Below are 223,208 nucleotides of genomic sequence, written 5' to 3'. Positions count from 1 at the left end.
ACGAGAACGGCAGCTTTACCGGTCATCTCTATGCTGACGTGCTGCCGGCGTTAAAACAGTGGCAGCAGCAGGGCATCGCGCTGTATGTTTATTCATCTGGCTCCGTTGCTGCGCAGAAATTGTTATTTGGCTACAGCGACGCAGGTGATATCACTGGGCTGTTTAGCGGCTACTTTGACACCCACGTCGGCGCCAAACGTGAGAGGGAGTCTTACCGCAACATTGCCAGCCAGATTGGTTTACCTGCAGAGGAACTGCTGTTCTTATCCGATATTCATCAGGAGCTGGACGCGGCGCAGGATGCAGGCTGGAAGACCGTGCAGTTAATACGCGGCGACGCGGATGCTGAGAGCCGTCATCGCCAGGTGGCAGGTTTTGATCAGATTAACCAGGAACTGTTGAACTCATGAGCGCACTGACTATTTTTACCGATACCGAAGCGACCACCCCGGTGTGGCACAGCACTGACGCCGCCGCAATCGCTGAAAAACTGAAGGCAAAGGATGTGCGTTTTGAACGCTGGGAAGCAGACCGCGATCTGGGTGAAAACCCGGATGCGGACACCGTGATCAAGGCGTACCAGCATGCAATCGATCGTCTGGTGGCAGAAAAAGGTTATCAGAGCTGGGATGTGATCAGCATGCGTGCGGACAACCCGCAGAAAGAAGTGCTGCGCACTAAGTTCCTCTCTGAGCATACCCACGGGGAAGATGAAGTTCGTTTCTTTGTGGAAGGGGCCGGACTGTTCTGCCTGCACCTTGACGGGCATATCTATCAGATCTTATGCGAGAAGAACGATCTGATTTCAGTCCCGGCAGGCACGCCACACTGGTTCGATATGGGCTCGTCCCCTAATTTTACTGCTATCCGTATTTTCGACAATCAGGAAGGCTGGGTGGCGAAGTTTACCGGCGATACTATCGCTGATGCTTATCCGCGCTTACCGTAATACCCGTCATTCTTCAGGCTGCAGCGGCGTTGGCTGCAGCCGCTCGCCCTGGTCACATAGTGATCTATGCTCCCAGGGACTCGCCGCTTTGCCGCCTTGCTGCAACCCGAATAATTTAGGGTATTATTTTCCGTCATTCTTCAGGCTGCAGCGGCGTTGGCTGCAGCCGCTCGCCCTGGTGAGACCCCTTAACGACGCGGCTGAAATTCGCCCGCCTTTACCTGGGCCGGGGTGACCACGCCAGTATCCAGCACCCAGCCGCTAATCAGGGCGGCGGGTGTGACGTCAAACGCCGGGTTGTACACCTGTGCATCCTCCGGTGCCCACTGCACATCACCAAAGCTGCCGGCAACGCCCGTCACTTCGCGCGCGGCGCGCTGTTCAATCGGGATGGCATCGCCGTCCGGGCATTCGCGATCCAGCGTGGTATGCGGTGCCGCGACGTAGAACGGAATGTCGTGATATTTCGCCAGCACCGCCAGGCTGTAGGTGCCGATTTTATTCGCCACGTCACCGTTAGCGGCAATGCGATCCGCCCCCACCCAGACAGCATCAACCTCTCCCCGGGCCATCAGGCTGGCGGCCATCGAATCACAGATTAACCGGTAAGGGACGTCCAGTTCGCCTAATTCCCACGCCGTCAGGCGTCCGCCCTGTAATAGCGGTCGGGTTTCATCCACCCATACCTGGCTGACCTTGCCTTCCGTCCAGCCGCGGGCGATAACACCCAGCGCGGTGCCGACGCCTGCCGTGGCCAGCCCGCCGGTGTTGCAGTGGGTCAGCAGGCGGCTGCCGGGGGTAATCAGGGCGCTGCCGGCGGCGGCAATGCTGTCACACAGGGCTTTATCCTCATCAATCAACCGCAGTGCTTCTGCCCCCAGCGCGCTGACAAAATCATCCTGGGCCAGCGCCAGCTTCATGCGATCCAGGTTATTCATCAGATTCACCGCTGTCGGACGCGCAGCACGCAGCACCTCCAGCGCCTTCGCCAGTGCCGGTCTGGCCATGCCGTTTTCAGCCAGCAGTGCCAACAGCAGGCTGGCCGACAGGCCGATCAGCGGTGCGCCGCGGACCCGCAGCGCTTTAATATGGCTCACCAGTTCGGCAACATCCGGCGTCGGGCACCAGACTTTCTGCTGTGGCAGGGCCTGCTGGTCAAGGATCCAGAGCTGATTGTCACGAACCTGTAAACTGGTGGTGCTGAGTGTTTGCATGAGTTAAATCCCGGTTGCTTTAATGCGTCATATTGTGCCAACATGGCTGACGGATGTATAGACGTCTGAACGGCTTATTACAACGAAACATGTCTTATTTTGGGGGTCAGGTCAATGTCGCAATACCGTACGTTCACCGCAGCGGATGCCGTGGAATATGCCCGTCAGTTTGGCGGCGTGGATAATCCCCAGTCTCTGGTTGATTCGCAGGAAGTGGGCGATGGTAATCTCAACCTGGTATTTAAGATTTTTGATACTTCAGGCGTCAGCCGGGTGATCGTCAAACAGGCGCTACCTTATGTGCGCTGTGTGGGCGAATCCTGGCCCCTGACCCTTGACCGCGCAAGGCTGGAAGCCGAAGTGCTGATTGAACATGGCAAATTTTGCCCGCAGCACACGGTCAATATCCTGCATTATGACCCGGAGCTTGCGGTCATGGTTATGGAAGATCTGTCAGATCACGCTATCTGGCGGAGTGAGCTGGTGAACGGTGTTGAATATCCGCAGGCGGCAGGGCAGTTGGGGGAGTATCTGGCACAGACCCTGTTCCACACCTCCGATTTTTTCCAGCATCCGTATAAGAAAAAAGCGGACGTGATCCGTTTTACTAACCCGGAGCTGTGCGATATCACCGAAGAGCTGTTCTTCAACGAGCCATATGAAGTGCACGAGCGCAACGCGTATCCGCGTGAGCTGGAGCCGCTGGCAGAATCTTTGCGTGACGATGCTGAACTGCGGGTGGCGGTCGGGGGCCTGAAGCACCGGTTTTACTGCCATGCCGAAGCGCTGCTGCACGGAGATGTGCACAGCGGTTCAATCTTCGTGGCAGACAACCGTCTGAAGGTCATTGATGCAGAATTTGGTTTCTACGGCCCGATGGGCTTTGATATCGGCAGTGCGCTGGGCAATCTGTTGATCAGCTACTGTGCTGCACCGGGGCTGCTGCCACCGAGGGAAGCAGCAGCCGCGCGTGAAAATCGCCTTAACGACGTGCGCGACGTGTGGCGGAGCTTCAGCGATCGCTTCCTTGCCCTGGCGGCAGAAAAGAGCCGGGATCGGGCGCTGGCGGTGTCAGGCTATTCGCAGGCGTTTCTGCGTAAGGTCTGGAGCGATACCATTGGCTACTGCGGTACTGAGCTGATCCGCCGTACCGTGGGCATGTCGCAGGTGGCGGATATTAAGAAGATTGACGATGATGCGATGCGTGTTGAATGCGTGCGTCAGGCGATAACGCTGGGTCGCAGTCTGATCCTGCTGGCTGACCATATCCCGGACAGTGAAGCGCTGATTGCGCGTATCCGTCAGAACGGATAACGGCAGGGGCCGATCGTTGACGATCGGCCTCCCGGGTTAAACGCTATGCCGCTTCAATCTTTCGCGGCAAAACGTCCTCTCTGATCGGCTGGGTCGCCAGCGCATCGGCAGCAAACTCATCGACGTTAATGGAGCGCAGGCGGCTGGCTTCGGCACGGACCAGTACGTCGGCCTCTTCCTGAGTCACCCATCCTTTTTGCAGTCCTTCAGCCGCCAGCGCATCCAGGCGGGTAAATGACAGATGTTTTTTCTGCTGTTTACACAGACGATCGTGAATAACTTCAGCGGCCATCACATGCTGCAACGCCTCTTCCAGCTGGCCCGCCGGGTTATGCTCGCTTGGCGTCAGGTACTGGCCGCGCCCCAGGCGGGTGCGGGTGGCTGACGGTACCTGCAGGATCTTCGCCAGCTGGTGGTCAAGACGGTCAGACGGTGCCCGGCTGTGACGACCGGTCGGGAACACCACCAGGCGGACCAGGCCCGCAACAATACGGTTCGGGAAGTTACGCAGCAGGTCGTCAATGGCGGTTTCCGCCTGGTTCAGTGCATCCTGAACGCCCCAGTGCAGCAGCGGCAGATCGGCTTCGTTGCGGCCCTCATCTTCATAACGCTTCAGCGCGGCCGACGCCAGATAGAGCTGGCTCAGGACATCACCCAGACGTGCGGAGATGCGCTCACGGCGCTTCAGACTGCCGCCCAGCACCGACATCGAGACATCCGACAGCAGCGCAAGGTTCGCACTGATGCGGTTCAGATGCTGGTAGTAGCGACGGGTGGCATCGCGTGTCGGTGAGGTGCTGGTCAGCCCGCCGGTGATGCCCAGCCAAAGGCTACGCATTGTATTGCAGCCCACGTGGCCGATATGGCTGAACAGTGCCTTATCAAACGCGGTAAGATCGTGATTCTGTGCGGCAGCCATCTCGGCCAGCACGTAGGGATGGCAGCGGATCGCTCCCTGACCAAAGATAATCATACTGCGGGTCAGGATGTTTGCCCCTTCCACGGTGATGGCAATGGGGGCTCCCTGATAGGCGCGGGCGAGGAAGTTACTGTTGCCCAGCATAATGCCTTTGCCTCCGGCAATATCCATCGCATCCACAATCGCCCGCTGACCGCGGTGGGTACAGTGATATTTTACAATAGCCGACAGCACCGCCGGTTTTTCGCCGAGCATGATGCCGCTGGTGATCAGCGTTGCCGCTGCATCCATCACATAGGCGTTGCCCGCAATGCGCGCCAGCGGTTCCTCAATGCCTTCCATTTTACCAATCGACAGGCGGAACTGACGACGAATATGGGCATAGGCACCAATGGCCAGCGCAATGCTTTTCAGGCTGCCGGTCGAATTAGAGGGCAGAGTGATCCCCCGCCCTACTGACAGGCATTCAACCAGCATCCGCCAGCCCTGTCCGGCCATTTCCGGGCCGCCGATAATATAGTCGATGGGCACAAAGATATCGTTACCGCGCGTGGGGCCGTTCTGGAACGGGACGTTGAGCGGGAAGTGACGCTGACCAATTTCGACGCCCGGCGTCTGGGTGGGGATCAGCGCACAGGTAATCCCCAGCTCTTCCGTGTCGCCCAGCAGGCGATCGGGATCGGAAAGTTTAAATGCCAGGCCCAGCACGGTGGCGACAGGAGCTAAGGTGATGTAGCGTTTGTTCCAGGTGAGGCGCATTCCCAGCACCTCTTCACCCTGCCAGTTACCCATGCAGACCACCCCGGTATCCGGAATGGCACCGGCATCCGAACCCGCTTCCGGGCTGGTGAGGGCAAAGCAGGGGATCTCCTGGCCGCGTGCCAGACGGGGCAGGTAATGATCTTTCTGGGCGTCGGTACCGTAATGCTGCAACAGCTCGCCAGGCCCGAGGGAGTTAGGGACGCCCACGGTGATAGCCAGAATACCGGAAACCCCCGCCAGTTTTTGCAGCACCCGCGCCTGAGCGTAGGCTGAAAATTCCAGTCCGCCATACTCTTTCTTGATGATCATGGCGAAGAAGCGATGCTGTTTCAGATAGGCCCACAGTTCGGGGGGCAGGTCGGCCATTTCATGGGTGATCTGGAAATCGTTGGCCAGACGGCAGGCCTCTTCCACCGGACCGTCAATAAACGCCTGCTCTTCAGGCGTCAGGCGCGGCTGCGGATACGCATGCAGTTTTTTCCAGTCCGGGGTACCACGGAACAGATCGCCTTCCCACCAGGTGGTCCCGGCATCAATGGCTTCTTTCTCCGTGCGCGACATCGGTGGCATTACCTTCTGGAAGGTGGCCAGTGTCGGTTTAGAAAACAGCGCACGGCGCATCGACGGCAGCGTGAACGGTAGCAGGATCAGTGCCAGCGGTACCAGCAGCCACAACGACCACAGCCCGGCGATGCCGAAGGCCGCCGTCCAGATAAGCAACACTGCGCTGGCAGCCATCAGGCTGACGCGGTGATAAAACAGGGCACCGATCAGCACGATCGTCGCCACAACACTGAGAACCATCATAACGTGTGCTCCGTAAGTAGTAAGAGGTCTGACCTGTTGGTTATATGTTTAGATTACCCCGACGCCAGGTGCAATCTGTTTACATAATAATTACAACCTGGCTCACAAAGCGGGGGCACGAAGCGTTAATCCTTTCGCCCCTCAGGGAGATCGCTTCCCGGCTCTCTGGCAACTTGGTAAACTCCGGCAGTAACTCTTTCCTAAAAAAGGACACCCCTATGTATCAGGACATCATTCGCGCCGAGCTGAACGAAGCGGCAGACACGCTGAATAAATTTCTAAGTGAAGAGGCAAACATCGACGCGATCCAGCGTGCGGCCGTTTTGCTGGCTGATTCATTTAAAGCGGGCGGGAAGGTCCTCTCCTGCGGTAACGGCGGTTCTCACTGTGATGCAATGCACTTCGCGGAGGAACTGACGGGCCGCTATCGTGAAAACCGCCCGGGCTACCCGGCGATTGCCATTTCTGATGTCAGCCACCTGTCCTGCGTCAGTAACGACTTTGGCTACGATTTTGTGTTCTCCCGCTATATCGAAGCGGTCGGGAGCGCCGGGGATGTTCTGCTGGGGATTTCTACCTCCGGTAATTCCGCCAACATTATTAAAGCCGTAGAGGCCGCGCGTGCGAAAGGGATGAAGGTGATCACCCTGACCGGCAAAGACGGCGGAAAAATGGATGGCGTGGCAGACGTGGAGATCCGCGTGCCGCACTTCGGCTATGCCGACCGCATCCAGGAAATTCACATCAAAGTGATCCATATTCTGATGCTGCTCATCGAAAAAGAGATGGTCGCTTAATCCCCTTCATCCTTCACGCCGCAGGTGCGTTGGTTGCTCTCGTGAACCCCGGTCACTTACTCGTGTAAGCTCCCGGGGATTCACGCGTTTGCCGCCTTCCTGCAACGTGAAATCCATTGGGGATAGAATCTATTTTCACGAGGTAATCCTGTGTGCGAACTATTAGGGATGAGCGCGAATGTCCCGACGGATATCTGTTTTAGCTTTACCGGGCTGGTGCAGCGCGGGGGCGGGACGGGGCCGCATAAAGACGGCTGGGGCATTACCTTCTATGAAGGGAAAGGCTGTCGCACCTTTAAAGATCCGCAGCCCAGTTTCCAATCACCGATTGCCCGTCTGGTGCAGGACTACCCGATTAAATCCTGCTCAGTGGTGGCACATATCCGCCAGGCGAACCGGGGCGAGGTGTCGCTGGAAAATACGCATCCGTTTACCCGCGAACTGTGGGGGCGTAACTGGACTTACGCGCACAACGGGCAGCTTAAAGGCTATAAAAACCTGGATACCGGTCCGTACCGTCCCATTGGCGAAACGGACAGCGAACTGGCCTTCTGCTGGTTGCTGCATAAGCTGACCACCCGTTATCCCCGCACGCCGGGTAACTGGCCGGCGGTATTCCGCTACATTGCGGAGCTGGCGGGAGAGATGCGTGAAAAAGGGGTGTTTAACATGCTGCTGTCAGACGGGCGGTACCTGATGGCATTCTGCTCGACCAATCTTTTCTGGATCACCCGGCGTGCGCCGTTCGGCAAGGCCAAACTTCTGGATCAGGACGTGGAAATTGATTTTCAGAAGCAGACCACGCCAGATGACGTGGTCACGGTTGTTGCCACTCAGCCGCTGACGGCGAATGAAACCTGGCACAAGATTGAGCCAGGTGAGTGGGCACTATTTTGCCTGGGTGAGCGCCAGGGCTGATTCCGGTGCGCCTGGGCTGGCCATCATTGGTCGGCCCAGTACGTACTTGCCGGCGCTCACGCTGACCGACGGCGGCTGTTTCGTCTGCACGAACTGTGCATAGCCCGGCTGCAGCTGCTTCCAGAAATTGATATAGGTGGAGTAGCGGTGGCGCTGCATATTGCTTTCCGTCATGCGGAACGGATAGATGCTGACCTCAACGCGCGGCTGGCCGTTGCGTAACGCGGCTTCTACATAGTGATAAATCTCGTCCATATAGGCGTCGGTCATGGCATAGCAGCCCACGGACACGCAGTTGCCGTGGATCATCAGGTATTTACCCTGATAGCCCTGCTGACGATCGTACTCATTCGGGAACCCGACGTTAATCGCGCGATAAAAGCGGCTGTCAGGCTTGAGCTGTGAAAGCCCTACGCTGTAAAACCCTTCCGGACTTTTGAAGTCGCCCTGAACACGCTTTGGCCCGAGTCCGCCGGAAAAATTACAAATGCGGTAACTGTTCAGCAGGCGGTATTCATTACCGATCTTGCCGTAGAGTTCCAGCGTGCGCTCTTCTTTGAAGATTTGCAGGTACACGGGGGTGCCAATTAATTGTTTCTTTAACTCTTTGCTTACCGGGGCCAGGGGTGTAACCGAATCCGGTACGCTGGCAAAGACAACGGCTGGCAGAAAAATCATCGCAAACAGCAGTGCGATTTTGCCCATTCTGGTTCCCTTGAAATGTAGGGTTGGAAGCAACGCCGGAGGCGTCTGTTGACGTGCAATATCGGACAATTCCGCTATCGCTGCGTCACCTTAGCATTGTCTATTTTTTTATCAAGACAGGGAAGAACAAAAACCTTTTTTTATGCGTGTTTTGCTGTGCATTGAACTCTGGTAATTTAACTGTATACTTATCCAGTATTATCGGAGGGGGCTATGCGTAAAATCATTCACGTGGATATGGACTGCTTTTTTGCCGCCGTGGAAATGCGCGATAACCCCAGCCTGCGCGACATTCCAATCGCCATCGGCGGCAGTGAAAAGCAGCGCGGCGTGATCAGCACGGCCAACTACCCGGCGCGAAAATATGGCGTACACAGCGCCATGTCGACGGCGATGGCGCTCAAGCTCTGCCCGCATCTGACAGTGGTGCGTGGCCGCTATGATGCCTATAAAGAAGCCAGCGCCCATATCCGTGAAATATTCTCCCGCTATACCTCTCTGATTGAACCGCTCTCGCTGGATGAAGCCTATCTTGATGTCACCGACAGCCCGCACTGCCAGGGTTCCGCTACGCTGATTGCGCGTGAAATCCGTGACACCATTCAGCAGGAGCTTAACCTCACTGCATCTGCCGGCATCGCGCCCATCAAATTTCTCGCCAAAATCGCCTCCGATATCAATAAGCCCAACGGTCAGTTTGTGATCACGCCGCCCGAGATGTCGGATTTCCTGCTTGGCCTGCCGCTGGCGAAGATCCCCGGTGTGGGAAAAGTGACGGCGCGAAAGCTGGAAGAGCTGGGGCTGACCACCTGCGCGGATGTGCAGAAAACCGACCTGGCGAGGCTACTGAAGCGTTTTGGTAAGTTTGGCCGCGTGCTTTGGGAGCGCTGTAACGGCATCGACGAACGAGAAGTGATTACCTCACGTGAACGGAAATCGCTGGGTGTTGAGCGGACGCTGTCGGAAGACATCCATCATTGGGATGACTGCCTGACGATCATCGACCTGCTATACGACGAGCTGGCGCGGCGGCTGGATAAAATCAAACCGGACCGGCAGATTGCCCGGCAGGGGGTCAAACTCAAGTTTAACGATTTCCAGCAAACCACTCAGGAACATGTCTGGCAGGTACTGAATAAGGACGATTTGATTGCGATTGCACGGAAAAGCTGGGATGAGCGTCGCGCAGGTCGCGGCGTCAGGCTGGTGGGGCTGCATGTCACGCTGCTTGATCCCCAGATGGAAAGGCAGCTGCTGTTAGGACTGTAAATATGCCACAGGAAGCGGGCGAAAAAATAGCGGCTGCAGGAAGGATCCGGGCGGATCGGCTGTTCGATCCGCCCGTCACATCCGGTATTACTTCACCGGGATCGCTTTCAGCAGTGCGGTCAGCAGCTGCCAGTAAAGCCCGACGCTGGCAATATGTACCTGCTCATCCGGCGAGTGTGGCCCGGTGATGGTCGGTCCAATCGAGACCATATCCATCTGCGGATAGGGCTCTTTAAACAGACCGCACTCCAGACCTGCGTGGATAACCTGAATGTTCGGGGTTTTATCGAACAGTTTTTCATAGGTTTCACGCACCAGCGCCATGACCGGCGAACTGGCGTCCGGCTGCCATCCCGGGTAGCTGCCTTTGGCAAGGGTTTTCGCGCCGGCCAGCTGGCCCAGTGCGGTGAGCATTTCCACCACATACTCTTTACCGCTGTCGATCAGGGAGCGGATCAGGCAGTTAATTTTTGCTTCATTGCCTTCAAATGTCACCACGCCCACGTTCAGGGAGGTTTCTACCACCCCTTTCATGACGTCAGACTGACGGATCACGCCGTTCGGGGTGCTGTTCAGCAGGGCGATAAAGCGGTCACGGCTGGTGTTGTTCAGCGCCTGAGGAGCCTGCGCCAGGTCTTCCACCACCACGGCGATATTTTTTTCTTTCAGGCCCAGCTCATTTTGCAGTGTCAGCAGATAGCCTGCCGCCAGGGACTTTAGCTTGTCGAGGCTGGCAGGCGAAACCGCCAGCGTGGCAAACGCCTCACGCGGAATCGCGTTGCGCAGCGTACCCCCGGCAAAGTCAACCAGACGCAGGTCGAGTTCTTGCGCATGCGTAAACAGGAAGCGCGCCAGCAGCTTATTCGCGTTACCCAGCCCGACATGAATATCACAGCCGGAATGTCCGCCTTTCAGGCCTTTCAGCGTCAGTTTGACCGTCTGATAGTCTGCCGGAACCGCTTCATGGGTCAGGGGCAGGGTGCTGGTGAAGTCGATGCCTCCCGCACAGCCCATGTAGATCTCACCTTCCTCTTCGGAGTCGGTGTTGATCAGAATATCGGCCTGCAGCCAGCCGGCCTGCAAGCCGAATGCACCCGCCATACCGGTCTCTTCGGTCATGGTCAGCAGCACTTCCAGCGGGCCATGCTCCAGGCTGTTATCAGCAAGTACCGCCAGTGTAGAAGCCATGCCAATGCCATTATCGGCACCCAGCGTGGTGCCGCGTGCTTTCACCCACTCGCCATCTATCCACGGCTGAATCGGATCTTTCGTAAAGTCATGCACCGTATCGTTATTTTTCTGCGGCACCATATCCAGGTGTGCCTGCAGGGCCACGGGCTTACGGTTTTCATAACCCGGCGTAGCCGGTTTACGGATCAGGATGTTACCCACCTGGTCGCGCTCATTCCATAAACCCTGCTCCGTCGCCCAGGCGATGATGTGGGCTGCTAACTCTTCTTCGTGATAAGAAGGGTGGGGAATGGAGCAGATTTTGGCAAAAATATCCCACAGCGGCTGTGGGGATAATTGAGACAATTCAGACACGATAACTCTCCTGTGTCAGCATCACCTCGCTGCCGTGCTGGCAGGGGGGATGCCTTGATATCGGTTGGGAAAACTCCCGCCAGCGAATCTGACGCGATGGCAAAAGAATATCACCGATTTCTGGCTCATGCTCACGCTGCCCCAGGAAAAATGGGCTGACAGGGCGCAGCGGGCTGGTTTTTAGTGCTTCAGATCACTATAATTTCGCGCAACCGCTCCCCTTGCACAATTTTTAAGCCAATTTTACTGGCCGGGATCCTTTTAATGAGTGAAAAATACATCGTCACCTGGGACATGCTGCAAATTCATGCCCGTAAACTGGCCGAGCGCCTGCTGCCTGCCGACCAGTGGAAAGGCATTATTGCTGTAAGCCGTGGGGGGCTGGTTCCTGCCGCCTTACTGGCGCGTGAACTGTGCATCCGCCATGTTGATACCGTCTGCATCTCCAGCTACGATCACGACAATCAGCGCGAAATGACCATCCTGAAACGTGCCGAAGGCGACGGAGAAGGCTTCATCGTGATTGATGACCTGGTTGATACCGGGGGCACCGCGCAGGCAATTCGCAATATGTACCCTAAAGCGCATTTCGTGACCATTTTCGCTAAACCAGCCGGTCGGCCGCTGGTGGATGATTATGTTATTGATATCCCGCAGAACACCTGGATTGAACAGCCATGGGATATGGGCATTACCTTTATTCCTCCGCTGGTGAAGGGCTGATACCTTTCCCCTCTCTTCAGCGCTATTTAGCCTGTTCAGATCAAACCGTGCCCGATTCTGTCGGGCACGTCTGTTTTTACCCTTCGCGTCAATCTCCTGGCTACGGTAGACTCATTTTCTACCCGTACGCCGGAGGAAATCCCTGTTATGTCGCCGAAAAATCTCAGCGAAGAACTCTTCAAGCCGCGTTTCAAACACCCGGAAACCTCATCGCTGGTCCGACGTTTGCATCACCATCGCCCGTTGAGCATTCACTCTGCGCTGGATGGTGAAACCCATGCCGGCTGGTATCGCATGATCAACCGCCTGCTGTGGACGTGGCGCGGCCTGTCACCGCAGGAAGTGAGCGAAGTGCTGGCGCGTATTGCCGTCAGCACCGTAGAGCATACCGACGACCAGCTGCTGGATACGGTGATTGGCTATCGCGGCGGTAACTGGATTTACGAATGGTCGACTCAGGCGGCGCAGTGGCAGCAAAAAGCCAGCGAGTGCGAAGACGATCTGCTGGCGGGCCAGCACTGGCTGCATGCTGCCCATCTTTACAGCGTGGCGGGTTACCCCCACCTGAAAGAGGACGAACTGGCCGAACAGGCTCAGCTGCTGGCCAGCCGGGCTTATCAAGAGGCCACTCACCGCCTGCCTGGTGAGCTGAAAGAGCTGGAGTTTGCCATCGAGGGTGGCAGCCCGGTGACCGGTTTCCTGCATATGCCTCCAGAGGTGAAAGCCCCTTATCCGACGGTGCTGCTGTGTGGCAGCCTGGATGCGTTGCAAAGTGACCATTACCGGCTGTTCCACGATTATCTTGCGCCGCGTGGCATCGCGATGCTGACGCTGGATATGCCCTCGGTGGGCTTCTCTTCCAAGTGGAAGCTGACCCAGGACTCCAGCTTCCTGCATCAGCAGGTGCTGCGCCAGCTGGAGAATGTGGCCTGGGTGGATCACACCCGGGTGGCGGCCTTCGGTTTCCGTTTTGGTGCCAATATTGCGGTCAGGCTGGCCTATCTGGAAAGCCAGCGTCTGCGGGGCGTGGCCTGCCTGGGACCGGTGGTACACAGTCTGTTAAGCAATACCAATTTGCAGGACCGCGTGCCCGAGATGTATATGGATATGCTGGCCAGCCGCCTGGGAATGTCCGGCTCCTCAGACAGTGCGCTGCGTACTGAACTGAGCCGCTTCTCGCTGAAGATTCAGGGCCTGCTGGGCCGCCGCTGTTCGACCCCGATGTTGTCAGGATACTGGGCCCACGATCCGTTCAGCCCGGAAGAAGAATCGCGCCTGATCGCGAACTCCTCGTCTGCCGGGCGGCTGTTAAAAATTAATACGTCTCCGGCGATGGCGAACTTCGATAAAGGGCTGCGCGATATTTGTGACTGGCTGGCGCAGCGGCTGGACGAGTGAGTTGCTAATATTCAATAGTTTGCTACAACTATAAGCTTAACTAAGGAGTTTAAACGATGACGTTACCGAGTGGACATCCGAAGAGTAGGCTGATTAAGCGCTTTCACTCTTTAGGTCCTTACATCCGTGAAGGCAAATGTGAAGGCGAGCGCTTCTTCTTTGACTGCCTGGCAGTTTGCGTCAATGTGAAACCTGAACCGGAGTTACGTGAATTCTGGGGCTGGTGGATGGAGCTGGAAGCACATTCAGACCATTTCACTTATGAGTATCACTTTGGGCTGTTCGATAAAGAAGGCAACTGGAAGCCGGGTGCGGTGAAGGGTAAGGATAATAATGCCCGCGTTGAAGAGACGTTACGTAACTTCCATGTGCGTTTAAAAGCACAGCTGGCGGAAATTGAGCTGGGGCTCATCCCGGCCGACGGCTTCGCTGACCAGCCGGTTAAGCTGACTGAATAACACACTCAGCGCAGAATAAGGAAAAGGCTGGATTGCTCCAGCCTTTTTTTTAGACACATAACGAGGGGTAGCGCTTAACCCGCTGCCGCAGTGGCGTGTTGCAGCGAGTGTGGCATCAGAACTGGTACATCACACCAACGGCAACGATATCGTCGGTATTCAGTCCCAGCTTATTGTCATCATTCAACAGGTTAACCTTGTAATCGACGAAGGTAGACATGTTTTTATTGAAGTAATAGGTGGCACCGATATCAACGAATTTATACAGGTCAGCATCACCAATGCCATTTTCCATATCTTTAGCTTTGGTCTGCACGTAAGCCAGTGATGGACGCAGGCCCCAGTCAAACTGGTACTGAGCGACCACTTCAAAGTTTTGCAGTTTATTCACGTAGCCTGATACTGACGACGTGGTGCCGTTTGCCGCGGTAAACGTTGCACCGCTGTTGATCGGGTTCATGTTGCGGGTTTCAGCATAGGTGCTCGCAAGATACACACCGTTTGCATCATATTTTAAACCGGTCGCCCAGGCTTCGGCTTTATCACCTGAACCAAATGCCGCGTCTTTCTGGGTTTGAATCAGGCGGTTTGAAGATGACATCGCACCATTGACTGTCAGGCCATCGATGATTTGATAGGAAACGGAGGCACCGTAACCGTCTCCGTTCGAGACGTTGCCATTACGTGTAGATGATGCATCGTTTTTGCCCTGATACTGCAACGCAAATTTCAAGCCGTCTACCAGACCAAAGAAGTCGGTATTTCGGTAAGTCAGCATGCTGTTGCCGCGCGTCAGCATATAGGTGTCAGCACGGGTATAACCGGTTGCACCAAACTCCGGCATCATGTCCGTGAATGCTTCTACATCGTAAATAACGCCGTAGTTACGACCATAGTCGATCGCACCGATATCTTTCATTTTCAGACCGGCAAAGCCCAGACGGGTTTTATTGCCTGCCTGCGCATCAGCGCCGCCTTCAGAGTTGCTGGCACTGAAGTTATATTCCCACTGGCCGTATCCGGTCAGCATGTCACTGATCTGGGTCTGACCCTTAAAACCAATACGTACGTAGGATTTGTCAGCGTTGTTGCTGGCGTTGGTGTCCGCATCGCTCATGTAACGCATTGCTTTAACTTTGCCGTAGAAATCCAGCTTATTGCCGTCTTTATTATATACTTCTGCGGCTTGTGCAGCGGTGGACAGAGCCAGAGCTGCGGTTAAGATTGCCAGTGCGCTTTTCTTCATCATTTTCGATCAATCCCGAAAGAGTAAAATTTATAAACGGCCCGGAGGCTCGGTTCGAAGCACGGACTTTTTACCCTTTTCCTATTAAAGATTTATTACAGTTTTCAACACTTCTGGTTAATTCCGAACTTTTAGACGAGCGCGTGGTCAGGCCTTTTTCGCCCTTTTCCCGCGCTGGCTGTTGGCTTCGGGCACCACACCTGCTAAAACGTTTCTTTGTACTCTTTTTTACGAAATGGCAGGAAATAATGAGCAGCAGCCAGACCCTGGTGGTGAAACTGGGGACCAGCGTACTGACCGGCGGCTCACGTCGGTTGAATCGGGCACATATCGTGGAGCTGGTGCGTCAGTGCGCACAGCAGCATGCGGCGGGACACCGCATTGTCATTGTTACCTCAGGCGCAATGGCGGCCGGACGTGAGCACCTTGGCTATCCGGAACTGCCCCCGACCATCGCCTCAAAGCAGCTGCTGGCTGCGGTGGGGCAGAGTCGCCTGATCCAGCTGTGGGAGCAGCTGTTTTCGATTTATGGCATTCATATCGGTCAGATGCTGCTGACGCGTGCCGACCTGGAAGATCGTGAGCGCTTCCTTAACGCCCGCGACACCATGCGGGCGCTGCTCGACAACCATATTGTTCCTGTCATTAACGAAAATGACGCGGTGGCGACCGCGGAAATCAAAGTCGGTGATAACGATAATCTCTCGGCGCTGGCGGCGATCCTTGCCGGAGCCGATAAGCTGCTGTTGCTCACCGATCAGCAGGGGCTGTTTACCGCCGATCCGCGTAACAACCCTGACGCTGAACTGATCCGCGACGTTCACGGTATTGACGACGCGCTGCGTGCGCTGGCGGGCGACAGTGTATCCGGTCTGGGCACCGGCGGGATGGCCACCAAATTACAGGCGGCCGACGTGGCCTGCCGTGCCGGCATCGACACCATTATCGCGGCGGGTAATCTGCCGGGGGTGATCGGCGATGTGATTGCCGCCAATCCGGTCGGCACCCGTTTTCATGCTTTTGAAACGCCGCTGGAGAACCGCAAACGCTGGATCTTTGGCGCGCCCCCGGCCGGTGAGCTAGTGGTGGACGACGGCGCACTGTCGGCGATCCTCGAGCGTGGCAGCTCGCTGCTGCCTAAGGGGATCCGCGAGATCAGCGGCAACTTCTCCCGGGGGGAAGTGATCCGCATTCGCAGCCTGCAGGGCCGCGATGTTGCCCACGGCGTCTCACGCTACAACAGCGATGCCATGCGTATGATTGCCGGGCACCACTCCCAGCAAATCAGCGAAATTTTGGGTTATGAATATGGTCCGGTGGCCGTACACCGTGACGATATGATTGTTGCTTAAGGAATTCTGATGCTTGAAGAAATGGGTAAGGCTGCGAAGGCCGCGTCGTATCAACTGTCGGTACTGTCGACCACGCAAAAAAATCAGGTACTGATGACCATTGCCGATCACCTTGAGGCGCAGAGCGCCGCCATTCTGGCGGCCAACGAACTCGACCTTGCGGATGCCCGCCAGAATGGCATGAGCGCCGCGCTGCTCGACCGTCTGATGCTGGATCAGACACGCCTGAAGGGCATAGCCGATGACGTGCGTCAGGTCTGCCGCCTTGCCGATCCGGTGGGGGTGGTGATCGACGGCGGTAAGCTCGACAGCGGACTGCGTATTGAGCGTCGCCGCGTGCCGCTGGGCGTGGTGGGGGTCATCTATGAAGCACGGCCGAACGTCACCGTCGATGTGGCCAGCCTGTGCCTGAAAACCGGTAATGCGGTGATCCTGCGCGGCGGGAAAGAGACTTACCGCACTAACGCTGCCACCGTGCGGGTGATCCAGGCTGCACTGCAGCAGCACGGGCTGCCGGCCGGGGCGGTGCAGGCAATTGACAGTCCTGATCGTGAGCTGGTCAGCCAGCTGCTGAAGCTTGACCGCTACGTGGATATGCTGATCCCCCGCGGCGGTGCCGGCCTGCACAAGCTGTGCCGCGAGCAATCGACCATTCCGGTGATCACCGGCGGGATTGGCGTCTGCCATATCTATGTGGATCGCAGTTGTGAGGTAGACGCGGCGCTGAAGGTGATCGTTAATGCCAAGAAACAGCGCCCAAGCGCCTGTAATTCTGTGGAAACGCTGCTGATAGACGCGGCCATTGCCGATACCTTCCTGCCCGCACTGAGTGCCCGTATGGCCGGGGAGGGCATCACGCTTCATGCCGATCCGCGATCGCTGCCGCTGTTGCAAAACGGGCCGGCCCGCGTGAGCGCTGTAACAGAAGAGCAGTATCGCGACGAGTGGCTGGCGCTGGATCTGAACGTCAGGCTGGTGGACTCGCTGGATGAGGGGATCGCCCATATTCGTGAATACGGCACGCAGCATTCTGACGCGATCCTGACCCGCACCCTCGGCAACGCCGACCGTTTCGTCAATGAAGTGGACTCCTCTGCCGTCTATGTGAACGCCAGCACCCGCTTTACCGACGGCGGTCAGTTTGGTCTGGGGGCCGAAGTGGCGGTCAGTACGCAGAAGCTGCATGCGCGTGGCCCCATGGGGCTGGAAGCACTGACCACCTATAAGTGGGTGGCCTGGGGTGACGATACGGTGCGTGGTTAACGATAAATAGTGTAAACAGGCGGTGAATATGGTCACGCTTTCTCAGCTTTTCCCCTTTGCCGCCATTGCCCTCGGCATGGTGCTGACGCCCGGGCCGAATATGATCTATCTGATTTCGCGCTCCCTCTGTCAGGGGCGGCGGGCAGGATATATCTCACTCTGCGGCGTGGCGCTGGGCTTTATGTTTTACATGGTCTGCGCTGCGCTGGGGATCACCGCACTGCTGATGGCGGTGCCGGTGGCCTATGATGTGCTGCGTTTTGCCGGGGCAGCCTATCTGTTGTGGATGGCGTGGCAGGCCCTGTTCGGTGGAAAATCGCCGTTTCAGCTGCGCGATCTGCCGCCCGACAGCCCGCGTAAGCTGTTTACGATGGGGTTGCTGACCAATCTGCTCAATCCTAAAACGGCGGTGATCTATCTGACGCTGCTGCCACAGTTTATCCACCCGGCGCAGGGCAACGTGCTGGCACAATCCCTGACGCTGGGCTTTACCCAGATCCTCACCAGTATGCTGGTCAACAGCCTGATCGTTTTCGCTGCGGGCACCATTGCCACCTTCCTGGCCAGCCGTCCCGGCTGGCAAAAGGCCCAGCGCTGGTTGATGGGGACGGTACTGGCCGGGCTGGCGGTAAAAATGGTGGTAGACAAGCGTTAACCCAAATGCTTGCCGGTGGGGAAAGTACGGGCCTGAGTGCGCCCTTTGCTGGGCCAAACCACCGGGCAGCCTGTTCAGCGTGAGGGCGATTTTCCGGCTGCGCTGATGCTCTTCCAGATTTCTTCCAGTCTCAGCGTTTCATGACGATTGTTCACCAGATCCCACAGGCCGAGACGGCGATCGGCATTCAGGGTGACAATAAAACGGCAGCCGCTTTTCAGGGCGTGGCTGTGCTGACGTTTCAGTCTTGCCCCACTGAAATCACTGAATATTTTCTGCGCAGGAAGCTGCTGACGTAAAGTATTTGCCAGCAGGAGGGCATCAATGTTCTGCTGCGGATCTTCGTAGGTCACCACAATATCGGGATAGTTAGTGATATTGCTGTCACCGCCGGTGGTTTGCAGCAGCAGCAGCAGGCGTTCAATACCGATGGCAAATCCCGAAGCGGGCAGCTTTTTGTCACTGAACAGTTCGACCAGACCATCATAGCGTCCACCGCCGCAGACCGTTCCCTGCGATCCCAGTTCGTCCGTAATCCACTCGAAAACGGTGCGGGTATAGTAGTCCAGCCCTCTGACCAGCCGTGGATTGACGCGGTAAGCGATGCCCGCGTTGTCCAGCAGGGTGCGCAACGTGTCGAAATGCTGCCGTGACGCATCGCCGAGGAAGTCCAGCAGCTGCGGGGCCCCTTCGATCATCTCCTGCATCGCCGGATTTTTGCTGTCGAGGATCCGCAAGGGATTACTCTCCAGGCGGCGCAGGCTGTCCTCATCCAGCAGGGCATGATGCTGGTTAAACCATCTGACCAGCGCCTGACGGTGCTCTTTGCGCTCGGGCAGGGTGCCCAGTGAGTTGATCTCCAGACGAATAAAGCGGTCAACGTTTAACGCTTTAAAAATATCCCAGGCCATGTAAATCAGCTCTGCGTCAATATCGGCTCCCGGCATGCCGAAGGTCTCAACGCCAAACTGGGTAAACTGCCGCAAACGGCCCTTTTGCGGCCGCTCATAGCGGAACATCGGGCCCTGATACCACAGCCGCTGCGTGGTGTTATAGCACATGTTGTTTTCCACCACGGCGCGGACGCAGCCGCTGGTGCCTTCGGGCCTCAGCGTAATGTGTTCCCCGCTTTTGTCCTGGAAGTTATACATCTCTTTCGACACGATATCAGTCGACTCGCCGACGGCGCGTTCGAAAAGCGAGACCGGTTCCAGAATCGGCAAACGAACTTCCTGATAACCATACCGGTGGGCGATGGTGCGGACTTTACTCTCCAGCCACTGCCACACCGGGGTTTCCTCCGGCAGAATGCTGCGCATTCCCCGGATGGACTGAATTTTACTCATGATAAATCCTTATCCTGTGTATCGCGTGCTACCTGCCCGCCGCTGCCGGACGGGCAAGGTTCACCCCGGCAGCGGCGGGCAGGCAGCCATTTTTTACGCGGCGCTCATCAGATTGTCAGCAATCACATCGTCGATCAGCTCATCGATTTTACTGGTGTCGAGATGGTGGGCCGTGGTGATCAGGTGGGCCACCTCGCCAGAAGTGGCAAGGCAGTGTTTCTTCCAGACGGCCTCAGATGGGCAGGGGAAAACTACGGTAATCGAGTTCTTATTACACCAGGCATTGATGCCTGCTTCCTGCAGGCGACTGACGGCGTACTGGGCCATCTTCAGGCTGTGTGCGATCCGGCGTTTCCAGTCGGCATGGCTGTGGCTGCGGATTGCCTCCCACATCATCATTGGGGTGTGGCCGTTACGGGAGCCGGTGATGGTTTTATCGTGGCCGGAAATGTAGTCAATCTCAACGGAGATCCGATCCACATTAGATTTTTTCGCCACGACAATGCCGCAGGGGATAGGTGATCCAATCATCTTATGGCCGGAGACGCCGATCGAGTCAATGCCGTCTGCAAAGGTAAAACCCTGCGGATCATCGACAAACGGCAGGATCATGCCGCTGAGTGCGGCATCGGCGTGCAGGTAGTAGTCTTCACGTTTGAAGCCCGCTTCTTTCAGGCGCTGCTGGATAAGGCCAATATCATCAATGGCGCCGCGAACGGTAGTACCAATATTGGCGAAAATAATCGGATGCTGCTCTTTATCCAGCGTGATTTTTTTAATTAAATCGTCGTAATCCACTTCACCATTCGGCAGCGATTCCACCAGCCGTGACTTGATGCGCAGCAATTTAACAATTTTGGCCACCGAGTAGTGGGTATCCTTTGAATAATAGAGTGTGCCATCAGGGAAAATTTCACGGCCAAGATAGCAGCCAAACATATTGCCTTCCGTACCGCCGTTCGTTACATAGCCCCAGCTTTTTTCGAACGGAATTTTGAACAGGTGAGCAAAATATTCCATCACTTCTTTTTCAAAATCAAAGGAGTTCAACAGATAATTACAATATTCACTCCAGTCCCCACAGTTATTGATTGAAAAGCGCATAAAGCGTTCGAGGTTGGTGTAGTTGAAATCCGCTGACTCAGGATACCCGATATTAAAATATTGGTTTTTTACACAGTACGACCAGAAAGCATCCAGCTTGTTTTGATCTTCAATAGATAACGTCATTTGCTATTCCTTCTTTCGGTTAACGGATAAAGTAACGTTTTTATTTTTCATCCAGATAAAGGATGTCGACGCCTTTTTTGCTGCGTCCTGCGGCAACGAAGCAGAAAAGGGGAATGGTAATCATGATCATGACGACGCCCCAGAACATGGAGTCCGTACCGGATCCGAGCATGGCGAAGATGCTGTAGATCATCCCGATAACAACCATCACGCTGTAAAAAATAAAGCTGCGTCCACGGTTCATCTTTTTGGATACCATAATAATAGGCAGGGAGATCAGGGCGTACATATAAGGCAGCAGTGAGGCAAAAACCGACATCAGAATGACGGTCTGGAACTGTTTAGCCAGGTTGGGGGAGGCCGTCATCAGTAATACCAGCGTCATCAGTACCCCGGTAAAAATCAGGCTTTTCATTGGGACGTCATTTTTATTTACGTCAGAGAAGAATTTCGGGAAAAGACCCTGTTGAGCCCCTGCGCGAGGTCCTTCCGACTGTAAAATTAACCAGCCAGATATGGAGCCGAAACAGGCAATAATACTCAGCGCAGAGGCGATGTTTCCGGCGGTTTTACCGAACATATAGCGGGCAGCATCGGCGAAAGGCGCAGCGGAGTTCACCAGTTCGTTATGCGGTACCAGCCCCATAATCACGGTACAACTGCCAACGTAGCAGACGGAGGCGATAAGCAGGCCATATACCGTGGCGCGGGGAACGGTGTATTCCGGCTTTTCCACCTGACCGCTGGATACCACCGCAGATTCAACGCCCAGAAAACCCCAGAGCGCGATGGATGCCGCTGTGATAATGGCAGAGGTGTCGCTTTTACCCGTTCCGTTATAGACCTGAGAGAACAGGGTGGGATCGAACCAGAACCAGCCGACGACGCCAATCCCCAGCACCACCACCAGCATGCAGCTGGCCGTAAAGGATTGTGCCCGTCCGGCGACGCGCGCGCCGAAGCTGGCCAGCACAATAAACCCCCACAGGATGACAATTGCCACGACGCTGCCGATTGACGGGTTTTTCAGTTCAGGGAAGAAATAGCTGAGATAACCGACCCCGGCTACCAGTAATGCCACGTTACCGACCCAGGCGCTGATCCAGTAGCAAACAGTGGTCTGAAAGCCGATAAAAGGGCCGAAAGCATCACTGGCGTAAGCGACAATGCCTCCGGTACGTGGAGTAATCAGACTCGTCTTAGAAAAAACCAGTGCTAAGGCAATAACACCTATTATGGTGAAGAGCCATCCCCACAGCGAAATATAACCAACCCCGGCAAGGTTAGTCGGTAGCATAAATACCCCTGACCCCATCATATTTGACGCGGTCACCAGCGTTAGTGCTACGACGCCCATCTTATGTGCTTTAGCCGCACTCATGGTTCCCATATTGAATGTCCTGTAGTCGTTGCCATAAAAAAGTGATAACCAGGGGGATATCACCGAGATGCAGTGATTCTAAGAAAGCAGGTGCGGGATTTTTAGAGGATGAAGGGAATAAAAGGCACGTTATGTATTTTGCGGCTGAAAAATAGCGCGAATTTTATACAAAATATAACTTAATGACTCCGTCCCCTTTTTTATTTACTTTATTTTGTTGTGGGTGGGTAACTTGTCTCATTTTTTTATTTATTAATTAACATTAATTTCACATGGCGAAAGTGTGTTTAATTTACAGTTGTTATATTGACAGTTGTGCGCTGTTTCATGCACCCTTTGATAACAGCTTATTAAAATAAATGGCGACAAAAGTTTAATATTCAATTTATTTTTATAAATGTCAGGGTGATATGTCGAGAAAAGAGCGTATTTATATTCAGGGGCTGCCGCAGCTTATACAGCTAAAAGGGCATAATCATGATTTTATCTTTATAGATAAGAAAGATTGTGATGTTTTTCTTAATAGCCTTGATCGGGCGTTAGCACTCTATTCCTGCGCGCTGCATGCTTACTCCCTCCATGCAAAAGAATTTTTTCTGCTATTAACCCCCGGGAGTAAAGAGGATCTTAGCCGGCTGGTGCAGCATATCGGACGCAGCTATGTCCGCTATTTTAATCAAAAATATCATCGCAGTGGCGCGCTATGGGAAGGGCGCTACAACAGCTGCCTGATTGAACCGGGCGCTTATTTCCTCCTGGTCCAGCAGTTTGTTGACAGTGCGGGATCAGATAAGTCGGCCTTATCAAACGGCAGTAGCTACCCGCATTACACTGGTGGGGAGCCCATCGCCCGCCTTACTGCCCATGAAGAATATGCAAAACTCGGGAAAACCCACGCCGATCGGGCGGCACAGTACCGTCGCTTTATGCAGATCCCGCTCAGTGCAGCGGTGTCCGAAAAAATTAAACACAGCCTCAGTCAGAACTGTGTGCTGGGAACGCCGCAATATTGCCAGCAGCTGGAGATGTTTCTCCACCGCCGGGTCAGACCGCGCCAGTGTGGTCGACCCAGAAAGTATTATCACAGTCAGGTAATGGATTGGGTGTGGCTTGAAAGTCAGGCGTCTCAGCTGCTGCAGCGTTACTGCTATCAGGAAATACGCCTGCCTCTGCTGGAAAGAGAGGGGGAATTAAAACGCATTCCTGATTTTGCCCAGGGGGACGCGGGGGCGTGTCGGATTACCGCAGGGCACCCGACGTTATTGCGTCGTGAGGGAACGCTGGGATGCCTGCATGCCATAGAAGCGCACCGGGATTTACAGTCAACCAGCAAGCTCTGGTATCTGGGGACTATGTTTCGCCTGCGGAAAGATGAGCACGCCCCTGTTGAACAGTATCAGCAGCTCGGCGTAGAGGCCTTTGGTTATCCCCGGGTGGATATCGAGCTGGAACAGTTCATCATGCAGTATGATTTTTTTAAATCCCTGCGGCTGGACAGCCATATAGAATTGAAAATCAATACGCTGGGAGGCGCCAGGGAGTTTGCCGCGTTTCGCCAGGCGTTACGTCAGTACTATCAGCCCTTTATTTCTTTCTTCCGTGCGCAGTGGATAGACTGGCTGGCTGACAGGCCGGAAAAGCTGCTGCAGTCCTCCGACAGCCTGCTGGCGACGTTGCAAACCCAGGCGCCAGAACCTGGCCGCTTTATCTCGGTATCCTCCCAGGAACGCTTTACCGTTTTAACGGATTCACTGACCCGGGCAGGCATCCCATTTGTGGTGGATAAAACGCTTTATCCGGCCAATGCCTACTGCCATACCCTTTTTGAGTGGCACAGCGACCGGCTGGAGGAGGGAAGCCTGCTGTGTCGCGGCGGCCGCTACGATGGCTGCGCCAGTGAACTCCTCGGGCGGGAGATTTTCGCCTTTGGTTTCGCCTTTATGCTGGAGCCACTGATGCGTCTTCAGCAGTTAACACGTAAAAGCAGGCTGCAGCCGCGAATGACTGATGTGGTGATTATCTCATGTTCATCGACGGGGAGGGCGTATGCGCTGGCGCTCGGACGCAGGCTGAGAGCCGCCTTCCCACAGTTGAGCATCGTCAACGACTGTTCTGAGATGCGTATCACCGCGTCGAAACGTAACGCCGAGCGGCAGGGAGGGCGGTTTATTATTATTGTGCCGGAGGACGCATCCGGTGGAGAGCTGGAAATCTACGATAACGATCGCCACCTGAAGCAGTCCGGCAGTGCCAGTACTCTGATCGGTATGTTAAGTCAGAGTCTCAATCTGTAAGCCACCCGGATCTTATCCCTGGCGCGCGTGCTCTGCCGCCTGACGGAACAGCGCATCATCCGGGCGCACCCCGGTATACAGTGCAAACTGCTCGACGGCCTGAATGGCAAACACTTCAGAACCGACGATCGTGGTTTTGTTCCGGGCGCGGGCATAGCGCACCAGCGGCGTCAGTTCAGGCAGGGCGACCACCTCGAAGACCACGCTGGCAGCGTCCACGGTGGCCTGATCAAACGACAGCGCATCAGCATCCGCACCACCAGCCATGCCGGTAGGGGTGGCATTGATCAGCAGTCCGGGCTGTAATCCATCAAGGCTGGCACGCCATTCAAAACCGTATAGTGCAGCGAGCTCACGGCCCCGGGTCTCATTACGTGCAACGATCACTCCCTGACTGAATCCGCTGTCTTTTAAGGCACAGGCAACGGCTTTAGCCATACCGCCGCTACCGCGCAGTGCGAATGTCAGCCCGGTATTGACCTGATACTGCTTCAGCAGGCTGACGATGGCGATATAGTCAGTGTTATACGCCTTCAGATAGCCATCCGTATTGACGATAGTGTTCACCGAGCTGATGGCGCTGGCAGAGGCATCCAGTTCGTCCAGCAGGGGGATACACTGCTCTTTAAACGGCATAGAGATAGCGCAGCCACGAATACCCAGCGCCCGCACGCCGCCGATCGCCGCTGTCAGATCCTCAGTCGTAAAGGCTTTATAGAGGTAATCAAGATCGAGAGCGTCGTACAGATAATTATGGAAACGGGTGCCAAAGTTGCCTGGGCGCGCCGCCAGTGACATACAGACCTGCGTGTCTTTGTTCAGATATCTGGTCATAGCATCGTCTCTGAAAGAAAGGGGGCTACCAGCATGGACTAAAAATGACGGGATTAAAAACGGCAGAATGGGCGGATGCCTTTCCCCTTTTCCGGCGTTGGGCGAGAAAAAACTAAATTTATTAAATTTGTTGATAAAAATCCGTTCAACACAGTTTTATTCAACATTTTGTTTAATTTATCCCAAGTGAATGCTAATTTACAGCCTCTGTTCCCCTGTTGAGTGAGTCCGAGCCATGACGGAAAAAGCCTATTACCACAGCGACAGGCTTGCAATGACCGCCGAGGTCCTGCGCTGTGAACCGGATGACAGCGATCATTACCGGGTTATTCTCTCTTCCACACTGTTTCATCCTCAGGGCGGCGGCCAGCCCGCCGATCGGGGGACGCTGGGCGGCGCAGAGGTGGTGAAAGTCAGTCAGGAAGAGGGAGAGGTGGTCCACCTGCTGGCAACGCCGTTACCTGTCGGGCCGGTGACTCTCCTCGTCGACGGAGAGGTGCGTAAACGTCACACCCGGATGCATTCTGCAGGGCATCTGATCGGCGTCGCCGGTGAACAGTTTGGCTGGCATGCCACCAAAGGCGATCACCGCCCCGGTGCCGGACGGATAGTTTTCGCCCCCGGAATAGCGTCGGAACCGGTGGAGAGAGACGCGCTGGAGCAGCTGACGCGTGCGCTGGTGGCAGCGGACCTTCCCCGGGTTCTGAGTGAGCAGGCAGGACTGCGCAAAGTCACCTGGGGCTCACTTCCCGCCTTTGCCTGCGGCGGCACACATGTGCTGACCACCGCGCAGGTTGGCCGGGTGCATATCACCGGCGTTAAAGAGAAGAAAGGGCAACTGTCCGTCCAGTACGAAGTGGAAGGCGACTAGCCACGCAGTGCGGTCGCGGCCGTTTGCAGCTGTTCGATGCTGCTGGTCGCCCCGCCGCAGACAATCACCAGCAAATTTTGATACGCGACGAGCTGCGGATGTGCCTCGTAGAGCACCGCCAGACTTGCCCCGCAGGCCGGTTCCACCAGTATGCGGTGATCGTCAAGAAAGCGCAGGCAGGCGTTGACTGCCGCCCGATCCGATACCCGCAGACTGTGTACCGGATGTTCGCTGGCGCAGCGCAGTGCCTGGTCACAGACCCGTTTTGCGCCCAGCGATGAGGCGATGCTGTGAATACCGTCCAGTTCGACCGGGTGTCCGGCTGCTATTGCCGCGTGAAAAGAGGCGGCCCCTTCGGTTTCCACCGCCAGCACGGGTACATCCTGCCAGCCGTTACGCTGCAGCCCTGCCACCACACCGGCCAGCAGGCCGCCGCCGCCCACCGACAGTACCACGGCATCAGGCCGGACGCCGCTCTGCGCCACTTCATCAATCATGGTGGCATGCCCCTGCCACAGCAGCGGATCGTCAAAGGGGTGCAGAAACGCATCCTGCGTAGTCAACAGTGACAGCGCGTGCTGATTCGCTTCCTGCCAGGAGCTGCCGTGGACAATCACCTCCGCCAGCTCCTGTTGCAGCAGCTGCTGCGCCCACAGGGAGGTGGTTTCCGGCACCACTACGGTGACGGGGACGCCCAGATGCCGTCCTGCCCAGGCCACGGCCAGCCCGGCATTGCCCCCCGATGAGGAGACAAAGCGACGCGCCCCGCGGTGCTGCCATGTTTCACACGCCAGACCGATGCCGCGAATTTTGAATGACCCCGGCGGCTGTAACGCCTCCATTTTCAGCAGCACGTTGCGGCCGGTCAGCAGGCTCAGCGGGCGGGAGGTGAGGAGTGGGGTGGCAATATGCAGGCTCATGACGGACTCCCGGGCTGCTGTTCATCACGGATTTCATCCAGATAGTTGTAAATGGTATAGCGGGTAACGCCGAGGGCAGCTGCGGCTTTTTCAATACCGCCTTTCACAATAAACATGCCGCGTTCCTGCATTTTTCGTACGGCCGCCAGCTTGGCCTGTTTACGTGAATGGCGCAGGTCGCTGTTCAGCTCGCTGAGCGAGTCAGCGATAATATCGGCCATCAGCTGCGCCATATCGGCCCCCTCCTCAGCCGCAGCTGGCGGGCTGTCTGTGCTGTTCAGCAGGCTGTCGAGGCAGCGCCTGGCCGCCAGCAGCTCACTGTTATCGGTATTTATACAAAGTGCAGCAAACGCCCGCCCGCTACTGTCGCGGTACAGCGCCGTTGCGCTGCGTAGCGTCTGCCCCTGCCTGCCGCGGGTGGGGTAGTCCGGGATCACCGTAGGGGTAGTGTCATCCACCGGGGATGTCTCGTTAATTAACGCCCGCAGGCCCTGATCTTCAGCGGGGACAGCCAGTACCGGGCTGCCTTCTTTCCGGCCGGTAACGTGGCCGTTGGCAATGGCCAGCACGGATTGTTCCGGGTGCTCCAGGTCGTGCAGGACAATTTCTGTATTGCGGCCGACGACGCTGCCCAGTGCCGTCACGGCAGCGTGCAGGGTTTGCAGGATCAGGGCGCGCTCATGGCGGATATCAGGAGAAGGGGCGGACATAATATCTCGGTGGTAAAGGGGACTGAGTGAGCAGAATATCAACACATTGTATGGTTATCAACAAAGTGTTGATTTATTGGCGGCAAGCAGCAGCTTGCAAAATTGCCAGCCGCTGATTATCTTAATGGCCATAAGGTGATGGTGTTCCACCTTTCCCAACCGCCCGACTGTCCGGGCTGATGACGCCTGATAACCCTGACGCTTTGACGAGGTCGGTGTTTTCAGGCTGTGCTAAATCTGCCTGCTGGCACCTTCCTCTTTACCCTGAGGATCTTATGCTGAAACCTTTACTGGCCGTCATGATCGGCGGCTGCGCGGGCTGTGTCATTCGCTGGCTGCTGGCCGTGCGGCTGAATGCCCTGTTTCCCAACCTGCCACCCGGCACGCTGCTGGTCAACCTGATAGGCGGATTTATCATCGGGGCCACGGTGGCGTGGTTTGTGCGCCACCCGGGCATCGATCCCGCCTGGAAGCTGCTGATCACCACCGGCCTGTGTGGCGGTATGACGACGTTTTCCACCTTTTCACTGGAGGTGGTCACGCTGATGCAGTCCGGCAGCTATCTGTGGGCCATGGCGTCGGTGCTGATCCACGTTATCGGATCGTTGCTGATGACGTTTGCCGGTTTCTGGCTGATCTCGGTGCTGTTTTAGTCTCAGCTGGCCAGTGCGCTGGCGCTGGCCGGGTCAAACAGTGACAGGCTCTCTATCTGATCCAGCATAATCACTTTGCGGAAGGCCATGGCTGACTTCGGCTCCGAATCCAGCGTAATGTCGTGTTCGGCATACCAGCGGCTGTAATTGTGCTCAACGCATAAATTGAGTTTTTTACCGTCGCGGTAGCCACTCAGCATCGGGATCAGCACTACGTTGGCGGTGGCCATATTGTCATAGGAGGCCGCGTGGATCATGCCGATATAGATGCGCCGGGACTTCAGTGTGATCCACGCCAGTTCGCCTTCTTCCATACACTGAAACAGCAGCCCTTCAACGCCGTTGGCGCGGGAGAGCTTTTTATACAGTTTTTTTCGGCCGTTGCTGTCCAAACGGGCACTGCCAGACCAGCTCGAGCGATAAAGGCAGAAGGACACGGCAAAAGCCAGCATGACCACGACCGGTGCCTGAATGCCTAAGAAGCTCCAGGTCATAAATTCGATCTGCCACTGATGATGCAACCCGTCGGCCAGCTGCGGGATGGCGTTGAATAAGGCGGATGCAGCCAGCAGTACCAGCCAGATCAGACCGGTTGCCAGCACGCCCTGCAGAACAAAGATGCAACCGTACAGCGCCACCAGGAAGTAGACATCCCAGCCAAAGGAGCGTTTGATTTTAAAACGGGTGGAAAGATCGCGACTGGTGTACCAGTAGCCGCACACCATCAGCACCATAAAAATTGCTGTTCCCATCTCAGGCCTCTTTTAGCATGTTCACGTGCCGGGCAAAATCCTCATGCACTTCATAACTGGAAAAATTGACCATAGCACAGCCGTCTTCATCAATCAGGATGCGTTCACCCTCCTCAATGGATTCGGCGATATCACGCTGGCTCATCACCTGGAGCAGGGATTCAGGGCTGGAAAACAGGGAACATAAAAAACGGAACATAGTCTCTCCTTTGCGGGTTTCGTGGAAGCCTGGCAGCAGAGTGGCGATTGCGCTATCAGATGAGGGGGAAAGTGCTCACTCAGACATTATCGGAAAATGCGTTGAATTGATCTTTCTTGTGGCCTGGCCTGTTTACCCGCTTCAATCAGGGTGGTAATTTCATACGAATAATCTTATGAGGATAATAACAACATGAAGCAACTGGTCATCGATATTTTAATGAAGCTCGCCAAAATGGATGTGGACACCAAAGAGCTGACAGCCCAGGTCGAGGCCCAATCCCTGCTGATCGCCGCGCTGCTGTTGACGGCAGGTAAAGACGGATCGGCCTCCATTTCCGAAAATATTCAGAACGCCGTGCTGGCGGCATCACAGAGCGGTGACGGTTTTTTACAGACCGATGTGGATCTGCTGTTAACCCATGTTAATCGTCTGCTGGCGGTAACGCGGTTTGTCGATGATGCAGCGGCGACAGAAAACAGCTAACGATAAACCTCCCCACACAGCAGCACCACGTTGGGGCGACGTTTGAGAATGCGTTCGGCCATCTGTTCACAGTCGTACCGGGTGGGATAAATATGCTCTGACACCGGCAGTGCGTCACAGGCGTCATATCCACAGGCACTGACGAGTAATACGAAGCCGATTAACATCACTCACTCCTTTGACAGATTAGGGACTGATTCAAGTATAGGCGACAAGACGAAGCGGGTGTAATCCGCGCGTGCTCGCCTTTGCGGTTTTCATTTTTACCCACCCGCAGCCCGCTTCAGGCTGGCCATTTCAGGAGTGTCACTCATGCTGTTCAAGGGGCTTTCTGCTTTTCCCATCACGCCGACTAACGCGGCAGGTGTGGTAGATATACCGGCACTGGAAAAGGTGTTGCTGCGCTTGAAACAGGCCGGCGTAGACTCGGTCGGCCTGCCTGGCAGTACCGGACTGTATGCCTACCTTAGCGGCGATCAGAAGCGGCGGGCTATTGAGGCCGCCGTGGCCTGTCTGGGGCCGGATATACCGGTCATCGCCAGTGCTGGCGCACTGCGCACCGATGAGGCCTGCCAGCTAGCGCAGGATGCGGAAAGTGCCGGTGCGAAAGGTATTTTACTGGCCCCGGTTTCTTACACTCCCCTGAGTGAAGAGGAAGTGTTTCAGCACTATGCCAGCGTGGCTGATGCCACCGGACTGCCCGTCTGTGTTTACAATAATCCGGGTACTACTCACTTTACCTTTACCCCTCGTCTGCTTCAGCGGCTGGGCTCGCTTCCGCAGGTCCGTTCTGTGAAACAGCCAGGCCATAGCGGTATGGGGGCAGAGGATGTGACGGCGCTTCGCGGGCTGTTTCCAGCGGATTTTTCCGTCGGCTACAGCGGCGACTGGTTTGCCGCCGACGCCTTGCTGGGTGGGGGGGACGTATGGTTCAGCGTCGTGGGTGGGCTGCTACCGCAGCCAGCGCTGGCGTTGACCCGCGCGGCACAGGCGGGAGAGGCAGAGCGGGTCGCCGGGCTGAACCAGCAGTTTGAACCGTTATGGCAGCTTTTCCAGAGCCTGAGCAGTCTGCGTGTGATGTATGCGGCGGCGGATATTCTGGGCATCTGTCAGCCGGTCCTGCCCAGGCCGCTGTTGGCGCTGGATAGTGCAGAGCGCAGGCGGGTTGAGCAGGTACTGAAAGATATGCCCAACGTAGTGTGAATGCTCAGAAATGGCCTGGCGCATGTGCCCGGCCATTAAGTGCTGTGTGTGGCAGAATAACTAACGTGAAACCGTAGATGTTGTGGTGGTTGTGGTGCCAGTATTAGAGCCGTCACCGCCGCCTGATGTGGCCAGCGCCACACCCAGCAGGGCAGCAACGACACCGACGCCAACGGCATCTGACGTGCCGTCTGACATGGATGATGCACTGCTTCCTGCTGCCTCACCGGCACCGGTAACGGCCCAGGTGTTGGCACTTCCTGCCAGCAATAGCAGCAGAAAAACTGACTTAGCGTATTTCATTTTAGGATCCTCGGGCATGGGGACAGCAGGTGCTGCCGGGGAAGAATAATCAGATTTGAGAGGCGGTGACAGGGGCATCTTACGGCGGTTTCGGACCGGCTCCAGCGACCGTGGCGGGGAAAAAGATCCAGTCAATACTGTCCTTTTATGACCGTCATCAAACGGTCATCTTCACTGTCGCGCAGCCCGCCGCGCAGAATAAGAACTTTCTCCTGTCAGGTACGGATAAGGCTGGTTGTGAAACGTGGCCGCCGATAGCTGGAATCACCGTCTCATTTTCAGAATATTCTTTCCGCCCGCTGAGTCGCGCGTTCTTCCTTCCTCGTTATTTGCGATTAATCCTGGTTTTCGCCAAACAGAGCAGGTTTTTAAGCACTTGTTAAGTCAGTTATGGCCTACTGGAGACTGCCGCGTTGAACTGAGGGGAAGTATGTTGCTATCCGCACTGTCATATATCAAAGATAAGACCGGCTATTTGCAGGAGTTTATTGCCGACCCGCGCAAGACCGGGACCATTGCCCCGTCGTCAAAGGCCTTATGCAAGACCATGTCCGATGCCGTGGACTGGCAGCACAGTCTGCGCATTGCCGAGCTGGGTGCTGGCGACGGCGTGTTAACCCGCCATCTGCTCACCCGCATGCGCCCGGACGCCACGCTGCTGACCTTTGAGACCAACCCACGCTTTCATCCGCGACTGATGGCACTGGAAGACTCGCGTCTGCAGGTCAGCGGTGAATCGGCAGAAACGCTGAACGGGCAGTTTGATGCCATTTTTTCCGGCCTGCCGCTGCTGTCGCTGCCCCATGACGTACGCCACCGTATATTGCAGCAGGCGGCCTCACAGCTTAGTGCCGACGGCGTGTTTGTTCAGTTCCAGTACACTTCTCTCTGTGAGCCGCTGCTCTCCGGTTATTTTGCCTGGAACCGGACGCGTGTGCTGGCGAACCTGCCGCCGGCCTGGGTCTATCGTGGTCACTCCCTGTCGCAAATCCCCTGGGCCAGTCGCGGAAAATGAGATAGATCCGACTCTGGCGGTCGATTACCGTAGCTTTGCTATGCTTAATCTTTAACCCAAGAGGAGGAAGTAATGAGCACTGATGATGTAGTGATGGTTTCAAGTGAAGAAGAGGTGTGCAATATCATTGGGAAAGCGGTTGTCGATCTGAGTATTACAGGGCAGCCGGTTAACAAATCCACGCTGGGCTTAAAGCTGCTGGCGATGGCGGATCAGGATCAGGATGACGAACGCATTTTACTCTACTGGATTGCCCGTCGGGCAATTAATCAGCCGCAAAAATTTGCGGAGGCACGGTTCTGATAACCTGCCAGTAACCGGTACGTCTGCGACCGGCTATCAGCGGCCGTTCAGGAAGGATCTGAACGGCCATGATATCAGGTCAGACGCCTGAGTCCGGGGATGCGATCCAGTACAGCAACCAGCAGCGCTGACAGGGCATAGCAGACCAACGCTACCAGCGGGATGCTAAATGCGGAGTTGTAGTTCTCAAAGTTCATTGGCCAGACACGCAGTACGGTTTCCAGTACCAGCATATGAATAAAGAATACCCCCACACTCAGCCTGGCCAGATGGCGAATGACCCGATTTGTCCGTCGTGAAAAGCGCAATGGCGCATTCAGCAGCATAAAGAAGCAGGCCAGCGCCAGCACCACTATCGTCGGAGCGGAATAAAACAGAAAAATATCGTTAGGTTCACCAATGCTTTTCGACAGGGAATAGCCCATCGCAGCGGTTAATACCGCACTTAAAATAAAGATAATACTGGCGATAGTGACCTTCGGGGCCAGTTTATAGCGGCGAACCACCCCGCCAATAATATAGAATCCGGAAAGGTAGATCACCATATCAATATTGCTGATGGTGGGCGCAGGATGATTTTCCAGCACGCTCTCTTTAAAATGGTCAAACAGCATGTACACCGATGCCAGTGCAAACCACAGGGTAAGAATGTAGTTAATACGCTGCCTGCTACCGTGCTGGATAAAGGTGTTCAACAGCGGGGTGACCAGGAACAGCAGGATCAGGGTATAGATAAACCACAGGTGATCGTAGGCCGGGGTGCTGAGCAGGTCGAGCAGGCTGAACGAAGTCGCACTGCCATTCATTTTTCTGTCATAAATGAAATAGATTACTGTCCATAAAACAAGGGGGATCAGTAAATTGAGGACGCGCGTTTTCAGCGTGCTTAATAAAGATTCTGTTTTATTTAGCGATATATAACCGGCAATCAATAAATACAGGGGGAACGAAATTCGCCCCAGCACGTCATACATTACCGCAACCGACCAGGCCACATGAAAAGAGCTGAAGGGTATCGCTGCCGTATGAAGCAGAATAACCAGATAGGTGGCGATGAGCGTTAAAATTTTAATATTGAGCGTTTTCAAACAACGGATTCCTTTGCCAGAGGGCTACACTGCATGGCATCTGCAGGTGTTCACTTGCTCTAAAGGTAACATATCCACGTTAAAGTCCGATGCTTTACTGCAAAAATCTCCGCCGGGTCAGCTACGCTGCTGATTGACCGTGATTTCCGGCGCGCAGGCTTCGTCGGGCCGGATGAGGCGAAACTCGGCTTTCCCCTTGTGAACATAGATACAGGCGCGGCCTGCATCGCCGCCGTCCTGCTCCTGTGATAAGGAGATCACGATTTTCTCTGCCGTGGAAAAGGGCGTAAAAAGGCTGGATACCGCGATCAGCATCAGCGGAATGAGGGCAGTGAATGGTGTTTTATCGCGGAAAGGTTGCATTGCGTATGCCCTCCATTAGCCTTTGAATGTCATAGCCAATAAGTGCAGGCCACCCTGACTTTTCGCATTACGACCGTTGCCTGCAATAAGGCTGAAGCAATATCGGCGTTTAGGGGGGCGTATCTCTATGGGAATACTCTTAATTCATCTGGATCTGAAGTAAAGGCGGAAACTAACGGGTCTCCGCCAGCGTTCCCAGGGATTAATGCTGCGAAAACTGATGCTTGATATGCTGATAGAAGAATGAGCCTTTAGACGGTGCGGCCATAAAAAAATGCCAGGTGGTCAGTGGTACATCGCGGTAGGTCCAGGTGCCCTGGTCCAGTAACTGCACTTCCAGGATTCGTTTTTCGGCATCGTAACCGACAGAGTGAATCGCAGATGAGGCTACCATTTGGCGTTTCATATCCCCTCCCTTACTGAATTGCGGTGATTAAAATTTAATCTATTTGCGCAGTTTTGCCTTGTCTGAAATCAAAGATAGGGAGTCTTAAGCACAGAAAGATCATGGCAGGGGATGAAAGGGGAAGCGGAGGGAAAAAATAAGCCTCGGGAAGTGGGAAACCCACGAACACTTCCCGAGGCCATGCAAATGCATAATTCGTTACGGGCCCACTGTACCCGCATCTGCAAACTTGTACAACATTATTTTTTTGTACAGGTTTGTACTGGGAAGAACAGGCAAAAAGAGTGACGCAGGGCGGTCTTACTTGCTAAAGTGCGGGCTACACTGACTTAGCGGAATGAGATATGTCGAACGAAATTGCACACCCGTCCAACAGCCCGAAGCAGGCAGCCTTACAGCTGGTGATTGAACTGGTCCGCGCGGGGAAATTAAGCCCACTGCAGGGCGATGCGGCCAATATGATCTCGATCTATGAGCAGTTTAAAACGCACTTCGAAGCGGAAAAACATAAACACGCGTCGGACTCTGCTATTTCCTGAGTCGCCTTACCGGCCATCAGCACTGGCTACGGGCGTCAGCCCGTAGCCGGGCAGGATCACCTTTTACTGATCCGGTCGAAATAGAGCAGGCTGACGCCAATACCCTGATAGTCCCCCTGTATATTTTTACCCAGCCCTACCTGTTGCTGCCCCTGTAATGTCACCACATACGGCGAATTCTGCTGCACTTCAGTTTGCAGTTCCTGATAGAGCGCCGTCCGTTTTTTGACATCGCTTTCTGCCGCCGCAGCACGCGTTTTAGCACTCAGCTCAGGAATATTCCAGCCGACGCGCCATGCGAGCGTTTTAGGACCCCCCGCCACGTTATAGGCGAAGGTACTGGCATTGCTGTTGGCGTCCACGTAATCCGCCCCCCAGTAAATGAAAATTGACTGGAAGTGACGCCCACGCATCTTTCCCCACAGTTCTGACTCCGCCACCGGCTCAATATCGAGCTGAATGTCGGCTTTGGCAAAGCTGGCCTGCAGCGCCTGCGCCACATCACTGTAAGGGGGTTGATTAATAATGGTCAAAGAGAAGCGGGTGCCGGGCTTAATTCCCCCCTTAGCCAGGATAGCTTTGGCCTTCGCCACATCGTAGTGGAAAGGCTGGTTAGTCAGTGCGCCGTCAAAACCGGCCGGCAGGAAGGTCTGATGCGTCTGGTACTGACCTTTTAGCAACTGCGTGGACAGGCTGTCATAATCGACCAGCCAGCGTGCCGCCTGCCATAGTGCCGGGTTACCCAGCGCCGGTTGCTGTTTATCCTGGGTGTTGAAGCCGAGGTAGTAAATCAGGCTGGAAGGGTAACTGGCGACGCGCACATTGCTCTGGTTTTTCAGCGTGGCAAACTGGTCCGCACCCAGATCGTAGGCGACATCCGCATCCCCTTTTTCCAGCAGCAGCCGGCGCGAACCGGCATCGGTGACGCTTTTCAGTATCACCCGCTGCAGATGCGGGGCAGGTCGGGCATGAGGACTCTTTTCCAGTACCAGCGCCTGCTGCGGTAGGTACTTACTGATGGTAAAGGCACCACTTCCCGCTGAATGAGTACGCAGCCAGGCATTGCCATAATCCTGCTCACTGACGTGCTTTTTGACCAGCCTGCTGTCGACCGTTGACGCAACGGGTGAGGTGAGCAGACGCAGCGCCAGATCCTGACCAATGTCGGACACCCAGCGCAGTTCAAACTCAGTATCACTTAGCCGGGTGAACTGCGCGTCAATGTTTTTCGGCGTCCAGCCAAATTCCCCAAGAATGAACGCCGGCGTTTTGTTGAGCTTCACCGCTCGCGTGAGTGAGTAAATCACATCGTCGCTGGTGACCGGGTTGCCGCTGGCGAACGTTTGCCCGGGCCTGAGCGTGAACCGCAGACTGCGCTCCGTGCTGCCGGTTTGCCACTGGCTGGCCAGCGTCGGTGACAGGCGGCGCTCATTGCCGATCTCGGGTGACACCAGCGTCTGATAGACATTGCGCAGGCTGCTGTTGCTGACGGTTTCAAAACTCTCCGCCGGATCGAAGCTGATGATGCCATCAAGCGAGATGGCCACCACCAGCGTATCAGCAGGGGTCGCGGCCAGGGCGGCATGGCTTAACGCCAGCGTGCTGGCAAGGAGCAGGGGAATGAGGTTACGCATAAAAAAAATAGTCCTGAATCGGGAGGGATATCAGGACTATAGGCGGATAGCATGCGATCGGAAATGCCGGTTTTGACTATGGTTAGCTGATAAAAACACAACCCGAAGGGGGAGCCGCAATCCGGCCCCCCGCAACCTGGCAGGGTGAGCGATTAACCAACGATCCGCCCCTGCGCCATCTGCACGGCGCGATCGCACATATGGTCGATAACATCCGGATCGTGGCTGACCAGTACCATCGTCAGATTGTCCTGCTGCTTCAGCTGATTGAGCAGGTTGAGGATCTCCGCCTGCACTGACATATCCAGTGCGGAGGTGGGCTCATCCAGCAGCAAAATTTTCGGTTCCAGCAGTAGCGCACGAACAATGGCGACGCGCTGACGCTGGCCGCCAGAAAGCTGATGCGGGTAACGGTCGGCCAGCGCCGGATCCAGCCCGACGTGGCGGAACCCCTGGTTGATACGGTCGTTAATATTTTCTGTCTTGATCAGCTTTAACGGCTCTGCCAGCGTCCGGCGCAGGCGATGACGCGGATGCAGTGAGGCATAGGGGTCCTGAAATACCATCTGCACGTCACGCCTGAGCTGGCCGGTGAAGGGCTTACCTGGCTGTGCCTGATGGCCCGCCAGCTGCATCCCGCCCTGCCAGTGGGGGTTAAGACCGGCCATCACCCACAGCAGCGATGATTTGCCGCAGCCGGAAGGGCCGACCAGGCCAAAACATTCGCCCGGGCTCACCGACAGCGTGACATCATGCACCACGGTGCGCAGATCGTAACCCTGCTTATGGGCCACGCTCAGTTGGGATAAATCAATCATGCTTTAGCCCCCCGGCCAGCGCGTCACGATCCAGTACCGGCAGCGGCTGGCCGCGCGTCAACTTACTCGGGCGGCACGACCACAGTGTGCGGGTGTAAGGGTGCGTGGCGTGAGGAAGATCGGCGGCGGGTAATTGATCCAGCACGTCCCCCTGGTACATCACCATCACGCGATCGCAGTGTTCGGAAACCTGCTGCAGATCGTGGCTGATCAGCAGCAGGCCCATATCACGCTGTTCCACCAGGTTGCGGATCAGCCCCAGCACCTGATCGCGCATGGCGTGATCGAGCGCCGACGTAGGCTCATCGGCGATCAGAAAGCGGGGTTCAGCGATCAGCGCCATCGCCAGCATCACGCGCTGGCCCATCCCGCCCGAAAGCTGGTGTGGATAGCGCTTCATTTGCTCTGCGGGCTGGGGCAGGCCCACCGCCGCTAACATATCGCAAACCTTCTCTTTTATTTCAGTCCGCGAGAAGCGGCCATGCAGCCTGAGCGGCTCTGCCACCTGCCAGCCGATAGTCCGCAGCGGGTTAAGGGCATATTTCGGATCCTGCATTACCATGCCGAGCTCGCTGCCGCGCAGCTGGCTCCATCGCCGCTCAGTCAGCGTCAGGGCATTCTCCCCGGCGATGCTTAACGTTCTGGCCTGGATCTGCAGTGACGGCGCCAGCAGCCCCATCAGTGCGCGCGCGGTCAGAGATTTACCGGAGCCGGACTCGCCGACCAGCGCCACCCGTTCGCGGCCCAGTGTAAAGCTGATATTTTTTACCAGCGCAGTGCCGTCAGCACTGCTGATCGTTAAACCATCTGCGACAATTTGTGCAGAAGAATCAGTTGCCATTTCGGGTATCCAGTCGGTCACGCAGGCCGTCGCCTGTCAGGTTAAACGCCAGGCTGGCGAACAGAATAGCGCCACCGGGTACGGCGGCGACCCACCACTGGTCAAAGATGACCTTGCTACCTTCCGCGACCATCGATCCCCATTCCGCAGTGGGCGGCTGAATGCCCATACCGAGGAAGCCAAGTCCCGCAGCAGAGAGGATAATGCCACCCAGGCTCAGCGCCGCACGCACCACGGCGGTGGGCAGGCACAGTGGCAAAATATGGCCGAACATCAGGCGCAGGCCGTTGATGCCCTGCATGCGTGCGGCGGCGAGATAGTCACTGCGGCGCAGCGCCAGCGTTTCTGCACGGGCCTGGCGGGCAAAAGGAGGCCAGCTGGTCAGCGCCAGCGCCAGCGCACCGTTCATCAGGCCCGGCCCCATCATGGCCACCAGGGCCAGCGCAATCACCAGATTGGGCAGTGAGAGGAAAATATCGGTGATACGCATCAGGACGCGTTCGCTCCAGCCGCCGAGATAACCGGCGCTGATGCCAATCAGCATTCCGACCGGAATGGTCAGCACCAGGATCAGCGATACCAGCATCAGGGTCGGACGAGCGCCGTAAATCACCCGGGAGAGCAGGTCGCGGCCAAAGCCGTCGGTGCCAAGCCAGTGGCTGGCAGAGGGAGGCATCAGACGCGCCGCCATTTCCTGGGCATTGGGGTCAAACGGGGCCAGCAGTGGCGCAAACAGGGCAGCAAAGATCAGCAGACCTACCAGGCTCAGGCCCACGATCAGTGTCACATTGCGGCGGGTACGTCGCGCACGCGGTTTGACGCTTGCAGCATCAGAGAGAGATTGCGTCATCGGGTTCTCGGGTCGGTCAGATAAGTTAACGCATCCGCCAGCGCATTGATGGCGATAAAACAGCCGCCGATCAGCAGGGTGGAGCCGAGGATCGCCGGGGTATCGGAGGCGAACAGCGCGGTGGTCATATAGCGCCCGACGCCGGGCCAGGCGAAGACGGTTTCCGTCAGCACCGACCCTTCCAGCAGTGTGGCGTAGGAGAGTGCCAGCACGGTAATCAGCGTTCCACGCACGTTAGGGAAGATATGCAGCAGCAGAATACGTCCGCGACTGGCCCCTTTGGCCCGTGCCAGCGTGACATACTCTTTGCTGCTCTCTTCCAGTAACGCCGCGCGCAGCAGGCGGGTAATGGTGGCCATCGACAGCAGCCCCAGCACCACAACTGGTAGCCACAGGTGTGCGATGGCATTGCGGAACATCTCACGGTCACCGGACAGCCAGCTGTCAATCAGCACCAGCCCGGTCTTCGGCTCCAGAGTGTAAATCCAGATATCATCCAGACGACCCGGTCCGGCAGACCAGTGCAGTACGGCATAAAACAGCAGCAGCCCCAGCAGCCCCAGCCAGAATACCGGCACCGAGTAGCCGAGCAGAGAGATCAGACGGGCGACGTTATCCAGTACGCTTCCCGGTTTCCATGCTGCCAGCAGCGCCAGCAGAATGCCGAATACGGCGCCGAAGATCATCGCGCAGGTGGCCAGCTCAATGGTCGCCGGGAAAGTGCGCAGCAGATCGCTGGCAACGGGCTGATTAGTGATGCTGGAGATCCCGAGATCGCCACGTACCAGATGTTCGAGGTAGTGCCAGAACTGCACCGGCACGGGCTGATCGAGCCCGAGGCTGGCCCGGACCTGGGCATAAGTGGATTCGCTGGCATGATCGCCAGCAATTTGCAGCACCGGATCGACCGGAGACAGATGAGACAGGGCAAAGGTGAAAACCAGCAGTCCGAGCAGTGTCACCACCAGTGAAAGCAGGGCACTGAGTGCCCCACCGCTGCGGCGCCAGAAAAGCCGGGCAGAAGGCCCGGCGCTGTGTTCGGATACCGCCATTACTTAGTGACCTGGCTGTAGTAGACCATATCCGGGTTGATCCCCTGCACGTACCCTTTCAGGTTATCGCGCATGGCCACCAGATTACGGGCCTGCATGCCAATGACATACGGAGAGCTCTTCTGCACTTCGCGCTGCATGTTTTCATACAGTTCGACGCGTTTCGATTTATCGGTTTCTGCCGTCGCGGCTAGCGTCTGTTTACTCAACTGCGGAATATGCCAGTTAGAACGCCATGCCAGGGTTTTACTACCATCTTCAGGGTTGTAGGCAAAGGCGGCGGCGTTAGTGTTGGGATCAAAGTAGTCTGCCCCCCAGGCATTCAGGGTCGCTTCATACTGGTGTGCCTTCACGCGGGTCGCCACTTCGGAGCTGATACCTGGCTGTACCTCCACTTTTACCCCACCTTTAGCAAAGCTGGCCTGCAGCGCCTGGGCAATGTCGAGATAAGGCGGCTGATTGCTGACAGACAGCTTAAAGCTGACGTTGGTCAGGCCGGCTTTCTTCAGAATGGCCTTGGCTTTTTCAGGATCATAACTGTAGGGGTTGTCGTTGAGTGCGCCCAGGAAGCCCTCTGGCAGGAACGACTGATGCACCTGGAACTGGCCTTTCAGCAGATCGTTGGCGATGCCTTTGTAATCGAAAAGGTAGCGCGACGCTTCCCACAGCGCGGGGTTTTTCAGCGCCGGATTGGCATCAATATTGAACTGAATGTAGTACAGGGAGGCCATCGGCACCGCGAGGGTTTTCACGCCCGGCTTATTCTTCAGGGAGGCCATCTGGTCAGCGCCCAGATTACGGGCGATATCGGCATCACCCTGTTCCAGCAGCAGACGGCGTGCCGCCGGCTCCGGGACGTTTTTGATCAGCACATTTTTTAATTTAGGTGCCCCGGCCGGTGAGGTCGGGTTGGCGCTGAACAGGACGACTTCATGCGGGATGTACTTGCGGATCTGATACGGGCCGCTGCCTGCGGAATTCAGGGCCAGCCATTTGTTACCCAGATCGCCTTTTTGCTCATGCGCCATGACGGTTTTTTCATCAACAATTGAAGAGACCGGGGCGGCCAGCAGGCTGAGCACGTAGGTTGGGCTGACGTCGGCACTCCAGCGGATCTCTACGTGATTATCATCGATTTTCTTCAACTGGGCGTCGACATTCTCTTTGGTCCAGCCCAGCTGGGTAAGAATAAACGACGGGTCGAGGTTAAGCTTGACCACCCGCGACAGGGAGAAGATGACGTCCTCCGGGCGCAGCGGATTACCGGAGGCGAATTTAGCCCCTTCTTTCAGGGTGAAAGTCATGCTGCTGTTATCGCTGCCCGGTGTCCAGCTGGTCGCCAGCGTTGGCTTCAGGTCGATCGGATTCTGCGGATCGGACTGAACAAGGCGCTGATAGAGGTTAGTAAACGCCTGTACCGAGGTCAGCTCAAAGCCGTCTGCCGGGTCAAAGCTTTTAGCATCATCGATAGACTGGGCGATCACCAGCGTATCCGCAGGCGTTGCGGCAGAAGCCGTAAAGGAGGCGGCCAGTGCCAGTGCAAGAACGGAAGGGACTGCAATTTTCATGACGTTTCCTGAAGTGACGTTTTTCGCGAGTGTAAGGGAACAAGCATTAAGAACAATAGTAGATTATTCGCTATCGTTATGCTGGAAAGTTATAAGGTGAATGAAACAGTTATAAAATTGAATTATGCCCCGACCGCCTGACCACCGAAGTGGCTCCACAGAAGCGGGCTGATACTGAGCAGGTTGTTAAGCATGTGCAGAAAAATGGGCAGTTTCAGCCCCGCGGAAACCAGGCGCGCGGCGCACAGCAGCAGGGAGAGCACCACCAGGGCAATCACCGTTTGCAGATGAGCATACTGGGTGTGCATGGCGGCAAAGATAATGGAGGTCAGTAGGGCGCAGGCCACGCGCTGGCGGGGGGCCCACAGCAGAAATCCCTGAAGAATAAAGCCGCGAAACAGAATCTCTTCAAACACCGGTGCAAGCAGCACCACTGCCACGGTAAAGGCCAGCAGAACGGGCGTGCTGTCGCTGAGCTGTTCGCCAGTCCAGCTCTCCTGACGCAGATAGAGTGACTGACTGGCAATCACGGCCAGCAGCAGGCCGCTGAACAGCAGTATCTGGCCCGGGCGCAGCCTGCCTGGCGGGATGTCGGAATAGTGCCGCAAGTATGCGCGGTAAAGTGGCAGCAGGGCGGCAAACTCCAGCAGGCAGAGGACCGGCATCAGCAACCCCTGGCTTCTTAACGCCGCAAAATGCGGGACGCTGCTGACAAGGACCGTAATGCTGTACCAGACCAGAAAGACGCCAGCGCAAAGCAGGGTGTGATTAACCCGGTCGGTTGAGGGTGTCATGGCGTGGGGTCCGGTAGCCGGTGAAGAGCGCGATGGTAACAAGCACAACGAACGCTGTCGAGACACCAACGGCACCGTGGCGCAAAGTGAAAAACCGGAAGAGCGTGACGCGGAAGGGGCGTTGAGCGTGGCACAGAAGATTAAGAGTCACCGCGCGCGACTGGCGACCAGAAGCGCGCTCAGAGGGTTAACGAATTCTTACTGCCACCAGCGTCATGATGACAGCAAACGTAACAAAAATAGCCAGTTCCATAAGAATCTCCTCTCCGGGGTTTGTCCTGAAATTATAATCTTCCTCTGATTGATTTTTGAGCGATCCGTGCGCTACCAGGGCATGGGCAACCGGCACTGGCCAGGGATTTTGACTGCGCAAAGACGGAGTAATCTGTTAATCTTTTAGGGTAATTGCCGGATATCTATGCAAAGAGAGGAGAACGAACAGTGAAATATTATGGGAAACTGGCTTTGATTGCCGCGCTGGTTGCGCTTTCAGGCTGCCAGTCGGGCAGCAACAAAAGTGCTTCCGCTGCGCCGGTCGATCCTGAGATGGACAGATGCGGAGCCTCTCAGTATCAGCAATATGTCGGTAAGCCGCTGGCATCGGTGTCGTCTTTACGCTTTGACAATGCCGTCCGCGCCATTCCGTATAATTCTGCGGTCACGATGGACTTTAACCTGAATCGTATTAACTTTATGGCCGACCAGCAGGGCAATATCAGCAGTGTCTACTGCGGCTGATGTGGCCTGAACGCTGATGTCACCCGGGGGCGTCCGCTGTGCCGGTCGTCCCTCAGTAATACCACTTCCTTACCCACCACAGACGCAGCCAGATCCCCGGTGCGCTGGTCCAGCCGCTGGTGGTTGCCACCACCTCTCCTTTTGCAATAATGACCAGGGTCGGCATTGCCGTCACGTCCCACCGCGCGGCCAGCTCCCCACGACTGTCGTTCACCACCGGCAGCGTCAGATGATGTCCGTTCAGATAACGTACAATGCTGATGTCATTGCCTGAACGGTTGGCCACTGTCAGTACGCTGGTGCGTTTATCATTTAACTGCATCAGGACCGGCACCGTGTCTTTACAGGCACCACACCAGCGGTCCCAGAACCAGACCAGCAGAGGTTTTTTGTCACTCAGTTCTGCCAGGGTCAGGTCCTGACCGTCTATCGTATGCAGGGGTTGGGTCGAAATGTCGGGAGGAAGGTCCGGTGCGCGAAGCACATCGATCAGGCTGATTAACAGGATCATTAATAAGGCAGGCAGCAGCAGATAAAGGCTTACCTGCTTAAATTGGTGTATCAGTATTTGGTGCCAGTTGCGCATTACCTGTCTCCGCCTGCGTCCGGCGCATATCTTAACGGGGTCAGGGTGAATGGCAATCTTATCGCGTGTAAACATTCGTATAGGAGGAGGGGGAAAGGGCGTGCCTGTCATCTGGCTGCAATCTCAGCGCGATAAGGTCGGGCGGTAAAACAGTGATTTCCTCGTCACTCTGAAAAATATGCAATGCTCGTCTTTCCCGCCCAGTGCGGGATTTTTTTATTCTCTTCGTTCCGTTACCCGGCTACCCGGCCGCGCGAGGCGTCGTACTGTCCAGGATCTGGGCCAGCAAATTGCGATACCCTTCCAGCACTGACGCATCGGCCTCCTGCTCCAGGCGGGCTATCACGTTGGCAATAATCGCTTTATTACTGGGCGATTTTCCGGCCTGCATCAGCTCCATCATAATGGCTTCCAGCAGCTCACTCTCTTTCGGGGCATGAAAAGAGGGGCTGTTAAAATAGTCGGTGATGGCGCGCCCCGCGCCGGGTAGTGGCTGACTCATGGCAAACCTCCACATACGCGCCCTCAGTGGCCGCCCGGGACACTGAGAGATCGGGTTAATTACGCTCACGACACAGAAAAAGCTACCAGAACGGCAGCCTGCCGCCTGTTTAAATGATAAACAGGCGGGGATGACTATTACTCTAGATGGCGGAGAGGGGAATGCCAGTAACAAACAGAAATATTTTCATTTCTGCCAGCGCTAAGCGGGCAGCGCATGATAGGTGGAGATCACTTCGAGAATACCGTTAATCATAAACTGCACGCCCATACAGACCAGCAGGAAGCCCATCAGGCGGGAAATCGCCTCAATGCCGCCCTTGCCAACCAGCCGCATGATGGTGCCGGAACTGCGCAGGGAGCCCCAGAGGATCACGCCAATGGCGGCAAAGGTCAGCGGTGGAGCCAGCATGATCACCCAGGGCTCGAACGGCGTGCCGCTATGAATAGTTGAGGCGGTACTGATAATCATGGCGATCGTCCCGGGCCCTGCGGTGCTCGGCATGGCCAGCGGCACGAAGGCAATGTTCACCGCTTTACGCTCGCTCATCTCATCCATTTTATGGTCGGCTTCCACCGATTGCCCTGCCTGCTGCTGGGGGAACAGCATACGAAAACCGATAAAGGCAACGATCAGCCCCCCGGCGATACGCAGGCCCGGAATAGAGATTCCAAAGGTGTCCATCACCACATTGCCAGCATAATAGGCAACGGCCATGATGATAAAGACATAGATAGAGGCCTGGAGTGACTGCCTGTTTCGTTCTTCATAATTCATGTCACCCGCCAGCCCCAGGAACAGCGCTACGGTGGTTAACGGGTTCGCCAGCGGCAACAGCACCACCAGGCCAAGGCTAATGGCTTTCATCAGTTCTAACATCGCTGGTGTCCTTATGCGATAAACAGGGGAGTTAGCATAATGCCTTATCCCCACAGGGATGCGAAGTGTAACTGCAGTTTAAACATTGGATTAGGCCTTTAGTGGTGCTTATGGCGGAGAGAACGAATAAACAGAAGAGGCGTAAGGGATAAGGTAAACAAAAAGTTAAATGTATTTATTGTTTTAAATCAGTGGCTTGATTGTTTTATCTGTTTTTTTCTTCTGAGAGGACTTGTACTGAACCCGGCGTTATGAGTAAATGCACTCGTTGGTTTTGATACAGACCCACGTATGCGAGCAATTTTAGTAAAGCAGTCTTCAGTTCAAGCGTTATTTCAAGCTTCTTCCTGACTTCCTTCTGAGTGCCTCATAGTAATCCCTGTTGACGAACCCTGTGCCCACTGTGGCTTACTACAATTTTGAAGGAAAGACCCATGTCAATGACTGGTTTAGTAAAATGGTTCAACGCTGAGAAAGGTTTCGGCTTTATTTCCCCAACTGACGGCAGCAAAGATGTATTCGTACACTTCTCTGCAATCCAGAACGGCGGCTTCAAGACGCTGGAAGAAGGTCAGAAAGTTTCTTTCACTATCGAAAATGGCCAGAAAGGCCCAGCAGCTGCTAACGTAACTGCTATCTAAGTTTGTTTTCCGTTCCGGCGGTAATAAACTCAGAGTCGATGTGAATAAAAACCCGCCCATGTGGCGGGTTTTTTGCGTTTCATCCCCGGTTACCAGGCGGAAGATTCGTTTGCTAACAACTTTCTGCCTTTCGCGGGGGCAGAAGCCACTGACGGCCGGGCGACGTATTGTTACACTGTATGCTCCGCCCCTCGCGACAGGTTGTACGCACAGCACGATGGAATCCTGGAAGGTTAACCTCATCTCCGTCTGGTTCGGTTGTTTATTTACCGGGCTGGCCATCAGCCAGATTATCCCCTTTCTCCCCCTGTATGTTGAACAACTGGGCGTCACCGACCCCGGCGCGCTGACCCTGTGGTCGGGTCTGATTTTCAGTATTACTTTCCTGGTTTCGGCGATTGTCTCGCCGATGTGGGGCAGCCTTGCCGATCGTAAAGGGCGTAAGCTGATGCTGCTGCGTGCCTCCCTCGGGATGGGCGTGGTGATCCTGCTCCAGGCCTTTGTCACTAACGTCTGGCAGCTTTTGGCATTGCGTGCGCTGATGGGGCTGACCTCGGGCTATATCCCCAACGCCATGGCCCTGGTGGCGGCTCAGGTTCCGCGTGAACGCAGCGGCTGGGCGCTGAGTATGGTCAGCACCGCGCAGATCTGTGGGGTGATTATGGGGCCGTTGATGGGCGGGCTGCTGGCGGACTGGCTTGGACTGCAGGCGGTATTTATTATCACCTCGTGCCTGCTGCTGATAAGCTTTTTGATCACTCTGTTCCTGATCAAAGAGGGCGGCCCGCCGAGAGTGAAAAAAGAGGACAAACTGAGTGGCAGTATGGTTTTTCACACGCTCAGTCGCCCGGGACTGGTGATCAGCCTTTTTGTCACCACACTGGTTATCCAGCTCTGCAACGGCTCAGTCAGCCCGATTTTGACGCTGTTTGTGCGTGAGCTTGAGCCGGACGTGCAAAATATCGCTTTTATCAGCGGTATGGTGGCCGCCATCCCCGGCGTGTCGGCGCTGCTCTCCGCGCCCACGCTCGGCAAACTTGGTGACCGGATTGGTGCGGAACGTATTCTGTTCGCCGCGCTGATTTTCTCCGTGGTGCTGTTTGTCGGCATGTCCTGGGCAGACAGCGCGGTGGAATTGGGGATTTTTCGTTTTCTGCTGGGATTTGCTGATGGGGCGATGATGCCGGCGGTGCAGACGCTGCTGCTGCGCTATTCCAGTGACCAGGTTACCGGGCGTATATTTGGCTATAACCAGTCATTTATGTACCTGGGGAACGTTGTCGGACCGCTGATGGGCTCGGCGATTTCTGCCGTAGCAGGCTTCCGCTGGGTATTTGCCGCGACGGCGGTAGTGATCATGGTGAACAGCGTACAGCTGATTTGGGTTTATCGGCGATCCCGGCGCAGCGCTATGCTGCGCCGGGGCTGATGGTTAAGGTTTCACCGACAGACTGAGCTGATAACGATACTGCCGCTCTGACAGCAGGAAGTCTGCGTTCACGCTGGGGCTCCAGGAGTCATCGCCACCGACTCCCATATGGTAGCCATCCATAATGAGCCAGCACCCCGGCTCATCACGCAGCAAGTGGCGGTGCGAGGTATCCCGCAGCTGCTCCAGGCTGTGGCGACTGAGTGAGAAGTGGAACGCCCCGTGGATGCGCCAGTCGCCAAACTCCAGTTCCTGAGTACCGCCGCGCAGGCCATTCTCCCCGGGGAAGACGTAAGGCGTGCTCAACTCGTCAAGTGGGAGTGTCCAGCGGGAAAACGCGGCCGCCAGCTGACGGTCGGGATAGTTCTCGTGCGGTCCCAGTCCCAGCCAGTGCGCCTTTTCTGCGATCGCTGCCAGCTGGCAGCGCAGGCCGATGCGTGCCGGTTCCGGCTGTCCGGCTGCAATATCCACCTCAACTTCAATATGAAGTTCACCCTGCATGTCGATCCGGTAGCGCTTACGGCTGAGGAAACGCAGTTCCCCCTGTGCATGGAAAGCGTGTTCCGTTCTGATTTGCACACCATCACTCAGCGTGTCTGTCTGCAGATGCAGCAGCTGGCCTTCCAGCTGATAGTGACCGGCACGTTTCCAGCGCTCTACCCAGGCGTGAGGATCGATGCGCGTGACTTCGCTGACGCCGATATCATTATCGACAGGCGCACGGGCAAACAGGTCGCGCAGTGGGGAGAGCAGTTGAGGCTGGTCCCCACGCAGCCACTGCACCAGTTCACCGCTCTGGCGACAGAACTGCCATTGCTGTTCGCCGTGGCGGATCGTCAGCCGTTCAGCCTCCTGGCGGAGCTGAGGCAGCTCACCTGCAGTCGGTGCGTTCGGCAGGGCCAGCGCGGCAGGCAGACGCCAGCTGTCCCAGGCCACACGCTGCCCCGCTGGCGACCAGGCGGTGGCCAGCGGTTGGATCACCTCAACATGCAGCCACAGCTCACCTGTCAGTGAGGGCAGATCGCCGGTCTCCAGTTCAATACTGTCCTGGGGAGCGAGAGCCAGTTCACACTGGCCTTCCGCCACCGGCCTGCCCTGATGCTCAATCCGCCAGCGCAGCTGTTCATTGTCGCTGTGGCGGAAGAGATATTCGCTGGTGACGCGCACGGTTAATGGCGCGGTGCCCGCCAGCTCGAACTGGAAGAACTGCTGGGCGCGCTGCGCTTCAAACAGCGCCGGGTGAGGGGTGCGGTCTGCAAAGACCAGCCCGTTCATACAGAACTGGCGGTCGTTTGGCGTATCGCCAAAGTCACCGCCGTAGGCCTGGAAGCTCTGCCCCTGGGCATCCTTGTGCGTCAGGCTCTGGTCAACCCAGTCCCAGACAAATCCACCCTGCAGGCGCGGGAACTGGCGGAATGCCTGCCAGTAGCGATCGAACCCGCCAAAACTGTTTCCCATCGCATGCGCATATTCACAGAGGATCAGAGGGCGGGTCTCTTCCGGCAGGCTAATCCACTTTTTGATCGACCATTTCGGCACGGTATCGAACGGCTGATCCTGGTCGACGCGGGAATACATCGGGCAGATGATATCGGTGGCGGCAGTATTCGCGCCGCCGCCTTCGTACTGCACCGGACGGCTGGGATCGTGGCTTTTGATCCAGCGGTAGAGCGCGTCATGGGTACTGCCGTGACCGGATTCGTTGCCGAGCGACCAGAGAATGATGCACGCGTGGTTACGGTCACGCTGAACCATGCGGGTAACACGTTCACTAAAAGCATTAAACCAGACCGGGTCGTCGGACAGGCGGTTCATAGGCTGCATGCCGTGAGTTTCAATATTCGCCTCATCCACCACATACAGGCCATAGCGATCGCACAGGCGATACCACAGCGGATGGTTAGGATAATGTGAGCAGCGCACGGCATTAAAGTTATGCTGCTTCATCAGCAGGATATCTTTGATCATCGTGGCTTCATCCATCACCTGGCCGCGATCCGGATGATGTTCATGACGGTTGGTACCGCGGATCAGCAGCGGTTTCCCGTTCAGCTTCAGTAATCCGCCGCTGACTTCAACCGTGCGGAAGCCGACATCGTAAGCTTCGGCTTCGATCAGCGTGCCGCCGGCATCCAGCAGGGCAACCACGGCGCGATACAGATGGGGTGTTTCAGCACTCCACAGCAGTGGCCGGTCGACGTGCATCGTCAGGCGGGTGCGATCGAGATAGCGTCCGCGCTCATCAATCACCGACGTGCCAAAGGGCTGCTGGTGGCGGGCAATCTCACGATCCTCCTGCCACAGTGTCACCTCCAGCTGATAATCACTGGCATCCGTCAGAGAGGTCAGTGCCAGCACGTTGAGCTGTGCGGAACTGAACTCGGGGCTGAGAAACGTATCGATGTGGACATCACACAGGCGGACGGCCGGTTTGTGCAGCAGGGTAACGTCGCGGAAAATACCGCTCATACGCCACATATCCTGATCTTCCAGATAACTGCCGTCGCACCAGCGCAGCACCATCACAGCAATCCGGTTCTCCCCCGGGCGCAGGCTCGGGGTAAGGTCGAACTCGGCAGGCAGGCGGCTGTCCTGCGAATAGCCAATAAACTCACCGTTACACCAGAGATAAAAGGCCGAATTCACGCCATCAAAGATGATCCGCGTCTGTCCTTCGGCCAGAAACGCTGGCTGGCACTGGAATGTGAGCGAGTAACATCCCGTCGGATTATCCGCAGGTACGCGGGGAGGATCGACGGGGATCGGGTACTGTACGTTGGTATAGATCGGCGCATCGTATCCTGCCATTTGCCAGTTTGCCGGCACGTTAAGGCGGTCTGAATGCGGCAGTTCGCCCAGCAGCCACGCGTCCGGTACCGCCTCCGGACGAGGGTAGTAACTGAAATTCCACTCGCCGTTCAGGGACTGCACGGCGGCACTGGCGAGATCGTGACGTGCGTCATCGCGATCCCGCCAGCTGGCAAACGGCGGATGGGCAGGCAGGCGATGAAGCTGCGTGACGGCCGGGTTTTCCCAGTGACGCATGGACAAAAGCTGCTGCAGGGTGAGTGGAGTAATATCAGTCATGCCAGATCCCTCATAAATGTTATGCGCTCACATTGATACTGAAGCGAAATGAAGTAAAGAAAAAAGAGTGGGGGATGCGATGCCTGTCGCAAGATTTACGGCTGAGAAGAGAGGGCCGGATCCGCGCCAGGTGCAGGGTTAACGCGGGAAAATGACAGGAAAATGTTAATCAGCGTTACCTGCGGTAAACAGGGGCGGGAACCGGAGGATTCTGCATTGTGGAACACCCGTTCGCCGCATACTATCAGCGCCGGTTTGTCATTCACAGCAGTTCAGGGGGGCAGTAGCATGGTTCGGATGGTAAAAGTGGCAATGACGATAGCGCTGGTTGCCGTATTAAGCGGCTGTTTGTTCCCACCGCCGGGCGGTGGTGGCTGGGGCGGGGGACATGGCGGAGGCGGTGGTCCGCGTGGAGGGTTCACGGAAGCGGGGCGCTAAGACTTCAATCGGGGGCGGATCGCTGCCCCGGATGGCAACAATCCCGTCCTGACTGACCGGGGTGCTGCCAGCGAAACGTTTCGAAAAATAAAACGCTTTTATTGCTCTGTTTTGGGGCATAAGTCGCGAAAATATATAGCAAATATGAGTTTTATTTTTTTGATGCGAATGATACCGTCTTGCTTTAACTCGCTGAGACATTCGCATGAAAAACCTCATCGCTGAATTACTGATCAGGCTGGCGGAAAAAGAAGAAGAGTCGAAAGAGCTGGTGGCGCAGGTAGAAGCTCTGGAGATTGTCGTTACCGCCCTGCTGAGAAAACTGGACAGAGACCAGTTGCAGGCCATGAGCACCAGCATTTCTGATGCAATGAGAACGGCCTCAACCTCGATGGCACCGGACCTGACAAAAGATGCGCCTCTGCTGGAAAGCTACATCCAGCGCCTGTTAAACCATCCCCGCCAGTAATTCCCTTTCTGTATTAATCCCACCACCTGCTCACATGTATGTGGCGGCGGTCTGTTTTAATGTTACCCCGGTTAAAGTTTCCCACTCTCTGACTCGCTGAAAAAAAAAGTCGTGCCACACTCAAAGGTGTGCTGATAACAATAACGGGATGGGTTCAGAATGAAAATGCAATTACTGATAGCGACTGCTCTGCTGACGCTGACGGCGGCCGGGTATGCCGGTGCCGCTGAGAAAACGGCACAGCAGCAGAAAATGACGGTTTGTAATCAGCAGGCGGGTGAAAAAATGCTGAAAGGAGACGAACGAAAAACCTTTATGAGCCACTGCCTGAGTAAAGACAATAAAATGGACGGGATGACCCCTCAACAGCGGAAGATGAAAACCTGTAATGCGCAGGCGGGTGAAAAAATGCTGAAGGGCGATGAGCGTAAAACCTTTATGAGCACCTGCCTGAAAAAAGGCTGAATAACCGTGTCCCTGACGGCTGCCGTATTCTCCTTTCTTTTTCCCGCACGACCTTTGGCACTGATTGTTAAATTCAGTGCCAGCCTCTCTTTAAAATGACCGCTTTTATCCCGACGCGGTGACTGCTCTGTCCGACCACTGTTGCCCTTTATTCACTAACAACTACAGGATGTGTTGTATGGTGGCTATTATCATTATCGCTATCTTTATTATCAGTGTGATCTATGCGCATTCGCGCGGCAGGGTAAAACTCAAGTTTTCTCGGCAGTTATTTGATCACTCTACTTTTATGGCCCCCATCAATATGTTTATGACCGGGCTTTCTGCGTTGCCTGATAAACAGCCCTATTTTGATCATGACCTTTTTCCTGAATTAAACAGCCTGACTGATAACTGGCAGGCAATCCGGGAAGAGGCCGTACGGTTGCAGGATCATATTAAAGCGGCACAGACCCATAACGATGCCGGGTTTAATACGTTTTTCAAACGAGGGTGGAAACGCTTTTATCTGAAATGGTACGACGATGTTCATCCTTCTGCCCGCGAGCTTTGTCCGGTCACCTGTGCGCTGCTGAGTGACATCGGCTGCGTCAAAGCGGCCATGTTTGCCGAGCTTCCCGCCGGCAGCCATCTCGGCAAGCACCGCGACCCCTACGCCGGATCGGTTCGCTATCATCTGGGTCTGCTGACGCCGGAAGATGATCGCTGTTTTATTGACGTGGATGGTATCAGACACAGCTGGCGGGATGGCAAAGCAGTGATTTTCGATGAAACCTACGTGCATATGGCGCAAAACGGCAGTGAAAAAACACGAATCATTCTGTTCTGCGACGTCGAACGCCCCATGAAATGGCCGTGGGCACAGCGTGTCAACCGCTGGGTGGGGGAAACGCTGATGTCAGCCGCCAGTTCACCGAATGACGAGGGGGACCGGGTCGGCGCAATTAATCGTATTTTTAAGTACGTAAACCGTATACGGGACGCCGGGCAAAACCTGAAAAAACGCAACCGCACACTTTACTATGCGGTAAAGCACTCGCTGATTGTGCTGATCTTCCTGCTGATTATTCTTCCCAGCGCCCTGACTTAGGGCTGGGTGGTGCCGCCTGAGATGCGGCACCGCGAGAGCTACTGCCGGCTCATCTGCTCTGATTTGGCCATGCACTGATGCATCGCTTCAATAACCGCAGAGCGGAAGCCTTTCTGCTCCAGTACCCTCACCGCTTCAATGGTGGTCCCTCCGGGTGAGCACACCATATCTTTCAGTTCGGCAGGATGTTTACCGGTTTCAAGCACCATCTGCGCGGCCCCTTTTACCGCCTGGGCGGCAAACTGATAGGCCTGTGCACGGGGCATTCCCCCCAGTACCGCAGCGTCTGCCATCGCTTCAATAAACATAAAGACATAGGCCGGGGCTGACCCGCTGACGCCCACCACGGCATGGATCAGGTATTCGGGTACCAGCGCCGCTTTACCAAAGCCGTTAAAGATCTCCACCACCTCACGGGCTTCCTCTTCCGTCACCAGCACGTTGGGGGTTACCGAGGTCATGCCTTCATTGACCAGCGCCGGGGTGTTGGGCATGACGCGGACGATCTTACGGTCGTGGCCCAGCACGGTAGCGAGGGCATCCAGCGTAATACCCGCTGCGACAGAGACAATCAGCGTCTCTTTGTTCAGACTGCCGGCAATATCTTTCAGTACGGACAGGATCACGTTCGGTTTCACCGCCCCAAACAGAATGTCGGCCTCGCGGGCTACCTCTTCGGCACTGCCGGCCGGGGTGATGCCATACTGCTCATGCATCGCCCGATTGGTGTCGGGTTTGCGGTCGAAAACCAGAATGTTTTCAGGTTTAACCTGCCCGGCGGCGACCAGACCTGCAATAATGGCTTTTGACATATTGCCGCAGCCAATAAAGCCTACTTTCTTTTCCATGATAATCTCCCTGCTTAATCAGTCTGTGAAAATCTGGCAGATGCCACAGGTACACCTTAACTCAGCTTTCACCAGGCTTACACTACAAAGGGTGCAGATTCCCTTTGCCATTCTTGAAAAGAGTGGGAAGATCTGACCCTTCACGATTGTTTAAAAGGAAACAGCCATGCCAATTTGGGTGGATGCCGATGCGTGTCCGAAAGTGATCAAAGACGTGCTTTACCGCGCGGCGGAACGCGAACAGATTATGGTGACGCTGGTAGCGAACCAGTCACTGAGCGTTCCCCCGTCGCGTTTTCTGCGTACCCTGCGGGTTGCGGCAGGATTTGACGTCGCAGACAACGAAATTGTGCAACGCGTGGAAGCTGGCGACCTGGTGATCACCGCAGATATTCCTCTGGCTGCGGAGGTGATGGAAAAGGGTGCCGTCGCGCTGAACCCGCGCGGTGAACGTTACAGCGATGCCACCATTCGTGAGCGACTGACCATGCGTGACTTTATGGACACTCTGCGCGGCAGCGGGGTGCAGACTGGTGGGCCGCCAGCGCTTAACCAGCGTGACCGTCAGCAGTTTGCCAATGAACTGGATAAATGGTTACAGCAGCAGCGACAGTGAGCAGGCCTCTCCCTTCGGGGAGAGGCATTGTCCGCACTCAGACAAAATTATCGTCATCAAAGTCGTTATCAGCAAAGGCGTCATTACTGAAATCGTCACTGACATCGTCCTGCGGCAGGCCATTATCCTGGCCGGAGAATGCGTTATTGTCGCTGCCGTTAAAGGTATCAAGATTGTTATTGAGGTCAGGATCAGGTAACGGCGGCTCATTAATGATGTTGACGATCTCCTGCGGCTGCTGATGCTGGAACATACTGGTCAGCATCTCGGCCATGACCACGCCGCCTGCCACACCCACCGCCGTTTGCAGTGCGCCACCCATGAAGCCGCGGCCAGCCGGCGGGGCGGCTGCATAGGCAGGTTGCTGTGCCGTTACGGGCGCAACGTTATTGCCCCAGGGCTGTGCGGGGGCGGATGTGCTCTGAGCGGGTTGTGGGCTCCTGCCGCCGCCGAACAGGCCGGAAAGAAAGCCGCCGCTGTTCTGCTGCGGCTGCCGCGCCTGCGACAGGTCATTTTCCAGCTGGCTGACGCGGGCGTTAAGCTGCTTTAACGCCGCCTCCTGGATCAGGATAGCCTGTGCCATGTAGTAGGGGGCACCGGGCTGCTGCTGGATCTGCTGCTGGATCTGTTTTTCTGCCGCGCTGTCACGGGGACCGGACTGTGCTTCTGCCTGCTTCAATCGGGTAAACAGGTTATCAATTAACTGCTGTTCTTCGTTCTGCATTGTGTTTCTCCGAAAACGGGCGACAGCATTACTATTGGCATGAGTGACGGGAAAGTAAATCGTACTGGCGTAAGGAAATGTTGCGGTGATCTCGGCGCAGATATGCAGGGTGTAACTATTTTGTTACACCATTTATATTTTACTAATCATGTGGTTAATGCTTGCAGTGGGCAGGGTGCCTGTAAATAAAACGTGACTTATAGCCCACCAGCATATTGTCGGGTATCATGCGCTGCAACGTTAATTATTGGTTGGCCAGCCGTGCGCTGTTAACGACGCTGGCGTTTGCTTAAGGAAGGGCCTGTTATGTCATTACCCATTTATCTGGTCGGCGCACGCGGCTGCGGCAAAACGACCGTTGGCCACGCTCTGGCGCTGGCGCTGGGGTATCGCTTCTGTGACACTGACCACGCACTTCAAAACGCCAGCGGTCAGACGGTCGCCGATATAGTGACCCGTGAAGGCTGGCCCGGCTTCCGCTTGCGTGAAACTGCCGCGCTCAAAACCGTCAGCGCAGCGGCCACGGTGATCGCCACCGGCGGCGGCATGGTGCTGTCGGAAGAAAACCGTCAGTTTATGCGTGAGCAGGGGCAGGTCATCTATCTGCAGGCCGAGGCCGCTGTGCTGGCCGGCCGGCTGGAAGCCTACCCTGAGACGGAACAGCGTCCGACGCTGACCGGACGTCCTATTGCGGAAGAAATGGTCGAGGTTCTGGCAGCCCGTGATGCGCTTTATCGTCAGGCCGCGCACCATATTATTGATGCCATGCAGCGCCCGGACGAGGTGGTCAGTCAGATCCTCAGCGTACTTTCTCTCGCCCGCGCCAGCTAAGTGTTCTGTTGAAGTGGCATGATGCTGGCGTCTTTTCTCTTGTCCTGGCGGTTAAACCGTTACGGTTGTCTATACTCTGATGTGAGCAGTCATACTGACTACGCCATTCACTGACATCAGAGAGGGGAGCACTATGCCAGGCAGACCGCCATATCCACGAGAAGCGAATATCGTACCGGTAGAGAAAGGCGCACCCGGCAAATCGGTGATCTGGTACGAACTGCGTGCCGATCATCCGAAACCTGATACCTTGATCAGCGAACACGAAACCGAGCAGGAAGCGCTGGACGCCAAAAAGCGTTACGAAGATCAGTCCAAAGAGTAATGTCCATGGCAAGGATGCCGACACCCCTGCGTTCCCCACCTTTCGCCAGCACAATTAATACTTGACCCTGAACCTGTCCGGTCGTAGGTTTAGTTATCGCAAAAAAAAGGAACAGAAGTTCCATATAGTGGAAATAACGGTATGACCACGTTAGAAAACGCCACCGCCGTACTGAAGTTGTTTAATCGTAGTGGTCTTACTCAAGGACAGCCCGGGCTGACGTTTACCGACATCGCTCAGGCACTTGGGCTGCCAAAAAGTACCGTATCCCGCCTGCTCTCGACGATGGAAAGCGAAGGTTTACTGGAGCGCGATCCTGATACACGCTGCTTTCACGTTGGGCGGATGCTGCTGACGCTGGCCAGTCATTATCTCTCCACGCCGCTGGTGGACAGTGCTTCGTCCCTGATGGCGAGGCTGGCTGCGGAATCAAGCTGTACGGGCTATATCTCCGTGCTGGAAGGCCGCGAGATTATGGTGATGCGGATGTTTCAGGGGCGGATGTTCATTCAGGTGGTCACCCCACCGGGCAGCAGGCTGCCGGCGGCAGAAACCTCCGTGGGCCGGGCAATCCTCTCCCGCTACAGCGACGACTACGTCAGAAAACTCTACGCCGGGGGCTGGCAGGTTAATTCCCCCAACTCTCCTCAGTCTCTGGATCACTTACTGGCTGAACTGGCCTGTATCCGTCAGCAGGGCTGGGCGATGGCGCGTAATGAAACGTTGCAGGGCATCAGCGCGGTGTCTACCACTATCGCTAATAAACATCGGGGGGAAACCATCGCGCTTTGCCTCTCCTTCCCCTCGCAGCATCACGCCTCACCGTATGATCCCCCTGCGCTCGATGCCTTACAAAGTGTCACGCGCCAGCTGGCCGGAAAATACGGTGATAGCGAAGGACCGGGGGGGCGCATTGCCTCCTTCGTGCAGTAATTATTTCATCGCCTGAGCGGCGATGAAATACGCCTCACCAGGGCACTTGCAGTAACCGTTACAATGATGATTATCTTAAACGCCCGTTCAGAGGCAGAGAAATCATCCCCCAGAAGGATCCCCTGAGTCTGTCAGGGGGTCTCTCTTTATACTGAGAAATAAGGCAGAGTGCGGGCCGCGTCCGGCGTTGCTGCTATTATTGAATAAAAGAACTGTTCAGGCTGTTGTCTCATCGACCCCGGGAGGATGACGAGACTGCTGCCTGCGATGAAGCAGGGTGATCGCCTGCAGTATGTGGAATAAGCACTATGAAACCATCTCTGGTCATTCTCTCCGGCGGGCAGTCTCCGCGCACTGACATTATGCCACTGCTGCTGGAACATCTTCCTGAAGAGCAAATTACCTGTGTTGGCCTGCTCGACGGCCTGACGCATCAGCAAATTAAGCAACAGTATGCCCCTGACGCTGGTGAAAAAACGCTGACGCTGCGGATTGATAATGACCGGGACGTCATGCTGTCAGCGGAAAAGATCGAGGGCGGGCTGCAGCGGCGAATTCTTGAGCTGGAAGAGGGCGGGTATGACACCATCCTGCTGCTGCAGCCCGACACCAGTCAGCGATTATTTTCCAGTACGGCCGTTCTGCTGGAGCCGCACCGCATTGTCCCGCCGCTGGTTGCCGCCATTGTCGACGGGCATCAGGCCGGGATTGTGGTGTCGAAAGCGGGGCAAATCACCGCGCAGGCCAGTAAATGGAAAAATCTGGCGCGCCCCCCCTGTTTTGCCGTGGCCAGTCCCTATCGTGCAGATGATGACCAGCTGATCGACGCGGCGCTGTCATTACAGGAGCAGGGGGCCGACGTTGTGGTGCTTGACTGCCTCGGCTATCACCAGCGCCACCGCGATTTTCTGCAGGCGCTGCTGGGGATACCGGTGGTGCTGTCGAATGTGCTGGTGGCAAAACTGGCTGCAGAACTGCTGGTGTAAATCACGATTGCAGTGCGTGGTACGCAATAGTGCGTGACAGCCCGTTAATTATGGCTCTACACTGCGAACTTACCTTTGTCTCTGATTTTAAGGAATTTATATGCTCAACGTTAGTGAGTATTTCGACGGTAAAGTGAAGTCGATTGGTTATGAGAGTGCCAGCACCGGGCGTGCCAGCGTGGGCGTGATGGCCGAAGGTGAATACACCTTTGGCACGGCTCAGGCAGAAGAGATGACCGTGGTCAGTGGGTCACTGAAGGTATTACTGCCGGGAGAGGTAGAGTGGAAACACTATCAGCCGGGCCAGGCGTTTAATGTACCGGGCCACAGTGAATTCCATTTACAGGTGGCCGAGCCGTCTGCCTATCTGTGCCGTTATCTGAAAGACTGATTTTTTCAGGGCTGACCGGATGAAAAGGTCAGCCCTGCATCGTCCGCAGACGTGAGCGGAGCGATCGGCAAATTAGCGCTGTGCTTCCCCGCCCAGCGCTTCCACGGTATTACTGATCAAGGCCGCCAGCTCACCCGTCATCAGAATAAAGTCCGCATCAAAACGCCCTGTGACATCTTCGCGATCGATATCGTCATTCTGCTCACGTAAAATATCGGCGAACTTAAGCCGCTTGATGGAGCCATCATCCGACAGGATCATCTGGATACGTTCCTGCCAGTCGAGGGCCAGTTTGGTCACCAGCTTGCCGGCTTCAATATGGTTAGCGATCTCATCGCACACCAGGTCCTGTTTCTTACAGCGGATCACGCCGCCATCTTCCAGAATCGCTTTCAGCTCGGCTTCGTCCATCAGGGCAAATCCGGCAGGCAGCTCACCCGAACGCACCCATTCGGTCATGGTCAGCTCAATCGGGCTTTCCAGCGTCAGTGGGACCACAGGCAGTGAACCGAGGCTCTTACGCAGCAGGGCCAGCGTATCCTCTGCTTTTTTCGCACTGGCGCAGTCGACCATGATCAGGTTATTCACGGTGTCGATCCACACATAGGTCTGGCTGAAACGGCTGAAGGCGCGCGGCAGCAGGCTGTGTAGCACTTCCTCTTTCAGGGAGTCTTTTTCCGTTTTCTTCAGCTTGCGAGACTGTTCTGCTTCCAGCTTGCTGATTTTCGCTTCCAGCGCCTGCTTGATCACCGGTGATGGCAGCATTTTCTCTTCTTTACGCGCACAAATCAGGATCTGACCGTTTGTGACGTGCGTCAGATCGTCGCTGCGCGGACCTATCGGTGAAACCCAGCCGGTTTTGGCCATATCCTGGCTACCGCAGGGGCTGAAAGAGAAGGCATCGAGCTGTTTTTCCATCTCGTCTGCCACCAGCGGAATGTCGCGATTGAGACGATAAACCATCAAATTTTTAAACCACAGCATGCTGCATTCCCTCTCAGGGCGCGCAATAGGGCGCGCGAGTTCAAAGTCAGCGCGCATGATAGCGAATCGGCGGCGGCGTTTCATTGCCTTTCCGCACCGCACCTTCTAAGGTAATGATCTCCACGTTAAATAATGAGGAATAACAAGTGCGTATCGGTATCGATTTAGGTGGCACGAAAACAGAAGTGATTGCCTTATCTGACCAGGGGGAAGAGCTGTTCCGCTATCGCGTGCCCACGCCGCGTGACGACTATAAGAAAACCCTGGAAAATATCATCGGGCTGGTGCAGCGCGCAGAGCAGGAGACCGGTCAGCAGGGCAGCATCGGTATCGGCATTCCCGGCACGCTGTCGCCCTTTACCCAGCGGGTCAAAAATGCCAACTCCACCTGGCTTAACGGCCAGCCGCTGGATAAGGACTTGCAGCAGCGGCTGGCCCGCGAAGTGCGTATCGCCAATGATGCCAACTGCCTGGCGGTATCGGAAGCGGTTGATGGCGCGGCGGCAGGCCGTCAGACGGTGTTTGCGGTGATCATCGGCACCGGCTGTGGCGCGGGCGTGGCGCTTAACGGCCAGGCGCACAGCGGCGGCAATGGCAATGCCGGAGAATGGGGGCATAACCCCCTGCCGTGGATGGATGAAGACGAACTGCGTTACCGTGCGGAAGTGCCCTGCTACTGCGGCAAGCAGGGCTGTATCGAAACCTTTATCTCCGGCACCGGCTTTGCCACCGACTATCAGCGCTTGAGCGGTATCGATCTGAAGGGGGTGGAGATTATGCAGCGGGTTGCGCAGCAGGATCCGGTGGCTGAGCTGGCGATGAGCCGCTATGAGCTGCGGCTGGCAAAGTCGCTGGCTAACGTAGTGAACATTCTTGACCCGGACATGATTGTGCTGGGCGGAGGGATGAGCAACGTTGACCGTCTGTATCAGACGCTGCCGCTGCTGATGAAAAACTGGGTGTTTGGCGGGGAGTGCGAAACGCCCATCCGTCAGGCGATCCACGGTGATTCCAGCGGGGTACGCGGTGCGGCCTGGCTCTGGCCGTTGTGATCGAAACCGGGGTTGAGGATGACGCCGATCGGCCCCGGTAATGCACGGACAACCGCGCCTTATTCGCCCTGCAACATCGCATCGTGTGGCGCGTTATCACGCTGGCTTTTGGTCAGCAGGAACCACAGATAACCCGCCAGCATCAGTGCAGCAAACACCGCACCGATCAGGGCGTTGAACCCTACCATGACCACCTGGCACTCTACCGCCAGGGTGATTATGGCCGCCGTCAGCGTCATGCCCTGCAGATTAATCCAGCCGTCGCTGAACATGGCGGCAATACCGATGACGCCGCCCGCGATGATGGCGTCAGGATGCGCTGGCAGGGTAGACAGGATATAGGTTATCACTGTTAACCGGCGTCGGGTTATTTGAATTAAGTTAAGATAATACTTAGTTATCTTATAATTGACGGCCGTGACAAATTAAAATAATTGAATCTTTACGTTTATTTTTGTAATTACCCTGTGCTAATATTTTGTGCCAAAGGCATCCCGCCTTTATTTTATAATAATCCATTCTGGCTATAATCTGGATGCTGCTCAGGTTCAGGGTTATTATTTTAATACGAATTCTTTCAGGGAAATGAAATGAAATCCACAAGCCTTGTTGCTTTGTCTTTATTAAGCTCATCGGTCCTCTCCGGCTGTGCCACTGAATCCTCCCGTTCTATTGAAGCGCCTCAGGTCGCTGCGGCTTCTCAGCCACAATATCAGGGAGCGAAAAGCCCGATTGCCGTCGGTAAGTTCGATAACCGTTCTTCTTATATGAACGGGGTTTTCTCTGATGGTGTTGACCGCCTGGGCAATCAGTCAAAAACTATCCTTATTACGCATCTGCAACAGACCGGCCGTTTTAACGTGCTGGATCGTGCCAACCTTGACGAACTGAAAGCGGAAGCGCAGTACAAAGGCAGCCAGCAGACCATCAAAGGCGCTACCTATGTGATCACCGGTGACATTACCGAGTTTGGTCGTAAAGAAGTTGGAGACCAGCAGCTCTGGGGCATTCTTGGCCGCGGCAAGTCTCAGGTTGCCTATGCCAAGGTGAATCTGAATGTGGTTGATGTCGCCACTTCTGAAGTGGTTTATTCCGTGCAGGGTGCAGGTGAATACAGCCTGTCAAATCGCGAAGTGATTGGCTTTGGCGGCACTGCCAGCTATGACTCCACGCTGAATGGTAAGGTGATGGATTTAGCGGTACGTGAAGCCGTGAATCATCTGGTACAGGGAATCGAATCAGGCGCATGGCGTCCGGTAAAATAATCGACAGGGATGAAATAATGAACGTGATTAAAATTGCCAGCGTGACCCTGGTCGCGCTGCTGATGGTCGCCTGCGCCGAAAAAAAAGAAACAGTGTATTACTGGGGTGATTATCAGTCCACGATTTACAGTTACTACAAAAATGATAAATCGCCTGAACAGCAGATTGAATCACTGAATGCCATTGTTGAGCAGGCGAAGGCGAAAAATAAACCGGTACCGCCGGGTCTCCATGCCCAGACAGGTTTGCTCTATGTTGAAACCGGCCATCCGGACCAGGCCTTCCAGCAATTTAATATGGAAAAGACCCTGTTCCCAGAATCAGCGGCCTATATGGATTTCCTGATGCGCAATAAGGTGAAAAAATAATGAAACTATGGACCCTTATTGCCGTAGCCGCAACGCTGGTGCTGAGTGGCTGTGCGAAACAAACGCCTTACGATTACAGCGCGTTCCGCGCCAGTAAGCCACGTTCTATTGTGGTGTTGCCGGCGAAAAACAGCAGCCCGGATATCACAGCGGCCCGCAGCCTGGTGTCTGTGGTCACGGCACCGCTGGCCGAGTCCGGTTACTATGTCTTCCCGGTCGCCGTGGTCGATAAAACCTTTGAGCAGAACGGGCTGACCAGCGGCGCGGAGGCTCAGGCGGTCAGCACGGCGAAACTGTATGAGATCTTCCACGCGGATGCGGCGCTGTATATTGATATCGACAGCTATGGCAGCCAGTACCGCGTAGTGGACAGTGTCACTGAGGTCAGCGCCACCGCGCGGCTGGTGGATCTGCGCAGCGGTAAGCAAATATGGTCCGGTAAGGGCTATGCTTCTGACGCGCAGGACAACAGCAATAACGGCCTGCTGGGGATGCTGATCACCGCGGCGGTGAAACAGATGTCCAGCAATATGTCTGACAAAAGCCATGATATTGCCATCATCGCCGGAGCAACCATGCTCACCGCCGATGGCCGCAACGGCAGCATCCTGCCGGGGCCGCGTGCAAAAGTGAAAACGGCGTTATAACGTCAATGCCGCTGGGGCGTTCGTCTTAGAACGCCCCTACGCCACAGGCGTTTCCAGCCTGCTGTAGCCCAGTCCGTTAATCTTCTTCACCCTGATCTGCACCGGAATGCGCTCTTTCATCGCCTCCACGTGGCTGATCACCCCAATCGTTTTCCCGCTGGCGTTCAGTGCATCCAGCGCGTCAAGCGCACTGTCGAGCGTCTCCGCATCCAGCGTGCCAAACCCTTCGTCCAGGAACAGCGACTCAATGCGGGTCTTATGGCTGACCAGATCCGACAACGCCAGCGCCAGCGCGAGGCTGACAAGAAAACTTTCACCGCCTGACAGCGTGCGGGTATCGCGCTGTGCATCCGCCTGCCAGGTGTCGATCACCTGCAGCTCCAGCGCTTCCTGAGACTTTCGCTGCAGCAGATAGCGCCCGTGCAGACGGTTCAGCTGATTGTTCGCCAGCCACACCAGATGATCCAGCGTCAGCCCCTGCGCAAAGCGGCGGAACTTATCCCCCTCTCTGGAACCAATCAGTTGATTCAGGTAGCTCCAGTCCTCCAGATGCTGCTCGTTAGCCGCAATCTCCGCCAGCAGCGCCTGCTGACGAGTCCGCCTTTCGCTGTCATCGCGTAGTTGCTGACGCAGCTGGCCCTGCTGGCTGGCCAGCTCCCGCAGCTGCTGGTTCAGCCCGTGGAGTTCAGATTCCAGCAGCGCACGCCGGGCAGGGAGGTCGTCCACCGTACCTGTTTTGGTTAAGGCATCATCTAATTTCGACTGCAGAGTAATCAACTGTTCATTTAGTGATTTATGCTGTCCGGTCAGAGTATTTATCCGGTCCTGCTGCTCCTGCCACTGCACCTGAACCTGGCGCACGGCCCGATCGTGCTGCGCGGCGGCCGCCCGCAGCTGCTGCTGAACGTCAGCCACCAGACGATCGCCAAACAGCGCCTGACGCTGCTGCTGCAGTTGGTTCAACATCGACTGCTGCTGCTGCAGGCGCTCATCCCCTGCGGTCAGTCGCGTCTGTTGCTGCTGCAGTTCATCATCCAGCGCCTGCTGGCGGCTGGCGAGAGTGGCCATTTCGGGCACCAGCGCTGCCAGCGCCTCGCTGTTACGTTGCCATGCCTGCCACTGCTGTTCGCAGCGCTGCAGCCAGCCCTGATAGTCGCCGTCCTGCGGCAGTGACAGACCCAGCGGACTCAATGCTTCTGCCAGGCTGCTGAGGAGCTGTTGTGTACGCGCTTCATCCTGTTCAAGCTGCTGCTGCTGTGCGTTCAGGGCCTGCACGGCGGCGGCTTTCTCCTGCTGCTGCAGTTGGATCTGCTGTTGCAGGTTTTGCCATGCCTGCTGCTGCTGATAAAGCCCCTCTTTCTGCAGCTGACAGTGGCGCAGTGCCTGCTCCAGCGCTTCCAGCTGCTGCTGCAGGGTGCTTTCCTGCTGTTCCTGCTCTGCCAGCCACTCACTGGCCTGCGCATGCTGTTGCGGGGTCAGCGTCAGCGAGAGTGCACCCGCGGCATTCTGCCACTGCTGCTCCAGCTGCTGCAGCTGACGGCCCAGATCGGCCATTTCCTCCTGCAGACGGGCCTCCTGCGTCTGCGCCTGTTTCACCTGGGCGGCGAGGGTGCTTCCCTCATCTTTCAGTTGTTCAACCTCGCGCCTGAGGGTGGCCAGCCGCTGCTGGTTTTCTGACAGCTGTAATGCCTGATATGCCTGCACTGCCGGATGAGTCTCTGAACCACACAGCGGGCAGGGCTGACCGGCCTCCAGCTGCGCCCGGTGCTGCTCCAGATCGGCAATGCGCCGTTCCAGCTCACAGCGTTTATCCAGATCCTGCTGATGCTGATACTTCTCTTTCCATGACGCGCGAAGCGTAAGTAATTGCTCACTGTTTTTCTGGATCTGCTGCGTCAGCGCCTGGTGTTCCTGCTGTAACCGGGCCAGGCGACCGTTCAGCTGATGGCCCTGCGGAAGCAGCGTTGCCAGCAGCAGGCGCTGCGGCCGCTGCCGGGCAAACTGCGCCAGCGCCGCACGCAGGGACTCTTCCGGGTGCTGCTGTTGCAGCGGTACCAGCCGCTGCCGGGCCTGAGCAAGTGCCTGTTCTGCGTCGGTAAGCTGCTGCTGTAAAGGCGTCTGCTGCTGCTGAAGCTGCGCGCAGGCCTGTTCATACTGCACCAGCGCCTGCTGGCGGGTCGCTACCTGCTGTCGCAAAGATGTGAGTGACTGCTCACTCTCTTGCTGCTGACGGAAACGTTCCCGCCACAGCGGCAGAGACTCTCCGTAACGTTCATACTGCGCATGGGCGCTGCGCCAGTCGTTAAGCTGCCGCTGCTGCAACTGTTTTTCCGTCTGCAGCTGAAGGTTCTGCACGCTTTCCTGCTGGCGTGAGGCGAACGCCTGCTGGTGCTCATTCTGCTCACGGACCTGCTGCTGAACCTGCTCCCGCAGAGCGCTCAGCTGCAGATCGAGCGGCAGTATGTGTTCTGCTATCAGGGTGTCCTGCTGCAGGTGCAGCGTCTGATGCTGCTCCTGCGCCAGCAAAGCCTGCTGCTGCTGCTGCGCTGCCGCCGTCAGTGCGGTCTGTGCCTGTTGTCGCTGTTCATCCAGCTGCTGTACGCGGGCTTTCAGCAGCTGCCGGTCCCGCTGTAGCTGCTCAAGCTGTTGCAATTCGTGCACTTTTTGCTGCCGGGTCTGCTGCTGCGAAGTGAGTGCCTGCTCCTCCGCAATGCTTTGTGCCAGCTGCGTATTCAGGCTGACCTGCTGCGCTTCGCTCAATAACTCCATGCCGCCTGACTGCGCTCTCAGGGTATCCAGTAACACCTTCGCCTGTTTGTGTCGTTCAAACACCGCCGAAGAGAGTCTTCCGTAAATTTCGGTACCGGTTAGCTCCTCCAGCAGTTCAGCGCGTTTATTGGCATCGGCATTAAGAAATGCGGCAAACTGGCCCTGCGACAGCATCATGGATTTCGTAAAGCGTTCAAAGTCCAGCCCGGTCAGAGCGGCGATCGTCTCCAGCTTGTCTTTGACCTTGTCGGCCACAATCTTATTGTCATCGCAGCGCGCCAGCTCCACGCGCGGGGCCTGCAAATTGCCATCAGCGGCACCGCGTGCGCGGTTCTGACTCCAGAATGCACGCCACGCCACGCCTTTAACCTCAAACTCCACCTCCGCCAGACATTCTGCAGTGTCACGCGTCATCAGGTCATTTTGTGACTGGGTGATGCTCTTCAGACGTGGGGTTTCGTGATACAGCGCGAGGCAGATGGCATCCAGCAGCGTGGTTTTTCCCGCGCCGGTCGGGCCGGTGATGGCAAACAGCCCGTTGCTGGCAAACGGCTCAGCGGTAAAATCAATCTTCCATTCGCCTTTCAGCGAGTTGAGGTTCTTAAAGCGTAGGGTCAGGATCTTCATCAGGGCTGCTCCTCATGGCGCACTGCTTCCAGCGTTTGGGCAAACAGCGCACGGGCCCGCGCCTGTCGTTCCGGTTCGTCGGTCTCCTGGGCCAGGCGGCGGGAAAACACTTCCTCAACACTCAATTCGCTGAGGGTTTCATTATTTTGCCGGGCGATAACCTGCTCCCGCTGTTCGCGGCTGCGGCGCAACAGCACCACCTCCACCGGCAGCGGTGCGGTCAGCTCATGAATACGGCGCTGTAACTCGCTGAGATAAGAGTCAGTGACGATCTCAATATCCAGCCAGACAGTTCTGCCCTGCGGATCGGGCGTCAGCGCCGCCAGCTGCTGTTCGATCTGCTCCAGCGATCCTTTAATCATCTGCATCGGCTGGAAGGATGGGATCGGCAGCGCCTCAGCGGCAACGAAACGGCCCGCGTCAAAGTCGACCTGAAACACGCTTTTGGCTTTACCCAATTCATCAAAACTGAGCGGAATGGGCGAACCGCTGTAACGAATGTGTTCGCTGTTGGCAATACGCTGGGCGCGGTGAATATGACCGAGGGCAATGTAGTCTGCCGGGGGAAAACAGTCGGCGGGGAAGGCGTCCAGCGTACCGATGTAAATATCGCGCACCGCGTCGCTTTTGGTCACCCCCAGAGTGGTCAGATGGCCGGTAGCGATAATCGGCAGCGTCAGTCCCAGCGCCTCACGCTGCGTCAGTGCCTCCTGCCAGCAGCGTTGATAATGATCGGTAATGGCCTCAAGCAGGCTTTGCTGCTTCTCCCGCCCTGACTGGCCGCCCTGACTGCGCAGAATATCGCGCGGACGTAAAAAGGGGATGGCACAGAGCAGTGCGCCGGGCTGGCCATCGCGGCGGTTCAGCAGCAGGACCTGCTGGCTGACATCGTCACTGGCTGCAGCGATCACCCGGGTATTCAGGCAGGCCAGCAGTTCGCGCGATTCGTTCAGCATCGCCACTGAATCGTGGTTGCCACCCAGCACCACCAGCTGACAGCCGGTTTGCTGCAGCCTGACCACAAAGCGGTTATACAGCTCGCGTGCATAGCTCGGCGGCGAGCCGGTATCAAAAATATCCCCGGCGACGATAATGGCGTCGGCCTGCTGCGCTTCTGCTTTTTCCAGCAGCCAGTCAAGAAAGGCCTGGTGCTCGGCCGCCCGGCTTTTGGTATAGAAAAACTGGCCAAGATGCCAGTCGGCAGTATGAATGATGCGCATGGGGGTCCTTTCATGGCGGAAATGGATGGCGGGAAGTATACCCGTCCTGCCTGCCGAATTATCCACGACAGGCAGATTATTGCTGTGCAGGGGATTTTATTTAATTCCATCAATGCTTTCAGGGGGTGCTTTTTTCATAAAAGTGTCATAAAACTGACGCATAATGGCGCCGCATATCCCCGTGACAACCTGTCACAGCAGCAGGAGCAATAATGGCCAAGCGTATTCTGGTGGTGGAAGATGAAGCCCCAATCCGTGAGATGTTGTGTTTCGTTCTGGAACAAAACGATTATCAACCGATCGAAGCCGAGGACTATGACAGCGCAGTCAACTTGCTGATTGAGCCGTGGCCGGATCTCATCCTGCTGGACTGGATGTTACCGGGCGGTTCAGGCATCCAGTTTATTAAGCACCTGAAGCGTGAAGCCATGACCCGGGATATTCCGGTGATGATGCTGACGGCGCGCGGTGAGGAAGAGGATCGCGTGCGTGGCCTGGAAGTGGGCGCGGATGATTACATCACCAAGCCTTTTTCACCGAAAGAGTTGGTGGCACGCATCAAGGCCGTGATGCGCCGTATCTCTCCGATGGCGGTGGAAGAGGTTATTGAGATGCAGGGGCTGAGTCTTGACCCGTCCTCGCATCGCGTAATGTCCGACACACAGCCGCTGGAAATGGGGCCGACTGAATATAAATTACTGCACTTCTTTATGACCCACCCGGAACGTGTCTACAGCCGTGAGCAGTTGCTAAACCACGTCTGGGGAACTAACGTTTACGTCGAAGATCGTACCGTCGACGTTCATATTCGCCGTTTGCGTAAAGCGCTGGAGCTGACCGGGCACGATCGTATGGTGCAGACGGTTCGCGGAACAGGTTATCGTTTCTCTGCACGCTATTGATTGTTCGCGCTGGAGTCTGAACCGTGTTGGAACGCCTCTCCTGGAAGAGATTATTGCTTGAGCTGTTGCTCGCCAGCCTGCCCGCACTGATCCTCGGGCTGCTGGTGGGCGGGCTGCCCTGGCTGCTGTTAGTCTCAGTGCTGTGCGTGCTGGGTTTTCATTTCAACAACTTACTTCGACTCTCTCACTGGCTGTGGGTTGACCGCAGCATGACGCCACCCAGCGGCCGCGGCAGTTGGGAACCGCTGTTCTACGGTCTGTATCAAATGCAGGCGCGCAACCGTCGCCGTCGCCGTGAGCTCGGCCATCTGATTAAACGTTTTCGCAGTGGCGCGGAATCGCTGCCCGATGCGGTGGTGCTGACCACCGAAGAGGGCACCATTTTCTGGTGCAACGGTCTGGCGCAGCAGATGCTGGGGCTGCGCTGGCCGGAAGATAACGGTCAGAACATCCTGAATTTGCTGCGCTATCCTGAATTTACCCGCTACCTGCGCCAGCGTGATTTTTCCCGCCCGCTGACGCTGGTGCTTAACAGCCATCGTCATCTTGAGTTCCGCGTAATGCCCTACAGCGAAGGGCAGTGGCTGCTGGTGGCGCGTGATGTGACCCAGATGCACCAGCTGGAGGGCGCACGCCGCAACTTTTTTGCCAATGTCAGCCATGAGCTACGCACGCCATTAACCGTCCTGCAGGGCTATCTGGAGATGATGAATGACTCCGTGCTGGAGGGGAGTCTGCGTGATAAGGCGTTGCATACCATGCAGGAGCAAACCAAACGCATGGACAGCCTGGTGAAACAGCTGCTTACCCTGTCCCGTATCGAAGCGGCACCGGCGCTGGATCTGCAGGAAAAAGTGGATGTGCCGATGATGCTCCGCGTGCTACAGCGCGAAGCGGAAACCCTCAGTAATGGCCGCCACGATATTCATTTTCACACTGACCCGCATCTGCGGGTCTTTGGCAATGATGAGCAGCTTCGTAGTGCGATCTCTAATCTGGTCTACAATGCCGTGAACCACACGCCGGACGGGACGCGCATTGACGTCAGCTGGTTGCGCAGCCCGCAGGGGGCGCAGTTTAAGGTGAAAGATAACGGGCCGGGCATCGCGCCGGAACACCTGCCGCGGCTGACGGAGCGCTTCTACCGGGTGGATAAAGCGCGATCGCGGCAGACCGGCGGCAGCGGACTGGGGCTGGCGATTGTGAAACACGCGCTCAGCCACCACAACACGCGGCTGGATATCACCAGCAAGCCCGGCAGCGAAACCTGTTTCAGCTTTCAACTACCACCAAGGTTGATTGTCAGTGCCGAACTGGCTGAGAATGCGCAGCGTTAAGTCTTACGGAACCCATGCAATGAAAACGTTAATCGCGCTGGCGCTGGTGCTGGTGATGTCACCGGCGACGGCGAAAGAGGGAATGCTGGCAGGTAATCTGACCAGCGTTGGCTCTGACACGCTGGGTAACCTGATGGCGCTGTGGGGGGACAGTTTCAACCGGCAGTACCCCGGGGTGAACGTACAGATCCAGGCGGCGGGGTCATCAACGGCCCCGACCGCGCTGGCAGCCGGGGCCGCCCAGCTTGGGGCGATGAGCCGACCGATGCAGGCCACCGAGCGCCAGCTGTTTGAGGACAGCTACGGCTATCCTCCGCTGGCCGTTCCGGTGGCGATGGATGCGCTGGTGGTGGTGGTCAATCAGGACAACCCACTTACCGGACTGAGTGCACAGCAGCTGGATGCCATTTTTTCCGTTACCCGCCGCTGTGGCGGCCTGTCGGTGCCCCGAACCTGGGGGGATTTACAGCTCACTCAGCCCGGCTGGGCGACACGGGGCCTGCAGCGCTTTGGTCGTAATTCGGCCTCCGGCACCTGGGGGTTTTTCAAACAGCAGGCGCTGTGTAACGGCGATTTTCGCAACGATGTTGGGGAGTATCCCGGATCGGCAGCCGTGGTACAGGCGGTAGCAGGAACGCTGAACGGCATTGGCTATGCCAGCGCCGGGTTTCATATCAGTGGGGTAAAAACCGTGCCAGTGGCGCGCGAGGGCAACGACTGGATTGCGCCCAGCATCGACAATATCCGCAGCGGACGCTATCCCTATGCCCGTCCCCTCTATATTTACGTCAATAAAGCCCCGGATAAACCGCTGGAGCCCCTCACCGCTGCATTCCTGCGTTTAGCGCTCTCGCCGCAGGGGCAGGCGCTGGTCAGCCAGGCGGGTTATCTGCCGCTGTCGGAGCAGCAGAGGCAGCGTGCCCGCGCGATGTTAGCGCCGTGACAGCAAGCGGCCACACCAGGCAAAGTTGAATTTTATTCATGTACGGTGAAATTTCCTCGTTTGCCCCTGAAAGATTCTCATGACACTCTTAGTGACAGCCATGTAGACGTCCAGAAGTCTATGGATAACCTACGGTAACTATTTCGTCACTAAACTATGCGCCACGTACAGGCCAGGAGGCTTTCATCATGACTACTTTCACCCCATACCGTGCCGAAGTGGTGGGCAGCTACCTTCGTCCCGCTGAAATTAAGCAGGCCCGTAAGCAGTTTGAAGCCGGTGAGATCGATGCCGCAGCGCTGCGTCGGGTGGAAGATGATGCGATCCGTCAGGTCGTGGCACGCCAGCGTGAAAGCGGCCTGCAGGTGGTGACAGACGGTGAGTTCCGCCGCGCCTGGTGGCACTTCGACTTCTTTGACGGACTGGACGGGGTGGAGCGCTATGAGGCTGAACAGGGCATTCAGTTTAACGGCGTACAGACCAAAGCGCGCGGTGTGAAAGTGACCGGTAAGCTTGGCTTCAGCGACCATCCGATGCTGGATGATTTCCGCTTCCTGCAAAGCATCAGCGGTGACGCCGTCGCCAAAATGACCATTCCCAGCCCCAGCGTGCTGCACTTTCGCGGTGGGCGTAAAGTCATAGATGCTGATGTCTACCCGGATCTTGATGTCTATTTTGACGATCTGGCGCAGACCTATCGCGATGCGATAAGCGCCTTTTATGAGGCAGGGTGCCGCTATCTGCAGCTGGACGATACAGTCTGGGCCTACCTGTGTTCAGCCGATCAGCAGCAGCAGATCCGGGAGCGCGGTGACGATCCACAGGTGCTGGCCCGCACCTATGCTCGTGTGCTGAATAAGGCCCTTGAAGGTAAGCCGGACGACCTGGTGATTGGCCTGCACGTTTGTCGCGGTAACTTCCGTTCTACCTGGATTTCCGAAGGGGGCTATGAACCCGTGGCAGAAATTTTGTTTGGTGGGGTAAACATAGATGCCTTCTTCCTGGAATACGATAACGAGCGTTCAGGTGGCTTCGAGCCCCTGCGCTTTATCAAGCCAGGCAAACAGCAGGTGGTACTGGGACTGATAACAACCAAAACCGGTGATCTGGAAGCGGCGGAAACCGTGGAAAAACGTCTCCATGAAGCCGCACAGTTTGTCAGTCTGGATCAGATCTGCCTCAGCCCACAGTGTGGTTTTGCCTCCACCGAAGAGGGCAACAGCCTGACCGAAGAGCAGCAGTGGGCCAAGGTCCGTCTGGTGGTGGATGTCGCCAGCCGCGTCTGGTGAGCCAGCGTCATTCTGTGTACGGGGCGCGGGTTTCCGCGCCCTTTGTGCATCAACAGGGTGCTTATTGCCGAATTCACCCTCCCGCCGGACAAAAATGATACAAATCATGTAACGCATTTATTCTGATAACTAAAGATATGCACTGGTTATGCAGTTTTTTGCGCTATATCATCCTGCTTTTTCGATCCCGTATTGCCTTTCGCCGCTATAAACGTTCTACTTACCCCCGTTTTTTCGTCATCACCCTGTATACAGAAAATAATCAGCTCACATTCGCTGTTGATAATGCCATTGGAAGTGGTTTCCACTGCATAGGTTCTGTCAGACCGCGTTTTTAGAGCAAACAGGGACACAGGTCTTACAAAGAGACCTGATAACACGACTTTTCACACCATCACGGGCAACACGATTTCTTATGACACATCGTTTAACTTCCAAAGATATTCTGGCACTGGGCTTTATGACGTTTGCCCTGTTTGTCGGTGCCGGAAACATCATCTTCCCTCCTATGGTAGGGATCCAGTCCGGCGAACACGTCTGGATCGCCGCGCTTGGCTTTTTGATCACCGCCGTCGGTCTGCCGGTGATCACGGTGATTGCCCTGGCGCGCGTGGGCGGCGGTATTGATGCCCTTAGCTCACCGATCGGCAGAGCCGCTGGCGTGGTACTGGCGACGGTGTGTTACCTGGCCGTCGGGCCGCTGTTTGCGACACCGCGCACGGCCACCGTATCGTTTGAGGTAGGAATTGCCCCTCTGACGGGCGATGGCGCACTGCCGCTGATGATCTACAGCGTGGTCTACTTCGCGCTGGTGATTGGCATTTCCCTGTATCCCGGCAAACTGCTCGATACGGTCGGCCACGTCCTGGCACCACTGAAGATCTTAGCTCTGACCGTACTGGGCGTCGCGGCTCTGCTGTGGCCGGCAGGCGGTCTGGTTCCGGCTACCGTTGACTATCAGCGTGCAGCCTTCTCCAGTGGCTTTGTAAACGGTTATCTGACGATGGATACGCTTGGCGCGCTGGTGTTTGGGATCGTCATTGTTAACGCTGCCCGTTCGCGCGGCATCGGTGATGCCAGATTGCTGACCCGCTACACCGTGATTGCCGGACTGATTGCTGGCGTAGGGCTGACGCTGGTTTATCTGGCGCTGTTTAAACTGGGCTCCGACAGTGCGTCCATCGTTGACCAGCAGGCAAACGGGGCAGCGATCCTCCACGCCTACGTTCAACATACTTTTGGCAACATGGGGAGCCTGTTCCTGGCCGCGCTGATTTTTGTTGCCTGTATGGTCACCGCCGTGGGCCTGACCTGTGCCTGCGCGGAGTTTTTTGAGCAATTATTGCCTCTCAGCTATCGTCAGTTGGTGTTTATTCTGGGTCTGTTCTCCATGGTGGTGTCCAACCTGGGCCTCAGCCATCTGATTCAGATCTCAATTCCAGTGTTAACTGCGATTTACCCGCCTTGTATTGTGCTGGTACTGTTAAGTTTCACCCTGAAATGGTGGAAAAAAAGTACAAGGATCGTTGCCCCGGTAATGCTGGTCAGCCTGGTATTTGGCATCGTCGATGCAATAAAAAGCACCAACTTTAAGGCAATCCTGCCCGCTATTACCCAGAATCTGCCCTTAGCCGATCAGGGGCTGGCATGGTTGCCGCCTTCACTGGTGATGCTGGTATTGGTGGCCGTGTACGATCGCGTTTCAGGTCGCCAGTCGGTTACTGCGCATCAGCAATAGCGTTGTAAACTCCCTCTTACCTTCTTGCCGGTAAGAGGCCGACAGGTGGAAAAATGACAAGTACAACACTCAAAAAGGGACTGAACACCCGCCATATTCGTTTTATGGCGCTGGGTTCTGCCATCGGCACCGGGCTGTTTTACGGCTCGGCGGATGCTATCAGAATGGCCGGCCCCGGCGTTTTGATTGCCTATCTTATCGGCGGTGTCGCCGCCTATATTATTATGCGTGCGCTGGGCGAAATGTCGGTGAACAACCCGCAGGCCAGCTCATTCTCCCGCTATGCACGAGATTACCTCGGCCCCCTTTCTGGCTATATCACCGGCTGGACCTACTGTTTTGAAATTCTTATTGTCGCGATTGCCGACGTCACCGCCTTTGGTATTTACATGGGCGTGTGGTTCCCGGATGTAGCGCACTGGATCTGGGTACTGAGCGTGGTACTGATTATCGGCGCGCTGAATCTCGCCACGGTGAAAGTGTTTGGCGAAGTCGAGTTCTGGCTGTCACTGTTTAAAGTCGCCACCATTATGGTGATGATCGTCGCCGGTTTTGGCATCATTTTCTGGGGCATTGGCAACGGTGGCCAGGCCACCGGGATCAGCAATCTTTGGACTCACGGCGGTTTTGTTCCCAATGGCTGGATTGGCGTGGTGCTGTCACTGCAGGTGGTGATGTTTGCCTTTGGCGGCATTGAGATCATCGGTATCACAGCGGGTGAAGCGAAAGATCCCCAGGTATCGATTCCCCGGGCGATTAATACCGTCCCGCTGCGAATTCTGATTTTTTATGTCGGTACGCTGTTTGTCATTATGTCGATTTATCCGTGGAACCAGGTGGGGACCAACGGCAGCCCGTTTGTCCTTACTTTCCAGCATATGGGCATTGCCGCAGCGGCCACCATCCTCAATTTTGTGGTGATCACCGCCTCACTGTCGGCGATTAACAGCGATGTGTTTGGCGTGGGACGGATGCTGCACGGTATGGCTGAGCAGGGGCATGCGCCGAAGGTGTTTGCTACCGTATCGCGCAGGGGCATCCCGTGGGTGACGGTGCTGGCAATGATGATGGCGATGCTGGTGGCCGTATACCTGAACTATCTGATGCCAAAAAAAGTGTTCCTGGTCATTGCCTCGCTGGCGACCTTTGCCACCGTCTGGGTGTGGATTATGATCCTCTTCTCTCAGATTGCCTTCCGCCGTACGCTGACCCCTGAGCAAAAGAACGCGCTGAAGTTCGCGCTGCCGGGTGGCTCGGCGACCGCGATGGTTGGCATCCTGTTCCTGCTGTTTGTGATTGGGCTGATCGGCTATTTTCCCGATACCCGCATATCGCTCTATGTCGGGATGGGCTGGATCCTGCTGCTGCTGGTGAGCTGGCAGTGGGTGAAACGCAAAAATCGATAAACCTTCAATGCTGGTCAGCTCAACTGACCAGCACTATCCTTCCCCTTAAGATAACGCTGCCCGTCTGGCACTGAAAAACGCCAGCAGAGGAGCGATAGCGAGTACGCTAAACACGATCCTTGCCGCACTGCTGGCACCTTCCACGCCGCCGGGTACATTCAAGCCTCCCAGATTGGCCAGCATACCTGCCAGTGCCGCACCCAATGCGGTAGCAAACAGTTGTACCGTGGAGATCGAGGCTGCAGCGGCATCCTGCTCGTCACGGGAGGCGACATCCAGCACGCGAGTAAGCAGATGAGGCCAGCCCAGACCAATGCCAAAACCCACCAGCAATAACCCCAGTGAAATGATCACCACGAGCATACGACTCGCGTCGCTTTGTAACGGAAAGAAGAAAGCCAGTATTACCATCCCGGCCAGTACAAGCAGGGGACCGGCGACGATGGCCCGCGACACTTTTTTCGCTCGCCAGCCTGAGCTCCAGATTTCCGCCAGCGTCCAGCCTGCCGCCATCAGCGCGGCCAGATAGCCGGATATCAGTGGGGTCTGGCCGTGGAGATTCTGCAGGAAGTAGGGGACAAAGGTTTCGCTGGTCATGCCCACCACCAGCAGGCCGATAGTGAGATAAAGACTCAGCAGCGGGGAACGCAGGCGCAGCGCATTGCGTGGCAGCAGGCAGGTATCACTTACCCATTCCTGGCGGATTAACAGCGCTATCATCAGGATGGCCAGGGCAACCCCTGTGAGATTGTCACTCAGTTGTGATTTCGTACTGCCAATACTGATGGCCAGGACTGCGCCGGTGAGCAGCAACAGCTGTATCAGTGGCAGGCGGCCTGCTGGCCTGCGTTGACGGCTCTCCGCTGGCAAAGCCCGCCATACCACCCAGGCGTAGATTGCTGTCATGGGGAGCAGAAAAACAAAGGCCAGCCGCCATGCGTCCATATCCGCAAAGATGCCACCAATCGCCGGGCCGATCAGCGTGGCCACCCCCCACATCCCCGAGATCAGCGCAAAGGCACGCGGCCACAGCGTTCTTTCAAAGACCTCGTAAATCATGCTGTAGCCGAGGGCAAACATGAAGCCACCGCCAAGGCCCTGAACGGAGCGCCCCACTAACATTGCCAGCATATTGGGAGCCAGCGCACACAGCAGAGAACCGGCAACAAACAGCAGAATGGAGATAGCGTAAGTCCCTCGTGACCCGGCGCGACTTAGCGTCCGGCTGGTCAACGCCGAACCGATGATTGAGGCGACCACAAACAGCGTGGTATTCCAGGCGTAAAGATTGAGTCCGCCGATCTCTTTAACGACGGAAGGCAGCACGGTGGTCGCGATGTAAATATTAATAGCGTGAAGTGCCACGCCACCAGATAGCGCGACAGAGCGCAGGGCATTCTTACCGGAAAGAAGATCCCCCCAGTTTCCTTCATGTGGTGACATAATGATTTCCTTAAGCGACGTGAGTGAGTCACTCAGGGTTGCCTGCTTTCATGCCCTGAGGTAAATTAATAAAACAAGAAAATGCTTGTTATATTGTTTGGGGTAGAAAAATATTGTCAACACATCTAACGCCTGCCGAGGCTAAAGAGCATTTATCGACATCACAGAGACTGCTTCACCTGCTGAAAACGCGTGGACCGCAGCAGGCTTCTGAGGCGGGAAACGTGCTGGGCATGACCGCTGAAGCGGCACGTCAGCAGTTCAATAAGCTGGCAACGGAAGGGCTGGTGGCCGCGTTTTCGCAGGCGCGAGGCGTCGGGCGTCCCTCCCAGTTCTGGCAGCTTACTCCGGAGGGGCAGAAACAATTTCCTGATACCCATCCTGAACTCACGGTGCAACTGCTGGATGTGGTGCGTGAATCCTTCGGCGAACAGGCGATTGACATGCTGATTGCCAGACGCGAGGAGAAAACCCGTGTGTTCTACCGGCAGGAGCTGTCAGCGCTTTCAGACCTGCCAGCGCGGGTGGCGCGTCTGGCAGAGATCCGTTCTGCAGAGGGATATATGGCGGAATACGCGGTACAGGATGATGGCAGCCTGTTGTTGATTGAAAACCACTGCCCGATTTGCGCGGCCGCAGCAAGCTGTCAGGGATTCTGTCGCGCTGAACAGGCCATTTTCAGTGACGTCCTGGAGGCCGAAGTGGTTCGCGTGGAGCATATCCTCAGCGAGGCCCGACGCTGTGCGTATCGGGTGCAGCCCTTTAAGGGATGCTGAAACCGGAGCACGCCTGTCGCCTGATAACGGAAAAACGGCACCGGATGTCTCAGCCTTGCCTTAACACGAGGAGGGCTTACTGCGCATAGCTGACCGGGCGCAGCAGCGACGGGTCGATGTGCTGGCGCAGACGCTTCAGGGCGCTGTCATATGGGCATAGAGTACCGGCCTCCGTTTTCTGACAGCCGGCATAGTGCCACTCGGTGGTCAACAGCGGATGCTGACCATCGGGAGGCGTCAGATTGCGGATCTGATCGAGGCTCTGCCCACGGAACATGACGCGGATATAGCGTTTACCGCTTTCTGTATCACGCCAGCGTTCAAACACCAGGCTGCCCGCAGGCTGAATAGTGCCGCGCGGATAGTCACCCTGCTGCCAGCTGAAGTTCAGCAGGGTACGCAGATAGGCGATATTCACGTCATGGGCAACGTACAGCAGCCAGCGGGTATCCGGCGGGGCATTGTCCTGAGGCGAAACGCCCTGCTGTAGCGCTTTGGCAATCTGATCCATAAACAGGGATGCGCCGCGCTGCGCAACGTAAGGCTGGTCGTTGGTGGCATCATATTTTGGCGTCAGCATGGCCATCAGTTTACCCATCTCCCTGGCGCTCGAAGCATGACCAAACGCTACCTGACTCAGGGGTTTATTCTCACTCCATTCCAGGCGCAGGGTTTCCGCCATCGCGGCCAGCGTATCCAGGCCGGTGATCATTATGCGCCCATCAGAGGCAAATTTAATTTCCCACGCTTTATCAAATACCGGGCAGGGCTGGTCTGGCAGGCAGACGGCTTTTTTCAGCAGAGAAATTTCCGGCTGGAGCCGCTTTTGTGCCTCGCTGAGGCTTCCCCCCAGGGCTTTAAGCGCCCCTGCACGTTGCTTCTGTGCATCCAGCGTGACGCCGCCCGGGCTGTCGTTCTGAAACAGCGGGTCGTTATGCACCGGTGAGTAATGTACCGTCAGGCCGCAGCCGGGAAATGCCCCGTCCGTCAGGGCCTCGGCGGTGGCGCGCGTACGCTGCAGGGGGCTGGCCCAGACGAAAACGTCCTTCCCGGTTGGGCAGCCTGCACCGAGCAGTCCGGCCCGGCGGTATTCATTGCCTTCGTATTGCCCTTTTAGCCAGGCCGCGGTGTAACCGTGGCCGGTCAACTGGCCGTCAGCCGTCAGCCAGGGGGCCCAGGGGCGGGCACTGCCGGTTTCCATCTCTTTACGATTATCTGCCGTAGGGGGACGCACCCCGTGACGGCTGACTTCCACCACTTTTTCCAGCACATAGTGGGGCGCGGCCTGAGCGAGCAGGCTGAGCGAACTGAGCAGGGCGGCGAGGGAAAAACGCAGAACGTGCTTTTTCATCGGGATCATCCTTGTTGTGGTATCTGTACCAGTAGGCATCATTACAAAGTTTTTCAGACAGGTGTGACAAAAGGTGCGGAGAAGGGGAGGACAGACGAAAAAAAAGCCCGCCGAAGCGAGCTTTATTGAAAACGCAGCGGTAATTACAGCTTCGCAGCATTCTCAGACAGGTATTTAGCCACACCTTCCGGTGATGCGCCCATACCTTCTTTTCCTTTTTCCCACTGAGCCGGGCACACTTCGCCGTGCTCTTCGTGGAATTGCAGCGCGTCAACCATGCGCAGCATTTCATCAACGTTACGACCCAGTGGCAGATCGTTAACCACCTGGTGACGAACCACACCAGCTTTGTCGATCAGGAAAGAACCACGCAGAGCAACGCCCGCATCCGGGTGCTCGATGCCGTAGGCTTTCTGGATTTCACGTTTGATGTCAGCAACCATCGCGTACTGAACTTCGCCGATGCCGCCTTTATCAACCGGCGTTTTACGCCATGCGTTATGCACGAACTCTGAATCGAAGGAAACACCCACAACTTCAACGCCACGCTTCTGGAATTCGGCATAACGCTTGTCGAAAGCGATCAGCTCAGAAGGGCATACGAAGGTGAAGTCCATTGGCCAAAAGAACACAACGGTGGCTTTACCAGCGGTGTGTTTTTTAAAGTTGAAGTTCTCTACGATCTCACCGTTGCCCAGGACGGCGGCGGCGGTAAAATCTGGGGCTGGACGAGTAACCAGGACCATGTTCACTCCTGTAAAAGTTAGTTGAATTAAGGTGACAAGACGCAGGCAGTATACGGGGCGTGCCCGGTGCGGGCCAGCGAACTGCACCAATTATTCGGATAGGTTGTGCCTATCAAAATTCGAGTAATTATAAAGCAGTATCATACAATAACCTTTTTTAGAAAAAGGGCAAGGTGTAAACGTGGCAATGTCTTTTACAGCTTACGCTGCACGGCCTGCGCCATCATGCGGGGGTAAATCTGCCAGAAATATTCTTCAAGCGTCTGATAATTTTCTATAAAATCCTGGTAGCTTTCCGCCAGTGCAGCCAGCTTTGGACGGCGGCTGGCCATACCCTGTAACACATTTTGCAGAAACGGCGCTTCGGCGTAGCGCTCCATCCAGCGTCCATTCCATAAGTGATGATTAAGGGTCTGGAAGCGCTCCGGTGTCGGTCCAAGTTGCGGTTCGATCACACTTCTGACATGTGACAAAAAAGCTGGCAAAGAAATTTCCGGCACCAGTGTATTCCAGTGAGATGACAGAAAATGATCCCAGATGACATCGAGGGTAATCGGGGACACGCGACGTGTTTCACTGCGGAAGAGCTGGCGTGCGCTGCGCACTTCCGGCAGAGAATCCGTCAGCGCGTCGATGCGGCGATGCAGGGCTATGCCTTCAGCGACAGGGGCGGGCCACTGCTGGTGAGGGTTACCGCGAACATAATCGGCCATCATATTACCCAGCAGTGAGCTGTCGGCAAGGGTGGCAAGATGGAGGTGAGCAAGATAATTCATGGCGGGATTCTAACCTATAGCGGGCAGACTTCAAGCCGCAGCTGTGCTGGCGGTAATGTGACTTATTTTGCCGATAGTTGCAGGGATAGTCAGCAGATTGTTTAGCTATGGGCAGTTTTCAGCTAGAATGTGCGCCCTGATTTCCCGGACTGTGAATGACCATGCGCGTTGCCGATTTTAACTTTGAGTTACCTGAATCTTTGATTGCCCACTATCCGCAGGCCCAGCGCAGCGGTTGCCGTCTGCTGTCGCTCAATGGCCCGGATGGCGAACTGACGCATGGGATCTTCACCGATTTGCTGGATAAGCTCAATCCCGGCGATCTGCTGGTGTTTAACAATACCCGGGTGATCCCGGCGCGTATTTTTGGCTGTAAGGCCAGCGGCGGTAAAATCGAAGTACTGATCGAGCGTATGCTGGACGACAAGCGCGTGCTGGCACATGTCCGCGCGTCGAAAGCTCCAAAGCCCGGCAGTGAACTGTTGCTGGGGGACGAAGAAAATGTGCCGGCCACGATGCTGGCCCGCCACGATGCCCTGTTCGAAATTGAATTTCACGACCCGCGCCCGGTGCTGGATATTCTGAATGACATCGGTCATATGCCGCTGCCGCCCTATATCGACCGCCCGGATGAAGACGCTGACCGCGAGCTGTACCAGACGGTTTACAGCCAGAAACCCGGGGCAGTCGCGGCACCGACGGCAGGGCTGCATTTTGATGAGCCGCTGCTTGCCGCGCTGCGGGAGAAAGGCGTTGAAACCGCGTTTGTAACCCTGCACGTCGGGGCGGGGACCTTCCAGCCCGTGCGCGTAGACACCATTGAAGATCACATCATGCATGCCGAGTATGCGGAAGTGCCGCAGGACGTGGTGGATGCCGTGCTGGCATGTAAAGCGCGCGGTAACCGGGTTATTGCCGTCGGTACCACCTCCGTGCGCTCACTGGAGAGCGCTGCGCAGGCGGCGCAGGATGCGCTGATTGCGCCGTTCTTTGGTGACACCAGCATCTTTATCTATCCCGGCTATCACTATCAAATCATTGATGTACTGGTGACCAATTTCCACCTGCCGGAATCCACGCTGATCATGCTGGTTTCGGCGTTTGCAGGCTATCAGCACACGATGCACGCTTATCAGCAGGCCGTAGCTGAAAAATATCGTTTCTTCAGCTATGGTGATGCGATGTTTATTACCCGTAATCCGCAGGCTGTCAGCGAAATTCCGGGGCAGTGATCCTTTCCAGGGGGCGGCACCGTCCGGCCCTTTTGTAACCATTAACATCAGACTGTTTCTCTGATGGAGGCAATGTGAAGTTTGAATTAGACACAACTGATGGTCGCGCGCGCCGTGGCCGTCTGGTTTTTGAACGTGGCGTGGTGGAAACCCCGGCATTTATGCCGGTGGGCACCTATGGCACGGTAAAGGGAATGACGCCTGAAGAAGTACTGGATACCGGTGCGCAGATCATCCTCGGCAACACCTTCCATCTGTGGTTGCGTCCGGGCCAGGAGATCATGAAGCTGCACGGTGACCTGCATGACTTTATGCAGTGGAAGGGGCCGATCCTGACCGACTCCGGTGGTTTCCAGGTCTTCAGTCTGGGGGACATTCGTAAGATCACCGAGAAAGGCGTGCATTTCCGCAATCCGATTAACGGTGATGCGATCTTCCTCGATCCTGAAAAATCGATGGAGATCCAGTTCGACCTGGGATCTGACATCGTGATGATCTTCGATGAATGTACCCCGTACCCGGCTGACTGGGATTACGCCAAACGCTCAATGGAAATGTCACTGCGCTGGGCACAGCGCAGCCGCGATCGCTTTGATTCACTGGGCAATAAGAACGCGCTGTTCGGTATTATTCAGGGCGGAGTTTACGAAGATTTACGTGATGTCTCAGTTAAAGGACTGGTAGATATTGGCTTTGATGGGTACGCTGTGGGCGGCCTGGCGGTCGGTGAACCAAAAGAAGACATGCACCGTATTCTGGAGCATGTCTGCCCGCAGCTTCCTGAGGATAAACCGCGCTACTTAATGGGCGTGGGTAAGCCACAGGACCTGGTGGAGGGCGTGCGCCGGGGTATCGATATGTTTGACTGCGTAATGCCCACCCGTAATGCGCGTAACGGCCATCTTTTTGTGACCGACGGCGTGGTGAAAATCCGCAATGCGAAATATAAAGACGATACGTCTCCGCTGGATGCCGAATGCGACTGCTATACCTGCCGCAATTACAGCCGGGCTTATCTGTATCATCTTGATCGCTGTAACGAAATTTTGGGTGCGCGTCTCAACACCATCCATAACCTGCGTTACTATCAGCGTCTGATGGCCGGTTTACGCCAGGCTATCGAAGCAGGTAATTTAGAGCACTTCGTCACCGAATTCTACCAACGGACGGGGCTGGCGGTTCCGCCATTACCGTCTGATAATTAAACAAATGAGGGAAATTTAATGAGCTTTTTCACTTCTGATGCCGTAGCAGCCGCAGCACCATCTCAGGGAAGTCCTTACTCTCTGGTGATTATGCTGGTTGTGTTTGGTCTGATTTTCTACTTTATGATCCTGCGCCCTCAGCAGAAACGTGCGAAAGAGCACAAGAAACTGATGGACTCCATTTCTAAAGGTGATGAAGTGCTGACGACCGGTGGTCTGGTAGGCCGTGTGACTAAAGTCGCTGAAACCGGCTATGTTGCTATCGCACTGAACGAAACCACTGAAGTTGTGGTCAAACGTGACTTCGTTGCCGCCGTTCTGCCGAAAGGTACAATGAAGGCGCTTTAATTTTCGATTTCCCTAAGGGAACTGCCGTGTTAAACCGTTATCCTTTGTGGAAGTACATCATGCTGATCGTCGTATTACTCGTCGGTCTGCTGTATGCACTGCCTAACCTGTATGGTGAGGATCCGGCCGTTCAGATCACTGGTGCGCGCGGAAGCGCCGCCAGTGAGCAAACGCTGGTTCAGATCCAGACCGCATTAAAACAAGATAATATTCAGGCCAAATCACTGGCGCTGGAAAATGGCGCTATTTTGGCGCGCTTCGCTAACACCGACGTGCAGATGCGCGCGCGTGAAGCGATTATCAAGACGCTTGGCGATAGTTACGTTGTGGCGCTTAACCTCGCACCTGCGACGCCATCATGGCTTGCCATGCTTAACGCCGAACCGATGAAACTCGGTCTCGATCTGCGTGGCGGTGTGCACTTCCTGATGGAAGTGGATATGGATACGGCTCTGGGTAAACTCCAGGAGCAGAATATCGATAGCCTGCGTAGCGATCTGCGTGAGAAAAGCATTCCTTACGTTAACGTTCGTAAAACTAATAATTACGGCATGGAAATCCGTTTCCGTGATGCCGCCGCACGCGATCAGGCTGTCACCTGGCTGGCCGGTCGTCACCGCGATATGGTCATCAACAGCAGCGGCAGCAATGCCCTGACGGCGGTAATGAGTGACGAACGTTTGCGTGAAGCCCGTGAATATGCGGTGCAGCAGAACATCAACATTCTGCGCAACCGCGTGAATCAGCTCGGTGTAGCCGAACCGCTGGTACAGCGTCAGGGTTCTGACCGTATTGTGGTCGAGCTGCCGGGTATTCAGGACACGGCGCGCGCGAAAGAGATCCTCGGTGCTACGGCTACCCTGGAGTTCCGCCTGGTGAACTCCAGCGTGGATGCTACGGCGGCGGCGAATGGTCGCGTTCCGGGTGACTCTGAAGTGAAAGACACTCGAGATGGCCAGCCTGTGGTGCTGTATAAGCGTGTGATCCTCACCGGCGACCATATTACTGACTCCACTTCCAGCACAGATGAATACAACCAGCCCCAGGTCAATATCTCCCTGGACAGCGCGGGCGGTAACATCATGTCCAACTTCACCAAGGACAGCGTCGGTAAAGCGATGGCAACTCTGTTTGTCGAGTATAAAGACAGCGGAAAGAAAGACGCCAACGGCCGTGCCATTCTTGAGAAGCAGGAAGAGGTCATCAACGTCGCCAATATCCAGTCACGTCTGGGTAACAGCTTCCGTATTACCGGCATTAATAATCCGAACGAAGCCCGTCAGCTCTCGCTGCTGCTGCGTGCCGGTGCATTGATTGCGCCTATCCAGATTGTTGAAGAGCGTACGATTGGCCCGACAATGGGTCAGCAGAACATTACTCAGGGTCTGGAAGCCTGCCTGTGGGGCCTGATCGCCTCCATCATCTTTATGGTGGTGTGGTACAAGAAGTTTGGTCTGATTGCGACCAGTGCGCTGCTGGCAAACCTGGTGCTGATTGTCGGTATCATGTCCCTGCTGCCTGGCGCTACGCTGACCATGCCGGGGATTGCCGGGATTGTGCTGACGCTGGCGGTAGCGGTCGATGCTAACGTCCTGATCAACGAACGTATCAAGGAAGAGCTGCGTAACGGGCGTTCCGTTCAGCAGGCGATCCATGAGGGCTATAAAGGCGCGTTCTCCAGTATCGTTGATGCTAACGTCACGACGCTGATCAAAGTGTTGATTCTGTACGCAGTGGGTACAGGTTCAATTAAAGGCTTTGCGATCACCACGGGAATCGGTATTGCGACCTCGATGTTTACCGCAATTATTGGTACTCGCGCCATCGCCAATCTGTTGTACGGCGGCAAACGCATCAACAAGCTGTCTATCTGAGGAGTGCGTTGTGTCACAGGAACATAGTGTTGAACAAATGAACCACGGCCGTAAAGTCTATGACTTTATGCGCTGGGACACGCTGGCTTTCGCCATCTCGGTGCTGTTGTTGATTGCATCCGTAGCCATCATGGGCGTGCGCGGTTTTAACTGGGGTCTGGATTTCACCGGCGGTACGGTGATTGAAATTAACCTCGAGCAGCCCGTTGAGTTGGATCTGCTGCGCGACAGCCTGGTGAAATCAGGATTTGACGAGCCGCAGGTGCAGAACTTTGGCAGCAGCCGTGACGTGATCGTCCGTATGTCACCGCGTGAGGGGAATGCAGGTCAGGAGCTGGGCGCGAAAGTGCTGGCGACGATCAACCAGACCACCCAGCAGCAGGCCACGGTCAAGCGTATTGAATTTGTTGGCCCAAGTGTGGGAAGCGATCTGGCTCAGGCTGGCGGGATGGCGCTGTTATCCGCCCTGATTGCCATTCTGATTTACATCGGTTTCCGCTTTGAGTGGCGTCTTGCACTGGGTACGGTACTGGCGCTGGCGCACGATGTGATCATTACTGCCGGTCTGCTGTCGCTGTTCCACGTTGAGATTGACCTGACTATCATTGCGTCACTGATGTCAGTTATCGGTTACTCGCTAAACGATAAGATCGTGGTATCAGACCGTATTCGTGAGAATTTCCGCAAGATCCGTCGCGGTTCGTCTTATGACATCACCAACGTCTCCCTGACGCAGACCCTGAGTCGTACCATTATCACCTCGGTAACAACCCTGGCGATGGTCATGATCCTGTTTGTCTTCGGCGGCGCATTGCTGAAAGGTTTCTCGTTAACCATGCTGATCGGTATCACTATCGGTACCATCTCGTCGATTTATGTCTCCTCTGCGCTGGCGCTGAAGCTGGGCATGAAGCGCGAGCATATGTTGCAGCAGAAAGTGGAAAAAGAGGGCGCAGACCAGCCTTCCATTCTGCCTTAACGGGTTAAACCTTCTCCAACTGAAAGGGCCACGCATCGCGTGGCCCTTTTTTTATGGTGCTGTCACCGCAGGCGGCGGGCTGACCACGACATCATGCACACGCACATACCCTAACTGCTCGGGCGGAAGGTTGCTCAAGCGCAGGGGCAGCGTCACTTCCGTTTTGGGCAGCAGTTCACGGGCTACCGCGATCTGCTGTACCTGGCTGTTTACCGTCAGGGGTTTTCCGGTGGTACTGTCAAGTTCTCCCCATTCCACCTGGGCCGTAAAGGCCGGAAGGGGAGCCTCTCCGGTGGCACGTATATGCAGGATGGCACGGGTTCCGTTGGCCTCCTGCTGCACATGACTCAGCGACAACTTCAGCTCACCGGCCTGACTTTTCAGGATCACGCCGGTATTGGCTGCGGGCAGCAGCCAGGCCCCCTGCGCCGAACCGCTGTTCAGATTGCCCTGTTGCTCAAGCGCGGCAGCCTGCTTCGTGAGCTTTCGCATCTCCTGGGTCAGTTTCCCTACTTCGTTATGCAGCTGATTGATTTTGGGCTGGGGCGGCGTGCTGGCACAGCCCGCCAGCAGCAGCAGCGAACCCAGTGACAGACGAAGATAAGTGCTTGTCATTGTTCATTTCCTTTTGATTGAAGCGAATGACTTTATCTTAGAGCAAACGGGTCTTGATCGCCTGCAAAGAAATAAGGGATTTTGTTGCGTAAGCCGCATAAAATCAGGGCAGTATTGCGGACGCGCCTTTGGCTCTAAGCCGGGTTCGCGGTACACTACCCGTTACTCTTAAGAATTAACAGGACGCGTCATGTATTGCCCATTCTGTTCTGCCGTGGATACGAAAGTGATCGACTCCCGTCTGGTCGGGGAAGGCACCTCTGTGCGCCGCCGCCGTCAGTGCCTGGTGTGCCATGAGCGTTTTACCACCTTTGAGGTGGCCGAACTGGTCATGCCGCGCGTGGTCAAGAGCAATGATGTGCGTGAACCGTTCAATGAAGACAAGCTGCGCAGTGGCCTGATGAAAGCGCTGGAAAAACGGCCGGTTAATTCTGATGCGGTCGAAACCGCACTGACCCATATCAAAAGCCAGCTACGGGCGACGGGAGAGCGGGAAGTTGCCAGCAAGCTGATCGGGAGCCTGGTGATGGATGAGCTGAAAAAACTGGATAAAGTGGCCTATATTCGCTTTGCCTCGGTTTACCGTAGTTTTGAAGATATCCGTGAATTTGGCGAAGAGATCGCCCGCCTACAGGACTGACGTTATGCGTGATGAAGTGTATATGGCGCGCGCGCTGGAACTGGCGCGCAGAGGGCGTTTTACTACCACACCGAACCCTAACGTTGGCTGTGTGCTGGTTCGCGACGGCGACATTGTCGGTGAAGGCTACCATCTGCGCGCCGGTGAGCCGCACGCGGAGGTGCATGCGTTACGCATGGCCGGTGAAAAAGCCAAAGGCGCGACAGCCTATGTGACACTGGAGCCGTGCAGTCATCACGGGCGTACGCCGCCGTGCTGTGACGCCTTGATCAGCGCCGGTGTCAGCCGCGTCGTCGCGGCCATGCAGGATCCGAACCCGGAAGTCGCGGGGCGTGGCCTCTACCGCTTGCAGCAGGCTGGTATTGATGTCAGCCACGGCCTGATGATGCAGGAGGCCGAAGCGCTGAATCGCGGCTTTCTTAAGCGTATGCGTACCGGTTTCCCCTGGGTTCAGCTTAAACTGGGGGCATCGCTTGATGGCCGCACCGCACTGGCCAGTGGCGAAAGCCAGTGGATCACTTCGCCGCAGGCGCGGCGCGACGTCCAGCGTCTGCGGGCGCAGAGCTCCGCTATTCTCAGCACCAGTGCGACCGTACTGGCGGATAACCCGTCATTAACGGTTCGTCATCAGGAGCTGGATGACGCGACTCAGGCTGATTACCCCGCTGACCTGCTGCGTCAGCCGGTGAGAATTATTGTCGACAGCCAGAATCGCGTCACGCCTCAGCATCAGCTTATTGCACAATCCGGTGAAACCTGGCTGGCGCGCACGACCTGCGATGAACTGGCATGGCCGGAAAACGTCACGCAGTTCAGTGTGCCACGGCATAACCAGCGGCTGGATTTAGTGGCAATGATGATGCTGCTGGGCAGAAAACAGATTAACAGTGTCTGGGTGGAAGCCGGGGCGCAGTTTGCCGGGGCGTTGTTACAGGCCGGGGTGGTGGATGAACTGATTGTTTATCTGGCCCCTAAATTGCTGGGTGATAGCGGGCGAGGCCTGTGTCAGCTGCCGGGCCTTGCGCATCTCGTCGATGCCCCCGCTTTTGCTTTTAGTGATATCCGTCAGATTGGGCCTGATTTACGCCTGACGCTGACGCCGTTATAGCGGTTTGCGCAAAAACAAGCAGACCCCTGAAGAGTATGGTAGAATCCGCCCCCCTGCGGGGCCAAACAGAACCCTGAAAGGAAGAATATGAACGTTATCGAAGCTGCTGTTGCTACTCCTGACGCGCGCGTTGCTCTGGTTATTGCGCGTTTCAACAACTTTATCAACGACAGCCTGCTGAGTGGTGCCATTGATGCCCTGAAGCGTATTGGTCAGGTCAAAGATGAAAACATCACCGTCGTCTGGGTTCCGGGTGCCTATGAGCTGCCAATGACCGCACGTGCGCTGGCGAACACCGGTAAGCATGATGCCGTTGTGGCGCTGGGAACCGTTATCCGTGGCGGCACCGCCCATTTCGAATATGTGGCAGGTGAGGCCAGTTCTGGTCTGGCCAGCGTTGCCATGAACAGCGATATCCCGGTTGCTTTTGGCGTACTGACGACGGAAAACATCGAGCAGGCCATTGAACGCGCCGGAACCAAAGCGGGTAATAAAGGTGCTGAAGCAGCCCTGACCGCTCTGGAAATGATTAACGTATTGAAAGCCATCAAAGCCTGATTTTAAGGGGAATTTCGTGAAACCTGCTGCTCGTCGCCGCGCCCGTGAATGTGCTGTTCAGGCACTTTACTCCTGGCAAATCTCCAAAAACGACATCGCTGATGTCGAATACCAGTTTCTGGCGGAACAGGACGTTAAAGACGTCGATATCAATTACTTCCGTGAGCTGGTCGGCGGCGTTGCAACTAACAGTGCATACCTCGACGGCCTGATGCAACCTTACCTGTCACGCCAGCTGGAAGAGCTGGGACAGGTTGAGAAGGCCATCCTGCGTATCTCACTGTTTGAACTCAGCAAGCGTGCAGACGTTCCCTACAAGGTGGCGATCAACGAAGGGATCGAACTGGCTAAAGTGTTCGGTGCTGAAGACAGCCATAAGTTTGTCAACGGCGTGCTGGACAAAGCTGGCCCGTTTATCCGTCCCAACCGCAAATAATTCTCTGAGGCCGCTCATCACGGCCTCATCTTTTTACTCCCGGAATGCATTATGGCTTGTGGCGAATTTGAACTGATTGCGCGTTATTTTGACCGTGTAACCAGTTCCCGTCGCGATGTTGAAAAAGGCATCGGTGACGACTGCGCATTACTCGGCGTACCGGAAAAGCAGACGCTGGCAATCAGCACTGACACGCTGGTAGAAGGCGTGCATTTTCTGCGAGATATTCATCCCGCCGACCTCGGATATAAAGCCCTTGCAGTAAACCTCAGCGACCTGGCTGCCATGGGCGCTGATCCTGCATGGCTGACGCTGGCCCTGACGCTGCCAGAGATCAATGAAGCCTGGCTGAAAGATTTCAGCGACAGTCTGTTTGAGCTGCTCGACTACTATGATATGCAGCTGATCGGGGGTGACACCACGCGCGGGCCCTTGAGTATGACGCTGGGTATTCATGGCCTGGTGCCGCAGGGACGGGCGCTGAAGCGCAGTGGTGCGCGCGTAGGTGACTGGATTTACGTCACCGGCACGCTCGGTGACAGTGCTGCTGGCCTTGAACTGCTGCAACACCACGTGAAGATTAGCGATCCGGCAGCCCATGAGGCGCTAATCAAGCGCCATCTGCGCCCGATGCCGCGAATCCTTCAGGGGCAGGCGCTGCGCGATCTCGCCAGTTCGGCTATCGACCTGTCTGACGGGCTGGTCTCCGATCTCGGCCATATTCTTAAAGCCAGTGACTGTGGTGCCCGTCTCCATCTTGATGCACTGCCGATTTCCGCCGTACTGAAACAGCACTTCGAACCGGAACAGGCCATACGCTGGGCGCTGAGCGGTGGGGAAGATTATGAGCTGTGCTTTACCGTTCCGGAGATTAACCGCGGCGCGCTGGACGTGGCGCTGGGCTATCTTGGCGTTCCCTTCACCTGTATCGGCCAGATTGCTCCGCAGTCAGAAGGCCTGACGCTGCTGCAGGATGATAAGCCGGTAGAACTGAACCTGAAAGGATTTGACCATTTTGGTACGCGCTAAGGACGTGGCGAAAAGTCGCCTGAAGATGAGCAACCCCTGGCATCTGCTGGCGACCGGGTTTGGCAGCGGTCTGAGCCCCTGGATGCCGGGAACGGCAGGATCCCTCGCGGCCATCCCATTCTGGTACCTGCTCAACCTGCTGCCACAGGATCTCTATTCTCTGGTGCTGCTGCTGGGGATCAGTATCGGTGTCTATCTTTGCCACCGTACCGCGAAAGATATGGGCGTTCACGATCATGGCAGCATCGTCTGGGACGAGTTTATCGGCATGTGGATCACGCTGATGGCCATCCCGACCGACAGCTGGCAGTGGGTTCTGGCAGGTTTCCTGGTGTTCCGCGTTCTGGATATCTGGAAACCCTGGCCTATTCGCTGGTTTGACCGCAACGTGCACGGCGGCATGGGGATCATGGTCGATGATATTATTGCCGGGGTGATCTCAGCCGGCCTGCTGTGGGGCTGCGCACTCTACCTGGCGGGCTGATGCCGTGGGCCGGTCTGCTGTTGCGACCGGCCCGTGATAACGTTCAGCCCGTTTTACTCCCCACGCCGGGATTATTCGAACCCGACGACCGGGTGCGGCTGGTAGACGCTTTCCAGTTCAAAAATCTCCTCCTGCGTTAATTCAACATCTACGGCTTTCACCAAATCCTCCAGCTGTTCACTGCGCGAAGCGCCGATGATCGGGGCGGCAACCGCCGGTTTACTCAACAGCCAGGCCAGCGCGATTTGCGCACGGCTTACTCCTTTATCCCGGGCAATGTTAGCCAGCCGTTCTGCAATTTCTGCATCGTTTTTCTCACTCTGGCTGTAGAGCGTTTCACCGTATTCATCCGATACCGAACGGGCGGTGGTTTCTCCCCACGGGCGGGTGAGGCGGCCGCGGGCCAGCGGGCTCCAGGGCAGTACGGCAATATTTTCTTGCAGGCACAGAGGATGCATTTCACGCTCCTCCTCGCGCTGGATCAGGTTGTACTGATCCTGCATGGTGACAAAACGCGTCCAGCCGTTGCTGTCTGCCGTCTGCAGCGCGCGGGCAAACTGTTCGGGGTGCATGGAGGAGGCACCGATGTAACGTGCTTTACCTGCTTTGACCACGTCATGCAGGGCTTCCAGCGTCTCTTCCAGCGGCGTGTCGTAGTCCCAGCGGTGGATTTGCAGCAGGTCGACGTACTCCATGCCCAGGCGCTGCAGGCTGTCATCAATGGACTGCATGATACTGGCCCGCGACAGGCCGCCGGCCAGGTTGCTCATCGGGAAATAGACTTTTGTCGCGACGACGACCTCATCACGCCGGGCAAATTCCCGCAGGGCCCGGCCAACAATTTCTTCGCTACTGCCGTCAGAGTAGCTGTTAGCGGTATCGAAAAAGTTGATCCCGGCTTCCAGCGCCTGGCGGATCAGCGGGCGGCTACTCTCTTCGGGCAGCGTCCAGGCATGGCGGCCCCTGTCGGGTTCACCATAGGTCATGCAGCCCAGGCACAGGCGGGAAACGGTCAGATCGGTATTGGCTAACTGAAGGGTTTTCATGCGGACTCCTGCTATTAATCATTTAGTAAGAATAGCAGGCAAAAAAAAGCTCCCGGTGAAGGGAGCACGTTGTAACACTTTAGCGGCAGGATTACTGTGCCAGCCAGGTCTCGATCTGCTGGCGGATACCGGCGGCATCCAGCAGGTAATCGGCACGGATTTCATCCTGTGTTCCCTGGGGAATAAAGGCATCCGGCAGGCCGATATTCAGCACCGGAACCGGCCGGCGCTTAGCCATCAGTAGCTCATTCACTCCACTTCCGGCTCCGCCTTTAATTGCGCCTTCTTCAAGGGTGATCAGCGCATCATGGCTGGCGGCCAGTTCGAGGATCAGCGCGTCATCCAGTGGTTTCACAAAGCGCATATCGACCAGCGTGGCATTCAGCGCTTCTGCGGCGGCGGCGGCTTCTGGCAGCAGGGTACCGAAGTTGAGAATAGCCAGCCCGCTTCCTTCACGCAGCGTGCGCCCCTTACCCAGCGGCAGTGAGGCCAGCGGCTCCAGCGCCGCACCTGTTCCGCTGCCGCGCGGGTAGCGTACCGCACTGGGTCCGCTGTCGTGATGATAGCCGGTATACAGCATCTGACGGCATTCGTTCTCATCGCTTGGCGTCATGATCACCATATTCGGAATACAGCGCAGGAAGGCAATATCGAATGCGCCCTGATGTGTCTGACCGTCGGCACCGACAATGCCACCGCGATCGATGGCAAACAGTACTGGCAGCTTCTGGATTGCCACGTCATGGATCAGCTGGTCATAGGCGCGCTGCAGGAAGGTGGAGTAGATCGCCACCACCGGCTTATAGCCTCCGATGGCCAGCCCGGCGGCAAAGGTCACGGCATGCTGTTCCGCAATCGCTACATCAAAATACTGTTGCGGGTAGTCGCGGGAGAAGCTGACCATACCGGAGCCTTCACGCATGGCTGGGGTGACGGCCATCAGCTTACTGTCTTCTGCGGCGGTTTCACTCAGCCACTGGCCGAAAATTTTTGAATAGCTGGGTAATCCTTCGGCACTTTTTGGTAGCAGACCGCTGGCCGGGTCAAATTTCGGCACCGCGTGCCAGCTAATCGGGTCTTTTTCTGCCGGGGCGTAGCCTTTGCCTTTTTTGGTCATTACGTGCAGGAACTGCGGGCCTTTCAGCGCGCGCATATTGCGCAGTGTCTGCACCAGTGCCAGCACATCGTGTCCGTCAACGGGGCCGATGTAGTTAAAGCCCAGCTCTTCAAACAGCGTACCCGGTACCACCATGCCTTTCAGGTGCTCTTCGGTACGTTTGACCAGCTCTTTGATCGGCGGCAGACCGCCCAGTACTTTTTTGCCGCCTTCACGCAGGCGGGAATAAGTCTTGCCGGAAAGGATCTGCGCGAGGCGGTTGTTCAGCGCACCCACGTTTTCTGAGATCGACATTTCATTGTCGTTCAGCACCACCAGCAGGTCGGCTTTAATATCCCCGGCGTGATTCATCGCTTCGAACGCCATGCCGGCGGTGATCGCGCCATCGCCAATGACACAGGCGGTACGGCGATCTTTCCCTTCTTTCCCGGCGGCCACAGCCATACCAAGGCCAGCGCTGATTGAGGTGGACGAGTGACCGACGTTCAGCACGTCATATTCACTTTCATCGCGCCACGGGAACGGATGCAGGCCATTTTTCTGGCGGATGGTGCCGATGCGATCGCGACGCCCGGTCAGGATTTTGTGCGGATAGGCCTGATGGCCGACGTCCCACACCAGGTGATCAAACGGCGTGTTATAGACGTAATGCAGGGCAACGGTGAGTTCAACCACGCCAAGACCAGACGCAAAATGACCGCTGGAGCGGCTTACGCTGTCGAGCAGATACTGGCGCAGCTCGTCACAGAGTTTTGGCAGACTCTCTTTCGGTAGCAAACGTAATTCTTGCACCGTGCTTGCCAGAGCAAGCGTTGGGTATTTTGCAGGTTCAAAACTCATTCAGAGACTCATTTGGAAGTTATTTATCGCGTTCAATTATAAAGCCTGCCAGCGCCCGGAGTGGGGCGGTGTCGTAAGACTGTACGGCAAGCGTTTCTAATGCGCTGAGGGATTCCTGATAGAGATCCCATGCTTTTTCCCGGGCATTGTCCAGCCCCATTAATGCCGGGTAGGTACTTTTTCCTAACTGCTGATCGGCTCCCTGCCGTTTGCCGAGAACGGCGGTATCCCCGATGACGTCCAGAATATCGTCCTGTACCTGAAAAGCGAGGCCAATGGCACTGGCATAGCGATCCAGAGCGGGCAGGGCAGCGCGTCCGTGCTCACCGGCGGTCAGGGCACCCAGCCGCACCGCAGAGCGGATCAGCGCGCCTGTTTTATGACGATGGATCTGTTCCAGCTCGTGCAACGTAACCTGCTTCCCTTCCGCCGCCAGATCCAGGGCCTGGCCGCCACACATACCGGCTACACCACTGGCCTGGGCCAGTTCTGACAGCATAGCGATACGGGCTTGCGCCGTCACGCCGGGCATCGGTGTATCAGCAAGGATTGAAAAGGCCAGCGTCTGCAGGGCATCCCCGGCTAGAATGGCAGAATCCTCACCAAACTTAATATGACAGGTGGGCTGGCCGCGACGCAGGCTGTCATCATCCATGGCGGGTAAATCATCGTGGATCAGGGAATAGGCGTGGATACACTCCACCGCGGCTGCAGGCGCATCAAGCGCAGCATCGTCGGCACGCAGCATGGTACCCGTGGCATACACCAGAAAAGGGCGTAACCGCTTGCCCCCTAATAGTGCCCCATACTCCATTGCATTCACCAGAGGACTACTCTGAAAGGGCAGTTGCGAAATAAACCGTTGCAGTGCGGCATTCACCCGCTGATAGTGCGCGGTGAGTAACACATTGAAATCCATCAGTCGTTTTCCGGCGTGAATGGTGTCAGATCGGCGTTTTTATCATCGCTCAGTAAAATCTGTACGCGCTGTTCAGCCTGTTGCAGGGTTTTCTGTCCGTGACGTGCCAGCTGCACGCCCCGTTCAAATTCATTCAGCGCTTCTTCCAGGGGAAGGTTGCCGCTCTCAAGATGGGTAACAATCTGTTCCAGCTGCTGCAGTGACGTTTCGAAACTGGCGGGCTGTTCGGCTTTTTTCGGCATTTTTAATCCTGACTTATCATTTTTCATCAGTAAACGCTCATGGTAGCTGATGACCCATGATTAGCAAAATATCCCTGCATTTTTCACGCGGCGGGGGTGGGTAATCAGGGCGGCAGATGAAGAAGCAGCCACTGTACAAAGATGATATACTACTGCGCCTGGATGCAAAGGGCGTAAGCCAATTTGCAAGACTCTGATTTTATCAGTTAAGTGCCATGCTGTTCAGCACTTAATTACCTGACGAATACATGCCGCTATGAAGTTTATCATTAAGTTATTCCCTGAAATTACGATTAAAAGTCAGTCAGTACGCCTGCGTTTTATCAAAATCCTGACCGGTAATATCCGCAACGTTCTCAAACCTTTCGATGAAACCCTCGCCGTTGTGCGCCACTGGGACAATATCGAAGTGCGCGCCAAAGACGAAAATCAGCGTGAAGCCATCGTGGCTGAACTGACGCGAATCCCGGGTATTCACCATGTGCTGGCGGTAGAAGACCGTTCATATACCGATGTGCATCATATCTTTGAGCAGGTTCTGGAAATGAACCGCGAGCGCATTGAGGGTAAAACCTTCTGCGTGCGCGTGAAGCGTCGTGGTAAGCACGCGTTCAGTTCACAGGATGTAGAACGCTACGTCGGTGGCGGGCTTAACCAGCATGTTGCCACGGCACAGGTTCAGCTTAATCGTCCTGAAGTGACCGTCAATCTTGAAATCGAAGATGAGCGCCTGATTCTGGTCACCGCGCGCTATGAAGGCATTGGTGGCTATCCGATTGGTACCCAGGAAGATGTGCTGTCGCTGATCTCAGGCGGCTTCGACTCGGGCGTTTCCAGCTATATGCTGATGCGCCGCGGCTGCCGCGTGCATTACTGCTTCTTTAACCTCGGCGGTGCCGCCCATGAGATCGGCGTCCGTCAGGTGGCTCACTATCTGTGGAAGCGTTACGGCAGTTCGCACCGCGTGCGCTTTGTCGCGATTAACTTTGAGCCGGTGGTGGGGGAGATCCTCGAAAAAGTGGACGACGGCCAGATGGGCGTGGTGCTGAAGCGCATGATGGTGCGGGCGGCATCGAAAGTGGCCGAGCGCTATGGCGTACAGGCACTGGTGACCGGTGAAGCACTGGGACAGGTATCCAGCCAGACGCTGACGAACCTGCGCCTGATCGACAACGCCAGCGATACGCTGATCCTGCGCCCGCTGATCTCTCACGATAAAGAGCACATCATCAAAGTTGCCCGTGAGATCGGGACGGAAGATTTTGCCCGTACCATGCCGGAATACTGCGGGGTGATCTCGAAAAGCCCGACGGTGAAAGCCGTTAAAGAGAAAATCGAAGCGGAAGAGCAGCACTTCGACTTCAGCATTCTCGATCGCATGGTCGATGAAGCGACGAACGTCGACATCCGTGAAATCGCAGAAAAGACCGAAGAAGAAGTGGTAGAAGTGGAAACCGTGGATTCGTTCGCTGAAAACGATGTGATCCTCGATATCCGCTCCAGTGACGAGCAGGATGCTCGTCCGCTGATGCTGACGGGGGTGGAAGTGAAACCGCTGCCCTTCTACAAGCTGGGTACCCAGTTTGGCGATCTCGATCAGCAGAAGACCTGGCTGTTGTACTGTGAACGCGGCGTCATGAGCCGTTTGCAGGCGCTATACCTGCACGAGCAGGGCTTCAAAAACGTTAAAGTGTATCGCCCTTAAGTCAGTTTTATGCTGGCTTACTGGCCATTCGTGCCCTGACAGTGTTCGCCATCCTCACGTAATGAGATACGCTGTGGTGGCTGTACACTGACCGGGCGCGAATGGGCTGCGCCGCCGCTGTCTGGTGCGCACGGCCGCAAACTGCCATTGTATTAATCGCGGTAGTCGTAAATCCCGGCAGCCAGAACCATCTGCTCTGCCACCTCGCGCGCTTTCTCTTTTCCTGCCACTAAATCAATCAGCTTCAGGGCGAAATCAATCGCAGTGCCCGGCCCCTGGCTGGTCAGCAGATTGACGCGACGGTCCCACACCACGCGACGATCCATCCATTTCTCTTCAGGAATAGTCTCTTTCAGACCGGGATAGCCGGTCATATTGCCGACGGGAAAGAGATCGTGTGGGATCAGCACCGTTCCCGCGGCGGCACAGATTGCCGCGACAATGCGTCCTGACTGGTTAAACTGGCGCACCGTTTCTACCAGTAGCGGACTGTCGCGAAAGCACTCTGCGCCTTTTAATCCGCCGGGAAGCACAATGGCGGCGTAATCATCATCGGCAACTTCCACCAGCGGAGCATCGGCCAGCAGCCGGACGCCCCGGGAACAGACTATTTCGCAGTTGCCATCATCCGCCACGCTGGCGGTGACCACCCTCAGCCCGGCGCGCACCAGTAAGTCGATGGTGGTGACAGCTTCAGTCTCTTCACTCCCAGGTGCCAGGCAAACCAGAACCGATGGTTTCGCGGTCATAATCTTGTTCCTTTCGTTTAATAAATTCGTAGAGGCGGCTGTTTTCCGGCGTTGTCAGCCCCTGAGCCCGCGCACGGCGGATGACGTAGCCGTTGATGTAATCAATCTCGGTGCGGCGCTTTGCGCGAATATCCTGCAGCATCGATGAGGTATTGCCTGCCGTACTGCGGATCACTTCCAGCACGTAATCAATCAGCCACTCTCGTGATGTGTGCTGGCCTTCACGCTCCATGACGCTGGCAACCTCGTTGCTCAGCGCTTCGATCTCCTGGCGATGTTCTGCCAGTTCACCGTTCGTACAGTCGTAAAACACGCTCAGGGGGTTGATCACACAGTTGACCGCCAGCTTCTGCCATGCGGCAGAAGCCACATTATTGTGCCATGCCACGTCCGGCAGAGCGCGGTGCAGCATCTCTGCCAGTTCACTCATCTCCACACCCGCAGGGAGTGCCGGGCCAATATGGGTGATCCCGGAGGCGACATGGACAATGACCGTGCCGTCGCGACGGGCAGCATGCGTGGTCACCCCTTTTAGCAGGGGCTGGGTCAGGCCCTTCAGCTCATCCAGCGTCCCCATGCCATTGTGCAGCAGCAGCACCGGGCAGTAGGCAGGCAGTACAGACCGGAGATTTCTCACGGCTTCAGACACTTGCCACGCTTTCAGCGTGACAATCAGCAGCTCACATTCAGCCAGAAACGTTGGATCGTTAGCAATAAAGGTTTTATTAAGCGTCAGACCATTCAGGCCGATCACATTCACCGAGCAATAGGGTTGCGGCACCCGCAGCCATCCCTGCACTTCATGTCCCTGTTGTTCCAAAGCCGCTAACCAGATTTGCCCCAACGCTCCGCATCCAAGTACGGTAATTTTCATTATTCCTCCCCGCACGCGGGTTGAGTTAACCGTCCTGCTCATTATTATAGCTTTCAGCGCCAGTGGTTTTATTTACCTGCGGCAAGAAGGTATTATGCCTGTCACTTTAGTATCAGGAGAATAGATCATGCCATCTTTCGATATCGTTTCTGAAATTGATATGCAGGAAGTGCGTAACGCGGTAGATATTGCTAACCGTGAGATTGCCACCCGCTTCGATTTTCGCGGTGTAGAAGCCAGCTTTGAGCTGAACGAAAAAAATGAATCCATCAAAGTATTAAGCGAGTCTGACTTCCAGGTGAAACAGCTGGTGGACATCCTGCGTGAAAAACTGCTGAAGCGTGGCATTGAAGGGGCAGCGCTGGACGTACCAGAGCAGATTGAACACAGCGGTAAAAGCTGGAGTGTCGAAGCGAAGATGAAAAAAGGCATTGAGTCCGACATCGCTAAAAAGCTGGTTAAGCAGATTAAAGACAGCAAAATCAAGGTCCAGACCCAGATTCAGGGCGATGAACTGCGGGTAACTGGCAAGTCGCGCGATGACTTACAGAGCGCGATGGCGCTGGTACGGAAAGCAGATCTGGGGCAGCCGTTCCAGTTCAAAAACTTCCGCGATTAGGCATTCAGTCCGATCGTAAGAAAGGCTGACCCGGCTGCTGTTTGAGAAGTCGCGTCGGCCATGGCGGTATTAAGAGGCGGACCATCTGTTATGGTCCGCCTGCGGCACTTATACCCCTGCGGCGATCAGTTTCTCTATGTCGGCGCGGCTGGTGATTTTACTGTCAATTTTGACATAAGCGCTGCGCTCTTCAGGCACGATAAACACCGCCGCGACTCCCGGTTGCGCTTTCAGACGCTGCTCCAGCTGTTCTTTATCTTCATTATTCTGTTCAAGCGTGATACGCAGGCTGCTGACGTAAGGCGGCTCCTGCATCGTCAGACTGACCATCAGCCAGGCGGCTGCAATGAACGCACCGATCAAAAATACCGTCTGCGCATCAACGTGACCATAAATCCAGCCGCCCATGCTGCCACCAATCGCCACACCGATAAACTGGCTGGTAGAGTAAAGCCCCATGGCTGTTCCTCTGTAGCCTGGCGGTGACTCTTTGCTGACCAGTGAGGGCAAAATCGCCTCCATCAGATTAAAGCCGATGAAGAAGAGCTGCACGCCAACGACCAGCGTCCAGAAGTGATTCCCTGCGCCCCACAGTACCACTTCCGCCACCAGCATCAGCGCCACGCAGCCAACAAACACGCGCTTCATGCGGCGCTTCACTTCAGCGTAAATAATAAATGGCAATACGCTGGCGAAGGCGATCAGCATGGTAAACAGATACACCTTCCAGTGCTCGGCAGCGGGCAGACCCGCCTGCTCAAACTGTCCCGGCAGGGCGACAAAGCTCGACATCAGCAAAATATGCAGGCAGAGAATACCGATATTCAGCTTGACCAGCCGGGCGTTAGCGAGGACATCACGAATGCTGCCTTTCACAATGCCAGATTCGCGATTCAGCACGTGACTTGAGGCCGACGGCACCACCAGCAGGGTGATCACGATGCCGCCGCAGGCCAGTAGCGCAATCATCCAGAACAGCGCGTGCAGGCCGAAAGCGTGGGTGATCACCGGGCCCAGCACCATGGCAATCGCAAAGGTGACGCCGAAGCTGATACCGATAAACGCCATCGCTTTGGTCCGGTTCTGTTCACGCGTCAGGTCAGACAGCAGGGCCATTACCGCTGCCGCAATCGCCCCTGAACCCTGCAGGGCGCGTCCAAGGATAACGCCCCAGATCGAAGTGGTCATGGCAGCAATCACGCTACCCAATACAAAGATCAGTAAGCCACCGACGATCAGCGGCTTACGGCCTATACGGTCGGAAAGAAGTCCGAAGGGGATCTGGAATACGGCCTGCGCTAAGCCGTAGATGCCAATGGCGAATCCAATTAATGCTTCACTTGCTCCCTGCAGTGCCATGCCATAAGTGGTCAGGACCGGTAACACCATAAACATTCCCAGCATACGCAGGGAAAAAACCGTCCCCAAACCCCAGGTCGCACGCAGCTCGACCGGAGTCATTTTATTATCGTTCATTACTACCTCAGTCTGTCGAATGCACATAGTTTATGTGTGAGGGGAGGGCGGGTAAAACATTACTTTTTAGTTAGTGGTAACAAAAAGAAAGGGCGCGATAATCGCGCCCTCAGTGTGATGTGTACGGACTGTTAGCTGACGTAAGTCAGAAAGTCTTTCGAGGCAGGGGTCATAAAGTCGACCGACATCATCACGCTTAATGCGGTGATGGCGACAATCGAAAACACAAACAGCTTACGGGCCCAGACGCGATCGTTCTGAGTTTTGTAACCTGACAGTGCCATTCCCAGCCACCAGACACTGACCGCTGCAGCAACAACCAGGTATTTATACCCGGCGTAGCCCACCAGCGTCAGCATCAGCGTGGCAACCATAAACGCGATGATATACAGCGTGATATGGTTTTTGGCCACCGAAATGCCTTTCACTACCGGCAGAACCGGAATATTGGCTGCCTGGTAATCTTTAAAGCGGAAGATCGCAATCGCATAGGAGTGCGGCATCTGCCACAGGCTAAAGATCGCCAGCAGGATCAATGCACCGGCATCAAACTGGTTAGTCACAGCACAGTAGCCAATCACTGGCGGTGCAGCACCGGAAAGGCTGCCAATCAGAGTGCCGTATACGGAGTTGCGCTTCATGTACAGGCTGTAAACGCCGACATAAACCACAAAACCCATCACCGCCAGCCACATGGCCAGCGGATTTGCTCCGAAATACAGCATTGCGAAGCCAGCAATACCTAACACGGTTGCATAAACCAGGCTTAATTTCGGAGAGATGAGGCCTTTAACCAGCACCCGATTCTTGGTTCTCTCCATTTTTTTGTCGATATCACGGTCGATAAAGTTGTTATAAACACAACCTGACGCAACCACCAGCGAGACGCCGACTAAGGTGAAGAGAAACAGGGAATAATCAATGCTGCCTTTAGAAGCCAGCAGGAATCCCCCGATGACAGAAATTAAATTCCCGAAAATAATTCCTGGTTTTGTTACTTGCAGGTATTGCTTAATCATCACAGTAGCTCTGTTAGTGGCTCATCATGTTGTAGTTGAGGTTCCACATAATCCATAGCGAGCCAACAACAACAATCAGGATGATAAGTGCTGCAAACACGATAGCAATCAGGTTCCAGCCGCCCTCAGACTTGCTGTCCAGATGCAGGAAGTACACCAGGTGAACGAGCACCTGGACGACTGCACACACCAGAACAACCGCGAGGATGGTCGCTTTAGAAGCGCTGCCGTCCATGACCATCCAGAATGGGATACCTGTCAGAATGATCGACAGGATAAAGCCGATCATATAAGACTTCACGCTACCGTGAGAAGCGCCATGTTCAGTTGCTGAATGGCTCATTACATAACCCCCATCAGGTAAACAATGGTGAATACGCAGATCCACACCACGTCCAGGAAGTGCCAGAACAGGCTCAGACACATGATACGGGTGCGGTTGGTGTCCGTCAGACCGCGTGAAGCGACCTGATACATCAGTACCGCCATCCAGATCAGACCTGAGGTCACGTGCAGACCGTGAGTTCCCACCAGCGTGAAGAACGCAGAGAGGAAGCCACTGCGGTCAGGACCGAAGCCTTCTTTAATCAGGTGATGGAATTCATAGATTTCCATCCCGATGAAGCCCACACCAAACAGGAAGGTCATCGCTAACCAGCCAATGACGGCACCTTTCTGCTTGTTGTTCATGTTGATCACCGCCATACCATAGGTAATGGAGCTCAACAGAAGCAGGGCGGTTTCCACCAGGACGAACGGCAGTTCAAAGATGTCTTTGCCTGCCGGGCCGCCCGCGGTGTTGTTAACCATCACACCATACGTCGCAAACAGCGTGGCGAAGATGATGCAGTCACTCATCAGGTAGATCCAGAAGCCAAAGACTTTATTGGCTCCTGCATCATGGTGATGCCCATGCTCCGCATGGGCGTCGTGGTGTTTAGTCACAGTTTCAGTCGACATTTTTCAGACCTGCTTTGCTAATTTCGTCAAAGTGCTGATTCTCGATTTTTTGAATCTCAGCAACAGGGACGTAGTAATCCACGTCTTCGTCAAAGCTCTTGACGATCCAGGACACGATAATGGCCAGGAATGACAGGCCTACCAGCCACCAGATATGCCAGATTGCTGCAAAACCAAAGACCACGCTGAAGAAACCAATTACAACACCCGCACCGCTGTTCTTCGGCATATGAATTTCTTCATAGTGAGCCGGCTGCTTATAGGCTTCGCCTTTTTCCTTCATTTCCCAGAACGCATCGCGCTCATGGATTTCAGGAACAACAGCAAAGTTATAGAACGGTGGTGGAGAAGAGGTTGCCCACTCCAGAGTACGGCCGCCCCATGGGTCACCGGTCACATCACGCAGTTGCTCACGGTCGCGGACCGAAACATAGAACTGAGTAATCTGGCAAATAACACCACAAGCGATCAGACCTGCACCACATGCGGCAACAACCAGCATTGGGTGGAACTGAGGATCGATGTCCTGGCTGATACGACGGGTCATACCCATGAAGCCCAGCACGTACAGCGGCATAAAGGCAACGAAGAAGCCAATGATCCAGAACCAGAACGCGCGGATACCCCAGGTTTCATTCAGCTTGAAGCCGAACGCTTTCGGGAACCAGTAAGTCACGCCAGCGAAGCAACCGAACACCACACCACCGATAATAACGTTATGGAAGTGAGCGATCAGGAACAGGCTGTTGTGCAGCACGAAGTCAGCACCTGGCACGGCCAGCAGCACCCCGGTCATACCACCTACAGAGAAGGTGACCAGGAAGCCCACGGTCCATAGCATACAGGAGTGCATTTCAATGCGACCCTGGTACATGGTGAACAGCCAGTTAAAGATTTTAACACCGGTCGGGATGGCGATGATCATCGTCATAATACCGAAGAAGGCGTTAACGTTTGCACCCGCACCCATGGTGAAGAAGTGGTGCAGCCATACGATGAAGGACAGGATGGTGATGACCACCGTTGCCCACACCAGTGAGGTATAGCCAAACAGACGTTTTTTCGAGAAGGTCGCAACCACTTCCGAGAACACACCGAACACCGGCAGAACCAGGATGTACACTTCCGGATGACCCCAAACCCAAATCAGGTTGACGTACATCATCATGTTGCCGCCCATATCATTGGTGAAGAAATGGAAGCCAAGATAACGGTCAAGGGTCAGCAGCGCCAGGGTCACGGTCAGAACCGGGAACGCAGCGATGATCAGTACGTTGGTGCACAGTGATGCCCAGGTAAAGACAGGCATTTTGAACATGGTCATACCAGGCGCACGCATCTTCATAATGGTCACGAAGAAGTTGATACCTGTCAGGGTCGTCCCGATACCGGAGAGCTGTAGACTCCATATCCAGTAGTCAACGCCGACTCCCGGACTGTATTCCGCCCCCGATAATGGTGGGTATGCCAGCCAGCCGGTCTGTGCGAATTCGCCCACACCCAGTGACAGGTTAACCAGAACCACACCGACAGCCGTGAACCAGAAGCTCAGGTTGTTCAGGAACGGGTAGGCCACATCGCGTGCGCCGATCTGTAAAGGAACAGCAATGTTCATCAGACCAACAACAAACGGCATCGCTACGAAGAAGATCATGATCACGCCGTGAGCCGTGAAGATCTGGTCGTAGTGGTGCGGTGGCAGAATGCCCGCTTCGCCTGCCGAGGCAAGCACCTGCTGGGTACGCATCATCACGGCATCGGCAAAGCCGCGTAGCAGCATGACGAAGGCCATGATGATGTACATGATACCGAGTTTTTTATGGTCAACGGAGGTCAGCCACTCGGTCCACAGATATTTCCACTTACCGAAGTAAGTCAGCGCGGCGACAAGCGCCAGGCCACCAAGAATAATGGCGGCAACGGTGACCATGATAATCGGCTCATGGTACGGCACTGCATCCAGTGTTAATTTTCCAAGCATCGTATTATTCCTCGGCTCCCGCGTGAGCGGCATTGCTCATATCCATGCCTTCATGGCCTTCGCCATGAGACATGTCCATGCTTCCGCCGTGGTTCATCTGGAACTGACCAATGATGTCTTTAAACAGTCCAGGTTTCACACTTGAGAAGAATTCCACCGGGTGATTTTCGCTAGGCGCAGCCAGCTTATTAAAATCATCCATTGTCATGAGGGTGTCTGGAGATTGTTTCGCTTTGGCGACCCACTGTTCGAAGCTGGCTTCGTCAGGAGTAGCAATCGCTTTAAACTTCATACCAGAGAAACCACGACCACTGAAGTTCGAGGACATACCGTCAAAGGTACCGGCTTCATTCGCAATCAGATGCAGTTTAGTTTGCATCCCCGCCATAGCGTAAATCTGGCTACCGAGGGTAGGAATGAAGAAGGAGTTCATTACGGTGTTCGAAGTAATCTTGAAGCTCACCGGGCGGTTAACCGGGAAAGCAATCTGGTTCACGGTAGCAATACCCTGTTCCGGGTAAATAAACATCCATTTCCAGTCAAGCGAGACAACTTCGATCACGACGGGTTTCAAATCAGATGCCAATGGCTTACTTGGTTCCAGCGCGTGGGTTGATTTCCACGTCAGAATGCCAAGGAAGACAATGATCAAGATTGGCACAGTCCAGACCACGGCTTCCACTTTGTTCGAGTGTGACCAGTTTGGGCTGTATTTCGCATTGGTGTTCGATGCCCGATATTTCCAGGCGAACACCACGGCCATCAAGACTGCGGGGATCACGACGATCATCATCAGGCCAAAGGCCGTCAGAATCAGCGAACGTTGCTCCATTGCAATCTGTCCTTTGGGATTTAATAACGCACTATCACAACCACTTAACAAAATCATGCTTGTGATTAATGACAAAATCCCCAAACTTTTATTGTATTTCATGAGTCTCATTTAACGACCTCAATGACAAGGGCTCTATTGTCGTTTAAGTGTGGCGGCATTTTACGGGAAGGTTTCAGTACTGTAAACCTGCAACAGGTTGTGTCAGCGGGGTGTTGACACCTTTTGCAAACGCTGTCACATATGTTGCCGTACGTGACAAAATATGAATGCTGGCAAAGGGTTGGCGTCAATATAACAAAAACCGATAGAAAAAACCGTACAAAAATTGTATCTGCTATAACCAGCCATTTAATGCACCATTTATTTAACAAATCCTTATCAATTGCGCGATATTAATTAACCAAAACTAATTACGCACCGGTTTTTAATACCTGAAACTGGCCCTCTGTAACCGCAAAGAATTTTTTTTGCCCGGACGATAAAGCGAGAAATTAATATTTTTCGTCAAGCTATCGCATTTTCCGATGTGTTACCTTCGGGTTGTGCATCGCATGTCGCGAAAACAACCCTTTTTGTAAACTCTTTGTTATGCAAATAATTTCTTTAACATCTCAACCGCCAGAGCAAAAAACGCTTATTTCACCCCCGCATGAGCCTGGCGTAACGCCAGGAAATCCAGCAATGTTCCGGTGATAATGCCACTTAACATCAGCAGGATACCCACTTCAAACAGCGGAGCGGTCAGACCGGTCAACGACATCCAGCCTAGCGCATTAACCGCCAGCGCCAGCAGCCAGACGGCCAGCAGTACAGCCCCGGCCATCACCCCGCGCAGCGCCCAGCTGTAACCTGCAGGGGAGGCGGTACGCGGCATAAAGTCGGCGTTGTTTTGTGCATACTCCAGTGTAGTACGACAACCGAGCAGCAGCAAAAGCCCCGGCAATGCCGCCACTACCGAGAAGGCATAAAAGGTTGGCCAGCCCCAGGATTCAACAAACCAGCCTGCCACGGGCCCGACGTAAACGCGGCCTACCGCAGAGAGTGCCGAGAGCAGGGCAAACTGCGTGGCAGAAAACGATCGGTTGCACAGGGTCATCAGCAGCGCCACAAAGGCGGCGGTGCCCATGCCGCCGCACAGATTCTCCACGGTGACGGCGGCCGCCATGCTGTAAAGATGTTTGTCCGTGACTGACAGCACCCAGTAGCCGAGGTTGGAAACGGCCTGCAGAATGCCGAACAGCATCAGGGCGCGGAACAGGCTGAGGCGCTGCATCAGCACGCCTCCCGCCAGCGCACCGATAATGGTGGCTACCAGCCCCAGGGTTTTGTTGACCAGTCCGACATCGCCTGCATCAAAGCCTACGCCACGGATCAGGAAAATGGTGGTCAGGCTGGCGGCAAACGCATCCCCCAGCTTGTAAAGAACGATCAGCGAGAGAATAAGCCAGGCATTATTACGATTGAAGAAATCCTTCAGCGGAGCTATTACCGCCTCTTCCAGCGTATGGGGGCGGTCGGCAGTGGCTTCCGGCTCTTTAGCTACCAGGGTAGCGATAACGCCCGGAACCATCATTGCGGCCATCAGCCACCAGATCGCCTGCCAGCCCAGAAAACGGTCTGCCAGCCACAGCGCCAGTCCGCCGGATACCAGCATGGCCAGACGGTAGCCCAGTACGCTGATTGCCGCCCCGCTGCCGCGCTCACTGGCGGCCAGCACGTCGGTTTTCCAGGCGTCAAAAACGATATCCTGCGAAGCCGAGCAGAACGCGACCAGCACCGCCAGCGCCGCCAGCAGAGTCAGATCGCGCGAAGGCTGCATAAAGCCCATCAGCGCAATACCGACGATCAACAGTAATTGCGTCAGCAGTAACCAGCCTCGCCTGCGCCCGAGGAAAGGCGGCGTGTAGCGGTCCATCAGGGGAGACCAGAGGAACTTAAAGACATAAGCCTGGCCGACAAGGGAGAAGAAGCCGATGGTTTTAATATCGATATTCTCTACCGCCATCCACGCCTGAAGCGTACCAGAGGTCAGTGCCAGAGGCAGGCCTGAGGCAAAGCCGAGGATCAGAAGAAGGGCAGAGTTCCGCCGGGTGAAGATATGCAGATAGTGATTGGACATACGGACCTTAAATCAGGCCCGGCGTCCTGCCGGGCCAGAGGGATTAACGCGCGTTTTGCTTGATAAATTCGTTAACGCTGGTGTCCTGTGCCATATCGGCGATCACGTCACCCAGGGTGTTGTTGACCACATTGGTGATTTTCTCATTGCTGGCGGAGAAAGCCCCTTCAACACTGCTGGTCTGACGGTAGTTTTTCACCTGCTTGCTGCCATTTTTAGCGGTGGCGATAATGGAGATATCCGCCTTGGTGGTGATGCTGTAGCGTACGTTACCCTGGGTAACATCAGCGTACAGGCCGTTCACCACGATCTGCAGGTCTACCGCACCATTGGGTCCGATCATATAGCCGCGTGCGGTCATCTGCTTCTCCAGCGTTTCCTGCAACAGGAAGCGCAGGTCGCGTGAGGGGGTCAGGGTAATCAATTGACCGTCGCGGTTAACCTTCGCCAGAGCCTGGTCGCTACGCTGATCGGCACCGTTGATGCTGACCGTAATGCCCGTCAGGCTGGGGTCACGCTGCGGCAGCTGAATTTTTGGAGAAATGTCGAGCGTATTGCTGCTCCCTGCACAGCCAGCCAGAATAAACGCGGCCAGCAGAGGGAAAAATAATTTTTTTAACATGCTTATTTTCTCGATTACGTGAGTTGTATTGCTGACAAAACTGCGGTCATCATATCATTGCCTGTCGACAGGGGAAGCCCCGATCGAGCGTAAATTCATCGCGTTGCGGAATTTTCTGACTTCACGATGTTCAGGCATTCGACCACACAAAGGCGGTTATGTTGCGCACTGGGTGGGGTAGCGTCACTCTTCGCAGGAAATATTCAATAAAGTGCGTCGGTTTTAGATAAAAAGCGACTACGATTTAAAGAGATGGGGCGCAGTTCTCTGCATCAGAGGAGTCAAGGTATGATCCGTGAACAAATAGAAGAAAAGTTACGTACGGCGTTTTCACCGATGCATCTGGAGGTGCATGACGAAAGCTATCGCCATAATGTACCCGCAGGGGCTGAGAGTCATTTCAAAGTGGTGATTGTCAGTGACAGCTTTGTGGATCAGCGTTTTCTGACCCGCCACCGGGCAATTTACGGTGTGCTGGCGGATGAGCTGGCCGGTAGCGTCCATGCGCTGGCACTGCACAGTTATACCTTGAAAGAGTGGGAGGGTTTACAGGATACCGTCCCGGCCTCACCCAACTGTCGCGGTGCCGGCACGCTGGCATAAATCGGCATAAAATACGATAAACGGCCATTTGGCCGTTTTTTTTCGTTAACGCAGCCTGAAAAAGCCCCTCATGAGCAAATTCTTGCGATTTGTTGGCAAAAATGTAAAAAGTAGCAGGGTTCAGGCGAGAGTGTAGCCTCGACTCGTTAAGACGTTACCGCTATAATGCTGCGTCTATTTTTTCCGGAATGTCTTCGGGATGCTTCTGTAAAACAGGGAATGCGGTTCTGACATCAGAAGCCGTCCCGGTTGTTAGATTCACCCTGCTCACAGCAGCCGGGTATGTCTGAAGTTGACCGAGCACGTGATTTTTTGAGGTAATAAGATGCAAGTTTCAGTAGAAACAACTCAGGGCCTGGGCCGTCGCGTAACGATTACCGTTGATAAAGATGTGATCGAAAAAGCGGTGAAAAGTGAGCTGGCAAGCGTAGCTAAAAAAGTACGCATCGACGGCTTCCGCAAAGGAAAAGTACCGATGACTGTTGTTGAACAGCGTTACGGTGCTTCTGTTCGCCAGGACGTCCTGGGCGATCTGATGCAGCGCAACTTTGTCGATGCGATCATCAAAGAAAAAATCAATCCGGCTGGCGCACCTGACTACGTGCCAGGCGAATACAAAAACGGTGAAGATTTCACTTTCACCGTTGAGTTCGAAGTGTACCCGGAAGTTGAGCTGCAGGGTCTGGACGCTATCGAAGTAGAAAAACCTGTTGTAGAAGTGACGGATGCTGACGTTGACACCATGCTGGACACCCTGCGCAAGCAGCAGGCCACCTGGAAAGAAACCGATGCGGCAGCAACCGCTGAAGATCGCGCCACTATCGACTTCTCCGGCTCTGTAGACGGCGAAGAGTTCGAAGGCGGTAAAGCCTCTGACTTCGTACTCGCGATGGGTCAGGGTCGTATGATCCCAGGCTTCGAAGAGGGCGTTGTGGGCCATAAAGCCGGCGAAACCTTCACCATCGACGTTAACTTCCCGGACGATTACCATGCTGAGAACCTGAAAGGTAAAGCAGCGAAGTTTGAAATCGTACTGAAAAAAGTGGAAGAGCGTGAGCTGCCAGAATTCACCGAAGAGTTCATCAAGCGTTTCGGCGTTGAAGATGGCTCCATTGCGGGTCTGCGTGCGGAAGTACGTAAAAACATGCAGCGTGAACTGAAAGGCGCTGTGCGTAACCGCGTGAAGACGCAGGCTATCGACGGTCTGGTGAAAGCCAATGATATCGATGTGCCAGCGGCACTGGTTGACAGTGAAATTGACGTGCTTAAGCGTCAGGCTGCACAGCGTTTTGGTGGCAACGAGAAGCAGGCTCTTGAGCTGCCTCGTGAACTGTTCGAAGAGCAGGCTAAACGCCGCGTAGTGGTTGGACTGCTGCTGGGCGAAGTGATTCGTACCCACGAACTGAAAGCCGACGAAGACCGTGTTAAAGCGCTGATCGAAGAGATGGCTTCTGCTTATGAAGATCCATCAGAAGTGATCGAGTTCTACAGCAAGAACAACGAGCTGATGAACAACATGCGTAACGTTGCTCTGGAAGAGCAGGCTGTTGAAGCCGTGCTGGAAAAAGCAAAAGTGACTGAAAAAGCGACAAACTTCCAGGAACTGATGAACCAGACCGCTACGGCCTGATTCTGAATCCTCTGGTTGACGCCAAGCCCGCTGCCTCCGGCAGCGGGCTTTTGTCGTTTATGGCTCAAGGTACCGCTGCTTTTACGGGTTATTTGCGCATTTAATCCGCAAATTATCGACTAAGCTACTTTTCCTGGTTAGCAGTTGATAAAAACGTTGTTATGCTTGAAACAGCGGGGGATCATCCCCAAATTGGTACAACGAAGTCATCAGGCCCGATAACTGTCCGGACGGCATCGGGTGTAAGGCCTGGAATCATAGTGTTCCTGATCGCTCTCAAGTAGAATCACTGTAGAGTGTTGCCAAATGAAATTTATCCAGGAGACGATAATGTCATACAGCGGCGAACGTGAACAAACTGCACCTCATATGGCTCTGGTGCCAATGGTGGTCGAACAAACCTCTCGCGGAGAGCGTTCTTACGACATCTACTCGCGCCTGCTGAAAGAGCGCATTATTTTTCTGACCGGCCAGGTCGAAGACCATATGGCCAACCTGATCGTCGCGCAGATGCTGTTTCTGGAAGCGGAGAATCCTGAGAAGGATATCCACCTGTACATTAACTCTCCTGGTGGCGTCATCACTGCCGGGATGTCAATTTACGACACCATGCAGTTCATTAAGCCTGATGTCAGCACCATCTGTATGGGCCAGGCCTGTTCGATGGGCGCTTTCCTGCTGACCGCAGGGGCGAAGGGCAAGCGTTACTGTCTGCCAAATTCACGCGTGATGATCCACCAGCCGTTGGGCGGGTTCCAGGGTCAGGCGTCAGATATTGATATTCATGCCCGCGAAATCATCAAAACTAAGCATATGATGAATGAGCTGATGGCGAAACATACCGGACAGACGATCGAGACTATCGAACGTGATACTAATCGCGACCGTTTCCTGTCGGCCAGCGAGTCTGTAGAGTACGGTTTAGTGGATTCCGTGCTGTCCCAGCGTAACTGATTAAACATGTTGTGACACGCTGCCGCTGCCTCCGCAGATAGCTCTGGTGGCGGCCTGCGTAACTAACCCCTTGTGGGAAGGTGAGTGTGACAATGAGGGGGAAGTAAATGACTGATAAACGCAAAGACGGTTCAGGGAAACTGCTGTACTGCTCTTTTTGCGGCAAAAGCCAGCATGAAGTGCGTAAGCTGATCGCCGGCCCGTCGGTGTATGTCTGTGATGAGTGCGTTGATTTATGCAACGACATTATTCGCGAAGAGATTAAAGAAGTTGCGCCGCATCGCGAGCGTAACTCACTGCCCACGCCGCATGAAATTCGCCACCACCTGGATGACTACGTTATCGGCCAGGAACGGGCGAAGAAAGTGCTCTCTGTTGCGGTTTATAACCACTACAAACGTCTGCGCAACGGCGACACCAGCAACGGTATTGAGCTGGGCAAAAGTAATATTCTGCTGATCGGCCCGACCGGTAGCGGGAAAACGCTGCTGGCAGAAACGCTGGCGCGCCTGCTGGACGTGCCGTTTACCATGGCTGATGCCACCACGCTGACTGAAGCTGGCTATGTCGGTGAGGATGTGGAAAACATCATCCAGAAACTGCTGCAGAAGTGTGACTACGACGTGCAGAAAGCGCAGCGCGGCATCGTCTACATCGATGAGATCGACAAGATCTCCCGTAAGTCTGACAACCCGTCGATCACCCGCGATGTCTCCGGGGAGGGCGTGCAGCAGGCGCTGCTGAAGCTGATCGAAGGGACCGTGGCCGCCGTGCCGCCGCAGGGCGGCCGCAAGCATCCGCAGCAGGAGTTTCTGCAGGTGGATACGTCGAAAATTCTGTTTATCTGCGGCGGGGCCTTCGCCGGCCTGGACAAAGTGGTGTCGCAGCGCGTGGACACCGGCACTGGCATCGGCTTTGGCGCATCGGTGAAGGGCAAGTCGGAGAAAGCCACCGAAGGCGAGCTGCTGGCGCAGGTGGAGCCGGAAGATCTGATCAAGTTTGGTCTGATCCCGGAGTTCATTGGTCGTCTGCCGGTGGTGGCAACGCTGACCGAACTGAGCGAGGACGCGCTGATCCAGATCCTGCGTGAGCCTAAAAATGCGCTGACCAAACAGTACCAGGCGCTGTTCAACCTGGAAGGCGTGGAGCTGGAGTTCCGTGACGATGCGCTGACGGCGATTGCCAAAAAGGCCATGTCGCGTAAAACCGGTGCCCGTGGCCTGCGCTCGATTGTGGAAGGCGCGCTGCTGAACACCATGTACGATCTGCCTTCATTGGATAATGTAGAGAAAGTTGTGGTAGATGCCCCGGTCATTGAAGGGGACAGTGAACCTAAAATGATTTATGCCACACCAGAAACTCAGCAGGCCTCAGGCGAATAACCCTGATGTAATGTTGAAAAAAAGGCCCGCTAATGCGGGCCTTTTTGATTTTGGCATGACCGAAGCATTTAGGCTTTCAGTTCTTCCCAGTGGCTGATGACGTGGGTAGTAATACCGTAATCAACGGCCTGTTGTGGGCTCATCCAGTAGTTACTGTCAGTATCTTTCTCGACCTTCTCCAGCGGCTGTCCGGTCGCCTTACTGATCAGCTGGTTGATACGCTCACGGGCACGCAGCAGTTCTTTCGCTTCGATTTCGATATCGGATACTTTCCCGCGAACCCCACCCAGCGGCTGGTGGATCATAAAGCGGGTATTAGGCAGCGAGTAGCGATTCTCTTTTTCAGCGGCCAGGAAGATGGTGATCCCGGCGCTGGCGACCCAGCCGGTACCAATAACCAGCACTTTAGGCTTCACAAACTTAATCATGTCATGGATGGTATCACCCGCTTCAACATGACCCCCCTGGCTGTTAATAAACAGCTTGATCGGCTCCTCTCCCATTTCCTGCAGGATCAGCAGCTGGGCGGTCACTTTCTCGGCAAGCGCCTGATTAATCTCACCGGAAATGATAATAGAGCGTGACTGAAGCAGTTTACTGACCGCCAGTGATGAACTCTTCTCTTCCTGCCCGTTTTCTTCTTTATCTGGCTCTTGAGGCATGCTTTACACTCCATCGGATAATCTTAAGTGACAAGAGTTTAGCATAATCCAGTTAGCGGCTAAATCAACAGGAATATCAGGCACTTTTTATATTTCAAAACAGCAGGTTGAAGTGAATTTTACCCCTCAGCTACAGGCAAGCGTCTTTTCATGCCTGCACAGGGGCAGCCAGGGCCTCCGGCGGGCAATCGCGGGTGGGGCGGGACTTTTACTCCCAATGAGCGGAGGAAATGGGCTATATTAAGGACTGGTACGTGTAAATTAAGTAAGGCATGAGGTTAACTGATGACAGATAAGCGCAAAGACGGTTCAGGGAAACTGCTGTACTGCTCTTTTTGCGGCAAAAGCCAGCATGAAGTGCGTAAGCTGATTGCCGGTCCGTCAGTCTACATCTGCGATGAGTGCGTCGATTTATGTAACGACATCATTCGCGAAGAGATCAAAGAAGCTGTGCCGCACCGCGAGCGCAGTTCACTGCCCACGCCGCATGAAATCCGCCACCACCTGGATGACTACGTTATCGGCCAGGAACGCGCCAAAAAGGTGCTCTCGGTGGCTGTCTATAACCACTACAAGCGCCTGCGTAACGGCGACACCAGCAACGGTATTGAGCTGGGCAAAAGTAATATTCTGCTGATCGGCCCGACCGGTAGCGGGAAAACGCTGCTGGCAGAAACGCTGGCGCGCCTGCTGGACGTGCCGTTTACCATGGCTGATGCCACCACGCTGACTGAAGCTGGCTATGTCGGTGAGGATGTGGAAAACATCATCCAGAAACTGCTGCAGAAGTGTGACTACGACGTGCAGAAAGCGCAGCGCGGCATCGTCTACATCGATGAGATCGACAAAATCTCCCGTAAGTCTGACAACCCGTCGATCACCCGCGATGTCTCCGGGGAGGGCGTGCAGCAGGCGCTGCTGAAGCTGATCGAAGGGACCGTGGCCGCCGTGCCGCCGCAGGGCGGCCGCAAGCATCCGCAGCAGGAGTTTCTGCAGGTGGATACGTCGAAAATTCTGTTTATCTGCGGCGGGGCCTTCGCCGGCCTGGACAAAGTGGTGTCGCAGCGCGTGGACACCGGCACTGGCATCGGCTTTGGCGCATCGGTGAAGGGCAAGTCGGAGAAAGCCACCGAAGGCGAGCTGCTGGCGCAGGTGGAGCCGGAAGATCTGATCAAGTTTGGTCTGATCCCGGAGTTCATCGGTCGTCTGCCGGTGGTGGCAACGCTGACCGAACTGAGCGAGGATGCGCTCATCCAGATCCTGCGTGAGCCTAAAAATGCGCTGACCAAACAGTACCAGGCGCTGTTCAACCTGGAAGGCGTGGAGCTGGAGTTCCGCGAGGAAGCCCTGAAGGCAATTGCCAAAAAGGCGATGTCGCGTAAAACCGGTGCCCGTGGCCTGCGCTCGATTGTGGAAGGCGCGCTGCTGAACACTATGTATGATCTGCCGTCGGTCGATGACGTAGAAAAAGTGGTGATTGACGAATCGGTTATCAGCGGCGACAGTGAACCGTTGCTGATTTATGGCAAGCCCGAAGCACAGCAGGCCTCTGGCGAATAAATAACCAAACCATTCCAGTCAGTTATCTGAAAAGGGGGAAAATGTTCCCCCTTTTACTTTTCTCGTTACCCCGACATTGAATCTATTCCGTTCATCCCCATATACTCAGGTACCTGTGGGTCAAACTGCACTTTTTCTGGATGATGCGGTTCCCCTTACCCTGGCGGAAATTAAACTAAGAGAGAGCTCTATGAATCCTGAGCGTTCTGAACGCATTGAAATCCCTGTGTTGCCGTTGCGTGACGTAGTGGTTTATCCGCACATGGTCATTCCGTTGTTTGTCGGTCGTGAAAAATCAATTCGCTGCCTTGAAGCCGCCATGGATCATGACAAAAAAATCATGCTGGTCGCTCAGAAAGAAGCTTCAACGGATGAACCTGGCATCAACGATCTCTTCTCAGTCGGGACGGTTGCCTCTATTTTGCAAATGCTGAAACTCCCTGATGGCACCGTCAAAGTGCTGGTGGAAGGTTTACAGCGTGCACATATCACGACGTTATCCGATAACGGCGACCATTTTACTGCCCAGGCCGAATACCTGGAGTCGCCCGAAATTGAAGAGCGCGAGCAGGAAGTGCTGGTGCGCACGGCGATCAACCAGTTTGAAGGTTATATCAAACTGAACAAGAAGATCCCGCCGGAAGTACTGACCTCTCTGAACAGCATTGATGATGCGGCCCGTCTGGCAGATACCGTTGCTGCACATATGCCACTGAAACTGGCTGATAAACAATCTGTGCTGGAAATGTCAGACATCAATGAGCGTCTGGAATATTTGATGGCGATGATGGAGTCGGAGATTGACCTGCTGCAGGTTGAGAAACGCATCCGTAACCGCGTCAAAAAACAGATGGAAAAAAGTCAGCGTGAGTACTATCTGAATGAACAGATGAAGGCGATTCAGAAAGAACTCGGTGAGATGGATGATGCACCGGACGAAAATGAAGCGCTGAAACGCAAAATCGACGCGGCTAAAATGCCGAAAGAGGCGCGTGACAAAACAGAAGCCGAGCTGCAAAAGTTGAAAATGATGTCGCCGATGTCTGCAGAAGCGACGGTAGTGCGTGGCTACATCGACTGGATGGTTCAGGTACCATGGAATGCGCGCAGCAAGGTGAAAAAAGATCTGCTGAAGGCACAGGAAACGCTGGATACCGATCACTTCGGCCTGGAGCGCGTGAAAGACCGCATCCTGGAATATTTGGCAGTACAGAGCCGCGTCAGCAAAATTAAGGGCCCAATCCTCTGTCTGGTGGGGCCTCCTGGCGTGGGTAAAACCTCTCTGGGCCAGTCCATCGCCAAAGCGACCGGTCGTAAATATGTCCGTATGGCGCTGGGTGGAGTACGTGATGAAGCGGAAATCCGTGGTCACCGCCGGACCTACATCGGTTCAATGCCGGGCAAACTGATCCAGAAAATGGCCAAAGTCGGCGTAAAAAACCCGCTTTTCCTGCTGGATGAAATTGACAAAATGTCGTCGGATATGCGCGGTGATCCCGCTTCCGCCTTGCTGGAAGTACTTGATCCCGAGCAGAACATTGCCTTTAACGATCACTACCTGGAAGTGGATTACGATCTCTCCGATGTGATGTTTGTGGCGACGTCTAACTCGATGAACATTCCGGCACCGCTGCTGGATCGTATGGAAGTAATCCGCCTGTCAGGTTATACCGAAGACGAAAAGCTTAACATTGCGAAACAGCACCTGCTGTCGAAGCAGATTGAGCGTAACGCGCTGAAGAAAAATGAGCTGACCGTGGACGACAGCGCCATTGTCGGCATCATCCGTTACTACACCCGTGAAGCGGGCGTACGTAGCCTTGAGCGCGAACTGTCCAAACTGTGCCGTAAAGCAGTGAAAACGCTGCTGATGGACAAATCGATCAAACACATCGAGATCAACGGCGATAACCTCAAAGACTATCTCGGCGTGCAGCGTTTCGACTACGGTCGCGCTGACAGCGAGAACCGCGTGGGTCAGGTAACGGGTCTGGCGTGGACGGAGGTGGGCGGTGACCTGCTGACGATTGAAACAGCCTGCGTACCGGGTAAAGGTAAGCTGACCTACACCGGTTCTCTGGGTGAGGTGATGCAGGAATCTATCCAGGCCGCGCTGACCGTCGTCCGTGCGCGCGCGGAGAAGCTGGGTATCAATGCAGACTTTTACGAGAAACGCGATATTCACGTTCACGTTCCTGAAGGGGCAACGCCAAAAGATGGCCCAAGCGCCGGTATTGCGATGTGTACCGCACTGGTCTCCTGCCTGACCGGTAACCCGGTGCGTGCCGACGTGGCGATGACCGGTGAAATTACGCTGCGTGGCCAGGTTCTGCCGATTGGTGGTCTGAAGGAAAAACTGCTGGCGGCTCACCGTGGCGGTATTAAAACGGTACTGATCCCGGACGAGAACAAGCGCGATCTGGAAGAGATCCCGGACAACGTGATCGCCGACCTGGAGATCCATCCGGTGAAACGCATTGAAGAAGTACTGGCCCTCGCCCTGCAAAATTCCCCATCCGGGATGCAGGTTGTGACGGCGAAATAGTGATTTAAGGCAAACTCACTGTAAAACTCAGGCTGGCAAGTGAATTGGTGCTTGCCAGCCTTTTTTTGTGCCGCTAAGTTAGGATGCTGTTAAGTCAGTGATGGCAGAGGCTGTCGGGCATTAAGCCTTAACAGGCCCGGCTGAACGGCAATAACAAATGATGCACGTACGTGTCCGGCAGAAAGCCCGTTCACGATGTATAAAATAAAAGAGGGGATGATTGAGTGAATAAGTCACAGTTGATCGACAAAATTGCTGCAAACGCCGATATTTCCAAAGCTGCAGCGGGACGTGTATTAGATGCTTTTATTGGTTCAGTTACTGAATCCCTGCAGGCTGGCGAAGAAGTCGCGCTGGTCGGCTTCGGTACCTTCTCTGTGCGTGAGCGCGCCGAGCGTACCGGGCGTAATCCGCAGACTGGCAAAGAAATTACCATTGCTGCGGGTAAAGTGCCGGGCTTCCGTGCCGGTAAAGCGCTGAAAGACTCTGTAAATTAAATGTATTAAGCCGTCGCAGAAGCAGATTTCTTCGGCGTATTGAGGATCGCCAACGCGTTCTCATGTAACATACGGGGCACATCAGCATCTTGATGTGCCTTTTTTTATGTTTCAATGACAAACGCGTGCTGCGGTTGTCTAAAATGGCTGAGTGCGTCCTCGGGAACGCGGGACGGCAGCGCAAGGTTTTACATTCACACTACAGCGGAGTGTTGTCACACCATGATGGACAATTTACGCGCGGCGTCGAACCATGTCGTGCTCAAGATTTTACTGGGCCTGATCATCCTCTCCTTTGTCCTTACCGGCGTAGGCGGGTATCTGACAGGCGGTAACGGTGATTACGCCGCGAAAGTAAACGGCCAGGAAATCAGCCGTGCGCAGCTTGAGCGTGCTTTCAGCAGTGAACGTGCGCGTCAGCAGCAGATGCTGGGCGAGCAGTTCTCAGCTCTGGCGGGTAACGAAGGTTACATGCAACAGATCCGTCAGCAGGCCCTCTCTCAGCTGATTGATGAAGTCTTACTTGACCAGTATGCCAAAGATATTGGCCTGGCCATCAGTGACGATCAGATTAAACAGGCGATTTTCACTCAGCCAGCCTTCCAGACTGACGGTAAATTTGATAATGCCAGGTACATGAGCATTATCAGCAACATGGGCTTTTCTGCCGATCAGTACGCCGAGGCTCTGCGTAAGCAGCTGACCACTCAGCAACTGATTCAGTCGGTGACCGGTACGGATTTCGTGCTGGGCAACGAGACCGACTCTCTGGCCGCGCTGGTTTCTCAGCAGCGTCTGGTGCGCGATGTGACCATCAATGTTAATGCCCTGGTGGCAATGCAGACCGTCACGCCGGAAGAGATCAAAGGCTACTATGAGCAGAACAAAAACAGCTTTATGTCGCCTGAACAGTTCCGTGTCAGCTACATCAAGCTGGATGCTGCCGCGATGCAGCAGCCGGTGAGCGAAAGCGACATTCAGGCCTGGTACGATCAACATCAGCAGGATTACACCCAGCCGCAGCGTAATCGTTACAGCATCATTCAGACGAAAACTGAAGCGGAAGCGCAATCCGTTCTGGACGCGCTGAAACAGGGCGGCGACTTTGCTGCTCTGGCGAAAGAAAAATCTGCCGACCCGATCTCTGCCCGTAACGGGGGGGATATGGGATGGCTGGAGCCTGACACGACGCCGGACGAGTTGAAAGGCGCGGGTCTGAAAGACAAAGGCCAGCTCTCTGGTGTGATTAAATCTTCCGTTGGCTTTATCGTCGCCCGTCTCGATGACACGCAGGCGGAAAAAGTGAAAATGCTGCCTGAAGTGCATGATGAAATCGCGGCTAAAGTGAAGCAGGAAAAAGCCGTAGACGCCTACTACAAACTGCAGCAGAAAGTCAGCGATGCCGCCAGCAATGACAATGAGTCGCTGGCCAGTGCAGAGCAGGCTGCTGGGGTGAAAGCAGTAGAAACGGGCTGGTTTAATCATGATAACCTGCCTGCCGAGCTGAACTTTAAAGCCGTACAGGATGCGATCTTTAACGGAGGTCTGGTGGGGGAAAACGGTTCTCCAGGCAGTAACTCAGACGTGATCACTGTCGATGGCGATCGGGCTTTCGTGCTGCGTATCAGCGAACATAAGCCAGAGGCAGTTAAACCGCTGAATGAAGTGACTGCGCAGATCACCGATACGCTGAAACAGCAGAAAGCACAGCAGGAAGCGAAAGCCCAGGCTGACAAACTGCTGGCTGCGCTGAAAGCGGGCAAAGGCGACGAGGCGCTGAAAGCGGCAGGTCTGAGCTTTGGCCCGCAGCAGACGCTGTCCCGTACCGGACAGGATGCTCTGTCTCAGGCTGCCTTTACGCTGCCGTTGCCTTCTGAAGGTAAGCCTTCATTCGGCATCAGTGAAGATGCTCAGGGTAATATCGTGGTTATGGCACTGGATAAAGTCCAAAAAGGAACCATGCCGGAAGCACAGAAACAGGCGCTGGTTCAGGGGATCACCCAGAATAATGCCCAGCTGGCTTTTGCTGCGATGTTAAGTAATCTGCGTAAAGACGCTAAAATCAAATACGGTGCGGCTGCGCAGGCCCAGTAAGCCTCGCAAAGACACTGCAACTGATTGCAATACCAAAAGGCCGCTTATGCGGCCTTTTCCATTTCTGCGATCTGGCGTTTGCCGGGCTGTCGGCATCACGTTAGGGTGGCCGTGCTGTCTAACACATGGAGGAAAACAGCATGTTTAATCGCACTTTGCAGGCCCTGACTTTTGTATTATCAGCCGGACTGTTCCTGCCGGGTATGGCGGGTGCCGCGCCGGTGGCGGAGAAGCCCGCTGCCGTTCAGGCGGTACCGGAAGCAGAGGGTATCAGCCCATCTGCGGCACAGGTCAGTATTAACAATGCCAGTGCCGGGGAACTGGCGGCGGCGTTAAATGGGGTGGGGATAAAAAAAGCGGAATCTATCGTCAGCTACCGTGAAAAATATGGTCCCTTCACTCAGCTTGAGCAGCTAAAAGAGGTGCCGGGGATGGGTAATAAGCTGGTAGAGCGCAATCTGGCATCGCTGAAATTGTGATCCATCTTCAGACCCGGCTATCTGCGCAGCACACTACGCGGACTGGCTGCTAATCTCTTAGAGGTCATACCAGTTGGTGTGGCCTTTTCTATTGATGAGGATCCGTTATGCAGACCACCATTAAAGTTCGCGGCTATCACCTGGATGTCTATCAGCATGTGAATAACGCCCGTTATCTTGAGTTTCTTGAAGAGGCCCGATGGGCCTGGCTGGAACAGAGCCGGGCATTTCACTGGATGAATGAGCGCGGTCTGGCATTTGTGGTGGTAAATATCAATATTAACTATCGCCGTCCGGCGGTGATGGGAGATGTTCTGAATATCGACAGCCAGCTGATGACGCTGGGCGGGAAAAGCGGGGTGATTGACCAGCGGGTTTCCCTGCAGTCCGATGGCAGTGCGATTTCAGATGCACTGTTGACCTTTGTCTGCATCGATCTTAAATCGAAAAAAGCCCTGCCGCTGGAAGGTGAGCTCAAGGCCCACCTGGAGACGCTGAACGCCGGGGCTGGGGCCTGACCGGTATCACCGTGGGTTACACCAGCCCGGTTTTTGTTTTCATTGCCTGCATCACGGCGGCCGGATGCTGCTGATATTCCTGCAGGCCATTGGCGCGGAGATGACATGCCGCACAGGTGCCACAGCCGTCGCCCTGAACACCATTGTAGCAGGTCAGCGTCTGATGGCGGATCAGCGGTAGCTGCTGCCAGTAGTCAGCCAGCGCCCAGGTCTCTGCCTTGTTCAGCCACATCAGCGGAGTTTCGAAGCGGATGTCTCGCGCCATACCGAGACTGACGGCGTGATTAAGCGCCTTCACAAACTCGTCACGACAGTCCGGATAACCGGAAAAATCGGTTTCGCAGACACCGGTAATGACCGCCTCGGCTTCAATCTGCCAGGCATAAATGGCTGCAAGGGTTAAAAAGAGGATATTGCGACCAGGTACGAAGGTGCTGGGCAGGCCGCTGGCATCCGGTTCGTAAGCCGGCACCGGGATGTTATCACGCGTCAGACTGCTGACGGCCAGCTCGTTAAGCATGGTCACATCCAGCACTTTATGCGCCCGCGCGCCGAGGGCGTGCGAAAGTTCCCGGGCAACATCGATTTCCGCACGGTGACGCTGGCCATAATCGAAGGTGACGCAGTGTACCTCGTCATACTGCTGTAACGCCTGAATCAGACAGGTTGTTGAGTCCTGTCCACCGCTGAATACCACCACTGCACGTTTCATACTTTCCCTTCCCGTTAATTTCTGCTGGGTATGGTAATACCTTGCCGTTCAGAAAGGTATCCCTTCTGCCGCCCGAATGGGCATGCAGTCGTGTGTGGTGTCCACCTGGGAAGGGAAGGTGTCAGACAGGCAGTGGCGTTAAGCAAGGAATGTCCGCCTGGCGCGAGAAGCAGGCACCGGCCAGGGTTAAGGAAGAAAATGGCGCGGCGTTGAATGCAGAATGGAACGAAATGCAGCGGTGAATGCAGCCGGGCATGAGAAACCAAGCTGGTAAGCGACCTGCTTAACGGAGAGGCCATTGGCGAGAAGATCTAATGAAGCACAAATTCTTGCTCGTTGCTTCCAGGTTCTGAAACTGAATCCCGTGTCCTTAATGAACAGCCGCGAAAAGTTGCGCTCAGACATGTTGGCGATAAAGGCCAGATCGCTCAAAGAGGCTTCCCAGCGATGACCGACCAGCAGCTCTCTGGTGGCGCAAAACAGACGCTCATCATTTGGCACAGGCAGTTCTGCAGCGAGGGGAGGGGCCTCACTAAGGATTTCCAGAATTAACAGCGCCATTTTACGCTGACTCGGGTCACTGTAGTCGGCATCGAAAAGCCCGGCGATCAACTCTTTCACCAGCGCTGTGGCAGTAATGACATGCACATGGTTACTTTTCGTGAAGTTCGGGCATTCTGCGATAAGACTGCTGCTGAAATAAATGGCCCGTAAGTCAGTATGGGAGAGCAGGTTGTAGCTGTGAATCTGGAGAGGCGGAAGCCACAATGCACGCTGAGGGGGGATCACCCAACGATTGCCTTCTGTTTCAACCAGCATAACGCCTCTGGTCGCAAATAAGAGTTGTCCTTCAATATGATGATGAGGAGGGTCTGTCTCTCCGCGTTGATAGCGTATGGAGGTGCCAGACCAGCCTGTCGCGTCGTCATGTCTTGGCGCTTTATCTATGCTACCTGGCATTTTAAATTCTGTTCCTGCAATTATCATCACTAAGTCGGACGGACTCATCCGATCGGTCAACATCCTGAAAGGGTGAGGCTTGCAAAATTAAGGTTATCACAAGCATTACAGGAGCATATTAAAATGCACGTACATTTCCTCATCCACGAACGTTTTGAGGCACCGGGTGCCTGTGAGACCTGGGCCAGGAATCAGGGCCATCACGTGACCTGTTCCCGGGTTTACGAAGGCGAGGCGCTACCATCCAGCGTGGAGAACATTGATTTTTTGATCGTCATGGGCGGGCCACAGGACCCGGCCACCACGCCGGAAGAATGCCCACATTTTGATGCGAAAGCGGAGCAGGCTCTCATCGCGGCCGCGGTTCACGCCGGAAAAGCCGTTATCGGTATCTGCCTGGGTTCCCAACTGATCGGTGAGGCGCTCAAGGCTCCTTTCGCACACAGCCCGGAAAAAGAGATCGGTAAGTTTCCCATTTCTCTGACGGAGGCCGGGCGACAGCACCCGCTGTTTGCGCATTTCGGTCACTCGCTTGAGGTCGGGCACTGGCATAACGATATGCCTGGCCTGACACCCGATGCCACCCTTATCGCTTACAGCGAAGGATGCCCGCGCCAGATCGTCGCTTACAGCGATCTGGTTTACGGTTTTCAGTGCCACCTGGAGCTGACTGCGGAAGTGGTTGAACGACTGATTGCACATTCTGAAAAGGATCTGAGCCGGGCAGCTGAATTCCGCTTTGTGCAGACCCCGGCAGAGCTGCGTACACATGATTACCGGGAGATGAATCAGGCACTTTTCACATTCCTGGATAAGCTGGCCGAACGTTATCGCCAGAGCCGCCAGTAACCCACTCCCTGCGCAGGGAGAAACCCGACTGAATGATGACAGAGCAGGTAAAAAATGACTGACTCACCCGTCGCCCTGATGACCATCGCCGGCGCTATTCTGCTGGGAGCCATGAGTCCCGGGCCCAGTTTCATTATGATAGTTCGCACTGCCGTGGTCTCCTCACGTCTCAGTGCGCTGGCTGCCGCCGCTGGCATGGGCGTGGGGTGCATGATTTTTTCAATCATTGCACTGGCCGGGCTGCATTCGCTGCTGACACTGGTGCCCTGGCTGTATACCGTGCTGAAAACTGCCGGCGGCGTTTACCTTCTTTGGCTGGGCGGCAACATGCTTTTCAGGACGGGCGACAGTGTGGCCTCAAGTCCGTTGGGCGATAACGCCCAGGGCCCGGGCCGCGCGTTTCTTACCGGCATGGCAACTCAGCTCAGTAATCCGAATACGGCGATCGTATTCGGCAGTATTTTTGCCGCCTTACTCAGTCAGCATATTTCGCCTTATCTGTATCTGGTACTGCCCATGATGGCGTTCTGCATCGATGCGCTCTGGTATGGTTTGGTGGCATGGCTGCTGTCGGCTGAAAGGCCCCGTCAGGCTTACATGCAATACAAATCCCGGCTGGATAAAGCGAGTGGTCTGGTGATGGGGTACCTGGGGATCCGGCTCATCCTGCGATAAGTTCTGTCAGCCTTTGCGGACCCCGCACCTGTTCGTCAGTCAACCGTGAGCGCAAATAATGTTGAAAGCCCTGTTCCGTTATGCCGGTGTTATCGCTTTTTTCACATTGGCCTGTTACGCCCCCGCAGGGGAGGCTGCAGGCAGTGTGGCGTGTCCAGCTTCGCAGAGCTTGTCTGAATGCCTTAAGCGGGTGGCCGATGATGGTGGCGGCACCGTGCAGCTCGGCAACGGTACCTATTTTCAGGACCGCAGTCTGTTACTGAGCAGCAATGTGGTACTTGAAGGCAAGGGACCGGGTACGGTTATTACCTGGAGTCCTGCGGTCAGGAACACCATCAATGCCCCGCTGCTTTATGCCACTGCCGCTATCCACGTCACGATAAAAGAGGTAAAGCTGGTTGGCACTATTGATCAGCGGCCTGACAGTCAGGATCGGCGAAATAATCAGACAGGGCTCTTCTTTGACTGTAGCGGGGATCCGACGGCCGGAGAAAAAACCGGATGCAGTGACATCATCCTGCAGAATGTTGAGGTGGAGAACAGCAGCGACGGGATCCACCTGAAAGGCGTCAGTCGTATAACGGCGACAGACCTGAAGCTGCATAACAACGGCAACACCGAAAAGGACTATTTCCATAATATCTACCTCCGTCGCGTAGCCGATGTCCGTCTGATCCAGACCGGAAAAAACAGCGGCGGTTTTTATGCCAGTCCACGCGGACACGGCATTCGCGGATCGCACCTGATCAACGTTTATATGAGCGATCTGGCAGTGTATGACAACGCCGATTACGGCATCCATATGGACAGGGTATTTAATGTCAGACTGCATAATCTGCATGTTTATCACAACTGCCTGAGCGGCAAGCCAGGCTGCCAGCCGATAAAATGCTTTGGCCCTCAGTGCGATATCCATCCCAATGCGCCGGCTGAACCGGCACCGGGTATCAACAGGCCGTAATCCGAGTCCGCTCTCAGAGGATGGCGACAGGCGGGGCAATCCAGGCCCGGGAAAAATCAAACCAGCCCCAGGCGTTCAGGCGGATCCCTTCAACATCTGGTGGCGCGCTGACCTGATAACGATAGTTAAACAGTGGGGTGATCACCGCATCCGCCATCAGCTGCAGATATAACGCCCTGAGACATCGCTGCCGTTGTTCCAGCTGCGGATGAGCCTGTAAATCCTCCAGCTGATGCAGCAGTGGCGGCCAGCCGTCTGCCCCGAGCAGTATCGGCCACAGGGGATCCTGGCGCAGCCAGCTCTCCAGGGTAAATACCGGCGCCTCACCGATCAGCCTGTCGCCCATCACCAGATCTGCCTCTGCCAGTGCGGGGTAATCCTGCCAGTTTTTGGCCGGGTGGAAATGCAGCGTCAGCTGGCAGCCCTGGGTGGCCAGCAGCTGTTGTAACTTTGCCGCCATGGCATGCAGCTCGACCGGCAGGTGGTAATGCAGACTGAGTCGGGCAGGCAGGGAAACGTCCGGATCAGGCTGCCAGTCAGGAACATGCCAGCCCGGCAGCATTTCCCGGCTGGGGGTGATCAGGCCTTCTTCAAGAGGCAGCGCTTCGATAATGCCTGACTGATGCACCAGCGACATAATATGCCTGGCCTGACGCGGGGAAAGTCCGGCACGCCGCCCTCGCGCCAGGTAACAAAATCCAAGGCTGATACGCTGGCTGACGGGCTGCAGAGCCTTCAGATCGTGCTGCGCACCGATGGCAATCTTCACCGGATGACGGCAGCTGGTGCCCAGCCCCGGGTCAAACAGCTGCGGCGCGATCCAGTATTCAATAGCCTGCATCAGCGGATGCGTGCCGTGATACCAGCCGTGGCTTTCCAGGCGCAGTAGCGCCGGGGAGTTCACCATCAACCGCCAGGGCCCGGCACCGATATTCGGATTATCCGGGTGAGGAAGCAGGCAGGAGACGCTGGCCAGCCGGTGTGCCAGCCAGTAGTCTGGCGTCAGCAGGTCAATACGCAGGCAGAGGGCGTGGGCCTGACTAACCGCCTTAACGCTGGCCAGCAGGCGCTGTCCGTCCGGACTGGCAAGGATCATCTCCAGTCGCTGCTGCAGCTGCTCTGCGGTGACCGCTTCGCCGTGATGCCAGCGTAGCTGAGGGCGCAAAAAGAAGAACCAGCTCAGTCCGTCTTCACTGATCTGCCAGTGGTGGGCGAGGTCGGGGACGGCCTCATCTCCCGCCAGGCGGCTTAATCCGGCAAAAACCTGCTGGGCCAGATGCTGCTCTGCCCGGGCAGGCTGCCGTAGCGGACGCAGGGGGGCAAGAGGGCGGTAGTAGGGAATACGCAGCGTAGGCTGGTTGTTCTGCCACTGCCCGCCCATAAACGGCTGAAGCAGCTGGCTGAGCTGTTCCGGGGCCAGCGGCACCATCTGCAGCGCATGCTGCGGCTGGCCGTTATCAAGCTGCTGCAGCATCAGCTCGCTGCGCAGGGTGGCGGGAGATTGCAGAAAGGTCAGACAGCCGCGCCTTCCGCGCCCTGACGTCGCCTGCCAGTTCAGCCATCCGCTCTCCTGCCACTGACGCAGCAGCGTTCGGGCGTGGCGATCACTGCAAAAACAGCAGGCGGCAATAGCGGCCACGCTGGTCGACTGCGGCTGGCCTGCACTGTATTGCCACAGGCGCTGGTACTGATTTAAGCGGTTAAGCTGTCTCATATCATGGTAAACCCGGAACAGTTTAAAAAAAGTATTCACTATTAGTTCCGTAAATGCCAGAGGATACTCAGTGCAGATGAAAAACCCTTTAAGCGGAGAGAACATAGTGCGTCTTGCTGCATTTGATATGGACGGTACGCTGCTGATGCCCGACCATCAGCTGGGACAACAAACCCTGCTCAGCCTTCGTGCGCTTCAGGCACACCCCGTACAGCTGACCTTTGCCACCGGTCGCCATTATCTGGAGATACAGCCGCTGCTGCGCAATTACGATCTGCCTGCCTTTTTGATCAGCGGCAACGGAACGCGCATCCACGATCCCGCCGGTGAGTTACTGCATGCCAGCGATCTTCCTCCGGCCGTGGCAAGACAGGTGATCCACAGCCACTGGAATACCCGCGCCAGTCTGCACGTTTTCAATGATAATGGCTGGTTTACACAGCATGACGTTCCGGAGATTTTACAGGCGCATCAGCTGTCAAATTTCCGCTATCAGCTGACCGATTTGCGTACGCTGCCGGAACATCAGGTGACGAAAGCCTGCTTTATTGCCGACTATGAAACGCTGTGCGCGCTGAAAATCCAGCTTCATGAAGCGCTGGGCGATAGCGCCCACCTCTGCTTTTCGGCGCAGGACTGCCTGGAGGTGTTGCCCCTCGACTGTAACAAGGGGGCGGCCCTGGCGCAGTTAACGGATCGGCTGGGTATTCACATGGCAGAGTGCATGGCCTTTGGCGATGCAATGAACGATCTGGAGATGCTGGGAGGCGTGGGGCAGGGTTTTGTGATGCGCAACGCCATGCGTGAACTGAAAGCGAAACTGCCGCATTTACCGGTTATTGGCGACTGTGCGACACAGGGCGTGTCTCATTATCTCAACCACTGGCTTTCCACACCACACCGGGTTTATTCCCCCGAATAATCCGTTAACTGGCCAGTGTGCCGGACCAGGACGTCCGGCTATTTTCTTTACCGGCGCAGCGCCGTTTTGGTTGTCACCGCCGGCTGTCGGCTGCGTGCACCGCGATACAGCGTCAGCAATATCCCCAGCAGGAAAGGCAACAACAGCAGTAAAGATTCACGGCTGATACTGCTGCCATTCATCTGACTCTCCAGCGCCACCGCAATAAGCGGAAAGACCAGAAAGACCAGCGAAGCCTGGAAGGGTTTTGCCGTCTGTTGCAGCGCAAAGTAAGCCAGAATGCCGCCCACGCCGGCCACCACGCCAAGATAGGCAATCGCTATCAGCGCCTCGGGCGCGAAGGCATGAACATCGGGTGATTCCGCCAGCCCGGCCACCGTCAGGAGTATGCCCGCCCCCAGACAGGGCAGTGCGTTATAGCTCAACACGGAAATACCCGCACAGCGCTTTTTACACTGGACGTACATCACCGCGTGGATTAGCACGGCAGCGACCAGCGCCAGGATCCCCTGAAGCTGACTCTCTCCGCTGTGGCGGGTTTCGTGCCACAGAATTGTGCTTAGTGCGCCGATGCTGATGGCCAGACCCAGCAGCTGCTGCAGCGATGTTTTTTCACGGAGAAACAGCAGGGAAGCGGCCAGCACCGCCGCAGGCATGGTGGCAAAAATAATCGCCGCCAGGCTGGATGACGTGTAACGCTCACCGTAGATCATCAGCGTAAACGGAATGGCGAAATAGAACAGCATCACACAGAGCTGAAAACCGCGCTGCCCCCGGGGAAACAGCAACGGCGCCTTTTTATATCGTGCAAGCAACAGCAGCAGCGGGGCAGCACAGAGGAAACGCAGCCCGGTGGCAAAAACGGGTGGAACGGTGGCCACGGTGATTTTCATCGCCATCCAGGTTGTACCCCAGGTGAGGGCGACAGCCGTGAATAATCCAATGATCAACAGGTTACGGTAAGCAGAACGCGGCATTTTCGTCATCCTTGAGTGAGAGACTGCAGGAGAACCAGATTAACGAAATGCCCGGGGAAAAGGTTGCTATAATACTGCTGTATTGCTGACCTTCTGGAGAAAATTTTGCTACTTACACCGCTGGATAAAAAAGACCGCTTGCTGTTAAACCTGCTCCAGCAGGATTGCACGCTCTCCCTGCAGGCGCTGGCGGATGCTGTCAGCCTGACCACCACGCCCTGCTGGAAGCGCTTGAAAAGGCTGGAGGATGAAGGCTATATTCGCGGCCGGGTGGCGTTACTCGATGGTGAAAAACTTGGCCTTAGTCTGACGGCTTTTGTCTTGATCAAAACCCAGCAGCACAGCAGTGAATGGTTTAACCAGTTTGTCGATGTGGTGCAGGCCATGCCGGAAGTGATGGGGTTCTATCGCATGGCGGGTGAGTATGATTATTTGCTGCGTGTCCAGGTGGCCGATATGAAAAGCTATGATGGCTTTTACAAGCGTCTGGTCAACGGCGTGCCGGGCCTGATCGATGTCACTTCGAGTTTTGCGATGGAAGAGATAAAATACACCACCGCTTTGCCGGTGACGCTTTAACCGGTCGATAATCAGGATATTTTTGTGCGACTTTTTAGCCAACTTAGCTGGTACTTTTTGCGTGAATGGCGCCGTTATCTCGGGGCGGTTTTGCTGTTAATCGTGATTGCCATACTGCAACTCCTGCCACCGCATGTGGTGGGCAGGATCGTCGACGGCGTCAGCCGTGACAGCATGAGTCACAGCCAGCTGATGATGTGGGTTGGCGTCATGCTGGCCACGGCCATTGTCGTTTATCTGCTGCGCTATGTCTGGCGCGTGCTGCTGTTTGGAGCCTCCTATCAGCTGGCGGTGGAGCTGCGTGAAGATTTCTATCGTCAGCTCAGTCGCCAGCATCCCGGATTCTATTTACGCCACCGGACCGGCGACCTGATAGCCCGGGCCACCAATGACGTTGACCGTGTGGTGTTCGCCGCCGGTGAAGGTGTGCTGACGCTGGTCGACTCGCTGGTCATGGGCATGGCAGTGCTGATTGTGATGAGTACGCAAATCAGCTGGCAGCTCACGCTGCTGGCGCTGTTGCCGATGCCGGTGATGGCGCTGGTGATCAAACGCTACGGTGATCAGCTCCATCAGCGCTTTAAGCTGGCCCAGGCGGCATTTTCCTCGCTGAACGATCAGACGCAGGAAAGCCTGAGCAGTATTCGTATGATCAAAGCGTTTGGCCTGGAAGACCATCAGTCGGGGCAGTTTGCTGCCATTGCCAAAGATACCGGAGAAAAAAACCTGCGGGTAGCCCGCGTTGATGCGCGCTTTGACCCCACTATCTATATCGCTATCGGCCTGTCGAATCTGTTGGCTATCGGCGGCGGGAGCTGGATGGTATGGCACGGCACGATGACCCTGGGGCAGCTCACCAGTTTTGTGATGTACCTGGGGCTGATGATCTGGCCGATGCTGGCGCTGGCCTGGATGTTTAACATTGTTGAACGCGGGAGCGCGGCCTGGACCCGAATTAAGGCGCTGCTGGCGGAAGCGCCGGCAGTCGTTGACGGTGATAAAGCGCTGCCGGAAGGGCGGGGCGTGCTGGCGATCTCAGTCGGCGAGTTCTGCTATCCGGGGGCGCAACAGCCTGCGCTGCGCAATCTGCACGTTCGCCTTCAGCCAGGACAGATGCTGGGGCTGTGTGGCCCTACCGGCGCGGGGAAGAGTACCTTGTTGAGTCTGATCCAGCGCCATTTTGATATCGACCAGGGCGATATTTGTTATCACGATATTCCTTTACCACAGCTGCGTCTGGACAGCTGGCGCAGCCGCCTGGCCGTGGTCAGCCAGACCCCCTTCCTGTTCTCCGACAGCGTAGCCAGTAACATTGCGCTGGGCCGTCCGGGTGCCACACAAAGTGAAATTGAACAGGCGGCTCGTCTCGCTTTTGTCCATGACGACATTTTGCGGTTGCCGGAGGGTTATGAGACGGAAGTGGGCGAGCGGGGCGTGATGCTCTCTGGCGGTCAGAAACAGCGGATTTCTATTGCGCGGGCCCTGCTGCTGGAGGCGGAAATCCTCGTACTGGATGATGCGCTGTCCGCCGTGGATGGCCGTACCGAGCATCAGATCCTGCATAATCTGCGCAGCTGGGGAGAAGGGCGCACGGTGATCATCAGCGCCCATCGCCTCTCTGCGCTGACCGAAGCCAGTGAGATCCTGGTACTGCAGCACGGCCAGGTGGCACAGCGCGGCGACCATGAGCAACTGTCGGCAGAAGAGGGCTGGTATCGCGATATGTACCGTTATCAGCAGCTGGAAGCCGCCCTGGACGATGATGAAACAGAACAGGGAGCTGTGCATGGCTAATGTCATCCAACTGTGGCCGACGATCAAACGGCTGCTGTCCTACGGTGCACCGTGGCGTAAATCCCTGAGCCTGGCGGTGCTGATGCTGTGGGTTGCCGCCGCCGCAGAGGTGCTGGGGCCGGTGCTGGTCAGCTACTTTATCGACAACATGGTGGCGAAACACCGCATGCCGGTAGGGCTGGCTGCCGGCCTGGTCGTCAGTTTCCTGTTATTACAATTGCTGGCAGCAGCGCTGCACTACGCTCAGGCACTGTTGTTTAATCAGGCGGCGGTCGGCGTGGTTCAGCGTCTGCGAACTGACGTGATGGATGCGGCGCTGCGCCAGCCGCTGGGAGCATTTGATACCCAACCGGTCGGCCAGATAATCTCTCGCGTCACCAATGATACCGAGGTGGTGCGCGACCTGTACGTCACCGTTGTCGCCACCGTCCTGCGCAGCGCGGCGCTGGTGGGGGCGATGCTGGTGGCGATGTTCAGCCTTGACTGGCGTATGGCGCTGGTGGCGATCACTATTTTTCCTGCCGTGCTGGTGGTGATGCTGATTTATCAGCGCTACAGCACGCCGATTGTGCGCCGCGTCCGCAGCTATCTGGCCGAGATCAACAACGGCTTTAATGAAGTGATCAACGGGATGAGCGTCATTCAGCAGTTCCGCCAGCAGGCACGCTTTGGCGAAAGGATGGGCGAGGCCAGCCGTTCACACTATCTGGCGCGGATGCAGACGTTACGGCTGGACGGCTTCCTGCTGCGGCCGTTGCTCAGTCTTTTTTCAGCGATGATCCTCTGTGGCCTGATGATGCTGTTTGGGTTCACCTCCGTCGGCACGATTGAGGTTGGCGTACTGTATGCCTTTATCAACTACCTGGGACGGCTGAATGAACCGCTGATCGAACTGACCACCCAGCAGTCAATGCTGCAACAGGCTGTCGTGGCGGGGGAGCGCATTTTTGAACTGATGGACGCGCCGCGTCAGCCCTATGGCGAAGACAGTGAGCCGCTGCGCAGCGGTAGCATTGAGATCCGTGATGTCACCTTCGCCTACCGCAGCGGCCGCCCGGTGTTAACGGATATCAACCTGTCGGTGCCCTCACGCCATTTTGTGGCGCTGGTCGGGCATACCGGCAGCGGAAAAAGCACGCTGGCTAATCTGCTGATGGGCTATTATGCGCTCAGTCAGGGGGAGATCCTGCTGGACGGCCGTCCGCTCGCTTCCCTCAGCCATGCGGCGCTGCGGGGGAGCGTGGCGATGGTTCAGCAGGACCCCGTCGTGCTGGCCGATACGTTCTTTGCTAACGTCACCCTGGGGCGCGATATCAGTGAAGACGCCGTATGGCAGGCGCTGGAAACGGTGCAGCTGGCCTCCCTGGCGCGTGACCTGCCGGAGGGGATCCACACCCGGCTGGGAGAGCAGGGGAACACCCTCTCTGTCGGGCAGAAGCAACTGCTGGCGATGGCACGCGTGCTGGTGGCATCGCCCCAAATCCTGATCCTGGATGAAGCCACCGCCAATATTGATTCCGGCACGGAACAGGCCATTCAGAAAGCACTGCGGGCGATACGTGAACAGACGACGCTGGTGGTGATTGCGCACCGGCTCTCCACCATCACCGAGGCAGACACCATTCTGGTGCTGCACCGTGGGCAGGCCGTGGAGCGCGGCAGCCACCAGGCGCTTCTGGCCGCCCAAGGACGCTACTGGCAGATGTATCAGCTGCAGTTAGCGGGTGAGGAGCTGGCCGCTGCCGAAAACGGCTGACACCTTACCGCTACGCTGCACCAAATGCAGGCGAGAAAACACCCGTTTATCGCACAAATGCACTGGCTTAACGCATAACGCACCTTTCTGGTGCGTTTTTTCTATACTCCTCATTGTGCCTCTCTTTTCTGTGTGATCTGCGCCTCAGCCAGGACTCAGACCAGCACTGACTAATGGTCTGAAAAATGCAGATTTTTAAACTCTGGCACAGCGTTTGCTTTAATCATTTCGTGTCGCTGAAACAACCTATTTTTTTACTGGAGGGGATCGTATGAAGCTGGTTACCGTGGTAATCAAACCGTTCAAACTGGAAGACGTGCGAGAAGCACTGTCGTCAATCGGCATTCAGGGTCTCACTGTCACTGAAGTGAAAGGCTTCGGCCGTCAGAAAGGTCATGCAGAACTGTATCGCGGTGCTGAATACAGCGTGAACTTCCTGCCAAAAGTAAAAATTGATATTGCGATTGCAGACGACCAGCTTGATGAAGTGGTTGATGTCATTAGCAAAGCGGCCTATACAGGCAAAATTGGTGACGGGAAGATCTTTGTTGCAGAACTGCAACGGGTCATCCGTATTCGCACCGGCGAAACTGACGAAGCAGCACTGTAATTCGGGGCTCAGAATTGTGATGGGATGGGATAAAATGAAAAAACTCGCTAAGTTAGGCCTCGCCGGTGCTGCTTTTTTACCGTCGCTGGCAATGGCCGCTGCGCCTGCGGTCGCGGATAAAGCTGACAACGCCTTTATGATGATCTGCACCGCGCTGGTGCTGTTTATGACAATCCCCGGCATTGCCCTGTTTTACGGCGGCCTGATCCGCGCTAAAAACGTGTTGTCGATGCTGACCCAGGTGGCAATGACCTTCGCCATGGTCTGTGTACTGTGGATGGTGTATGGCTATTCGCTGGCGTTCAGCGAAGGCAATGCCTTCTTCGGTAACTTTAACTGGGCGATGCTGAAAAATATCTCACCGACTGCCGTGATGGGATCTTACTACCAGTATATCCACGTCGCCTTCCAGGCCTCTTTCGCCTGCATCACCGTGGGCCTGATTGTCGGTGCCATCGCCGAGCGTATTCGTTTCTCTGCCTTGCTGATTTTTGTTGTCATCTGGCTGACCTTTGCCTATCTGCCGATTGCACATATGGTATGGGCGGGCGGCTTCCTGGCTCAGGATGGCGCACTGGACTTTGCGGGCGGTACGGTGGTGCACATTAATGCGGCGGTTGCAGGCCTGGTCGGGGCTTACCTGGTCGGTAAACGCGCCGGCTTTGGTAAAGAGGCATTCAAACCTCACAACCTGCCGATGGTCTTCACCGGCACCGCGATACTCTACTTTGGCTGGTTCGGCTTCAACGCAGGCTCAGCCAGTGCAGCGAACGAAATTGCCGGTCTGGCATTCCTCAACACCGTGATTGCGACAGCGGGAGCGATGTTGAGCTGGACCTTCGGTGAGTGGGCCCTGCGCGGTAAGCCTTCTCTGCTGGGCGTCAGCTCGGGTGTGATTGCCGGTCTGGTCGCCATCACGCCAGCCTGTGGCTATGTGGGCGTAGGCGGTGCACTGATAATTGGTCTGGTCGGGGGGCTCGCCGGTCTCTGGGGCGTCACCATTCTGAAAAAATGGCTGCGAGTTGACGATCCCTGCGATGTCTTCGGTGTTCACGGCGTGTGCGGCATCGTTGGCTGCATCCTGACCGGTATCTTCGCCTCTTCTTCCCTGGGCGGCGTAGGCTACGCAGAAGGCGTGACCATGGGGCACCAGGTCTGGGTCCAGCTGTTCAGCGTGGGTCTGACGATAGTCTGGACGGCAGTAGTGGCGTTCATCGGCTTTAAAGTGGCGGATATGATTGTTGGTCTGCGTGTGCCGGAAGAGCACGAACGTGAAGGTCTGGACGTCAACAGCCACGGCGAGAATGCTTACAACCAGTAAGCGGCTGTCAGCCTGAAAAGGCAGTGTGCAGCAAACCGAACAAAAAGCGGGCCATCAGGCCCGCTTTTTTTATGGGGCCGGTTAAGAACGCTGGCGGATCACGCCTTCCTGAACGGTAGATGCGACGAGGACGCCCTGCTGGTTCCAGAACTCACCGCGAACAAAGCCGCGGGCACTGGAGGCAGAGGTGCTTTCTACGCTGTACAGCAGCCATTCATTCAGGTCGAAAGGGCGGTGGAACCACATAGAGTGATCTATTGTGGCTACCTGCATTCCCGGCTCCAGGAAGCCTTTACCGTGCGGCTGCAGCGAGACGGGCAGAAAGTTGAAATCAGAAGCATAACCCAGCAGATACTGATGGATGCGTTTATCCTCTGGCATAGTGCCGTTCGCCCGCAGCCAGGTGTACCGCGCCGGTTCACTGACATGGCCCTTTAACGGGTTATGGAACTCGACAGGGCGGATCTCGAAGGGTTTTTCAGATAAAAACTTATCGCGCGCTTTTTCCGGAAGATAGTGCGCCAGCTGGCGGGCTATGTCCGTCTCATTAGGCAGATTGTCAGGGCCGGGGGCGTCAGGCATGCGCTTTTGATGTTCGAAACCGCTTTCAGGCCCCTGGAAGGAGGCGGTCATGTAAAAAATAGGTTTGCCGTTCTGTACGGCTTTGACGCGGCGGGCACTGAAGCTCTGACCATCACGCAGGTTTTCAACATCATAAATAATGGCTTTCTGACTATCGCCAGGACGCAGAAAGTAGCTGTGGAAGGAGTGAATAATCCGTTCCTGCGGCACCGTCTGTTTTGCCGCATACAGCGCCTGACCGACCACCTGTCCGCCAAAAACCTGACGCAGGCCCAGATCTTCACTTTGACCACGGAACAGACCCTCTTCCAGTGTTTCCAAATCCAGCAGGTTTAACAAATTTTGCAGCGCCTGGCCCATATGCGGTTCCTCAATAATTTTTCCTTTTCCAGTTTGCGAGATCCGACCAGTTAGCGTCAACGTCTGTTTATGCGATCTGTGGAGGCGGGGGTCAAAAGCAGATTATCAGGGGTTCCAGGAAAAAATCAGGAACTTGTGCCAGAATTAAATCTACCCAGGCAGTAGAGAACTGTCTTTTTTGCGGCGAAGTGATGGCCGTAAGCGTTGATCGGAAGGAGAAACTATCAATGAAATACTGGCATGTATTAAGTAGTGCGGCGCTGGCTGTAGCCATTTCAGGCTGTGCTGATAAAAGCAAAGATGTGCCGACGCCAACCCTGGGTTCCCAGGTGAATGGACAGCAGGCGGTGATTAAGCAGCCTAATGTGAGCGGGACGGTATGGATCCGTCAGAAAGTGGCACTGCCACCGGATGCCGTGCTGACCGTAACCCTGTCTGATGCCTCTCTGGCCGATGCACCGTCTAAAGTGCTGTCGCAGCGTGCCGTGCGCACTGAAGGCAAACAGGCCCCGTTCAAATTTACCCTGCCTTTCAACCCGGCAGATGTTCAGCCAAATGCACGTATTCTGTTAAGCGCAGCGGTGACGGTAGACGGCAAAATGCTGTTTATCACCGATACGGTTAAGCAGGTCGTGACGACGGGCGGTACTGAACAGGATCTGACGCTGGTACCGGTGCCGTCAATGGCCATGCCAACGCAGGGCGGGGCAGCGACCACGGTGCCATCAACCTCACCGACGCAGGTCTCACCGTCCTCAGCCGTTCCGGCACCGACGTCTCTGTAATAAAAAACGCCCCGTCAGGGGCGTTTTTTATGGCTGCCAGCGGTAACGTTTAAGATCGATATGACCTTCCACTGATACGACAATCCCTTCACTGAGCAGAGCGTTACGCTGCCTGTTGAGATCGTCCCCCGCCAGAGAGATGCTGCCCTTACGATTGATGACCCGATGCCAGGGCAGTTTGCTGCCTTCTGGCAGACGCTTCAGCACCCCGCCGACCTGTCGGGCCGCGCGAGGGGAGCCTGCCAGCAGGGCGATGTCACCGTAGGTGGCGACGGAACCATAAGGAATAGCGGCCACTATCTGATAGATGCGCTGCCGGAAGCTGTCATGTTCAATTGTCATGGTCGTCCATACCGGGGAAATATGCGGCTAATCGTGCAAGAAACCAACGGTCATCGAGGCGTGGCTTGCAATTGCCAGGGGCATCATTGATAATGCCTGCGCTCTGGTTATCCAGGGCAATCAATGGGGGCCCGGTTGGTTCTCCCGCAATGCTAATTTGTGAACTCGGTCAGATCCGGAAGGAAGCAGCCGTAACAGATGACGCGTGTGCCGGGATGTAGCTGGCAGGGCCCCCACCCAATTCTGCTCTGCCCTCCCACGTTTCTCATCTTCTCTGCATTCAGTTACACATTCATTAGCGCACAAACTTCCATACGGCGACAGGCACTTTGTCATACAGCTTATTCATTGTCAGTTCAGCCAGGCGGTGATCCGCAGCCGAATAGAATACTGCCAGTTCGTCGTCAGATAACTCGTATTTGTTCTTTTCGATTACACGTTCAAGCGTGTCGATTGAACGACAACGTCTGAGGCGCATAAGATAATCAGTTTTCGTTAAAAGTTTGTCTGTCATTATTAAACCGTAGAAAGAGTAATGGGTTGCTAAAAGGAATGGCTGGCGTGTATACGGCCTGTTGCACACTCTTCTGCAAAAATGTTGAACAGCCGCTTTGCTGATTTCTGCCAGCGCTGTAGGTCCTGAACATTAATGCCGTAATTACTAAACAGCATAAAAGTGTCATCAAGGTATTCATCGATCTGACTTATCAGATCACTATCCTCGATGTGCTTAATTTTGTAATTCATCGTGAAGGCTGCAATATGCTCAATCAGGTCATTAAGCTGCAAATTGGCAACAGAAGTGGGATCGTTAACCCAGCCGTGATGGCTATCGCCTAATGTCGCCATACTTTCGTCGTACAGGCTTTCACATAAGAATTTAAGCTGGGCAATATCATGCCTTCTCGGTGAGTATTCGTCCATCTTTTTCCCCTCCATAGCTTGCGAAACGTGCCATATGACCGCACTTTTAAACAGAGTGTGCCAGGAAGTGATAAATACAACTCAACTATGAACATCTATACAAAATATAACTTAATTTAAATTAACCGTTCTACTTCTGACCCAATATTACAATTCGTCTGACATTGAATCACGATCGTTATCAATGAAATCAAACACCAGGGCCTCAGGAAGATAGCTAAAATTGACCGACTGGTGTGTTGTTTCAAATGCGTCTATATCGAGACAGGCATTGAACACGTTCCAGCGGAAGCTGTAGTTAAGTTTATAACGCGATTGTTGCAAATGTTCCAGGGAAATAATTCTGATGCTGTCGGGAACATATCGCGCATTTTGTGAATACCATTCCAGAGAACCCACAAGGTGATCTTCTATTTTGGGAATTATCTGTTGGATCTCATGTGTTAATTCTAGTGGGTCAGGGGACGTTTGACGATATTTTATGGTTATTGTTTTGCGCATTTTTTCCTCACAGAGTTAATTTTTACTAATCAGGCCCCCTGCTTAAGACGCTTAATAACGTCACCTGCTAAAAGTAGTGTAGCCTATCGTGATGATTTGTCTGTCGATTATTTTTACCCGAAATGCGTTTTTGGTCACACACCTAATGACTTGTTGAATTTTATTTATATAAAAATCGGCACCAGACCCGCTACCTCATGAAATACCTGGATACATTTTTGCTTTACCGTTAACGAGCGTTTTACGATACTTTAATTGTTATGTTATAACGTATTAAATGGTTTCATCATGAACACCTCTCCCTTTTTTTTACGCTTCGGTACGCTACTGACCTGCCCGGCATGGGTGCGCGTAGGGCTGACTGCCATTCTGGTGATACTGCTGGTCATGCTCACAGTGTGGGCGGCGAACTGATGATCCAGTTAAACCAACTGGTGGTCGGCTACCAGCATCATGCGGTTACCCCTCCGCTTTCCGGGGAATTTACCCGGGGCAGCATGACGGCTTTAGTGGGCGCTAACGGCTGCGGTAAGTCGACATTGCTGAAAACGCTGTGCGGGATGTTGCCTGCCGTTGGGGGCACCTTTACTTACTCCCTTCCGCGCCCGGCGGTGGCCTGGCTGCCGCAGCACTCTGAGATTGAGAAAAGCTTTCCACTCACGGTATTTGACCTGGTCGCTATGGGATTCTGGCGGCGCTGTGGCTGGCTGCGCGGCATCTCAAAGCGGCAGAGAAAAGAGGCGCTGGTGGCGCTGGAGCGCGTCAACATGCTGCCGTATGCCGATGCCGCTCCCGGCACGCTGTCGGGCGGACAGCTACAGCGCGTGTTATTTGCGCGTCTGCTTATACAGGATGCCGAACTGCTGCTGCTGGATGAACCCTTCACCGGCGTGGACAGCGATACCACCGCGCTGCTGCTGGCCCTGCTGGCAGAGCGTCATCGGGCGGGATGCACCTTAATTGTGGTTCTGCATGATATGGCAACGGTGGCCCAGCATTTCCCACAAATATTACGCCTGAAGGAGCAGCACAGTGAATGGTCGTGCCGCGACTGCGGTGTGACCGGGCTAAATTTCGGGCGCAGTGCCGGGGGCGGGGTATGATGCTGATACACCCTTTTATTGAGTTTGGTTTTATGCGCCGCGCGCTGATCGCCTGTGTGGCGTTGTCGCTCAGTGCCACGCCGCTGGGGGTCTTTCTTCTGCTGCGTCGCATGAGTCTGGTCGGCGATGCGTTATCGCATGCAGTGCTGCCCGGTGCCGCCATTGGCTATCTGCTTTCCGGACTCTCACTGGTGGCGATGGGCATTGGCGGGGCGATTGCCGGGTTGACGGTTGCCCTGCTGTCGGGCGCGGTAAGCCGCTATACGCCCCTGCGTGAAGATGCCAGTTTTGCGGGTTTCTATCTCGGTTCGCTGGCACTGGGGGTCACCCTGGTCTCATTACGCGGTTCCAGCGTGGATCTGCTGCACGTTCTGTTTGGATCGCTGCTGGCGGTCGATATCCCCTCTATTGTGCTGGTCAGTGCCATCAGCAGCCTGTCTTTACTGGTTTTCGCCTTTATCTACCGACCGCTGGTCATTGATGCCTTTGACCCGACTTTTTTACGTGCCCAGAACCGCTGGACCTCCCCGCTGGTGCACGGCATTTTTCTCGTGCTGGTCGTAGTGAATCTGGTCGCCGGGTTTCAGGTTCTCGGCACGCTGATGAGCGTCGGGCTGATGATGCTGCCGGCAGCCAGCGCACGTTTCTGGAGCCGCCATCTTTCCGGCACGCTGGCGGCGGCGATGATCCTGGCGACCACTGCCAGCATCAGCGGCCTATGTGCTTCCTTTTATCTCTCATTACCTGCCGGGCCGGCGGTGGTGCTCAGTGCTGCAATTTTATTTTTTATTTCTATTTTAATCGGGCCTTGCGGCGGCATTTTTGCCGGACGCAAAACATTGTCTATGGCAAAGGAGTCAAAATGAAAAAATTACCTGTAGCGCTGGCACTGTCAGCATTGCTGGCTACCCCGATGGTGATGGCGAAGACCGTGGAAGCGGTAGCCAGCTTTACGGTGCTGGCTGACATCGTAAAGAATGTCGGCGGTGAGCATGTGGAGGTGAAAAGTCTGGTCGGGCCAAATGGCGATCCGCACAGCTTTGAACCTACGCCGAAAGACAGCCAGGCGCTGGCCCATGCTGATGTTGTTTTCGTCAGCGGACTGGGTATGGAAGGGTGGATGGACCGCCTGATTTCGGCATCCGGTTATCAGGGGCAGACGGTTGTGGCTTCCAGCGGCATTAATACCCGCACCATGGAAGAAGACGGTAAGACCATTACCGACCCCCATGCCTGGAACAGCATGCAGAACGGCGTGACTTATGCCACGAACGTAATGAACGCGCTAATCGCGGCCGATCCGCAGGATGCGGACTACTTCCGCCAGCACGGCGGTGCGTATATTCAACAGCTGAAGCAGCTGGATAGCTGGGCGCAGAAGGCATTCAGCGTTATCCCGGTGGAAAAACGTAAAGTGCTGACCAGTCATGATGCCTTTGGCTACTTCGGTCAGCGCTACGGTGTGAAATTCCTTTCCCCGGTCGGTTTTTCAACCGAATCTGAGGCCAGTGCCTCAGACGTCGCGGCACTGATCACCCAGTTAAAACATGAGAAAATCCATGCGTACTTTATTGAAAACCAGACGGATCCGCGGCTGGTTCAGCAAATCGCTGCTTCCGGTGGCGCCACCTCCGGAGGGGAACTGTATCCGGAAGCATTAACGGCGCGCGGGGGGGCCGCTGACAGCTATATCAACGCCTTCAAACACAATGTGAATGCGATGGTCAGCAGTATGAAGTAACGACGTTTTACTGACAGCCCCCGGCATAGATAGGGGGCTGGCAATCAGAAGGTGCGGTGGTAGTTCACCAGCGGAAGAACCGGTACGGCGGCATTGGCGGCGATATTGATCACCCCAATCTGCAGGCCTTCAAGATGCTGAGTGGCATTAATCAGACCAAACTGAAAGGAAGTGGTATCGGCATAGTTGAAAGCACCAATATCGGTACCGCTTTCCCCGGTGGAAACATTTACCGCACCGAAGTTAAGCCCGTTAACATGGTGAGAGACGTTGACGACCCCCAGATTGGCCCCTTCCACATCGCTGGCAATATTGACCGCGCCCAGATTCATCCCCGTGACATTATGCGTCATGCTGACCAGGCCAATGTTAGCCCCTGTGATATCACCAGAATAATTAAACGGCGCCAGATTGGCTCCGGTGACCTTGCCAGCAACGTTGACGAGGCCAAGGTTAAAGCCGGTGATATCGCCCTCACTCCAGTTACCCAACGCACCGATATTCACGCCGTTTACGTTGCCAGAGTGGTTCAGCACGCTGACATTGACCCCCGCTGTATCCTGCTGGGTCCAGTTAAAAGGGGCCACATTGACACCATTTACCTGTCCGGTGGTGTAATTAGCGATAGCGCCCACATTCACCCCGTTCACGTTCCCCGTGGCGGCGATCGCCCCCAGGTTAACCCCGGTAACGCTCTTCGCCTCACTGTAAATCCCGACGTTTGCTCCGTACAGATCGCCGACCCGGTTGATCACGCCGAGGTTAAAACCCTGGTCCTCACCGCCGTGCCAGTTAAACAGGCTGATAGCAGCACCATTGATGCCATAACGAATATGAGATCCCGCGATCGCGCCAAGCTGGAGGCCGTTGAGCTGGTCGAGTTGGTCGTAACCGAGAACAGGCAGGTCCAAACCGCTGACCGTGCCCGTATCGCTATAAAACAGCGTACCGTGAAAGCCATTTACTTCGGTGTCTTTCGGCAGGTTGCTGTACGCCGAAAGCTGGATGGGCGTGGCATGGCCTGCAACAGAATAGATCGCGCACGTGCATAATAGAGCCAATGTTGAACGTTTCATTTGATATCCCTATTAAATTTTTAACCGTAACATCACGAATGTCTGATTCTTTATTTGCTTTTTTAAGCTACTGATTTTGATGTTTTTTTATTGACTTAATGTGCCGGTAGCCGCCACGAAGGAAGGGTTGGGGTAATATGGCTTTCAATAACTCTCTGGAAGTCATCATGATTTTTTAAAACCAGCAAGATGCGCAGTGAAAAAATGGAAAAAAAAGGGATAGCTTGCGCTATCCCTTTTACAGTCACCGCCAGCGGCGGCGATCAGCGTTTTTTCCCCCCCGTCCCCTGCACGGCTTTAAAGCGGGGGTTGCTTTTACAAATAACAAAGACGCGGCCATGGCGGCGAACGATCTTGCAGTCTTTATGGCGTTTTTTAGCCGAAGCCAGTGAGCTTAATACCTGCATGATGACTCCTTATTTTTTCATCGCGCCAAGAAAACCGCCGAAACGCTGGCTGAAGCGTGCGGCGCTGCCTTCTTTAGCAAATTCTTTCTGTTTACCGGTGTAATAAACATGTGAGGCAGAAGAGACGTCCAGCAGGACATACGGCATCTGTTTACCTTCATGTTCAATCGTACGGTCAGTTTTGATGGTGGAACCCACCACAAAGTAAGCATCAGCCGTGGTGTCATGGAAAACCACCTGGCGGTAGGCAGGATGAATGCCCTGTTTCATTATCGACCTCAAATGTAATGTTATACTATAACAATAGTATGCGCCGCTGATTTTCAAATTGCAACTGCAGAAGGGGCAGGGGGAAGGCAGATAAACAAAAAAAAGGCCACCCGGAGGTGGCCTTTTAATCACATCAACTCAGCGTTGATCAGTGATGATGGGTATCAACAGGATGGCTGTGTTCCAGCTCCTCTTTGTTCTTACTGAAGCGGCGGCGTACCACCACAAAGAACACAGGAACAAAGAAGATAGCCAGTACGGTTGCCGTCACCATACCGCCCATGACGCCAGTACCGACGGCGTTCTGAGCGCCGGAGCCCGCACCACTACTGATTGCCAGCGGCAGAACACCGAGGATAAAGGCCAGAGAGGTCATCAGAATCGGACGTAAACGCATACGTACCGCATCCAGGGTGGCCTCAACCAGTCCTTTGCCTTCTTTTTCCATCAGGTCTTTAGCGAACTCGACGATCAGGATGGCGTTCTTCGCCGACAACCCTATGGTTGTCAACAGCCCCACGACGAAGTAAACGTCATTGCTCAGTCCGCGAAGGGTGGTGAAGATCAGCGCCCCGACCACACCCAATGGAACCACCAGCATAACCGAGAACGGAATCGACCAGCTCTCGTACAGCGCAGCCAGACACAGGAACACGACAATCAGCGAGATGGCATACAGTGCCGGGGCCTGATTACCAGACAAACGTTCCTGGTATGACATCCCCGTCCAGTCATAGCCAATACCGGTTGGCAGCTTCGAGGCCAGATCCTGCATCAGATCCATCGCTTCACCGGAGCTTTTACCCGGAGCCGGTTGTCCTAACAGCTCCATTGACGGCAGGCCGTTATAACGTTCCAGACGTGGCGAACCGTACACCCAGTTGGCAGATGCGAAGGCATCAAAGGAGACCATCTCGCCGCTGGAAGAGCGCACATACCAGTTACCGATATCGCCAGGCAGCATACGATAAGGTGCATCACCCATCACGTACACTTTCTTCACGCGGCCACGGTCAATGAAGTCATTGACGTAGGAGCCGCCCCAGGCCGCTGCCAGCGTGGTGTTGATATCAGACAGCGATACCCCCAGCGCCTGTGCTTTTTCCTGATCGATGTTCAGTTTAAACTGAGGGGTATCTTCCAGACCGTTAGGGCGAACACCGACCAGCACGTCCGGATGTTGGGCAATCATACCCAGCAGCTGGTTACGCGCGGCAGTCAGTTGTTCATGGCCAAGGCCACCCTGATCGATCAGCTGGAAGTCGAAGCCGGTAGCCTGACCCAGTTCAACAATCGCTGGCAGGTTGAACGGGATCACCATCGCATCTTTAATCGCTGACAGTGCCCCCATTGCCCGTCCGGCAATCGCTGGAACCTTATTATCCGCACCCGGACGTTCATCCCACGGCTTCAGGCTGACGAAGGCAAGACCGGTGTTCTGACCACGACCCGCAAAGCCAAAGCCGTTAACCGTAAACACGGAGTTCACAGTGGCTTTTTCTTTAGTGAGATAGTAATCCGTCACCTCATCCAGCACCTTCTGAGTACGTTCCTGAGTGGCACCGGCAGGAAGCTGGGCCATAGTCAGGAACACACCCTGATCTTCTTCCGGCAGGAAGGAGGTCGGCAGGCGCAGGAACAGGAAGGCCATTCCCACGACAATCAGCAGGTAAATCACCAGGTAACGACCGGTACTGCGTACAATGTGACCTACGCTGTCGGTGTAGTGATTGGTGCTTTTGTCAAACAGGCGGTTGAACCAGCCAAAGAAACCGGTTGTTTTACCGTGATCGCCTTTCGCAATCGGTTTCAGCATCGTGGCACACAGTGCCGGGGTCAGGATCAGCGCAACCACCACCGACAGCACCATTGCAGATACAATGGTAATCGAGAACTGACGGTAGATAACGCCGGTTGAACCCCCGAAGAAGGCCATCGGGATAAATACTGCCGACAGGACCAGAGCAATCCCCACCAGGGCGCCCTGAATCTGATCCATCGATTTACGGGTGGCTTCCTTCGGCGGCAGGCCCTCTTCGGCCATCACACGCTCGACGTTTTCTACCACCACGATGGCGTCATCCACCAGCAGGCCGATGGCAAGCACCATCCCGAACATCGTCAGCGTGTTTATCGAATACCCGAAGGCGCTGATAATGGCAAAGGTCCCCAGCAACACCACCGGAACGGCGATCGTGGGGATCAGCGTTGCGCGGAAGTTTTGCAGGAACAGATACATGACCAGGAACACCAGCACGATGGCTTCTACCAGCGTTTTTACCACTTCGTTAATAGAAATTTTAACGAACGGCGTGGTGTCGTACGGGTAAACCACTTTCATCCCGGAAGGGAAGAACGGTTCCAGCTTGGTCAATTCGGCTTTTACTGCGGCCGCCGTGTCCAGCGCGTTAGCACCGGTGGCGAGTTTGATCCCCAGCCCGGAAGCCGGCTGACCATTATAGCGTGCAATGATCTCGTAGTTTTCCCCACCCAGCTCAATGTGTGCCACGTCGCTCAGACGAACGCGCGAACCGTCGCTGTTAACCTTCAGCAGGATCTTGCCGAACTCTTCAGCCGAGGTCAGACGCGTCTGCGCAATGATGGAGGCGTTAAGCTGCTGGCCCTGCACCGGAGGTGAACCACCGAGCTGACCCGCTGCAACCTGGGCGTTCTGGGTATTAATGGCGCTAATAACATCAACAGGCGTCAGCGCGTAGTTGTTAAGCTTATGAGGATCCATCCAGATACGCATAGCGTACTGCGCACCGAACAGCTGGGTATCACCAACGCCGGATACTCGACTGATAGGGTCTTTAATATTCGACCCGACATAGTCAGAGAGATCGTTCTGCGTCATGGTGCCGTTGTCATTGATGAAGCCGGCGACCATCAGGAAGCTACTGGAGGATTTTTGAACTTTAATCCCCTGTTGTTGCACTTCCTGAGGCAGCAGCGGCATCGCCAGTTGCAGTTTGTTCTGCACCTGCACCTGGGCGATGTCAGCATCCGTACCCGACTCAAATGTCAGGGTCAGCTGCAGCGTCCCGGAAGAGTCGCTGCTTGAACCCATATACATCAGGCCGTCGATGCCGTTCATATTTTGTTCGATAACCTGCGTGACGGAGTCCTGCAGCGTTTTCGCATCAGCACCTGGGTAGGTTGCTGTGATCTCAATGGCCGTTGGAGCAACGTTAGGATATTGCTCGATCGGCAGTTTAAGAATCGACAGCGCACCCGCCAACATAATAATGATGGCGATTACCCAGGCAAAGATGGGGCGATCGATAAAAAACTTAGCCATGTCTCAGTGGCTCCTGTTAAGACTTCGGTTGTTCAGACTTCGCCTGAGACTCGGTACCTGCCTTGGCGCTGTCATCGCTGACTTCCTGAGGCGTTACCGCTGCGCCAGGTTTCACGCGTTGCAGACCGGTCACAATCACACGGTCGCCATCTTTAAGACCTTCCGTTACCAGCCACTTATCACCGAATGCCTGATCGGCCTTCAGCGTACGGACTTCAACCTTGTTATCCGCACCCACGACCATGGCGGTTGCCTGACCGGTTGGAGTACGGGTAATACCCTGCTGAGGAACCAGCAGTGCATTCGGGTTGGTACCTTCATCCAGACGGGCACGCACGAACATGCCTGGCAGCAGGCTGTGATCCGGGTTAGGGAACACGGCACGCAGCGTGATGGAACCTGTGGTTTCATCCACAGTGACATCAGAGAATTCTAATGTTCCGCTCTGTGCGTATTCGCTACCATTCTGCATCAGGAGTTTCACTTCCGCTTTGCCGTCAGTCTGCTGAAGCTTGCCGGAGTTGAGCTCATTGCGCAGGCGCATGAAGTCTTCGCTGGACTGAGTGACATCCACGTAGATAGGGTCCAGCTGTTGTACGGTTGCCAGCGCTGTGGTTTGCCCGCTGGCGACCAGTGCACCTTCTGTCACCGAGGATTTACCAATGCGACCGCTGATAGGCGAGGTCACGCGGGTATAGGCGAGGTTGATGCGTGCGGTTTCTACTGAAGCCTGAGCAACCTGAACGGCGGCAGCAGTCTGCCCCTGGGTCGCCATGGCTGTGTCATAGTCCTGCTGGCTGATGTATTTGGTGCCCAGCAGCGGCTTGTAGCGTTTTACGGTTAAGGCTGCGATTTGCGCATTGGCCTGCGCCTGCGCCAGATCGCCTTTCGCGCTGTTATAGGATGCCTGATAGGTCGCCGGGTCGATCTGATATAAGGATTCGCCCGCCTTGATATCACTTCCTTCAACAAAATTGCGTTTCAGAATAATGCCTGAGACCTGTGGGCGAACTTCAGCAATTCGGAACGATGAGGTGCGACCTGGCAGGTCGGTAGTAATTTTAAGTGGGGCGCTTTTCAACGTTTTGATGCCCACTTCAGGTGCCTGTTGCTGTCCGGCCTGCTGCGAATCTTTGTTATCACATCCCGCTAGCACTAAGCTTCCTGAAAGCATCAGAACGGCCGCCAGAGGCGTTAACCCTCTGTTTTTGTTCATAAATAAACCTCGAGTGTCCGATATCGATTGTTCAATGGATCACAAACCCATAAACCCATTGCTGCGTTTAAATTATGGTCGTGCTATGGTACATACATTCGGAAATGTATGTAAGTCTAACCCTTTGTAAATAACACCCTCATGGCACGAAATACCAAACAACAGGCGCAGGAAACGCGCAATCACATCATCGATGCAGCTATCGAGCGTTTTTCTGAATATGGCGTTTCTAAAACGTCACTGGCTGATATTGCCTCAAGTGCTGGCGTGACGCGGGGTGCAATCTACTGGCATTTCAAAAATAAAACCGATTTACTCAATGAAATTTGGGCGCAGTCCGAATCCGGAATGGCGGACCTGGAGCTTGAGTATCAATCAAAATATCCTTCTGATCCACTTTCTGTGATGCGTGCTATGGTGCTGTATGTCCTTGACGCGACAGCCAGGGACCCAAGAAGACGTGCACTTATGGAAATTATTTACCACAAATGTGAGTTTGTTGGTGAAATGACCACCCTACAGCTGATGCAACAAAATCTCTATCTCGAATGTTACGAAAAGATAGAAGAAGTGCTGGCTCAGTGCATTGATGCAAAACAACTCCCCGAAAATCTGGACACCCGACGCGCGGCTATTGTGATGCGCGGCTATATCAGTGGCATCATGGAAAACTGGTTATTTATGCCAGAAAGCTTTGATCTGGCCGCCGATGCGCCACAGCTGGTGGCGACTCTGCTTGATATGCTGGCTTTCTGCCCGACGCTGCGTAAACCGGGTTAACGTCTCCCTGAGGACGGTGCCACCACTTTTTTTTCGAAATCCCGCTGCACAATCGCCAGTGCCGCCAGCACAGTTTCTGGCGCAATCTGATGTTCTTCCAGCAGCATAATTAAGTCAACGGCAAGCTTCACTTCTTCCGGCGCGGTTTCCAGCGACATAAACGCTCCTGTTCTGTTCCACCACGCGACGCGCAGTCAGATTCGTAAAATTTTGATTACTGCGATCATTACCAGCGCACCCGCCAGGGCGATCAGCAGGGCGCGGGGATCAAGCGTGGACAGCGTACCGTAATTGATATAGGTACTGATATAGCCACCCGTCAGCGCACCCACCGCTGCCAGTACCAGTGTTGGCATTAGTCCGCCGGGGCGGCCGGGAAGGAAATAGCGGGAGACAAAGCCCACCAGCAAACCGATAACCAGCCATGAGATCAGACCCATCGCATTGCTCCAGTCAAAAAGGGTGAGATGAGTATAGCCCTTTCACCCGGCATAAGGGCAGCACCGCTAGCCGTGACGCTCACGATTTTCAATGCCGCGCTCAATACGTTTAAGCGCCTGCAGACAGCGCTGTAACCGGCCTTCAAGCGCTGCGATTTCTCTCTGCAACTGCTGCTGCTGAGCCAGGGTCTCCTGCGCTGACAGCAGGCTCTCACGGTCGCCAATCATCGCGCGTAAGCGCCTTTCGAAATCCTGATGTTCAGCCAGTTTTTCGTACAAATTTTCTTTCACCGGTACGGTACGGGGTTCGTTATTGCGCAGCTTTTGCGTCGCCAGCTCGCGCTGCAGCGCACTCATCTGCAACACCACGCGTTCGGCCATCCACGCCACGCTCTCGGTTCGATTATCCTTCACGCTTTGCTTAAGCTGCTCAAATGTCTGACGCACCTCCAGCAGGTAATCACCGAGCCGGGTGGTATGGCAATGGAACAGCTGTCTGTCGAAGCGTGCCTGTGCGGTTCGCTTGTTGGCATGGGGCTCCACAGCCTGCGCAAGTTGTTCCAGCTGGATATCGAGTTGTTGCAGTAAACCTGCGCTTTTCATCTTGTTCTCCCGGGCAGAAATGCGCGCTATGATACCCTGATTCTGAGGCATTTTACCGGGCGAGCCATGCAACGTTACATACTTATTGTTTTAGGCTGGGTTGCTGTGGTGCTGGCCACGCTGGGCGTGGTGCTGCCGCTGCTGCCCACGACGCCCTTTCTGCTGCTGGCAGCCTGGTGTTTTGCCCGTTCGTCGCCGCGCTTTCACCACTGGCTGCTGTACCGCTCCGTCTTCGGACGCTATCTGCGTCACTGGCAGCAGCACCGGGCAATGCCACCGGGGGCGAAGGGCAGGGCGATCCTGTTTATCCTTGTGACGTTTGCCTTTTCGCTGTGGATGGTCAAGATCCTCTGGGTTCGCCTGCTGCTGCTGGTCATCCTCGCCTGCCTGCTGGTCTTTATGATCCGTCTGCCGGTGGTTGATGAGGGGCAAGAAAAGCCGTGATTTTGCTAAACGCGGTTGCAATTGTCCGGCGCTTTGCATAGATTTGGTCGTTTTCGTGCGCGGCTTCCCCTCAACGTCAGAATTTCACCCGGCAATATGGCCGTTGCGTGAAATGAAGCTGCGCGAGTCAGATTTGTATTTACCAGGCGTAACATTATGACCGCGACTGCGCAGCAGCTTGAATTGATTAAAAACAGTATCAAAAGCATCCCGGATTACCCTAAGCCGGGCATTCTCTTTCGTGATGTCACCAGCCTGCTGGAAGACCCGACGGCGTTTGCACTGAGCATTGAACTGTTGGTTGAACGCTATCGTGACGCTGGCATCACCAAAGTGGTGGGCACCGAAGCGCGGGGGTTCCTGTTCGGCGCACCCGTGGCGCTTGGGCTGGGTGTGGGGTTTGTGCCGGTACGCAAACCGGGCAAGCTGCCGCGTAAAACCTTTGCGGAAACCTACGAGCTCGAGTACGGCACCGATACGCTGGAACTGCACTGTGATGCGATTCAGCCCGGCGATGTGGTGCTGGTGATCGACGACCTGCTGGCCACCGGGGGAACCATTGAGGCCACGGTAAAACTGATCCGCCGTGCGGGTGGCAGCGTGAAGCATGCCGCTTTCATTATCAACCTGTTCGACCTGACGGGGGAATCCCGTCTGAAAGCGCTGGGTATTGAAAGCTACAGCCTGGTGAATTTCCCCGGTCACTAGTGTTTAGCGGGGCCGGCCTCTACGGCCGGCCCCGCTATGATTACGTTTCTTTTCTTCCCTCCCTCCCTTTCAGCCTGCCGGCAAAACATGCGCGTTTCTGCGCAGAGGCACAATTCGCCGCGACCTGCAGCCTCTCTGCTTTACAATACGACGGCAATCAACATTACGCCTGGAAGACCCACGCTGTCAGGGAAGCGCGAGATGAGAAAAATCGTTACCACTTTGCTGTTTGTGTCCCCCCTGGTCGGGGCGGCGGAATCTGGCCCGGCGGTGGAACCGGCCTCCCAGCACTACTATCATGCCGACACCATCAGCTGGCAGCCGAAGGCGATGTCCGGCCTGCATACTGTGACGCTCGGCTACGCGCAGAGCCATATCAAACACTTCAAAAATATGAAGGGGATCAACGCCCGTTACCGCTATGAAATCCCCGAACTCCCTCTCAGCGCCATGGTGTCGTTTAGCGCGATGAATGCCAGAGGAAGTCAGCCTGAAGGCGAGGGGGGCGGGATCAAAAATCATCGGGTACGTTATTACTCGCTGATGGTGGGCCCGGCCTACCGCGTAACCTCCTGGGCCAGCCTGTATCTGCTGGGCGGCGCAGGCTGGGAGAGCAGTAGCAATGTGACCACCTACGATACGCCACCGGGCGGGCAGACCGGCCGTTACAAAATTTTTGATGCGCGTTTTGCCTGGGGAACGGGCGTCCAGTTTAACTTGATTGATAATCTGGCGCTGGATGTGGGTTACCAGGCCGGACACGTACAGAAAACGTCCAGCAACGGTTTCAGCCTGGGTATTGGCTACCGGTTCTAATCCTTCCCCCCTGTGCATCGTTTATCGGGGCGGCTGGCCCGCCCCCTCTCATCCGACGCTAGCCTGCCCATATGGCTTTTTTTTTGTCCGTTGCTGCCCGCCAGCCGTGTGATAAAGTCACAGGAATAAGACGGGGAAGCCGATAAACTGTTATAGTTGCCCGGTCTGGTTTATCACAACCTTAATGCAATTATTCCAATCGATGATGAAGTCTTAATGAGCTATCAGGTACTGGCCCGCAAGTGGCGTCCACAAGCATTTACTGATGTTGTTGGTCAGCAACATGTTCTGACCGCGCTGGCTAACGGTTTGTCCCTTGGCCGTATCCATCACGCCTATCTGTTTTCCGGCACCCGCGGCGTCGGAAAAACCACCATTGCCCGACTGCTGGCAAAGGGGCTGAACTGTGAAACCGGTATTACCGCCACCCCCTGCGGGCAGTGCGATAACTGCCGGGAAATCGAGCAGGGTCGCTTTGTTGATCTGATTGAAATCGATGCGGCTTCGCGAACCAAAGTGGAAGATACCCGCGATCTGCTGGATAACGTGCAGTACGCCCCGGCACGCGGTCGCTTCAAGGTTTACCTGATCGATGAAGTGCATATGCTCTCGCGTCACAGCTTTAACGCGCTGTTAAAAACGCTGGAAGAACCCCCGGAGCACGTCAAATTCCTGCTTGCCACCACCGACCCGCAAAAGCTGCCGGTGACGATTTTATCGCGCTGCCTGCAGTTCCATCTGAAAGCGCTGGATCAGGAACAGATCCGCGGCCAGCTTGAACATGTCTTACAGGCGGAACAGATCAGTGCGGAGAACCGTGCTCTGCAGCTGCTGGCTCGTGCTGCCGACGGCAGTATGCGTGATGCCCTGAGCCTGGCTGACCAGGCAATCGCCATGGGGCAGGGGCAGGTCACCACCGCTACCGTCAATGACATGCTGGGTACGCTGGATGATGAACAGCCGCTGGCGCTGATTGAAGCGCTGGTTCACGCCGAGGGCGCGCAGGTGATGGCCCTGCTCAGTCAGGCCGCTTCACGCGGCGTGGAGTGGGAAGCGCTGCTGGTGGAAATGCTGACGCTGCTGCACCGTGTGGCGATGATCCAGCTGCTGCCTTCGGCACTGGGTGACGATATGGCCGCTATCGAGCAGCGGCTGCGCGAACTGGCGCGGGTGTTACCGCCTGCTGACGTTCAGCTCTATTATCAGACGCTGCTGGTGGGGCGGAAAGAGCTGCCGCTGGCACCGGACCGCCGCATGGGCGTGGAAATGACGCTGCTGCGTGCGCTGGCATTTCATCCGAAAGCCGTTATTGCCGATCCGGTTGCGCGCCCGACCATGACCTTACAGGCACCGGCAGAGGCTGCCGCGCCTGCACAGCAAAGCACAGTGGAAGCGCATACCGCGTCTTCACCGCCGCCGGTACAGCCGTCACCTCCACCTCAGGGATTACCTGATACCACCAGCCAGCTCCTCCAGGCGCGCACACAGCTGCTACGCCATCAGGGGGCGAATAAGCCAAAAAAGACTGAGCCGGCAGCGCAGGGTGCGCGGCCGGCGAGTTCGGCCCTGGAGCGGCTTGCAGCGGTTACCGAACGCGGGCAGCAACGCCTGCAACAGGCCGCAGCCGAAGCCGTTCCGGTAAAGGAAGAGGCGTATCGCTGGAAAGCGCAAAACCCTGCGGAAGTGAAGATCGCGCCGGTGGCTACGCCGAAAGCGTTACGCACGGCGCTGGAGCATGAAAAAAACCCGGAGCTGATGGTCAAGCTGGTGGCCGAGTCGCAGGCGCGCGATCCCTGGGCGGCTGAAATCGCTGCGTTGACGATGCCGAAACTGGTGCAGCAACTGGCGCTGAATGCCTGGAAGGAGCAGACCGCGAACGGTATTTGTCTGCACCTGCGCACCAGCCAGCGCCATCTGAACTCGCCTTCGGCGCAAAAAGCGCTGAGTGAGGCCTTGAATGCGGCTGCCGGGCACCCCATTGAATTAACCGTGGTGGAAGATGATAATCCTGCGGTGCTGACGCCGCTGGAATGGCGGCAAAAAATCTATGAAGAGAAACTGGCGCAGGCGCGTCAGTCTATTATCACAGATACTCATATTCAGACGCTGCGTCGGTTTTTCGATGCCGACGTGGACGAAGAAAGTATCCGACCTGTTTAACCCGCCGCATCGTCGTTACGCTGATGTGGCCTGAGCTGAAGAGAGAGAACATATGTTTGGTAAAGCCGGATTGGGCAACCTGATGAAACAGGCCCAGCAAATGCAAGATAAAATGGCCCAGGTGCAGGAAGAGATTGCTGCCATGGAAGTGACCGGTGAATCCGGCGCAGGCCTGGTGAAAGTGACCATCAACGGAGCACATAACTGCCGTCGCGTGGAAGTGGACCCCAGCCTGTTGGAAGATGACAAAGACATGCTGGAAGACCTGGTGGCTGCAGCCTTCAATGATGCTGCCCGTCGCGTTGCTGAAACGCAGAAAGAGAAAATGGCTGCGGTATCCAGCGGCATGCAGCTGCCACCTGGCTTCAAGATGCCCTTCTGATGCAAACCAGCCCGCTCCTTGAAGCATTAATGGAGTCGCTGCGTTGCCTGCCGGGCGTTGGGCCGAAGTCGGCGCAGCGCATGGCATTCCAGCTGTTACAGCGTGACCGCAGCGGCGGTATGCGCCTGGCGCAGGCGCTGACGCGGGCGATGTCGGAAATCGGTCACTGCTCTGATTGCCGTACCTTTACCGAGCAGGAAATCTGTACCATCTGCGCCAATCCACGGCGTCGGGAAAATGGTCTGATCTGCGTGGTGGAAAGCCCGGCAGATATCCATGCCATCGAACAGACCGGGCAGTTTGCCGGACGTTACTTTGTGCTGATGGGGCATCTGTCACCGCTGGATGGTATCGGGCCGAACGACATCGGCCTTGATCGTCTGGAGCAGCGTCTGGAAAAAGAGACGATTGTGGAAGTGATCCTCGCCACCAATCCCACGGTGGAAGGTGAGGCGACTGCCAACTACATTGCCAGCCTGTGTGAACAGTATGGCGTGGAAGCCAGCCGCATTGCGCACGGTGTTCCCGTGGGCGGTGAGCTGGAAATGGTGGATGGCACCACGCTGTCACACTCCCTGGCCGGGCGTCAAAAGTTTAAATTCTGAACGATCAACGGCACGAGTCCTTCGTGCCGTCTTGAAATCCTTTTTACCACCCCCATTTAATACCTCAACGTTCATCATCTGTTTTTAGTTGAGGTAGCAATGACCATGAAAGGACAAGAGACCCGTGGCTTCCAGTCAGAGGTAAAACAGCTTCTGCACCTGATGATCCACTCACTCTATTCAAATAAAGAAATCTTCCTGCGTGAGCTGATCTCCAACGCCTCAGATGCTGCTGATAAGCTGCGCTTCCGTGCGTTATCCACGCCGGATCTTTATGAAGGCGACGGCGATCTGCGCGTCCGGGTGTCCGTCGATAAGGAAAAGCGTACCCTGACCCTGAGTGATAACGGCATCGGGATGCGTCGTGAAGAAGTCATTGAAAACCTGGGGACCATTGCCAAATCCGGGACAAAATCTTTCCTGGAATCTCTCGGTTCCGACCAGGCAAAAGACAGCCAGCTGATTGGCCAGTTCGGCGTGGGCTTCTACTCGGCGTTTATCGTGGCGGATAAAGTGTCAGTCCGCACCCGTGCTGCAGGCGCTGCGGCATCCGAAGGGGTGTTCTGGGAGTCTGCCGGTGAAGGTGAATACACCATTGCCGATATTGAAAAAGCAGACCGTGGCACCGAAATTACCCTGCATCTGCGCGAAGGTGAAGATGAATTCCTCGATGCCTGGCGCGTGCGCAGCATCATCAGTAAGTACTCCGACCATATTGCACTGCCGGTAGAGATCGAAACCCATAACGAAGAAGACAACACCACCACATGGGAAAAGATCAACAAAGCCCAGGCGCTGTGGACGCGTAACAAGTCTGACATCAGTGAAGACGAATACAAAGAGTTCTACAAGCACGTTGCCCATGACTTCACCGATCCGCTGACGTGGAGCCACAACCGGGTGGAAGGCAAGCAGGAGTACACCAGTCTGCTGTACATCCCGGCGCAGGCTCCGTGGGATATGTGGAACCGTGACCATAAGCACGGCCTGAAGCTGTACGTACAGCGCGTGTTCATCATGGACGACGCGGAGCAGTTCATGCCGAACTATCTGCGTTTCGTAAAAGGCCTGATCGACTCCAACGACCTGCCGCTGAACGTTTCGCGTGAGATCCTGCAGGACAGCCGCATTACCCAGAGCCTGCGCGGAGCGCTGACTAAGCGTTCCCTGCAGATGCTGGAAAAAGTGGCGAAGGATGACGAAGCAAAATATCAGTCATTCTGGCAGCAGTTTGGCCTGGTCCTGAAAGAAGGTCCGGCAGAAGACAGCAGCAACGCGGAAACCATTGCAAAACTGCTGCGTTTCGCCAGCACCAGCAGCGAAGGCCCGGCGCAAACCGTGTCGCTGGAAGACTATGTCAGCCGCATGGTAGAAGGCCAGGAGAAGATTTACTACATCACGGCCGACAGCTATGCCGCCGCGAAAAGCAGTCCGCACCTGGAGCTGTTCCGTAAGAAAGGTATCGAGGTTCTGCTGCTCTCCGACCGCATCGACGAATGGATGATGAGCTACCTGACCGAATTCGATGGCAAGAGTTTCCAGTCCGTCAGTAAAGCCGATGAGGCATTAAGCAAACTGGCTGATGAGGAAACCGAAGAGCAGAAAGAAGCAGAAAAAGCGCTGGAGCCGTTCGTCGGACGGGTGAAAACGCTGCTGGGTGAGCGCGTCAAGGAAGTGCGTCTGACGCACCGTCTGACCGATACGCCGGCGATCGTCACCACCGAAGCGAACGAGATGACTACCCAGATGGCGAAGCTTTTCGCCGCTGCCGGTCAGGACGTGCCGGAAGTCAAATACCTGTTTGAACTTAACCCGGATCACCCGCTGGTGAAACGCGCCGCTGACACTGAGGACGAAGGTCGCTTTGCCGAGTGGATCGAGTTGCTGCTGGAGCAGGCGCTGCTGGCGGAGAAAGGGTCGCTGGACGATCCGAATCAGTTTATCCGCCGTATGAACCAGCTGCTGCTGGGTTAACCACGCCGGGCGGACCCTCTGTTCAGGTCCGCCCAGCTTGCCGTCACCGGGCAGGGGCGTCCGCAATACAGGTCGCCCGCCTGGTATTACCCCACCATCGCTGCCTCTTCTAACAGCCAACGTCTGAAAAGCTCAATCTCCGTTTCCTCCTGACGCGCCGCTTTGACCATCATCCACGTTGCGCGATCCACTTCAGCAAACCCCAGTGGGGCAATCAGCGATCCCTCGCGGATCTCTTTTTTCACCAGAATCTGCGGCGTCATTATAATTCCCATCCCGTTACGCGCCGCCTGAATGGCCAGTGTCAGATTGTCAAAATGCCGGCCCGCCCAAAAGTCTCCCTTTGCCCCAGTTTTTTTCGCCCATTCTGCCCAGGCATGCAGCTTGGTGTCGGCATGTAACAGCGGCAGGGAGGAAAAATCCGTTTCATAGGTAAAGCGGTTGCTGAACGCCGGCGCACAGACCGGGCCGATATAGTCAACGGTAATCAGTGTAGCGGCAATATCCTCCTGCACTGACTGCTCATGGCTGACAATCAGCACGTCCGTCTGCTCACTGCGCACGCGCTCTATATCGACATGGGTCTGAAAGGTGAGGGCAATATGGCCGTGGCGTTCAGTGAAGCGGCTGATACGTGGGATCAGCCACTGTGCCAGAAAGCTGGGGGCACAGGAGACGCTCAGGCTGTGCAGGTTGCGCGCACGGATTTTTTCACAGGTCACTTCAATCTCGCGAAAGGTCTGCATACAGCACTCTTTCAGGCGTTCACCGTCCGGGGTGAGCTGTACGCGGCCATTAACGCGCAAAAACAGCGGTTTACCCAGCCACTCTTCTAACTGCTTGATTTGATGACTGACAGCGCTGTGCGTTACGTTCAGCGACTGTGCTGCCAGGCTGAAACTCTGATGCAGCGCTGCCTGATGAAAATAACGCAGTGCCCGCAGGGAAGGAAGGCCAGACATAATCATACCTTGTTAGAAAATCTAACAATGAGTGTCTGTTTTTATCATTTTCAAGTCCAGCACAATTTCCCTACTCTGGCTGCCAGGTCGGGGTGCTGTCCTGTCAGCCACCAGCAAACACCCCCTTCTGGTTTGTTCCGTGATACAGCCGTATTTTCCCCTTGTCAGCCGACGATTACATTCAACATCTATGCGAAGGAAAGGAAAATGACCCATCAGCATTCTGCAAAAACCCAGCTCGTTATGTTTACCGGTGGCCGTGACAGTACCCTGGCAGCCTGTTATCTGATGTTACAGGGAATCCCTGTGCACCTGTGGTCGGGTAACAGTGGTTGTTCACTGCATCGCGGTATTTTATCGCACCGTGTCGATGAGCTGAAAAGCCGGTTTGGTGACCTTGTGGTTGCCCACACTATTGCCGACATCAGCGGCGCTTTCCGCTCGATTGCGATTGAACATCTGGAAGATGACATTCTTAAATATCGCAAAAATCTGGTACTGCTGGGGGAGAAGCTGGCGATCCACGCCCATCTGGTGGATTTCTGCCACCGCAACGACATCAATACCATCAACGACGGGATCACCCATTATCAGATGGAGTTCCCGGAACAGCGCCAGGTGGCCAAGACGTTCCTGATGGAGATGATGGCCCGTTACGACATCAATTATCAGTCACCGATTTATGAGTTCGCCCAGTCGGCGGACGACGTGAAGTACCGCCTGCTGCAGTTGGGGATCTCCACCAAGTCTCTGGAGGGTATCAGCATCTTTGCCGACAGCTTCTCCACGCCAAATGACGAGGTGATCCTCGCCTATCTGCAGGATAAAGCCCCGCTGGCGCACAACATCGTGCGTTTCCTGTCAGGTGAAACCCTGATGACGCCCGTGCTGAACGCCAGCGCTGCGGCCTGAATCTGACTGTCAGAGGTGGCGTAACCCGTGGATTACGCCACCCGGAGCCTGCGATGAAAATAATCGTTAAATGTGCCGCCATTATTATTTACCAGCGTTCCCTGCTGCTGACCCGCAAGCGGGGCACCGGCATTTTTATTTCCCCCGGTGGTAAGCCGCTGGCCGGAGAAGATCACCTGAGCTGCCTGAAGCGTGAACTGCAGGAAGAGCTGGGCGTGCAGATTAAAAGTTTCCGGCCGTTTGGCCTGTTTCACGGCAAGGCTGAATTCGAAGCCATGGCCATTGAAAATCACGTCTACCACGTAGACATTGCCGGTCAGCCCCGCGCGGGCAGCGAAATAGAAGAAATTGCGTGGGTGAACTACCGCAAACCCCCTTGTGAAATCGCGGTCGGGTCGATCTTCCGCGATAACGTTATGCCACTGCTTTTCCAGCAAGAGTTGATCAACTAATGGACGCATCCTCACTTTCCCCCCAGCTACAACAGATTCATGGCGATCGGTTTTATAAGCGAGTCGCTATGCTGAAAGATGAACTCCGGGAAGAGCTGACCCGTATTTACCGACTGGAAGAGTACGATCTGTTTTTCGTCCAGTCAGTCCGCGTCGGTCTGGTGATCCTGTCACACCTGTTCCATAAGCAGGAGACCACGCTCTGCCTGGCAAAACACGCGCACTATCAGCCTATTACTGAGCTTTTCAGTCCGCCGTCCTCCCATTTTACCGGGCCAGGCAGCGTGCCGATCATTACTCACGTGAATCCCTATACCGGGGAAGTGAACAGCCTGAAAGACAGCAAAGGCAAAGGGGTGGTGGATGCCTCCCACAGCTTTGCGACCAACCGCCATAGCGAACTGACAGCCGATAGCTCGATCTTCGTCGCGCCCCTGCACAAGCATGCCTCACTGACCATCGGACTGGCGGTCATTGCTCTGCGTCCGGAGGATTTCAGCACCCTGATGCGCAGCGAGCTGCGACTGTTTGAAGAGTCAACGTCATCGGCCAAACCGCTGCTGGAAGCTCTGGATAACGTGCGTAGCACCGGCTGGCAGCCCTATAACGTGGCAAAGGTCGGGACGGTCGCGCTGAAGGACGTGGGCGGCCTGGACTTTACTTCCATCAGCGCCCCAGGCTTACCCTTTAGCTGTTTTCCCGTGCCGGCCCTTAGCGAGGGAGTACAGCAGCAGGTAAAAGCGGCAGGGGCCAGCTATTTTCCGCAGGCTAAAACCCTGCGGATCTCCTGCTGGGCGCGGGGAGACGGCAGTAAACCGGTGGATATGACGCAGCAGGTTGAACGGGCGCTTTGCGCGCTGTGGGAGGCGAAATGAAAAGCACCTTGAGCATAAATGGCAACGTAATTGGCCTGCTGGGCGGCGTGATCCTCAGTACGGATTCCGTTTTCATCCGCATGATGGGCATTGAAAACTCCTGGCTGATCGTCGTACTGCGCGGTCTCTGCATGTGGGGCGTCTGTATGCTGATGTGGGCGTTCTGGCGGCAGAGCCGCAGCACCCTCGGCACGCCCTGGCTGACCAAAGACAATGTTCTGTCGGCGCTGTTTTTTTGTATCGCGTCGGCCTGCTTCGTTAACGCACTGAACCGGGGCAACGTTGCTACGGTATTGGTGATCATCTCGTCAACGCCGTTTATTTCTGCGCTGATCGGCCGTTTGTTCTTCAAAGTGGCGATCGATCGCAGCGTGATGCTGGCCTCGCTGGCGGGGATCGCGGGCGTGGTGATTGTGATGTCGGGGCGCGGTCTCGGTCACAGCGGTATCGCCAATGTTTATGCGTTGGGCACGGCGGTATCGATGGCACTGGCGTTTAGCTTTACCTCCCGCGTCAGCGGCGGCACGGCCGGATTGCCCTCCCTGGGGGCGGTGCTGGCATCGGTGTTAATCCTGCTCTGGCCCGACGCCAACATGGCCGATAGTCTGAAAGTGTTATCCGCCGCGCAATATGGCTGGGTGATCGCTGAAGGGGCGCTGATTATGCCGCTGGCCATGGGGTTAATCACGTTATCCACGCGTTTTGTCTCGCCGGCCAACGCCGGGCTGTTTTTGCTGCTTGAAACGGCGCTTGCGCCGCTGTGGATGTATCTGTTTATGGACGAAGTGCCTACAATTCATGCAGTTATTGGTGGGGCGATTATCATCATTGCGGTGCTTTCTCAGTCTCTTTACGCCCGTCGCCAGGGGGCGCTGCAACGCTATGCGGATGCAGGTTAACCGTGCCCTTCCTTGTGGATAGCGGGCCAAAATGGTATGTTCTTGCGCTCAGATAAAGTGATCAATCAAGCGATTCGCAAGGGGATTTACGCAATGCGTATTATTCTGCTCGGAGCTCCGGGTGCAGGTAAAGGGACTCAGGCTCAGTTCATTATGGAGAAATACGGTATTCCGCAAATCTCCACGGGTGACATGTTACGCGCCGCTGTTAAAGCCGGTTCGGAACTGGGTCAGAAAGCCAAACAGATTATGGATGACGGTAAACTGGTGACCGACGAGCTGGTCATTGCGCTGGTTAAAGAGCGTATTGCTCAGGAAGACTGTCGCAACGGTTTCCTGCTGGACGGTTTCCCACGCACCATTCCTCAGGCTGATGCCATGAAGGAAGCGGGCATTAAAGTGGACTACGTGCTGGAGTTTGCCGTACCTGACGAACTGATCGTTGATCGTATCGTCGGCCGCCGGGTCCATGCGCCGTCCGGTCGTGTGTACCACGTCACCTACAATCCACCGAAAGTGGAAGGTAAAGATGACGTGACTGGTGAAGAACTGACCATCCGCAAAGACGATCAGGAAGCGACCGTACGTAAACGTCTGGTGGAATACCACGAGATGACCGCACCGCTGATTGCTTACTACAGCAAAGAAGCGGATGCCGGTAACACCGCGTACCACAAAATTGACGGCACCCGTAAAGTGACTGAAGTCAGCGCTGAGCTGGCTAAAATCCTCGGTTAATGCCGCTGAGCCAGGGTTCCCCCTGGCTCAATTGCAGCAATTGGTTTATCCCCCGCTTTTTTCCGCTAGAATAAGTCTCGTTTCATCCCCCGACGATGCCGTAAAAAGGAATAACAATGAGGCAAGATAAGCCTGGCGTATTACTGGTTAATTTAGGCACCCCAGATGCCCCAACGACACCTGCCGTAAAACGTTACCTTAAACAGTTCCTTAGCGATAAACGCGTGGTCGACTCTCCGCGCTGGCTATGGTGGCCAATCCTGAATCTTGGGATCCTTCCGATCCGTTCCCCTCGCGTGGCGAAGCTGTATGCTTCCGTGTGGATGGATGATGGCTCTCCGCTGCTGGTCTTCAGCAAGCGTCAGCGCGATGCGCTGGCTGCCAGACTGGATATGCCGGTAGAACTGGGGATGAGCTACGGTAATCCGAGCCTGAAAAGCGCCATCGACAGCCTGATGCAGCAGGGTGTTACGCGTTTAATCGTGCTGCCGCTCTATCCGCAGTTTTCCTGCTCGACGGTGGCCGCCGTGTGGGACGGTATTACCGAGGTCTTTGCCGGTTATCGTAGCTTGCCTTCCGTACACTTCATCCGCGACTACGCTGAGCACCCGGCCTATATTGCCGCGCTGAAAGCGTCGGTGGAGCGTTCTTTTGCGCAGCACGGCAAGCCCGACCTGCTGGTCACCTCATTTCACGGTATCCCGCAGCGTTTTGCCAATGAAGGCGATGACTATCCGCAGCGCTGTTACGACACCTTTAACGCGCTGACCGCGTCACTCGGACTGGGCAGCAGCGAAGCCATGCTGACCTTCCAGTCGCGCTTTGGTCGTGAGCCATGGCTGATGCCTTACACAGATGAAACCATGAAATCACTGCCCGCCAAGGGCGTGAAGCACGTGCAGATTATGAGCCCGGGTTTCTCCTCTGACTGCCTGGAAACGCTGGAAGAGATCAACGGAGAAAACCGTGAAATCTTCCTGCATGCAGGCGGTACGCGGTTTGAGTACATTCCGGCGCTGAATGATGACGAAGAACATGTCACCATGATGCTGGAACTGGTCAACCAGCACCGCTAAAACCGTGGGGCAGCCCTTGTCCCCGGATCGTCACAGAGCGCAATTGTGCTATGATTGCGCTCTGATCCTCTCTTGTAGCCTGCAATTATGAAATTCCCCGGTAAGCGTAAATCTAAACACTATTTCCCCGTCAGCGCCCGCGATCCCCTGCTGCAGCCGGTTCAGCCGGAAAATGATGCAGCGAACAGCTGGATTGTCGGTATCGATCAGATTCTGGTCGACATTGAAGCGAAGGTCGACGATGACTTTGTGACGCGCTATGGCCTGAGCCTCGGCCACTCTCTGGTGATTGAAGATGACGTTGCCGAGGCGCTCTATGCCGAGCTGGTTGCCCATAATCTGATCACTCACCAGTTTGCTGGTGGCACCATCGGTAATACGCTGCACAACTATTCGGTCCTGGCCGATGACCGTTCGGTGCTGCTGGGCGTGATGTGCAACAACGTCCAGATTGGCGGTTACGCGTACCGTTATCTGTGTAATACCTCCAGCCGGACCGACCTGAACTATCTGCAGGGCGTGGACGGGGCGATTGGCCGCTGTTTTACCCTGATTGGCGATAATGGTGAGCGCACCTTTGCCATCAGTCCGGGGATGATGAACCAGCTGCATCCGCAGAGTATTCCTGAGGAGGTCATTGCCGGGGCTTCGGCGCTGGTGCTGACCTCGTATCTGGTGCGCTGTAAGCCGGGAGAGCCGATGCCGGCGGCGACCATGCAGGCGATCCACTGGGCGAAGAAGCACAACGTCCCGGTGGTACTGACGCTGGGCACCAAATACGTCATTGCGGATAATCCGCAGTTCTGGCGTGATTTCCTGCGCGAGCACGTCTCTGTGGTGGCGATGAACGAGGATGAGGCGTTCGAACTGACCGGCGAACAGGACCCGCTGCAGGCGGCAAACATTGCCCTCGACTGGGTGGATCTGGTGCTTTGCACGGCGGGGCCTAATGGCCTGTATATGGCTGCCTTTACCGAGGAGTCCGGCAAGCGCACTACGCAGCATCCGTTACTGCCGGGGGCCATTCCTGAGTTCAACCAGTACGAGTTCAGCCGCGCCATGCGCCATCAGGACTGTACCCAGCCTTTGCGTATATTTTCCCATATTGCGCCCTACATGGGTGGGCCGGAGAAGATCATGAATACGAACGGGGCAGGGGACGGCGCGCTGGCGGCGCTGTTGCACGATATTACGGCCAATAACTTTCACCGTTCCAACGTGCCAAACTCGAGCAAGCACGGGCGCAACTACCTCACTTACTCCTCGCTGGCGCAGGTGTGTAAATATGCCAATCGCGTGAGCTATCAGGTACTGAATCAACATTCGCCGCGCCTGACGCGCGGGCTGCCGGAACGGGAAGACAGCCTGGAAGAGTCTTACTGGGAACGATAAGAGGCATAAGAAGGATTATGCCCGTCATCGGAGCGGGGCGACCGGAAAAGAGGGCCGCCCCTGAAGAGCGTTAAATCGGGCATTCCGCCGGGGTTTCCACCGGACTCAACAGCAGCAGATTCAGCATGCTGTTCGCGATCTCCCGCTCGCCCATCACCACACGATCTGCACCGCGCTCCATGATGTAATCCACTTCATCGTCATAATGTGCGCGGGCGATAATCTCGATATTCGGGCGAGTTTCCCGCGCGGCAGTGACAATTTCCCCGGCTTCATAACCGTTCGGGATCGTCAGCAGCAGCCAGCGCGCACAGTCCAGACGGGCGAGCGCCATCGTGTCACTGCGCGCGGCATTGCCCAGTACGGCTTTGATCCCCTGTGCGCGCAGCGCCTCAACGCGCGGTCGGCTGTTTTCCACCACCACAATGGGAATACCGGCTTCCATCAGGCGGCTGCCCAGCAGGCTGCCGACGCGGCCAAAACCAACAATCACTGCGTGATTGCACAGGTCAACCGGGATCTGTTTCTCTTCTTCAATAGCTTCTTCCATGGTCTGCTCTTCGATGGTTTCTGTTTTTTGCAGATAGCGCTCCAGTACGGCAAACAGGATCGGGTTCAGCATGATCGACAGGATAGCGCCTGCCAGCACCAGGTTACGCCCGCTCTCCGGTAAGATATTCAGTGAGATGCCCAGTCCAGCAAGGATAAAGGCGAACTCCCCGATTTGGGCCAGGCTGACGGAGATGGTCAGCGCGGTGCGTTTGGAGTGGCCAAACAGCATCACCAGCGCCAGCGCGACCAGGGATTTGCCGAAGACGATAATCGCCAGCGCGCCCAGTACCGCCAGCGGCTGCTGGACCAGGATCATCGGGTCAAACAGCATGCCGACGGAAACGAAGAACAGGACGGCAAAGGCGTCGCGCAGGGGCAGCGTATCGTGCGCCGCCCGGTGGCTCAGTTCAGATTCGTTCAGCACCATACCGGCGAAGAAGGCACCCAGTGCAAAGGAAACATCAAAGAATTCGACGGCACCAAAGGCAATGCCCAGCGCCAGTGCCAGCACTGAAAGGGTAAATAGCTCGCGTGAACCGGTGGCCGCGCTGCGGGCGAGGATCCACGGCACCACGCGGCGTCCGACGACCATCATCAGTACCATAAAGGCGACCACCTTGCCGATGGTGATCAGCAGGTCAATCATGATGGCGGTGACGCTGGCATTCCCTTCTTCGAACAGCCCGGCGAGAGCAGGCAGCAGCACCAGCGCCAGCACCATCATCAGGTCTTCCACAATCAGCCAGCCAATAGCAATCTGTCCACGCTGGCTGTCAATCAGCTGCCGCTCTTCAAGTGCCCGCAGCAGCACGACGGTGCTGGCGGTGGACAGGCACAGCCCGAACACCAGACCTGTCATTATTGGCCATCCCAGCGCCCACGACAGCCCCATGCCTAACAGCGTGGCGGCGGCGATTTGTGCAACGGCACCGGGGATGGCAATCGACTTTACCGCCATCAGGTCTTTCAGTGAGAAGTGCAGACCCACGCCAAACATCAGCAGGATCACCCCCAGTTCAGCCAGTTCCGGGGCCAGATTCGTGTCTGCCACAAAACCCGGTGTAAAGGGTCCGGCAAGGACGCCAGCCAAAAGATAACCGACAAGAGGAGAAATGCGCAGACGATTGGCCAGCATACCGAAGAGGAAGGCGAGAACTAAGCCTCCTACGATAGTGGTGATAAGCGGTGTGGTGTGATGCATGCCTGTCTCCTTTGTGTGCATACCCTTGATACGTCAAGTTGCGGAGGCGTTGGCGACAACCGGGTCATTCGCTGACTGTAGCTCCAGGAGACCCGCAGGTTTGCCGTTATCGAGCAACTCAAATCATTCAGAGTGTAATTGTGTCCAGTTGTAAGTTTTTAGTGTATGGCATATTCCGGGATGACGCTTGTCATTATGAGTAATAACGGCAAAAAAAATGATTTACTGAGATAAAGTTGTCAGAGAGTTCGATTTTATACACTTATCAGAGTGTAAGGCAGACATTGCAGGAGGATGAACCGGTGCTAAAAACAGTGATTAGCACCGGGAAGGGACTATTTATGGCGGTTATCAGGCAGGAAAGCCGTAAGAATGCCCAGAAGAGGAAGGTAAGCGCAGATTTGATAGACCAGCTCGATGCCATGACGGTCGGCCACCACCCCCAGCACGGCGGCACCCAGCCCACCCATTCCGAAGGAGAAACCGAAAAACAGGCCGGAAACCATACCGATACGTCCGGGCATCAGCTCCTGGGCATACACCAGAATGGCTGAAAATGCTGAGGCCAGAATAAAGCCTATCACCACCGACAGCGCACCGGTCCACCACAAGTTGACCCAGGGCAGCATCAGGGTAAAAGGGGCAACGCCCAGAATCGACACCCAAATCACCCGCTTACGGCCAATTCTGTCGCCAATCGGTCCTCCCACCACGGTACCGGCCGCCACGGCAAACAGGAACATAAACAGATGGAGCTGGGCATTCTGCACGGAAAGCCCGAATTTATGCATCAGGTAGAAGGTGTAATAACTGCTGAGGCTGGTGAGATAGAAATACTTCGAGAATACCAGTACCAGCAGAATGGTTATGGCAAACGCCACCTGGCGACGCGGCAGTGTGCTGACCACCGGGGCAGCATGGCCTTTAGTCACGCGATTCTGATGCTGATACCAGCGACTGATCTGCAACAGCACAATAATGGCCAGCAGGGCTGCCAGCGAGAACCAGGCAACGTTACCGCGACCGTACGGGGCGATAATCAGCGCTGCCAGCAGGGGGCCGAGTGAGCTGCCCAGATTGCCACCGACCTGGAACAGTGACTGCGCCAGGCCGTGCCGCCCGCCGGAGGCCATGCGGGCCACGCGCGATGACTCAGGATGGAACACGGAGGACCCGGTGCCCACCAGCGCCGCCGCCACCAGGATTGTCGGGAAATTACTGGCCATAGCCAGCAGAACCAGACCACACAAGGTGAACCCCATGCCGACAGGCAGTGACCAGGGCTGAGGATGCTTATCGGTATAGTAACCAATCAGCGGCTGTAACAGCGAGGCGGTCATCTGATACGTCAGCGTGATCAGGCCTATCTGCACAAAACTCAGCGAAAAGTCCTCACGCAGCAGCGGGTAAATCGCCAGAATCAGTGACTGGATCATATCGTTGAGTAAATGCGCCACGCTGATGGCACCAAGCACCTCAAAAGCGGTGCGCCTGACGGGGGGGTGTGGGGAAGAAAGAGTACGATCGCTTGCCATTAATTTAACCTGTCATCGTCTTATGTTTTTATTGTGCGGAGAAAAGCCGTTAGCTTGCCCACAACATAAGCTGGAGTAATTATCTTTTAGAGCTAATCCTGCGGCATAATCAGGCCAGTGTCACAAAAATTATTATTTTCGTTAAGTCCGGGTTGTTCAACAAGGAGGGTCAGAGTGCCAGTATTCAAAAAAAGTTTTGCCAGCGTCATGACGGTGGCGTTATTAAGCGTGCCGCTGATGGCTCAGGCGTGGGTCAAAGATCGCACCTATAAATTTACCGTGTTGCATACCAACGATCACCACGGCCGTTTCTGGAATAACGAGCAGGGCGAATATGGCCTCGCGGCGCAAAAAACCATGATGGACCAGATCCGTTATGAAGTGCAGGCGCACGGCGGGGCGACGCTGATCCTCTCCGGCGGCGATATCAATACCGGCGTGCCGGAGTCGGACCTGCAGGATGCGGAACCTGACTTTCGCGGTATGAACCTGATTGGCTATGATGCAATGGCGATCGGCAACCATGAATTTGATAATCCTCTCTCCGTTCTGCGCCAGCAGCAGAAGTGGGCCAAATTCCCGCTGCTCTCGGCCAATATTTATCAAAAAAGCACCGGGAAACGCCTGTTTGAGCCCTATGCGCTGTTTAACCGCATGGGGCTGAAAATTGCCGTCATCGGTCTGACCACGGATGACACGGCGAAAATCGGCAATCCGGAAAACTTCACTGATATCGTGTTCCACAAACCGGCCACGGAAGCGAAAGCGGTAGTCGAGGCGCTGCGGGCGAAAGAGAAGCCGGATGTGATTATCGCCGCCACACATATGGGCCACTACGATAATGGGCAACACGGTTCCAATGCCCCGGGCGACGTTGAGATGGCGCGTGAGCTGCCGGCTGGCTACCTGGATATGATCGTCGGAGGCCACTCGCAGGATCCGGTCTGTATGGTGAAAGAGAATGTTAAACAGGCCGATTACGTGCCCGGCACGCCTTGTACGCCGGATCGTCAGAACGGCACCTGGATTGTGCAGGCGCACGAGTGGGGCAAATATATAGGCCGTGCGGACTTCACCTTCCTGAACGGTAAGCTGACGCTGGAACATTATGAGCTGGTGCCGATTAACCTGAAGCACAAGGTGAAAAATGCTGACGGCAGCACCACCTGGGTAAACTACACGCCTGAGATAGCGAAAAATCCGGCGATGCAAAAATTACTGACCCCGTTCCAGAAAAAGGGCGAAGCGCAGCTTGGTATTAACATCGGCAGCGTTAACGGGCGGCTGGAAGGCGATCGCAGCAAAGTGCGCTTTGTGCAGACGTCAATGGCGCGCCTGATCCTCGAAGGGCAGATCGACCGCACTCAGGCCGACTTCGCGGTTATGAGCGGCGGTGGCGTACGCGACTCCATTGAGGCGGGGCCGATCACCTATAAAGACGTTCTCAAAGTGCAGCCGTTCGGCAACCAGCTTGTCTATGTTGATATGAAAGGCAGCGAAGTGGAACAGTATCTCGCCGTGGTGGCCAATAAACAGGTGGATTCCGGAGCCTATGCGCAGTTTGCCCGCGTCAGTCTGACGGCCAACGGCAGCGGCGTCAGCGATATCCGCATCAACGGAAAACCGCTGGAAGCTGATAAAACCTACCGTATGGCGACCCTGAGCTTTAACGCGACGGGGGGCGATGGCTACCCGCTGGTGGATAAGCTGCCGGGGTACGTCAATACCGGGTTTGTCGATGCTGAAGTGTTGAAGCAGTATATCCAGAGCCATTCACCGCTGGACGTGGCGAAGTATCAGCCGGCCGGAGAGATCGTCTACCAGAAGGCGGAGGAAAAACCTGCTGAGGCTGAGAAGGCCTCCGTAGAGGAGACGTCCCCGGCGCCGAAGAAGTGGCGCCAGGCGAAGATAGATACCGCAATGCATTAATCGTGTTACCCATGGGGTCGACCTGTTCCGGTCGACCCTGACCCGCCTTACGCCGGGTGACGACGGGCGGCAATAAAGCGCTCGCGCAACTTGTCGTACAGCCAGTTATACACCACGGTATACGGCAGGAAGAACAGGAAGAAGGCGACTTCAATCATAAATGCCTGCCACAGCGAGACGCCGAGCATCCAGGCCGCCAGCGGCAGACCAATCAGGATAAATCCCCCTTCAAAACCCAGCGCGTGCATGATGCGCAGGGCGAGGCCGCGCTTCACTTTGTCACGCGGATACAGACGGTCAAACCCGGCGTTATAAATGATGTTCCATATCATAGCCACCGTCGACAGCATAATGGCCAGTGCGCCCATCTGAAGTAACGGTTTATTCATCACCCAGGCGGCCACCGGCGATACGATGGCAATGGCCAGCACCTCAAATCCTACTGCATGAAAAACACGCTCTTTCAGCTTACGAGCAGACATACGTCCTCCTTAATTCACTCTGACCACTATTTTCCACGTTTTATTTGCTAAGATAAAATGATTATCCATCGAAAAAAGCGATACACCTGTGCGTTACTCACCGGAGTCACTGGAAGCCTTTGTACAGACCGTCGAAAGCGGATCGTTCTCGGCGGCGGCCCGGGCGCTGCGTAAAAGCCAGTCGACCATCAGCACCGCTGTGGCAAATCTGGAACAGGATCTGGGTTTTACCCTGTTCAGCCGCGAGTCGCGTAACCCGGTATTGACTGAAAACGGGCAGCGGGCGCTGGCACAGGTTAAAGAGATCCTGGCTGCTTCAGCCCAGCTGGATGAGCTGGCGATCCGCCTTGCCGGTGAGGTGGAACCGTGCCTGCGGCTGGCGATCTCCGATTTCTGGCAGGCGGATTACCATGAATCGCTGTTGCAGCGCTTTTCCACCCGCTACCCCGATATTGAATTTGAGTGCATGATCGCCGAAGACGCTGACGTTATCGACCTGTTGCAGAGCAACCGTGCGCATATCGGCGTGGTGCGCGTGCAGGAGTATTACCCTTCCGATATCAGCGTGCAGCGCCTGCAAATTGAGGCGCAGATGGCGATTTATCTGCATCAGGACCATCCGCTGGCGCAGCAACAAAAGGTGACAGAAGCGGATCTGAAATCGCTGCGACAGCTGCGGCTGAATACCTGGATTGAACGTTCTCCCGTCCCGGCGGGCAAAATCTGGCTGGCGCAGTCCTACCTGCTGCTGCTGGAGATGGCGGAGCAGGGATTTGGCTGGAGCATCCTGCCGCGCTGGCTGACGCAGCAGTTTGGTCATCAGAAACTGCGCGAGCTGCCGGTGCCCGGCTGGCCGCAAAACATTCAGGTCGATGTGGTGTGGTCACGGCGAACGCCGCCGGGACCGGCCGGGCGCTGGATGATCGATCAACTGCTTGCCCAGCGACCCGGTTAATCACGTTTAGCGATATCAGCAAAACTGGCGTTCAGCAGCCGGGCCAGATCCTGCGGTGACAGTTCAATATCCAGCCCGCGCTTGCCGCCGGAAATATAGACGGTAGCAAACTGCGGTGCCAGATGGTCAATCACCGTTGGCAGCCGTTTCTTTTGCCCCAGCGGGCTGATGCCACCCAGCAGGTAGCCGGTGCTGCGCTGTGCAAACTGCGGGTCGGCCATCTCGACTTTTTTTGCACCCAGTGCTTTTGCCACCTTCTTCAGGTCGAGCTGCCCGGCTACCGGCGTGACCGCCACGGCCAGCGTTTTGTTATCGCCGTTGAGCGCCACCAGCAGGGTTTTATAGACCTGGTCGGCGTTCAGATTCAACTTGCGCACCGCCTCGTCGCCGAAGTGGGTTTCGCTGCTGTCATGCTCATACGGGTGTAATGTAAAGGCGATATTTTGTTTTTCAAGCAGTTTTACGGCGGGTGTCATATCGACTCACCTTGTGTCGGGGATAACAGGGAACAGCCATCATTGATGAAGAAAAGTACTGGCGAAAGTTCACTCTTTGAGCGACAATCTTGCCCGCGTCAGCCTAACCGCTGAGACGATAACTAAAATTCATAAATATGTCCTTATTGACGGGCCGATAGCGATATCGGCCTTTTTTTTATTTCTGCGCTAACAGTCCCGGTAAATTTCCTTCGCCGTACAGGTGCAGTGCGCCGACAGCAACCACATAGCGACCTGGCGGCAGCTGGCGTAAAAACTGGCACCACTGGCGATTGCGCTGGTGCATAAGCAGGTCGTTCAGACTGTTGCTGAAGGTGCTGGGCAGCGCCAGCATTCCGGCACTGCCCGGCGGTGCTTCCAGCCACCAGCTCACCATTGTTTGCAGCAGGCGGGCATTGGTCTGCCAGTGAACAAGCGTATCTTGCAACAGCGGCAGCCCGTTCTCCGGCAGGGATTTCAGCAGTGCCAGCTGCGTCTCCGGCCCTTCCAGTTCAATCACCCTTTTTTGCTGTTCCCGTGCGGCTTTTAACAGCTGATAGTCAATACCACAGTCGGCACGCAGCCCCAGCCGCTGTGCCTGCTGTGCCTGAAGCATCAGTGCCACCTGCCAGGCGGGAAGGGTATCAATGCGCTCCATATCGACGCCAGCTTCTTCACAGTAGCGCTGAAGCAGCGGCAGTTGCGCAGCAGAGAGCCGTTCGGTCAGTGAAGGGCAACGCTCACTCTCACTGAAGGGGGACGCCCCGGCGGTAATATCGGCCTCGACAATCAGCGCATCGGCCTGCCGGAGTTTTTCATTCAGCACGGCGGGCAGCGGCATCATATTGTGCGTGCCCATATGAATACTGCCCACCAGGTGCAGATGGCTGCCCCCCAGACGCAAATCCATCGCCGGATAGCGGTAACTGACCGGCCACAGCCGGCGCCATAATGTCTGAAGCCTGTGCCCAACATTGCCCATGTTTTTCTGCCTCGTCCGGTTAATCACACCATGCTAGCGTGATAACTCGCTGACGGACAGGGCAATAAGCCGCACGCGTGAACAGAATTACGCCTGTGGCGGACGGTAGCGGATCAGGCGATTGGCATTACTAACCACCGTAATCGATGACAGAGCCATTGCTGCCCCCGCCACAACCGGACTCAGCAGCGTCCCCGTCAGGGGGGAGAGCACACCCGCTGCAATCGGAATACCGCAGGCGTTGTAGATAAATGCCCCGAGCAAATTCTGTTTCATATTACGCAGTGTGGCCTGCGCGATGGCTAAGGCATCCGCCACTGTGTTCAGATCCTGACGCATCAGCGTGATGGCTGCGGTTTCGATGGCGACGTCACTGCCGCCGCCCATCGCAATACCGACATCGGCCTGCGCCAATGCGGGGGCATCGTTAGTGCCATCGCCAGTCATCGCCACCTGCTCCCCCTGCTGTTGCAGGGCACGGATCGCCTCGGCTTTTCCGTCCGGCAGAACCCCGGCGATCACCCGATCGATACCGGCTTTGCGAGCGATGGCCCCGGCCGTGACCGCGTTATCACCGGTCAGCATCACCAGCTGGTAGCCGCGTTGATGCAGCCGCTGCAGCGCGCTGATGCTCTCTTTACGCAACGGATCGCGGATGGCGAACAGGGCAACAATTTCTCCTCCTGCCGCCAGCAGCACCGGCGTCGCACCGCTGGCCGCCTGCTGCGCAATCAGCGTGGTCGCGGCATCGGTCACGACCTGCTGCTGTGCCATCAGCGCCGGATTTCCCAGCAGCAGGGGCGTGCCGTCAAGTATGCCGCTGACGCCCTTCCGGGTATTGTACGAAATTGCTCAACATCGGGCAGATCGACCCCTTCAGCACAGGCCAGAATCGCCCGCGCCAGTGGATGGCTGGAATCCTGCTCCAGGGCAGCGGCCTGACGGCAGCCTGCGAGGTTTGCTGCTATGTTCCCGACTTTTTACATCATCTTCGATGATTTCAGCGCAATACCCGGCACAGTTGACGGCGTTGACCAGGTCATCTGGCGATGCCGACCCCAGCACCAGCGCGCTGTGTTCGGCAAGGTTGACCCGAGCCTGACTGACGCCGGCAACCTGTTGCAGGGCATTTTGTACGCGGCTGACGCAGGTCATGCCGCCGATCAGTAGCTGGAAGCTGTCATGGGAAGAGGAAGCGTTCTGCGCCGGAAGCTCAGGCGTTAACGCTGTCAGCGCTTCCGGCTGAGATTATGATTCTGTCAGCGTGTCAGGCTTTGGGTGGGAAACGCCTGCGGCCAGGCTGGCATGATAGCCTGCCTGCTCAACGGCGGCGATCAGCGCCCCGGCGCTGGCCTCCCCGGTTACACGGGCTTCCGTGATGCTCACCTCCGCCTGTTCCACATCATCACGCTGTTCCAGCGTCTCTTTAACCCGTTTAACGCAGTGGCCGCAGGACAAACCGTCCAGCGCCAGAGTAGTGATTTGCGACATATCATGACTCCTGTTGATCCGGTTTGACCCGGAGCGGTTTATAGATTCATTATGGAGGTTAAACCTTCCATCAAGGGGAAGGTCAAGGAGCAAAAATGAATATTAGCGACGTGGCAAAAAAGACCGGTTTAACCAGCAAAGCGATTCGTTTCTACGAAGAGAAGGGCCTGGTGACGCCGCCGCTGCGGACGGATAACGGCTATCGCAGCTACAGTGCTAAGCACCTTGAGGAGCTGACGCTGCTGCGTCAGGCCCGCCAGGTGGGATTTAATCTTGATGAGTGCCGGGAGATGGTGAGTCTGTTTAACGATCCCGCGCGCCACAGCGCCGATGTGAAGGCGCGGACGCTTGATAAAGTGAGGGAGATTGAAGCCCATATCTCTGAGCTTAAACTGATGCGCCAGAAACTGCTTGATCTGGCGGCCAGCTGCCCGGGGGATGACGGCGCGGAGTGTCCGATCATTAACCACCTGGCCGGCTGCCGCCAGCGGGATAAAGCGGACTAAACGGAACGTGGCACGATGCGCAGGGTGATCCCCTCTACCGCGACCACAGTGATCGGCGTGCCGGCAGGGAGATCCTCATCGGCCTGTACGCGCCAGTTACCATCCCCGATCCGCACATGGCCAAATCCATTCACCAGCGCGGTATCCAGCGTCAGCTGGCGGCCCACCATCTGCTGGCCGCGCTGGTTGAGCGTGGAAGGAGGGTGTCGCCGGTCGCGGTGCTTAAGCCAGCGATACCACCACAGCGCAGCGAGAATAGTCAGTGCGGCGAAGCTCAGCCCCTGCCACTCCCACGGCATGGGGACCAGCCACACCAGCAGGCCGACGAGAACGGCTGCCACGCCGCTCCAAAGCAGATAGCCGCTGGTGCCCAGCATTTCTGCTGCCAGCAACAGGCCGCCGAGGCTCAGCCATATCCACCAGGGGTTAGCAAGCAGCTCATCAATCATCAGCGTTTACGCTCCGCACGGCTTTCACCCAGTAACTCACTGATCCCGGCAATAGAGCCCATCAGGCTGCTGGCATCCAGCGGCATCATCACCACTTTACTGTTGCCGGATGAGCCAATATTTTGCAGGGCATCGGTATATTTCTGCGCCACGAAGTAGTTGATCGCCTGGATGTCACCGGCGGCAATCGCCTCGGACACCATCTTAGTGGCCTGCGCTTCGGCTTCAGCACCACGCTCACGCGCTTCTGCGGCGAGAAACGCCGACTGACGTTCACCTTCGGCTTTCAGGATCTGCGACTGCTTCTCGCCTTCAGCACGCAGGATCGCCGCCTGGCGCACCCCTTCGGCTTCCAGAATGTCGGCACGCTTGGTACGTTCAGCTTTCATCTGTGCGTTCATTGAGGCGATCAGTTCTGCCGGTGGGCGCACATCGCGGATCTCAATACGGGTGATTTTAATGCCCCACGGGTTAGTGGCTTCATCGACAATATGCAGCAGGCGGGTATTAATATTGTCGCGCTGTGACAGCATTTCATCCAGTTCCATTGAGCCCAACACGGTACGCATATTGGTCATGGTCAGGTTGATGATCGCCAGTTCAAGATTGCTGACCTCATAGGCGGCACGCGCCGGATCGACAACCTGAATAAAGCAGACGGCATCAATCGTCACGCTGGCGTTATCTTTTGAGATAATCTCCTGCGACGGGATATCCAGTACCTGCTCCATCATATTAATTTTGCGCCCGACGCGGTCCATAAAGGGGATCACCAGATTCAGGCCGGGCTGCAGCGTATTGGTGTAGCGGCCAAAACGTTCAACGGTCCACTGGTAACCCTGCGGGACAATTTTAATCCCTGACCAGACGAGGATCAGGGCCAGAATGATAATGACGGGGATCACAGCCAACATAAAAAATAACCTCCAGATTGTTATTATGAATAAGTCTTTTGGGCGACCTTTTTCCCGCACGCCCTGTCTGATGCGCTGCCTTACGGCGAGCCAGCGCCATCACAGCCCTGATGATAGGGTAACGCCAGAGAGAGCGCCACCCTGCTGAACAGGGTCAGGGGCGGCGATCGCCGTACTGGAAGGAAAAATCGGCGATGTAGCTCCCCTCTGCTTCCGCAATGGCCTGCGACAGGGCCAGGTAATACGGCTCCAGCCCGATGGCTTCAATCTCAGCGATCTTTTCGCGAACCGGTGCGCAGAACAGCGCCGGATTGCCTGCCGCCTGGCGCTTATTGTTGACCGGCAGCTCATGGGTGACTGCTTTCATGGCCGTGCGGATCGCCTGACGATAGCTGCCGGGCACGTTGCTCACGTCATCTGCGGCGGTCAGGACATTCAGCGTCGGGAATTCATCCGCCATCACGGCCGACTTCAGCCGGTCAAAAAATTGCTGGAAGAGCTGGAAGGAGCCCAGGTCTGTGACTTTAGGTTTGGTGGATTTGCCGCGTATATTACCCGGAGAGCGGCTGCTGGCAGTGGGCGATAGCGTTTCCTTCTGCAGCTGAAGGTCAAAAAGATAGTCTGCGTGTTTTCTGCGATCCTGCAGATCCGGGAATTTTTCATTAAAGGCTTTGATAAACTCGGGAGCGGCCAGGTCGGCCAGGGCGTGGTTATCAAGCCAGTCAGAGCGGGCAAAAACCGCGGGCGTGATAAACCATGGCGGCACCGGTTCTGAAAAACGAACGGAGTGACCCTGGTGGTCAAATTCAACGAACTCCGCCCCTTTTTCAAAGGCGAAACAGCAGTTTTTAAAGCTGATAATGGTGTCATTAATAATAAGGGCATCTTTCACAAATCTTGCCACCTCGGCGCTCATCACAAAGGCGGTTTTTTTGTCGTGATCGCGCAGTACGTAGTTCAGATCTGCCACTGACTTAACGCCAGGCTCAAGATCAAACTCAAAGAAAATATGTGACATATTATAAACTTTCCGCTTTACCTGGATAAGTCATGATATCACATCTTAACGTGCGGAAGTCAGGAGGCTGACCGCCTTACCGGTCATTGCCATCTCTACCGCCAGACTTATAACGGTGCCGCGTTTAGCTAGATGGGGCTTAATGGCTGACCTCAAAGTGAACATTTTCGCTATCGCGCTTCAGGATCAGGGTTGTCTCGTCCCGTGCAACCACGCTGATCACCACGGACTTCAGGTCACTCATACTCAGTCCCATCAGCCGCGCATTCAGCAGCAGCAGGGTTTTTAACATCTCATCACCGAACTCTGACGAGATATCTCTCATCATGTTGCGATGTTCTTCTGTGCCGATCCTGTCGCTGACAGACTGTGAAAATCGGGTCATTGCCTTATCCTCCGGGTTAATGTGTTTAATGCCGCCTGACAGGCACGGACGGAAACCATCTGGCATTCCAGCAGCCGGGCATAGTCAGCCTGCTGTGCCAGTGAGCCCCGCTCAAGCGTCACTGTCAGCGACAGGGCATGATGTGCAGCCCGGGAAAGCTGTAAGCAGGCCGCCCGGTGCTCACGGTGAAATTTTTCGCTGTCGCAGAGGGCCGTCAGCAGGGCTGAACGTGATGCCGCGATCAGCGCCAGGTGTTCCGGTGTCATCTCGCCCTCCCGGTAACAGGACAAAACAGATCAGGGCTGGCTGACCTGCCGCCCGAACGCGATCTTTCTGCAGAGGTTGTAATTAACGCCTGGATCATTGAGTGGTCATTGCGGGTAAAGTATTTCGATGACTTATGTTAGTCATTTGAATGTCTTCTCTACCTGACTTTAGTCAACTTTTTCACGATATTTCATTCAGTCTTATAAGTCATCTTGATAGTGAATAATGACAGGGTGGCGTGAATGAAGCCTTTATCTGGCTGGGGATCGGAAGGGGGACGGTGTTAAGGCGCAGGCGGGAGAGCAGAGACTGTCCTGGCAGGGATGCCCCTGACAGTCAGGGCGTAAGCCGGCGGCATGGCCACCGGCCCGGTGATATCAGTAGAGCAGTGAGTAGAGCTGGCGGCGGTATTTTGCTGCCAGGGCATCACCCGTGCCGAGCGCTGCGAGGATCTCCTGCAAAATTTTACGCGCCTGACCGTCGGCCGCACCCAGGTCTTTTTTCAGATGGGAGAACAGCAGTTCAAGGGCTTCTTCATTGCGTCCGACCTGGTGAAACTGCAGCGCCAGCTGCGTGGCCAGCCCGGCATTATCGGGGTCCGCTTCCAGCTGCTGTTGCAGCTGCTGGATTTCCGGGGTGTCAGCTGCCTGTTTCAGCAGGTCAATCTGCGCGATCAGCCCCTGATAGCGGGTATCCTGATCCTGCAGTGGCACCACTTTCAGCACCGCTTCGGCTTCTTCACTGCGGTTAAGGCCAATCAGTACTTCGGCCAGCAGAAAACCGATATCGCTGCCCTGATTGCTCAGCGCCCAGGCCTCTTTCAGCAGGGGCAGGGCGTCGATCAGTTTGCCTTCTTCCATCAGCTGCATAGCCTGCTGCGCCTTCAGCTCTTCTTCTTTTGGCAGCACTTTTTCCAGCAGGGCGCGGACGGCTTCTTCCGGCTGCGGCCCCTGGAAACCGTCAACGGGCTGACCGTTCTGGAAAAGATAGACCGTCGGAAGGGAACGCAGTCCAAACTGCTGCGCCACGGCGGGCTCGGCATCACAGTCCAGCCTGGCCAGAATAAACTGGCCAGCATACTCCTGCGCCAGACGATCCAGCAACGGCGTCAGCTGCTGACAGTGCTGGCTGCGCTCAGACCAGAAGTAGAACAGCACCGGGATCTGCATCGACTGTTCCAGCGTCTGCTGCAGGTTGGTTTCGTTAATTTCTACAATCGTTGCTTGTGGTGACATGAATTCGTCTCTTTTCACGTAAGTTTATTACTGTATTGGGGCGCGAGCCGCGGCTTCAAGGGGCGGCGACTAATTCTGACGTAAAAACCGGTCCATCAGCCAGCCTGGCAGTAAACGGCGTAGCACCACGATGGCATGCGTGATTAGCGTTACCGGATAGCGCAGACGCGGACGGCGGCTTTCCAGCGCATGGCGAAGTTTCGGCAGGATCGCCTCAGGCGGTAGCGTAAAGCGGGCGGCGATGCCGGGATTGTGTACCGGCTTATCCTGCTGCGCCTGACGGACATTGTCGGTAAACGGCGTATGGATCGGGCCCGGCTCAATCAGACTGACGCGCACGCCGCTGCTGTGCAGCTCCATGCGCAGCGCATCCGACCAGGCCTCCAGCGCGTACTTACTGGCGGCATAGGCCCCGCGACCCGGCGTGGAAATCAGGCCCATCACCGAGCTGGTATTGATAATACGGCCAACGCCTGCGATCAGCGCCGGCAGCAGCAGCACGGTCAGCTGGTGGGTACCAAACAGATTAGTGGAGAACTGCTGCTCCAGCTGCTGGCGCGACACCGACTGCAGCGGGCCATAGACCCCAAAGCCGCCGTTGTTAAATAAACCGTGCAGTACCCCGCCGCACAGGGTGAGGATCTCTCCCGCAGCCCGTTCGACGCTGGCAGCGTCATCCAGATCCAGCAACACACCCTGAAAACCCAGCGCATCCATCCGGGCGACGTCCTGCGGTTTCCGGCAGGCCGCAATCACCTGATACCCCCGGCGCAGCAGATCGTTGGCCGCCACCAGGCCAATTCCGCTGGAACTGCCGGTAATAACAATTCTTTTTTGCATAACTTTACCTGTTACGGCACTCAGAGCCGGGTCACTCATGCTTAACTAGGGGAGCCAGATTTTTGGCCATCAGATCGGCAATAAACGGTTGTGCGGCAGGATTGGGATGAATACCGTCGTCCTGCATCCATTCCGGTTTCAGATAGACCTGCTCCATAAAGAATGGCAACAGGGGAATGGCATGCTTCTCCGCCAGGCTGGGGTAAATGGCAGCGAAGGATTCGGTATAACGCTTGCCGTAGTTTGGCGGTATACGTATCTGCATCAGAATCGGCTGCGCTTTGGCGGCCAGCGCCAGTTTAATCGCCTGATCCAGATCCTGCTCGATCTGCTGTGGGGCAAAACCGCGTAAGGCATCATTGCCACCCAGTTCAATCAGTACCCAGCGAGGCTGATGTTGCTTCAGCAGCGCGGGCAAACGCGCCAGCCCCTGCGTCGCGGTATCGCCGCTTATGCTACCGTTAATAATGGTAGGGGATTTTTGCCATTTATCATTGAGTAACGCAGGCCATGCGGCACTGGCAGACATGCGGTAACCGGCGCTCAGACTGTCGCCCAGCACCAGCAGTGTGTCTGCCGCCGTCGCGCGCAGCGTCATAAACGCCAATAAGAACAGGAAAGGCAAATGCCAGCGGAAAACATTCTTGAAGTTCATCGTCTTAGTAAGTCCGTCGGTCAGGGTGAGCATCAGCTTTCCATCCTTACCGGAGTTGAGCTGGTTGTCAAACCGGCTGAGACACTCGCCCTGATCGGTGAGTCGGGATCGGGCAAGTCAACGCTGCTGGGTATTCTTGCCGGCCTGGACGACGGTACGGAAGGCGAAGTGATGATGCTTGGTCAGCCGCTGCACCAGATGAATGAAGAGCAGCGGGCCGAACTGCGCGCGAAAAATGTCGGCTTTGTTTTCCAGTCTTTCATGCTGGTCCCCACGCTCAACGCTCAGGAAAACGTGCAGCTTCCGGCGCTGCTGCGCGGCGACAGTGACCGTAAAAGCCGGGAGCAGGCAGCCGCGCTCCTTGCCCAGCTTGGCCTCGGTGAACGTCTGAGCCACCTCCCTGCGCAGCTCTCCGGGGGGGAACAGCAGCGTGTGGCGCTGGCCCGTGCCTTTAACGGCCGGCCGGCGTTGCTCTTTGCCGATGAACCCACCGGCAATCTTGACCGGAAAACCGGTGACCGTATTGCCGACCTGCTGTTTTCAATGAACCGGGACTATGCCACCACGCTGATCCTCGTTACGCATGATGAACAGCTGGCTGCGCGCTGTGACCGCCGCCTGCGGCTGCGCGACGGCAAGCTGTGGGAGGAAGCATGATCTGGCGCTGGTTCTGGCGCGAGTGGAAATCCCCCTCGCTGCTGATTGTCTGGCTGGCGTTGACTCTGGCAGTGGCCTGCGTGCTGGCTCTCGGTTCACTCAGCGACCGCATGGAAAAAGGCTTAAGCCAGCAGAGCCGTGACTTTATGGCGGGTGACCGCACATTGCGCAGCGGCAAAGAGGTGCCCGCTGAATGGCTTGAACAGGCGCGTGCGGACGGACTGCAGGTCGGACGTCAGCTGACCTTTATGACTATGACCTTTGCAGGCGATACGCCGCAGCTGGCTTCGGTCAAAGCCGTCGACGATCTTTACCCGATGTTCGGGCAACTGACCACGGTGCCTGCCGGGCTGAAACCGGCGGCGGGCACCGTGCTGGCCGCACCGCGTCTGCTGGCATTGCTGGAGCGTAAAGCCGGGGACCAACTGGACGTGGGGGATGCCACCCTGCGTATCGGGGGGGAGGTGGTCCAGGAGCCGGATGCGGGCTTTAACCCGTTCCAGACTGCACCGCGTCTGCTGATGAATCTGGCGGATGTAGAAAAGACCGGTGCGATCCAGCCCGGCAGCCGCATCACCTGGCGCTATAAATTTTCCGGTACGCCCGCGCAGCTGGCGCGCTATGACCGTTATATCGCCTCGCGGATCACGGCGGATCAGCGCTGGATCAGCGTGGAGAACAGTGAGGATGCACTGGGCAAGTCGATGCAGCGCGCCCAGCAGTTCCTGCTATTGTCAGCCCTGTTGACCCTGATGCTGGCCATTGCCGCCGTGGCGGTGGCAATGAATCACTACTGCCGCAGCCGCTACGATCTGGTGGCAGTGCTGAAAACGCTCGGTGCCAACCGGGCGGCACTGCGTAAATTGATTATCGGCCAGTGGCTGTCGGTGCTGCTGCTGGCGGCCGTGGTGGGCAGCGCCATCGGCCTGGGCTTTGAAGCCGTACTGTTAAGTATGCTGCGCCCGGTGCTGCCCGGTGAGCTGCCGGCCGCCAGTGCCTGGCCATGGCTGTGGGCTGTTGGATCGCTGTTTGTCATCTCTCTGCTGGTCGGGTTGCGTCCTTACCGTCTGCTGCTGGCGACCCAGCCGCTGCGCGTCCTGCGCCGCGATGCGGTGGCCAACCTCTGGCCGCTGAAGTTCTATCTGCCCGTCATGGCGCTGGTGGTGGTTGGCCTGCTGGCGCTGCTGGTGGGGGGCAGCAAGCTGCTGTGGGCGCTGGTGGCGGGGATTGTGCTGCTCTCCTTACTGCTGGGCGCGATTGGCTGGGGTGGGCTGCTGCTGCTGCGCCGTCTGACCCTGCGTAATCTGGCATTTCGCCTGGCAGTCAACCGGCTGCTGCGCCAGCCGTGGACCACACTCAGCCAGCTGGCGGCCTTCTCGCTGTCGTTTATGCTGCTGGCGCTGCTGCTGGTGATGCGGGGCGATCTGCTGGAACGCTGGCAGCAGCAGCTGCCGCCGGGCAGTCCGAACTATTTTCTGCTGAACATGACCGAACAGCAGGTACCGCAGGTGCAGGCCTTCCTGCAGCAGCATCAGGTCAGGGCAGAAACCTTCTATCCGGTGGCGCGCGTGCGGCTGACCAGCATTAATGAAAAGCTGGCCGACCCGGCGCTGGATGAGTCCCTCAACCGGGAGCTGAACCTCACCTGGCAGAAAGATCTGCCGGATCACAATCCGATGACTTCAGGCACCTGGCCGCCGAAAAAGGGAGAAGTGTCGATTGAACAGGAGCTGGCCGGGCGGCTCGGTGTGAAGCTGGGGGATACCGTCACCTTTAGCGGGGATACCCAGGAGTTCAGTGCCAAAATCAGCAGCATGCGCAAGGTGGACTGGGAGAGCCTGAAGCCAAACTTTTTCTTTATCTTCCCGCCGGGTGCGCTGGACGGACAGCCGCAGACCTGGCTGACCAGCTTCAGAATGGACAATGACAACGCCACGCTGGCGCAGTTAAACCGCCAGTTCCCGACGCTCAGCCTGCTGGATATTGGCAGTATTCTGAAGCAGATAGGGCAGGTGCTGGCGCAGGTCAGCCAGGCACTGGAGATCATGGTTATCCTGGTGACCGCCTGCGGCGTGCTGCTGTTACTGGCACAAATTCAGGTGGGTATGCGTCAGCGCCGCCAGGAGCTGGTGGTCTTTCGCACGCTCGGGGCCAGCATCCGACTTTTGCGCGGCACGCTGTGGTGCGAGTTTGCGCTGCTGGGCGTAGTGTCCGGCGTGGCGGCGGCTATCGGGGCAGAGGCTGCGCTGTGGGGGTTGCAGCGTAAGGTGTTTGACTTCCCGTGGCAGCCTGATTTTACGCTGTGGCTGGTACTGCCGTTAACCGGTGCCGTTCTGCTGTCGCTGTGCGGCGGCTGGTTGGGTGTGCGCTTACTGAAAGGGAAAGCGCTGTTCAGAGGGTATTACGCGGGATAGTGAAAGGAGGTCGGTGAAAGCCGGCCTCTTTACTTTTGAGCTTAACTATTATCGTTTTTGTCAGGGAATACAGGGCGGATTAGTTTCATCTCTACGCCAAGACGGATGGCATGCTTCGCGTTGTTCACGCCTAATTTTTTCACAGCGTTGGCAATATGATATTTTACTGTTGTCAGTTTTACTCCTGTAATAATCGCTATCTCCTGATAGGACTTCCCTACACTGACCCAATATATGATTTCATTTTCACGATGAGAAAATATATTTCTGTTATTCATTTTTTCGAAATCACTGTCAATCTGCCGTTTCTGGTACAGATATATTGTTTTTTCATGGGTTGTTATCAAAATCATGTGAAGTTTGCTTTTATTTTTCAGGATAATGTCTTCGATGTTATTGTTACATTCATTCTCTGAAAAAATGGAGAGCATAACCAGATTATTGTATTGGTCATGGAGTACAAAAGTATAACCATTGATAATGTCATGATTACGTGCCATGTCAAAAAAACTGAGTGATTTTATCCCCTGACAGAGCAAGAAGTTCTCATCCCACGAAAAAGGCGTAATGCGGTTTAATGCCGTAATGACAACCGGATCAATGAGCTGAAAGTTGTTTTGTTTATAGATGCGGAACCATTCTTGTCGGTTAGAAATGATAGCAATATCGACAGGGTTACTCTTACTCATGATCGCGTAAACATATTTTATGTCACTTAATGTCGACAGCTCTTTTTCAAAGTGACGTTTTATAATGGAATTAATGGTCGAATTGTTAAAAAATTCAGCGCGCATCTTGTACTCTCCCTGTAAAATGAATCATCCTTAATTTACTGTGAAGATATTACCATGGTTGTTGTTATCCGGCTAATCTGGGGGGTATTACGAAGCGTGAGACTTTGATTGAAGGTGAAAGCTATATCAAAAAGTATAGGAAACCCTATAAACGGGTTCCCTGGTGTGGACAAAGTATGCGGCTAAAGACTGAAAAGGGACTCGATGTGTACTATTTTTTGTAGCAGGGAGCATAGACCATAAGCGCCGAGAATGTAGCTGTACTTTAGTACAGTCAGGCACTCGCCATTTTCAGAATTTAGCATTTATTAATGGGGCAGGCGGCTGGAGGGGCTGACCTTCTGTTTCAGTCAGCCCGTAAGGCAAAGGGATTAATCCAGCTTTTCAACCGCCCAGGCAATCCCGCTGGCGTATTCTTCCGGCAGCAGCGGCACCAGCGCGTTCAGCGCATGGCTGAGGGCCTGTGGGCTGACGTCGGACAGATTCAGGTGGCCCACTTTACGCCCGGCTCGTACTTCCTTCTCATACCAGTGCAGGTGCACCAGCGGCTGCCCCAGCCATGCCAGATTGACGTCGGTGCCAATCAGGTTGACCATCACCGAGGGTGTGCTGACGACAGGCGTTGGCAGTGGAAGGTCGAGAATAGCCCGCAGATGCAGCTCAAACTGGCTGATGGATGCGCCGTTCTGCGTCCAGTGACCGCTGTTGTGTACGCGCGGTGCCAGCTCGTTGATCAGCAAACCTTCCGGTACCACGAAACACTCCATCGCCATCACGCCGACGTAGTTCAGTTCATTCATGATGGCAGACAGCATACGCTCGGCCTGCTGCTGATGTTGCTCGTTTACTTCCGGCAGCACGACGCTGGTACGCAGAATGCCGTCCTGATGCAGGTTGTGTGTCAGCGGGTAAAACACGGTATGCCCGTCGTGGCCGCGCGCGCCAACCAGCGACATTTCGCCGGAGAAATTGATCCCCTGTTCAACAATGCACTCGCCGTAGCAGTCAGCGGGCAGTGATTCGGTTTCACCGGCGTGCAGTCGCCACTGGCCGCGACCGTCATAGCCACCTGTGCGGCGTTTAACGATGGCCAGCGGGCCCAGCGTGGTGAATACCTGCGCCCACTCATCTGCACTGGAGAGCAACTGCCACGGCGCGGTTGCCAGGCCCAGCCGGTCCAGCAGCTGTTTCTGGGTCAGACGATCGGCCAGCAGTGGGAAGATATCGCGGTTAACAAAGGCATTATGGCCCGCCAGTTCACGGGTTAATGCCGTTTCAGGCCAGCGCTCGATTTCAGCAGTGATCACGCTCTGCGCAATGGGCAGGGATTCGGGTTCCGCATCCAGGCCCACCGGATAGACGGCAATACCCAGAGGTTCACCTGCCTGGCGCAGCATACGCCCCAGCTGGCCGTTACCTAATACGCAGACCGGCTTCATGCTTCCTCCCGCGGGTCCGGGTTATTCAGCACTTCGTCGGTCTGGCTCTGACGCCAGTGATTCAGGCGATCGGCCAGCCCGGCATCATGCAGCGCGAGGATCTGTGCCGCCAGCAGGGCCGCATTGGCAGCGCCGGCTTTACCGATTGCCAGCGTGCCCACCGGAATGCCACGCGGCATTTGTACAATAGAGTAGAGGCTGTCGACGCCGCTCAGGGCCGCGCTCTGCACCGGAACACCCAGTACCGGCACCAGCGTTTTCGCCGCCAGCATGCCCGGCAGGTGGGCTGCCCCGCCTGCGCCGGCGATAATCACCTGATAGCCGTTACCGGCGGCCTGTTCGGCAAAGCTGAAGAGTTTGTCCGGCGTGCGGTGTGCAGACACCACTTCGCAGTGAAAGGGAACGTCCAGGCTGGTAAGGATTTCCGCCGTAAATTGCATGGTTGCCCAGTCACTTTTGGAACCCATAACAATAGCAATGCGGGCCGGTGCGGCGTTCGATGTCATGCGGGTCTGACTCCTGTGATTGTAAAACGTCACCAGGGCCGCTCAACAGGGCGACCCGATGGGAAGGGCAAAGAGAATATCACGACTGCGCGGTGAGGAAAACGGTTGCGTAGCGTCAAGTACCGCCGTTTTCACTCAGATTTTTGCATCAGAACGGGAAGGAGATCAGGCTTATCTCGTCAGGGCTGACTTTGATCATTGACCCTTCTTCATGCCAGGCACCGAGCACCAGGCGTTCAGCCGCCTGACCCTGGATCAGCAGGGGATGAACGGCCGGGCGATGGGTGTGACCGTGGATCAGCCACTGCACCTGATGGCCTGACATCGCCGCCACTACCGCCTGCTGATTGACGTCCATGATTTCCTGAGATTTGCTGCTGTTAGCCTGACGGCTGCCGGCGCGCATTTTCAGGGCGATACGCTGACGGACAAAGAGGGGCAGGGCGAGGAACAGCGTCTGCAGCCAGCGCTGCTGGACCTTTGCGCGAAAACGCAGATAGCCTTGATCGTCGGTACACAGGGTATCGCCATGCATAATCAGCACGCGCCTGCCGTACAGGTCCAGCACCTGCTCTTCCGGCAGCAGCGTCATACCGCTGGCTTTGGCAAAACGTTTGCCCAGCAGAAAGTCGCGATTACCGTGAATAAAATAGCAGGGAACGGGCAGCTGGCGCAGGGCGTGTGCGACCTCGGCATGAAGCGGGTTCGGGTCATCGTCACCGATCCAGGCTTCAAACAGGTCACCGAGAATATACAGCGCGTCGGCGTGCTGTGCTTCACGGCGTAAAAAATGCAGAAAACCGGCTGTAATAGCCGGTTCTTCAGTACACAGATGGATATCTGCGATAAACAGCGTATGCGACATTATTCGCTGACGGTGACTTTCTGAATGATCACGTCGTCTTTTGGCACGTCCTGGTGCATCCCGCTGCGGCCGGTAGCCACGGCTTTGATTTTCTCAACCACGTCCATGCCTTCAACCACTTCGGCAAACACGCAGTAACCGAAGCCCTGCAGGCTTTCGTCACGGAAGTTCAGGAAGTCGTTGTCAGCCACGTTGATGAAGAACTGGGCGGTCGCAGAGTGTGGCGCCTGAGTACGGGCCATCGCCAGGGTGCCTTTGGTGTTCTTCAGGCCGTTACCCGCTTCGTTGCGGATCTCTTCTTTGGTGTCTTTCTGCTTCATGCCCGGTTCAAAACCGCCGCCCTGGATCATAAAGCCGTTGATCACACGGTGGAAGATGGTGTTGTCGTAAAAACCTTCGCGGCAGTACTCAAGGAAGTTTTTAACGGTAGCCGGCGCTTTATCATCGAAAGTCTTGATGACGATATCGCCATGATTAGTCTGGAAAGTGACCATATTCTCATCCTGTCAGGGTTGGAGTATTTAACATTGAGCGCCGGGAACTGAGACTGGAGTCTGTCCCGTGCGACAGACGGCTCTTATATCACAAAATGTGATAGCTCGTCAGCCTCCCCTTCATAAAGGAAACGCAGATAACCTTGCTTTGCGCCGCGCTGAAGGTAAGAATACGTCAGAATATTTACTTCGCCATTTTTTCGCTAATCCCGCACACGTTTAAAACGGAATGTCTCAATGCTAAAGATTTACAACACCCTGAGTCGTCAAAAAGAGGAATTTAAACCTATTCATGCCGGTAAAATCGGGATGTACGTGTGTGGCATTACCGTTTACGACCTCTGTCATATCGGACACGGCAGAACCTTCGCGGCATTTGATGTGGTAGCGCGTTACCTGCGTTACAGCGGCTATGAGCTGAACTATGTGCGTAACATCACCGATATTGATGACAAAATCATCAAACGTGCGAATGAAAACGGTGAGACCATTGAGCAACTGACCAATCGCATGATTGCTGAGATGCACAAGGATTTCGCCGCGCTGAATATCCTGCCGCCGGACCTGGAACCGCGCGCAACACGCCACATTCCTGAGATAGTTGAGTTAGTCAGCAAGCTGATTGCCCGCGAACATGCCTATGTTGCCAGCAATGGGGATGTGATGTTCTCCGTTGACAGCGACCCTCACTACGGCTCACTGTCGCGACAGGATCTCGATCAGCTTCAGGCCGGTGCCCGCGTGGAAGTCGCGGCAGATGTGAAGCGTAATCCGATGGACTTCGTGCTGTGGAAGATGTCAAAAGCCGACGAACCCGGCTGGGAGTCCCCGTGGGGAATGGGCCGTCCGGGCTGGCACATCGAATGTTCAGCCATGAACTGCAAGCAGCTGGGTGAACACTTTGACATCCACGGCGGCGGCTCTGACCTGATGTTCCCCCACCATGAAAACGAGATCGCCCAGTCCACCTGCGCCCATGATGGTCCGTATGTGAACGTCTGGATGCACTCCGGCATGGTGATGGTTGACCGCGAGAAGATGTCAAAATCACTGAACAACTTCTTTACCGTGCGCGATGTGCTGGCGCACTACGATGCAGAAACCGTACGTTACTTCCTGATGTCCGGTCACTATCGCAGCCAGCTGAACTACGGCGAAGATAACCTGAATCAGGCACGCTCGGCGCTGGAGCGCCTCTACATCGCTATCCGTAACACCGACGCCAGTGCCGAAGTTGCCGGTGGGGAAGAGTTTGAAGACCGTTTCCGTGCCGCCATGGATGATGACTTCAACACCCCGGAAGCCTACTCGGTTCTGTTTGACCTGGCGCGCGAAGTCAACCGCCTGAAGGATACCGACAAAACCGCTGCTGAAGGGCTGGCAGCACGCCTGCGGGTGCTGGCGGGCGTACTTGGCCTGCTTGAGCAGGATCCGGAGCAGTTCCTGCAAAACGGCGTGAACATCAATGATGAAGAAGTAGCGCAGATTGAAGCGCTGATCCAGATGCGTATTGATGCGCGTCTGGCAAAAGACTGGGCGCAGGCCGATGTCGCGCGTGACAAGCTTAATGCAATGGGCATTGTGCTGGAAGACGGTGCAGGCGGCACCCGCTGGCGTCGTAAGTAATCTCTCCGGGGCGCGGTATGCTGCGCCCCTGTCCTTTCTGCTGAAGGTCAGGGCTCCGTTACCATGATCAGACAACTCACCCTCACCAACTACCGCTCCATTCGCTACCTCGAACTTGAACTCGGTCAGCTTAACGTTATCACCGGCCCCAATGGCTGTGGCAAATCCAATCTGTATAAAGCGGTACGCCTGCTGCATGAAGCGGCCTGCGACCGTCTGTCACCGGCGCTGGCACAGGATGGCGGCATTCAGAAAGCCATGTGGGCCGGAGGCGCACGGCGCGGTGAACGTCACAGCGAAGTCAAACGGATGATCCTGTCGGCGGCGATGGACGACTTCGACTATCAGCTGGAGATCGGCTTTCCCGAACCGCTGATCAGCCTGTTTAACCTCGACCCGGTGGTGAAGAAAGAGCAACTCTGGCTGAGTGGGCAACAGCGGCGGCGTTCGGCGCAGCTGCTGGAGCGTAGCAATCAGACCGCTTTTCTGCACAATATCGACGGGGAGCGCGTGGCCTATCCGGCTTCACTGCACCAGGAGGAATCGGTTTTTGGTCAGCTGGCTGATCCGCATCTCTATCCGGAAGTCTCGCAGGTGCGTGAGAACCTGCGCGGCTGGCGCTTTTACCACGAGTTTGCCATCTGGCCGGGCAGTGCGCTGCGCGTACCGCAGGTCGGCATCCGCTCGCCGATCCTGGCACACGATGGCAGTAATCTCGCCGCCGCCTTTGAGACCCTCCGCGAACGAGGCCACACCGAGCTGCTGTTCTCTATTTTGCAGCAGGCGTTTCCCGACAGTCATTTTGAGGTGGAAGCGCAGAACGGTCGCTTTCAGATGCTGATGCACCGCCAGGGGATCCTGCGGCCGCTCGATGCCGCTGAACTGTCTGACGGCACGCTGCGCTTCCTGTGCCTGGTGGTTGCGCTGCTCAGTCCGCGCCCGCCCGCCTTTATGGCGCTTAACGAGCCAGAGAACAGTTTGCATCCCGACCTGTTGCCGGCGCTGGCGCAGCTGATCGCCGAAGCGAGTCGCTACAGCCAGATCTGGGTGACCAGCCACTCGCCGCTGCTGGCACAGCTGATCGCCGGACATACGGCGATACGTCACTACCGGCTGCAGCAGGTCGACGGAGCAACACAAATTGCAGATGAGGAGTGACCACCGCAACAGAAAATGTTAACGGCACCGCGCCCGGGGGCTGCTGCGATCAAAAAAGGCCGCCCGCAGGCAGCCTTTCGCGCATCTACCTGAATATCAGGCCGTTACGGTGACGCTTTCGCCGTCAAAATCAACCTTCTGTCCCGCCACAATTTTGCAGCGCTTACGGGTTTCTTTTACACCATTGACCGTCACATGTCCGCCAGAGATCATGATTTTTGCCATTGCGCCGCTTTCTACCCAGCCTTCCAGTTTCATCAGATCGCACAGATCCACGTGGGGATGATCGCCCAGAGAGAAAGTTGCCATTATGCTGTTGCTCCATCGTCGTTATTTTCACAGGCCTGCAGGGTGTTCTGGATCAGGGTGGCGACCGTCATTGGCCCCACGCCGCCCGGCACCGGGGTAATATAGGCGGCTCGTTCAGCCGCCACGTCAAACTCCACATCGCCGACCACTTTGCCGCTTTCCAGCCGGTTAATCCCCACGTCAATGACGATCGCGCCGGGTTTGATCCACTCACCGGGAATAAAACCGGGCTTACCTACCGCCACCACCAGCAGATCGGCGTGTTCGATATGGTGACGCAGATTTTTGGTAAAGCGGTGGGTGACGGTGGTGGTGCACCCGGCCAGCAGCAGCTCCATACTCATCGGGCGGCCAACAATATTGGATGCGCCGACCACCACGGCATTCAGGCCGTAAGTATCAATATTGTAGCGTTCCAGCAGCGTCACGATGCCGCGCGGCGTACAGGGGCGCAGCTTCGGTGAGCGCTGGCACAGGCGGCCGACGTTATAAGGGTGGAAGCCATCTACGTCTTTTTCCGGCGCAATATGTTCCAGCACCTTGACGTTATCGATGCCCGCAGGCAGCGGTAGCTGCACCAGAATACCGTCAATTTCCGCATCGTTATTCAGCCTGGTAATCAGCTCGAGCAGATCCGCTTCGCTGGTGGTCGCGGGCAGATCGTACGAGCGGGAAAGGAAGCCGACCTCTTCGCAGGCGCGGCGCTTGCTGCCAACATAAATCTGCGAAGCCGGGTTTTCACCCACCAGCACCACGGCCAGACCCGGGGCGCGTTTACCGGCTGCAGTTCGCTGCTTTACCCGCTCTGCAACCTCTTGTCGCACCTGCTGCGCAATCGTTTTACCGTCAATAATTTTTGCTGCCATCAGAAAGGGGATCCATCTGTGTTGAGTTAATTCGGGGATTACGCCTATTTTGTCAGAAGCGCGGCCCGCTGTCAGGCAGAGTTTCAACAGGAGGTGTGCAGGGGAGTCACTTCGGACTGCTCTTAAAGCGTTCCACAAGGCGTTTGCCCGCCATTCCCGGTTTATTCCTAAATCATTACCGCCGCGGCTGTGCCAGGATTGAACTGTGACACGGCAACTTATCGAAAAGATAAAGAGGGAATGATGAAAACAACTATTATTGCACTGTCTGCTTTGCTGATGGTCTCACCTGTTTTTGCTGCTACCACCACGGATAACACCGTCGCGGAAGCGCACAAAGGCGCTGATACCGCCAAAGAGAAGCTGCATAAATCCCAGCACGAAGGGGAAGAGATGCAGCTGAAAGCCAAACATGCTGCAGAAGGCGAGAGTCACTCGACCAGCAGTAAGATCTCTGAAGGTACCCAGAAAACCTGGAACAAAACCAAAGAAGGCACTGAGAAAGGCTGGGATAAAACCAAGCAGGGTGCAGAAGATTTGAAAAACAAAGCGACCAATTAAGGCGCTCTGTTGATAGTATTCGTGAAAAACCCACCGCAAGGTGGGTTTTTTTATGACGGGCCGTAAGCCCAAACCGCATCGACTGCTCATTACTTCAGCAGTGGGCGGCCGCAGACCCTAAAAACGTTGACTCAGCAGGATCGCGTCGTATAATCCGACGCAATCACCATGCGCCCTTAGCTCAGTTGGATAGAGCACCGGCCTTCTAAGCCGTAGGTCACAGGTTCGAATCCTGTAGGGCGTACCATCTCTTCTTCTGCTAGTGTCTCCTAACGTCTACAAATACCTCCTAGCCCCTTACTGATACTGGTTACTACATCCAGCGTTGTATCTGTTTGTCTATTGAAAGCTACACTCGATTGGGGGCATCATAGGGGGGATTGTCCCGTTCAATAGATCACGATGCCCCCATATGAAGCTAAATGCCCGTCAAATCGACTCTGCTAAGCCGAAAGAGAAAGCCTATAAACTGGCTGATGGAGCTGGCTTGTATCTCGAAATTTTTCCCAGTGGGAGCAAAAGTTGGCGACTGAAATACCGTTTTGCAGGGAAAGAAAAGCGCGTAGTGTTCGGGCTATATCCCGCCATTTCTCTTTCCGAGGCGAGGGGTAAGCGCGAAGAGGCCAAAAAGATACTGGCAGCGGGAGGAGATCCCGGACTAGCCAAGCAAGAAGCCAAGCAGGCCAAAATCCTCGCCATCAACAACAGTTTTGAATCACTGGCGCAGGAGTGGCACGAACACAAACGACCTAACTGGTCCCAAGGCTACGCAGACGACATCCTTGAATATTTACGCAAAGATGTTTTTCCCGCGCTGGGCAAACGACCTATTGCAGAGATTAAAGTGGCTGAGATGTTAGCCGTGCTGCGCAAGATGGAGCAGCGCGGCGTGCTGGATAAGCTAAAGAAAACTCGTCAGGCGTGTCGGCAGATATTTACCTATGCCATCATCACCGGCAGGGCAGAGCATAATCCCGTCACAGATCTCGCGGGGGCACTGAAAGCCCCCAAGCAAAAGCATTTCCCACATTTACTAAGTCATGAAATCGGTGGTTTCTTACGAGCGTTAAGTGGCTACAGCGGAAGTCGCATCACACACCACGCAACACACTTGCTTATGCTCACTGGGACTCGGACCATCGAATTACGTGCCGCTGAGTGGTGTGAGTTCGATTTAATGAAGGGAACCTGGCAGATCCCTGCTGAACGGATGAAAATGAGGCGACCGCACGTTGTGCCGCTATCCGGACAGGCGCTTTCACTACTTGAAGAAATGCACGAGCTTAGCGGAAGGGGGAAATTTGTCTTCCCTGGCCGAAATCATGCAGGTAAGCCTATGAGTGAGGCGAGTATTAATCAGGTAATAAAGCGTATTGGTTTCGATGGAAAAGCAACAGGGCACGGCTTCCGCCACACGATGAGCACAATTTTGCATGAACAGGGCTACAACGCTGCATGGATTGAGACTCAGTTGGCGCATGCGGATAAAAACACCATTCGCGGGACTTACAATCATGCTCAGTACCTCGATGGACGCCGTGAAATGCTCCAATGGTATGCCGATTATCTCGGTACGCTGCGTGACAATGCTTGATAGCGATGAGGGATGAGGCAATGCAAGCACCTAAAGTAGCTATCAGCTTTTCGGATGAAATTATGCATGTGCAGTTAGAAGGGAAAGAGCGCCTGAACATCCCACTGCAAAATTTTCCAAGATTGCTGCGTGGTACACCTGAGCAGCGTAATCGGTGGGAGCTGTCTGGAACGGGGCCGGGGATTCATTGGGATGAGCTGAACGAAGATATCTATGTTCCTTCTCTGTATGAGGGAAGGGATAGAGACCAAACGAATGGAAGCAAGTAGAACTTAAGGTCAATTATCAGATTCTATTTGCTGCTTACGCTGTGAAGTATCACTTGGTTCCATATTTAAGCGTGCGCTTCTATAAAAGCATTTTAATAACAGATAGTTAAATGAGCCTGACAGGATAAAAATGACAAGCCTTCAACAACGAGCAGAATTACACCGTCAAATCTGGGCAATTGCCAATAATGTTCGCGGATCGGTCGATGGATGGGATTTCAAACAATACGTACTTGGCGCACTTTTCTATCGTTTTATCAGCGAAAACTTTTCTAGTTACATCGAAGCCGGTGATGACAGCGTTAACTATGCCTCGCTGGATGACAGCATCATTATCGATGACATCAAAGACGATGCCATCAAAACTAAAGGCTATTTTATTTATCCGAGCCAGCTGTTCTGCAATGTGGCCGAGAAAGCCAACAATAACGACAGATTGAATGCTGATTTGAACAGCATATTCGTCGCCATCGAAAGCTCAGCCTATGGCTATCCTTCTGAGGCCGACATCAAAGGCCTGTTTGCTGACTTTGACACCACTAGTAACCGCTTGGGTAACACCGTTAAAGATAAAAATAGCCGCCTCGCTGCCGTGCTGAAAGGCGTTGAAGGCTTAAAGCTGGGTGACTTTGATGCGCACCAGATTGACCTGTTCGGGGATGCTTACGAGTTCCTGATTTCCAACTACGCGGCGAATGCCGGGAAATCAGGCGGTGAGTTCTTTACGCCACAGCACGTATCTAAACTGATTGCCCAACTGGCAATGCATGGTCAGACCCACGTTAACAAAATCTATGACCCAGCAGCAGGTTCTGGTTCACTGCTGTTACAGGCGAAAAAGCATTTTGATAATCACATCATCGAAGAAGGCTTTTTCGGGCAGGAGATTAACCACACGACCTTTAACCTGGCCCGTATGAACATGTTCTTGCATAACATTAACTACGATAAGTTTAATATTATGCTGGGTAACACCCTGACTGACCCACACTTTAAGGACGATAAGCCCTTTGATGCCATCGTCTCAAATCCGCCGTACTCGGTGAAATGGATTGGCAGCGACGACCCGACGCTGATTAACGATGAGCGCTTTGCACCGGCCGGCGTGCTGGCCCCGAAATCGAAGGCCGACTTTGCGTTTGTGCTGCACGCCCTGAACTACCTGTCAGCCAAAGGCCGCGCGGCCATTGTCTGCTTCCCGGGCATTTTTTACCGGGGCGGCACTGAGCAAAAAATTCGTCAGTATCTGGTCGACAATAACTACGTTGAAACCGTGATTTCCCTTGCGCCTAACCTGTTCTTCGGCACCACCATTGCAGTCAACATTCTGGTGCTGTCAAAGCATAAAGCCGACACCGATGTACAGTTTATTGATGCCAGCGGTCTGTTCAAGAAAGAAACCAATAATAACACTCTCACCGATGCGCATATTGCGCAGATTATGCAGGTATTTGACAGCAAGGCAGATACCGACCATCTGGCGAAATCCGTGCCGCTTGAGGCCGTTGCCGCCAATGACTATAACCTGTCCGTCAGCAGCTATGTCGAAGCCAAAGACACCCGTGAAATCGTTGATATCACCGAACTTAATGCCGAACTGAAAATCACCGTCAGTAAGATTGAGCAGTTGCGCAAAGACATTGATGCGATTGTGGCAGAAATAGAAGGCAGCGAGGCACAGGCATGAGTGGGATGAGTTATCTGGAAAAGCTACTGGATGGCTTTGATGTTGAGTGGATGCCTCTGGGAGATATTGGCAATTTTATACGAGGCAATGGGCTACAGAAAAAAGACTTCATTGAAAGCGGCTTTCCTGCAATACATTACGGTCAGATTTATACAAGATATGGATTATCAGCAGATAGCACATTTACTTTTGTTTCACCAGAGCTAGCTAATAAGCTGAGAAAGGCTCAAAAAAATGACTTATTGTTAGCTACAACATCAGAAAACGATGCAGATGTCGTAAAGCCTTTAGCATGGCTTGGTGGGGAAACGGCCATTTCCGGGGATATGATGTTATTCCGGCATAAGCAGAATGTTAAATATCTCGCCCATTTTTTCCAGTCCGAAATATTTCAGACACAAAAGATAAAGTATATCACTGGGGCGAAAGTTCGCAGGGTTTCCAGTGGTGACTTGGCGAAAATAGTAATCCCTATTCCCTGCCCAGATAATCCGAAGAAGTCGCTTGCCATCCAATCTGAAATTGTCCGGATTCTGGATACATTTACCGCTCTTACCGCTGAGCTTACCGCTGAGCTTACCGCTGAGCTTACCGCACGTAAAAAACAGTACAATTTCTATCGCGATCAGTTGCTGAGCTTTGAAGAGGGCGAAGCTGAGTGGAAGACGCTGGGTGATATTGGTGATGTAAGAATGTGCAAGCGCATTCTTAAGAGCGATACTCAGCCTGAAGGGGAAGTGCCATTCTATAAAATTGGCACGTTTGGAAAGAAAGCGGATGCGTTTATATCTAGGAATGTATTTGAGGCTTACAAAAGTAAGTATTCCTTTCCAAGGAAAGGCGATGTTCTAATTTCTGCATCAGGGACTATAGGACGCACAGTTATATATGACGGAAAGCCTGCTTATTTTCAAGATAGCAATATTGTCTGGCTAGAAAACAACGAAAGTATAGTTACTAATAAGTACCTCTGGCACTTCTATAAAATCGCCAAGTGGGCTGTTTCGGAAGGTGGAACAATAGACAGACTTTATAACGACAATATCAGGAAAACGAAGATTATCGTACCGTACCCGAGCGATTCTAATAAATCACTCGCAGAGCAAAACCGTGTGGTTGCTATCCTCGACAAATTCGATGCTCTGACCAACTCAATCAACGAGGGGCTTCCTCGAGAAATCGAGCTGCGCCAAAAACAGTACGAATACTACCGAGATTTGCTGTTTAGCTTCCCGAAGCCTGATGCCGTCATTCAGTGACACTCATGCTATAACTAACCGGCCAGCGTTTGCTGGCCGTGCCATACATAAGCGAATTCATCGGCTGGTAGCTTTTACTTCATCTGCTGCCGGTCTTTGCCATACAGCACACAGGATGCGCGATGACTCAACAGACCAACACCATTGCTGAATCGAATAAGTTCATTGTACTCGATAAGTATTCTAAAGCCTGGGAGGTAGGAGATAACTACCAGAGTGAATCGGATCTGGAGCGTGAACTGATTCAGGATCTGTGCAATCAGGGATATGAATTTGTTTCCTTCACCTCCCAGCCGCTGATGCTGGCGAATATCCGTGCGCAGCTTCAGGCACTTAATGGCGTGGTATTCAATGACGGTGAATGGCGGCGGTTCTGTGAGAGCTATCTGGACAGCCCGGGTGACAGCAGTCTGGATAAGACTCGTAAAGTACATATCGATTACATCTGCGATTTTACCTTTGATAACGGCCAGCTTGAAAACATTTACCTGATTGATAAAAAAAATCTGGTTCGTAACAAAGTACAGGTTATCCAGCAGTTTGAGCAGACCGGCTCGCACGCTAACCGCTATGACGTCACCATTCTGATCAATGGTTTGCCGCTGGTTCAGGTTGAGCTGAAAAAACGCGGCGTTGCGATTCGGGAGGCTTTTAACCAAATACACCGTTACAGCAAGGAGAGCTTTAACAGCGATAACTCTCTGTTCAGGTATCTTCAGCTGTTTGTGATTTCCAACGGCACCGATACCCGCTACTTTGCCAACACTACTAAAAGGGATAAAAACAGCTTTGACTTCACCATGAACTGGGCGAAGTCCGATAACACGCTCATTAAAGACCTGAAGGACTTTACTGCCACTTTCTTTCAAAAGCATACCCTACTGCATATTTTGTTTAACTACAGTGTGTTTGACAGCAGCCAGACGCTGCTGGTGATGCGCCCTTACCAGATTGCCGCCACCGAGCGTATTCTGTGGAAAATTAACAGCTCCTTTAAAGCTAAAGACTGGTCAAAACCCGAAGGCGGCGGCTTTATCTGGCATACCACCGGTTCAGGTAAAACCCTTACCAGCTTCAAGGCGGCAAGGCTTGCCACTGAACTGGAGTTCATCGATAAAGTTTTCTTTGTGGTTGATCGCAAGGACCTCGATTATCAGACCATGAAGGAGTACCAGCGCTTTTCACCAGACAGCGTCAATGGTTCAGATAACACCGCCGGCCTGAAGCGTAATCTGGAAAAGGATGATAATAAAATCATCGTCACCACCATTCAGAAGCTCAACAACTTGATGAAGGGGGAGGCAGATTTACCGGTATACCGTCAGCAGGTGGTGTTTATTTTTGATGAGTGCCACCGCAGTCAGTTTGGTGAAGCTCAGAAGAACCTGAGCAAAAAATTCACCCGCTTTTATCAATTCGGCTTTACCGGAACACCGATTTTCCCTCAAAACGCTCTGGGGGCTGAAACCACGGCCAGCGTGTTTGGTCGAGAGCTGCACTCTTATGTCATTACCGATGCCATCCGGGATGAAAAGGTGCTGAAGTTCAAGGTGGATTACAATGATGTCCGCCCGCAGTTCAAGGCACTGGAAACGGAAACCGATGACAAAAAACTCAGCGCAGCAGAAAATCAACAGGCCTTTCTGCACCCGCGCCGCATTGAGGAAATCACCCGCTATATCCTGACGCATTTTCGTCAGAAGACCCACCGTGCCTTCCCGGGCGCGAAAGGCTTTAATGCCATGTTCGCAGTGAGCAGTGTTGATGCTGCCAAGTCCTATTATGAAGCCTTTAAATCACAACAGCTGTCAGCCTCAGAGGCGTCTGATACGTATAAGCCGCTGAGAGTGGCCACCATTTACTCCTTTGCAGCCAATGAAGAGCAGAATGCTGTCGGTGACATTACCGATGAGAGCTTTGATGTCAGCGCGATGAATAGCAGCGCCAAAGAGTATCTGGATGCGGCGATTGATGACTACAACGGCCACTTCAAAACCAACTTCAGTACCGACAGCAATGGCTTTCAGAACTACTACCGGGATTTAGCCCAGCGCGTGAAAAATCAGGATATCGACCTGCTGATTGTTGTCGGGATGTTCCTGACCGGCTTCGACGCCCCGACGCTAAACACCCTGTTTGTTGATAAAAACCTGCGCTATCACGGGCTGATGCAGGCGTTTTCACGCACCAACCGTATCTACGATGCGACTAAAACGTTCGGCAATATTGTGACCTTCCGTAATCTGGAGCGGGCAACGATTGATGCCATCACGTTGTTTGGCGATAAAAATACAAAGAACGTGGTGCTGGAAAAAAGCTACAAAGAGTACATGGAAGGCTTTACCGATATAGTCACCGGTGAGGCGAAGCGTGGCTTTATGGACATCGTCACTACACTGGAACACCGTTTCCCTGATCCGGCTGACATTGAAAGCGAGAAAGAGAAAAAAGCTTTTGTGAAGCTGTTTGGTGAATATCTGCGGGCTGAGAACATCCTGCAAAACTATGATGAATTTGCCACGCTGAAAGCGCTACAAACAGTCGATATCAGTAACCCGGAAGCCGTCGAAGCGTTCAAAGCTGCGCATTATCTGGATGATGATAAGTTCGCAGAAGTCCAGACTATACGCCTGCCAGCTGAGCGGAAAGTGCAGGATTATCGCTCGGTGTACAACGATATCCGTGACTGGCAGCGCAAAGAAAAAGCAGCTGATGACAAAGATAAATCAACCATCAACTGGGAAGACGTAGTGTTTGAGATCGACCTGCTGAAGTCGCAGGAAATCAATCTGGACTACATTCTCGGCCTGATATTTGAACGCAATAAACAGAATAAAAACAAAGCAGGCCTGACCGAAGAAGTTAGACGCTTGATTCGCTCTAGTCTGGGTAACCGTGCCAAGGAAGGGTTGGTCGTTGACTTTATTCAGCAAACAAATCTTGATGAACTGCCGGACAAGGCAGGGATTATTGATGCATTCTTCACCTTCGCTCAACGTGAGCAGCAGCGCGAGGCGGAAGAGTTGATTAAGTCAGAAAACCTCAATGAAGAAGCTGCAAGACGTTACATCCGCACCTCCCTAAAACGTGAATATGCGACGGAAAATGGTACGGAACTTAATGAGGCGCTGCCAAAACTCAGCCCCCTGAATCCGCAGTACAAAACTAAGAAACAGACTGTATTCCAGAGAATTGTATCATTCATCGAGAAGTTTAAAGGTGTAGGTGGTCAGATCTAAATATTGTTAAAAGGGGAGCTATTACGAATGGTATGTCTCCCCCATTTATTCCCCCCGCTTTGAGGGGTAACGAGATTAGCTGATTGCTTTCTGCGAAATGAATGTAACCTATTGATACTTCAGATTTTGGCTCGATTCCCCCACTTGCTGCGCATATAAGGGTTTGAAGTGGGGGAATCATTAACAAATGCACATTGCATTATTTGTTCCCCCACTTAATCCCCGTTTATTCCCCCGCTTTGAACTCTAGAGTAACTGGCCTAATATGTTCACCTTCACAAATGACACGGCCTTCCTTTTCCAGCTTATCCAGCCAACGAGAGAATTTCTTAGAGACATCGAATCCCATTGACCTGCTCCCCGTTGATTAACACACCGCGATGTTAGTAATGTCTTCATAAGCCACATGAGGACATCCCCATGAAGAAGCGTTTTTCCGACGAACAGATCATCAGTATTCTCCGCGAGGCCGAAGCCGGAGTTTCTGCCCGTGAGCTCTGCCGTAAGCACGCCATTTCAGATGCCACGTTTTACATCTATGGACTACCTCTGTTTTGCAAGCACTGAATCAGGTTTAGGTTGTTGCTAACATCTATCCGGCATCAGGAATATACCTGTGCCCAAATGGGAAATCCGCACACAGTCGCCTCAACACTTGGACGGCCTCATGGACCAGTATAAAAATCAGGTTCCGACTGGGCAGGTGCAACCTGTTACCATTTTCAGTACGCTGCAACTTTCATGAGGTAAGCCTTAATTTGATGCGGGTTGATATTCAGTTTCATGCCGGAGGATCGACCAGATAATCCGGGCGTTTTTGTTTGCCACCGCGACAGTAGTCTTATTGAATCCCCGTCGTTCTTTCAACTGATTAACCCATTGGTTTAGAGAACCGTCATTGTTATTTGTTGCTACCCGGACAACTGCGCGGGCTCCGTGAATCAAAAGCGTTCGTAAGTGCTTGTCGCCTTTCTTGGTGATATTCATCAGCACCTGTCTGTCTCCGCTCGAATGCTGCCGCGGGACAAGTCCAAGCCATGCTGCAAAATGACGGCCGTTTTTAAATTCCTGACCATTACCGATCGCAGCAACAACAGCTGTAGCCGTTTTCGGGCCAATCCCTTTAACTTTTGCTATGCGCTGACATTCTGCTGATTGCCTGAAAACAGTTTCGATCTCCTTATCAAAAAATTTAATTCGTTTCTCAAGATCGATGAAAAGCTCATAGAGTTCAGCAATTGTCTTTCGCATTCTTATGCTTAATCCATTTTCAGCATCTTCAAGTATCAGTGGAACAGCACGGCGGGCTCTGGACATCGCTGCACCAATTGAGATGCCGCGATCAAGTAAAAGCCCTCGTATCTGGCAGATTGTTGCAGTTCGGTGATTAACTATTCGTTGTCTGGCCCGATGTAACGCCTGTATATCCTGCTGTTCCGGGCTTTTCGGGGGGACAAATTGCATCGTTGGTTGCATCAGTGCCACCGCGATGGCCTGTGCATCATTGCCATCGTTTTTCTGCCCGCGAATAAAAGGCTTAACATACTGGGGACTGATGATTTTCACTTTATGCCCCAGTTTTTCAAATTCTCTCTGCCAGTAAAATGCTCCCGTGCATGCTTCAATACCAATCAGGCAGGCGGGTATATTAACCAGCGTCTGAAGTAAAATCTTTCGCTCAACACGCCGTGTATAAACCGGCTTGCCTGCCTGATTCAGTCCGCAGAGCTGGAAAACATTTTTTGCCAGGTCGATGCCCATAAATACAATGTTCATAGTCACACTCCTGCTGGATGAATTATGTTCAGTTAAGCGCAGGGGGAAGAGGTAGTCCATCCCATTACATGGCGTAAGAAGTATGGCGGTATGGAGGTGCCTGAGGTTAAGCGCCTGAAGTCGCTTGAGGAAGAGAACGCCAGACTCAAGAAGCTGCTTGCTGAAGCCATGCTGGATAAGGAGGCGCTTCAGGTGGCTCTTGGGCGAAAGTACTGACGACAGACCAGAAGCGGGAAGCCGTGGAAGTTATGTGCGAGGCTACGGGTCTGTCGCAACGTCGTGCCTGCAGGCTGGCAGGTCTGTCCCTGTCAACCTGCCGTTATTCGGTTCAGCGTCCGGCTGCTGACGCGCAGCTGTCTCTACGCATCACAGAGCTGGCACTTGAACGCCGCCGTTTTGGTTATCGGCGTATCTGGCAGCTTCTGCGGCGTGAAGGTCTTTGTGTTAACCACAAGCGGGTTTACCGTATCTATCAACTTAATGGCCTGAGGGTAAAACGCAGGCGACGTCGTAAAGGGCTGGCAACAGAACGTCTGCCGCTGCTCCACCCGATGGCGCCCAATCTGACCTGGTCTATGGATTTCGTCATGGACGCACTGGCCACCGGTCGCAGGATTAAGTGTCTGACCTGCGTGGATGATTTTACGAAGGAATGCCTGACAGTACAGTCACTGTTGCCTTCGGGATTTCAGGCGTGCAGGTCACGCGTATTCTGGACAGCATTGCGTTGTTTCGCGGCTATCCGGCTACGATAAGAACTGACCAGGGGCCGGAGTTTACCTGCAGAGCACTTGACCAGTGGGCTTATGAGCATGGCGTGGAGCTGCGCTTAATCCAGCCGGGCAAGCCAACGCAGAACGGATTTATTGAGAGTTTCAATGGACGCTTTCGCGATGAATGCCTGAATGAGCACTGGTTCAGCGATATTACTCACGCCAGGAAAATCATTAATGACTGGCGGCAGGATTATAACGAGTGCCGTCCACATTCGTCGCTGAATTACCAGACACCATCTGAGTTTGCAGCGGGCTGGAGAAACAGAAAATTAGAAGGTAATCAAACCGACATTACTAACTGACCGTTGTATCTGAGACTGGGGGCAGGTCATGCTGATATTTATCTGTGGGGATAGCGAATTTAGTGCCTGCTCGGCTACTGCCGCCGAGCCCCAGCGCTCGATTAGTTAATCGCTCTGAAACTACTAATTTTTCCCGTCCAGCTTGATGTAAAACGGATCGCAGAGCAGCCATCTCATTTTGCAATGTGCGCAAGGCAATACCTTGCCCCAGACGTGCAGCGATATAACTTTCGATATGCCTCGCTTTCAAATACTGGACGCTGCGAATTTGAATATTCAACGCCAGCAAGTGATTACAAAATCTGTCAGCAATACGAATGCGATCATGTACAGTCTTGTGACTACCGCCAACCTGCTTCGCTAGCTGCTTCATTTCTCTACCTATTCTACTCATCTGATACTCCAATCTGCTTCTCTGGCGCATGGCTCATAACGGAAACAGCGCTGCCGTTCCGTACTGAAAGTTGCCTGTGCGCCAGAGCGGGTGCAGTTGAGGTATTTCGGGGTGTCAGTGATGCACTCAGTGCAACTGCCTGCTATTGCAGGTAATCCCTAGGCTTATGCCTGCCTCGGCAACAATTCAGATCTCCTTTAAAAAATGGATATTTGGTGTATGAAAACGTGGTGTCAGATTCAGATACCCGTTTGAAACGGGCGCAGGTAGAGGATGGGCAGCGGTTTACGCTATGGCGTCACTTTCAAGCGTTGGCACGCAAAAAGTGACGCCACGTATCTCACGCAGCACGACTGCCGTTTGCTCATGCCTAACGGCATAAGCAAAATGCAGCCCGCAGCGTTCAATACGCGCCATGATTTTTTCGGAGAGGATGTAGCTAACTCTGTATGGTCAAGGAGTACATAACGTGTCAGTAGTGGCACATTAGTATAGGGGAATGCTAAAAGGGGCTGGCAGCAAATTACTGACAGCTTAGTTAACAATCGAAATATTCCTGTTTAGGAATGGTTTCTATGTGGAAGCACCTTATTAATAAGGCATTCGTTTGTTTAATGTACCCTCATCGTCACGCAGTAGGAGCGGTTCTATTGACGATATTTGCTTCCAAGGGCGAGCAAATGTACCGCTATTTAGCTTTACCTTTCAGGCTACAGTAATTTTTGGTGATCACCCGAAGGCGTTTCTCTCAGATCACTGGCATCTATTCGATGCTCGAAACATTGGTGGCTGTCTTAGACAGCAGAGTTACAAAACTGAATCTACGTTAATGAAAATGATTTTTCAAGGCATCGGAAGATGAATTAGGCGAATCATGCTCAGGATTGGCTATGATTTGAGCGCCAGAAAAAATTTTGGGGGCATTAACGGGGGCATGGTAGGAAATTGAATGAAAATTAATTATATTTATTCATATCCTTAGGTTTTTAAGTTGAATCCTGTAGGGACCAATATCTTTCAATCACTTACAGTCAACTCCCCGTTTTCAATTTTCCCGAGTGGCACAGATTTGGGACATCCACCTTAAAAATCGCATCAATATGCCGGGCATGTTCAGTCAGGTGGTTAGGTGCCTGGTGCGCATACCTCTGTACCGTTTCTATGCTTTCCCAGCCTCCCATTTCCTGCAGCGGCGAAAGCGGAACGACAGCCTGAAACAACCAACTTGCCCACGTATGCCGCAAATCACGAAAGCGGAAGTTTTCAATACCCGCACGCTTTAACGCCGCACGCCATGCAGTGTTAGAATCAACTCGCATTTTCCTGACAGATGCTGTTGACGTGCCGTCATTACGCTTCGATGCAATCGTGTGAACAAATACGCTGGCGTGGTGATTACCAATCTGACGACGGAGAACAGCGCACGCCGTGTCATTCAGTGCTACGCCAATAGCTCTGCCTGACTTGCTGTCTTCCGGGTAAATCCACGCCACCTTTCTCTGCATGTCAATCTGCTGCCATGTAAGGTCAACAATGTTAGACCTGCGCAGCCCTGTTGCCAGCGCAAACTCAACAGTAGAGCGCAATGGCTCCGGACATTTTTCTACCAAGCGTTGCTGCTCAAGCCAGCGAACTCGCTTGTTCCTTTTCTGTGGGACTTTGATGACTGGAGACTTCTCGATCCACTTCCACTCTCGTTCTGCTGTCCGCATCATCGCCTTCATTTGCGGTGGTCAGCTAAGACTGGCCATAATTCCCCCGTCATGAGCACTAACGCCATGAAACCTTCATTGTTACTCATAGTCAGCATCCTTTTTAAAAAATGATTACACGTTCAGATTTCATTCTGTTTACCGGGCATAAACACAGCGAAACTGACATATACTCATTATGGAAACGGATAAATCCAGCGGGGCAACACATAACGATGGCAGATTAATTAACGATGATTACGATCTGAGGTGGCTATTTTTTTATTCAAGAAAGGCAGGGTTGATAACATCAGCGAACAGGTGGTTATGGTAATCCGGTTTCATCCGGCAGGCCTTACTTATGTTGTGATGTACTCCGCATTCCAGGATGAATGCCGGGCCCGTTTCGTCGATTGAGCGATCTTCTGATCAGGAAAACAGGCAGAGGCCGCAGCGTCTAAACTGCGTTGCGATCGAGGAGGCTGCGCTATGATCAAAAGGCCGTTCGGATAGTAGCCGGGTGGATGAAGGTACTGAATCCCGATGGCGGGTAATACATCTCCCCCAGTGGCAAGAGTATTTTTCTCTATTTCATTAGGGGTAATGGCACTGGTAAGGTTCATCTTCCCTTTTACCCGGTTAAATAGCGTTGCCTGTTTTAGATGACCACAGAGTATTGGCCATCGACAATAGTGGCTAATGTTTTTTATTTGGAATTTTCAATCTGTTTTTGTAAATAATGAAAGGCAAGGAATGTCTTATAAAACGCAGTGTAATCTGAAAATAGCGTTAAAAACTTGATGGCGATTTTTTTAACCGTATTATCCGCCCTGTTTTTCTACCATGAGATAATTAAGGGAAAACAACCGGTTTAATTCTGTCAGTGGTCAGATAAGTGACTGGCTGCACAGCAGACAGATAAGTTAATAGCTGAAGTTATCAGTATTTATAAGGATGTAATATGAAAGTTTTAAGTTTAGCTGAAGTGAGCGCCGTATCCGGGGCTGGAGATATGCCTGAAGCACTGCAAAAGCTAGGGTTTGATACTTTATTATCCTACCTTAAGTACGGAAAAGAGATAGGCATCGATCCTCTCTCGTCAAAATTGGGGGGAGTATCTCTGGGTATTGGTTCACTTTATCGTGAATGGTGCAATAATATGGGTTTCGATGCTGAAAAAAGTGCAGAATTAAACGGTTGGACACTCAACTAACAAAACCATTTTGAAACTGGCCATCGTTAATATGGTCAGTTTTTTAAAACCTGTTCCGGACGTTTCAGGAAGAACGTATCGGGAGCACCCCCTCTTCGTTGCTTTCTCTTTCGCCTCTGCCACCTAATAATGCTTAATAATCAATTGTTTACCCTTTGTTTCTGACAAGGCCTCTTATTCCAGTTATGTCATCACTACTCAATAAATTTAATTTTTCAAATACCTTGTTGGTAATTTTAAACTATTTTACCCATTCTGAATTTTAAAGTTTTTTAAAAACACTATGATCTCTTAAAATTGAAAAACAGGGTTGATGGGCGTGTTTTGCTGGCGTATTATCTGGCTCGTTTTCTCTGCAGGGAAATAAAAAAGCACAGGTTCTTGTGCTCTTCGTGTTAATTTTTTGGTGGTCTGATTGTAATGTGAATGAGTTACTTATGCAGACGCTGAAAAACTTATTAAAAGGATATTGATATGAAAATGTTAAATGCTGCAGAATGCAATGCCGTATCCGGTGCTGGTGATATGGCAATGTCGCCTGAGGGGTCATTCGGCAACGAATTCCTGGATTTCATGGTATGCTTCAAAGAGTTGCACCTCAACCCTACCAAGATTTTCGTCAACGGCACACATGTGGACTTCAGTGGAGTGTTCCGTGAGTGGTGCAGTGCCAACAACATCAATGCTGAAACAACGGCGGCGGAAAACGGCTGGAAACTGTAATCCAGCGTAAATAGTCAGGGCCAGGCGTGACCTGGCCCTTTTCATCAGTTCACTGTCCCCACAATACGTAAATCCACTTCATCGGGTACTTCATTGTAAGAAAGCACGTGCAGCCCGGCGGCAAACAGACGGCTGTAACGGGCGATCAGCGGCCTTAACTGCGGTGTGGCCAGCAGTACCGGCGTCATGTTTTGTGCCTTAAGCTGTTCCAGCACGACAGGCAGGGTAGACTGGAGCTGGGTGAGTATATTCGGATCGACGGGGAAACTGTCCAGGCTGACTTTCCCCGCCTGCTGCGCCTGGTTCAGTGACCCCAGCAGCAGATCCTCCAGCTGGTTATCCAGCGTATAGGCCGACAGTGGCTTGTTATCCGGCGCAATGGCCGCCACCATCGCCCGGCGCAGGGCAAAGCGTACGTCGGAGGCGAGTAAAATGGCATCTTTAGTGATTGCCGCACTCTCTACCAGCGTGGTCGCAATGGTTGCGATGTCCTTGAGCGAGACCTGATCCTGCAATAAAAGACGATATACCTTAAGCTGCTGGCTGAAGTTCAGTGCGCTGTTCAGGTCGTCCGCCAGCTTAGGGGCCACCCCCGCCAGCCGCAGGTTCAGCTGGGTGATATCATCGTAGTTAAACAGTTCGGGCAGGTGCTCCCGCGTCACCCGGTTGATATGCGTGGCGATAACGCTGGCGCAGTCGACCACCTGATAGCCCAGATTCAGCGCCTGGGATTTCATTTCCGGGGTGATCCAGGTGACGGCCAGCCCGTATGCCGGGTCGGTATCCAGTACGCCGTCGATTTCGCCGTACTGTTCGGCTGTGGGGATCGCCATCAGGCGATCCGCATGCACTTCACCCACTGCCGTACGCACCCCGTTGACCTTGATGGCATACTGCGCGGGCTTCAAACGGAAATCTTCCCTGATTGACATCTCCGGCAGCAGCACCCCGCTGGTCTCCGACACGACCTGACGCACGCCGCGTACGCGCTGGGTCAGCGGGCTGCCTTTGGCTTTGTCCACCAGCGTCACCAGCTTATAGCCCAGGTTGAGCCCCAATGGTTCAATCAGAGGAATACTCTGCCAGCAGACAGTAACGCTGTCACTCTCCTCCAGCACGGTATTTAACGCCGCCAGATCCCCGGCGCTCTGGGCAGGCTTGTCGGCCACCCGGTTCTGACGCCAGGCGGTAAACAATAGCAGGGCGGTAAAAATCAGAAATACCGTGTGCGGCATCCCCGGCACCACCGCCAGCACGAACATCACCAGCGCGGCGGTGTAAAGCGTGGCAGGTTTGGCCAGCAGCTGACGCTGAATGTCGTCAGATATCCCGCTGCTGTCGTCGTCACTGACCCGGGTGACGATAATCGCTGCTGCTGTTGCCAGCAGCAGGGACGGGATCTGGGCCACCAGCCCATCGCCAATGGTCAGCAGCACATATTGGTCAAAGGCCTGTCCGGCATCCAGATTGTGTTTAAAAATACCAATAAGAATACCGCCGATTACGTTGATCAGCAGGATCATAATCCCGGCAACGGCATCCCCACGTACAAATTTTGAGGCCCCGTCCATGGCCCCGTAGAAGTCAGCCTCACTGGCGACGTCTTTACGCCGGACGCGCGCCTGTTCCTGATTAATCAGTCCGGCATTCAGATCGGCGTCAATCGCCATCTGCTTGCCGGGGAGGGCGTCGAGGGTGAAACGTGCGGAGACCTCAGAAATACGTTCAGCGCCCTTGGTCACCACCACGAAATTAATGATCATCAGGATCACAAACACCACGAAGCCGACGACAAAATTGCCGCCGATCACCACGTTGCCAAAGGCTTCAATCACCTTACCGGCTGCGCCCACCCCTTCATGGCCGTTAAGTAGCACCACACGGGTTGAGGCCACGTTAAGTGTCAGGCGCATCAGCGTGGTCACCAGCAGGATGGTCGGGAAGACGGAGAAGTCCAGTGGACGCTGGCTGTTCACGCTGGCCAGCAGCACCATCACCGACAGCACAATATTAAAAGTGAACAGCGCATCCAGCACGATCGGTGACAGCGGTAAGATGACCATTGCCAGCACGCTCAACAGCAGCAGCGGTACGCCAATATGACTGTTGCGCAGCAGGGACATCAGCGAGCGTAAATTAAACGTTGCCATGTTTCTTTAACTCATTTTCAGGAAGGGGAATATGCACGTCCAGGTGCGGTTTTTCACTCTGTCCGGCACGCCAGGACTTGAGCTGCATAACGTATGTCAGTACCTGGGCTATCGCACGGTAAAGGGAGGCCGGGATCTGTTGGTTTACGCGCGTACTGTAATAAACCGAACGGGCCAGCGGCGGAAATGCCACGATTTCAATCTGATGTTTTGCCGCCACGCGGCGGATGTGCAGTGCAACGTCGTCCAGCCCCTTTGCCACAATGTAAGGGGCGGCGGCTTTGTCGGGGGCATACTTCAGTGCCACGGCATAGTGGGTCGGGTTGACTATTACCACATCGGCCTGAGGCACCTGCCGGCTAATCTGGCCCAGGGCCATCTGTCGCTGCAGCTGCCGGATACGCCCTTTTACCTGCGGATTACCGTCCTGATTTTTATGTTCATCGCGTATCTCTTTTTTGGTCATACGCATCTTTTTGCTGAACAGGAAGCGGCTCAGCGGTATATCGATAAAGGCAAACAGGGCGAGGGTGACAATAAAAACTTTCATTATTCCGGCGTAGTGGGCTAACCCCTTATAAATTGCCTCTGGCAGAAAGTGGTTCTGCAGTGACATCATCTCCGGCAGGGCATCCTGGATCGCGGACCACAGCAGCGCCAGCAGGATCGCGCACTTCAGGATCATCTTCAGCACGTCGGTCAGATGCTGTTTACCGACCAGTCGCTTAAGACCTGAGAGCGGGTTCAGTTTTTTAAAATCCGCTTTGATGCGGCCGGGAACAAAAATCCAGCCGCCGGGCACCATCGACGCGAGACAGGCGGCAAGGGGGATGGGCACCAGCGTCGCCAGCACCTTTAAAATAATCAGCACCTGGGTCAGTACAAACTGATGCAGCGCGCCGTCGTCATCAAGGTTTCTTGCCATCTGGCGCACTGCCGTGAACGACATCTGTACCTGATCGAGGTAGAAAGGAAAAAAGGCACTAACGGTCAGCAGACTGGTGACCAGCCCCGCGGCCATCGTCACATCTCTGGAGCGGGGAATATCGCCTTTATTTCGCGATTTTCTCAGCTTGCTGGCGGTTGGCTTTTCACTTTTATCGCCGCTACTGGCAGACATCAACGGCTCCTTAACTGGTCAAACTGCGCCAGAATATGATTGGTGAGCGACAGATAGTGATCGGGGAGGCTGCCACTCAGCTGCATCAGGCAAAACAGGCCGAACAACAGGCTGATGGGAAAACCTAAGGCAAACAGGTTCAGCGTGGGTGAAATACGATTTAACAGACCGAAAACCCCCTGAACCAGCAGCATAATCAACACCGTTGGCAGGGCCAGCAGTAGTGCGCTGGCCAGCAGCCAGCCCGCGCCAGTGGTGAACGTGCGCAGGGTGATGGCGGTGACAGCCTGGCCCACCGGCCAGTAGACAAACCCTTTATACAAAATCGTGATTGCCAGCAGGTGCCCATCCAGCGTAAAAAACAGCAGTACGGCAAACACAAATACAATTTGTGAAACCACCATCGTTGAGCTGCCGTTACCGGGATCGTTCATCACCGCCATGCCCAACCCCATGTTCATCGACAGGATCGCCCCAGCGGCCTGAAGCACTGCAAACACCCAGTTCAGCATCTGGCCAAACAGTAATCCCCACAGGATCTGCTCCCCGGTCAGTAACAGCGCCTGTATCGTCATCAGCTCCTTCAGCACGACGTTATGGTCCAGCATCGGAACAATCAGAATGCTTAACAGCAGCGCCAGCCCAGCCTTTGCCTTACGGGGAAATGCACGGTGTTCAAATACCGGGCAGAAATGGAAAAAAGCGGCAATCCGCACAAATGGCAGCCATAGCGCCAGCAGCGGGTTGAGCAGTTGTTCAATTGGAATGCCCATCATCAGCCTGCCAGAGTGGATGCCTGTTCAAAAATCAACAGGGTAAAATCGATCAGCTGTGTCAGCATCCACTTACCGGCAAACACCAGCACCAGCATGGTCATCACCAGACGCGGAAGAAAGCTCAACGTCTGCTCGTTAATCTGCGTAGTGGCCTGAAAGACGCTGACCAGCAGGCCGGTCATCAGGCTGGGCAGAATAGCGACCACGGAAATCATCAGCACCAGCTTCAGCCCCTGGGCAATGATGTCGCCCGCCACGTCAATCGTCATCATGGCGGCAGCCCCTGTACGCTCTGGGTCAGCGTACCCACCACCAGTGACCAGCCGTCACAGAGGACAAACAGGATCAGTTTGAACGGCAGTGAGACAATCAGCGGCGACAGCATCATCATCCCCATCGCCATCAGAATGCTGGCCACAATCAGATCAATCACCAGGAAGGGGATGTAGATCATAAAGCCGATTTTGAAGGCGGTTTTCAGTTCGCTCAGGACAAAAGCCGGGGCCACAATGGTCAGATCCTGATGTTGCGGATCGCCGCTGGCGCGGGCAATGGTCATGATCTGTGCCAGTGAGGTTGAACTGGTCTGCGACAGCATAAATTTTTTCAACGGCGCTTCACCGGTGGTCAGCGCCTGTTGCAGGCTGATCTGCTCGGCCTGGTAAGGTAGCACCGCCTCCTGATAGATCTGCGTCCACACCGGTCGCATCACCAGAATCGTCAGTACCAGCGCAATCCCGGTCAGGATCTTATTGGGCGGACTCTGCTGCAGGCCTATCGCCTGGCGCAGCAGGGCCAGAACGATAATAAAACGGGTGAAGCAGGTCATCATCAACAGCATGACAGGCAGCAGCCCGAGCAGCGTCATCAGGATCAGGATCTCGACCTTTACACTGTAGTCCTGACTGCCGTCAGGCTGGGGCGTTGCGCTGAACAGGGCCAGTCCGTTGCTCTCTGCCTGCACCAGTAGCGGAGTCAGCATCAGGCCGACCGTCAGTGCTAACCGGCCCCCATATAACAGGTTCATCGTGCCAGCTCACCCAGCTCTTTATTGTTGAAGGCGATGATCCGCAGCCCGTACTTGTCGTTAAGCACGACCACCTCCGCTTTTCCCAGCAGGATACCGTTGACCTTGACGTCCAGGGGCTCCCCCGCCATTTTGTCGAGTTCCAGAACGGAGTCGTTGTCGACATTGATCAGCTCAGCCAGTGACATCTCCACGGAGGCGACTTCCAGCGTCAGGGTTACCGGGATCCGGCTGAACAGTGACAGGTGGCGCTGTTTTTCGCGCAAAATAGCGCTCTGTGCCGCTTCCTCAGCGGCCTGAACGTCCGCTGACGGCGCATCATCCAGAGAAAAATCAAAATCCAGTGCGTTCTCAGCCGGCATATTCACATCAGTCATAAGCTTTCTCGTTAGTTAACTCGTTGAATTCGGAAAAAAATAATTTGCCCTGTTCTTCGGCAATCACCGCGTTGAACAACGGTTGTTTGCCAATGAACAGCGGGATCCGGTCGCTTAACGTCACCGGCAGAATGTCGCCGCTCTTCAGCTGGAGAAGGGCTGCCACCGTAAGCGGAACCGTGGCCAGCCGCCCATGCAGGCGCACGGGTAATGTCATAAATGAGGTTTTTATCCCGGTTTCCGGCCGATCCGGCAGGGAGCTTTCTCCCTGCTGGCGTAAATTAGCCAGCAGACGATCCACGTGCAGGGTGTCCAGCAGGAGAGAAAACTGTCCCTCATAGCCGTCCAGGGTGAATTGAATACGATACGACCAGTGGGTGATCAGCGATGTGGGATCGGCTTTAATCAGTAATGTTTTACCAAATAGCGCCTCTCCGGCGATCAGGGAGACCAGCTCCTGCGCCAGCTTATTTTTCAGCCGCTCTTCCGTTTTAGTCACCGGGGCTTCTGGTGAGGGAGTAATATCCTGGCGTTCCTTATTCAGGCCGTAATAATCGTTCAGTATGCTCAACAGCAGGCTGCGTTCAATATCAAATGCCAGGCTGCCAACATCACTGGTAAGTATTTGTGCCTGTTTTTGAACAATGTCCATTTCAAAGCGCATTGTTTTCAACGCAGCATTGACGCGGTACTTCTTTAAAAAGTAAGTATTTAGCTTTATATCCAGGCTGTCGTGCATATCATTAAATATCTGAGGTATTTTATGATAGGGCCGCCCGAGTTTGTTGATTTCCAGCTTGATCATTTCCGGGTGTTGTCCCGTATGATAAATTTTTACATGGCTTCGGCACTGTTGCATGATGTTAACCCGATGGCTTCTCCTCTGAATAAGCCCAGAGAGATATATATTGATAAGGATATTTAAGTTTCTCTCACTTTGGCCGCTTTGTGTGTAAGTTTGGTAATGGCCATCATAAGATTGTTTCCATTTCTTAATTAGACCAATAACCAATCTTGATGACAATTTAAAAAGGTTTATTAATTTTTTAACTTTTTATTTATTTATTATCCGCTTAGTACCTGGTGATGATTTTTTAATTTAACTTGTTGTTTTTTAAGGTTAATATTTTTTTAATGGCAATTAATGTGACCCAAATCAATATTGCCAGTATACTTTTTTCATCACTGAAGTGTGGCGTGGAGAGCTTTTAGTCTTTCTTTGATGCGTTTTTTTAAATCACTTATGCCGATTTTATCTGCATGTCAAATTTAATCTGGTGCGATGCCGAAGCGACGGAAAAATAGCGTGTCGTTGTTGTCATGCCTGAAGAGAACGAGTTGAAAATGAATAATTCCGACTTTATTGCCTGTGAAAATTCGAGCGTGATGTTGCTTGCGCTTGCCAGGCGTGTAGCAAAACATAACGTCCCCGTTCTGATTACCGGTGAAACGGGAACGGGAAAAGAGTGCGTAGCGAAATATATTCATTGTCATGCCTTCGATGATGCCTCCCCTTATGTGGGCGTAAACTGTGCTGCCATTCCAGAAAATATGCTGGAGGCTATTCTGTTTGGGTATGAAAAAGGCGCATTTACCGGCGCAGTGAACGGCCAGCCAGGGAAATTTGAACAGGCAAACGGTGGGACATTATTACTGGATGAAATCGGTGATATGCCTCTGGCGTTGCAGGTCAAGTTACTTCGCGTTTTACAGGAGCAGGAAGTTGAGCGTCTGGGGAGTCACCGGCGTATTAAATTGACGGTCCGGCTGATTGCCTCCACCAATAAAAATTTGCAGGAAGAAATAGCGCAGGGGCGCTTTCGTCAGGATCTGTTTTACCGGCTTTCCGTGGTGCCCATGCATATTGCCCCGCTCAGAGAGCGACCACAGGACATTATTCCCCTGACCGAGCGTTTTATCGAAAAATATCACTCGCTCAGCCTGGCTCCCCCCCGACTGACCGCCGGTGCATGTCGCGCGTTGCAACAGTATTCGTGGCCCGGCAACGTGCGCGAACTGGAGAACGCGGTCCAGCGCGGGCTGATTATGTGCAGCGACGGCGTCCTCGATGCTGGCTGCTTCGGCATCGCAATGCCAGCGTCAGCGGCGATCGCCATGCCCTCACCGGAGCCGGTCGCCGGTCGTCCAATGAAGCAGCACGGACGCATGGCTGAATTTCAATACATTGTCGATCTGCTGAGATGTCACCAGGGCAACAAGACCCGGACCGCTGAATCACTGGGCATTACGCCACGCGCACTGCGCTACCGTCTGGCCTCCATGCGCCAGCAGGGGTTTGATTCCAGCCTTATGTCTTAATCCGTTTTACCAGGAACCTATTGTTATGATCGATAAAATTTCCAGCGATGCCTTTGCTACTGGCCAGGCGCAGATGATGGCGCAAATGGAAAAGATGCGTACACAGGCAGCGGGCAGCCCGGCCGCTGTCGCTCCCGGCCTGCCGCCGACGGCATCGCTCTCCACACCGCCTTTTGGTTCCGTCCTTGCACAGACCCTCCGGCACGTCGATAACCTGCAGCACGTCGCAGCGGATAAACAGCGGGCCATCGATATGGGGATCAGCGATGACCTTACGGGCGCGATGCTGGAAAGTCAGAAAGCCAGCGTGGCATTTTCCGCCATGATGCAGGTGCGTAACAAACTGACCTCTGCCTTCGATGACGTTATGAATATTTCACTTTAAGGTGCACCGTGGGCGAAAAACTGAAGTCCCTGCTGGCTGGCTTACCGGTCACGCAGTTGAAAAAAAGCTGGCCCGGCGCGCTGGGGGCGCTGGCGGCAACGGCCATCATTATGGCCCTGCTCTGGCAGAACAACAGCCACTACACCCTGCTGTTCGGCGCGAAGCAGAACATCCCGATAGCTCAGGCCGTGGAGGTGCTGAGTGGGGAAGCGATCCCCTATCGCGTTGAGCCGCAGAGCGGCAGCCTGCTGGTACGTGAAAGCGATCTGCCAACCGCCCGTATGGCGCTGGCGGCAAAAGGCATCACCGCGCGGACGCCTGCCGGTTATGAGCTGATGGATAAAGAAGAGATGCTCGGCAGCAGCCAGTTTATTCAGAATGTCCGCTTCAGGCGCAGTCTGGAAGGGGAGCTGGCCCAGAGCATGATGGCACTGGATGCAGTTGAGTTTGCCCGCGTCCACCTTGGCATCAGCGAAACCAGCTCCTTTGTGCTGAGTAATAAACCGGACAGCAGCGCCTCGGTAGTCCTGCGGCTGCACTATGGCCGCACGCTGACGGACGATCAGGTTGCCGCCATTGTTAACCTGGTGGCCGGCAGCCTGCCGGGAATGAAACCAGAACAGGTGCGGGTTGTCGATCAGCACGGCACGCTGCTTTCCGCCGGTCTGGAAGCGTCAGGCAGCCGCAGCGGGGAAAAATCAGTCAGTGACGCTATGCAGCGACTGCGGCAGGAGACCGGGCGCAGCCTGGCCAATGTGCTGATGCCGGTGATCGGTGACCAAAACTTTCGCATCAGCGTGGTGCCACGTCTCAACGCCAGCCGGGTCGAGGAGACGCAGGAGCGCTTTCTCGGGGAGCCGCGTCCGGCCAGTGAGAGTCTGATGCAGGAAAATACTACCGAGCAGCTGGCGGTGGGGATCCCCGGCTCCCTGAGCAATCGCCCGGCGAACTCGCCAGCCGCCGCACAGGGTGGAAACAATCCGGCGCAGCTGGCCACGCGCAACCAGGCCCAGCGTCAGTTTCATTACGATCGCGACATCCGCCATATCCGCCACCCCGGCTTCCAGCTGGAAAAACTCTCGGTTGCCGTTGTGGTGAATCAGAACGCGCCGGCGGTGAAAGCGTGGACACCTGAGCAGCAGAAACGGGTTGAGCAGATGCTGAGTCAGGCTGCCGGTATCGACGCCACACGCGGCGATGCGCTGACCCTCAGCCTGCTCAACTTTAGTGAGGTTGAGCCAGACGCTGAACCGGAAACGCCGTGGTGGGAACGCCAGACAGTGATCGACTGGATCCGACGGGGCGGCATCGCGCTGCTGGTCGGGGTGATCACGCTGTTTGGCCTGTTACCGATGATGCGTCGTATCGGGCTGCGTAAAGAAGAGGCAGAAAAAACGCCAATGGCCCCGGCGCGCAGTGAAGAGGAGGACGGGGAAGGTGATGACCCGGCACCGGGTCTGCCAGCCAGCACCTTCCAGGGCGATGACAACCTGCCGCCGCAGAGTTCGGGTCTGGAAATCAAAATCGCCTACCTACAAACCCTGGCCCGGAGCGAAACCGATCGCGTGGCTGAAGTCATTAAACAGTGGATTAGCAGCAATGAGCGAAGCACCAGCAGAAAGTAAGAGCAACAAAAGCAACAGCGCGGGAAGTCAGCGTCCGCGTCTGGAACAGGCGGCCATTGTCTTACTCAGCATCGGGGAAGAAGCCGCCGCGACGGTGATGAGCAAATTCTCACGTGAGGAAGTGATCCGGCTCAGTGAAACCATGGCCCGCCTGCACGGTATCAAGGTATCGCAGGCAAGGCTGGCGATGAATAATTTCTTTCAGGACTACCGGGAACTGAGCGGCATTAACGGCGCATCGCGCAGCTATCTGCGCAACATACTGGAACGCGCGCTTGGCGGGGAGATCGCCCGCAGCGTGATTAACGGGATCTATGGTGATGAGATCCGCTACCGCATGGCCCGTCTGCAATGGGTGGATACCCCCCAGCTGGCGGCGCTGATCGACCAGGAACATTTACAGCTGCAGGCCGTGTTCCTTGCCTTTCTGCCGCCGGATGTGGCCGCCACGGTGCTGACTCACCTGGATGCCACGCGACAGGATGACATTCTCTATCGCATTGCCCGGCTGGACGACGTCAATCGTGACGTCGTGGATGAGCTGGATCGACTGATTGAACGCGGTGTTGCGGTGCTCTCCGAACATGGTTCAAAAGTGCAGGGGATCCGGCAGGCGGCCAACATTGTTAACCGCATCCCGGGCAGCCAGCAGATCCTGCTGGATCAGCTGCACGCCCGCGATGAAAACGTTGTGGATGAGCTAAAAACGGAAATGTACGAGTTTTATATTCTCAGCCGACAGAACGAAGCCACGATGCAGCGTCTGCTGGAGGAGATCCCGATGGAACAGTGGGCTATCGCCCTGAAGGGCGTTGAGCCGGTGCTGAGTCAGGCGATTTATGCCGCCATGCCTAAACGGCAGATACAGCTGCTGCAAAGCACCACCTCGCGGCTGGGCTCGCTCCCGGTCAGCCGCGTCGAACAGGTACGTAAAGAGATTATGGCCCGCGTACGTGAGCTGGCCGAAGACGGTGAGATCCAGGTACAGCTGTTCAGCGAACAGACCATGGAGTAGGTGAATGAGTGAAAAGAACCAGACGTTACCCCCCCCAGCGCTGCAGCGTTATCAGTTTCCCCCGCTGCGCAAACCCTGGCCGCAGGCGGACAACGCGTCCCCACTGGATGCGGCCGACTATCAGCAGCAGCGGATGGCGGGTTTTCAGCAGGGCGTCAGCGATGGCTTCGGGCAGGGGGTGGAGCAGGGAAAAGAACAGGGTTATCAGGAGGGGCTAATCCGCGGTCAGGAAGAGGGGCTGCGCCTGGGCCGGGAAGAGGGAAAGCGCACGGCTCACAGCGAATTCATGCTGGCCAGCCGCCCGCTGGACGGTCTGGTGGCTCAGATGCAGACCGCGCTGGAAGAACATGAGCAGCGTCGTCGCAGCGAGCTCTTGCCACTGGTAGAGAAAGTCACGCGTCAGGCGATCCGCTGTGAGCTGGCGCTGCAACCGGGCCAGCTGCTGGCGCTGGTCGATGAGGCGCTGGGCAGCCTGACGGAAGCCCCGAAGCGGCTGAGGGTGCTGCTTAACCCGGAAGCCTTCGCCCGCATCAGCGAGATGGAACCCCGTAAGGTTAGCGAATGGGGCCTGAGCGCCGAGCCTGATATGGCCCCCGGGGAGTGCCGGATCGTCACGGAGTCGGCAGAGCTGGATGTCGGCTGTGAGCATCGTCTGAAACAGTGCATGGACGTGCTGTCGCACAACCTCTCCCTGCCGCAGGAGGCATCCGGCGCATCATGATCGCACCTTCGACGTTAGATAAGGCACTGAAGTCAATAGAGAACATCAGTCTTGCCCGGGTTGCCGGAAAGCTGGTGCGGGCGAACGGGCTGCTGTTGGAGTCGCAGGGCTGTCAGCTGGCGATAGGGCAGCGCTGCCAGATCGAACTCAGCGACGGTGAGCGGATTGACGCTCAGGCGGTCGGCTTTAACCGGGAGGTGACCTGCCTGATGCCGTTCAAGTCTCCCCGGGGGCTGATCGCCGGTGCCCGGGTGTTTCCCGCCGAAAAAAGCAGTGAGCTGATGATTGGCGATAGCTGGCTGGGGCGGGTGATCAACGGCGTCGGTGAACCCATTGACGGGCGCGGCAGGCTGGACGGTGACATGCCGCTGCAGCAGACGCTTCAGCCGATCCCGCCACTGACCCGTAAGCCCGTTGACAGCCCGCTGGATGTGGGGGTGAAAGCCATCAACGGACTGCTGACGATAGGCAAAGGGCAGCGCGTCGGGCTGATGGCAGGATCCGGCGTGGGGAAAAGTGTCCTGCTGGGCATGATCACCCGCGCTACCCGCGCCGACGTGGTGGTGGTGGGGCTGATTGGTGAGCGCGGTCGTGAAGTCAAAGAGTTTATCGACAATGCACTGCAGGCGGCGGGCATGGCCCGGTCAGTCGTAGTGGCTGCCCCGGCCGATGAGTCGCCGCTGATGCGTATGAAAGCAACCGAACTCTGCCACGCCATTGCCCGGCACTACCGCGATCGTGGCAAAGACGTGCTGCTGCTGGTGGATTCCCTGACGCGCTACGCGATGGCACAGCGCGAGATTGCCCTGTCGCTGGGCGAACCGCCGGCGACCAAAGGCTACCCGCCCTCGGCGTTTGGCATCATTCCCGGGCTGGTGGAAACAGCCGGGAATGCGGAGGGCGAGGGGACGATGACCGCAATCTATACCGTGCTGGCCGAAGGCGACGATCAGCAGGACCCGATCGTCGACTGCGCGCGTGCGGTGCTTGACGGGCATATTGTCCTTTCCCGCACGCTGGCGGAAACCGGTCACTATCCGGCAATCGATATCGGTCAGAGTATCAGCCGCTGTATGAGTCAGGTCACCGACAAAGCACACCAGCAGGCGGCCCGCAGCCTGAAGCAGCTCTATGCCGATTATATGGCGATTAAACCGCTGCTGCCGTTGGGGGGATATGTTGCCGGTGTGGATACCAGCGCGGATCGGGCGGTGCGCCTGTTTCCGGCGGTCGAAAATTTTCTCCGTCAGTCGGTGGATGACAGCGGTGTCCTCGCGCAGTGCATCAGTGAACTGGCAACGCTGGCGACCGCCTGAGATCGAAAAATAAAATAAGAATATCAACGTACGGGGTTTAACCCGGGAGGGGTAAGGGTGCTGGAGAAACTACGGCAGATGCGTCAGCGTATCGTGGAGCAGACCCGCGTCAGGCTGGCACAGCAGCAACAGCTGTGTCAGCGCTGCAATAACAATATCGCGTCACTGAAAGCATTAAGCGATAGCAGCGACGGCATCGCATCCGATGCGGTTCAGTTGCATAACCAGGCGAGATTCAAAGCCACCCTCCGGCGGGTGATCGACTGGCAGGAGCAGGAGAGGGCGCTGGCGGCCATCGAACAGGTGCGCATCCAGCGTGAGCTGGCCGAACACGCCCGCCGCGAGATGGCCCTGCGTGTCGTCATGGAGCAGCAAAAACAGGCCCTGCGAATGGCGCTGGAGCGCGACCAGCAAAAACAGACCGATGCGCAGGGAATGCAGAGCTGGATGCGTAACAAAAAAAGTGAATAAGTGGAATAACCCAGTGAATAACCGATTAAAGAGAGCGGCTGCGTCCGCCGCACCGCCTCTGCCCTTTGTCAGCGTCGTAACGCCGACGTGGAACCGCCGGCATTTTTTACCCTATCTGCTGTATATGTTTCAGTACCAGGATTATCCCGCCGACCGGCGTGAGCTGGTGATCCTCGATGACTCCCCTGACAGCAGTGCGGACCTGGTGGAGATAATAAAAAAATATGCTGTCTGCCCTGAGCTGATCCGCTATTACCACCTGCCGCAGCGGTTAGCCATTGGGGCAAAGCGCAACCAGCTGAATACGCTGGCCAGGGGGGACTATATCCTCTGTATGGATGACGATGATTATTATCCGGCCGATAAAATCAGTTACACCCTCGCAGAAATGCAGCGTCATAAGGCGACATTTGCCGGCTGTGACAGTATTCCCATCTGGTACAGCCATATCGATCGCATCTATCGCAGCGACACGTGGGGGCCACGGCACGCGCTGAACGGTACCTTTGCCTTTCACCGTTCGCACCTCAGGCGGCATCGCTTTGATGATGAGGCGCAGCTGGCAGAGGAGGGGAGTTTCCTGCGCAATTTCACCACACCGGTGCTGCAGCTGGCACCGGAGCGCAGCATTCTGTGTATTTCTCACAGTGGCAATACCGTGGATAAAGATTTCGTGATGGGCAGCGGCCAGCGCGATCCCCGCACGCTGGCCGACGTCGTCACAGACGCACACCTCATGCGCTTCTACCAGCGCCTGCGGCAGGCTCCGGTCAGAACGCAGGTCGACTGGTGTTTCTTCGACCGTATCGTGGTGAACCCCGTATCCCGCTGTGAGGCACAGCAGTCCCGTTTTATCAGCGAACTGCTGGCGCAGGGCGTACGGCCGGAACAGCTGGAGAGTCTTCCCATGCAGTCCGGGCCGCTGGCTTCAGGCCATCTTTATGCGGCGGAAAGGGCGTATCGGGAAGGCTGGCGTAACTATCTGCTGCTGGATGATCGTGCGCACGCTGTACGTCAGGAAAAAACGGTGCATAACGTTAACCAGCTGCTCGACGCCTGCCGCCAGCTGCGCTGGGACGTGCTGCTGCTGGGTTGTGAACTGGAAAGAGGGCAGCCACTGTCAGCACTTCCGGCCGCGATCAGAGCCACCCAGGTCAGCCGCCCGGTAGCTTACGCCGTCCACCAGGATCGGTATGCCGATGTTATTACCCTGCTGAAAAGCACAGAGGCACAGCAGCGCGCCGCGCCGGAAGATGCGCAGCTTCAGCAGGATCTGCAATGGCAGACGCTGTGCCAGCGCGGGCGCTGGTTTGCGCTTTATCCCAGCTATTTCTATCAGGATTGCGATGAAACGGGCCAGCCGCTGGCCCACCATTTTTTCCGCAAGCTGAACACCTCAAACAGGCCGTAATCAGGCCAGGGAGTGATTGTGAAGATGATTGAATGTTATACCCCGCAGTTTGTTCTGCGCCTGCAGCAGAACACCGAAAAATGCGGTTGCGCGGGCTGCAGGCATCAGCCATTCCTGGTCAGCCGCCGCTGGCAGGCGCAGGTCCGCCACAGTGCCCGACTGGGGTGCGACCGCGCCGCGCGGGAAATTCTCTGTCATGACGATGCGTTTGTGCTGCACTGCGGGCAGACAGAACAGCGGGAAGCGACCCCGCTCGATCCGTGCCAGCAGGCGATGAATCAGGCGGCGATTACGCTGACGGTGGCCACCGATGCTGACCCCGATGTGATCCTTTATGCGGTCGGCATTCTGATCAGTAAAAGCCGACAGCATACCAGCCCGACGGAGATTGCCGCCCTCGGTGACGATCTGGTCGGGCTGCTGGCGCAGGGCGTGATGCAACAGGCTTTTGCGCAGCTTCCGGTCATTGACCGCTGGAAACTGGCAGAGCTACGGTCGTTAAGCCGCAGTGAACTGGATGCGGATCTCGACCCGCTGACCGGGATGACACTGGTGCTGAAACTTAACGAAATTAATGTGATGGCCACGGCTTACCTGCGGGACGAGTTGCAGTCGCTGGAGCAGGATCCCCGTCTGGCCATCTTTATGCAGTCGCACCGCAGCGTGTTTATCAACGTTCTGCTGTATGAGTTTTACCATTATGTTTTCCCCGGTGCGGACGGGGAGACGCGTGAGCTGCAGTACCAGCGCCTGTGTCGGCGCTACTTCAACCTGAAAATGCTCTGCGCCCTGTTTGTGCAAAACGATCTGCCGCTGGATGACGAAACGCTCTCTGCGCTGTTCGCCGCATGGCAGCGTACCCCTGAAGTCGCCGACAGTGACAATCCGCTGCTGGCCGGGATCAGCCTGCTGAGATAAGCCGCGATGACTGTGATCACTTTTGGTACCTTCGATATTTTTCATATCGGTCATCTGAATATACTGCGCCGGGCCAGTGAAATGGGCGACCGGCTGGTGGTCGGGGTATCCTCTGATCGGCTTAACTTCAGCAAAAAGCAGCGCTATCCGCTCTACACCCAGCAGCAGCGGATGGCGATTGTCGGGCAGATTAAAGGCGTGGATGCGGTGTTCCTCGAGGAGTCACTGGAGAAGAAGGCGGAGTATATCCGTCAGTTTTCGGCCCGGATTCTGGTGATGGGGGATGACTGGACGGGGCGCTTTGATCACCTGCAGGGGCTGTGTCAGGTCTGTTATCTTCCGCGTACGCCGTTGATCTCCACGACCTCCGTGATCGCTATGCTCCGCAGCCAACCTGTTTAGCGAAACAGCTGTTCGCGCAGGCTGTGCAGATAAAAGTTCTGCTGCCCGTCTGCCGGACGAGCCAGCAGCGTGATCATTTCCGCCGCCGCCCGCGCACCCGCCTGACCATCCTGAAATTCATCGCAATAGTGCTGACGAAAGGCCGCCAGTTCACTGGTTTCACACGGCTCCCGTCCGTGGCTGAGTATCGCCTCCAACTCTGCCAGCGTGCCGACGCTGTGGATATGCTGCAGGGCCGTCTGCTCTGCGCTGCGGGGGTCACTCAGTGTCTCACCGCCCGCCAGCTTTTCCCGCAGGCCCGGCCACTCCAGTAACACCGTACGCTTGCGCGCATGGATGGCATCAAAAATAAAACCGCTGTTATCCGTCAGCACCAGATCGGCAGCGTCAAGCAGGGCAAACGCCGATGCCGAGTTAACCATGTTTTTGCTGAAAAGGGTTTCCATCAGCGTCAGCGAGGCGGCTTCGGACGCACGCAACCGGGTGCCGTGGTGCAGTTTTACCAGCAGGGTACACTGCTGCTGCAGGTCGTTAAGCCGCTCAGCCCAGTGGGGAACAGAGCTGAGATCGCCAAACGTCGGTGCATACAGCACCAGGGGTTTGGTTTTATTTCGACTCAGCGCCCGGACCAGCTGGCGATCGTAACGGCGGTTGTGCCAGTCATCAAAGCGCGGATTTCCGGTGGTGACCGCGCTGCCGGCAATATTCAGCTTATCCCGGGAGTGGTTGCCGTAGCAGAGGATCAGGTCGTAAAACGTATTCCACCAGGCGTGTCCCCAACGGTCTTTCGCCAGTCCATACATTGCCCGCACGTGATACCTGGCCGTGCCGTTCAGCAGCGGTGTGTAATAAGGGCTGACCATCATGGCCAGCGGAGGCTGCATGCGCAGACGGGAGTGCAGGAGCACCGCCAGCCCCTCGTGGCGAAGCGCCCCGACCATGGCAATCATCTCGCGCACAAACGCCGCATCACAGCTATCCGCCACCACCAGCGCGCAGTGATGACCCTGCTGTTGCAGGGCGAAAATAATGTTTTTATACACATCATAATGAAAAGCGGTTTCCATATAGAAACCAATAACAGGGCGGTGGGGCATGCGGTTTACTCGGATTTAG

General features: G+C 55.2%; 227 protein-coding genes, 1 tRNA gene, 1 other RNA gene, 6 pseudogenes, 1 riboswitch and 1 other annotated feature (2 of these 237 only partly in view). Of the genes and pseudogenes, 127 read left to right on the top strand and 108 right to left on the bottom strand.

The annotated features are described in order from the left end of the window. Both mtnC and ACZ3HG_RS14860 read left to right on the top strand, forming a co-directional pair. Positions 1-410: the 3' portion of an acireductone synthase gene (gene mtnC, locus ACZ3HG_RS14865; RefSeq protein ID WP_191935097.1), read on the top strand. Its footprint begins 280 nt before the window's first position; only the last 410 of its 690 coding nucleotides appear in the window; the start codon falls outside the window, past its left edge; it ends in the stop codon at positions 408-410. Continuing rightward, complete coding sequence (locus ACZ3HG_RS14860; RefSeq protein WP_062749294.1) at positions 407-949, top strand: 1,2-dihydroxy-3-keto-5-methylthiopentene dioxygenase; 543 nt, start codon at positions 407-409, stop codon at positions 947-949. Before mtnC ends, ACZ3HG_RS14860 begins: the two co-directional genes overlap by 4 nt. A gap of 188 nt (positions 950-1,137) precedes the next feature. On the opposite strand, the gene mtnA is transcribed toward ACZ3HG_RS14860, so the two are convergent. After that, entirely contained in the window at positions 1,138-2,163 is a 1,026-nt protein-coding gene (gene mtnA / locus ACZ3HG_RS14855; RefSeq protein WP_465333196.1) for an S-methyl-5-thioribose-1-phosphate isomerase, read from the bottom strand. Between the two features lie 114 nt (positions 2,164-2,277). On the opposite strand from mtnA, the gene mtnK reads away from it, so the two are divergent. Beyond that, positions 2,278-3,477: an S-methyl-5-thioribose kinase gene (mtnK, locus tag ACZ3HG_RS14850; protein WP_191935099.1), complete on the top strand. Its 1,200-nt coding sequence runs from the start codon at positions 2,278-2,280 to the stop codon at positions 3,475-3,477. A 43-nt stretch (positions 3,478-3,520) separates the two neighbouring features. On the opposite strand, the gene fadE is transcribed toward mtnK, so the two are convergent. Continuing rightward, positions 3,521-5,965: an acyl-CoA dehydrogenase FadE gene (gene fadE / locus ACZ3HG_RS14845; RefSeq protein WP_465333194.1), complete on the bottom strand. Its 2,445-nt coding sequence runs from the start codon at positions 5,963-5,965 to the stop codon at positions 3,521-3,523. 218 nt (positions 5,966-6,183) lie between these two features. Here fadE and lpcA point away from each other — a divergent pair, with 218 nt between their 5' ends. After that, complete coding sequence (gene lpcA, locus ACZ3HG_RS14840; protein ID WP_062747955.1) at positions 6,184-6,762, top strand: D-sedoheptulose 7-phosphate isomerase; 579 nt, start codon at positions 6,184-6,186, stop codon at positions 6,760-6,762. A gap of 150 nt (positions 6,763-6,912) precedes the next feature. Further along, complete coding sequence (locus ACZ3HG_RS14835; protein WP_062747953.1) at positions 6,913-7,680, top strand: class II glutamine amidotransferase; 768 nt, start codon at positions 6,913-6,915, stop codon at positions 7,678-7,680. Here ACZ3HG_RS14835 and dpaA read toward each other — a convergent pair. After that, the gene (gene dpaA / locus ACZ3HG_RS14830) at positions 7,651-8,385 is read right to left on the bottom strand and encodes a peptidoglycan meso-diaminopimelic acid protein amidase (RefSeq protein WP_191935102.1); all 735 of its coding nucleotides are present in this window, start codon (positions 8,383-8,385) and stop codon (positions 7,651-7,653) included. The genes ACZ3HG_RS14835 and dpaA overlap by 30 nt on opposite strands. A gap of 213 nt (positions 8,386-8,598) precedes the next feature. Between dpaA and dinB the strand changes: the two genes are divergently transcribed. Beyond that, positions 8,599-9,654 (top strand): DNA polymerase IV, encoded by a 1,056-nt coding sequence (gene dinB, locus ACZ3HG_RS14825; protein WP_191935103.1) that lies wholly within the window; start codon positions 8,599-8,601, stop codon positions 9,652-9,654. A gap of 87 nt (positions 9,655-9,741) precedes the next feature. Here the strand turns inward: dinB and pepD are convergent, their stop codons facing one another. Next, positions 9,742-11,199: a beta-Ala-His dipeptidase gene (gene pepD / locus ACZ3HG_RS14820; protein ID WP_465333191.1), complete on the bottom strand. Its 1,458-nt coding sequence runs from the start codon at positions 11,197-11,199 to the stop codon at positions 9,742-9,744. Positions 11,200-11,463: 264 nt separating this feature from the next. Here pepD and gpt point away from each other — a divergent pair, with 264 nt between their 5' ends. The 3 genes from gpt (at position 11,464) to crl (ending at position 13,778) form a co-directional block, all read left to right on the top strand. Beyond that, complete coding sequence (gene gpt / locus ACZ3HG_RS14815) at positions 11,464-11,922, top strand: xanthine phosphoribosyltransferase (protein ID WP_465333189.1); 459 nt, start codon at positions 11,464-11,466, stop codon at positions 11,920-11,922. A 147-nt stretch (positions 11,923-12,069) separates the two neighbouring features. After that, entirely contained in the window at positions 12,070-13,320 is a 1,251-nt protein-coding gene (gene frsA, locus ACZ3HG_RS14810; protein ID WP_191935105.1) for an esterase FrsA, read from the top strand. 56 nt (positions 13,321-13,376) lie between these two features. Further along, positions 13,377-13,778 (top strand): sigma factor-binding protein Crl, encoded by a 402-nt coding sequence (crl, locus tag ACZ3HG_RS14805; protein WP_062747940.1) that lies wholly within the window; start codon positions 13,377-13,379, stop codon positions 13,776-13,778. A gap of 115 nt (positions 13,779-13,893) precedes the next feature. Here the strand turns inward: crl and ACZ3HG_RS14800 are convergent, their stop codons facing one another. Then, the gene (locus tag ACZ3HG_RS14800) at positions 13,894-15,027 is read right to left on the bottom strand and encodes a porin (protein WP_274604301.1); all 1,134 of its coding nucleotides are present in this window, start codon (positions 15,025-15,027) and stop codon (positions 13,894-13,896) included. A gap of 245 nt (positions 15,028-15,272) precedes the next feature. Between ACZ3HG_RS14800 and proB the strand changes: the two genes are divergently transcribed. Genes proB through ACZ3HG_RS14785 form a run of 3 tightly spaced genes read left to right on the top strand, consistent with a single transcriptional unit; the run spans position 15,273 to position 18,294 of the window. After that, on the top strand, positions 15,273-16,376 hold the full coding sequence (gene proB / locus ACZ3HG_RS14795) for a glutamate 5-kinase (RefSeq protein WP_191935106.1): 1,104 nt from the start codon (positions 15,273-15,275) through the stop codon (positions 16,374-16,376). Between the two features lie 9 nt (positions 16,377-16,385). Continuing rightward, positions 16,386-17,639 (top strand): glutamate-5-semialdehyde dehydrogenase, encoded by a 1,254-nt coding sequence (gene proA, locus ACZ3HG_RS14790; RefSeq protein ID WP_191936949.1) that lies wholly within the window; start codon positions 16,386-16,388, stop codon positions 17,637-17,639. 28 nt (positions 17,640-17,667) lie between these two features. Further along, positions 17,668-18,294 (top strand): LysE family translocator, encoded by a 627-nt coding sequence (locus ACZ3HG_RS14785; protein WP_191935108.1) that lies wholly within the window; start codon positions 17,668-17,670, stop codon positions 18,292-18,294. 74 nt (positions 18,295-18,368) lie between these two features. Here ACZ3HG_RS14785 and hisS read toward each other — a convergent pair whose 3' ends face one another. The 3 genes from hisS to hdcC form a co-directional block, all read right to left on the bottom strand. Then, entirely contained in the window at positions 18,369-19,643 is a 1,275-nt protein-coding gene (gene hisS, locus ACZ3HG_RS14780) for a histidine--tRNA ligase (RefSeq protein WP_342214488.1), read from the bottom strand. A 90-nt stretch (positions 19,644-19,733) separates the two neighbouring features. Beyond that, positions 19,734-20,870: a histidine decarboxylase gene (locus tag ACZ3HG_RS14775; RefSeq protein ID WP_191935110.1), complete on the bottom strand. Its 1,137-nt coding sequence runs from the start codon at positions 20,868-20,870 to the stop codon at positions 19,734-19,736. Between the two features lie 40 nt (positions 20,871-20,910). Continuing rightward, positions 20,911-22,260 carry a histidine-histamine antiporter gene (hdcC, locus tag ACZ3HG_RS14770; RefSeq protein WP_191936948.1) on the bottom strand — a complete coding sequence of 450 codons (1,350 nt, stop codon included), beginning with the start codon at positions 22,258-22,260 and terminating at the stop codon, positions 20,911-20,913. Positions 22,261-22,661: 401 nt separating this feature from the next. On the opposite strand from hdcC, the gene ACZ3HG_RS14765 reads away from it, so the two are divergent. Beyond that, a complete protein-coding gene (locus ACZ3HG_RS14765; RefSeq protein ID WP_465333185.1) occupies positions 22,662-24,545 on the top strand; it encodes an ATP phosphoribosyltransferase regulatory subunit in 1,884 nt (627 codons plus the stop codon). A 12-nt stretch (positions 24,546-24,557) separates the two neighbouring features. On the opposite strand, the gene ACZ3HG_RS14760 is transcribed toward ACZ3HG_RS14765, so the two are convergent. Further along, complete coding sequence (locus tag ACZ3HG_RS14760; RefSeq protein WP_191935113.1) at positions 24,558-25,379, bottom strand: shikimate 5-dehydrogenase; 822 nt, start codon at positions 25,377-25,379, stop codon at positions 24,558-24,560. A gap of 235 nt (positions 25,380-25,614) precedes the next feature. Here ACZ3HG_RS14760 and ACZ3HG_RS14755 point away from each other — a divergent pair, with 235 nt between their 5' ends. Next, positions 25,615-26,250 carry an alanyl-tRNA editing protein gene (locus ACZ3HG_RS14755; RefSeq protein ID WP_465333182.1) on the top strand — a complete coding sequence of 212 codons (636 nt, stop codon included), beginning with the start codon at positions 25,615-25,617 and terminating at the stop codon, positions 26,248-26,250. Here the strand turns inward: ACZ3HG_RS14755 and ACZ3HG_RS14750 are convergent. Both ACZ3HG_RS14750 and ACZ3HG_RS14745 read right to left on the bottom strand, forming a co-directional pair. Further along, positions 26,247-27,170 carry a pyridoxal-phosphate dependent enzyme gene (locus ACZ3HG_RS14750; protein ID WP_465333180.1) on the bottom strand — a complete coding sequence of 308 codons (924 nt, stop codon included), beginning with the start codon at positions 27,168-27,170 and terminating at the stop codon, positions 26,247-26,249. The two genes, ACZ3HG_RS14755 and ACZ3HG_RS14750, sit on opposite strands and share 4 nt — an antisense overlap. Next, entirely contained in the window at positions 27,167-27,880 is a 714-nt protein-coding gene (locus tag ACZ3HG_RS14745) for a helix-turn-helix transcriptional regulator (protein WP_191935116.1), read from the bottom strand. Before ACZ3HG_RS14745 ends, ACZ3HG_RS14750 begins: the two co-directional genes overlap by 4 nt. Positions 27,881-28,005: 125 nt before the next feature. Further along, positions 28,006-28,076: riboswitch (Fluoride riboswitch) on the top strand. A 79-nt stretch (positions 28,077-28,155) separates the two neighbouring features. Between ACZ3HG_RS14745 and crcB the strand changes: the two genes are divergently transcribed. After that, a complete protein-coding gene (crcB, locus tag ACZ3HG_RS14740) occupies positions 28,156-28,533 on the top strand; it encodes a fluoride efflux transporter CrcB (RefSeq protein ID WP_191935117.1) in 378 nt (125 codons plus the stop codon). Positions 28,534-28,535: 2 nt separating this feature from the next. Here crcB and ACZ3HG_RS14735 read toward each other — a convergent pair whose 3' ends face one another. Together ACZ3HG_RS14735 and ACZ3HG_RS14730 are read right to left on the bottom strand one after the other, a co-directional pair. Next, a complete protein-coding gene (locus tag ACZ3HG_RS14735) occupies positions 28,536-29,285 on the bottom strand; it encodes a hypothetical protein (RefSeq protein WP_191935118.1) in 750 nt (249 codons plus the stop codon). Position 29,286: 1 nt separating this feature from the next. Then, entirely contained in the window at positions 29,287-29,484 is a 198-nt protein-coding gene (locus ACZ3HG_RS14730) for a hypothetical protein (protein ID WP_191936944.1), read from the bottom strand. A 192-nt stretch (positions 29,485-29,676) separates the two neighbouring features. On the opposite strand from ACZ3HG_RS14730, the gene iraP (ACZ3HG_RS14725) reads away from it, so the two are divergent. Further along, entirely contained in the window at positions 29,677-29,970 is a 294-nt protein-coding gene (iraP, locus tag ACZ3HG_RS14725) for an anti-adapter protein IraP (protein ID WP_062747906.1), read from the top strand. On the opposite strand, the gene ACZ3HG_RS14720 is transcribed toward iraP (ACZ3HG_RS14725), so the two are convergent. Continuing rightward, positions 29,967-30,137, bottom strand: a complete 171-nt coding sequence (locus tag ACZ3HG_RS14720; RefSeq protein WP_191936943.1) for a hypothetical protein — start codon at positions 30,135-30,137, stop codon at positions 29,967-29,969. The two genes, iraP (ACZ3HG_RS14725) and ACZ3HG_RS14720, sit on opposite strands and share 4 nt — an antisense overlap. Before the next feature lie 145 nt (positions 30,138-30,282). Between ACZ3HG_RS14720 and ACZ3HG_RS14715 the strand changes: the two genes are divergently transcribed. Beyond that, positions 30,283-31,173, top strand: a complete 891-nt coding sequence (locus ACZ3HG_RS14715) for a dihydrodipicolinate synthase family protein (RefSeq protein ID WP_191936942.1) — start codon at positions 30,283-30,285, stop codon at positions 31,171-31,173. Between the two features lie 60 nt (positions 31,174-31,233). Here the strand turns inward: ACZ3HG_RS14715 and yjbE are convergent, their stop codons facing one another. Then, the gene (gene yjbE / locus ACZ3HG_RS14710) at positions 31,234-31,476 is read right to left on the bottom strand and encodes an exopolysaccharide production protein YjbE (protein ID WP_191936941.1); all 243 of its coding nucleotides are present in this window, start codon (positions 31,474-31,476) and stop codon (positions 31,234-31,236) included. 430 nt (positions 31,477-31,906) lie between these two features. Between yjbE and ACZ3HG_RS14705 the strand changes: the two genes are divergently transcribed. Together ACZ3HG_RS14705 and ACZ3HG_RS14700 are read left to right on the top strand one after the other, a co-directional pair. Beyond that, on the top strand, positions 31,907-32,491 hold the full coding sequence (locus tag ACZ3HG_RS14705) for a class I SAM-dependent methyltransferase (RefSeq protein WP_191936940.1): 585 nt from the start codon (positions 31,907-31,909) through the stop codon (positions 32,489-32,491). 72 nt (positions 32,492-32,563) lie between these two features. After that, positions 32,564-32,794 (top strand): hypothetical protein, encoded by a 231-nt coding sequence (locus ACZ3HG_RS14700; RefSeq protein WP_062747898.1) that lies wholly within the window; start codon positions 32,564-32,566, stop codon positions 32,792-32,794. 74 nt (positions 32,795-32,868) lie between these two features. On the opposite strand, the gene ACZ3HG_RS14695 is transcribed toward ACZ3HG_RS14700, so the two are convergent. The 3 genes from ACZ3HG_RS14695 to ACZ3HG_RS14685 all read right to left on the bottom strand — a co-directional run bounded on the left by ACZ3HG_RS14695 (position 32,869) and on the right by ACZ3HG_RS14685 (position 34,651). Then, on the bottom strand, positions 32,869-33,882 hold the full coding sequence (locus tag ACZ3HG_RS14695; protein WP_465333176.1) for an acyltransferase: 1,014 nt from the start codon (positions 33,880-33,882) through the stop codon (positions 32,869-32,871). Between the two features lie 117 nt (positions 33,883-33,999). Further along, positions 34,000-34,245, bottom strand: coding sequence for a hypothetical protein (locus ACZ3HG_RS14690; protein WP_191935120.1), 246 nt, complete (start codon positions 34,243-34,245; stop codon positions 34,000-34,002). Positions 34,246-34,447: 202 nt separating this feature from the next. Further along, complete coding sequence (locus ACZ3HG_RS14685) at positions 34,448-34,651, bottom strand: KTSC domain-containing protein (protein ID WP_191935121.1); 204 nt, start codon at positions 34,649-34,651, stop codon at positions 34,448-34,450. Between the two features lie 344 nt (positions 34,652-34,995). Here ACZ3HG_RS14685 and ACZ3HG_RS14680 point away from each other — a divergent pair, with 344 nt between their 5' ends. Continuing rightward, complete coding sequence (locus ACZ3HG_RS14680) at positions 34,996-35,190, top strand: hypothetical protein (protein WP_133846243.1); 195 nt, start codon at positions 34,996-34,998, stop codon at positions 35,188-35,190. Between the two features lie 56 nt (positions 35,191-35,246). Here the strand turns inward: ACZ3HG_RS14680 and ACZ3HG_RS14675 are convergent, their stop codons facing one another. The 7 genes from ACZ3HG_RS14675 to ACZ3HG_RS14645 all read right to left on the bottom strand — a co-directional run bounded on the left by ACZ3HG_RS14675 (position 35,247) and on the right by ACZ3HG_RS14645 (position 42,747). Next, complete coding sequence (locus tag ACZ3HG_RS14675) at positions 35,247-36,824, bottom strand: ABC transporter substrate-binding protein (RefSeq protein WP_465333173.1); 1,578 nt, start codon at positions 36,822-36,824, stop codon at positions 35,247-35,249. A gap of 152 nt (positions 36,825-36,976) precedes the next feature. Next, positions 36,977-37,642: an ABC transporter ATP-binding protein gene (locus ACZ3HG_RS14670; RefSeq protein ID WP_465333171.1), complete on the bottom strand. Its 666-nt coding sequence runs from the start codon at positions 37,640-37,642 to the stop codon at positions 36,977-36,979. After that, entirely contained in the window at positions 37,635-38,483 is an 849-nt protein-coding gene (locus tag ACZ3HG_RS14665; protein WP_191935124.1) for an ABC transporter ATP-binding protein, read from the bottom strand. The genes ACZ3HG_RS14670 and ACZ3HG_RS14665 overlap by 8 nt, the downstream gene beginning before the upstream one ends. Beyond that, the gene (locus tag ACZ3HG_RS14660) at positions 38,473-39,333 is read right to left on the bottom strand and encodes an ABC transporter permease (RefSeq protein WP_191935125.1); all 861 of its coding nucleotides are present in this window, start codon (positions 39,331-39,333) and stop codon (positions 38,473-38,475) included. The genes ACZ3HG_RS14665 and ACZ3HG_RS14660 overlap by 11 nt, the downstream gene beginning before the upstream one ends. Continuing rightward, a complete protein-coding gene (locus ACZ3HG_RS14655; protein ID WP_118664562.1) occupies positions 39,330-40,385 on the bottom strand; it encodes an ABC transporter permease in 1,056 nt (351 codons plus the stop codon). The genes ACZ3HG_RS14660 and ACZ3HG_RS14655 overlap by 4 nt, the downstream gene beginning before the upstream one ends. Continuing rightward, positions 40,385-41,953, bottom strand: coding sequence for an ABC transporter substrate-binding protein (locus ACZ3HG_RS14650; RefSeq protein ID WP_465333168.1), 1,569 nt, complete (start codon positions 41,951-41,953; stop codon positions 40,385-40,387). Before ACZ3HG_RS14650 ends, ACZ3HG_RS14655 begins: the two co-directional genes overlap by 1 nt. Before the next feature lie 122 nt (positions 41,954-42,075). Continuing rightward, the gene (locus ACZ3HG_RS14645; RefSeq protein WP_191936937.1) at positions 42,076-42,747 is read right to left on the bottom strand and encodes a CPBP family intramembrane glutamic endopeptidase; all 672 of its coding nucleotides are present in this window, start codon (positions 42,745-42,747) and stop codon (positions 42,076-42,078) included. Here ACZ3HG_RS14645 and ACZ3HG_RS14640 point away from each other — a divergent pair. After that, positions 42,746-43,048 (top strand): hypothetical protein, encoded by a 303-nt coding sequence (locus tag ACZ3HG_RS14640; protein ID WP_465333166.1) that lies wholly within the window; start codon positions 42,746-42,748, stop codon positions 43,046-43,048. The two genes, ACZ3HG_RS14645 and ACZ3HG_RS14640, sit on opposite strands and share 2 nt — an antisense overlap. 140 nt (positions 43,049-43,188) lie before the next feature. Further along, positions 43,189-43,485 carry an I78 family peptidase inhibitor gene (locus tag ACZ3HG_RS14635; RefSeq protein ID WP_191935129.1) on the top strand — a complete coding sequence of 99 codons (297 nt, stop codon included), beginning with the start codon at positions 43,189-43,191 and terminating at the stop codon, positions 43,483-43,485. A 52-nt stretch (positions 43,486-43,537) separates the two neighbouring features. Here ACZ3HG_RS14635 and ACZ3HG_RS14630 read toward each other — a convergent pair whose 3' ends face one another. From ACZ3HG_RS14630 to ACZ3HG_RS14620, 3 genes are all read right to left on the bottom strand, one after another. Continuing rightward, positions 43,538-44,071 (bottom strand): thioredoxin domain-containing protein, encoded by a 534-nt coding sequence (locus ACZ3HG_RS14630; protein ID WP_465333164.1) that lies wholly within the window; start codon positions 44,069-44,071, stop codon positions 43,538-43,540. A 241-nt stretch (positions 44,072-44,312) separates the two neighbouring features. Continuing rightward, positions 44,313-44,573 (bottom strand): biofilm development regulator YmgB/AriR family protein, encoded by a 261-nt coding sequence (locus ACZ3HG_RS14625; protein ID WP_191935130.1) that lies wholly within the window; start codon positions 44,571-44,573, stop codon positions 44,313-44,315. A 201-nt stretch (positions 44,574-44,774) separates the two neighbouring features. Next, complete coding sequence (locus ACZ3HG_RS14620) at positions 44,775-45,452, bottom strand: MarC family NAAT transporter (RefSeq protein WP_191935131.1); 678 nt, start codon at positions 45,450-45,452, stop codon at positions 44,775-44,777. Positions 45,453-45,886: 434 nt separating this feature from the next. Here ACZ3HG_RS14620 and cspE point away from each other — a divergent pair, with 434 nt between their 5' ends. Further along, positions 45,887-46,093: a transcription antiterminator/RNA stability regulator CspE gene (gene cspE / locus ACZ3HG_RS14615; RefSeq protein ID WP_062747873.1), complete on the top strand. Its 207-nt coding sequence runs from the start codon at positions 45,887-45,889 to the stop codon at positions 46,091-46,093. Between the two features lie 217 nt (positions 46,094-46,310). Further along, positions 46,311-47,522, top strand: a complete 1,212-nt coding sequence (locus ACZ3HG_RS14610; protein ID WP_191935132.1) for a multidrug efflux MFS transporter — start codon at positions 46,311-46,313, stop codon at positions 47,520-47,522. A gap of 3 nt (positions 47,523-47,525) precedes the next feature. Here ACZ3HG_RS14610 and ACZ3HG_RS14605 read toward each other — a convergent pair whose 3' ends face one another. Then, positions 47,526-50,609, bottom strand: coding sequence for a beta-galactosidase (locus ACZ3HG_RS14605; RefSeq protein WP_465333161.1), 3,084 nt, complete (start codon positions 50,607-50,609; stop codon positions 47,526-47,528). Positions 50,610-50,897: 288 nt separating this feature from the next. On the opposite strand from ACZ3HG_RS14605, the gene ACZ3HG_RS14600 reads away from it, so the two are divergent. The 4 genes from ACZ3HG_RS14600 to lpxO all read left to right on the top strand — a co-directional run bounded on the left by ACZ3HG_RS14600 (position 50,898) and on the right by lpxO (position 53,071). Next, positions 50,898-51,047 (top strand): hypothetical protein, encoded by a 150-nt coding sequence (locus ACZ3HG_RS14600; RefSeq protein ID WP_191935134.1) that lies wholly within the window; start codon positions 50,898-50,900, stop codon positions 51,045-51,047. Positions 51,048-51,252: 205 nt separating this feature from the next. Next, entirely contained in the window at positions 51,253-51,516 is a 264-nt protein-coding gene (iraP, locus tag ACZ3HG_RS14595) for an anti-adapter protein IraP (protein WP_465333159.1), read from the top strand. 159 nt (positions 51,517-51,675) lie between these two features. Next, the gene (locus ACZ3HG_RS14590; protein WP_465333157.1) at positions 51,676-51,981 is read left to right on the top strand and encodes a PsiF family protein; all 306 of its coding nucleotides are present in this window, start codon (positions 51,676-51,678) and stop codon (positions 51,979-51,981) included. A gap of 178 nt (positions 51,982-52,159) precedes the next feature. Continuing rightward, complete coding sequence (lpxO, locus tag ACZ3HG_RS14585; protein ID WP_191935137.1) at positions 52,160-53,071, top strand: lipid A hydroxylase LpxO; 912 nt, start codon at positions 52,160-52,162, stop codon at positions 53,069-53,071. Between the two features lie 38 nt (positions 53,072-53,109). Here lpxO and proC read toward each other — a convergent pair whose 3' ends face one another. Then, positions 53,110-53,922, bottom strand: a complete 813-nt coding sequence (proC, locus tag ACZ3HG_RS14580; RefSeq protein WP_191935188.1) for a pyrroline-5-carboxylate reductase — start codon at positions 53,920-53,922, stop codon at positions 53,110-53,112. Positions 53,923-54,085: 163 nt separating this feature from the next. Here proC and ACZ3HG_RS14575 point away from each other — a divergent pair, with 163 nt between their 5' ends. Further along, positions 54,086-54,535: a YaiI/YqxD family protein gene (locus ACZ3HG_RS14575; protein WP_191935138.1), complete on the top strand. Its 450-nt coding sequence runs from the start codon at positions 54,086-54,088 to the stop codon at positions 54,533-54,535. A 37-nt stretch (positions 54,536-54,572) separates the two neighbouring features. Here the strand turns inward: ACZ3HG_RS14575 and ACZ3HG_RS14570 are convergent, their stop codons facing one another. Continuing rightward, positions 54,573-55,259 (bottom strand): DUF2076 domain-containing protein, encoded by a 687-nt coding sequence (locus tag ACZ3HG_RS14570; protein ID WP_191935139.1) that lies wholly within the window; start codon positions 55,257-55,259, stop codon positions 54,573-54,575. Positions 55,260-55,565: 306 nt separating this feature from the next. Here ACZ3HG_RS14570 and aroL point away from each other — a divergent pair, with 306 nt between their 5' ends. The 5 genes from aroL (at position 55,566) to ppnP (ending at position 58,725) form a co-directional block, all read left to right on the top strand. Further along, positions 55,566-56,090 (top strand): shikimate kinase AroL, encoded by a 525-nt coding sequence (aroL, locus tag ACZ3HG_RS14565; RefSeq protein ID WP_191935140.1) that lies wholly within the window; start codon positions 55,566-55,568, stop codon positions 56,088-56,090. 133 nt (positions 56,091-56,223) lie between these two features. Beyond that, complete coding sequence (locus ACZ3HG_RS14560) at positions 56,224-56,415, top strand: YaiA family protein (protein WP_191935141.1); 192 nt, start codon at positions 56,224-56,226, stop codon at positions 56,413-56,415. Positions 56,416-56,556: 141 nt separating this feature from the next. Continuing rightward, on the top strand, positions 56,557-57,348 hold the full coding sequence (locus tag ACZ3HG_RS14555) for an IclR family transcriptional regulator (RefSeq protein WP_191936933.1): 792 nt from the start codon (positions 56,557-56,559) through the stop codon (positions 57,346-57,348). Positions 57,349-57,656: 308 nt separating this feature from the next. After that, the gene (locus ACZ3HG_RS14550) at positions 57,657-58,334 is read left to right on the top strand and encodes an AroM family protein (protein ID WP_191935143.1); all 678 of its coding nucleotides are present in this window, start codon (positions 57,657-57,659) and stop codon (positions 58,332-58,334) included. 100 nt (positions 58,335-58,434) lie between these two features. Continuing rightward, positions 58,435-58,725, top strand: coding sequence for a pyrimidine/purine nucleoside phosphorylase (ppnP, locus tag ACZ3HG_RS14545; RefSeq protein ID WP_465333153.1), 291 nt, complete (start codon positions 58,435-58,437; stop codon positions 58,723-58,725). A 72-nt stretch (positions 58,726-58,797) separates the two neighbouring features. Here ppnP and rdgC read toward each other — a convergent pair whose 3' ends face one another. After that, entirely contained in the window at positions 58,798-59,709 is a 912-nt protein-coding gene (rdgC, locus tag ACZ3HG_RS14540) for a recombination-associated protein RdgC (protein ID WP_465333151.1), read from the bottom strand. Positions 59,710-59,855: 146 nt separating this feature from the next. Between rdgC and mak the strand changes: the two genes are divergently transcribed. Then, entirely contained in the window at positions 59,856-60,761 is a 906-nt protein-coding gene (gene mak / locus ACZ3HG_RS14535) for a fructokinase (RefSeq protein WP_465333149.1), read from the top strand. 59 nt (positions 60,762-60,820) lie between these two features. Here mak and ACZ3HG_RS14530 read toward each other — a convergent pair. Beyond that, positions 60,821-61,069 (bottom strand): annotated as a pseudogene (locus ACZ3HG_RS14530) (ethanolamine permease); the annotation flags it as partial. Positions 61,070-61,351: 282 nt separating this feature from the next. Between ACZ3HG_RS14530 and ACZ3HG_RS14525 the strand changes: the two are divergent. Genes ACZ3HG_RS14525 through ACZ3HG_RS14515 form a run of 3 tightly spaced genes read left to right on the top strand, consistent with a single transcriptional unit; the run spans position 61,352 to position 63,041 of the window. Further along, complete coding sequence (locus tag ACZ3HG_RS14525) at positions 61,352-62,026, top strand: CsgG/HfaB family protein (protein WP_465333147.1); 675 nt, start codon at positions 61,352-61,354, stop codon at positions 62,024-62,026. A gap of 17 nt (positions 62,027-62,043) precedes the next feature. After that, the gene (locus ACZ3HG_RS14520) at positions 62,044-62,394 is read left to right on the top strand and encodes a DUF4810 domain-containing protein (RefSeq protein ID WP_191935148.1); all 351 of its coding nucleotides are present in this window, start codon (positions 62,044-62,046) and stop codon (positions 62,392-62,394) included. Next, a complete protein-coding gene (locus tag ACZ3HG_RS14515; RefSeq protein ID WP_062747837.1) occupies positions 62,394-63,041 on the top strand; it encodes a DUF799 domain-containing protein in 648 nt (215 codons plus the stop codon). The genes ACZ3HG_RS14520 and ACZ3HG_RS14515 overlap by 1 nt, the downstream gene beginning before the upstream one ends. Positions 63,042-63,077: 36 nt before the next feature. Here the strand turns inward: ACZ3HG_RS14515 and ACZ3HG_RS14510 are convergent, their stop codons facing one another. Beyond that, positions 63,078-66,437 (bottom strand): AAA family ATPase, encoded by a 3,360-nt coding sequence (locus ACZ3HG_RS14510; protein WP_465333145.1) that lies wholly within the window; start codon positions 66,435-66,437, stop codon positions 63,078-63,080. Beyond that, entirely contained in the window at positions 66,437-67,657 is a 1,221-nt protein-coding gene (sbcD, locus tag ACZ3HG_RS14505; protein ID WP_191936928.1) for an exonuclease subunit SbcD, read from the bottom strand. Before sbcD ends, ACZ3HG_RS14510 begins: the two co-directional genes overlap by 1 nt. Positions 67,658-67,669: 12 nt before the next feature. Between sbcD and ACZ3HG_RS14500 the strand changes: the two genes are divergently transcribed. The 7 genes from ACZ3HG_RS14500 (at position 67,670) to proY (ending at position 75,272) form a co-directional block, all read left to right on the top strand. After that, on the top strand, positions 67,670-67,870 hold the full coding sequence (locus ACZ3HG_RS14500) for a hypothetical protein (RefSeq protein ID WP_191935151.1): 201 nt from the start codon (positions 67,670-67,672) through the stop codon (positions 67,868-67,870). Then, positions 67,870-68,559 carry a phosphate response regulator transcription factor PhoB gene (gene phoB, locus ACZ3HG_RS14495; RefSeq protein ID WP_013200999.1) on the top strand — a complete coding sequence of 230 codons (690 nt, stop codon included), beginning with the start codon at positions 67,870-67,872 and terminating at the stop codon, positions 68,557-68,559. Before ACZ3HG_RS14500 ends, phoB begins: the two co-directional genes overlap by 1 nt. Before the next feature lie 23 nt (positions 68,560-68,582). Further along, a complete protein-coding gene (gene phoR, locus ACZ3HG_RS14490) occupies positions 68,583-69,896 on the top strand; it encodes a phosphate regulon sensor histidine kinase PhoR (RefSeq protein WP_465333142.1) in 1,314 nt (437 codons plus the stop codon). A 19-nt stretch (positions 69,897-69,915) separates the two neighbouring features. Further along, complete coding sequence (locus ACZ3HG_RS14485) at positions 69,916-70,839, top strand: PstS family phosphate ABC transporter substrate-binding protein (RefSeq protein WP_191935153.1); 924 nt, start codon at positions 69,916-69,918, stop codon at positions 70,837-70,839. Between the two features lie 188 nt (positions 70,840-71,027). Then, positions 71,028-72,128 (top strand): cobalamin-independent methionine synthase II family protein, encoded by a 1,101-nt coding sequence (locus ACZ3HG_RS14480; protein WP_191935154.1) that lies wholly within the window; start codon positions 71,028-71,030, stop codon positions 72,126-72,128. 415 nt (positions 72,129-72,543) lie between these two features. Next, positions 72,544-73,866 carry a branched-chain amino acid transport system II carrier protein gene (brnQ, locus tag ACZ3HG_RS14475; RefSeq protein ID WP_191935155.1) on the top strand — a complete coding sequence of 441 codons (1,323 nt, stop codon included), beginning with the start codon at positions 72,544-72,546 and terminating at the stop codon, positions 73,864-73,866. Positions 73,867-73,919: 53 nt separating this feature from the next. After that, a complete protein-coding gene (gene proY, locus ACZ3HG_RS14470) occupies positions 73,920-75,272 on the top strand; it encodes a proline-specific permease ProY (RefSeq protein ID WP_191935156.1) in 1,353 nt (450 codons plus the stop codon). Between the two features lie 45 nt (positions 75,273-75,317). Here proY and ACZ3HG_RS14465 read toward each other — a convergent pair whose 3' ends face one another. Then, positions 75,318-76,715 (bottom strand): MFS transporter, encoded by a 1,398-nt coding sequence (locus tag ACZ3HG_RS14465; protein WP_191936925.1) that lies wholly within the window; start codon positions 76,713-76,715, stop codon positions 75,318-75,320. 113 nt (positions 76,716-76,828) lie between these two features. Here ACZ3HG_RS14465 and ACZ3HG_RS14460 point away from each other — a divergent pair, with 113 nt between their 5' ends. Next, entirely contained in the window at positions 76,829-77,491 is a 663-nt protein-coding gene (locus tag ACZ3HG_RS14460; protein WP_191935158.1) for a helix-turn-helix transcriptional regulator, read from the top strand. A gap of 76 nt (positions 77,492-77,567) precedes the next feature. On the opposite strand, the gene ACZ3HG_RS14455 is transcribed toward ACZ3HG_RS14460, so the two are convergent. From ACZ3HG_RS14455 to ACZ3HG_RS14445, 3 genes are all read right to left on the bottom strand, one after another. Beyond that, complete coding sequence (locus ACZ3HG_RS14455) at positions 77,568-78,851, bottom strand: histidine-type phosphatase (protein WP_465333241.1); 1,284 nt, start codon at positions 78,849-78,851, stop codon at positions 77,568-77,570. Positions 78,852-78,985: 134 nt separating this feature from the next. Then, positions 78,986-79,588, bottom strand: coding sequence for a peroxiredoxin C (locus ACZ3HG_RS14450; protein ID WP_056233921.1), 603 nt, complete (start codon positions 79,586-79,588; stop codon positions 78,986-78,988). A 194-nt stretch (positions 79,589-79,782) separates the two neighbouring features. Beyond that, positions 79,783-80,364: an ACP phosphodiesterase gene (locus ACZ3HG_RS14445; RefSeq protein ID WP_465333138.1), complete on the bottom strand. Its 582-nt coding sequence runs from the start codon at positions 80,362-80,364 to the stop codon at positions 79,783-79,785. 161 nt (positions 80,365-80,525) lie between these two features. Here ACZ3HG_RS14445 and queA point away from each other — a divergent pair, with 161 nt between their 5' ends. From queA to secF, 5 genes are all read left to right on the top strand, one after another. Next, entirely contained in the window at positions 80,526-81,596 is a 1,071-nt protein-coding gene (queA, locus tag ACZ3HG_RS14440; protein WP_191935190.1) for a tRNA preQ1(34) S-adenosylmethionine ribosyltransferase-isomerase QueA, read from the top strand. 74 nt (positions 81,597-81,670) lie between these two features. After that, the gene (gene tgt / locus ACZ3HG_RS14435; RefSeq protein WP_191935160.1) at positions 81,671-82,801 is read left to right on the top strand and encodes a tRNA guanosine(34) transglycosylase Tgt; all 1,131 of its coding nucleotides are present in this window, start codon (positions 81,671-81,673) and stop codon (positions 82,799-82,801) included. An 18-nt stretch (positions 82,802-82,819) separates the two neighbouring features. Continuing rightward, on the top strand, positions 82,820-83,149 hold the full coding sequence (yajC, locus tag ACZ3HG_RS14430; RefSeq protein WP_062747803.1) for a preprotein translocase subunit YajC: 330 nt from the start codon (positions 82,820-82,822) through the stop codon (positions 83,147-83,149). 26 nt (positions 83,150-83,175) lie between these two features. Continuing rightward, a complete protein-coding gene (gene secD, locus ACZ3HG_RS14425; RefSeq protein ID WP_465333135.1) occupies positions 83,176-85,023 on the top strand; it encodes a protein translocase subunit SecD in 1,848 nt (615 codons plus the stop codon). Positions 85,024-85,060: 37 nt separating this feature from the next. Continuing rightward, positions 85,061-86,002 (top strand): protein translocase subunit SecF, encoded by a 942-nt coding sequence (secF, locus tag ACZ3HG_RS14420; protein WP_213014354.1) that lies wholly within the window; start codon positions 85,061-85,063, stop codon positions 86,000-86,002. A 51-nt stretch (positions 86,003-86,053) separates the two neighbouring features. Here the strand turns inward: secF and ACZ3HG_RS14415 are convergent, their stop codons facing one another. Beyond that, positions 86,054-86,617 carry a SadB/YajI family lipoprotein gene (locus tag ACZ3HG_RS14415; protein WP_191935162.1) on the bottom strand — a complete coding sequence of 188 codons (564 nt, stop codon included), beginning with the start codon at positions 86,615-86,617 and terminating at the stop codon, positions 86,054-86,056. Between the two features lie 190 nt (positions 86,618-86,807). Between ACZ3HG_RS14415 and nrdR the strand changes: the two genes are divergently transcribed. From nrdR to pgpA, 6 genes are all read left to right on the top strand, one after another. Further along, positions 86,808-87,257: a transcriptional regulator NrdR gene (gene nrdR, locus ACZ3HG_RS14410; RefSeq protein ID WP_062747795.1), complete on the top strand. Its 450-nt coding sequence runs from the start codon at positions 86,808-86,810 to the stop codon at positions 87,255-87,257. Between the two features lie 4 nt (positions 87,258-87,261). Next, the gene (ribD, locus tag ACZ3HG_RS14405; RefSeq protein WP_191935163.1) at positions 87,262-88,365 is read left to right on the top strand and encodes a bifunctional diaminohydroxyphosphoribosylaminopyrimidine deaminase/5-amino-6-(5-phosphoribosylamino)uracil reductase RibD; all 1,104 of its coding nucleotides are present in this window, start codon (positions 87,262-87,264) and stop codon (positions 88,363-88,365) included. An 87-nt stretch (positions 88,366-88,452) separates the two neighbouring features. After that, positions 88,453-88,923: a 6,7-dimethyl-8-ribityllumazine synthase gene (ribH, locus tag ACZ3HG_RS14400; protein WP_062747791.1), complete on the top strand. Its 471-nt coding sequence runs from the start codon at positions 88,453-88,455 to the stop codon at positions 88,921-88,923. Between the two features lie 16 nt (positions 88,924-88,939). Then, the gene (gene nusB, locus ACZ3HG_RS14395; RefSeq protein ID WP_191935164.1) at positions 88,940-89,359 is read left to right on the top strand and encodes a transcription antitermination factor NusB; all 420 of its coding nucleotides are present in this window, start codon (positions 88,940-88,942) and stop codon (positions 89,357-89,359) included. Positions 89,360-89,410: 51 nt separating this feature from the next. After that, positions 89,411-90,388, top strand: a complete 978-nt coding sequence (thiL, locus tag ACZ3HG_RS14390; RefSeq protein WP_191935165.1) for a thiamine-phosphate kinase — start codon at positions 89,411-89,413, stop codon at positions 90,386-90,388. Next, positions 90,375-90,872, top strand: coding sequence for a phosphatidylglycerophosphatase A (pgpA, locus tag ACZ3HG_RS14385; RefSeq protein ID WP_191935166.1), 498 nt, complete (start codon positions 90,375-90,377; stop codon positions 90,870-90,872). The genes thiL and pgpA overlap by 14 nt, the downstream gene beginning before the upstream one ends. Positions 90,873-90,943: 71 nt before the next feature. Here the strand turns inward: pgpA and ACZ3HG_RS14380 are convergent, their stop codons facing one another. From ACZ3HG_RS14380 to xseB, 4 genes are all read right to left on the bottom strand, one after another. Next, entirely contained in the window at positions 90,944-91,918 is a 975-nt protein-coding gene (locus ACZ3HG_RS14380) for an aldo/keto reductase (protein ID WP_191935167.1), read from the bottom strand. A 91-nt stretch (positions 91,919-92,009) separates the two neighbouring features. Beyond that, a complete protein-coding gene (dxs, locus tag ACZ3HG_RS14375) occupies positions 92,010-93,875 on the bottom strand; it encodes a 1-deoxy-D-xylulose-5-phosphate synthase (protein ID WP_191935168.1) in 1,866 nt (621 codons plus the stop codon). Between the two features lie 19 nt (positions 93,876-93,894). Next, positions 93,895-94,794, bottom strand: coding sequence for a (2E,6E)-farnesyl diphosphate synthase (gene ispA / locus ACZ3HG_RS14370; RefSeq protein WP_191935169.1), 900 nt, complete (start codon positions 94,792-94,794; stop codon positions 93,895-93,897). After that, positions 94,794-95,036 (bottom strand): exodeoxyribonuclease VII small subunit, encoded by a 243-nt coding sequence (xseB, locus tag ACZ3HG_RS14365; protein ID WP_191935170.1) that lies wholly within the window; start codon positions 95,034-95,036, stop codon positions 94,794-94,796. Before xseB ends, ispA begins: the two co-directional genes overlap by 1 nt. 256 nt (positions 95,037-95,292) lie before the next feature. Here xseB and thiI point away from each other — a divergent pair, with 256 nt between their 5' ends. Beyond that, complete coding sequence (thiI, locus tag ACZ3HG_RS14360) at positions 95,293-96,741, top strand: tRNA uracil 4-sulfurtransferase ThiI (RefSeq protein ID WP_191935171.1); 1,449 nt, start codon at positions 95,293-95,295, stop codon at positions 96,739-96,741. A gap of 152 nt (positions 96,742-96,893) precedes the next feature. Here thiI and yajL read toward each other — a convergent pair whose 3' ends face one another. Both yajL and panE read right to left on the bottom strand, forming a co-directional pair. Next, positions 96,894-97,490, bottom strand: coding sequence for a protein deglycase YajL (gene yajL, locus ACZ3HG_RS14355; RefSeq protein WP_191935172.1), 597 nt, complete (start codon positions 97,488-97,490; stop codon positions 96,894-96,896). Beyond that, positions 97,444-98,364 carry a 2-dehydropantoate 2-reductase gene (gene panE, locus ACZ3HG_RS14350; RefSeq protein ID WP_191935173.1) on the bottom strand — a complete coding sequence of 307 codons (921 nt, stop codon included), beginning with the start codon at positions 98,362-98,364 and terminating at the stop codon, positions 97,444-97,446. The genes yajL and panE overlap by 47 nt, the downstream gene beginning before the upstream one ends. 127 nt (positions 98,365-98,491) lie before the next feature. On the opposite strand from panE, the gene ACZ3HG_RS14345 reads away from it, so the two are divergent. Further along, the gene (locus ACZ3HG_RS14345) at positions 98,492-98,983 is read left to right on the top strand and encodes a YajQ family cyclic di-GMP-binding protein (protein ID WP_062747769.1); all 492 of its coding nucleotides are present in this window, start codon (positions 98,492-98,494) and stop codon (positions 98,981-98,983) included. 108 nt (positions 98,984-99,091) lie between these two features. On the opposite strand, the gene ACZ3HG_RS14340 is transcribed toward ACZ3HG_RS14345, so the two are convergent. From ACZ3HG_RS14340 to ACZ3HG_RS14305, 8 genes are all read right to left on the bottom strand, one after another. After that, positions 99,092-100,459 carry an MFS transporter gene (locus tag ACZ3HG_RS14340; RefSeq protein ID WP_465333127.1) on the bottom strand — a complete coding sequence of 456 codons (1,368 nt, stop codon included), beginning with the start codon at positions 100,457-100,459 and terminating at the stop codon, positions 99,092-99,094. A gap of 131 nt (positions 100,460-100,590) precedes the next feature. Continuing rightward, a complete protein-coding gene (cyoE, locus tag ACZ3HG_RS14335; protein ID WP_062747765.1) occupies positions 100,591-101,478 on the bottom strand; it encodes a heme o synthase in 888 nt (295 codons plus the stop codon). 13 nt (positions 101,479-101,491) lie between these two features. Next, positions 101,492-101,821: a cytochrome o ubiquinol oxidase subunit IV gene (locus tag ACZ3HG_RS14330; RefSeq protein ID WP_191935176.1), complete on the bottom strand. Its 330-nt coding sequence runs from the start codon at positions 101,819-101,821 to the stop codon at positions 101,492-101,494. After that, positions 101,821-102,438, bottom strand: a complete 618-nt coding sequence (locus tag ACZ3HG_RS14325; protein WP_118664537.1) for a cytochrome o ubiquinol oxidase subunit III — start codon at positions 102,436-102,438, stop codon at positions 101,821-101,823. Before ACZ3HG_RS14325 ends, ACZ3HG_RS14330 begins: the two co-directional genes overlap by 1 nt. Continuing rightward, a complete protein-coding gene (gene cyoB, locus ACZ3HG_RS14320) occupies positions 102,428-104,419 on the bottom strand; it encodes a cytochrome o ubiquinol oxidase subunit I (RefSeq protein WP_062747758.1) in 1,992 nt (663 codons plus the stop codon). The genes ACZ3HG_RS14325 and cyoB overlap by 11 nt, the downstream gene beginning before the upstream one ends. A gap of 4 nt (positions 104,420-104,423) precedes the next feature. Beyond that, the gene (gene cyoA / locus ACZ3HG_RS14315) at positions 104,424-105,362 is read right to left on the bottom strand and encodes a cytochrome o ubiquinol oxidase subunit II (protein WP_191935177.1); all 939 of its coding nucleotides are present in this window, start codon (positions 105,360-105,362) and stop codon (positions 104,424-104,426) included. Between the two features lie 526 nt (positions 105,363-105,888). Next, positions 105,889-107,373 carry a muropeptide MFS transporter AmpG gene (gene ampG / locus ACZ3HG_RS14310; protein WP_465333123.1) on the bottom strand — a complete coding sequence of 495 codons (1,485 nt, stop codon included), beginning with the start codon at positions 107,371-107,373 and terminating at the stop codon, positions 105,889-105,891. Between the two features lie 43 nt (positions 107,374-107,416). Further along, entirely contained in the window at positions 107,417-107,995 is a 579-nt protein-coding gene (locus ACZ3HG_RS14305) for a lipoprotein (protein WP_191935179.1), read from the bottom strand. Positions 107,996-108,283: 288 nt separating this feature from the next. On the opposite strand from ACZ3HG_RS14305, the gene bolA reads away from it, so the two are divergent. From bolA to clpX (ACZ3HG_RS14285), 4 genes are all read left to right on the top strand, one after another. After that, positions 108,284-108,598: a transcriptional regulator BolA gene (gene bolA, locus ACZ3HG_RS14300; RefSeq protein WP_191935180.1), complete on the top strand. Its 315-nt coding sequence runs from the start codon at positions 108,284-108,286 to the stop codon at positions 108,596-108,598. Positions 108,599-108,923: 325 nt separating this feature from the next. Then, positions 108,924-110,228, top strand: a complete 1,305-nt coding sequence (gene tig / locus ACZ3HG_RS14295) for a trigger factor (protein WP_191935181.1) — start codon at positions 108,924-108,926, stop codon at positions 110,226-110,228. Between the two features lie 330 nt (positions 110,229-110,558). Next, the gene (gene clpP, locus ACZ3HG_RS14290; RefSeq protein ID WP_062747746.1) at positions 110,559-111,182 is read left to right on the top strand and encodes an ATP-dependent Clp endopeptidase proteolytic subunit ClpP; all 624 of its coding nucleotides are present in this window, start codon (positions 110,559-110,561) and stop codon (positions 111,180-111,182) included. Positions 111,183-111,289: 107 nt separating this feature from the next. Then, entirely contained in the window at positions 111,290-112,564 is a 1,275-nt protein-coding gene (clpX, locus tag ACZ3HG_RS14285; RefSeq protein ID WP_465333119.1) for an ATP-dependent protease ATP-binding subunit ClpX, read from the top strand. Positions 112,565-112,632: 68 nt separating this feature from the next. On the opposite strand, the gene ACZ3HG_RS14280 is transcribed toward clpX (ACZ3HG_RS14285), so the two are convergent. Beyond that, a complete protein-coding gene (locus ACZ3HG_RS14280; protein ID WP_191935762.1) occupies positions 112,633-113,226 on the bottom strand; it encodes an ATP-dependent Clp protease proteolytic subunit in 594 nt (197 codons plus the stop codon). Positions 113,227-113,511: 285 nt separating this feature from the next. Between ACZ3HG_RS14280 and clpX (ACZ3HG_RS14275) the strand changes: the two genes are divergently transcribed. From clpX (ACZ3HG_RS14275) to ACZ3HG_RS14250, 6 genes are all read left to right on the top strand, one after another. After that, positions 113,512-114,786 (top strand): ATP-dependent protease ATP-binding subunit ClpX, encoded by a 1,275-nt coding sequence (gene clpX / locus ACZ3HG_RS14275; RefSeq protein ID WP_118664533.1) that lies wholly within the window; start codon positions 113,512-113,514, stop codon positions 114,784-114,786. 190 nt (positions 114,787-114,976) lie between these two features. Continuing rightward, a complete protein-coding gene (gene lon, locus ACZ3HG_RS14270; RefSeq protein WP_191933639.1) occupies positions 114,977-117,331 on the top strand; it encodes an endopeptidase La in 2,355 nt (784 codons plus the stop codon). Between the two features lie 224 nt (positions 117,332-117,555). Next, on the top strand, positions 117,556-117,828 hold the full coding sequence (gene hupB, locus ACZ3HG_RS14265; RefSeq protein ID WP_191933638.1) for a nucleoid-associated protein HU-beta: 273 nt from the start codon (positions 117,556-117,558) through the stop codon (positions 117,826-117,828). 222 nt (positions 117,829-118,050) lie between these two features. Continuing rightward, entirely contained in the window at positions 118,051-119,922 is a 1,872-nt protein-coding gene (ppiD, locus tag ACZ3HG_RS14260; protein ID WP_191936919.1) for a peptidylprolyl isomerase, read from the top strand. A gap of 140 nt (positions 119,923-120,062) precedes the next feature. Continuing rightward, positions 120,063-120,401, top strand: a complete 339-nt coding sequence (locus ACZ3HG_RS14255) for a helix-hairpin-helix domain-containing protein (RefSeq protein ID WP_191933636.1) — start codon at positions 120,063-120,065, stop codon at positions 120,399-120,401. A gap of 107 nt (positions 120,402-120,508) precedes the next feature. Beyond that, positions 120,509-120,919: an acyl-CoA thioesterase gene (locus ACZ3HG_RS14250; RefSeq protein ID WP_062744962.1), complete on the top strand. Its 411-nt coding sequence runs from the start codon at positions 120,509-120,511 to the stop codon at positions 120,917-120,919. A gap of 16 nt (positions 120,920-120,935) precedes the next feature. Here the strand turns inward: ACZ3HG_RS14250 and queC are convergent, their stop codons facing one another. After that, a complete protein-coding gene (gene queC / locus ACZ3HG_RS14245; protein ID WP_465333115.1) occupies positions 120,936-121,631 on the bottom strand; it encodes a 7-cyano-7-deazaguanine synthase QueC in 696 nt (231 codons plus the stop codon). A 186-nt stretch (positions 121,632-121,817) separates the two neighbouring features. Continuing rightward, positions 121,818-122,618, bottom strand: coding sequence for an AraC family transcriptional regulator (locus ACZ3HG_RS14240; RefSeq protein ID WP_465333239.1), 801 nt, complete (start codon positions 122,616-122,618; stop codon positions 121,818-121,820). Between the two features lie 96 nt (positions 122,619-122,714). Between ACZ3HG_RS14240 and ACZ3HG_RS14235 the strand changes: the two genes are divergently transcribed. From ACZ3HG_RS14235 to ACZ3HG_RS14225, 3 genes are all read left to right on the top strand, one after another. Then, entirely contained in the window at positions 122,715-123,440 is a 726-nt protein-coding gene (locus ACZ3HG_RS14235; RefSeq protein WP_191933634.1) for a type 1 glutamine amidotransferase, read from the top strand. Positions 123,441-123,494: 54 nt separating this feature from the next. After that, positions 123,495-124,115 carry a LysE family translocator gene (locus ACZ3HG_RS14230; protein WP_465333112.1) on the top strand — a complete coding sequence of 207 codons (621 nt, stop codon included), beginning with the start codon at positions 123,495-123,497 and terminating at the stop codon, positions 124,113-124,115. A gap of 169 nt (positions 124,116-124,284) precedes the next feature. Continuing rightward, on the top strand, positions 124,285-125,076 hold the full coding sequence (locus ACZ3HG_RS14225; RefSeq protein ID WP_465333110.1) for a right-handed parallel beta-helix repeat-containing protein: 792 nt from the start codon (positions 124,285-124,287) through the stop codon (positions 125,074-125,076). 13 nt (positions 125,077-125,089) lie between these two features. On the opposite strand, the gene ACZ3HG_RS14220 is transcribed toward ACZ3HG_RS14225, so the two are convergent. Continuing rightward, positions 125,090-126,790: an SgrR family transcriptional regulator gene (locus ACZ3HG_RS14220; protein ID WP_465333237.1), complete on the bottom strand. Its 1,701-nt coding sequence runs from the start codon at positions 126,788-126,790 to the stop codon at positions 125,090-125,092. A gap of 103 nt (positions 126,791-126,893) precedes the next feature. Between ACZ3HG_RS14220 and cof the strand changes: the two genes are divergently transcribed. Next, complete coding sequence (gene cof, locus ACZ3HG_RS14215; RefSeq protein ID WP_465333235.1) at positions 126,894-127,712, top strand: HMP-PP phosphatase; 819 nt, start codon at positions 126,894-126,896, stop codon at positions 127,710-127,712. A gap of 47 nt (positions 127,713-127,759) precedes the next feature. Here cof and ACZ3HG_RS14210 read toward each other — a convergent pair whose 3' ends face one another. Further along, the gene (locus ACZ3HG_RS14210; protein ID WP_191933631.1) at positions 127,760-128,689 is read right to left on the bottom strand and encodes a DMT family transporter; all 930 of its coding nucleotides are present in this window, start codon (positions 128,687-128,689) and stop codon (positions 127,760-127,762) included. 105 nt (positions 128,690-128,794) lie between these two features. Between ACZ3HG_RS14210 and ACZ3HG_RS14205 the strand changes: the two genes are divergently transcribed. The 5 genes from ACZ3HG_RS14205 (at position 128,795) to amtB (ending at position 134,749) form a co-directional block, all read left to right on the top strand. Beyond that, complete coding sequence (locus ACZ3HG_RS14205; protein WP_191933630.1) at positions 128,795-129,268, top strand: Lrp/AsnC family transcriptional regulator; 474 nt, start codon at positions 128,795-128,797, stop codon at positions 129,266-129,268. Positions 129,269-129,292: 24 nt separating this feature from the next. Then, positions 129,293-131,062, top strand: coding sequence for a SmdA family multidrug ABC transporter permease/ATP-binding protein (locus ACZ3HG_RS14200; RefSeq protein ID WP_465333107.1), 1,770 nt, complete (start codon positions 129,293-129,295; stop codon positions 131,060-131,062). Next, positions 131,055-132,818, top strand: a complete 1,764-nt coding sequence (locus tag ACZ3HG_RS14195; protein WP_465333105.1) for a SmdB family multidrug efflux ABC transporter permease/ATP-binding protein — start codon at positions 131,055-131,057, stop codon at positions 132,816-132,818. The genes ACZ3HG_RS14200 and ACZ3HG_RS14195 overlap by 8 nt, the downstream gene beginning before the upstream one ends. 271 nt (positions 132,819-133,089) lie before the next feature. After that, positions 133,090-133,428, top strand: coding sequence for a P-II family nitrogen regulator (gene glnK, locus ACZ3HG_RS14190; protein ID WP_007886947.1), 339 nt, complete (start codon positions 133,090-133,092; stop codon positions 133,426-133,428). Positions 133,429-133,447: 19 nt separating this feature from the next. Beyond that, on the top strand, positions 133,448-134,749 hold the full coding sequence (gene amtB, locus ACZ3HG_RS14185; RefSeq protein WP_191933627.1) for an ammonium transporter AmtB: 1,302 nt from the start codon (positions 133,448-133,450) through the stop codon (positions 134,747-134,749). 81 nt (positions 134,750-134,830) lie between these two features. Here amtB and tesB read toward each other — a convergent pair whose 3' ends face one another. Further along, on the bottom strand, positions 134,831-135,691 hold the full coding sequence (gene tesB, locus ACZ3HG_RS14180) for an acyl-CoA thioesterase II (RefSeq protein WP_191933626.1): 861 nt from the start codon (positions 135,689-135,691) through the stop codon (positions 134,831-134,833). A 227-nt stretch (positions 135,692-135,918) separates the two neighbouring features. Here tesB and ACZ3HG_RS14175 point away from each other — a divergent pair, with 227 nt between their 5' ends. Then, a complete protein-coding gene (locus tag ACZ3HG_RS14175; RefSeq protein ID WP_191933625.1) occupies positions 135,919-136,476 on the top strand; it encodes a YbaY family lipoprotein in 558 nt (185 codons plus the stop codon). Positions 136,477-136,503: 27 nt separating this feature from the next. Here ACZ3HG_RS14175 and ACZ3HG_RS14170 read toward each other — a convergent pair whose 3' ends face one another. Next, positions 136,504-136,818, bottom strand: a complete 315-nt coding sequence (locus ACZ3HG_RS14170) for an MGMT family protein (RefSeq protein ID WP_191933624.1) — start codon at positions 136,816-136,818, stop codon at positions 136,504-136,506. Between the two features lie 133 nt (positions 136,819-136,951). Here ACZ3HG_RS14170 and ffs point away from each other — a divergent pair. Continuing rightward, positions 136,952-137,048: signal recognition particle sRNA small type (gene ffs / locus ACZ3HG_RS14165), an RNA gene on the top strand. A 65-nt stretch (positions 137,049-137,113) separates the two neighbouring features. Here ffs and ACZ3HG_RS14160 read toward each other — a convergent pair. The 3 genes from ACZ3HG_RS14160 to ACZ3HG_RS14150 form a co-directional block, all read right to left on the bottom strand. After that, a complete protein-coding gene (locus ACZ3HG_RS14160; RefSeq protein ID WP_004156337.1) occupies positions 137,114-137,332 on the bottom strand; it encodes an HHA domain-containing protein in 219 nt (72 codons plus the stop codon). 29 nt (positions 137,333-137,361) lie between these two features. Beyond that, entirely contained in the window at positions 137,362-137,742 is a 381-nt protein-coding gene (gene tomB / locus ACZ3HG_RS14155; RefSeq protein ID WP_191933623.1) for an Hha toxicity modulator TomB, read from the bottom strand. A 147-nt stretch (positions 137,743-137,889) separates the two neighbouring features. Beyond that, on the bottom strand, positions 137,890-138,243 hold the full coding sequence (locus ACZ3HG_RS14150) for a hypothetical protein (RefSeq protein WP_465333096.1): 354 nt from the start codon (positions 138,241-138,243) through the stop codon (positions 137,890-137,892). Between the two features lie 288 nt (positions 138,244-138,531). Here ACZ3HG_RS14150 and ACZ3HG_RS14145 point away from each other — a divergent pair, with 288 nt between their 5' ends. The 4 genes from ACZ3HG_RS14145 to ACZ3HG_RS14130 are packed head-to-tail and all read left to right on the top strand — an operon-like array spanning position 138,532 to position 141,087. Continuing rightward, complete coding sequence (locus tag ACZ3HG_RS14145) at positions 138,532-138,657, top strand: hypothetical protein (RefSeq protein WP_274604285.1); 126 nt, start codon at positions 138,532-138,534, stop codon at positions 138,655-138,657. Then, the gene (locus tag ACZ3HG_RS14140) at positions 138,657-139,346 is read left to right on the top strand and encodes a metal ABC transporter ATP-binding protein (RefSeq protein WP_465333094.1); all 690 of its coding nucleotides are present in this window, start codon (positions 138,657-138,659) and stop codon (positions 139,344-139,346) included. The genes ACZ3HG_RS14145 and ACZ3HG_RS14140 overlap by 1 nt, the downstream gene beginning before the upstream one ends. Further along, a complete protein-coding gene (locus ACZ3HG_RS14135; RefSeq protein WP_191933620.1) occupies positions 139,343-140,212 on the top strand; it encodes a metal ABC transporter permease in 870 nt (289 codons plus the stop codon). Before ACZ3HG_RS14140 ends, ACZ3HG_RS14135 begins: the two co-directional genes overlap by 4 nt. Further along, complete coding sequence (locus ACZ3HG_RS14130) at positions 140,209-141,087, top strand: metal ABC transporter substrate-binding protein (RefSeq protein ID WP_465333091.1); 879 nt, start codon at positions 140,209-140,211, stop codon at positions 141,085-141,087. Before ACZ3HG_RS14135 ends, ACZ3HG_RS14130 begins: the two co-directional genes overlap by 4 nt. A 44-nt stretch (positions 141,088-141,131) precedes the next feature. On the opposite strand, the gene ACZ3HG_RS14125 is transcribed toward ACZ3HG_RS14130, so the two are convergent. From ACZ3HG_RS14125 to ACZ3HG_RS14105, 5 genes are all read right to left on the bottom strand, one after another. Next, positions 141,132-142,163 (bottom strand): hypothetical protein, encoded by a 1,032-nt coding sequence (locus tag ACZ3HG_RS14125; protein ID WP_191933618.1) that lies wholly within the window; start codon positions 142,161-142,163, stop codon positions 141,132-141,134. A gap of 263 nt (positions 142,164-142,426) precedes the next feature. Next, on the bottom strand, positions 142,427-142,570 hold the full coding sequence (gene ykgO, locus ACZ3HG_RS14120; RefSeq protein ID WP_062745007.1) for a type B 50S ribosomal protein L36: 144 nt from the start codon (positions 142,568-142,570) through the stop codon (positions 142,427-142,429). Positions 142,571-142,579: 9 nt separating this feature from the next. Continuing rightward, a complete protein-coding gene (locus tag ACZ3HG_RS14115) occupies positions 142,580-142,840 on the bottom strand; it encodes a type B 50S ribosomal protein L31 (RefSeq protein ID WP_062745010.1) in 261 nt (86 codons plus the stop codon). A 148-nt stretch (positions 142,841-142,988) separates the two neighbouring features. Next, entirely contained in the window at positions 142,989-146,141 is a 3,153-nt protein-coding gene (gene acrB / locus ACZ3HG_RS14110; RefSeq protein WP_191933617.1) for a multidrug efflux RND transporter permease subunit AcrB, read from the bottom strand. A gap of 16 nt (positions 146,142-146,157) precedes the next feature. Continuing rightward, on the bottom strand, positions 146,158-147,357 hold the full coding sequence (locus ACZ3HG_RS14105; RefSeq protein WP_191936915.1) for an efflux RND transporter periplasmic adaptor subunit: 1,200 nt from the start codon (positions 147,355-147,357) through the stop codon (positions 146,158-146,160). A gap of 141 nt (positions 147,358-147,498) precedes the next feature. Here ACZ3HG_RS14105 and acrR point away from each other — a divergent pair, with 141 nt between their 5' ends. Beyond that, on the top strand, positions 147,499-148,137 hold the full coding sequence (gene acrR, locus ACZ3HG_RS14100; RefSeq protein ID WP_191933615.1) for a multidrug efflux transporter transcriptional repressor AcrR: 639 nt from the start codon (positions 147,499-147,501) through the stop codon (positions 148,135-148,137). Here acrR and rsmS read toward each other — a convergent pair. The 3 genes from rsmS to priC all read right to left on the bottom strand — a co-directional run bounded on the left by rsmS (position 148,134) and on the right by priC (position 149,180). Further along, positions 148,134-148,295 carry a pleiotropic regulatory protein RsmS gene (gene rsmS / locus ACZ3HG_RS14095; RefSeq protein ID WP_191933614.1) on the bottom strand — a complete coding sequence of 54 codons (162 nt, stop codon included), beginning with the start codon at positions 148,293-148,295 and terminating at the stop codon, positions 148,134-148,136. The two genes, acrR and rsmS, sit on opposite strands and share 4 nt — an antisense overlap. Positions 148,296-148,331: 36 nt before the next feature. Beyond that, entirely contained in the window at positions 148,332-148,577 is a 246-nt protein-coding gene (locus ACZ3HG_RS14090; RefSeq protein ID WP_465333088.1) for a GlsB/YeaQ/YmgE family stress response membrane protein, read from the bottom strand. A gap of 66 nt (positions 148,578-148,643) precedes the next feature. Beyond that, on the bottom strand, positions 148,644-149,180 hold the full coding sequence (gene priC, locus ACZ3HG_RS14085; RefSeq protein ID WP_191933612.1) for a primosomal replication protein PriC: 537 nt from the start codon (positions 149,178-149,180) through the stop codon (positions 148,644-148,646). A 66-nt stretch (positions 149,181-149,246) separates the two neighbouring features. Here priC and ACZ3HG_RS14080 point away from each other — a divergent pair, with 66 nt between their 5' ends. The 7 genes from ACZ3HG_RS14080 (at position 149,247) to htpG (ending at position 156,269) form a co-directional block, all read left to right on the top strand. Beyond that, complete coding sequence (locus tag ACZ3HG_RS14080) at positions 149,247-149,624, top strand: DUF454 family protein (protein ID WP_191933611.1); 378 nt, start codon at positions 149,247-149,249, stop codon at positions 149,622-149,624. 156 nt (positions 149,625-149,780) lie between these two features. Beyond that, complete coding sequence (apt, locus tag ACZ3HG_RS14075) at positions 149,781-150,332, top strand: adenine phosphoribosyltransferase (protein ID WP_191936913.1); 552 nt, start codon at positions 149,781-149,783, stop codon at positions 150,330-150,332. A gap of 201 nt (positions 150,333-150,533) precedes the next feature. Then, on the top strand, positions 150,534-151,148 hold the full coding sequence (locus tag ACZ3HG_RS14070) for an Ail/Lom family outer membrane beta-barrel protein (protein WP_191936912.1): 615 nt from the start codon (positions 150,534-150,536) through the stop codon (positions 151,146-151,148). 216 nt (positions 151,149-151,364) lie between these two features. Then, complete coding sequence (dnaX, locus tag ACZ3HG_RS14065; protein ID WP_191933608.1) at positions 151,365-153,308, top strand: DNA polymerase III subunit gamma/tau; 1,944 nt, start codon at positions 151,365-151,367, stop codon at positions 153,306-153,308. Then, positions 152,647-152,708, top strand: a sequence feature (DnaX frameshifting element). (Overlaps the previous gene by 62 nt.) A gap of 52 nt (positions 153,309-153,360) precedes the next feature. Further along, positions 153,361-153,690: a YbaB/EbfC family nucleoid-associated protein gene (locus ACZ3HG_RS14060; RefSeq protein ID WP_017799391.1), complete on the top strand. Its 330-nt coding sequence runs from the start codon at positions 153,361-153,363 to the stop codon at positions 153,688-153,690. Beyond that, a complete protein-coding gene (gene recR / locus ACZ3HG_RS14055) occupies positions 153,690-154,295 on the top strand; it encodes a recombination mediator RecR (protein WP_465333085.1) in 606 nt (201 codons plus the stop codon). The genes ACZ3HG_RS14060 and recR overlap by 1 nt, the downstream gene beginning before the upstream one ends. 99 nt (positions 154,296-154,394) lie before the next feature. Further along, positions 154,395-156,269, top strand: coding sequence for a molecular chaperone HtpG (htpG, locus tag ACZ3HG_RS14050; RefSeq protein WP_191936911.1), 1,875 nt, complete (start codon positions 154,395-154,397; stop codon positions 156,267-156,269). A gap of 86 nt (positions 156,270-156,355) precedes the next feature. Here the strand turns inward: htpG and ACZ3HG_RS14045 are convergent, their stop codons facing one another. Further along, positions 156,356-157,231 (bottom strand): LysR substrate-binding domain-containing protein, encoded by an 876-nt coding sequence (locus ACZ3HG_RS14045; protein WP_191936910.1) that lies wholly within the window; start codon positions 157,229-157,231, stop codon positions 156,356-156,358. 207 nt (positions 157,232-157,438) lie between these two features. Between ACZ3HG_RS14045 and ACZ3HG_RS14040 the strand changes: the two genes are divergently transcribed. The 7 genes from ACZ3HG_RS14040 to ACZ3HG_RS14010 all read left to right on the top strand — a co-directional run bounded on the left by ACZ3HG_RS14040 (position 157,439) and on the right by ACZ3HG_RS14010 (position 163,575). Continuing rightward, on the top strand, positions 157,439-158,143 hold the full coding sequence (locus ACZ3HG_RS14040; protein ID WP_191933602.1) for a hypothetical protein: 705 nt from the start codon (positions 157,439-157,441) through the stop codon (positions 158,141-158,143). A 53-nt stretch (positions 158,144-158,196) separates the two neighbouring features. Beyond that, entirely contained in the window at positions 158,197-158,595 is a 399-nt protein-coding gene (locus ACZ3HG_RS14035; protein WP_191933601.1) for an NUDIX hydrolase, read from the top strand. Then, positions 158,595-159,470: a DUF6024 family protein gene (locus ACZ3HG_RS14030; protein WP_465333082.1), complete on the top strand. Its 876-nt coding sequence runs from the start codon at positions 158,595-158,597 to the stop codon at positions 159,468-159,470. Before ACZ3HG_RS14035 ends, ACZ3HG_RS14030 begins: the two co-directional genes overlap by 1 nt. Next, positions 159,467-160,369, top strand: a complete 903-nt coding sequence (locus tag ACZ3HG_RS14025; RefSeq protein WP_191933599.1) for a DMT family transporter — start codon at positions 159,467-159,469, stop codon at positions 160,367-160,369. The genes ACZ3HG_RS14030 and ACZ3HG_RS14025 overlap by 4 nt, the downstream gene beginning before the upstream one ends. Positions 160,370-160,462: 93 nt before the next feature. Continuing rightward, positions 160,463-161,107, top strand: coding sequence for an adenylate kinase (gene adk, locus ACZ3HG_RS14020; protein WP_137268730.1), 645 nt, complete (start codon positions 160,463-160,465; stop codon positions 161,105-161,107). A gap of 116 nt (positions 161,108-161,223) precedes the next feature. Further along, positions 161,224-162,183, top strand: coding sequence for a ferrochelatase (hemH, locus tag ACZ3HG_RS14015; RefSeq protein ID WP_191933597.1), 960 nt, complete (start codon positions 161,224-161,226; stop codon positions 162,181-162,183). A gap of 87 nt (positions 162,184-162,270) precedes the next feature. Then, entirely contained in the window at positions 162,271-163,575 is a 1,305-nt protein-coding gene (locus ACZ3HG_RS14010; protein WP_191933596.1) for an inosine/guanosine kinase, read from the top strand. A gap of 70 nt (positions 163,576-163,645) precedes the next feature. Here ACZ3HG_RS14010 and ybaL read toward each other — a convergent pair whose 3' ends face one another. After that, positions 163,646-165,328, bottom strand: a complete 1,683-nt coding sequence (gene ybaL / locus ACZ3HG_RS14005) for a YbaL family putative K(+) efflux transporter (protein ID WP_191936908.1) — start codon at positions 165,326-165,328, stop codon at positions 163,646-163,648. Between the two features lie 335 nt (positions 165,329-165,663). Further along, a complete protein-coding gene (locus ACZ3HG_RS14000) occupies positions 165,664-166,863 on the bottom strand; it encodes an MFS transporter (RefSeq protein WP_465333080.1) in 1,200 nt (399 codons plus the stop codon). Positions 166,864-167,037: 174 nt separating this feature from the next. Between ACZ3HG_RS14000 and ushA the strand changes: the two genes are divergently transcribed. Beyond that, positions 167,038-168,792 carry a bifunctional UDP-sugar hydrolase/5'-nucleotidase UshA gene (ushA, locus tag ACZ3HG_RS13995; protein WP_465333079.1) on the top strand — a complete coding sequence of 585 codons (1,755 nt, stop codon included), beginning with the start codon at positions 167,038-167,040 and terminating at the stop codon, positions 168,790-168,792. 47 nt (positions 168,793-168,839) lie between these two features. Here the strand turns inward: ushA and ACZ3HG_RS13990 are convergent, their stop codons facing one another. After that, on the bottom strand, positions 168,840-169,274 hold the full coding sequence (locus tag ACZ3HG_RS13990) for a multidrug/biocide efflux PACE transporter (RefSeq protein ID WP_191933592.1): 435 nt from the start codon (positions 169,272-169,274) through the stop codon (positions 168,840-168,842). Positions 169,275-169,362: 88 nt separating this feature from the next. On the opposite strand from ACZ3HG_RS13990, the gene ACZ3HG_RS13985 reads away from it, so the two are divergent. Continuing rightward, positions 169,363-170,229: a LysR substrate-binding domain-containing protein gene (locus tag ACZ3HG_RS13985; protein WP_191933591.1), complete on the top strand. Its 867-nt coding sequence runs from the start codon at positions 169,363-169,365 to the stop codon at positions 170,227-170,229. Here ACZ3HG_RS13985 and ybaK read toward each other — a convergent pair. From ybaK to ACZ3HG_RS13960, 5 genes and pseudogenes are all read right to left on the bottom strand, one after another. Beyond that, the gene (ybaK, locus tag ACZ3HG_RS13980) at positions 170,226-170,705 is read right to left on the bottom strand and encodes a Cys-tRNA(Pro)/Cys-tRNA(Cys) deacylase YbaK (protein WP_191933590.1); all 480 of its coding nucleotides are present in this window, start codon (positions 170,703-170,705) and stop codon (positions 170,226-170,228) included. The two genes, ACZ3HG_RS13985 and ybaK, sit on opposite strands and share 4 nt — an antisense overlap. Positions 170,706-170,883: 178 nt before the next feature. After that, on the bottom strand, positions 170,884-171,687 hold the full coding sequence (locus ACZ3HG_RS13975; protein ID WP_191936905.1) for a TraB/GumN family protein: 804 nt from the start codon (positions 171,685-171,687) through the stop codon (positions 170,884-170,886). Positions 171,688-171,774: 87 nt separating this feature from the next. Then, a pseudogene (locus ACZ3HG_RS13970) lies at positions 171,775-172,631 on the bottom strand (HAD-IC family P-type ATPase); the annotation flags it as partial. Further along, positions 172,564-172,842: a cation transporter gene (locus tag ACZ3HG_RS13965; protein ID WP_465333078.1), complete on the bottom strand. Its 279-nt coding sequence runs from the start codon at positions 172,840-172,842 to the stop codon at positions 172,564-172,566. The pseudogene ACZ3HG_RS13970 and the gene ACZ3HG_RS13965, both read right to left, overlap by 68 nt. A gap of 93 nt (positions 172,843-172,935) precedes the next feature. Continuing rightward, positions 172,936-173,178 (bottom strand): cation transporter, encoded by a 243-nt coding sequence (locus ACZ3HG_RS13960; protein ID WP_423244823.1) that lies wholly within the window; start codon positions 173,176-173,178, stop codon positions 172,936-172,938. A 95-nt stretch (positions 173,179-173,273) separates the two neighbouring features. On the opposite strand from ACZ3HG_RS13960, the gene cueR reads away from it, so the two are divergent. Next, on the top strand, positions 173,274-173,684 hold the full coding sequence (cueR, locus tag ACZ3HG_RS13955; RefSeq protein WP_191933588.1) for a Cu(I)-responsive transcriptional regulator: 411 nt from the start codon (positions 173,274-173,276) through the stop codon (positions 173,682-173,684). On the opposite strand, the gene ACZ3HG_RS13950 is transcribed toward cueR, so the two are convergent. The 8 genes from ACZ3HG_RS13950 to tesA form a co-directional block, all read right to left on the bottom strand. Continuing rightward, positions 173,681-174,133: an NfeD family protein gene (locus ACZ3HG_RS13950; protein WP_191933587.1), complete on the bottom strand. Its 453-nt coding sequence runs from the start codon at positions 174,131-174,133 to the stop codon at positions 173,681-173,683. The two genes, cueR and ACZ3HG_RS13950, sit on opposite strands and share 4 nt — an antisense overlap. Further along, the gene (locus tag ACZ3HG_RS13945) at positions 174,133-175,047 is read right to left on the bottom strand and encodes an SPFH domain-containing protein (protein WP_191933586.1); all 915 of its coding nucleotides are present in this window, start codon (positions 175,045-175,047) and stop codon (positions 174,133-174,135) included. Before ACZ3HG_RS13945 ends, ACZ3HG_RS13950 begins: the two co-directional genes overlap by 1 nt. Before the next feature lie 154 nt (positions 175,048-175,201). Next, entirely contained in the window at positions 175,202-176,065 is an 864-nt protein-coding gene (locus ACZ3HG_RS13940; protein WP_191933585.1) for a hypothetical protein, read from the bottom strand. A gap of 139 nt (positions 176,066-176,204) precedes the next feature. Further along, the gene (locus ACZ3HG_RS13935) at positions 176,205-176,450 is read right to left on the bottom strand and encodes a hypothetical protein (protein ID WP_191933584.1); all 246 of its coding nucleotides are present in this window, start codon (positions 176,448-176,450) and stop codon (positions 176,205-176,207) included. Next, a complete protein-coding gene (locus ACZ3HG_RS13930) occupies positions 176,447-176,716 on the bottom strand; it encodes a hypothetical protein (RefSeq protein WP_191936903.1) in 270 nt (89 codons plus the stop codon). Before ACZ3HG_RS13930 ends, ACZ3HG_RS13935 begins: the two co-directional genes overlap by 4 nt. A gap of 378 nt (positions 176,717-177,094) precedes the next feature. Beyond that, a complete protein-coding gene (locus ACZ3HG_RS13925; RefSeq protein ID WP_191933582.1) occupies positions 177,095-177,952 on the bottom strand; it encodes a co-chaperone YbbN in 858 nt (285 codons plus the stop codon). 69 nt (positions 177,953-178,021) lie between these two features. After that, complete coding sequence (locus ACZ3HG_RS13920; RefSeq protein ID WP_191933581.1) at positions 178,022-178,792, bottom strand: SDR family oxidoreductase; 771 nt, start codon at positions 178,790-178,792, stop codon at positions 178,022-178,024. Between the two features lie 31 nt (positions 178,793-178,823). After that, positions 178,824-179,447, bottom strand: coding sequence for a multifunctional acyl-CoA thioesterase I/protease I/lysophospholipase L1 (tesA, locus tag ACZ3HG_RS13915; protein ID WP_465333077.1), 624 nt, complete (start codon positions 179,445-179,447; stop codon positions 178,824-178,826). On the opposite strand from tesA, the gene ybbA reads away from it, so the two are divergent. After that, entirely contained in the window at positions 179,418-180,104 is a 687-nt protein-coding gene (gene ybbA, locus ACZ3HG_RS13910) for a putative ABC transporter ATP-binding protein YbbA (protein ID WP_191933579.1), read from the top strand. The genes tesA and ybbA overlap by 30 nt on opposite strands. After that, entirely contained in the window at positions 180,101-182,518 is a 2,418-nt protein-coding gene (gene ybbP, locus ACZ3HG_RS13905; RefSeq protein ID WP_465333076.1) for a putative ABC transporter permease subunit YbbP, read from the top strand. Before ybbA ends, ybbP begins: the two co-directional genes overlap by 4 nt. 41 nt (positions 182,519-182,559) lie before the next feature. On the opposite strand, the gene ACZ3HG_RS13900 is transcribed toward ybbP, so the two are convergent. The 5 genes from ACZ3HG_RS13900 to ppiB form a co-directional block, all read right to left on the bottom strand. Further along, positions 182,560-183,312, bottom strand: a complete 753-nt coding sequence (locus tag ACZ3HG_RS13900) for a helix-turn-helix transcriptional regulator (protein ID WP_465333075.1) — start codon at positions 183,310-183,312, stop codon at positions 182,560-182,562. 371 nt (positions 183,313-183,683) lie between these two features. Beyond that, positions 183,684-184,751, bottom strand: coding sequence for a 5-(carboxyamino)imidazole ribonucleotide synthase (gene purK, locus ACZ3HG_RS13895; protein WP_465333074.1), 1,068 nt, complete (start codon positions 184,749-184,751; stop codon positions 183,684-183,686). Beyond that, complete coding sequence (purE, locus tag ACZ3HG_RS13890) at positions 184,748-185,257, bottom strand: 5-(carboxyamino)imidazole ribonucleotide mutase (RefSeq protein ID WP_062745120.1); 510 nt, start codon at positions 185,255-185,257, stop codon at positions 184,748-184,750. The genes purK and purE overlap by 4 nt, the downstream gene beginning before the upstream one ends. A 148-nt stretch (positions 185,258-185,405) precedes the next feature. Further along, complete coding sequence (gene lpxH, locus ACZ3HG_RS13885; RefSeq protein ID WP_191933576.1) at positions 185,406-186,122, bottom strand: UDP-2,3-diacylglucosamine diphosphatase; 717 nt, start codon at positions 186,120-186,122, stop codon at positions 185,406-185,408. Then, positions 186,122-186,616: a peptidylprolyl isomerase B gene (gene ppiB, locus ACZ3HG_RS13880; RefSeq protein WP_062745124.1), complete on the bottom strand. Its 495-nt coding sequence runs from the start codon at positions 186,614-186,616 to the stop codon at positions 186,122-186,124. The genes lpxH and ppiB overlap by 1 nt, the downstream gene beginning before the upstream one ends. A 237-nt stretch (positions 186,617-186,853) precedes the next feature. Between ppiB and cysS the strand changes: the two genes are divergently transcribed. After that, entirely contained in the window at positions 186,854-188,242 is a 1,389-nt protein-coding gene (cysS, locus tag ACZ3HG_RS13875; protein WP_465333073.1) for a cysteine--tRNA ligase, read from the top strand. Positions 188,243-188,305: 63 nt separating this feature from the next. After that, positions 188,306-189,400, top strand: a complete 1,095-nt coding sequence (locus ACZ3HG_RS13870) for an AAA family ATPase (protein ID WP_465333072.1) — start codon at positions 188,306-188,308, stop codon at positions 189,398-189,400. A 96-nt stretch (positions 189,401-189,496) separates the two neighbouring features. On the opposite strand, the gene ybcJ is transcribed toward ACZ3HG_RS13870, so the two are convergent. Together ybcJ and folD are read right to left on the bottom strand one after the other, a co-directional pair. Beyond that, complete coding sequence (ybcJ, locus tag ACZ3HG_RS13865) at positions 189,497-189,709, bottom strand: ribosome-associated protein YbcJ (RefSeq protein WP_191933573.1); 213 nt, start codon at positions 189,707-189,709, stop codon at positions 189,497-189,499. Further along, entirely contained in the window at positions 189,709-190,575 is an 867-nt protein-coding gene (folD, locus tag ACZ3HG_RS13860; RefSeq protein WP_191933572.1) for a bifunctional methylenetetrahydrofolate dehydrogenase/methenyltetrahydrofolate cyclohydrolase FolD, read from the bottom strand. The genes ybcJ and folD overlap by 1 nt, the downstream gene beginning before the upstream one ends. A 243-nt stretch (positions 190,576-190,818) precedes the next feature. On the opposite strand from folD, the gene ACZ3HG_RS13855 reads away from it, so the two are divergent. The 8 genes and pseudogenes from ACZ3HG_RS13855 to ACZ3HG_RS13820 form a co-directional block, all read left to right on the top strand. After that, positions 190,819-191,136, top strand: coding sequence for a hypothetical protein (locus tag ACZ3HG_RS13855; protein ID WP_465333071.1), 318 nt, complete (start codon positions 190,819-190,821; stop codon positions 191,134-191,136). A 170-nt stretch (positions 191,137-191,306) separates the two neighbouring features. Continuing rightward, positions 191,307-191,383, top strand: a tRNA-Arg gene (locus ACZ3HG_RS13850). A 165-nt stretch (positions 191,384-191,548) separates the two neighbouring features. Continuing rightward, complete coding sequence (locus ACZ3HG_RS13845) at positions 191,549-192,730, top strand: tyrosine-type recombinase/integrase (RefSeq protein WP_465333070.1); 1,182 nt, start codon at positions 191,549-191,551, stop codon at positions 192,728-192,730. Between the two features lie 20 nt (positions 192,731-192,750). Further along, a complete protein-coding gene (locus tag ACZ3HG_RS13840) occupies positions 192,751-192,999 on the top strand; it encodes a DUF2442 domain-containing protein (protein WP_465333069.1) in 249 nt (82 codons plus the stop codon). Between the two features lie 130 nt (positions 193,000-193,129). Further along, the gene (locus tag ACZ3HG_RS13835) at positions 193,130-194,686 is read left to right on the top strand and encodes a type I restriction-modification system subunit M (RefSeq protein WP_465333068.1); all 1,557 of its coding nucleotides are present in this window, start codon (positions 193,130-193,132) and stop codon (positions 194,684-194,686) included. Continuing rightward, the gene (locus tag ACZ3HG_RS13830; protein WP_465333067.1) at positions 194,683-195,945 is read left to right on the top strand and encodes a restriction endonuclease subunit S; all 1,263 of its coding nucleotides are present in this window, start codon (positions 194,683-194,685) and stop codon (positions 195,943-195,945) included. Before ACZ3HG_RS13835 ends, ACZ3HG_RS13830 begins: the two co-directional genes overlap by 4 nt. 122 nt (positions 195,946-196,067) lie before the next feature. After that, positions 196,068-199,184: an HsdR family type I site-specific deoxyribonuclease gene (locus tag ACZ3HG_RS13825; protein ID WP_465333066.1), complete on the top strand. Its 3,117-nt coding sequence runs from the start codon at positions 196,068-196,070 to the stop codon at positions 199,182-199,184. Between the two features lie 420 nt (positions 199,185-199,604). Then, a pseudogene (locus ACZ3HG_RS13820) lies at positions 199,605-199,724 on the top strand (transposase); the annotation flags it as partial. Between the two features lie 213 nt (positions 199,725-199,937). On the opposite strand, the gene ACZ3HG_RS13815 reads toward ACZ3HG_RS13820, so the two are convergent. Beyond that, complete coding sequence (locus ACZ3HG_RS13815) at positions 199,938-200,960, bottom strand: IS110 family RNA-guided transposase (protein WP_465333065.1); 1,023 nt, start codon at positions 200,958-200,960, stop codon at positions 199,938-199,940. A 66-nt stretch (positions 200,961-201,026) separates the two neighbouring features. On the opposite strand from ACZ3HG_RS13815, the pseudogene ACZ3HG_RS13810 reads away from it, so the two are divergent. After that, positions 201,027-202,038 (top strand): annotated as a pseudogene (locus tag ACZ3HG_RS13810) (IS3 family transposase); the annotation flags it as partial. Positions 202,039-202,069: 31 nt separating this feature from the next. Here ACZ3HG_RS13810 and ACZ3HG_RS13805 read toward each other — a convergent pair. Both ACZ3HG_RS13805 and ACZ3HG_RS13800 read right to left on the bottom strand, forming a co-directional pair. Then, a pseudogene (locus ACZ3HG_RS13805) lies at positions 202,070-202,432 on the bottom strand (phage integrase N-terminal domain-containing protein); the annotation flags it as partial. Positions 202,433-203,463: 1,031 nt separating this feature from the next. Beyond that, positions 203,464-204,156 (bottom strand): annotated as a pseudogene (locus tag ACZ3HG_RS13800) (site-specific integrase); the annotation flags it as partial. Between the two features lie 928 nt (positions 204,157-205,084). Between ACZ3HG_RS13800 and ACZ3HG_RS13795 the strand changes: the two are divergent. After that, positions 205,085-205,336: a hypothetical protein gene (locus tag ACZ3HG_RS13795; RefSeq protein ID WP_465333064.1), complete on the top strand. Its 252-nt coding sequence runs from the start codon at positions 205,085-205,087 to the stop codon at positions 205,334-205,336. Positions 205,337-205,810: 474 nt separating this feature from the next. Then, positions 205,811-206,059: a hypothetical protein gene (locus tag ACZ3HG_RS13790; protein WP_465333063.1), complete on the top strand. Its 249-nt coding sequence runs from the start codon at positions 205,811-205,813 to the stop codon at positions 206,057-206,059. A gap of 44 nt (positions 206,060-206,103) precedes the next feature. Here ACZ3HG_RS13790 and ACZ3HG_RS13785 read toward each other — a convergent pair whose 3' ends face one another. The 7 genes from ACZ3HG_RS13785 to ACZ3HG_RS13755 are packed head-to-tail and all read right to left on the bottom strand — an operon-like array spanning position 206,104 to position 212,533. Next, positions 206,104-208,209, bottom strand: a complete 2,106-nt coding sequence (locus tag ACZ3HG_RS13785; RefSeq protein ID WP_465333062.1) for a flagellar biosynthesis protein FlhA — start codon at positions 208,207-208,209, stop codon at positions 206,104-206,106. Further along, the gene (gene flhB / locus ACZ3HG_RS13780) at positions 208,196-209,329 is read right to left on the bottom strand and encodes a flagellar type III secretion system protein FlhB (RefSeq protein ID WP_465333061.1); all 1,134 of its coding nucleotides are present in this window, start codon (positions 209,327-209,329) and stop codon (positions 208,196-208,198) included. Before flhB ends, ACZ3HG_RS13785 begins: the two co-directional genes overlap by 14 nt. Beyond that, positions 209,329-210,102 (bottom strand): flagellar biosynthetic protein FliR, encoded by a 774-nt coding sequence (fliR, locus tag ACZ3HG_RS13775; RefSeq protein ID WP_465333233.1) that lies wholly within the window; start codon positions 210,100-210,102, stop codon positions 209,329-209,331. Before fliR ends, flhB begins: the two co-directional genes overlap by 1 nt. 2 nt (positions 210,103-210,104) lie before the next feature. Beyond that, positions 210,105-210,377 carry a flagellar biosynthesis protein FliQ gene (gene fliQ / locus ACZ3HG_RS13770; RefSeq protein WP_465333060.1) on the bottom strand — a complete coding sequence of 91 codons (273 nt, stop codon included), beginning with the start codon at positions 210,375-210,377 and terminating at the stop codon, positions 210,105-210,107. Then, complete coding sequence (fliP, locus tag ACZ3HG_RS13765; RefSeq protein WP_465333059.1) at positions 210,374-211,132, bottom strand: flagellar type III secretion system pore protein FliP; 759 nt, start codon at positions 211,130-211,132, stop codon at positions 210,374-210,376. Before fliP ends, fliQ begins: the two co-directional genes overlap by 4 nt. After that, complete coding sequence (locus tag ACZ3HG_RS13760; RefSeq protein WP_465333058.1) at positions 211,129-211,509, bottom strand: FliM/FliN family flagellar motor switch protein; 381 nt, start codon at positions 211,507-211,509, stop codon at positions 211,129-211,131. The genes fliP and ACZ3HG_RS13760 overlap by 4 nt, the downstream gene beginning before the upstream one ends. After that, positions 211,502-212,533, bottom strand: coding sequence for a FliM/FliN family flagellar motor switch protein (locus ACZ3HG_RS13755; RefSeq protein ID WP_465333057.1), 1,032 nt, complete (start codon positions 212,531-212,533; stop codon positions 211,502-211,504). The genes ACZ3HG_RS13760 and ACZ3HG_RS13755 overlap by 8 nt, the downstream gene beginning before the upstream one ends. Positions 212,534-212,853: 320 nt before the next feature. Between ACZ3HG_RS13755 and ACZ3HG_RS13750 the strand changes: the two genes are divergently transcribed. Genes ACZ3HG_RS13750 through ACZ3HG_RS13705 form a run of 10 tightly spaced genes read left to right on the top strand, consistent with a single transcriptional unit; the run spans position 212,854 to position 222,092 of the window. Next, on the top strand, positions 212,854-213,828 hold the full coding sequence (locus ACZ3HG_RS13750) for a sigma-54 interaction domain-containing protein (protein WP_465333056.1): 975 nt from the start codon (positions 212,854-212,856) through the stop codon (positions 213,826-213,828). A gap of 25 nt (positions 213,829-213,853) precedes the next feature. After that, a complete protein-coding gene (gene fliE / locus ACZ3HG_RS13745; protein WP_465333055.1) occupies positions 213,854-214,213 on the top strand; it encodes a flagellar hook-basal body complex protein FliE in 360 nt (119 codons plus the stop codon). A gap of 8 nt (positions 214,214-214,221) precedes the next feature. Continuing rightward, positions 214,222-215,838, top strand: coding sequence for a flagellar basal-body MS-ring/collar protein FliF (gene fliF / locus ACZ3HG_RS13740; RefSeq protein WP_465333054.1), 1,617 nt, complete (start codon positions 214,222-214,224; stop codon positions 215,836-215,838). Further along, the gene (locus ACZ3HG_RS13735; protein ID WP_465333053.1) at positions 215,813-216,853 is read left to right on the top strand and encodes a flagellar motor switch protein FliG; all 1,041 of its coding nucleotides are present in this window, start codon (positions 215,813-215,815) and stop codon (positions 216,851-216,853) included. The genes fliF and ACZ3HG_RS13735 overlap by 26 nt, the downstream gene beginning before the upstream one ends. Before the next feature lie 4 nt (positions 216,854-216,857). Next, complete coding sequence (gene fliH, locus ACZ3HG_RS13730) at positions 216,858-217,574, top strand: flagellar assembly protein FliH (protein ID WP_465333052.1); 717 nt, start codon at positions 216,858-216,860, stop codon at positions 217,572-217,574. Further along, positions 217,571-218,890 carry a flagellar protein export ATPase FliI gene (gene fliI / locus ACZ3HG_RS13725; protein WP_465333051.1) on the top strand — a complete coding sequence of 440 codons (1,320 nt, stop codon included), beginning with the start codon at positions 217,571-217,573 and terminating at the stop codon, positions 218,888-218,890. The genes fliH and fliI overlap by 4 nt, the downstream gene beginning before the upstream one ends. A gap of 57 nt (positions 218,891-218,947) precedes the next feature. Then, on the top strand, positions 218,948-219,361 hold the full coding sequence (locus ACZ3HG_RS13720; protein ID WP_465333050.1) for a flagellar export protein FliJ: 414 nt from the start codon (positions 218,948-218,950) through the stop codon (positions 219,359-219,361). Between the two features lie 13 nt (positions 219,362-219,374). Next, a complete protein-coding gene (locus ACZ3HG_RS13715) occupies positions 219,375-220,772 on the top strand; it encodes a glycosyltransferase family 2 protein (protein ID WP_465333049.1) in 1,398 nt (465 codons plus the stop codon). Positions 220,773-220,790: 18 nt separating this feature from the next. Then, positions 220,791-221,690: a hypothetical protein gene (locus ACZ3HG_RS13710; RefSeq protein WP_465333048.1), complete on the top strand. Its 900-nt coding sequence runs from the start codon at positions 220,791-220,793 to the stop codon at positions 221,688-221,690. 6 nt (positions 221,691-221,696) lie between these two features. Beyond that, entirely contained in the window at positions 221,697-222,092 is a 396-nt protein-coding gene (locus ACZ3HG_RS13705; RefSeq protein ID WP_465333047.1) for an FAD synthase family protein, read from the top strand. Here ACZ3HG_RS13705 and ACZ3HG_RS13700 read toward each other — a convergent pair. After that, complete coding sequence (locus tag ACZ3HG_RS13700; RefSeq protein ID WP_465333046.1) at positions 222,089-223,159, bottom strand: CDP-glycerol glycerophosphotransferase family protein; 1,071 nt, start codon at positions 223,157-223,159, stop codon at positions 222,089-222,091. The genes ACZ3HG_RS13705 and ACZ3HG_RS13700 overlap by 4 nt on opposite strands. A gap of 45 nt (positions 223,160-223,204) precedes the next feature. Further along, on the bottom strand, positions 223,205-223,208 hold the 3' end of the coding sequence (flgN, locus tag ACZ3HG_RS13695; protein ID WP_465333045.1) for a flagellar export chaperone FlgN. It continues 428 nt past the right edge of the window; the window shows 4 of its 432 coding nt (coding positions 429-432); the start codon falls outside the window, past its right edge; it ends in the stop codon at positions 223,205-223,207.

The organism is Erwinia sp. PME.40.26/001 (genome assembly GCF_055556675.1).
This window is presented reverse-complemented; position numbering and strand designations above follow the sequence as displayed.

What these genes read in the sequence shown, in the direction of transcription:
- thiI (WP_191935171.1), top strand. Translation starts at nt 95,293, where the DNA reads ATGAAGTTTATCATTAAGTTATTCCCTGAAATTACGATTAAAAGTCAG.
- ribD (WP_191935163.1), top strand. Translation starts at nt 87,262, where the DNA reads ATGCGTGATGAAGTGTATATGGCGCGCGCGCTGGAACTGGCGCGCAGA.
- ybaL (WP_191936908.1), bottom strand. Translation starts at nt 165,328, where the DNA reads ATGCATCACACCACACCGCTTATCACCACTATCGTAGGAGGCTTAGTT.
- ACZ3HG_RS14755 (WP_465333182.1), top strand. Translation starts at nt 25,615, where the DNA reads ATGACGGAAAAAGCCTATTACCACAGCGACAGGCTTGCAATGACCGCC.
- ACZ3HG_RS14685 (WP_191935121.1), bottom strand. Translation starts at nt 34,651, where the DNA reads ATGAAACGCCAAATGGTAGCCTCATCTGCGATTCACTCTGTCGGTTAC.
- ACZ3HG_RS14330 (WP_191935176.1), bottom strand. Translation starts at nt 101,821, where the DNA reads ATGAGCCATTCAGCAACTGAACATGGCGCTTCTCACGGTAGCGTGAAG.
- mtnA (WP_465333196.1), bottom strand. Translation starts at nt 2,163, where the DNA reads ATGCAAACACTCAGCACCACCAGTTTACAGGTTCGTGACAATCAGCTC.
- ppiB (WP_062745124.1), bottom strand. Translation starts at nt 186,616, where the DNA reads ATGGTCACTTTCCAGACTAATCATGGCGATATCGTCATCAAGACTTTC.
- ybbP (WP_465333076.1), top strand. Translation starts at nt 180,101, where the DNA reads ATGATCTGGCGCTGGTTCTGGCGCGAGTGGAAATCCCCCTCGCTGCTG.
- ACZ3HG_RS14760 (WP_191935113.1), bottom strand. Translation starts at nt 25,379, where the DNA reads ATGACCAGATATCTGAACAAAGACACGCAGGTCTGTATGTCACTGGCG.
- ACZ3HG_RS14210 (WP_191933631.1), bottom strand. Translation starts at nt 128,689, where the DNA reads ATGCCGCGTTCTGCTTACCGTAACCTGTTGATCATTGGATTATTCACG.
- tesA (WP_465333077.1), bottom strand. Translation starts at nt 179,447, where the DNA reads ATGAACTTCAAGAATGTTTTCCGCTGGCATTTGCCTTTCCTGTTCTTA.
- dxs (WP_191935168.1), bottom strand. Translation starts at nt 93,875, where the DNA reads ATGAGTTTTGAACCTGCAAAATACCCAACGCTTGCTCTGGCAAGCACG.
- ACZ3HG_RS14640 (WP_465333166.1), top strand. Translation starts at nt 42,746, where the DNA reads ATGGCGTGGGGTCCGGTAGCCGGTGAAGAGCGCGATGGTAACAAGCAC.
- ACZ3HG_RS14000 (WP_465333080.1), bottom strand. Translation starts at nt 166,863, where the DNA reads ATGGCAAGCGATCGTACTCTTTCTTCCCCACACCCCCCCGTCAGGCGC.
- panE (WP_191935173.1), bottom strand. Translation starts at nt 98,364, where the DNA reads ATGAAAATTACCGTACTTGGATGCGGAGCGTTGGGGCAAATCTGGTTA.
- proB (WP_191935106.1), top strand. Translation starts at nt 15,273, where the DNA reads ATGAGCAGCAGCCAGACCCTGGTGGTGAAACTGGGGACCAGCGTACTG.
- ACZ3HG_RS14195 (WP_465333105.1), top strand. Translation starts at nt 131,055, where the DNA reads ATGGCTAATGTCATCCAACTGTGGCCGACGATCAAACGGCTGCTGTCC.
- ACZ3HG_RS14465 (WP_191936925.1), bottom strand. Translation starts at nt 76,715, where the DNA reads ATGTCACCACATGAAGGAAACTGGGGGGATCTTCTTTCCGGTAAGAAT.
- fadE (WP_465333194.1), bottom strand. Translation starts at nt 5,965, where the DNA reads ATGATGGTTCTCAGTGTTGTGGCGACGATCGTGCTGATCGGTGCCCTG.
- ACZ3HG_RS14145 (WP_274604285.1), top strand. Translation starts at nt 138,532, where the DNA reads ATGAACACCTCTCCCTTTTTTTTACGCTTCGGTACGCTACTGACCTGC.
- fliQ (WP_465333060.1), bottom strand. Translation starts at nt 210,377, where the DNA reads ATGATGACGATTGACGTGGCGGGCGACATCATTGCCCAGGGGCTGAAG.
- fliR (WP_465333233.1), bottom strand. Translation starts at nt 210,102, where the DNA reads ATGGGCATTCCAATTGAACAACTGCTCAACCCGCTGCTGGCGCTATGG.
- ACZ3HG_RS13960 (WP_423244823.1), bottom strand. Translation starts at nt 173,178, where the DNA reads ATGTCGCAAATCACTACTCTGGCGCTGGACGGTTTGTCCTGCGGCCAC.
- bolA (WP_191935180.1), top strand. Translation starts at nt 108,284, where the DNA reads ATGATCCGTGAACAAATAGAAGAAAAGTTACGTACGGCGTTTTCACCG.
- ACZ3HG_RS14520 (WP_191935148.1), top strand. Translation starts at nt 62,044, where the DNA reads ATGAACGTGATTAAAATTGCCAGCGTGACCCTGGTCGCGCTGCTGATG.
- ACZ3HG_RS14745 (WP_191935116.1), bottom strand. Translation starts at nt 27,880, where the DNA reads ATGTCCGCCCCTTCTCCTGATATCCGCCATGAGCGCGCCCTGATCCTG.
- ACZ3HG_RS14045 (WP_191936910.1), bottom strand. Translation starts at nt 157,231, where the DNA reads ATGTCTGGCCTTCCTTCCCTGCGGGCACTGCGTTATTTTCATCAGGCA.
- ACZ3HG_RS14650 (WP_465333168.1), bottom strand. Translation starts at nt 41,953, where the DNA reads ATGAAAATTGCAGTCCCTTCCGTTCTTGCACTGGCACTGGCCGCCTCC.
- phoB (WP_013200999.1), top strand. Translation starts at nt 67,870, where the DNA reads ATGGCCAAGCGTATTCTGGTGGTGGAAGATGAAGCCCCAATCCGTGAG.
- ACZ3HG_RS14590 (WP_465333157.1), top strand. Translation starts at nt 51,676, where the DNA reads ATGAAAATGCAATTACTGATAGCGACTGCTCTGCTGACGCTGACGGCG.
- ACZ3HG_RS14340 (WP_465333127.1), bottom strand. Translation starts at nt 100,459, where the DNA reads ATGAACGATAATAAAATGACTCCGGTCGAGCTGCGTGCGACCTGGGGT.
- ACZ3HG_RS14550 (WP_191935143.1), top strand. Translation starts at nt 57,657, where the DNA reads ATGAAACCATCTCTGGTCATTCTCTCCGGCGGGCAGTCTCCGCGCACT.
- ACZ3HG_RS14645 (WP_191936937.1), bottom strand. Translation starts at nt 42,747, where the DNA reads ATGACACCCTCAACCGACCGGGTTAATCACACCCTGCTTTGCGCTGGC.
- lpxH (WP_191933576.1), bottom strand. Translation starts at nt 186,122, where the DNA reads ATGTCGCATACGCTGTTTATCGCAGATATCCATCTGTGTACTGAAGAA.
- ACZ3HG_RS14680 (WP_133846243.1), top strand. Translation starts at nt 34,996, where the DNA reads ATGTCGAACGAAATTGCACACCCGTCCAACAGCCCGAAGCAGGCAGCC.
- ACZ3HG_RS14620 (WP_191935131.1), bottom strand. Translation starts at nt 45,452, where the DNA reads ATGTTAGAACTGATGAAAGCCATTAGCCTTGGCCTGGTGGTGCTGTTG.
- ACZ3HG_RS14130 (WP_465333091.1), top strand. Translation starts at nt 140,209, where the DNA reads ATGAAAAAATTACCTGTAGCGCTGGCACTGTCAGCATTGCTGGCTACC.
- ACZ3HG_RS14690 (WP_191935120.1), bottom strand. Translation starts at nt 34,245, where the DNA reads ATGCAACCTTTCCGCGATAAAACACCATTCACTGCCCTCATTCCGCTG.
- ACZ3HG_RS13835 (WP_465333068.1), top strand. Translation starts at nt 193,130, where the DNA reads ATGACAAGCCTTCAACAACGAGCAGAATTACACCGTCAAATCTGGGCA.
- ACZ3HG_RS14570 (WP_191935139.1), bottom strand. Translation starts at nt 55,259, where the DNA reads ATGCAGAACGAAGAACAGCAGTTAATTGATAACCTGTTTACCCGATTG.
- ACZ3HG_RS14500 (WP_191935151.1), top strand. Translation starts at nt 67,670, where the DNA reads ATGGCGGAAATGGATGGCGGGAAGTATACCCGTCCTGCCTGCCGAATT.
- ACZ3HG_RS13750 (WP_465333056.1), top strand. Translation starts at nt 212,854, where the DNA reads ATGAATAATTCCGACTTTATTGCCTGTGAAAATTCGAGCGTGATGTTG.
- ACZ3HG_RS13950 (WP_191933587.1), bottom strand. Translation starts at nt 174,133, where the DNA reads ATGATTGATGAGCTGCTTGCTAACCCCTGGTGGATATGGCTGAGCCTC.
- ACZ3HG_RS14860 (WP_062749294.1), top strand. Translation starts at nt 407, where the DNA reads ATGAGCGCACTGACTATTTTTACCGATACCGAAGCGACCACCCCGGTG.
- cyoA (WP_191935177.1), bottom strand. Translation starts at nt 105,362, where the DNA reads ATGAGACTCATGAAATACAATAAAAGTTTGGGGATTTTGTCATTAATC.
- yjbE (WP_191936941.1), bottom strand. Translation starts at nt 31,476, where the DNA reads ATGAAATACGCTAAGTCAGTTTTTCTGCTGCTATTGCTGGCAGGAAGT.
- lon (WP_191933639.1), top strand. Translation starts at nt 114,977, where the DNA reads ATGAATCCTGAGCGTTCTGAACGCATTGAAATCCCTGTGTTGCCGTTG.
- ACZ3HG_RS14240 (WP_465333239.1), bottom strand. Translation starts at nt 122,618, where the DNA reads ATGATAATTGCAGGAACAGAATTTAAAATGCCAGGTAGCATAGATAAA.
- ppnP (WP_465333153.1), top strand. Translation starts at nt 58,435, where the DNA reads ATGCTCAACGTTAGTGAGTATTTCGACGGTAAAGTGAAGTCGATTGGT.
- ACZ3HG_RS14170 (WP_191933624.1), bottom strand. Translation starts at nt 136,818, where the DNA reads ATGACAATTGAACATGACAGCTTCCGGCAGCGCATCTATCAGATAGTG.
- ACZ3HG_RS14605 (WP_465333161.1), bottom strand. Translation starts at nt 50,609, where the DNA reads ATGACTGATATTACTCCACTCACCCTGCAGCAGCTTTTGTCCATGCGT.
- glnK (WP_007886947.1), top strand. Translation starts at nt 133,090, where the DNA reads ATGAAGCTGGTTACCGTGGTAATCAAACCGTTCAAACTGGAAGACGTG.
- folD (WP_191933572.1), bottom strand. Translation starts at nt 190,575, where the DNA reads ATGGCAGCAAAAATTATTGACGGTAAAACGATTGCGCAGCAGGTGCGA.
- clpX (WP_465333119.1), top strand. Translation starts at nt 111,290, where the DNA reads ATGACTGATAAACGCAAAGACGGTTCAGGGAAACTGCTGTACTGCTCT.
- ACZ3HG_RS13940 (WP_191933585.1), bottom strand. Translation starts at nt 176,065, where the DNA reads ATGTCACATATTTTCTTTGAGTTTGATCTTGAGCCTGGCGTTAAGTCA.
- ACZ3HG_RS14060 (WP_017799391.1), top strand. Translation starts at nt 153,361, where the DNA reads ATGTTTGGTAAAGCCGGATTGGGCAACCTGATGAAACAGGCCCAGCAA.
- ybaK (WP_191933590.1), bottom strand. Translation starts at nt 170,705, where the DNA reads ATGACACCCGCCGTAAAACTGCTTGAAAAACAAAATATCGCCTTTACA.
- proA (WP_191936949.1), top strand. Translation starts at nt 16,386, where the DNA reads ATGCTTGAAGAAATGGGTAAGGCTGCGAAGGCCGCGTCGTATCAACTG.
- fliP (WP_465333059.1), bottom strand. Translation starts at nt 211,132, where the DNA reads ATGAACCTGTTATATGGGGGCCGGTTAGCACTGACGGTCGGCCTGATG.
- ACZ3HG_RS13735 (WP_465333053.1), top strand. Translation starts at nt 215,813, where the DNA reads ATGAGCGAAGCACCAGCAGAAAGTAAGAGCAACAAAAGCAACAGCGCG.
- dnaX (WP_191933608.1), top strand. Translation starts at nt 151,365, where the DNA reads ATGAGCTATCAGGTACTGGCCCGCAAGTGGCGTCCACAAGCATTTACT.
- ACZ3HG_RS14485 (WP_191935153.1), top strand. Translation starts at nt 69,916, where the DNA reads ATGAAAACGTTAATCGCGCTGGCGCTGGTGCTGGTGATGTCACCGGCG.
- ACZ3HG_RS13920 (WP_191933581.1), bottom strand. Translation starts at nt 178,792, where the DNA reads ATGCAAAAAAGAATTGTTATTACCGGCAGTTCCAGCGGAATTGGCCTG.
- ACZ3HG_RS14230 (WP_465333112.1), top strand. Translation starts at nt 123,495, where the DNA reads ATGACTGACTCACCCGTCGCCCTGATGACCATCGCCGGCGCTATTCTG.
- gpt (WP_465333189.1), top strand. Translation starts at nt 11,464, where the DNA reads ATGAGTGAAAAATACATCGTCACCTGGGACATGCTGCAAATTCATGCC.
- ACZ3HG_RS13760 (WP_465333058.1), bottom strand. Translation starts at nt 211,509, where the DNA reads ATGACTGATGTGAATATGCCGGCTGAGAACGCACTGGATTTTGATTTT.
- crl (WP_062747940.1), top strand. Translation starts at nt 13,377, where the DNA reads ATGACGTTACCGAGTGGACATCCGAAGAGTAGGCTGATTAAGCGCTTT.
- ACZ3HG_RS14665 (WP_191935124.1), bottom strand. Translation starts at nt 38,483, where the DNA reads ATGGCAACTGATTCTTCTGCACAAATTGTCGCAGATGGTTTAACGATC.
- rdgC (WP_465333151.1), bottom strand. Translation starts at nt 59,709, where the DNA reads ATGCTGTGGTTTAAAAATTTGATGGTTTATCGTCTCAATCGCGACATT.
- ACZ3HG_RS14720 (WP_191936943.1), bottom strand. Translation starts at nt 30,137, where the DNA reads ATGTTAATCGGCTTCGTATTACTCGTCAGTGCCTGTGGATATGACGCC.
- ACZ3HG_RS14255 (WP_191933636.1), top strand. Translation starts at nt 120,063, where the DNA reads ATGTTTAATCGCACTTTGCAGGCCCTGACTTTTGTATTATCAGCCGGA.
- ACZ3HG_RS14765 (WP_465333185.1), top strand. Translation starts at nt 22,662, where the DNA reads ATGTCGAGAAAAGAGCGTATTTATATTCAGGGGCTGCCGCAGCTTATA.
- iraP (WP_465333159.1), top strand. Translation starts at nt 51,253, where the DNA reads ATGAAAAACCTCATCGCTGAATTACTGATCAGGCTGGCGGAAAAAGAA.
- ACZ3HG_RS14080 (WP_191933611.1), top strand. Translation starts at nt 149,247, where the DNA reads ATGCAACGTTACATACTTATTGTTTTAGGCTGGGTTGCTGTGGTGCTG.
- ACZ3HG_RS14160 (WP_004156337.1), bottom strand. Translation starts at nt 137,332, where the DNA reads ATGACAGACAAACTTTTAACGAAAACTGATTATCTTATGCGCCTCAGA.
- htpG (WP_191936911.1), top strand. Translation starts at nt 154,395, where the DNA reads ATGACCATGAAAGGACAAGAGACCCGTGGCTTCCAGTCAGAGGTAAAA.
- dinB (WP_191935103.1), top strand. Translation starts at nt 8,599, where the DNA reads ATGCGTAAAATCATTCACGTGGATATGGACTGCTTTTTTGCCGCCGTG.
- ACZ3HG_RS14750 (WP_465333180.1), bottom strand. Translation starts at nt 27,170, where the DNA reads ATGAGCCTGCATATTGCCACCCCACTCCTCACCTCCCGCCCGCTGAGC.
- ACZ3HG_RS14660 (WP_191935125.1), bottom strand. Translation starts at nt 39,333, where the DNA reads ATGACGCAATCTCTCTCTGATGCTGCAAGCGTCAAACCGCGTGCGCGA.
- ACZ3HG_RS13900 (WP_465333075.1), bottom strand. Translation starts at nt 183,312, where the DNA reads ATGCGCGCTGAATTTTTTAACAATTCGACCATTAATTCCATTATAAAA.
- secF (WP_213014354.1), top strand. Translation starts at nt 85,061, where the DNA reads ATGAACCACGGCCGTAAAGTCTATGACTTTATGCGCTGGGACACGCTG.
- brnQ (WP_191935155.1), top strand. Translation starts at nt 72,544, where the DNA reads ATGACACATCGTTTAACTTCCAAAGATATTCTGGCACTGGGCTTTATG.
- cyoE (WP_062747765.1), bottom strand. Translation starts at nt 101,478, where the DNA reads ATGATTAAGCAATACCTGCAAGTAACAAAACCAGGAATTATTTTCGGG.
- ACZ3HG_RS13945 (WP_191933586.1), bottom strand. Translation starts at nt 175,047, where the DNA reads ATGTTGGCTGTGATCCCCGTCATTATCATTCTGGCCCTGATCCTCGTC.
- fliE (WP_465333055.1), top strand. Translation starts at nt 213,854, where the DNA reads ATGATCGATAAAATTTCCAGCGATGCCTTTGCTACTGGCCAGGCGCAG.
- ACZ3HG_RS14305 (WP_191935179.1), bottom strand. Translation starts at nt 107,995, where the DNA reads ATGTTAAAAAAATTATTTTTCCCTCTGCTGGCCGCGTTTATTCTGGCT.
- ACZ3HG_RS14115 (WP_062745010.1), bottom strand. Translation starts at nt 142,840, where the DNA reads ATGAAACAGGGCATTCATCCTGCCTACCGCCAGGTGGTTTTCCATGAC.
- sbcD (WP_191936928.1), bottom strand. Translation starts at nt 67,657, where the DNA reads ATGCGCATCATTCATACTGCCGACTGGCATCTTGGCCAGTTTTTCTAT.
- ACZ3HG_RS13870 (WP_465333072.1), top strand. Translation starts at nt 188,306, where the DNA reads ATGATCAGACAACTCACCCTCACCAACTACCGCTCCATTCGCTACCTC.
- mtnK (WP_191935099.1), top strand. Translation starts at nt 2,278, where the DNA reads ATGTCGCAATACCGTACGTTCACCGCAGCGGATGCCGTGGAATATGCC.
- ACZ3HG_RS14730 (WP_191936944.1), bottom strand. Translation starts at nt 29,484, where the DNA reads ATGTTCCGTTTTTTATGTTCCCTGTTTTCCAGCCCTGAATCCCTGCTC.
- ACZ3HG_RS14415 (WP_191935162.1), bottom strand. Translation starts at nt 86,617, where the DNA reads ATGACAAGCACTTATCTTCGTCTGTCACTGGGTTCGCTGCTGCTGCTG.
- cysS (WP_465333073.1), top strand. Translation starts at nt 186,854, where the DNA reads ATGCTAAAGATTTACAACACCCTGAGTCGTCAAAAAGAGGAATTTAAA.
- ACZ3HG_RS14515 (WP_062747837.1), top strand. Translation starts at nt 62,394, where the DNA reads ATGAAACTATGGACCCTTATTGCCGTAGCCGCAACGCTGGTGCTGAGT.
- tomB (WP_191933623.1), bottom strand. Translation starts at nt 137,742, where the DNA reads ATGGACGAATACTCACCGAGAAGGCATGATATTGCCCAGCTTAAATTC.
- proY (WP_191935156.1), top strand. Translation starts at nt 73,920, where the DNA reads ATGACAAGTACAACACTCAAAAAGGGACTGAACACCCGCCATATTCGT.
- priC (WP_191933612.1), bottom strand. Translation starts at nt 149,180, where the DNA reads ATGAAAAGCGCAGGTTTACTGCAACAACTCGATATCCAGCTGGAACAA.
- ppiD (WP_191936919.1), top strand. Translation starts at nt 118,051, where the DNA reads ATGATGGACAATTTACGCGCGGCGTCGAACCATGTCGTGCTCAAGATT.
- ACZ3HG_RS13845 (WP_465333070.1), top strand. Translation starts at nt 191,549, where the DNA reads ATGAAGCTAAATGCCCGTCAAATCGACTCTGCTAAGCCGAAAGAGAAA.
- ACZ3HG_RS14235 (WP_191933634.1), top strand. Translation starts at nt 122,715, where the DNA reads ATGCACGTACATTTCCTCATCCACGAACGTTTTGAGGCACCGGGTGCC.
- thiL (WP_191935165.1), top strand. Translation starts at nt 89,411, where the DNA reads ATGGCTTGTGGCGAATTTGAACTGATTGCGCGTTATTTTGACCGTGTA.
- ykgO (WP_062745007.1), bottom strand. Translation starts at nt 142,570, where the DNA reads ATGCAGGTATTAAGCTCACTGGCTTCGGCTAAAAAACGCCATAAAGAC.
- ACZ3HG_RS14450 (WP_056233921.1), bottom strand. Translation starts at nt 79,588, where the DNA reads ATGGTCCTGGTTACTCGTCCAGCCCCAGATTTTACCGCCGCCGCCGTC.
- ACZ3HG_RS14445 (WP_465333138.1), bottom strand. Translation starts at nt 80,364, where the DNA reads ATGAATTATCTTGCTCACCTCCATCTTGCCACCCTTGCCGACAGCTCA.
- ACZ3HG_RS14775 (WP_191935110.1), bottom strand. Translation starts at nt 20,870, where the DNA reads ATGACGTTATCTATTGAAGATCAAAACAAGCTGGATGCTTTCTGGTCG.
- ACZ3HG_RS14105 (WP_191936915.1), bottom strand. Translation starts at nt 147,357, where the DNA reads ATGAACAAAAACAGAGGGTTAACGCCTCTGGCGGCCGTTCTGATGCTT.
- cueR (WP_191933588.1), top strand. Translation starts at nt 173,274, where the DNA reads ATGAATATTAGCGACGTGGCAAAAAAGACCGGTTTAACCAGCAAAGCG.
- ACZ3HG_RS14785 (WP_191935108.1), top strand. Translation starts at nt 17,668, where the DNA reads ATGGTCACGCTTTCTCAGCTTTTCCCCTTTGCCGCCATTGCCCTCGGC.
- ACZ3HG_RS14250 (WP_062744962.1), top strand. Translation starts at nt 120,509, where the DNA reads ATGCAGACCACCATTAAAGTTCGCGGCTATCACCTGGATGTCTATCAG.
- ACZ3HG_RS13855 (WP_465333071.1), top strand. Translation starts at nt 190,819, where the DNA reads ATGAAAACAACTATTATTGCACTGTCTGCTTTGCTGATGGTCTCACCT.
- apt (WP_191936913.1), top strand. Translation starts at nt 149,781, where the DNA reads ATGACCGCGACTGCGCAGCAGCTTGAATTGATTAAAAACAGTATCAAA.
- ACZ3HG_RS14715 (WP_191936942.1), top strand. Translation starts at nt 30,283, where the DNA reads ATGCTGTTCAAGGGGCTTTCTGCTTTTCCCATCACGCCGACTAACGCG.
- ACZ3HG_RS13785 (WP_465333062.1), bottom strand. Translation starts at nt 208,209, where the DNA reads ATGGCAACGTTTAATTTACGCTCGCTGATGTCCCTGCTGCGCAACAGT.
- ACZ3HG_RS14560 (WP_191935141.1), top strand. Translation starts at nt 56,224, where the DNA reads ATGCCAGGCAGACCGCCATATCCACGAGAAGCGAATATCGTACCGGTA.
- ACZ3HG_RS13795 (WP_465333064.1), top strand. Translation starts at nt 205,085, where the DNA reads ATGAAAGTTTTAAGTTTAGCTGAAGTGAGCGCCGTATCCGGGGCTGGA.
- iraP (WP_062747906.1), top strand. Translation starts at nt 29,677, where the DNA reads ATGAAGCAACTGGTCATCGATATTTTAATGAAGCTCGCCAAAATGGAT.
- queA (WP_191935190.1), top strand. Translation starts at nt 80,526, where the DNA reads ATGCGCGTTGCCGATTTTAACTTTGAGTTACCTGAATCTTTGATTGCC.
- ACZ3HG_RS13830 (WP_465333067.1), top strand. Translation starts at nt 194,683, where the DNA reads ATGAGTGGGATGAGTTATCTGGAAAAGCTACTGGATGGCTTTGATGTT.
- ACZ3HG_RS14220 (WP_465333237.1), bottom strand. Translation starts at nt 126,790, where the DNA reads ATGAGACAGCTTAACCGCTTAAATCAGTACCAGCGCCTGTGGCAATAC.
- xseB (WP_191935170.1), bottom strand. Translation starts at nt 95,036, where the DNA reads ATGCCGAAAAAAGCCGAACAGCCCGCCAGTTTCGAAACGTCACTGCAG.
- ACZ3HG_RS14630 (WP_465333164.1), bottom strand. Translation starts at nt 44,071, where the DNA reads ATGCGCAACTGGCACCAAATACTGATACACCAATTTAAGCAGGTAAGC.
- ACZ3HG_RS14090 (WP_465333088.1), bottom strand. Translation starts at nt 148,577, where the DNA reads ATGGGTCTGATCTCATGGCTGGTTATCGGTTTGCTGGTGGGCTTTGTC.
- frsA (WP_191935105.1), top strand. Translation starts at nt 12,070, where the DNA reads ATGTCGCCGAAAAATCTCAGCGAAGAACTCTTCAAGCCGCGTTTCAAA.
- rsmS (WP_191933614.1), bottom strand. Translation starts at nt 148,295, where the DNA reads ATGTCGCTGGAAACCGCGCCGGAAGAAGTGAAGCTTGCCGTTGACTTA.
- hemH (WP_191933597.1), top strand. Translation starts at nt 161,224, where the DNA reads ATGAGGCAAGATAAGCCTGGCGTATTACTGGTTAATTTAGGCACCCCA.
- ACZ3HG_RS14135 (WP_191933620.1), top strand. Translation starts at nt 139,343, where the DNA reads ATGATGCTGATACACCCTTTTATTGAGTTTGGTTTTATGCGCCGCGCG.
- ACZ3HG_RS14480 (WP_191935154.1), top strand. Translation starts at nt 71,028, where the DNA reads ATGACTACTTTCACCCCATACCGTGCCGAAGTGGTGGGCAGCTACCTT.
- acrR (WP_191933615.1), top strand. Translation starts at nt 147,499, where the DNA reads ATGGCACGAAATACCAAACAACAGGCGCAGGAAACGCGCAATCACATC.
- ACZ3HG_RS14675 (WP_465333173.1), bottom strand. Translation starts at nt 36,824, where the DNA reads ATGCGTAACCTCATTCCCCTGCTCCTTGCCAGCACGCTGGCGTTAAGC.
- ACZ3HG_RS14510 (WP_465333145.1), bottom strand. Translation starts at nt 66,437, where the DNA reads ATGAAGATCCTGACCCTACGCTTTAAGAACCTCAACTCGCTGAAAGGC.
- cyoB (WP_062747758.1), bottom strand. Translation starts at nt 104,419, where the DNA reads ATGCTTGGAAAATTAACACTGGATGCAGTGCCGTACCATGAGCCGATT.
- tesB (WP_191933626.1), bottom strand. Translation starts at nt 135,691, where the DNA reads ATGGGCCAGGCGCTGCAAAATTTGTTAAACCTGCTGGATTTGGAAACA.
- ACZ3HG_RS14735 (WP_191935118.1), bottom strand. Translation starts at nt 29,285, where the DNA reads ATGGGAACAGCAATTTTTATGGTGCTGATGGTGTGCGGCTACTGGTAC.
- ACZ3HG_RS13925 (WP_191933582.1), bottom strand. Translation starts at nt 177,952, where the DNA reads ATGTCACCACAAGCAACGATTGTAGAAATTAACGAAACCAACCTGCAG.
- ACZ3HG_RS14025 (WP_191933599.1), top strand. Translation starts at nt 159,467, where the DNA reads ATGAAAAGCACCTTGAGCATAAATGGCAACGTAATTGGCCTGCTGGGC.
- ACZ3HG_RS13700 (WP_465333046.1), bottom strand. Translation starts at nt 223,159, where the DNA reads ATGGAAACCGCTTTTCATTATGATGTGTATAAAAACATTATTTTCGCC.
- lpxO (WP_191935137.1), top strand. Translation starts at nt 52,160, where the DNA reads ATGGTGGCTATTATCATTATCGCTATCTTTATTATCAGTGTGATCTAT.
- ACZ3HG_RS13990 (WP_191933592.1), bottom strand. Translation starts at nt 169,274, where the DNA reads ATGTCTGCTCGTAAGCTGAAAGAGCGTGTTTTTCATGCAGTAGGATTT.
- purK (WP_465333074.1), bottom strand. Translation starts at nt 184,751, where the DNA reads ATGAAGCCGGTCTGCGTATTAGGTAACGGCCAGCTGGGGCGTATGCTG.
- fliI (WP_465333051.1), top strand. Translation starts at nt 217,571, where the DNA reads ATGATCGCACCTTCGACGTTAGATAAGGCACTGAAGTCAATAGAGAAC.
- yajC (WP_062747803.1), top strand. Translation starts at nt 82,820, where the DNA reads ATGAGCTTTTTCACTTCTGATGCCGTAGCAGCCGCAGCACCATCTCAG.
- ACZ3HG_RS14575 (WP_191935138.1), top strand. Translation starts at nt 54,086, where the DNA reads ATGCCAATTTGGGTGGATGCCGATGCGTGTCCGAAAGTGATCAAAGAC.
- amtB (WP_191933627.1), top strand. Translation starts at nt 133,448, where the DNA reads ATGGGATGGGATAAAATGAAAAAACTCGCTAAGTTAGGCCTCGCCGGT.
- ACZ3HG_RS13790 (WP_465333063.1), top strand. Translation starts at nt 205,811, where the DNA reads ATGAAAATGTTAAATGCTGCAGAATGCAATGCCGTATCCGGTGCTGGT.
- ACZ3HG_RS14325 (WP_118664537.1), bottom strand. Translation starts at nt 102,438, where the DNA reads ATGTCGACTGAAACTGTGACTAAACACCACGACGCCCATGCGGAGCAT.
- ACZ3HG_RS13825 (WP_465333066.1), top strand. Translation starts at nt 196,068, where the DNA reads ATGACTCAACAGACCAACACCATTGCTGAATCGAATAAGTTCATTGTA.
- ACZ3HG_RS14670 (WP_465333171.1), bottom strand. Translation starts at nt 37,642, where the DNA reads ATGATTGATTTATCCCAACTGAGCGTGGCCCATAAGCAGGGTTACGAT.
- ACZ3HG_RS14070 (WP_191936912.1), top strand. Translation starts at nt 150,534, where the DNA reads ATGAGAAAAATCGTTACCACTTTGCTGTTTGTGTCCCCCCTGGTCGGG.
- ACZ3HG_RS14705 (WP_191936940.1), top strand. Translation starts at nt 31,907, where the DNA reads ATGTTGCTATCCGCACTGTCATATATCAAAGATAAGACCGGCTATTTG.
- ACZ3HG_RS14040 (WP_191933602.1), top strand. Translation starts at nt 157,439, where the DNA reads ATGACCCATCAGCATTCTGCAAAAACCCAGCTCGTTATGTTTACCGGT.
- ACZ3HG_RS14700 (WP_062747898.1), top strand. Translation starts at nt 32,564, where the DNA reads ATGAGCACTGATGATGTAGTGATGGTTTCAAGTGAAGAAGAGGTGTGC.
- nrdR (WP_062747795.1), top strand. Translation starts at nt 86,808, where the DNA reads ATGTATTGCCCATTCTGTTCTGCCGTGGATACGAAAGTGATCGACTCC.
- ispA (WP_191935169.1), bottom strand. Translation starts at nt 94,794, where the DNA reads ATGGATTTCAATGTGTTACTCACCGCGCACTATCAGCGGGTGAATGCC.
- ACZ3HG_RS14380 (WP_191935167.1), bottom strand. Translation starts at nt 91,918, where the DNA reads ATGAAAACCCTTCAGTTAGCCAATACCGATCTGACCGTTTCCCGCCTG.
- ribH (WP_062747791.1), top strand. Translation starts at nt 88,453, where the DNA reads ATGAACGTTATCGAAGCTGCTGTTGCTACTCCTGACGCGCGCGTTGCT.
- aroL (WP_191935140.1), top strand. Translation starts at nt 55,566, where the DNA reads ATGTCATTACCCATTTATCTGGTCGGCGCACGCGGCTGCGGCAAAACG.
- cspE (WP_062747873.1), top strand. Translation starts at nt 45,887, where the DNA reads ATGTCAATGACTGGTTTAGTAAAATGGTTCAACGCTGAGAAAGGTTTC.
- ACZ3HG_RS14655 (WP_118664562.1), bottom strand. Translation starts at nt 40,385, where the DNA reads ATGGCGGTATCCGAACACAGCGCCGGGCCTTCTGCCCGGCTTTTCTGG.
- ACZ3HG_RS14175 (WP_191933625.1), top strand. Translation starts at nt 135,919, where the DNA reads ATGAAATACTGGCATGTATTAAGTAGTGCGGCGCTGGCTGTAGCCATT.
- adk (WP_137268730.1), top strand. Translation starts at nt 160,463, where the DNA reads ATGCGTATTATTCTGCTCGGAGCTCCGGGTGCAGGTAAAGGGACTCAG.
- ACZ3HG_RS14010 (WP_191933596.1), top strand. Translation starts at nt 162,271, where the DNA reads ATGAAATTCCCCGGTAAGCGTAAATCTAAACACTATTTCCCCGTCAGC.
- flhB (WP_465333061.1), bottom strand. Translation starts at nt 209,329, where the DNA reads ATGTCTGCCAGTAGCGGCGATAAAAGTGAAAAGCCAACCGCCAGCAAG.
- yajL (WP_191935172.1), bottom strand. Translation starts at nt 97,490, where the DNA reads ATGACCGCGAAACCATCGGTTCTGGTTTGCCTGGCACCTGGGAGTGAA.
- ACZ3HG_RS13705 (WP_465333047.1), top strand. Translation starts at nt 221,697, where the DNA reads ATGACTGTGATCACTTTTGGTACCTTCGATATTTTTCATATCGGTCAT.
- ACZ3HG_RS14455 (WP_465333241.1), bottom strand. Translation starts at nt 78,851, where the DNA reads ATGATCCCGATGAAAAAGCACGTTCTGCGTTTTTCCCTCGCCGCCCTG.
- ampG (WP_465333123.1), bottom strand. Translation starts at nt 107,373, where the DNA reads ATGTCCAATCACTATCTGCATATCTTCACCCGGCGGAACTCTGCCCTT.
- ACZ3HG_RS14555 (WP_191936933.1), top strand. Translation starts at nt 56,557, where the DNA reads ATGACCACGTTAGAAAACGCCACCGCCGTACTGAAGTTGTTTAATCGT.
- ybbA (WP_191933579.1), top strand. Translation starts at nt 179,418, where the DNA reads ATGCCAGCGGAAAACATTCTTGAAGTTCATCGTCTTAGTAAGTCCGTC.
- acrB (WP_191933617.1), bottom strand. Translation starts at nt 146,141, where the DNA reads ATGGCTAAGTTTTTTATCGATCGCCCCATCTTTGCCTGGGTAATCGCC.
- ACZ3HG_RS13930 (WP_191936903.1), bottom strand. Translation starts at nt 176,716, where the DNA reads ATGACACCGGAACACCTGGCGCTGATCGCGGCATCACGTTCAGCCCTG.
- ACZ3HG_RS14035 (WP_191933601.1), top strand. Translation starts at nt 158,197, where the DNA reads ATGAAAATAATCGTTAAATGTGCCGCCATTATTATTTACCAGCGTTCC.
- ACZ3HG_RS14140 (WP_465333094.1), top strand. Translation starts at nt 138,657, where the DNA reads ATGATCCAGTTAAACCAACTGGTGGTCGGCTACCAGCATCATGCGGTT.
- ACZ3HG_RS14345 (WP_062747769.1), top strand. Translation starts at nt 98,492, where the DNA reads ATGCCATCTTTCGATATCGTTTCTGAAATTGATATGCAGGAAGTGCGT.
- queC (WP_465333115.1), bottom strand. Translation starts at nt 121,631, where the DNA reads ATGAAACGTGCAGTGGTGGTATTCAGCGGTGGACAGGACTCAACAACC.
- ACZ3HG_RS14800 (WP_274604301.1), bottom strand. Translation starts at nt 15,027, where the DNA reads ATGATGAAGAAAAGCGCACTGGCAATCTTAACCGCAGCTCTGGCTCTG.
- ACZ3HG_RS14030 (WP_465333082.1), top strand. Translation starts at nt 158,595, where the DNA reads ATGGACGCATCCTCACTTTCCCCCCAGCTACAACAGATTCATGGCGAT.
- dpaA (WP_191935102.1), bottom strand. Translation starts at nt 8,385, where the DNA reads ATGGGCAAAATCGCACTGCTGTTTGCGATGATTTTTCTGCCAGCCGTT.
- ACZ3HG_RS13815 (WP_465333065.1), bottom strand. Translation starts at nt 200,960, where the DNA reads ATGAACATTGTATTTATGGGCATCGACCTGGCAAAAAATGTTTTCCAG.
- hdcC (WP_191936948.1), bottom strand. Translation starts at nt 22,260, where the DNA reads ATGGGAACCATGAGTGCGGCTAAAGCACATAAGATGGGCGTCGTAGCA.
- ACZ3HG_RS14525 (WP_465333147.1), top strand. Translation starts at nt 61,352, where the DNA reads ATGAAATCCACAAGCCTTGTTGCTTTGTCTTTATTAAGCTCATCGGTC.
- ACZ3HG_RS14600 (WP_191935134.1), top strand. Translation starts at nt 50,898, where the DNA reads ATGGTTCGGATGGTAAAAGTGGCAATGACGATAGCGCTGGTTGCCGTA.
- ACZ3HG_RS13965 (WP_465333078.1), bottom strand. Translation starts at nt 172,842, where the DNA reads ATGACCTGCGTCAGCCGCGTACAAAATGCCCTGCAACAGGTTGCCGGC.
- recR (WP_465333085.1), top strand. Translation starts at nt 153,690, where the DNA reads ATGCAAACCAGCCCGCTCCTTGAAGCATTAATGGAGTCGCTGCGTTGC.
- lpcA (WP_062747955.1), top strand. Translation starts at nt 6,184, where the DNA reads ATGTATCAGGACATCATTCGCGCCGAGCTGAACGAAGCGGCAGACACG.
- ACZ3HG_RS13975 (WP_191936905.1), bottom strand. Translation starts at nt 171,687, where the DNA reads ATGGGCAATGTTGGGCACAGGCTTCAGACATTATGGCGCCGGCTGTGG.
- purE (WP_062745120.1), bottom strand. Translation starts at nt 185,257, where the DNA reads ATGACATCGAACGCCGCACCGGCCCGCATTGCTATTGTTATGGGTTCC.
- ACZ3HG_RS14610 (WP_191935132.1), top strand. Translation starts at nt 46,311, where the DNA reads ATGGAATCCTGGAAGGTTAACCTCATCTCCGTCTGGTTCGGTTGTTTA.
- crcB (WP_191935117.1), top strand. Translation starts at nt 28,156, where the DNA reads ATGCTGAAACCTTTACTGGCCGTCATGATCGGCGGCTGCGCGGGCTGT.
- ACZ3HG_RS14125 (WP_191933618.1), bottom strand. Translation starts at nt 142,163, where the DNA reads ATGAAACGTTCAACATTGGCTCTATTATGCACGTGCGCGATCTATTCT.
- tig (WP_191935181.1), top strand. Translation starts at nt 108,924, where the DNA reads ATGCAAGTTTCAGTAGAAACAACTCAGGGCCTGGGCCGTCGCGTAACG.
- ybcJ (WP_191933573.1), bottom strand. Translation starts at nt 189,709, where the DNA reads ATGGCAACTTTCTCTCTGGGCGATCATCCCCACGTGGATCTGTGCGAT.
- clpP (WP_062747746.1), top strand. Translation starts at nt 110,559, where the DNA reads ATGTCATACAGCGGCGAACGTGAACAAACTGCACCTCATATGGCTCTG.
- fliH (WP_465333052.1), top strand. Translation starts at nt 216,858, where the DNA reads ATGAGTGAAAAGAACCAGACGTTACCCCCCCCAGCGCTGCAGCGTTAT.
- ACZ3HG_RS13840 (WP_465333069.1), top strand. Translation starts at nt 192,751, where the DNA reads ATGCAAGCACCTAAAGTAGCTATCAGCTTTTCGGATGAAATTATGCAT.
- ACZ3HG_RS14625 (WP_191935130.1), bottom strand. Translation starts at nt 44,573, where the DNA reads ATGAGTCAGCCACTACCCGGCGCGGGGCGCGCCATCACCGACTATTTT.
- ACZ3HG_RS13935 (WP_191933584.1), bottom strand. Translation starts at nt 176,450, where the DNA reads ATGACCCGATTTTCACAGTCTGTCAGCGACAGGATCGGCACAGAAGAA.
- ACZ3HG_RS14280 (WP_191935762.1), bottom strand. Translation starts at nt 113,226, where the DNA reads ATGCCTCAAGAGCCAGATAAAGAAGAAAACGGGCAGGAAGAGAAGAGT.
- ACZ3HG_RS14150 (WP_465333096.1), bottom strand. Translation starts at nt 138,243, where the DNA reads ATGCGCAAAACAATAACCATAAAATATCGTCAAACGTCCCCTGACCCA.
- clpX (WP_118664533.1), top strand. Translation starts at nt 113,512, where the DNA reads ATGACAGATAAGCGCAAAGACGGTTCAGGGAAACTGCTGTACTGCTCT.